The organism is Mesorhizobium sp. 113-3-9, from assembly GCF_016756515.1.
GTDB lineage: Bacteria > Pseudomonadota > Alphaproteobacteria > Rhizobiales > Rhizobiaceae > Mesorhizobium.
On sequence record NZ_AP023246.1, the window covers coordinates 1,298,723 to 1,522,358 of the forward strand.

General features: G+C 63.5%; 219 protein-coding genes, 2 tRNA genes, 1 other RNA gene, 1 pseudogene and 1 riboswitch (2 of these 224 cut by a window edge). Of the genes and pseudogenes, 131 read left to right on the forward strand and 92 right to left on the reverse strand.

Features of this window, described 5'->3' with window-relative positions; translation table 11 throughout:
- The 3 genes and pseudogenes from MesoLj_RS06250 to MesoLj_RS06255 all read right to left on the reverse strand — a co-directional run.
- Positions 1-278 carry the 5' end (the start) of a site-specific integrase gene (locus MesoLj_RS06250; RefSeq protein WP_202325444.1) on the reverse strand. Its footprint begins 1,135 nt before the window's first position, so only the first 278 of its 1,413 coding nucleotides appear in the window; the start codon lies at positions 276-278; the stop codon falls past the left edge of the window.
- 102 nt (positions 279-380) lie between these two features.
- A pseudogene (locus MesoLj_RS36810) lies at positions 381-482 on the reverse strand (hypothetical protein); the annotation flags it as partial.
- A 67-nt stretch (positions 483-549) separates the two neighbouring features.
- Positions 550-625: transfer RNA gene (locus MesoLj_RS06255), tRNA-Ala, on the reverse strand.
- Between the two features lie 146 nt (positions 626-771).
- Between MesoLj_RS06255 and MesoLj_RS06260 the strand changes: the two genes are divergently transcribed.
- A complete protein-coding gene (locus MesoLj_RS06260) occupies positions 772-1,062 on the forward strand; it encodes a YggT family protein (RefSeq protein WP_027047523.1) in 291 nt (96 codons plus the stop codon).
- Between the two features lie 13 nt (positions 1,063-1,075).
- Positions 1,076-1,381, forward strand: coding sequence for a DUF167 family protein (locus tag MesoLj_RS06265; protein WP_202325445.1), 306 nt, complete (start codon positions 1,076-1,078; stop codon positions 1,379-1,381).
- Positions 1,382-1,496: 115 nt separating this feature from the next.
- Here the strand turns inward: MesoLj_RS06265 and MesoLj_RS06270 are convergent, their stop codons facing one another.
- Genes MesoLj_RS06270 through MesoLj_RS06280 form a run of 3 tightly spaced genes read right to left on the reverse strand, consistent with a single transcriptional unit; the run spans position 1,497 to position 4,255 of the window.
- Positions 1,497-2,378 carry a MurR/RpiR family transcriptional regulator gene (locus MesoLj_RS06270; RefSeq protein ID WP_202325446.1) on the reverse strand — a complete coding sequence of 294 codons (882 nt, stop codon included), beginning with the start codon at positions 2,376-2,378 and terminating at the stop codon, positions 1,497-1,499.
- Between the two features lie 36 nt (positions 2,379-2,414).
- Positions 2,415-3,482, reverse strand: a complete 1,068-nt coding sequence (locus tag MesoLj_RS06275) for an ABC transporter ATP-binding protein (protein ID WP_140775977.1) — start codon at positions 3,480-3,482, stop codon at positions 2,415-2,417.
- A 2-nt stretch (positions 3,483-3,484) separates the two neighbouring features.
- On the reverse strand, positions 3,485-4,255 hold the full coding sequence (locus MesoLj_RS06280) for an SDR family NAD(P)-dependent oxidoreductase (protein ID WP_202325447.1): 771 nt from the start codon (positions 4,253-4,255) through the stop codon (positions 3,485-3,487).
- Positions 4,256-4,438: 183 nt separating this feature from the next.
- Between MesoLj_RS06280 and MesoLj_RS06285 the strand changes: the two genes are divergently transcribed.
- From MesoLj_RS06285 to MesoLj_RS06300, 4 genes are all read left to right on the forward strand, one after another.
- Positions 4,439-5,671, forward strand: coding sequence for an ABC transporter substrate-binding protein (locus MesoLj_RS06285; RefSeq protein ID WP_202325448.1), 1,233 nt, complete (start codon positions 4,439-4,441; stop codon positions 5,669-5,671).
- Positions 5,672-5,820: 149 nt separating this feature from the next.
- Entirely contained in the window at positions 5,821-6,690 is an 870-nt protein-coding gene (locus MesoLj_RS06290) for a carbohydrate ABC transporter permease (RefSeq protein ID WP_140775974.1), read from the forward strand.
- Between the two features lie 11 nt (positions 6,691-6,701).
- Positions 6,702-7,526: a carbohydrate ABC transporter permease gene (locus MesoLj_RS06295; RefSeq protein WP_202327189.1), complete on the forward strand. Its 825-nt coding sequence runs from the start codon at positions 6,702-6,704 to the stop codon at positions 7,524-7,526.
- A gap of 23 nt (positions 7,527-7,549) precedes the next feature.
- Positions 7,550-9,025 (forward strand): M81 family metallopeptidase, encoded by a 1,476-nt coding sequence (locus tag MesoLj_RS06300; protein WP_202325449.1) that lies wholly within the window; start codon positions 7,550-7,552, stop codon positions 9,023-9,025.
- A 161-nt stretch (positions 9,026-9,186) separates the two neighbouring features.
- Here the strand turns inward: MesoLj_RS06300 and MesoLj_RS06305 are convergent, their stop codons facing one another.
- The 6 genes from MesoLj_RS06305 to MesoLj_RS06330 all read right to left on the reverse strand — a co-directional run bounded on the left by MesoLj_RS06305 (position 9,187) and on the right by MesoLj_RS06330 (position 14,508).
- Positions 9,187-11,241, reverse strand: a complete 2,055-nt coding sequence (locus tag MesoLj_RS06305) for a M3 family metallopeptidase (RefSeq protein ID WP_202325450.1) — start codon at positions 11,239-11,241, stop codon at positions 9,187-9,189.
- 90 nt (positions 11,242-11,331) lie between these two features.
- Positions 11,332-11,766 (reverse strand): nuclear transport factor 2 family protein, encoded by a 435-nt coding sequence (locus MesoLj_RS06310; RefSeq protein WP_140775971.1) that lies wholly within the window; start codon positions 11,764-11,766, stop codon positions 11,332-11,334.
- The gene (locus tag MesoLj_RS06315) at positions 11,763-12,407 is read right to left on the reverse strand and encodes a carbonic anhydrase (RefSeq protein WP_140775970.1); all 645 of its coding nucleotides are present in this window, start codon (positions 12,405-12,407) and stop codon (positions 11,763-11,765) included. The genes MesoLj_RS06310 and MesoLj_RS06315 overlap by 4 nt, the downstream gene beginning before the upstream one ends.
- A 143-nt stretch (positions 12,408-12,550) precedes the next feature.
- Positions 12,551-13,363, reverse strand: coding sequence for a DUF429 domain-containing protein (locus MesoLj_RS06320; RefSeq protein WP_202325451.1), 813 nt, complete (start codon positions 13,361-13,363; stop codon positions 12,551-12,553).
- The gene (gene pdxY / locus MesoLj_RS06325) at positions 13,360-14,244 is read right to left on the reverse strand and encodes a pyridoxal kinase PdxY (RefSeq protein WP_202325452.1); all 885 of its coding nucleotides are present in this window, start codon (positions 14,242-14,244) and stop codon (positions 13,360-13,362) included. The genes MesoLj_RS06320 and pdxY overlap by 4 nt, the downstream gene beginning before the upstream one ends.
- 12 nt (positions 14,245-14,256) lie before the next feature.
- On the reverse strand, positions 14,257-14,508 hold the full coding sequence (locus tag MesoLj_RS06330) for a hypothetical protein (protein ID WP_202325453.1): 252 nt from the start codon (positions 14,506-14,508) through the stop codon (positions 14,257-14,259).
- A gap of 164 nt (positions 14,509-14,672) precedes the next feature.
- Between MesoLj_RS06330 and MesoLj_RS06335 the strand changes: the two genes are divergently transcribed.
- The 6 genes from MesoLj_RS06335 (at position 14,673) to ppa (ending at position 19,268) form a co-directional block, all read left to right on the forward strand.
- A complete protein-coding gene (locus tag MesoLj_RS06335) occupies positions 14,673-15,311 on the forward strand; it encodes a LemA family protein (RefSeq protein ID WP_027053113.1) in 639 nt (212 codons plus the stop codon).
- A 211-nt stretch (positions 15,312-15,522) separates the two neighbouring features.
- A complete protein-coding gene (locus MesoLj_RS06340; RefSeq protein ID WP_202325454.1) occupies positions 15,523-16,338 on the forward strand; it encodes a TPM domain-containing protein in 816 nt (271 codons plus the stop codon).
- Between the two features lie 4 nt (positions 16,339-16,342).
- On the forward strand, positions 16,343-17,233 hold the full coding sequence (locus MesoLj_RS06345; protein WP_202325455.1) for a TPM domain-containing protein: 891 nt from the start codon (positions 16,343-16,345) through the stop codon (positions 17,231-17,233).
- Positions 17,234-17,237: 4 nt separating this feature from the next.
- Entirely contained in the window at positions 17,238-17,876 is a 639-nt protein-coding gene (locus MesoLj_RS06350; protein WP_202325456.1) for a TPM domain-containing protein, read from the forward strand.
- Between the two features lie 150 nt (positions 17,877-18,026).
- A complete protein-coding gene (locus tag MesoLj_RS06355; protein WP_140775964.1) occupies positions 18,027-18,533 on the forward strand; it encodes a GNAT family N-acetyltransferase in 507 nt (168 codons plus the stop codon).
- A 201-nt stretch (positions 18,534-18,734) separates the two neighbouring features.
- Positions 18,735-19,268 carry an inorganic diphosphatase gene (ppa, locus tag MesoLj_RS06360; RefSeq protein ID WP_056575002.1) on the forward strand — a complete coding sequence of 178 codons (534 nt, stop codon included), beginning with the start codon at positions 18,735-18,737 and terminating at the stop codon, positions 19,266-19,268.
- 91 nt (positions 19,269-19,359) lie between these two features.
- Here ppa and MesoLj_RS06365 read toward each other — a convergent pair whose 3' ends face one another.
- From MesoLj_RS06365 to MesoLj_RS06375, 3 genes are all read right to left on the reverse strand, one after another.
- Entirely contained in the window at positions 19,360-20,238 is an 879-nt protein-coding gene (locus tag MesoLj_RS06365; protein WP_202325457.1) for an IS630 family transposase, read from the reverse strand.
- Between the two features lie 256 nt (positions 20,239-20,494).
- A complete protein-coding gene (locus tag MesoLj_RS06370; RefSeq protein ID WP_202325458.1) occupies positions 20,495-21,088 on the reverse strand; it encodes a hypothetical protein in 594 nt (197 codons plus the stop codon).
- Between the two features lie 44 nt (positions 21,089-21,132).
- Complete coding sequence (locus tag MesoLj_RS06375) at positions 21,133-21,750, reverse strand: TetR/AcrR family transcriptional regulator (protein ID WP_140775962.1); 618 nt, start codon at positions 21,748-21,750, stop codon at positions 21,133-21,135.
- A 74-nt stretch (positions 21,751-21,824) separates the two neighbouring features.
- Here MesoLj_RS06375 and MesoLj_RS06380 point away from each other — a divergent pair, with 74 nt between their 5' ends.
- On the forward strand, positions 21,825-23,108 hold the full coding sequence (locus MesoLj_RS06380) for an MFS transporter (protein ID WP_181180122.1): 1,284 nt from the start codon (positions 21,825-21,827) through the stop codon (positions 23,106-23,108).
- 204 nt (positions 23,109-23,312) lie between these two features.
- Here MesoLj_RS06380 and MesoLj_RS06385 read toward each other — a convergent pair whose 3' ends face one another.
- Positions 23,313-23,591: a hypothetical protein gene (locus MesoLj_RS06385; RefSeq protein WP_202325459.1), complete on the reverse strand. Its 279-nt coding sequence runs from the start codon at positions 23,589-23,591 to the stop codon at positions 23,313-23,315.
- Positions 23,592-23,788: 197 nt separating this feature from the next.
- On the opposite strand from MesoLj_RS06385, the gene typA reads away from it, so the two are divergent.
- Positions 23,789-25,618, forward strand: coding sequence for a translational GTPase TypA (gene typA / locus MesoLj_RS06390; RefSeq protein ID WP_202325460.1), 1,830 nt, complete (start codon positions 23,789-23,791; stop codon positions 25,616-25,618).
- Between the two features lie 60 nt (positions 25,619-25,678).
- On the opposite strand, the gene MesoLj_RS06395 is transcribed toward typA, so the two are convergent.
- Entirely contained in the window at positions 25,679-26,305 is a 627-nt protein-coding gene (locus MesoLj_RS06395; RefSeq protein WP_202325461.1) for a DUF1062 domain-containing protein, read from the reverse strand.
- A 463-nt stretch (positions 26,306-26,768) separates the two neighbouring features.
- On the opposite strand from MesoLj_RS06395, the gene MesoLj_RS06400 reads away from it, so the two are divergent.
- On the forward strand, positions 26,769-27,383 hold the full coding sequence (locus MesoLj_RS06400; RefSeq protein WP_202325462.1) for a LysE family translocator: 615 nt from the start codon (positions 26,769-26,771) through the stop codon (positions 27,381-27,383).
- Positions 27,384-27,392: 9 nt separating this feature from the next.
- On the opposite strand, the gene MesoLj_RS06405 is transcribed toward MesoLj_RS06400, so the two are convergent.
- A complete protein-coding gene (locus MesoLj_RS06405) occupies positions 27,393-27,719 on the reverse strand; it encodes a YciI family protein (RefSeq protein ID WP_056575027.1) in 327 nt (108 codons plus the stop codon).
- A gap of 124 nt (positions 27,720-27,843) precedes the next feature.
- A complete protein-coding gene (locus tag MesoLj_RS06410) occupies positions 27,844-28,407 on the reverse strand; it encodes a peroxidase-related enzyme (protein ID WP_202325463.1) in 564 nt (187 codons plus the stop codon).
- Between the two features lie 136 nt (positions 28,408-28,543).
- On the opposite strand from MesoLj_RS06410, the gene MesoLj_RS06415 reads away from it, so the two are divergent.
- Entirely contained in the window at positions 28,544-33,355 is a 4,812-nt protein-coding gene (locus MesoLj_RS06415; RefSeq protein WP_202325464.1) for an NAD-glutamate dehydrogenase, read from the forward strand.
- Positions 33,356-33,555: 200 nt separating this feature from the next.
- A complete protein-coding gene (locus tag MesoLj_RS06420) occupies positions 33,556-34,932 on the forward strand; it encodes an MFS transporter (RefSeq protein ID WP_202325465.1) in 1,377 nt (458 codons plus the stop codon).
- Positions 34,933-34,974: 42 nt separating this feature from the next.
- On the opposite strand, the gene purH is transcribed toward MesoLj_RS06420, so the two are convergent.
- From purH to htpX, 4 genes are all read right to left on the reverse strand, one after another.
- A complete protein-coding gene (purH, locus tag MesoLj_RS06425) occupies positions 34,975-36,591 on the reverse strand; it encodes a bifunctional phosphoribosylaminoimidazolecarboxamide formyltransferase/IMP cyclohydrolase (RefSeq protein WP_202325466.1) in 1,617 nt (538 codons plus the stop codon).
- A 123-nt stretch (positions 36,592-36,714) separates the two neighbouring features.
- Complete coding sequence (locus tag MesoLj_RS06430) at positions 36,715-38,439, reverse strand: heparinase II/III family protein (RefSeq protein ID WP_202325467.1); 1,725 nt, start codon at positions 38,437-38,439, stop codon at positions 36,715-36,717.
- A gap of 148 nt (positions 38,440-38,587) precedes the next feature.
- Positions 38,588-39,976, reverse strand: coding sequence for an RsmB/NOP family class I SAM-dependent RNA methyltransferase (locus MesoLj_RS06435; RefSeq protein WP_202325468.1), 1,389 nt, complete (start codon positions 39,974-39,976; stop codon positions 38,588-38,590).
- On the reverse strand, positions 39,973-40,995 hold the full coding sequence (gene htpX, locus MesoLj_RS06440; RefSeq protein WP_202325469.1) for a zinc metalloprotease HtpX: 1,023 nt from the start codon (positions 40,993-40,995) through the stop codon (positions 39,973-39,975). The genes MesoLj_RS06435 and htpX overlap by 4 nt, the downstream gene beginning before the upstream one ends.
- Before the next feature lie 105 nt (positions 40,996-41,100).
- Between htpX and MesoLj_RS06445 the strand changes: the two genes are divergently transcribed.
- Entirely contained in the window at positions 41,101-41,322 is a 222-nt protein-coding gene (locus tag MesoLj_RS06445) for a DUF1674 domain-containing protein (RefSeq protein WP_140776701.1), read from the forward strand.
- Positions 41,323-41,330: 8 nt separating this feature from the next.
- Here MesoLj_RS06445 and MesoLj_RS06450 read toward each other — a convergent pair whose 3' ends face one another.
- Entirely contained in the window at positions 41,331-41,996 is a 666-nt protein-coding gene (locus MesoLj_RS06450; protein WP_202325470.1) for an HAD-IA family hydrolase, read from the reverse strand.
- A 168-nt stretch (positions 41,997-42,164) separates the two neighbouring features.
- Between MesoLj_RS06450 and MesoLj_RS06455 the strand changes: the two genes are divergently transcribed.
- The 3 genes from MesoLj_RS06455 to MesoLj_RS06465 all read left to right on the forward strand — a co-directional run bounded on the left by MesoLj_RS06455 (position 42,165) and on the right by MesoLj_RS06465 (position 46,523).
- On the forward strand, positions 42,165-43,034 hold the full coding sequence (locus MesoLj_RS06455; RefSeq protein WP_140776697.1) for a transglutaminase-like domain-containing protein: 870 nt from the start codon (positions 42,165-42,167) through the stop codon (positions 43,032-43,034).
- Between the two features lie 372 nt (positions 43,035-43,406).
- Positions 43,407-44,885: a TadE/TadG family type IV pilus assembly protein gene (locus MesoLj_RS06460; RefSeq protein ID WP_202325471.1), complete on the forward strand. Its 1,479-nt coding sequence runs from the start codon at positions 43,407-43,409 to the stop codon at positions 44,883-44,885.
- A 375-nt stretch (positions 44,886-45,260) separates the two neighbouring features.
- The gene (locus MesoLj_RS06465) at positions 45,261-46,523 is read left to right on the forward strand and encodes an SAM-dependent methyltransferase (RefSeq protein WP_202325472.1); all 1,263 of its coding nucleotides are present in this window, start codon (positions 45,261-45,263) and stop codon (positions 46,521-46,523) included.
- Here MesoLj_RS06465 and MesoLj_RS06470 read toward each other — a convergent pair whose 3' ends face one another.
- Together MesoLj_RS06470 and acs are read right to left on the reverse strand one after the other, a co-directional pair.
- Entirely contained in the window at positions 46,524-47,273 is a 750-nt protein-coding gene (locus tag MesoLj_RS06470; RefSeq protein WP_202325473.1) for an MOSC domain-containing protein, read from the reverse strand. It lies immediately after the preceding gene.
- Positions 47,273-49,228 (reverse strand): acetate--CoA ligase, encoded by a 1,956-nt coding sequence (gene acs, locus MesoLj_RS06475; RefSeq protein ID WP_202325474.1) that lies wholly within the window; start codon positions 49,226-49,228, stop codon positions 47,273-47,275. The genes MesoLj_RS06470 and acs overlap by 1 nt, the downstream gene beginning before the upstream one ends.
- Before the next feature lie 303 nt (positions 49,229-49,531).
- Here acs and MesoLj_RS06480 point away from each other — a divergent pair, with 303 nt between their 5' ends.
- On the forward strand, positions 49,532-49,804 hold the full coding sequence (locus MesoLj_RS06480) for an usg protein (protein WP_202325475.1): 273 nt from the start codon (positions 49,532-49,534) through the stop codon (positions 49,802-49,804).
- Positions 49,805-50,108: 304 nt separating this feature from the next.
- On the opposite strand, the gene MesoLj_RS06485 is transcribed toward MesoLj_RS06480, so the two are convergent.
- Positions 50,109-51,143, reverse strand: coding sequence for an aldo/keto reductase (locus MesoLj_RS06485; protein WP_202325476.1), 1,035 nt, complete (start codon positions 51,141-51,143; stop codon positions 50,109-50,111).
- Between the two features lie 56 nt (positions 51,144-51,199).
- On the reverse strand, positions 51,200-52,381 hold the full coding sequence (locus tag MesoLj_RS06490) for an MFS transporter (protein ID WP_202325477.1): 1,182 nt from the start codon (positions 52,379-52,381) through the stop codon (positions 51,200-51,202).
- A gap of 139 nt (positions 52,382-52,520) precedes the next feature.
- On the opposite strand from MesoLj_RS06490, the gene MesoLj_RS06495 reads away from it, so the two are divergent.
- On the forward strand, positions 52,521-53,429 hold the full coding sequence (locus MesoLj_RS06495; protein WP_202325478.1) for a LysR family transcriptional regulator: 909 nt from the start codon (positions 52,521-52,523) through the stop codon (positions 53,427-53,429).
- 47 nt (positions 53,430-53,476) lie between these two features.
- Here MesoLj_RS06495 and MesoLj_RS06500 read toward each other — a convergent pair whose 3' ends face one another.
- The 4 genes from MesoLj_RS06500 to MesoLj_RS06515 form a co-directional block, all read right to left on the reverse strand.
- On the reverse strand, positions 53,477-54,526 hold the full coding sequence (locus tag MesoLj_RS06500; protein ID WP_202325479.1) for an aldo/keto reductase: 1,050 nt from the start codon (positions 54,524-54,526) through the stop codon (positions 53,477-53,479).
- 149 nt (positions 54,527-54,675) lie between these two features.
- Positions 54,676-55,077 (reverse strand): type II toxin-antitoxin system VapC family toxin, encoded by a 402-nt coding sequence (locus MesoLj_RS06505; protein ID WP_202325480.1) that lies wholly within the window; start codon positions 55,075-55,077, stop codon positions 54,676-54,678.
- Positions 55,077-55,331, reverse strand: coding sequence for a type II toxin-antitoxin system Phd/YefM family antitoxin (locus tag MesoLj_RS06510; RefSeq protein WP_113192000.1), 255 nt, complete (start codon positions 55,329-55,331; stop codon positions 55,077-55,079). The genes MesoLj_RS06505 and MesoLj_RS06510 overlap by 1 nt, the downstream gene beginning before the upstream one ends.
- Positions 55,332-55,411: 80 nt before the next feature.
- Positions 55,412-56,074 carry a YggS family pyridoxal phosphate-dependent enzyme gene (locus MesoLj_RS06515; protein ID WP_202325481.1) on the reverse strand — a complete coding sequence of 221 codons (663 nt, stop codon included), beginning with the start codon at positions 56,072-56,074 and terminating at the stop codon, positions 55,412-55,414.
- A gap of 156 nt (positions 56,075-56,230) precedes the next feature.
- Here MesoLj_RS06515 and leuS point away from each other — a divergent pair, with 156 nt between their 5' ends.
- From leuS to MesoLj_RS06530, 3 genes are all read left to right on the forward strand, one after another.
- Positions 56,231-58,855, forward strand: a complete 2,625-nt coding sequence (leuS, locus tag MesoLj_RS06520) for a leucine--tRNA ligase (protein WP_202325482.1) — start codon at positions 56,231-56,233, stop codon at positions 58,853-58,855.
- Positions 58,842-59,420, forward strand: a complete 579-nt coding sequence (gene lptE / locus MesoLj_RS06525) for an LPS assembly lipoprotein LptE (protein ID WP_140776673.1) — start codon at positions 58,842-58,844, stop codon at positions 59,418-59,420. The genes leuS and lptE overlap by 14 nt, the downstream gene beginning before the upstream one ends.
- A gap of 265 nt (positions 59,421-59,685) precedes the next feature.
- A complete protein-coding gene (locus MesoLj_RS06530; protein ID WP_202325483.1) occupies positions 59,686-62,259 on the forward strand; it encodes a DNA translocase FtsK in 2,574 nt (857 codons plus the stop codon).
- A gap of 78 nt (positions 62,260-62,337) precedes the next feature.
- Here the strand turns inward: MesoLj_RS06530 and fsa are convergent, their stop codons facing one another.
- Complete coding sequence (fsa, locus tag MesoLj_RS06535; protein ID WP_056575113.1) at positions 62,338-62,994, reverse strand: fructose-6-phosphate aldolase; 657 nt, start codon at positions 62,992-62,994, stop codon at positions 62,338-62,340.
- 90 nt (positions 62,995-63,084) lie between these two features.
- Here fsa and MesoLj_RS06540 point away from each other — a divergent pair, with 90 nt between their 5' ends.
- Complete coding sequence (locus MesoLj_RS06540) at positions 63,085-65,268, forward strand: primosomal protein N' (protein WP_202325484.1); 2,184 nt, start codon at positions 63,085-63,087, stop codon at positions 65,266-65,268.
- 11 nt (positions 65,269-65,279) lie between these two features.
- Here the strand turns inward: MesoLj_RS06540 and MesoLj_RS06545 are convergent, their stop codons facing one another.
- The gene (locus MesoLj_RS06545) at positions 65,280-65,735 is read right to left on the reverse strand and encodes a type II toxin-antitoxin system VapC family toxin (protein WP_202325485.1); all 456 of its coding nucleotides are present in this window, start codon (positions 65,733-65,735) and stop codon (positions 65,280-65,282) included.
- A complete protein-coding gene (locus MesoLj_RS06550) occupies positions 65,732-65,974 on the reverse strand; it encodes a type II toxin-antitoxin system Phd/YefM family antitoxin (protein WP_056575120.1) in 243 nt (80 codons plus the stop codon). The genes MesoLj_RS06545 and MesoLj_RS06550 overlap by 4 nt, the downstream gene beginning before the upstream one ends.
- Positions 65,975-66,043: 69 nt before the next feature.
- On the opposite strand from MesoLj_RS06550, the gene MesoLj_RS06555 reads away from it, so the two are divergent.
- The 7 genes from MesoLj_RS06555 to MesoLj_RS06585 all read left to right on the forward strand — a co-directional run bounded on the left by MesoLj_RS06555 (position 66,044) and on the right by MesoLj_RS06585 (position 72,668).
- Complete coding sequence (locus MesoLj_RS06555; RefSeq protein WP_202325486.1) at positions 66,044-66,739, forward strand: aspartate/glutamate racemase family protein; 696 nt, start codon at positions 66,044-66,046, stop codon at positions 66,737-66,739.
- Positions 66,740-66,834: 95 nt separating this feature from the next.
- The gene (locus MesoLj_RS06560) at positions 66,835-67,230 is read left to right on the forward strand and encodes an AGROH133_08824 family phage infection protein (protein WP_202325487.1); all 396 of its coding nucleotides are present in this window, start codon (positions 66,835-66,837) and stop codon (positions 67,228-67,230) included.
- A 245-nt stretch (positions 67,231-67,475) separates the two neighbouring features.
- Positions 67,476-68,036, forward strand: coding sequence for a F0F1 ATP synthase subunit delta (locus MesoLj_RS06565; RefSeq protein WP_202325488.1), 561 nt, complete (start codon positions 67,476-67,478; stop codon positions 68,034-68,036).
- Positions 68,036-69,565: a F0F1 ATP synthase subunit alpha gene (gene atpA / locus MesoLj_RS06570; RefSeq protein WP_095204821.1), complete on the forward strand. Its 1,530-nt coding sequence runs from the start codon at positions 68,036-68,038 to the stop codon at positions 69,563-69,565. The genes MesoLj_RS06565 and atpA overlap by 1 nt, the downstream gene beginning before the upstream one ends.
- A 32-nt stretch (positions 69,566-69,597) precedes the next feature.
- Entirely contained in the window at positions 69,598-70,482 is an 885-nt protein-coding gene (locus MesoLj_RS06575) for a F0F1 ATP synthase subunit gamma (protein ID WP_202325489.1), read from the forward strand.
- A 70-nt stretch (positions 70,483-70,552) separates the two neighbouring features.
- Positions 70,553-72,148 (forward strand): F0F1 ATP synthase subunit beta, encoded by a 1,596-nt coding sequence (gene atpD, locus MesoLj_RS06580; RefSeq protein WP_202325490.1) that lies wholly within the window; start codon positions 70,553-70,555, stop codon positions 72,146-72,148.
- Between the two features lie 112 nt (positions 72,149-72,260).
- The gene (locus tag MesoLj_RS06585) at positions 72,261-72,668 is read left to right on the forward strand and encodes a F0F1 ATP synthase subunit epsilon (protein ID WP_140776657.1); all 408 of its coding nucleotides are present in this window, start codon (positions 72,261-72,263) and stop codon (positions 72,666-72,668) included.
- Positions 72,669-72,720: 52 nt separating this feature from the next.
- Here the strand turns inward: MesoLj_RS06585 and MesoLj_RS06590 are convergent, their stop codons facing one another.
- Positions 72,721-74,214 (reverse strand): mannitol dehydrogenase family protein, encoded by a 1,494-nt coding sequence (locus MesoLj_RS06590; RefSeq protein WP_202325491.1) that lies wholly within the window; start codon positions 74,212-74,214, stop codon positions 72,721-72,723.
- Between the two features lie 154 nt (positions 74,215-74,368).
- Between MesoLj_RS06590 and uxaC the strand changes: the two genes are divergently transcribed.
- Positions 74,369-75,778: a glucuronate isomerase gene (gene uxaC, locus MesoLj_RS06595; RefSeq protein WP_202325492.1), complete on the forward strand. Its 1,410-nt coding sequence runs from the start codon at positions 74,369-74,371 to the stop codon at positions 75,776-75,778.
- Between the two features lie 45 nt (positions 75,779-75,823).
- On the forward strand, positions 75,824-76,162 hold the full coding sequence (locus MesoLj_RS06600) for a cupin domain-containing protein (RefSeq protein ID WP_202325493.1): 339 nt from the start codon (positions 75,824-75,826) through the stop codon (positions 76,160-76,162).
- A gap of 19 nt (positions 76,163-76,181) precedes the next feature.
- On the opposite strand, the gene MesoLj_RS06605 is transcribed toward MesoLj_RS06600, so the two are convergent.
- Positions 76,182-77,522, reverse strand: coding sequence for a GAF domain-containing protein (locus MesoLj_RS06605; protein WP_202325494.1), 1,341 nt, complete (start codon positions 77,520-77,522; stop codon positions 76,182-76,184).
- Positions 77,519-77,992 carry a hypothetical protein gene (locus tag MesoLj_RS06610; protein ID WP_244735301.1) on the reverse strand — a complete coding sequence of 158 codons (474 nt, stop codon included), beginning with the start codon at positions 77,990-77,992 and terminating at the stop codon, positions 77,519-77,521. Before MesoLj_RS06610 ends, MesoLj_RS06605 begins: the two co-directional genes overlap by 4 nt.
- Positions 77,993-78,171: 179 nt before the next feature.
- Between MesoLj_RS06610 and MesoLj_RS06615 the strand changes: the two genes are divergently transcribed.
- Complete coding sequence (locus tag MesoLj_RS06615) at positions 78,172-78,870, forward strand: hemerythrin domain-containing protein (RefSeq protein ID WP_202325495.1); 699 nt, start codon at positions 78,172-78,174, stop codon at positions 78,868-78,870.
- Positions 78,871-79,300: 430 nt separating this feature from the next.
- Here MesoLj_RS06615 and MesoLj_RS06620 read toward each other — a convergent pair whose 3' ends face one another.
- Both MesoLj_RS06620 and MesoLj_RS06625 read right to left on the reverse strand, forming a co-directional pair.
- On the reverse strand, positions 79,301-80,251 hold the full coding sequence (locus MesoLj_RS06620) for a glycosyltransferase family 9 protein (protein WP_202325496.1): 951 nt from the start codon (positions 80,249-80,251) through the stop codon (positions 79,301-79,303).
- A 261-nt stretch (positions 80,252-80,512) separates the two neighbouring features.
- Positions 80,513-81,934 carry a coniferyl aldehyde dehydrogenase gene (locus MesoLj_RS06625; RefSeq protein WP_202325497.1) on the reverse strand — a complete coding sequence of 474 codons (1,422 nt, stop codon included), beginning with the start codon at positions 81,932-81,934 and terminating at the stop codon, positions 80,513-80,515.
- Between the two features lie 1,245 nt (positions 81,935-83,179).
- Here MesoLj_RS06625 and MesoLj_RS06630 point away from each other — a divergent pair.
- On the forward strand, positions 83,180-83,752 hold the full coding sequence (locus MesoLj_RS06630) for a sulfotransferase (protein ID WP_244735516.1): 573 nt from the start codon (positions 83,180-83,182) through the stop codon (positions 83,750-83,752).
- Positions 83,749-85,575 (forward strand): DNA helicase RecQ, encoded by a 1,827-nt coding sequence (gene recQ / locus MesoLj_RS06635; protein ID WP_202325498.1) that lies wholly within the window; start codon positions 83,749-83,751, stop codon positions 85,573-85,575. Before MesoLj_RS06630 ends, recQ begins: the two co-directional genes overlap by 4 nt.
- Positions 85,576-85,690: 115 nt before the next feature.
- Here recQ and MesoLj_RS06640 read toward each other — a convergent pair whose 3' ends face one another.
- On the reverse strand, positions 85,691-86,053 hold the full coding sequence (locus tag MesoLj_RS06640; RefSeq protein ID WP_342215822.1) for a MarR family winged helix-turn-helix transcriptional regulator: 363 nt from the start codon (positions 86,051-86,053) through the stop codon (positions 85,691-85,693).
- Positions 86,054-86,280: 227 nt separating this feature from the next.
- On the opposite strand from MesoLj_RS06640, the gene MesoLj_RS06645 reads away from it, so the two are divergent.
- Genes MesoLj_RS06645 through MesoLj_RS06660 form a run of 4 tightly spaced genes read left to right on the forward strand, consistent with a single transcriptional unit; the run spans position 86,281 to position 90,828 of the window.
- On the forward strand, positions 86,281-87,630 hold the full coding sequence (locus MesoLj_RS06645; protein WP_202325499.1) for an MFS transporter: 1,350 nt from the start codon (positions 86,281-86,283) through the stop codon (positions 87,628-87,630).
- Positions 87,631-87,687: 57 nt separating this feature from the next.
- Positions 87,688-89,733 (forward strand): FUSC family protein, encoded by a 2,046-nt coding sequence (locus tag MesoLj_RS06650; RefSeq protein WP_202325500.1) that lies wholly within the window; start codon positions 87,688-87,690, stop codon positions 89,731-89,733.
- 7 nt (positions 89,734-89,740) lie between these two features.
- Positions 89,741-89,950 carry a DUF1656 domain-containing protein gene (locus MesoLj_RS06655; protein WP_202325501.1) on the forward strand — a complete coding sequence of 70 codons (210 nt, stop codon included), beginning with the start codon at positions 89,741-89,743 and terminating at the stop codon, positions 89,948-89,950.
- A complete protein-coding gene (locus MesoLj_RS06660; RefSeq protein ID WP_202325502.1) occupies positions 89,947-90,828 on the forward strand; it encodes an efflux RND transporter periplasmic adaptor subunit in 882 nt (293 codons plus the stop codon). The genes MesoLj_RS06655 and MesoLj_RS06660 overlap by 4 nt, the downstream gene beginning before the upstream one ends.
- Here MesoLj_RS06660 and MesoLj_RS06665 read toward each other — a convergent pair.
- The gene (locus MesoLj_RS06665) at positions 90,815-91,582 is read right to left on the reverse strand and encodes a hypothetical protein (RefSeq protein ID WP_244735302.1); all 768 of its coding nucleotides are present in this window, start codon (positions 91,580-91,582) and stop codon (positions 90,815-90,817) included. The two genes, MesoLj_RS06660 and MesoLj_RS06665, sit on opposite strands and share 14 nt — an antisense overlap.
- Positions 91,583-91,778: 196 nt before the next feature.
- Here MesoLj_RS06665 and MesoLj_RS06670 point away from each other — a divergent pair, with 196 nt between their 5' ends.
- Both MesoLj_RS06670 and MesoLj_RS06675 read left to right on the forward strand, forming a co-directional pair.
- The gene (locus MesoLj_RS06670; protein ID WP_202325503.1) at positions 91,779-93,185 is read left to right on the forward strand and encodes a hypothetical protein; all 1,407 of its coding nucleotides are present in this window, start codon (positions 91,779-91,781) and stop codon (positions 93,183-93,185) included.
- Positions 93,186-93,219: 34 nt separating this feature from the next.
- Complete coding sequence (locus MesoLj_RS06675; RefSeq protein WP_202325504.1) at positions 93,220-93,852, forward strand: DapH/DapD/GlmU-related protein; 633 nt, start codon at positions 93,220-93,222, stop codon at positions 93,850-93,852.
- A gap of 46 nt (positions 93,853-93,898) precedes the next feature.
- Here the strand turns inward: MesoLj_RS06675 and betI are convergent, their stop codons facing one another.
- On the reverse strand, positions 93,899-94,555 hold the full coding sequence (gene betI, locus MesoLj_RS06680) for a transcriptional regulator BetI (RefSeq protein ID WP_202325505.1): 657 nt from the start codon (positions 94,553-94,555) through the stop codon (positions 93,899-93,901).
- Positions 94,556-94,637: 82 nt separating this feature from the next.
- On the opposite strand from betI, the gene choX reads away from it, so the two are divergent.
- Positions 94,638-95,567 carry a choline ABC transporter substrate-binding protein gene (gene choX / locus MesoLj_RS06685; RefSeq protein ID WP_202325506.1) on the forward strand — a complete coding sequence of 310 codons (930 nt, stop codon included), beginning with the start codon at positions 94,638-94,640 and terminating at the stop codon, positions 95,565-95,567.
- Positions 95,568-95,579: 12 nt separating this feature from the next.
- Positions 95,580-96,599, forward strand: coding sequence for an alcohol dehydrogenase catalytic domain-containing protein (locus tag MesoLj_RS06690; protein WP_244735304.1), 1,020 nt, complete (start codon positions 95,580-95,582; stop codon positions 96,597-96,599).
- A gap of 111 nt (positions 96,600-96,710) precedes the next feature.
- Here MesoLj_RS06690 and MesoLj_RS06695 read toward each other — a convergent pair.
- Positions 96,711-96,800: transfer RNA gene (locus MesoLj_RS06695), tRNA-Ser, on the reverse strand.
- Between the two features lie 412 nt (positions 96,801-97,212).
- Here MesoLj_RS06695 and MesoLj_RS06700 point away from each other — a divergent pair.
- The 4 genes from MesoLj_RS06700 (at position 97,213) to MesoLj_RS06715 (ending at position 99,508) form a co-directional block, all read left to right on the forward strand.
- The gene (locus MesoLj_RS06700; protein ID WP_140776614.1) at positions 97,213-97,884 is read left to right on the forward strand and encodes a 50S ribosomal protein L21; all 672 of its coding nucleotides are present in this window, start codon (positions 97,213-97,215) and stop codon (positions 97,882-97,884) included.
- Positions 97,885-97,982: 98 nt separating this feature from the next.
- Positions 97,983-98,252 (forward strand): 50S ribosomal protein L27, encoded by a 270-nt coding sequence (gene rpmA / locus MesoLj_RS06705; RefSeq protein WP_010912120.1) that lies wholly within the window; start codon positions 97,983-97,985, stop codon positions 98,250-98,252.
- Positions 98,253-98,372: 120 nt separating this feature from the next.
- Positions 98,373-98,960, forward strand: a complete 588-nt coding sequence (locus tag MesoLj_RS06710) for a GNAT family N-acetyltransferase (protein WP_056575214.1) — start codon at positions 98,373-98,375, stop codon at positions 98,958-98,960.
- A 20-nt stretch (positions 98,961-98,980) separates the two neighbouring features.
- On the forward strand, positions 98,981-99,508 hold the full coding sequence (locus tag MesoLj_RS06715) for a GNAT family N-acetyltransferase (RefSeq protein WP_202325508.1): 528 nt from the start codon (positions 98,981-98,983) through the stop codon (positions 99,506-99,508).
- A gap of 7 nt (positions 99,509-99,515) precedes the next feature.
- On the opposite strand, the gene MesoLj_RS06720 is transcribed toward MesoLj_RS06715, so the two are convergent.
- A complete protein-coding gene (locus MesoLj_RS06720) occupies positions 99,516-100,385 on the reverse strand; it encodes an endonuclease/exonuclease/phosphatase family protein (RefSeq protein WP_202325509.1) in 870 nt (289 codons plus the stop codon).
- A 132-nt stretch (positions 100,386-100,517) separates the two neighbouring features.
- Here MesoLj_RS06720 and obgE point away from each other — a divergent pair, with 132 nt between their 5' ends.
- From obgE to MesoLj_RS06755, 7 genes are all read left to right on the forward strand, one after another.
- Positions 100,518-101,549 (forward strand): GTPase ObgE, encoded by a 1,032-nt coding sequence (gene obgE / locus MesoLj_RS06725; protein WP_140776608.1) that lies wholly within the window; start codon positions 100,518-100,520, stop codon positions 101,547-101,549.
- A gap of 4 nt (positions 101,550-101,553) precedes the next feature.
- Positions 101,554-102,708: a glutamate 5-kinase gene (gene proB / locus MesoLj_RS06730; RefSeq protein ID WP_202325510.1), complete on the forward strand. Its 1,155-nt coding sequence runs from the start codon at positions 101,554-101,556 to the stop codon at positions 102,706-102,708.
- Between the two features lie 3 nt (positions 102,709-102,711).
- On the forward strand, positions 102,712-103,998 hold the full coding sequence (locus tag MesoLj_RS06735; RefSeq protein WP_202325511.1) for a glutamate-5-semialdehyde dehydrogenase: 1,287 nt from the start codon (positions 102,712-102,714) through the stop codon (positions 103,996-103,998).
- A gap of 247 nt (positions 103,999-104,245) precedes the next feature.
- Positions 104,246-104,833, forward strand: coding sequence for a nicotinate-nucleotide adenylyltransferase (locus tag MesoLj_RS06740; protein ID WP_202327192.1), 588 nt, complete (start codon positions 104,246-104,248; stop codon positions 104,831-104,833).
- Between the two features lie 280 nt (positions 104,834-105,113).
- Entirely contained in the window at positions 105,114-106,478 is a 1,365-nt protein-coding gene (locus MesoLj_RS06745) for a metal-dependent hydrolase family protein (RefSeq protein WP_244735306.1), read from the forward strand.
- A gap of 26 nt (positions 106,479-106,504) precedes the next feature.
- Positions 106,505-107,296, forward strand: coding sequence for a hypothetical protein (locus MesoLj_RS06750; RefSeq protein WP_202327197.1), 792 nt, complete (start codon positions 106,505-106,507; stop codon positions 107,294-107,296).
- Positions 107,297-107,569: 273 nt separating this feature from the next.
- Positions 107,570-108,868, forward strand: coding sequence for an MFS transporter (locus tag MesoLj_RS06755; RefSeq protein ID WP_202325512.1), 1,299 nt, complete (start codon positions 107,570-107,572; stop codon positions 108,866-108,868).
- A gap of 33 nt (positions 108,869-108,901) precedes the next feature.
- On the opposite strand, the gene MesoLj_RS06760 is transcribed toward MesoLj_RS06755, so the two are convergent.
- Positions 108,902-109,753, reverse strand: a complete 852-nt coding sequence (locus MesoLj_RS06760; RefSeq protein ID WP_202325513.1) for a mechanosensitive ion channel family protein — start codon at positions 109,751-109,753, stop codon at positions 108,902-108,904.
- Between the two features lie 243 nt (positions 109,754-109,996).
- Here MesoLj_RS06760 and rsfS point away from each other — a divergent pair, with 243 nt between their 5' ends.
- The 10 genes from rsfS (at position 109,997) to MesoLj_RS06810 (ending at position 119,596) form a co-directional block, all read left to right on the forward strand.
- Positions 109,997-110,374 carry a ribosome silencing factor gene (gene rsfS / locus MesoLj_RS06765; RefSeq protein WP_023766075.1) on the forward strand — a complete coding sequence of 126 codons (378 nt, stop codon included), beginning with the start codon at positions 109,997-109,999 and terminating at the stop codon, positions 110,372-110,374.
- Positions 110,375-110,447: 73 nt separating this feature from the next.
- The gene (gene rlmH / locus MesoLj_RS06770; RefSeq protein WP_202325514.1) at positions 110,448-110,930 is read left to right on the forward strand and encodes a 23S rRNA (pseudouridine(1915)-N(3))-methyltransferase RlmH; all 483 of its coding nucleotides are present in this window, start codon (positions 110,448-110,450) and stop codon (positions 110,928-110,930) included.
- Positions 110,931-111,098: 168 nt separating this feature from the next.
- Positions 111,099-112,469, forward strand: coding sequence for a murein hydrolase activator EnvC family protein (locus tag MesoLj_RS06775; RefSeq protein ID WP_140776592.1), 1,371 nt, complete (start codon positions 111,099-111,101; stop codon positions 112,467-112,469).
- 1 nt (position 112,470) lies between these two features.
- Positions 112,471-113,802: a S41 family peptidase gene (locus MesoLj_RS06780; RefSeq protein ID WP_181180143.1), complete on the forward strand. Its 1,332-nt coding sequence runs from the start codon at positions 112,471-112,473 to the stop codon at positions 113,800-113,802.
- Positions 113,803-113,997: 195 nt separating this feature from the next.
- Entirely contained in the window at positions 113,998-115,176 is a 1,179-nt protein-coding gene (locus MesoLj_RS06785; RefSeq protein WP_202325515.1) for a divergent polysaccharide deacetylase family protein, read from the forward strand.
- A 35-nt stretch (positions 115,177-115,211) separates the two neighbouring features.
- Complete coding sequence (locus MesoLj_RS06790) at positions 115,212-115,733, forward strand: RNA pyrophosphohydrolase (RefSeq protein ID WP_202325516.1); 522 nt, start codon at positions 115,212-115,214, stop codon at positions 115,731-115,733.
- A 92-nt stretch (positions 115,734-115,825) separates the two neighbouring features.
- Positions 115,826-116,965: an alanine racemase gene (gene alr / locus MesoLj_RS06795; protein ID WP_202325517.1), complete on the forward strand. Its 1,140-nt coding sequence runs from the start codon at positions 115,826-115,828 to the stop codon at positions 116,963-116,965.
- A 272-nt stretch (positions 116,966-117,237) separates the two neighbouring features.
- On the forward strand, positions 117,238-117,660 hold the full coding sequence (rnk, locus tag MesoLj_RS06800; protein ID WP_202325518.1) for a nucleoside diphosphate kinase regulator: 423 nt from the start codon (positions 117,238-117,240) through the stop codon (positions 117,658-117,660).
- Positions 117,661-117,674: 14 nt separating this feature from the next.
- The gene (locus MesoLj_RS06805) at positions 117,675-118,217 is read left to right on the forward strand and encodes a nucleoside-diphosphate kinase (RefSeq protein WP_202325519.1); all 543 of its coding nucleotides are present in this window, start codon (positions 117,675-117,677) and stop codon (positions 118,215-118,217) included.
- A 122-nt stretch (positions 118,218-118,339) separates the two neighbouring features.
- A complete protein-coding gene (locus MesoLj_RS06810) occupies positions 118,340-119,596 on the forward strand; it encodes a D-amino acid dehydrogenase (RefSeq protein ID WP_202325520.1) in 1,257 nt (418 codons plus the stop codon).
- A gap of 67 nt (positions 119,597-119,663) precedes the next feature.
- On the opposite strand, the gene MesoLj_RS06815 is transcribed toward MesoLj_RS06810, so the two are convergent.
- Together MesoLj_RS06815 and MesoLj_RS06820 are read right to left on the reverse strand one after the other, a co-directional pair.
- Complete coding sequence (locus MesoLj_RS06815) at positions 119,664-121,823, reverse strand: phospholipase D-like domain-containing protein (protein ID WP_202325521.1); 2,160 nt, start codon at positions 121,821-121,823, stop codon at positions 119,664-119,666.
- Entirely contained in the window at positions 121,820-122,263 is a 444-nt protein-coding gene (locus MesoLj_RS06820; protein ID WP_140776576.1) for a hypothetical protein, read from the reverse strand. The genes MesoLj_RS06815 and MesoLj_RS06820 overlap by 4 nt, the downstream gene beginning before the upstream one ends.
- A 203-nt stretch (positions 122,264-122,466) precedes the next feature.
- Here MesoLj_RS06820 and MesoLj_RS06825 point away from each other — a divergent pair, with 203 nt between their 5' ends.
- Positions 122,467-123,042 (forward strand): hypothetical protein, encoded by a 576-nt coding sequence (locus MesoLj_RS06825; RefSeq protein ID WP_202325522.1) that lies wholly within the window; start codon positions 122,467-122,469, stop codon positions 123,040-123,042.
- A 133-nt stretch (positions 123,043-123,175) separates the two neighbouring features.
- Here the strand turns inward: MesoLj_RS06825 and MesoLj_RS06830 are convergent, their stop codons facing one another.
- Positions 123,176-124,054, reverse strand: coding sequence for a LysR family transcriptional regulator (locus MesoLj_RS06830; protein WP_140776572.1), 879 nt, complete (start codon positions 124,052-124,054; stop codon positions 123,176-123,178).
- A 161-nt stretch (positions 124,055-124,215) separates the two neighbouring features.
- Between MesoLj_RS06830 and MesoLj_RS06835 the strand changes: the two genes are divergently transcribed.
- Entirely contained in the window at positions 124,216-125,712 is a 1,497-nt protein-coding gene (locus tag MesoLj_RS06835; protein ID WP_202325523.1) for a CoA-acylating methylmalonate-semialdehyde dehydrogenase, read from the forward strand.
- Positions 125,713-125,872: 160 nt separating this feature from the next.
- Here MesoLj_RS06835 and MesoLj_RS06840 read toward each other — a convergent pair whose 3' ends face one another.
- Together MesoLj_RS06840 and MesoLj_RS06845 are read right to left on the reverse strand one after the other, a co-directional pair.
- Positions 125,873-126,673 (reverse strand): SDR family oxidoreductase, encoded by an 801-nt coding sequence (locus tag MesoLj_RS06840; protein ID WP_202325524.1) that lies wholly within the window; start codon positions 126,671-126,673, stop codon positions 125,873-125,875.
- The gene (locus tag MesoLj_RS06845; protein WP_202325525.1) at positions 126,670-126,999 is read right to left on the reverse strand and encodes a nuclear transport factor 2 family protein; all 330 of its coding nucleotides are present in this window, start codon (positions 126,997-126,999) and stop codon (positions 126,670-126,672) included. Before MesoLj_RS06845 ends, MesoLj_RS06840 begins: the two co-directional genes overlap by 4 nt.
- Positions 127,000-127,208: 209 nt before the next feature.
- Between MesoLj_RS06845 and MesoLj_RS06850 the strand changes: the two genes are divergently transcribed.
- Positions 127,209-127,532: a winged helix-turn-helix transcriptional regulator gene (locus MesoLj_RS06850; protein WP_056576460.1), complete on the forward strand. Its 324-nt coding sequence runs from the start codon at positions 127,209-127,211 to the stop codon at positions 127,530-127,532.
- Positions 127,533-127,759: 227 nt separating this feature from the next.
- A complete protein-coding gene (locus MesoLj_RS06855; RefSeq protein WP_244735307.1) occupies positions 127,760-128,071 on the forward strand; it encodes a hypothetical protein in 312 nt (103 codons plus the stop codon).
- Positions 128,072-128,079: 8 nt separating this feature from the next.
- Here the strand turns inward: MesoLj_RS06855 and MesoLj_RS06860 are convergent, their stop codons facing one another.
- Complete coding sequence (locus MesoLj_RS06860) at positions 128,080-128,772, reverse strand: GntR family transcriptional regulator (protein ID WP_140776562.1); 693 nt, start codon at positions 128,770-128,772, stop codon at positions 128,080-128,082.
- Between the two features lie 69 nt (positions 128,773-128,841).
- Here MesoLj_RS06860 and MesoLj_RS06865 point away from each other — a divergent pair, with 69 nt between their 5' ends.
- From MesoLj_RS06865 to MesoLj_RS06925, 13 genes are all read left to right on the forward strand, one after another.
- Positions 128,842-129,735 carry a dihydrodipicolinate synthase family protein gene (locus MesoLj_RS06865; protein ID WP_140776560.1) on the forward strand — a complete coding sequence of 298 codons (894 nt, stop codon included), beginning with the start codon at positions 128,842-128,844 and terminating at the stop codon, positions 129,733-129,735.
- 63 nt (positions 129,736-129,798) lie between these two features.
- Positions 129,799-131,118 (forward strand): NAD(P)/FAD-dependent oxidoreductase, encoded by a 1,320-nt coding sequence (locus MesoLj_RS06870; protein WP_202325527.1) that lies wholly within the window; start codon positions 129,799-129,801, stop codon positions 131,116-131,118.
- Between the two features lie 15 nt (positions 131,119-131,133).
- Positions 131,134-132,135, forward strand: a complete 1,002-nt coding sequence (locus MesoLj_RS06875) for a 4-hydroxyproline epimerase (RefSeq protein ID WP_056575294.1) — start codon at positions 131,134-131,136, stop codon at positions 132,133-132,135.
- A gap of 335 nt (positions 132,136-132,470) precedes the next feature.
- Positions 132,471-133,373 (forward strand): branched-chain amino acid ABC transporter permease, encoded by a 903-nt coding sequence (locus MesoLj_RS06880; RefSeq protein ID WP_140776556.1) that lies wholly within the window; start codon positions 132,471-132,473, stop codon positions 133,371-133,373.
- A gap of 4 nt (positions 133,374-133,377) precedes the next feature.
- Positions 133,378-134,973, forward strand: a complete 1,596-nt coding sequence (gene livM / locus MesoLj_RS06885) for a high-affinity branched-chain amino acid ABC transporter permease LivM (RefSeq protein ID WP_140776554.1) — start codon at positions 133,378-133,380, stop codon at positions 134,971-134,973.
- Positions 134,973-136,517: an ATP-binding cassette domain-containing protein gene (locus MesoLj_RS06890; RefSeq protein WP_244735309.1), complete on the forward strand. Its 1,545-nt coding sequence runs from the start codon at positions 134,973-134,975 to the stop codon at positions 136,515-136,517. The genes livM and MesoLj_RS06890 overlap by 1 nt, the downstream gene beginning before the upstream one ends.
- Positions 136,517-137,245, forward strand: coding sequence for an ABC transporter ATP-binding protein (locus tag MesoLj_RS06895; protein ID WP_140776550.1), 729 nt, complete (start codon positions 136,517-136,519; stop codon positions 137,243-137,245). Before MesoLj_RS06890 ends, MesoLj_RS06895 begins: the two co-directional genes overlap by 1 nt.
- A gap of 17 nt (positions 137,246-137,262) precedes the next feature.
- The gene (locus tag MesoLj_RS06900) at positions 137,263-137,610 is read left to right on the forward strand and encodes a DUF6867 family protein (RefSeq protein ID WP_115140877.1); all 348 of its coding nucleotides are present in this window, start codon (positions 137,263-137,265) and stop codon (positions 137,608-137,610) included.
- Between the two features lie 137 nt (positions 137,611-137,747).
- Complete coding sequence (locus tag MesoLj_RS06905; RefSeq protein WP_140776546.1) at positions 137,748-138,863, forward strand: branched-chain amino acid ABC transporter substrate-binding protein; 1,116 nt, start codon at positions 137,748-137,750, stop codon at positions 138,861-138,863.
- 281 nt (positions 138,864-139,144) lie between these two features.
- Positions 139,145-142,603, forward strand: a complete 3,459-nt coding sequence (pyc, locus tag MesoLj_RS06910) for a pyruvate carboxylase (protein WP_202325529.1) — start codon at positions 139,145-139,147, stop codon at positions 142,601-142,603.
- Between the two features lie 153 nt (positions 142,604-142,756).
- Positions 142,757-143,017 carry a DUF2312 domain-containing protein gene (locus MesoLj_RS06915; protein WP_027053014.1) on the forward strand — a complete coding sequence of 87 codons (261 nt, stop codon included), beginning with the start codon at positions 142,757-142,759 and terminating at the stop codon, positions 143,015-143,017.
- A 146-nt stretch (positions 143,018-143,163) separates the two neighbouring features.
- Complete coding sequence (locus tag MesoLj_RS06920; protein ID WP_202325530.1) at positions 143,164-143,604, forward strand: hypothetical protein; 441 nt, start codon at positions 143,164-143,166, stop codon at positions 143,602-143,604.
- Between the two features lie 6 nt (positions 143,605-143,610).
- Positions 143,611-143,919 carry a hypothetical protein gene (locus MesoLj_RS06925; protein WP_202325531.1) on the forward strand — a complete coding sequence of 103 codons (309 nt, stop codon included), beginning with the start codon at positions 143,611-143,613 and terminating at the stop codon, positions 143,917-143,919.
- A 73-nt stretch (positions 143,920-143,992) separates the two neighbouring features.
- On the opposite strand, the gene msrB is transcribed toward MesoLj_RS06925, so the two are convergent.
- The 4 genes from msrB to MesoLj_RS06945 all read right to left on the reverse strand — a co-directional run bounded on the left by msrB (position 143,993) and on the right by MesoLj_RS06945 (position 147,075).
- Positions 143,993-144,397, reverse strand: coding sequence for a peptide-methionine (R)-S-oxide reductase MsrB (gene msrB, locus MesoLj_RS06930; protein ID WP_202325532.1), 405 nt, complete (start codon positions 144,395-144,397; stop codon positions 143,993-143,995).
- A gap of 102 nt (positions 144,398-144,499) precedes the next feature.
- Complete coding sequence (locus MesoLj_RS06935; RefSeq protein ID WP_202325533.1) at positions 144,500-145,690, reverse strand: vWA domain-containing protein; 1,191 nt, start codon at positions 145,688-145,690, stop codon at positions 144,500-144,502.
- A 7-nt stretch (positions 145,691-145,697) separates the two neighbouring features.
- Positions 145,698-146,144, reverse strand: coding sequence for a GNAT family N-acetyltransferase (locus MesoLj_RS06940; RefSeq protein ID WP_202325534.1), 447 nt, complete (start codon positions 146,142-146,144; stop codon positions 145,698-145,700).
- A 91-nt stretch (positions 146,145-146,235) separates the two neighbouring features.
- Entirely contained in the window at positions 146,236-147,075 is an 840-nt protein-coding gene (locus MesoLj_RS06945) for an AAA family ATPase (protein WP_202325535.1), read from the reverse strand.
- 145 nt (positions 147,076-147,220) lie between these two features.
- Here MesoLj_RS06945 and ssrS point away from each other — a divergent pair.
- The 4 genes from ssrS to MesoLj_RS06965 all read left to right on the forward strand — a co-directional run bounded on the left by ssrS (position 147,221) and on the right by MesoLj_RS06965 (position 149,792).
- Positions 147,221-147,376: non-coding RNA, 6S RNA (gene ssrS / locus MesoLj_RS06950), on the forward strand.
- A gap of 95 nt (positions 147,377-147,471) precedes the next feature.
- The gene (locus MesoLj_RS06955; protein ID WP_140776529.1) at positions 147,472-148,059 is read left to right on the forward strand and encodes a 5-formyltetrahydrofolate cyclo-ligase; all 588 of its coding nucleotides are present in this window, start codon (positions 147,472-147,474) and stop codon (positions 148,057-148,059) included.
- A 70-nt stretch (positions 148,060-148,129) separates the two neighbouring features.
- Positions 148,130-148,954: a TIGR00282 family metallophosphoesterase gene (locus MesoLj_RS06960; RefSeq protein ID WP_056575335.1), complete on the forward strand. Its 825-nt coding sequence runs from the start codon at positions 148,130-148,132 to the stop codon at positions 148,952-148,954.
- Between the two features lie 70 nt (positions 148,955-149,024).
- Positions 149,025-149,792: a TerC family protein gene (locus MesoLj_RS06965; RefSeq protein WP_140776527.1), complete on the forward strand. Its 768-nt coding sequence runs from the start codon at positions 149,025-149,027 to the stop codon at positions 149,790-149,792.
- Positions 149,793-149,817: 25 nt separating this feature from the next.
- On the opposite strand, the gene MesoLj_RS06970 is transcribed toward MesoLj_RS06965, so the two are convergent.
- Positions 149,818-150,180, reverse strand: coding sequence for a hypothetical protein (locus tag MesoLj_RS06970; RefSeq protein ID WP_202325536.1), 363 nt, complete (start codon positions 150,178-150,180; stop codon positions 149,818-149,820).
- 15 nt (positions 150,181-150,195) lie between these two features.
- A complete protein-coding gene (locus MesoLj_RS06975; protein ID WP_202325537.1) occupies positions 150,196-150,678 on the reverse strand; it encodes an SRPBCC domain-containing protein in 483 nt (160 codons plus the stop codon).
- Between the two features lie 51 nt (positions 150,679-150,729).
- Here MesoLj_RS06975 and MesoLj_RS06980 point away from each other — a divergent pair, with 51 nt between their 5' ends.
- The 4 genes from MesoLj_RS06980 (at position 150,730) to MesoLj_RS06995 (ending at position 153,210) form a co-directional block, all read left to right on the forward strand.
- Positions 150,730-151,053 (forward strand): ArsR/SmtB family transcription factor, encoded by a 324-nt coding sequence (locus tag MesoLj_RS06980; protein ID WP_202325538.1) that lies wholly within the window; start codon positions 150,730-150,732, stop codon positions 151,051-151,053.
- Between the two features lie 204 nt (positions 151,054-151,257).
- A complete protein-coding gene (locus MesoLj_RS06985) occupies positions 151,258-152,007 on the forward strand; it encodes a YebC/PmpR family DNA-binding transcriptional regulator (RefSeq protein WP_056575355.1) in 750 nt (249 codons plus the stop codon).
- A gap of 82 nt (positions 152,008-152,089) precedes the next feature.
- Positions 152,090-152,893, forward strand: coding sequence for an RDD family protein (locus MesoLj_RS06990; RefSeq protein WP_202325539.1), 804 nt, complete (start codon positions 152,090-152,092; stop codon positions 152,891-152,893).
- Complete coding sequence (locus MesoLj_RS06995; protein ID WP_202325540.1) at positions 152,890-153,210, forward strand: SelT/SelW/SelH family protein; 321 nt, start codon at positions 152,890-152,892, stop codon at positions 153,208-153,210. The genes MesoLj_RS06990 and MesoLj_RS06995 overlap by 4 nt, the downstream gene beginning before the upstream one ends.
- 34 nt (positions 153,211-153,244) lie before the next feature.
- Here the strand turns inward: MesoLj_RS06995 and MesoLj_RS07000 are convergent, their stop codons facing one another.
- On the reverse strand, positions 153,245-153,721 hold the full coding sequence (locus tag MesoLj_RS07000) for an anthrone oxygenase family protein (protein WP_202325541.1): 477 nt from the start codon (positions 153,719-153,721) through the stop codon (positions 153,245-153,247).
- Between the two features lies 1 nt (position 153,722).
- On the reverse strand, positions 153,723-154,550 hold the full coding sequence (locus tag MesoLj_RS07005; protein WP_202325542.1) for an NAD(P)H-binding protein: 828 nt from the start codon (positions 154,548-154,550) through the stop codon (positions 153,723-153,725).
- 125 nt (positions 154,551-154,675) lie between these two features.
- Here MesoLj_RS07005 and MesoLj_RS07010 point away from each other — a divergent pair, with 125 nt between their 5' ends.
- Positions 154,676-155,305: a TetR/AcrR family transcriptional regulator gene (locus MesoLj_RS07010; RefSeq protein WP_202325543.1), complete on the forward strand. Its 630-nt coding sequence runs from the start codon at positions 154,676-154,678 to the stop codon at positions 155,303-155,305.
- Positions 155,306-155,506: 201 nt separating this feature from the next.
- Here MesoLj_RS07010 and rpmE read toward each other — a convergent pair whose 3' ends face one another.
- A complete protein-coding gene (rpmE, locus tag MesoLj_RS07015) occupies positions 155,507-155,728 on the reverse strand; it encodes a 50S ribosomal protein L31 (protein WP_010912060.1) in 222 nt (73 codons plus the stop codon).
- Positions 155,729-155,934: 206 nt separating this feature from the next.
- On the opposite strand from rpmE, the gene MesoLj_RS07020 reads away from it, so the two are divergent.
- Positions 155,935-157,734, forward strand: coding sequence for an ABC transporter transmembrane domain-containing protein (locus MesoLj_RS07020; RefSeq protein ID WP_202325544.1), 1,800 nt, complete (start codon positions 155,935-155,937; stop codon positions 157,732-157,734).
- 52 nt (positions 157,735-157,786) lie between these two features.
- Here the strand turns inward: MesoLj_RS07020 and MesoLj_RS07025 are convergent, their stop codons facing one another.
- Positions 157,787-159,271 carry a carboxypeptidase M32 gene (locus MesoLj_RS07025; RefSeq protein WP_202325545.1) on the reverse strand — a complete coding sequence of 495 codons (1,485 nt, stop codon included), beginning with the start codon at positions 159,269-159,271 and terminating at the stop codon, positions 157,787-157,789.
- Positions 159,272-159,413: 142 nt separating this feature from the next.
- Between MesoLj_RS07025 and MesoLj_RS07030 the strand changes: the two genes are divergently transcribed.
- Entirely contained in the window at positions 159,414-159,767 is a 354-nt protein-coding gene (locus MesoLj_RS07030; protein ID WP_202325546.1) for a DUF1304 domain-containing protein, read from the forward strand.
- 109 nt (positions 159,768-159,876) lie between these two features.
- Here MesoLj_RS07030 and MesoLj_RS07035 read toward each other — a convergent pair whose 3' ends face one another.
- The 9 genes from MesoLj_RS07035 to MesoLj_RS07075 form a co-directional block, all read right to left on the reverse strand.
- Positions 159,877-160,305 carry a hypothetical protein gene (locus MesoLj_RS07035; protein ID WP_140776503.1) on the reverse strand — a complete coding sequence of 143 codons (429 nt, stop codon included), beginning with the start codon at positions 160,303-160,305 and terminating at the stop codon, positions 159,877-159,879.
- A 247-nt stretch (positions 160,306-160,552) separates the two neighbouring features.
- Entirely contained in the window at positions 160,553-161,584 is a 1,032-nt protein-coding gene (locus tag MesoLj_RS07040; protein ID WP_140776501.1) for a peptidoglycan -binding protein, read from the reverse strand.
- A 1-nt stretch (position 161,585) separates the two neighbouring features.
- Complete coding sequence (locus tag MesoLj_RS07045; RefSeq protein WP_140776499.1) at positions 161,586-162,611, reverse strand: MotA/TolQ/ExbB proton channel family protein; 1,026 nt, start codon at positions 162,609-162,611, stop codon at positions 161,586-161,588.
- A gap of 164 nt (positions 162,612-162,775) precedes the next feature.
- On the reverse strand, positions 162,776-163,462 hold the full coding sequence (gene trhA, locus MesoLj_RS07050) for a PAQR family membrane homeostasis protein TrhA (RefSeq protein WP_202325547.1): 687 nt from the start codon (positions 163,460-163,462) through the stop codon (positions 162,776-162,778).
- A 100-nt stretch (positions 163,463-163,562) separates the two neighbouring features.
- Positions 163,563-164,363, reverse strand: a complete 801-nt coding sequence (locus tag MesoLj_RS07055) for an inositol monophosphatase family protein (RefSeq protein WP_202325548.1) — start codon at positions 164,361-164,363, stop codon at positions 163,563-163,565.
- Between the two features lie 122 nt (positions 164,364-164,485).
- Positions 164,486-165,052: an elongation factor P gene (gene efp / locus MesoLj_RS07060; protein ID WP_019861758.1), complete on the reverse strand. Its 567-nt coding sequence runs from the start codon at positions 165,050-165,052 to the stop codon at positions 164,486-164,488.
- A gap of 128 nt (positions 165,053-165,180) precedes the next feature.
- The gene (locus MesoLj_RS07065) at positions 165,181-166,221 is read right to left on the reverse strand and encodes a tetratricopeptide repeat protein (protein ID WP_140776493.1); all 1,041 of its coding nucleotides are present in this window, start codon (positions 166,219-166,221) and stop codon (positions 165,181-165,183) included.
- Between the two features lies 1 nt (position 166,222).
- Positions 166,223-166,870, reverse strand: a complete 648-nt coding sequence (locus MesoLj_RS07070; protein ID WP_202325549.1) for a thiamine phosphate synthase — start codon at positions 166,868-166,870, stop codon at positions 166,223-166,225.
- Between the two features lie 132 nt (positions 166,871-167,002).
- Positions 167,003-167,908, reverse strand: a complete 906-nt coding sequence (locus MesoLj_RS07075; protein WP_202325550.1) for a DMT family transporter — start codon at positions 167,906-167,908, stop codon at positions 167,003-167,005.
- 131 nt (positions 167,909-168,039) lie between these two features.
- Here MesoLj_RS07075 and MesoLj_RS07080 point away from each other — a divergent pair, with 131 nt between their 5' ends.
- From MesoLj_RS07080 to MesoLj_RS07090, 3 genes are all read left to right on the forward strand, one after another.
- Entirely contained in the window at positions 168,040-168,486 is a 447-nt protein-coding gene (locus MesoLj_RS07080) for an Lrp/AsnC family transcriptional regulator (RefSeq protein WP_140776488.1), read from the forward strand.
- A 97-nt stretch (positions 168,487-168,583) separates the two neighbouring features.
- The gene (locus tag MesoLj_RS07085) at positions 168,584-169,312 is read left to right on the forward strand and encodes a class I SAM-dependent methyltransferase (protein WP_202325551.1); all 729 of its coding nucleotides are present in this window, start codon (positions 168,584-168,586) and stop codon (positions 169,310-169,312) included.
- 123 nt (positions 169,313-169,435) lie between these two features.
- Positions 169,436-170,206, forward strand: a complete 771-nt coding sequence (locus MesoLj_RS07090; protein ID WP_202325552.1) for a sulfite exporter TauE/SafE family protein — start codon at positions 169,436-169,438, stop codon at positions 170,204-170,206.
- 41 nt (positions 170,207-170,247) lie between these two features.
- On the opposite strand, the gene MesoLj_RS07095 is transcribed toward MesoLj_RS07090, so the two are convergent.
- Positions 170,248-170,799, reverse strand: a complete 552-nt coding sequence (locus tag MesoLj_RS07095) for a DUF2269 family protein (protein WP_202325553.1) — start codon at positions 170,797-170,799, stop codon at positions 170,248-170,250.
- A gap of 335 nt (positions 170,800-171,134) precedes the next feature.
- On the opposite strand from MesoLj_RS07095, the gene MesoLj_RS07100 reads away from it, so the two are divergent.
- From MesoLj_RS07100 to MesoLj_RS07125, 6 genes are all read left to right on the forward strand, one after another.
- Entirely contained in the window at positions 171,135-171,515 is a 381-nt protein-coding gene (locus tag MesoLj_RS07100; protein ID WP_140776480.1) for a hypothetical protein, read from the forward strand.
- 382 nt (positions 171,516-171,897) lie between these two features.
- Positions 171,898-172,431: a protease adaptor protein RcdA gene (rcdA, locus tag MesoLj_RS07105; RefSeq protein WP_140776478.1), complete on the forward strand. Its 534-nt coding sequence runs from the start codon at positions 171,898-171,900 to the stop codon at positions 172,429-172,431.
- A 94-nt stretch (positions 172,432-172,525) separates the two neighbouring features.
- On the forward strand, positions 172,526-173,035 hold the full coding sequence (ruvC, locus tag MesoLj_RS07110) for a crossover junction endodeoxyribonuclease RuvC (RefSeq protein ID WP_056575418.1): 510 nt from the start codon (positions 172,526-172,528) through the stop codon (positions 173,033-173,035).
- 13 nt (positions 173,036-173,048) lie between these two features.
- A complete protein-coding gene (gene ruvA / locus MesoLj_RS07115; RefSeq protein WP_140776711.1) occupies positions 173,049-173,669 on the forward strand; it encodes a Holliday junction branch migration protein RuvA in 621 nt (206 codons plus the stop codon).
- A 43-nt stretch (positions 173,670-173,712) separates the two neighbouring features.
- Positions 173,713-174,750, forward strand: coding sequence for a Holliday junction branch migration DNA helicase RuvB (gene ruvB / locus MesoLj_RS07120; protein ID WP_010912034.1), 1,038 nt, complete (start codon positions 173,713-173,715; stop codon positions 174,748-174,750).
- Between the two features lie 156 nt (positions 174,751-174,906).
- Positions 174,907-175,803, forward strand: a complete 897-nt coding sequence (locus MesoLj_RS07125) for a metallophosphoesterase (RefSeq protein WP_140776476.1) — start codon at positions 174,907-174,909, stop codon at positions 175,801-175,803.
- A gap of 55 nt (positions 175,804-175,858) precedes the next feature.
- On the opposite strand, the gene MesoLj_RS07130 is transcribed toward MesoLj_RS07125, so the two are convergent.
- Positions 175,859-177,109 carry a glycoside hydrolase family 5 protein gene (locus tag MesoLj_RS07130; protein WP_202325554.1) on the reverse strand — a complete coding sequence of 417 codons (1,251 nt, stop codon included), beginning with the start codon at positions 177,107-177,109 and terminating at the stop codon, positions 175,859-175,861.
- A gap of 144 nt (positions 177,110-177,253) precedes the next feature.
- Here MesoLj_RS07130 and ybgC point away from each other — a divergent pair, with 144 nt between their 5' ends.
- The 11 genes from ybgC to ftsH all read left to right on the forward strand — a co-directional run bounded on the left by ybgC (position 177,254) and on the right by ftsH (position 187,895).
- Entirely contained in the window at positions 177,254-177,736 is a 483-nt protein-coding gene (gene ybgC / locus MesoLj_RS07135; RefSeq protein ID WP_202325555.1) for a tol-pal system-associated acyl-CoA thioesterase, read from the forward strand.
- 57 nt (positions 177,737-177,793) lie between these two features.
- Positions 177,794-178,069 (forward strand): type II toxin-antitoxin system ParD family antitoxin, encoded by a 276-nt coding sequence (locus tag MesoLj_RS07140; RefSeq protein ID WP_202325556.1) that lies wholly within the window; start codon positions 177,794-177,796, stop codon positions 178,067-178,069.
- A complete protein-coding gene (locus MesoLj_RS07145; RefSeq protein ID WP_202325557.1) occupies positions 178,059-178,367 on the forward strand; it encodes a type II toxin-antitoxin system RelE/ParE family toxin in 309 nt (102 codons plus the stop codon). The genes MesoLj_RS07140 and MesoLj_RS07145 overlap by 11 nt, the downstream gene beginning before the upstream one ends.
- 258 nt (positions 178,368-178,625) lie before the next feature.
- Positions 178,626-179,336, forward strand: a complete 711-nt coding sequence (tolQ, locus tag MesoLj_RS07150) for a protein TolQ (RefSeq protein ID WP_010912029.1) — start codon at positions 178,626-178,628, stop codon at positions 179,334-179,336.
- Between the two features lie 10 nt (positions 179,337-179,346).
- The gene (gene tolR, locus MesoLj_RS07155) at positions 179,347-179,799 is read left to right on the forward strand and encodes a protein TolR (protein ID WP_140776466.1); all 453 of its coding nucleotides are present in this window, start codon (positions 179,347-179,349) and stop codon (positions 179,797-179,799) included.
- Between the two features lie 7 nt (positions 179,800-179,806).
- On the forward strand, positions 179,807-180,964 hold the full coding sequence (locus MesoLj_RS07160) for a cell envelope integrity protein TolA (RefSeq protein ID WP_202325558.1): 1,158 nt from the start codon (positions 179,807-179,809) through the stop codon (positions 180,962-180,964).
- 41 nt (positions 180,965-181,005) lie between these two features.
- Positions 181,006-182,316 carry a Tol-Pal system beta propeller repeat protein TolB gene (gene tolB, locus MesoLj_RS07165; protein ID WP_140776462.1) on the forward strand — a complete coding sequence of 437 codons (1,311 nt, stop codon included), beginning with the start codon at positions 181,006-181,008 and terminating at the stop codon, positions 182,314-182,316.
- 249 nt (positions 182,317-182,565) lie between these two features.
- Positions 182,566-183,072 carry a peptidoglycan-associated lipoprotein Pal gene (gene pal, locus MesoLj_RS07170; protein ID WP_140776460.1) on the forward strand — a complete coding sequence of 169 codons (507 nt, stop codon included), beginning with the start codon at positions 182,566-182,568 and terminating at the stop codon, positions 183,070-183,072.
- 224 nt (positions 183,073-183,296) lie between these two features.
- Positions 183,297-184,412: a tol-pal system protein YbgF gene (gene ybgF / locus MesoLj_RS07175; RefSeq protein WP_202325559.1), complete on the forward strand. Its 1,116-nt coding sequence runs from the start codon at positions 183,297-183,299 to the stop codon at positions 184,410-184,412.
- Between the two features lie 58 nt (positions 184,413-184,470).
- Positions 184,471-185,844 (forward strand): tRNA lysidine(34) synthetase TilS, encoded by a 1,374-nt coding sequence (tilS, locus tag MesoLj_RS07180; protein ID WP_202325560.1) that lies wholly within the window; start codon positions 184,471-184,473, stop codon positions 185,842-185,844.
- A gap of 122 nt (positions 185,845-185,966) precedes the next feature.
- Positions 185,967-187,895 (forward strand): ATP-dependent zinc metalloprotease FtsH, encoded by a 1,929-nt coding sequence (gene ftsH, locus MesoLj_RS07185; RefSeq protein ID WP_140777132.1) that lies wholly within the window; start codon positions 185,967-185,969, stop codon positions 187,893-187,895.
- Positions 187,896-188,356: 461 nt separating this feature from the next.
- Here the strand turns inward: ftsH and MesoLj_RS07190 are convergent, their stop codons facing one another.
- Together MesoLj_RS07190 and MesoLj_RS07195 are read right to left on the reverse strand one after the other, a co-directional pair.
- A complete protein-coding gene (locus MesoLj_RS07190) occupies positions 188,357-188,893 on the reverse strand; it encodes a hypothetical protein (protein WP_342215823.1) in 537 nt (178 codons plus the stop codon).
- Between the two features lie 161 nt (positions 188,894-189,054).
- Positions 189,055-189,891: a hypothetical protein gene (locus MesoLj_RS07195; RefSeq protein WP_140777130.1), complete on the reverse strand. Its 837-nt coding sequence runs from the start codon at positions 189,889-189,891 to the stop codon at positions 189,055-189,057.
- Between the two features lie 370 nt (positions 189,892-190,261).
- Here MesoLj_RS07195 and glmM point away from each other — a divergent pair, with 370 nt between their 5' ends.
- From glmM to MesoLj_RS07210, 3 genes are all read left to right on the forward strand, one after another.
- A complete protein-coding gene (gene glmM, locus MesoLj_RS07200; RefSeq protein ID WP_056575467.1) occupies positions 190,262-191,614 on the forward strand; it encodes a phosphoglucosamine mutase in 1,353 nt (450 codons plus the stop codon).
- A 253-nt stretch (positions 191,615-191,867) separates the two neighbouring features.
- On the forward strand, positions 191,868-192,725 hold the full coding sequence (locus MesoLj_RS07205) for an outer membrane protein (protein WP_202325561.1): 858 nt from the start codon (positions 191,868-191,870) through the stop codon (positions 192,723-192,725).
- A gap of 242 nt (positions 192,726-192,967) precedes the next feature.
- Positions 192,968-193,750 (forward strand): outer membrane protein, encoded by a 783-nt coding sequence (locus MesoLj_RS07210; protein WP_202325562.1) that lies wholly within the window; start codon positions 192,968-192,970, stop codon positions 193,748-193,750.
- 206 nt (positions 193,751-193,956) lie between these two features.
- Here the strand turns inward: MesoLj_RS07210 and MesoLj_RS07215 are convergent, their stop codons facing one another.
- From MesoLj_RS07215 to MesoLj_RS07240, 6 genes are all read right to left on the reverse strand, one after another.
- Positions 193,957-194,946: a tyrosine-type recombinase/integrase gene (locus MesoLj_RS07215; protein WP_202325563.1), complete on the reverse strand. Its 990-nt coding sequence runs from the start codon at positions 194,944-194,946 to the stop codon at positions 193,957-193,959.
- A 301-nt stretch (positions 194,947-195,247) separates the two neighbouring features.
- Positions 195,248-197,140: a head maturation protease, ClpP-related gene (locus MesoLj_RS07220; protein WP_202325564.1), complete on the reverse strand. Its 1,893-nt coding sequence runs from the start codon at positions 197,138-197,140 to the stop codon at positions 195,248-195,250.
- Entirely contained in the window at positions 197,137-197,343 is a 207-nt protein-coding gene (locus MesoLj_RS07225; RefSeq protein ID WP_202325565.1) for a hypothetical protein, read from the reverse strand. The genes MesoLj_RS07220 and MesoLj_RS07225 overlap by 4 nt, the downstream gene beginning before the upstream one ends.
- A 13-nt stretch (positions 197,344-197,356) precedes the next feature.
- On the reverse strand, positions 197,357-197,923 hold the full coding sequence (locus MesoLj_RS07230) for a hypothetical protein (protein ID WP_202325566.1): 567 nt from the start codon (positions 197,921-197,923) through the stop codon (positions 197,357-197,359).
- A gap of 221 nt (positions 197,924-198,144) precedes the next feature.
- Positions 198,145-198,423, reverse strand: coding sequence for a hypothetical protein (locus MesoLj_RS07235; protein WP_202325567.1), 279 nt, complete (start codon positions 198,421-198,423; stop codon positions 198,145-198,147).
- Complete coding sequence (locus MesoLj_RS07240) at positions 198,420-198,737, reverse strand: hypothetical protein (RefSeq protein WP_202325568.1); 318 nt, start codon at positions 198,735-198,737, stop codon at positions 198,420-198,422. Before MesoLj_RS07240 ends, MesoLj_RS07235 begins: the two co-directional genes overlap by 4 nt.
- Before the next feature lie 811 nt (positions 198,738-199,548).
- On the opposite strand from MesoLj_RS07240, the gene MesoLj_RS07245 reads away from it, so the two are divergent.
- Positions 199,549-200,523, forward strand: a complete 975-nt coding sequence (locus MesoLj_RS07245; protein ID WP_202325569.1) for a hypothetical protein — start codon at positions 199,549-199,551, stop codon at positions 200,521-200,523.
- A gap of 28 nt (positions 200,524-200,551) precedes the next feature.
- Positions 200,552-201,283, forward strand: coding sequence for a hypothetical protein (locus MesoLj_RS07250; RefSeq protein WP_202325570.1), 732 nt, complete (start codon positions 200,552-200,554; stop codon positions 201,281-201,283).
- A 16-nt stretch (positions 201,284-201,299) separates the two neighbouring features.
- On the opposite strand, the gene MesoLj_RS36230 is transcribed toward MesoLj_RS07250, so the two are convergent.
- From MesoLj_RS36230 to MesoLj_RS07275, 5 genes are all read right to left on the reverse strand, one after another.
- The gene (locus tag MesoLj_RS36230; RefSeq protein ID WP_244735311.1) at positions 201,300-201,725 is read right to left on the reverse strand and encodes a hypothetical protein; all 426 of its coding nucleotides are present in this window, start codon (positions 201,723-201,725) and stop codon (positions 201,300-201,302) included.
- Complete coding sequence (locus MesoLj_RS07260; RefSeq protein WP_202325571.1) at positions 201,725-203,221, reverse strand: hypothetical protein; 1,497 nt, start codon at positions 203,219-203,221, stop codon at positions 201,725-201,727. The genes MesoLj_RS36230 and MesoLj_RS07260 overlap by 1 nt, the downstream gene beginning before the upstream one ends.
- Positions 203,218-203,529 carry a hypothetical protein gene (locus MesoLj_RS07265; protein ID WP_202325572.1) on the reverse strand — a complete coding sequence of 104 codons (312 nt, stop codon included), beginning with the start codon at positions 203,527-203,529 and terminating at the stop codon, positions 203,218-203,220. Before MesoLj_RS07265 ends, MesoLj_RS07260 begins: the two co-directional genes overlap by 4 nt.
- Positions 203,530-203,628: 99 nt before the next feature.
- Entirely contained in the window at positions 203,629-204,156 is a 528-nt protein-coding gene (locus MesoLj_RS07270) for a hypothetical protein (protein WP_202325573.1), read from the reverse strand.
- Entirely contained in the window at positions 204,131-204,973 is an 843-nt protein-coding gene (locus MesoLj_RS07275) for a helix-turn-helix domain-containing protein (RefSeq protein WP_202325574.1), read from the reverse strand. The genes MesoLj_RS07270 and MesoLj_RS07275 overlap by 26 nt, the downstream gene beginning before the upstream one ends.
- A gap of 200 nt (positions 204,974-205,173) precedes the next feature.
- Here MesoLj_RS07275 and MesoLj_RS07280 point away from each other — a divergent pair, with 200 nt between their 5' ends.
- Complete coding sequence (locus MesoLj_RS07280) at positions 205,174-206,349, forward strand: phosphoserine transaminase (RefSeq protein WP_202325575.1); 1,176 nt, start codon at positions 205,174-205,176, stop codon at positions 206,347-206,349.
- Positions 206,350-206,414: 65 nt separating this feature from the next.
- Positions 206,415-208,016 carry a phosphoglycerate dehydrogenase gene (gene serA / locus MesoLj_RS07285; RefSeq protein WP_202325576.1) on the forward strand — a complete coding sequence of 534 codons (1,602 nt, stop codon included), beginning with the start codon at positions 206,415-206,417 and terminating at the stop codon, positions 208,014-208,016.
- A 138-nt stretch (positions 208,017-208,154) separates the two neighbouring features.
- On the opposite strand, the gene MesoLj_RS07290 is transcribed toward serA, so the two are convergent.
- Positions 208,155-209,108 carry a DMT family transporter gene (locus MesoLj_RS07290; RefSeq protein ID WP_202325577.1) on the reverse strand — a complete coding sequence of 318 codons (954 nt, stop codon included), beginning with the start codon at positions 209,106-209,108 and terminating at the stop codon, positions 208,155-208,157.
- Between the two features lie 213 nt (positions 209,109-209,321).
- Here MesoLj_RS07290 and MesoLj_RS07295 point away from each other — a divergent pair, with 213 nt between their 5' ends.
- Entirely contained in the window at positions 209,322-210,620 is a 1,299-nt protein-coding gene (locus MesoLj_RS07295; protein ID WP_140777116.1) for an adenylosuccinate synthase, read from the forward strand.
- Positions 210,621-210,695: 75 nt separating this feature from the next.
- Positions 210,696-212,378, forward strand: coding sequence for a hypothetical protein (locus tag MesoLj_RS07300; RefSeq protein WP_202325578.1), 1,683 nt, complete (start codon positions 210,696-210,698; stop codon positions 212,376-212,378).
- A 44-nt stretch (positions 212,379-212,422) separates the two neighbouring features.
- Here the strand turns inward: MesoLj_RS07300 and MesoLj_RS07305 are convergent, their stop codons facing one another.
- Genes MesoLj_RS07305 through MesoLj_RS07315 form a run of 3 tightly spaced genes read right to left on the reverse strand, consistent with a single transcriptional unit; the run spans position 212,423 to position 215,192 of the window.
- Positions 212,423-212,659: a type II toxin-antitoxin system CcdA family antitoxin gene (locus tag MesoLj_RS07305; protein ID WP_202325579.1), complete on the reverse strand. Its 237-nt coding sequence runs from the start codon at positions 212,657-212,659 to the stop codon at positions 212,423-212,425.
- A gap of 51 nt (positions 212,660-212,710) precedes the next feature.
- Positions 212,711-214,531 carry an ABC-F family ATP-binding cassette domain-containing protein gene (locus MesoLj_RS07310; protein WP_202325580.1) on the reverse strand — a complete coding sequence of 607 codons (1,821 nt, stop codon included), beginning with the start codon at positions 214,529-214,531 and terminating at the stop codon, positions 212,711-212,713.
- A 1-nt stretch (position 214,532) separates the two neighbouring features.
- The gene (locus MesoLj_RS07315; protein ID WP_202325581.1) at positions 214,533-215,192 is read right to left on the reverse strand and encodes a thiamine diphosphokinase; all 660 of its coding nucleotides are present in this window, start codon (positions 215,190-215,192) and stop codon (positions 214,533-214,535) included.
- Positions 215,193-215,279: 87 nt separating this feature from the next.
- A riboswitch (TPP riboswitch) is annotated at positions 215,280-215,395 on the forward strand.
- Positions 215,396-215,438: 43 nt separating this feature from the next.
- On the opposite strand from MesoLj_RS07315, the gene thiB reads away from it, so the two are divergent.
- The 4 genes from thiB (at position 215,439) to MesoLj_RS07335 (ending at position 220,789) form a co-directional block, all read left to right on the forward strand.
- The gene (gene thiB / locus MesoLj_RS07320; RefSeq protein ID WP_202325582.1) at positions 215,439-216,437 is read left to right on the forward strand and encodes a thiamine ABC transporter substrate binding subunit; all 999 of its coding nucleotides are present in this window, start codon (positions 215,439-215,441) and stop codon (positions 216,435-216,437) included.
- Positions 216,438-216,674: 237 nt separating this feature from the next.
- On the forward strand, positions 216,675-218,291 hold the full coding sequence (gene thiP, locus MesoLj_RS07325; RefSeq protein WP_202325583.1) for a thiamine/thiamine pyrophosphate ABC transporter permease: 1,617 nt from the start codon (positions 216,675-216,677) through the stop codon (positions 218,289-218,291).
- Entirely contained in the window at positions 218,284-219,060 is a 777-nt protein-coding gene (gene thiQ / locus MesoLj_RS07330) for a thiamine ABC transporter ATP-binding protein (RefSeq protein ID WP_202325584.1), read from the forward strand. The genes thiP and thiQ overlap by 8 nt, the downstream gene beginning before the upstream one ends.
- Before the next feature lie 259 nt (positions 219,061-219,319).
- Positions 219,320-220,789: a M48 family metalloprotease gene (locus tag MesoLj_RS07335; protein WP_202325585.1), complete on the forward strand. Its 1,470-nt coding sequence runs from the start codon at positions 219,320-219,322 to the stop codon at positions 220,787-220,789.
- A gap of 155 nt (positions 220,790-220,944) precedes the next feature.
- Here MesoLj_RS07335 and MesoLj_RS07340 read toward each other — a convergent pair whose 3' ends face one another.
- Complete coding sequence (locus MesoLj_RS07340) at positions 220,945-221,808, reverse strand: RNA polymerase factor sigma-32 (protein ID WP_140777102.1); 864 nt, start codon at positions 221,806-221,808, stop codon at positions 220,945-220,947.
- Positions 221,805-222,068 carry a hypothetical protein gene (locus tag MesoLj_RS07345; RefSeq protein ID WP_202325586.1) on the reverse strand — a complete coding sequence of 88 codons (264 nt, stop codon included), beginning with the start codon at positions 222,066-222,068 and terminating at the stop codon, positions 221,805-221,807. Before MesoLj_RS07345 ends, MesoLj_RS07340 begins: the two co-directional genes overlap by 4 nt.
- 61 nt (positions 222,069-222,129) lie before the next feature.
- Here MesoLj_RS07345 and MesoLj_RS07350 point away from each other — a divergent pair, with 61 nt between their 5' ends.
- Both MesoLj_RS07350 and MesoLj_RS07355 read left to right on the forward strand, forming a co-directional pair.
- Positions 222,130-222,903: an amino acid ABC transporter substrate-binding protein gene (locus MesoLj_RS07350; protein WP_140777098.1), complete on the forward strand. Its 774-nt coding sequence runs from the start codon at positions 222,130-222,132 to the stop codon at positions 222,901-222,903.
- 136 nt (positions 222,904-223,039) lie between these two features.
- Positions 223,040-223,636 carry the 5' portion of an amino acid ABC transporter permease gene (locus tag MesoLj_RS07355; protein WP_202325587.1) on the forward strand. The gene runs 84 nt beyond the window's last position, so the window shows 597 of its 681 coding nt (coding positions 1-597); the start codon lies at positions 223,040-223,042; its stop codon lies off the right edge, out of view.

Below are 223,636 nucleotides of genomic sequence, written 5' to 3' on the forward strand. Positions count from 1 at the left end.
TACTCATTGAGGAGCATTTGCCGCGTCTTATTCGGCATATCCGTTGATTGACCAAATTCCCCAAGAATCTGATCCATTATGAAATTGTCGATGAAGTTCCTATCCGCTGCTTCCTTGAAGGTTTGGTCGTTCGGGACGCGAGCCTCTGCAACAGCTTGCTGGAAACTTGATATCACAACGGGGGATAGGTGCCCGTTCTCCCTGATGGATTGTTTGTGAGCCTCCAATACGGTCTTGAAATGCGCAGAAAGCATGCTGCGGAACTCAGCATAATCCATCTGTTCTTTTGCTCCGTTGCGCCCTACCAAAGGGGCTACGTAGCTGAGGCGATGCGCTATTAGCAATGCCTCGCGACGATCCCTTGTACCTAGAGAAAGTCGAATTGCTGTCGCAACTCCCTTGGGGTGCAACGGTCTAGGTATCGGATGTCGATAGTAGAAGATTCCGTGCCGGGATCGTGACAGGTAGGCGGGCATGTGCATAGCAATGGCTCACTTGGTTGTCCCACCAGCGAAATCCCATATGCTAAAGCTTTGATTTTAAATCCGATGGTGGAGCTGAGGAGGATCGAACTCCTGACCTCGTCATTGCGAACGACGCGCTCTCCCAGCTGAGCTACAGCCCCGTCCAACGGATGGCGCATTTATCGGGCGCGGCGGATTTCTGTCAAGGCGGCGTTTTGCCGAAATCCTCGTTGGCCGGCACGGCGGCTGCCGGCCCTTGCCGGTTTCGCGTGCAATGGCTACATGTCGGCAACAATTGGAGACCGGCATGCTCGCCCTCATTCAAACCATCGTCATGGCGCTTGACCTCTACTGGTGGATCATCATCGCCTCGGCGATCTTTTCCTGGCTCTACGCCTTCAACGTCGTCAATTCGCGCAACCAGTTCGTCGGCAGCATCGGCAACATGCTCTATCGGCTGACCGAGCCGGCCCTGCGGCCGATCCGCCGCTTCATGCCCGACCTTGGCGGCATCGACATCTCGCCGATCATCCTGCTGTTGATCCTGTTCTTCGTCAGGCAGTTCATTCTCACCACGGTGGCCCCGCTGGTGCTGTGAACCCGATAATTGCATGAGCGCGCTGCGCATCCGCGAGAACGGCATAGATCTGTTCGTGCGGCTGACACCAAAATCTTCCATGGACAGGTTGGAAGGCGTCGAAACATCGGCGGATGGGCGAAGCCATCTGAAGGCACGGGTCCGCGCCGTGCCGGAAAACGGCGCCGCCAATCAGGCGCTGGAGAAGCTGGTCGCCAAGACGCTGGGAGTGCCGGCATCGGCGGTGTCGGTCGTCGCCGGCGGCACGGCACGGCTCAAGACGCTGCGCATAGCGGGTGATCCAGAGGCGCTGGCGCAGCGTGTTCAGGCGCTCGGCTGATCAGCAATCCAGTGGTGTCGTAACTCCGAACCTGAAATGTCGGCGGGACAGCGCCCCCCTCTGTCCTGCCGGACATCTCCCCCAAAAGGGGGGAGATCGGCAGCTTCGCCGGCCTTCAATCCCCCAGCGGCAGCCTTGGGTCGTCAACCTTCAGCGTGCTCACGCTTTGCTTGATGCGGCGCAAATTCTCCAAGACCTTCGGGCCGCGCGTCTCGGCGACCGATGTCACGATCATGTCGACGATCGCCAGCAGCGCGTAGCGCGACGATGTGGGCTTGTAGATGTTGCCATCCTCGAGCGGCTGCAGGTGGATGACCGTGTCTGCCACCTTGGCCAGGGTCGAATCGGGCGCGGTGACGGCCACCGTGGTGGCGCCATATTGCTGCGCGACCTGCACCGCCTCGATGACCGAGCGCGCATAGCCGGACACTGAAAAGGCGACCAGCGTGGTTTCCGGCGTGGCAACGGCGGCGTACATGCGCTGCAACTGGCCGTCGATCTGGGCCAGCACCGGCAGGCCGAGCCGGAACAGCCGGTTCTGCATTTCGGTCGCCATCATCGAGGAGATGCCGCCGGAGCCGATGCACAGCACATTGCCTGACGTCGCAAGCCGCTCGGCGACGGCGACCAGCGTCGTCATGTCGAGGTTCTCGCTGGCGCGCTGGATGGCCGAGATCGCGGCTTCGGTGATGGCGGAGGCGATGCGCTGCTCACGGGCGTCGCGGCTCAGCGGCTCGGGCGAAAGATACTGGCCGCCGATGGCGATGGCCTGCGCCAGGTAGAATTTGAAGTCGCGCAGCCCCTCGCAGCCGAGATTACGGCAGAAGCGGGTCACCGTCGGCTCGCTGACGCCGACGCGCGCGGCAATCTCGGAGATCGCGGCCTTGGAGGCGAAGTCGAGATCGGACAGCACGAGGCCAGCCAGCCGGCGATCCGACTTGGTGCCGTCCTGCGACATCAGCTGCAGCCGCGTGATGATGTCGGCCGGTGTCTTCATGCCCGTGTTTTCGTCTTCATCTCGGTACGTCTCGTTTCACAGCGGCAGGCCTGTCGCCTTGTCGAACAGATGGATGTTGCCAGGATCGACCGAGACCGGCAGCAGGTCGCCCGGCCTGACCGGCACCCTGTCGCGGAATACGGCGCGCACCGTATCGGCGCCGATGGCGCCATAGACGTGGGTTTCGGAGCCGGTCGGCTCGACGACATCCACCTTCAGCGCCATGGCGTCGGCGGCTTCACCGATGATGAAGTGCTCGGGTCGGATGCCGGCCTCCACGGCGCTGCCCGCCGGCACCGCCTTGCCGGCAAGCGCAAGCCGCCCGCCGCCGGCCGATTCGAACCATGTCTTCTCCGGCGTTGTCTTCAGAGCCCCGGACACAAAGCTCATCGACGGCGAGCCAAGGAAGCCGGCAACGAACTTGTTGGCCGGCCGATCATAAAGCTCGAGCGGGGCGCCGACCTGCTGGATCCGGCCACGGTCCATCACGACGATACGGTCGGCCATGGTCATGGCCTCGATCTGGTCATGGGTGACGTAGACGATGGTCGATTTCAGCCGCTGGTGCAGCGCCTTGATCTCGGTACGCATCTGCACGCGCAATTGGGCGTCGAGGTTGGACAGCGGTTCGTCGAACAGGAACACCGAGGGTTCACGCACGATGGCGCGGCCCATGGCGACGCGCTGGCGCTGGCCGCCCGACAATTGCCGGGGGTAGCGGTCGAGATAGGAGAACAGGTTGAGGACGCCCGAGGCCTTCTTGACCTTCTGGTCGATGGTCGCGCGGGTCTCGCCGCGGATCTTCGGGCCGAAGCCGATATTGTCCGAGGCTTTCAGATGCGGGAACAGCGCATAGGACTGAAACACCATGGCGATGTTGCGCTGCTGTGGCGGCAGGTCGTTGGCGCGCACGCCGCCAATCAGGAGATCGCCTGACGTGATTGTCTCCAGCCCGGCCAGCATGCGCAGCAAGGTCGACTTGCCGCAGCCGGATGGGCCGACCAGCACCACGAATTCGCCGCTCTTGATGTCGAGGCCGATGTCCTCGAGGATCCTGTGCTGGCCGAAGGATTTCGACAGGTTGCGAAACAGGACGTCGGTCATGGTCACGCTCCCAATATGTCGTCGATGAACGGCAGGCAGCCGGCGGTCAGGCCCGCATCCACGGGCATCACCACGCCTGTTACGCCCGAGGCGCGGTCCGACGCAAGGAAAGCCACGGCCTCGGCCACTTCCGAGGCATTGACGATGCGGCCGAGCGGGTAGAGCCGCTGCAACTTGCCCAGGATTTCCGGATCCTTGGCCAGGCGATGGTCCCAGGCGGCGGTGCGGATCGATCCCGGGCAGACGACATTGGCGCGCACGCCGCTGCGGCCAAGCTCGACCGCGATCGATTTGGCATAGGCGTTGATGCCGGCCTTGGCGGCCGCATAGGCCGGATTGCCGAAATGCGCGATGGCGTTGACGGAGGAGATGAAGACGACGCTGCCCGAGCCGCGCGCGGCCATCGCCTTGGCGATAGGGTCGGCGAAGGTCATGACCCCGGTCAGATTGAGGTCGAGCTCATGCTCGATGTTGTCGGCGTTGAGTGCGGAGATCGTCTCGGCGCGCGTCCAGCCGGCATTGTTGATCAGGATGTCGGGCACGCCATCCTTGTCCAGAACAGCGGCGATCCCCGCCTCGATCGAAGCCCGGTCGAGAAGGTTGAAGACATGGCGCGAGGCAAGCCGCGGGCTTGCCAGCGCCGCCTGGGACTGGTCGCAGCCGACCACCCGCGCGCCTCTGCCGGCCAGCAGCGCGACGATGGCCGAGCCAAGGCCGCCGCCGGCACCGGTGACGACGACAGTGCGGCCTGCGAATTCGGCTTTCGAAACCACGGCGCTTGCTCCTCCCGCAGGTCAGGCAGATGCCGGCAGGCTAAAGAAAGGAATGTAATTAAGCAACATGATAATCCGCTTGCATGGCGTGAATTCATCGATAATGTAGGAAAGTCACATAAATCTTGTGCCAAGCTATCGGCGCAGGGAGCGCAAATGCGCGAAACAAATGGGAGAGATCGGATGAGCCTTGCCAAATGGACTGTCGGCCTGATGGCCGGAATGAGCATGCTGGCCTTCGCCGCGCAGGCGAATGCGGGTGAGGTGCGCGTCACCGTCGCCGAATACAGTGCCAAGACCGGCCCCTATTTCGAGGAAGTGAAGAAGGAGTTCGAGGCAAAGAACCCCGGCATCACCGTCAAGTTCGAAGTCGTGCCGTGGGATGTGCTCCTGCAGAAGCTGACCACCGACATCACCGCCGGCACCAATGCGGACCTGTCGATCATCGGCACGCGCTGGCTGATCGACTTCGTCCAGCAGGACGTCGCCGAGCCGCTCGACGCCTACATCACGCCCGAATTCAAGGGCCGCTTCATCGACACCTTCCTGTCGCCCTCGATCATGAACGGCAAGACCTACGGCCTGCCGATCGCGGCGTCCGCCCGCGCCATGTATTACAACAAGGAGCTGTTCGAGAAGGCCGGCATCGCCAAGCCGCCGGCAACCTGGACTGAGTTGCAGGACGACGCCCGCAAGATCAAGGCGCTGGGGTCCGGTACTTTCGGGTTCGGCCTGCAGGGCAAGGAGATCGAGACCGACGTCTATTACTACTACGCCATGTGGTCGCAGGGCACCGAGATACTGAACAAGGATGGCACGTCGGGCCTCGGCACGCCGGGCGCGCTCGAAGCCGCCAAGCTCTACAAGTCGATGATCGATGAAGGTCTGACCGAGCCGGGCGTCACCTCCAACAACCGCGAGGATGTGCAGAACCTGTTCAAGCAGGGCAAGGTCGGCATGATGATCACCGCGCCCTTCCTGTCCAACCAGATCAAGGACGAGGCGCCGACCCTGAAATACGGCGTCGCCGCCATTCCAGCCGGCCCGACGGGCGCGCGCGGCACCTATGGCGTCACCGATTCCATGATCATGTTCAAGAACTCAAAGAACAAGGATGAGGCCTGGAAGCTGATGGACTTCCTGTTCACCACGGAGCAGCGCGCCAAGTTCACGCAAGGCGAGGGCTTCCTGCCGGTGAACAAGGAAGAGGCCAAGATGGACTACTACGTCAACAATGCCGACCTCGCCGCCTTCACCGCGCTTTTGCCCGACGCCCGCTTCGCGCCGGTCATTCCGGGCTGGGAAGAGGTTGCCCAGATCACGTCCGATGCCATGCAGAAGATCTATCTCGGTGGCGACCCCGAGGCAGGCCTGAAGGACGCGGCGGCCAAGGCCAATGCAGTGTTGAAGAAATAAGGGCCGTGCCCGAGAAATAGGGCGTATCTCCCTGCGCCCGTGGCGCGCCTCAGATTCAGGCGGGGCGCGCCACTCCCCTTGGTTTCCCGATCCGAAATTCGCATAAGCAGAACCTTCTGATCCTGTGCGCCGAGGTTGCAGGCCAACCGATGCAAAATCGCTTCTTGCCCTATCTTCTGACCTTGCCCAGCCTGTTCCTGGCGGCGGTCGTCATCTTCTGGCCGGTCTGGGACCTGATCCAGATCTCGACGCATGACGTCAACCGCTTCGGCCAGTTGCGCGAATTCAGCGGCCTCACCAATTTCGCGGCCCTTGCCGCCGATCCCGACTTCGTCGCGGCCCTCTGGCGCACCGGTCTGTGGACCGTGCTGGTGGTCGGCGGCGCACTGCTGCTGTCGGTGCCGGTGGCGATGATCCTCAACACCGATTTCTATGGCCGCGGTCTTGCCCGTGTCATCATCATGCTGCCCTGGGCGGTGTCGCTGACCATGACGGCGGTGGTCTGGCGCTGGGCGCTGAGCGGCGAAAGCGGCATGCTGAATTCGGCGCTGCTCGGGCTTGGCCTGATCGACCATAACATCCAGTGGCTGGCCAGCGCCGGGACGGCGTTCCCGATGCAGGTGCTGATCGGCATATTGGTGACGGTGCCGTTCACCACGACGATCTTCCTCGGTGGACTGTCGTCGATCCCCGACGATCTTTACGAGGCGGCCGCCCTTGAGGGGGCCACGCCGCTGCAGCAGTTCCGCGAAATCACCTTTCCGCTGCTGAAACCGTTCATCAACATCGCCATCGTGCTCAACACCATCTATGTCTTCAATTCGTTCCCGATCATCTGGGTGATGACGCAGGGCGGGCCGGCCAACTCTACCGACATCCTGGTCACCCACCTCTACAAGCTGGCCTTCCGCATCGGCAAACTGGGCGAGGCCTCGGCGGTGTCGCTGGTGATGTTCGCCATATTGCTGGTCTTCACCATGATCTATGTGCGCCTCGCCATGCGGGAGCAACGCGTATGACAAATCAGCTCATGACGGGCAAGCTCAAACGCACCATCATCGCCTGGCTGCTTTTGGCGCCCTTGATCGTGGTGACGATCTTTCCCTTCGCGGTGATGTTCCTGACCGCGGTCAAGCCACGGCAGGAAGTGCTGTCACCGACCTGGTGGCCGAGCGAGTTCCGCTGGTCGAACTTCTCCGACATGTGGGTGGCGACCGGTTTCGGCCAGGCGCTGGCCAACTCGCTCTATGTGTCGGTCATCGCCACGGTCGGCGCCATCCTGATCTCCGTACCGGCCGCCTACGCCATGTCGCGCTTTCGCTTTGCCGGCTATGGGGCCTTTCGCCAGTTCCTTTTGATCTCGCAGATGATCTCGCCGATCGTTCTGGTGCTCGGCCTGTTCCGGCTGATGGCCGCCTGGGGGCTGGTCGAATCGACAACGGCGCTGGGCTTCATCTACATGGCCTTCAACGTCGCCTTCACCGTGTGGATGCTGCAGAGCTATTTCGACACCATCCCGCGCGATCTCGAGGAAGCCGCCTGGATGGAAGGCGCCGGCCGCTGGTTGACGCTGCGCAAAGTGTTCCTGCCGCTCTGCCTGCCGGCGATCGCGGTCACGGCGATCTTCACCTTCATCAACGCCTGGAACGAATTCGTCGTGGCGCTGACCATGCTGCGCAGCCAGGAGAGCTACACGCTGCCGATTCAGGTCTTTTCCCTCGTCGCCGGCCGCTACACGATCGAGTGGCATCACGTCATGGCGGCGACCCTGCTGGCGACGCTGCCGGTGGCGATCCTGTTCATCTGGCTGCAGCGATATCTTGTCAGGGGACTGGCGCTCGGGGCGGTCAAGTAGCCGGCAATCACCACGGAGTTTTCATGCGCATCTTCACCGCCTCGCTGGCGACGGAAACCAACACTTTCTCGCCGGTGCCGACCGACCGGGCCTCGTTCGAGATGGCGTTCTATGCCGGGCCGGGCAAGCACCCCGAGACGCCGACCTTGTGTTCCTCGCCGATCGTGGCCTTGCGCCGGCGCGCGGCCGCCGAAGGACTGACCGTGATCGAAGGCACCGCCACCTGGGCCGAGCCCGGCGGCCTGGTGCAGTGGCAGACCTTCGAGGCGCTGCGCGACGAGATTCTCGGGCAGCTCGAGGCGGCACTGCCGGTCGACGCGGTCATCCTCGGCCTGCATGGCGCCATGGTGGCGCAAGGCTATGACGATTGCGAAGGCGACCTGCTTGAGCGCGTGCGGGCAATTGTCGGACCCAAGGTGGTGATCGCCTCCGAGTTCGATCCGCATAGCCATTTGACGCCAAAGCGCGTGGCGGCCTCCGATATCATGGCCTACTTCCTCGAATTCCCGCACACCGACTTCTATGAGCGCGGCGAACATGTCGTCGAGCTTGGCCTGGCTGCCGCGCGCGGCGAGATCAAGCCGGTGATTTCGACCTTCGACTGCCGCATGATCCAGGTGCTGCCGACCAGCCGCGAGCCGATGCGCTCCTTCGTCGACCGCATCAAGGCGATGCACGGCAAGGACGGCGTGCTGTCGGTGTCGGTCATCCACGGCTTCATGGCCGCCGACGTGCCGGAAATGGGTACGCGCATCCTCGTCGTCACCGACAATGACAAGGCCAGGGGCGATGCGCTGGCGCAGCAGCTCGGACGCGAACTCTACGCCATGCGCGAAAAGACGGCGATGACGATGCTTGATACCGCCGGCGGCATCGACCGGGCGCTGGCCGTACGTGCCGGGAATCCCGGCAAGCCCGTGGTCATCGCCGACATCTGGGACAATCCTGGCGGCGGCGTTCCCGGCGACGGCACCTTCGTGTTGCGCCAGATGCTGGCGCGTGGCCTGGACAAGTTCGGCGTGGCGACGATCTGGGATCCGATCGCCGTGACTTTTTGCCTGGCGGCGGGCGAAGGCGCCGTCATCGACCTGCGTTTCGGCGGCAAGGCCGGACCTCAGGCGGGTGAGCCGATCGATGCGCGCGTCAAGGTGCTGAAAGCCGTTAACGAGGGGTGGCAGAGTTTCGGGCCAAGCCGGGTGACACTTGGGCCGGCCGCTTTGGTCCGCATCGAAGGCACCGAGGTCGACATCATCCTCAACACCAACCGCACGCAGACTTTCGAGCCGGACATCTTCTCCAACATCGGCGTCGATCCGCTGGCCAAGGATATGCTGCTGATCAAGTCGACCAACCATTTCTATGCCGGCTTCGAACCGATCGCCGCCGAGATCATCTATGTCTCGGCGCCGAGTTCCTATCCGAGCAATCCTGCGGTGACGGATTACAGGAAGCTGACACGGCCGGTCTGGCCGAGGGTGAAGGATCCGTGGAAGGAGTAGGCTCCCCCTTCTCCCCTTGCGGGAGAAGGTGTCGCCGCAGGCGACGGATGAGGGGTGTTCCAGCGGAGTGAGATGTCGGCGTTCCCTGGAACACCCCTCATCCGTCTCGGCGCTGCGCGCCGATCCACCTTCTCCCGCAAGGGGAGAAGGAAGAGGCCGGGCTACACCAGCCCCCGCTTCACCATCATCGCTTCCGGCGACGGCATCTTGCCGCGAAACGCCGTGTACAGCTCTTCCGGATCCTTGGAACCGCCGGCGGCGTAGATGTTCTTTCTCAGCCGCTCGGCCAGGGCCGGGTTGAAGGGATCGCCGGTCTCCTCGAAGGCGGCGAAGGCATCGGCGTCCAGCACTTCCGACCACATGTAGGAATAGTAGCCGGCCGAATAGCCGTCGCCCGAGAAGACATGGCCGAAATGCGGGGTGCGGTGGCGCATGGCGATGGTGTCGGGCATGTCGAGCTTCTCAAGCGTTTCGGCTTCGAAACGAAGCGGCTCCGCCGGGGCATCGGGCCGAGCGTGGTAGGCCATGTCCATCAAGGCGGAAGACGTGAATTCGACCGTGGCGAAGCCGGCGCCGAAAGTGCGGGTGGCCAGCATCTTGTCGAGCAGCGCCTTCGGCATCGGCTTGCCTGTCTTGACATGCAGGGCGTGCTTTTCCAGCACCGCCGGCACCGTCAGCCAATGCTCGTAGAGCTGCGAAGGCAGCTCTACGAAATCGCGGCTGACCGAAGTGCCTGATACCGACGGCCAGGTGACGTCGGTCAGCATGCCGTGCAGCGCATGGCCGAATTCATGGAACAGCGTCTTCGCCTCGTCGACCGACAGCAATGCCGGCTCGCCGGCCGGCGGCTTGGCGAAGTTCATGACATTGTAGATCACCGGCTTCGAGCCTTGGCCAAGATGATAGCCGGACTTCAGCGCGCTCATCCAGGCGCCTGACCGCTTCGAGGGCCGTGCGAAATAGTCGGCGAGGAACAGGGCACGCTCGCTGCCATCGGCATTCTTCACCACGAAGACGCGCGCGTCGGGATGCCAGGCGGCAATGCCCTTCTTCTCCTCGAAGGTGATGCCGAACAACTTTGTCGCCACGTCGAAGCAGGCGTCGATGACCCGGTCGAGCTGGAGATAGGGCTTCAGTTCCGCCTCGTCGAAAGCGAATTTTTCCGCGCGCAGCTTCTCCTGGTAGAAACGCCAGTCCCAGGCGGCGAATTTTTCATTGCTGCCGGCTTCCGCCGCTAGGCGCTCCAGTTCCTTTTGGTCGGCTGCGGCCTTTTCCAGCGCCTTTTCCCACACCGGATCGAGCAGCGCGTGCACCGCCTTCGGCGTCTTGGCCATGGTGTCGTCGAGCTTCAGTGCGGCGAAGGAGGCGTAGCCGAGCAGTTGCGCCTTTTCGGCGCGCAGCTTCAGCATGTCGCGCACCACGGATGTGTTGTCGCTGGCGCCGCCATTCTGGCCGCGCATGGTGAAGGCGCGGAAGGCGATCTCGCGCAGGTCGCGGCGTTCCGAGAAGGTCGTGAACGGCTCGTAGATCGAGCGCGACAAAGTGACGGCGTAGCGGCCCTTCTGGCCGCGCATCTCGGCCGCCTCGGCCATCGAACTTTTCAGGAAATCCGGCAGGCCGGCAAGATCGGCCTCGTCGAGGAACAGCACCCAATCGCGCTCGTCGGCCAGCACGTTCTGGCCGAAAGTCGTGCCGAGCGAGGACAGTTCCTCATTGATCCTGGCCAGCCGCTTCTTGCCCTCGGCATCGAGCTTGGCGCCGGAACGGACAAACCCCTTCCAGGTCTTCTCCAGCACCCGCAAGCTCTCGGCGTCGAGCCCGAGGTTCTCGCGGCGCTGGTAGAGATCGTCGATGCGGGCGAAAAGTTTCTCGTTCATCGAGATCGCCGAGAAATGCCTGGACATTTTTGGCGAGATGTCGCGCTCCAGCGCCTGGATCGTATCGTTGGTGTAGGCGCCGGCCCGGCACCAGAAGATCGACGAGACGTGATCGAGCGCATCGCCGCCCAGCTCCAGCGCTTCAAGCGTGTTCTCGATGGTCGGTGCATCCTTGTTGGCGGCGATCGCGTCGATCTCGGCCTCATGCGCCTTCAGTGCCGCGTCGAAGACCGGGGAAAAATCACCGTCGCCGATATGGGCAAAGTCTGGCAGGCCGAGCGGGCCCTGCCAGGCGGTCAGCGGATGGGCGGCGAGGTCGACGGCTTTCGTGGGGGACATGGACGGTCTTTCGCTGGCATCAAGGAGGAGGGTGTCACCGATGTAGGGCGCGGCCCACGGGGCCGCAATATGGCAGTTGGCCGATCCGCCTCAATAGCCTTCGCAGTTTTCGGCGATTGCCGCTTGCGAACTGGCGGTGATGCGGTTGTCTGTCACCGCGAAGGTTTCCTGCATCAGCATGTCATTGTTGGGGAAGTCGTAGCAGGCGATCACCGTGGTGACACCGCCCTCGCTCTTCTCGATCCGGTGGCGGATCGCGGCACCCGCTACCGCGCCTTTCCATTCGTCGAGCGAGGCGATGAACTCCTGCTTGCTTTGAACGATGCCGAGGTCGTCGAGCGTGATGCGGACATCATCGGCAAGCAGGTCGGCGAGTTCGGTACGGTCGGCGACCAGCAGCGCCGCATACCAGCGGCTGATGATGGCGCCGTCATCGGCGCGGGCGGCGATAATCGCTATCAGCAGTGCGGCCGCCGTGAAAACGACCGACCGGACGTTCATCGCCTGGCGCACCGCCCCGTTCATTCCAGCACCGGCCGCTCGAAATCGCCAGTGTCCTTGTTCATCACCCAGAGCTCGCCGGTCGAAATGTCGAACCAAGCCCCGTGCAGCGACAGCCGGCCCTTGCCCTCGAGGATCGAGACGCATGGAAAGGTCCTGAGGTTGGCGATGGAATAGCGGATCGAGATGCGCTCAAGTGCTGTCTGGCGCTCCGTTGCCGTCATGAAGGTGCTGGAGGAAACGGTCTCGGCAGCTGGCGCGATCAGGCTCATCCACTTGCCGATGAAGTCACCGGGGGACAGCGGTGCCGAATTGGGGTCGAGCGCGGCGCGGATGCCGCCGCAGCGGCCATGGCCCATGACGACGATATTCTTGACCTTGAGGCTCTGTACCGCGAATTCGAGCGCGGCCGAGGTCGAGTGGAACTCGCCGTCCGGCTCGTAGGGCGGCACCAGATTGCCGACATTGCGCAGCACGAAGAGTTCGCCCGGCCCGGCGTCGAAGATCGCTTCAGGGGCCGAACGGGAATCGCAGCAGGCGACGATCATCGTCTCGGGGGCTTGCCCCTCCCGGGCGAGTTCACGATAGCGCCCGCTCTCGGTGAGGTAGCGGCCATTCATGAAATTGCGGTAGCCGGCGAGGAGGTGGTCAGGAAGATGAGGCATGGGCGGCTAAGGCCTTTCCAGTTGGAGGCGGCAGCTCGTTGCGGTCGAGAAAGGCTCTAACGGCAAAAGCCCGTCGCGAGCAATGCAGAATTGTGGGGGCTGGGCATAAATGCCATGCGCCAAAGCAGAGCGTGTGTCGATATTCATGCCCAGATGGCGACCGGTATGCCAAAACCGTCAGCGAGCGGCGGGTTGGGAAATGGCTTCGCGCTGCCGCTGGCAATGCGGCCGGCGATCAGCATCATGACAGCCGCGTCGAGGAAATCGTCCGCGGCCGCTCCGCGCGGCGGCGGCTGGTCGAGAAAGCCCATCTCATAACCGTGCCGGCACAGCAGCGCCTTGCGCTCCGCCATGCCGGCCGGGTTGACGCTGCCCTTGATCTTCTTCGGCAATTGCATGGCCTGATCGCCGTTCAGGTGGCAGAAGGCGACTTCCGGATGCGATTCGAAGACGCGGCCGCGCAGATCCGGCCGCGCGATCAGCAAAGTATCGATCTCGCGGATTTTCGAAAAGATGCCGAAGGCCTGGATGGAAACGCCGCGCGGCGGGTCGGATGTGCCCCTGGCCACCTCGCTTGCCTTGCGATGCGCGGCGTACCAGGCTTCGACGGTGGTGAATTCGCTCGTGTCGGCATAGAGCGCGGCGCGGGACGGGATCGAAAAGACGCTGGACTGGCGTGCGCCGAGCAGCGGCCTGACCAGCGCCTCCGGTCCACGCCCGCCCTTGCTGGAGAATTCGGGCAGGCCGATCGGCATGTCGACGGCGACAACCGCATTGTCCGGGCTTGCCTCGAGCAATGCGGCGAAGCTGGCGAACACCTCGACCTGGGGCGCCGAACCGGGGTTACCAGGTGTCGAACCGGCGTTACGAGGTGTTGAATCGGGCTCGAGCCGCACGGCGATCCAGCCGGCCTTGCAGCCATCGGCGCCGACGATCACGACCGCGGTCGAAGTCACGCCCGACGGTCCCGCCCCGGATGCGTGAGGTGACGCAGCTGCACCATGGCCATCGGGTGCGACAGGCTCTGCGCGTCGGTTTCGAGCTGCAGTTCGTCGCCGCCCCGCTTGGCGGTGCGTGCCAGGATCTCATAGACCGCCGCCGTGGTCGATTGCAGCGCCTTGATCGGCGGCTGGCCGGAGAGGATGCGGGCAAGGTAGACGGCCGCCGTCAGGTCGCCCAGGCCGTTCGGCGGCTTGTCGATCAGGCGGTGCTCGGCAAGGAGGGCCTGGGTGCCGTCGAGCAGCAGATTGCCGGTGCCACCCGTCATCATCGACTGTGCCGAGGTGACCAGCATGGTCGACGGACCGGCATGGAGCGCCGCCGAAATCACCGATTTCAGATCGGGCAAGGGAACGCCGGCCATCCATTCGAGTTCATAGCGATTGGGCGTGGCAATGTTGGCGATCGGCATCAGCCGGTCGCGCAGCGCGACAGCGGTGGGCTCCGGCACATAGAGACCGCCGGAATCACCCATCACCGGATCGCAGATATAGACGGCGCCAGGCGTCCTGGCCTTCACCGCGGCGACCAGCGAAGCGACGGCCTCGGCCTGGCCGGCCTCGCCGAGATAGCCCGACAGCACCGCGCCGACCTCGCCCAGCCATGGCGCGCGCTCAAGATCAGCCATCAGTGCCTTGAACTGGTCGAGTGGCGGCACGATGCGCGTCGCCCGCCCGTGGCCGGGATGCCAGGGCAGGATGACCGTCGGCACCGCCCAGACGGGAAAGCCGAGGGTCTCCAAGGCGAAGACGGCGGCACGGTTGCCGACCGAACCGCGTGCGACATGGCTGGAAATGACGATGACCGCACGCGGCGCGTCGGGTTTTTCGGCGCTCATTGTTTGTGATTCCTAGCTGCCCCGGGTGAGGAAAAGCACGAGCCAGACCATCAGGCCCAGCGCCAGAAGCAGGCCGAGTATCCTGCCAATGCGCGTGCCCCAGACTTCGATCGGGTCCGTGCGGTCGGCGTCGGCGGCGGCGACGTGGTCGCGCATGCCTTTCGTCGTCCGCGCCACGAAGGAGGCGCCGGCCGGGTCGGTTTCCTGCGCAACGCGCTCTAGGATACGGCGCGATTCCCTGTCGCTGTCCGGGCGTTCCGCCATGATGATGTCCCGTTTTGCCGGGACCTTATCGCGTTCGCGCGGCCAATCACAGGGCCTTGCGGCAGGACGATACATTGCCGGGCCGGCTCAGGAGGTCGAGGCCGTTTTCTTGCGCGCTGATTGTGGTAATGCTTCGCATGCAACTTCTACCGAGGGACCCCATCATGCTTGCCCAGCGCCTTGCCCGACCATCGACATTCCGCACGCTGCCCGCCTTCCTGATGATGGCAATCGTGCTGCCGCTGCTTGCCGGCTGCGGCTACAACACGATCCCGACGGCGGAGGAGAATGCCAAGGCGGCATGGAGCGAGGTGCTGAACCAGTATCAGCGCCGCGCCGATCTCATCCCCAATCTGGTCGAGACGGTCAAAGGCTATGCCTCGCATGAAAAGGACACGCTCGACGCTGTCGTCGAGGCCCGCGCCAAGGCGACGCAGATTACGGTGACGCCGGAAACGCTGAAGGATCCCGAGGCGCTCAAGAAATTCCAGGATGCCCAGGCAGGGCTGACCAGCGCGCTGTCGCGGCTGATCGCGGTGTCGGAGGCCTACCCGGACCTCAAGGCCAACCAGAATTTCCTGGCGCTGCAGGCACAGCTCGAAGGTACGGAAAACCGCATCGCGGTGGCGCGGCGCGACTACATCCAAGCGGTCAGAGACTATAATCTGACGCTGAAGACCTTCCCGTCCGTGCTCTGGGCCACCTTCTGGTTCCGCGGCAACGAGCCCTTCGCCAATTTCACCGTCGACGAAGACAAGATGCAGCCGCCGAAGGTCGATTTCGGCACGAAGCAGGGCGGGTAATTTCGCGAAATCGGCTGAGCGTCTCTTTGCCACAAGACGGACCGCTGGCGTGCAAACACCCCCCTCTGTCCTGCCGGACATCTCCCCCTCAAGGGGGGAGATTAGCCGTGGTCCAGGCCTTCGCCAATTTTCGACCTCTCAAAGTGAGAGCCGGCAGCGAAGTCGCCAATCTCCCCCCTTGAGGGGGAGATGTCCGGCAGGACAGAGGGGGGTGCCTCGCGCTTACCTCACCCTTCTTGGCCTTCTTGCCAGCCTCCTTTTTCTCCCCCTAGCCGCCTTCGCAGCGGACCTGCCGGCGCTCACGGGCCGCGTTGTCGACAATGCCGGCATCATCGATGCCTCGACCAAGGCGGCGCTGACGCAAAAACTCGCCGACTTCGAGACAAAGGGTTCCGACCAGATCGTTGTCGCAACCATTCCCAGCCTCGATGGCGAGGAGATCGAACCCTACGCCAACCGGCTGTTCCGCTTCTGGAAGCTTGGCCAGGCCAAGGAGAACAACGGCGTCCTGCTGCTGGTCGCGCCGAACGATCGCAAGATGCGCATCGAGGTCGGTTACGGGCTGGAAGGCACGCTGACCGACCTGCACACCAAGCTGATCATCGAAAACGACATGGTGCCGGCGTTCCGTGCCGGCGACTTCTCGGGTGGCATCTCCAAGGCCGTGGACGACATGGTCATGGTGCTGGAAGGCAATCCGGAGGAGCTGGAAGCGCGCGGCAAGCGCAACCAGGAGGCGCCGTTCAATTCCGACGACCTGTTCTTCGCCATCTTCATCAGCATCTGGGCGATCATCTTCTTCGGCAGTATCGCCGCCTCCATCCTGCCGCCGATCTTTGGCCAGAAGCTCGGGCCAGGCCGCTATCGCTGGCTTGGCATGACCTTCGAGCCCGGACGGCGTTCCTCATCCGGGGGCGGCTGGTCCTCGGGGAGCTCAGGCGGCGGCTGGTCTTCGGGTGGCGGCGGTGGCGGCTTTTCCGGCGGCGGCGGTTCGTCCGGCGGTGGTGGCTCCTCGGGAAGCTGGTGACGGCATGACGACACGCACCGTCAGCACGCCGAGGCCTGGTTTCCTTAGTCCGGCGATCCACGCTGTCCTGACGGCTCTGGCGTTGCTGCTGTCCAGCTTCGCGGTTTTCGCCGCCGAACTGCCGGCGCTCACGGGCCGCGTTGTCGACAATGCGGGCATCATCGATGCCTCGACCAAGGCGGCGCTGACGCAAAAACTCGCCGACTTCGAGACAAAGGGTTCCGACCAGATCGTCGTCGCCACCATTCCAAGCCTCGACGGCGAGGAGATCGAACCCTACGCCAACCGGCTCTTCCGCTTCTGGAAGCTTGGCCAGGCCAAGGAGAACAACGGCGTCCTGTTGCTGGTCGCGCCGAACGATCGCAAGATGCGCATCGAGGTCGGCTACGGGCTGGAAGGCACGCTGACCGATCTGCACACCAAGCTGATCATCGAAAACGACATGGTGCCGGCGTTCCGCGCAGGCGACTTCTCGGGTGGCATCTCCAAGGCCGTGGACGACATGGTCATGGTGCTGGAAGGCAATCCGGAGGAGCTGGAAGCACGCGGCAAGCGCAATCCTGCTGACAGCGGCACCTCCATCGATCCCATTGTGGCGGTGTTCCTGATCCTGTGGGCGACGCTGTTCTTCGGTGGCCTGGCGATGGCATTCCTGCCGCCGATGTTCGGCACGAAACTGTCGCCGGGCGTGTATAGATGGCTGGGCATGACGTTTCGTTACGGCCGGGGGCCAAGCGGATCGTCGTCGGGCTCCAGCGGCTGGACAACGGGATCGTCAGGCGGCGGCTGGTCGTCGGGAAGCTCCAGCAGTGGCTGGTCATCCGGGTCGAGCAGCGGCGGGTTTTCGGGCGGCGGTGGCTCGTCCGGTGGTGGCGGTTCTTCAGGAAGCTGGTGAGACAATGGCAACACGACCGATCAGCCCGCAGGATCATGAGCGCATCGCCGATGCGATCCGCACCGCCGAGGCCAAGACCGATGGCGAGATCTACTGCGTCGTGGCGCATGCCAGCGACGGCTATTTCGCCCCCGCCGCCCTGATGGCGACGCTTGGCATGCTGGTCGTCAGCCTTGCCGTGGCCTACGGGCTAGAGGCATGGTGGCTCACCATCCGCCTGCCGCATTTCGTCATCGCCCAGCTCTTGGCGCTGGCCTGCGTGCTGGCCCTGTTGTGGGGGTTGCCCGGCCTGCGCATCCACATGGTGCCACGGCGGCTGCGCTATCAGGCGGCGCACGCCAATGCGATCAAGCAGTTCCTTGCCCGCAACGTCCATCGTACCGCGGCGCGGACCGGCGTGCTGATCTTCGTCTCGATCGCCGAGCGCTACGCCGAGGTGGTCGCCGATTCGGGCATCGACGCCAAGGTCGGCCAGCATGTCTGGGACGGTGTGGTGCGTGATCTCACGGCGCACGCGGGCGACGACCGGCTTGCCGACGGTTTCGTCAAGGCGATCGAGCAGGTGGGGGCGGTGCTGGCTGAACATTTCCCGGTCACCCCGGGCGATGCCAACGAGCTGGACGACCATCTGGTCGAAATCTGAAAAGCCTGCCAAGCGCCACCTTGCCGATCCGGCCCGTTTGCGGACGGGCGTTGCCCGACGGCAGCGGTGTCGGCATCGGTTGTGAGAAAGCGATCGACGGGTCGCCCGGACTCTTGCAATCGGGCGATGCGGGTTTATGGTTAACAAATCATGAATACGCTGACGATCGACATCCGGAAAGCCGACCCGCGCGATGCAGGCGCCATCGCCGAGGTGCATCTGGAAGCCTGGCGCGGCGCCTATTCCGGCATTATTCCACACCGCACGCTGACATCGATGATCAACCGCCGCGGCGCCGATTGGTGGGCGAATGCGATTCGCCGCGCCGCCACCGTTCTGGTGGTCGAAATCGGCGGTACGATCGCCGGCTACGCTACGATCGGCAAGAACCGCGCGCGGGAGCTCAAGCAGCAAGGCGAGATCTACGAATTGTACCTGCGCCCGGAATATCAGGGCATCGGTCTCGGCCGTCGCCTGTTCGCGGCAGCCAGGGCGCGTCTTGCCGACCATGGCCTGAAAGGCATGGTGGTGTGGGCGCTGGAAGATAACCAGAACGCGTTGGCTTTCTATGCCGGCGCCGGCGGCCGCGATATCGCCGAGGGTGTCGAAATCTTCGAGCAGAAGGCGTTGAAGAAGGTCGCTTTCGTCTGGGAGTGACCGCCCAGGGGTGATTGCGGCAAGCCAAGCCGGTGCGCGGTTCGTATCCCACGCCAAATCACGGCGCTGAAACATCTTGTGCCGATGATTGAACGTGCCGGATGCCGGCGCGTCCCGCCTGACCTTCGTGAGCACCATTCGCCGCATTGCACCATTCCGCGCCGCCCGCTATCTCCTCCCAATCGAGAGAGGGACAAAGCCATGCGCATTGAAGCCATAGCCATCGGAAAGAATCCGCCTGAGGACATCAACGTCATCATCGAAGTGCCGATCGGCGGCGAGCCGATCAAGTATGAGATGGACAAGGAGGCCGGCACATTGTTCGTCGACCGCTTCCTGCACACCTCTATGCGCTACCCCGGCAATTACGGCTTCGTGCCGCACACGCTGTCGGGTGACGGCGATCCGATCGACGTGCTGGTCTGCAACACGCGCGCGCTGGTGCCGGGCTGCGTCATCAATGTCAGGCCGATCGGCGTGCTGGTGATGGAAGACAATGCCGGCCAGGACGAAAAGGTCATCGCCGTGCCGTCGCCGAAGCTGACGCTGCGCTACGAGAACGTCACCGAGTACACGCATCTGCCCGACATCACGCGCCAGCAGGTGCAGCACTTCTTCGAGCACTACAAGGATCTCGAGCCCGGCAAATGGGTCAAGATCGAAGGCTGGCACGATTCCAAATATGCCAAGAAGATGATCGTCGAGGCGATCGAACGGGCGAAGAAGAGCAAGTAGGCGACGCTGGGATTCTGCTGACTCTTGTGACGAAGCCCCTCAACTTCGTCATACTAGGGCGGAGCAGCCGCGAAGCGGCGTCGCGGAGACCCTAGAGCGTTTCGCATTTAGGTTGACTTGTATCCAGCGCTTTGGCGGCACGTCGCATGCAGTGCTTGAGCTTGGCGAAGAGCTTCTCGATTGGGTTGAGATCTGGACTGTAGGGCGGCAGGAAGAAGAGCCGCGCTCCGGCGGCCCTGACGATGTCGCGGACGGCTTGGCCCTTGTGAGACCCGAGATTGTCGAGAATGACAATGTCGCCCGGCTTCAGTGTCTTGATGAGTTCGGTTTCGACATAGACACGGAAGGCCTGCGCATTGATGGGTCCGTCAATGACCCAAGGCGCCTCTACTCGATCATGCCGCAGCGCGGCGATGAAGGTCATCGTCTTCCAATGCCCATATGGCGCGTGAGCCATCAGCCGCTTGCCGCGCACACCCCAGCCGCGCAATGGCGCCATGTTGGTCTTGACCCATGTTTCATCCAGGAAGACCAGGCGTGTGGAGTCAATGCGGGTCTGGTAGCGCATCCATTGCGCGCGCCGACGCATCAGCTTCGGCTTGAGCTGCTCAGCCGGCAGAACGGTTTTTTTGAAGCTCTTGCCCTCGCGATGCAAGAAGCGACCGACGCTGGCGGGGTGGATGATGAGACCCCGGTCAGCCAGTGCGGCCGTCAATTCATGAAGCGTTATGTTGGCATCCCGCTCGACCTCGCTCAGGACGAAAGCACGATGCTCCCCGTCAATCAGATAGGGTCGATGACCGCCCATCTTGCCGGGTGCCGCACTGCCCAGCCGACGCTTGCGCGCCGCCCACTTGATCACGCTCGAAACTGCCACCTTCAGCGCTGCAGCCACCTCTCGGCTCGTCTCGCCTTCTTCAAGGCGAGCCAGTGCCCGTTCCCGCAAATCCATCGAATAAGGCTTGGCCATCTGTCCCGACCTTCAACGGTCAGAACATCGAATCTGATTTGCTCAATCTTGGGAATCCCGATTCAGATAAAATGCGAACCGCTCTAGTATCCATGCCGTGACGCTGGCCAAAGGGCTCGGCGGAACAGAATTCCGCACCGTCTACGGTGGCGTTGATGTCGCGGCATGGATCCCGGGGTCTGCGCCGCGTCGCTGCGCTCCTTGCTTCGCCCCAGGATGACGAAGTTAGGGGCGTGGCGCCCAATCGCCACAGTGCCTAATTATCCACCCTCCCGAAGGGCGGCACATTGCCGATGGCGGTGTGCCGGTCCTTGCCGCAGGCAAAGGTGCGCGCCTTCTCGTCGGCGAGTTTTCGCGCCTGATCGTTGGCTTGCGGGTTACCGGTGGCCAGGACAAGGCCGACCGCGCAGCTTTCCCGCGCATCCATCTGGCCGACCTTGGCGACGAGCAGCACCTCAATCGACTTGTTCTCGTCCTCGCCATTGCTGATTGTGCGGCGGTGGATGACCGCGAAGGGCACGGCCTTGTCGCCATTGGTTTCGATGCGCCATTCGACCTTGGCTCCGGATGAATTGAAGCCTGAAAAACTCTCCCAGGCGGACGTCATGTCGCCGCCCGGCGGAAAACCGTAAAACAGCGATTCGCGGGCGTCGTCATAGGCGATCAGCACGGGATAGCCGCGGTAGCCGGAGCAGGCGAGATCGGCCCAGTCGCCATCGCCTTCACCAGCCTGCGCGTAAGTCACGCAGTCCTTCTTCCAGTCGAGGTCGGTGTAGGCGCTGGAAATGTCGCCGGCATGGGCTGCCTGGCAGAGACCGGCGAGGGCAAGCGGGATCAGAACGGCACGCATGACGGACACCTCCGGTTCGAGCCGGAGCAGCGTACCGGCAATCGCTATTTCTTCAAGCTCGCTTCGATCAGCAGATCGGCGTTGCGGGCAACCGATTGCGCGGGGCCGCCGAGCCCGAACAACTGGCCGCTGATATAGGCGCCCTCGATCAAGAGCAGCAGCCCGTCGCCCAGCGTATCGGCGTCGCCGGCGCCCATCGCCGCGGCCATGGCGCGCAGGCGGCGGCGCAGCTCCTGCTTGTTGTCTTCACTCACCACGCGCGCCGGATGGCCGCGCTCGGGATATTCGACCGCCGCATTGGTCATGCCGCAGCCGCGATATTCCGGCATCTGCGTGCGTTTGCCGATGCGGGTCAGGAAGGCGCGGATCTGCGCCCGCGGATCGCCCGGATGGGCGTTGACCGCCTCGTCGAAACGCCCCCAGAACTCAAGGTCGTACCGCCTGAGATAGGAAGCGGCCAATTCGTCCTTGGACGGGAAACTACGATAGAGGCTGGGCTTGGTGACGCCGGCGCGCCTGACGATCTCGTCGACGCCGATCGCCCTGATGCCGCGCCGGTAGAACAGGTCATATGCCACGTCGAGGATCTTCTTGGCGGCCTTCGGCGGCGCCGGTGCATGACCGTCGCTGATCGTCAGTTCAATATTTTTGTCGGTTGGCATCATGGGACTCGATTGACAATGTTACCGATCGGTACGTATACATGCTCCCTTCTTGCAACGTACCGGTCAGTAACATGATAGCCCAATCCCGTCCATTTGGCCAGCGCTACGCTTTCGTCGTGGTCGGTGTCATCTTCCTCTGCCTGCTGATCGCGGCCGGCCTGCGGTCCGCGCCCGCTGTCATGATGCTGCCGCTGGAAAACAGTTTTGGCTGGCGGCGCGACGTTATCTCGCTGGCCGCAGGCGTCGGCATCCTGCTCTATGGCCTGACCGGTCCGTTCGCCGCCGCGCTGATGGAGCGGATCGGGATGCGCCGCACGCTGATCGCGTCGCTGGTGGTGATGTCGGGCTCGACGGCGCTCAGCCTGCTGATGACCGAACCATGGCATCTGTTCATCACCTGGGGCGTCTTCTCGGGTATCGGTTCCGGCGCTGTCGCCAGCGTGCTCGGCGCCACCATCGTCAACCGCTGGTTCAAGACCAATCGCGGCCTGGTCATGGGCTTAATGTCGGCCTCAAGTGCCACCGGCCTGCTGGTGTTCCTGCCGCTGCTTGCCTCGCTGGCGCAATCGGGAGGCTGGAAGCCGGTCGCCATCGCGGTCGCGATCGCCACCGCCTGTCTTCTGCCGCTGGTCTGGCTGCTGGTGCCGGAGCGCCCGGCCTCGATCGGCATGGTGCGCTATGGCGCCGAGGCCGATGACGTGCCGCCGGTCTCGCCCGCATCGCAAGGCAATTTCCTGGCGCATACGCTGAACACGCTGCGCCGCGCCGCCGGCACAAGGGTGTTCTGGTACCTGTTCGCCACCTTCTTCGTCTGCGGCTTCACCACCAACGGGCTGGTCGGAACGCATCTGATCGCCTTCTGCGGCGATATGGGCATCGGCGAGGTGCAGGCAGCCGGCCTGTTGTCGATGATGGGCATTTTCGACCTGATCGGCACGACGCTGTCGGGCTGGCTGACCGACCGCTTCGACCCGCGCAAGCTGCTCGGTGTCTACTATGCCATCCGTGGCCTGTCGCTGATCTACCTGCCCTATTCCGGCTTCTCGGCCACCAGCCTGATCATTTTCGCCGTGCTCTACGGCCTCGATTGGATCGCGACCGTGCCGCCGACACTGCGGCTCGCCAACGAGGCGTTCGGCGACCGCAGCGGCCCGATCGTGTTCGGCTGGATCGTTGCCGGACACCAGGTTGGCGCCGCGGCCGCGGCCGCCTTTGGCGGCACCATGCGCGAGCTGCAGGGCAATTACGAGCTGGCCTTCCTCATCGCAGGCATGACGGCCATCGCGGCGGCCTGTATCTCGCTGCTGATCAACACCAGCCGGCCAGCGTTCGACCCGGAACCGCAAGCCGCTTGACGTGGTGAGGCCTTGTGATCTCCCCCATCGAGGGGGAGATGTCGCCGAAGGGCGACAGAGGGGGACCTCGCGTGAAGCGCTGACGTCCTGCGCCTGCGAGAATGAGTTGAGCCCGGTCGAACCGACCACCTCTGGCCTGCCGGCCATCTCCCCCTCAACGAGGGAGATTGGCAGCTTCGACCCCGCTAGTTCCGTGATGGGATTCTAATCCGGGTAGCAGACCATCGGAATGTTCGGCCACACCGCGCTGTCGCAGTTGGCGGCGGCTTGGCGCTGCTTGAAGGCGGCGGTGACCGGGCCGGTCACCACCGGATCGACGCCATCGGGTGCGTCGGCGAAGACCTGTTCGGCCGGCGCATTGGACGGCAGGGCCGGCCGTGCCTCCTTCAGCGTCGCGGCCGACTGCGCGGCATTGGCCGCCAGCAGCATGGCAAAGGCCGCGGATGCGATGAGCGGCCAAAAACGATTGAGTTTATCGGTCATGATGGTCGAACTGTCCGGGTCCTGAAAAGGTTCCCGCCTTGGTTAACAAAATCATCTCACACGCAGATGCTTAAGATTTGATGAGTATTTGGTGTCGCGCGTCCTCTTTCGCAAATGCGAAAAACCCTGTATGAGCCGCGCAACCGAAAGAGGCGGCGCCTTTGGCCTGCTGCCTGCAACGCTCCCGAGACCAGAACATGAAACTCCGTAATATCGCGATTATCGCGCACGTCGACCATGGAAAGACAACCCTGGTCGACCAGCTTTTGAAGCAGTCCGGTTCCTTCCGCGACAATCAGCGCGTCGCCGAGCGCGCCATGGATTCCAACGACCTCGAAAAGGAACGCGGCATCACCATCCTGGCCAAGGCGACCTCGGTCGACTGGAAGGACACCCGCATCAACATCGTCGACACCCCCGGCCACGCCGATTTCGGCGGCGAGGTCGAGCGCATCCTGTCGATGGTGGATTCGGCCATCGTGCTGGTCGATGCCGCCGAGGGTCCGATGCCGCAGACCAAGTTCGTCGTAGGCAAGGCGCTGAAGGTCGGGCTGAAGCCGATCGTCGTAATCAACAAGATCGACCGCCCGGACGCGCGTCATGTCGAGGTGGTCAACGAGGTGTTCGACCTGTTCGCCGCGCTCGACGCCACCGACGAGCAGCTCGACTTCCCGATCCTCTATGGTTCGGGCCGTGACGGCTGGGTTTCGGAAAATCCGGAAGGCCCGAAGGACCAGCAGCTTGCGCCGCTGTTCGACCTCATCGTCAAGCATGTGCCGGCGCCGACCGTTCATCCCGGTCCGTTCCGCATGATCGGCACCATCCTGGAAGCCAACCCCTTCCTCGGCCGCATCATCACCGGCCGTATCGAATCCGGTACGCTGAAGGCCAACCAGGCGGTCAAGGTGCTGCACCATGACGGCACCCAGATCGAAACCGGCCGCATCTCGAAGATCCTGGCTTTCCGTGGCCTTGAGCGCCAGCCGATCGAAGAAGCCCAGGCGGGCGACATCGTCGCCATCGCCGGCCTGTCGAAGGGTACCGTCGCCGACACGTTCTGCGACCTGGCGGTGAGCGAGGCGCTGCATGCGCAGCCGATCGATCCGCCGACCGTGACCATGTCGTTCCTCGTCAATGACAGCCCGCTCGCCGGCACCGAAGGCGACAAGGTGACCAGCCGCGTCATCCGCGACCGCCTGCTGCGCGAGGCCGAAGGCAATGTCGCGCTCAAGATCGAGGAATCGCCCGACAAGGATTCGTTCTTCGTCTCCGGCCGTGGCGAATTGCAGCTCGCCGTGCTGATCGAGACCATGCGCCGCGAAGGCTTCGAGATCGCCGTGTCGCGTCCGCGCGTCGTCATGCAGAAGGGCGAGAACGGCGAATTGCTGGAGCCGGTCGAGGAAGTCGTCATCGACGTCGACGAGGAGCATGCCGGCGTCGTCGTTCAGAAGATGTCGGAGCGCAAGGCCGAGATGGTCGAGTTGCGCCCGTCCGGCGGCAATCGCCAGCGCATCGTGTTCCACGCGCCGACGCGCGGCCTGATCGGCTACCAGTCGGAATTGTTGACCGATACGCGCGGCACCGCCGTGATGAACCGGCTGTTCCATGCCTACGAGCCCTACAAGGGCGAACTGCCGGGCCGCACCAACGGCGTGCTGATCTCCAACGAGCAGGGCGAATCGGTCGCCTACGCCATGTGGAACCTGGAAGACCGCGGCCCGATGGTCATCGACCCGGGCGTCAAGGTCTATCAGGGCATGATCATCGGCATCCATTCCCGCGACAACGACCTCGAAGTGAACGTGCTGAAGGGCAAGAAGCTGACCAACATCCGCGCCGCCGGCAAGGATGAGGCGGTCAAGCTCACCCCGCCGATCCGCATGACGCTGGAACGCGCGCTGGCCTGGATCCAGGACGACGAACTGGTCGAGGTGACGCCGAAGACCATCCGCCTGCGCAAGCTCTATCTCGATCCGAACGAACGCAAGCGTTTCGAGAAGTCGGCCAAGGCGGTCGGCGCGGCGTAATTTCTTCTTCGGACGATTTCTGAGAGGGGCGGAGCATCACGTGCTCCGCCCCTCTCTCGTTCATCCGCCAGCCGCCCTGATGATCGCTTCGTGGTCCGGCTCGCCGGCCAGGTCGAGGCGGATCGTCATTCCCTGGCGGGCCGGCTTGCGCAAGGCTTTGGCTCCGTCCGGATCGACGACCAGCCGGCGCCGCTCCTCCAGCGCCTGCAACCGCGAGCGCGAGATGCCGAGTTCATTGGCAAGCAGACGGTCGAGCCGCAGCGATGTCGGCATTTCCAGCCCGAGCCGCAGTTCCAGGGTCGCCGCGCTTTCCCTGGTACCGCCGAGCAACCGCTTGCGCACCGAAACATCGGCAAACTCCTCGACACGCCCAACCTGGTTGCGCAGGGCGACGACATCGAAGGCATGGCGCCGCGCAAGCCCCAGGTCGTTGCTTTCGAGTGCCTGCAGCAGCGCGGGTTCGATGTCGCGGCGATTGCAGCGCTCGAAAATGCCGAAATTCCAGGAATTGTCGCAATCGACGCAGCGATAGATCAGCCAGACATCGATGCGCTTGCCGTTGGCGTTGACGCGGAATTTGCCGCTGCAGCGATAGGCCTTCACACCGCCGCAGCGATTGCAGTTGATCAGGGGTTGAGGGGCGATTGCAGGCGTGATCGCCCATTGAATGACAAGATGTTGAGACAAGCCGAAAAACCTTCCAGTGCGGAAGTTCTTCAGGCTGGCAATGTCGAGATGCCCATGCGGGCACGGCGTGGCGAGAGCTAGCTATGGTCGGAAGTCAGGTGTCACGGGCGACAAGCACGCGACAGCGGTTCAGCAGTGCCAAACCGGTCTCGAACCGCCGCCTGAGGAACACATGAAAATGAGCAGACACCACTGATGCGGCGCCCTGCAGGTGTGATCAGGGGAGTTGGCGAGACCGGCGGTTACTGAGGCAAAGTGAAGCTCGAAATTGTTTTCGCGGCGGGTCTTCTAGCGACAAGGCGGCGGATGGGCAAGGGCTTCGGCGACCGGCAGAGCAACTGATGCATGACAGGAGTCAATCAATTGCCGACGTCTCTTGAGGGCGAATCTCACGATGGGCGGCAGGGTGCCAAACCACCACCGATCGGATATCCTTCACCCTCCAACGCTGGAAGGCTCCGCCATGCACCTCACCTCGCTGCTGATTTTCGCCGCCGCCTTGTTCGTTGCCGCCGGCTCGCCCGGCCCGTCGATCGCCGCACTCGTGGCGCGCGTCATCTCGAAGGGCTTTCGCGACGTGTTTCCGTTCCTGCTCGCCATGTGGATCGGCGAGGGCATCTGGCTGTCGCTGGCGGTGTTCGGGCTGGCCGTGGTGGCACAGACCTTCCACTTCGCTTTTGTCGTGGTGAAATGGGCCGGTGTCGCCTATCTCGCTTACCTTGCCTGGAAGATGTGGACGGCGCCTGTCGACGCGAAAGAAGGCGAGATGCCGCGCGAGGATTCGCCGGCGAAGCTGTTTTTCGCGGGCATGGCGGTAACGCTCGGCAACCCCAAGATCATGATGTTCTACCTGGCGCTGCTGCCGACCATCATCGACCTGGCTTCGGTCAGCATTGTCGGCTGGGTCGAGCTGACGGCGACCATGGCGGTGGTGTTGATCGCGATCGATCTCGCCTGGGTGCTTGCCGCCTCTCAGGCGCGCAAGCTCCTGAAGAGCAAGCGCGCCATGAAGATCGCCAACCGGATCAGCGCCACGACAATGGCCGGCGCTGCCGCGGCGATCGCTGCGCGGTCCTGAGGCGAGGCGTCAGCCCATCATATTGATGATGGGTGCGATCTCGACGTTGCAGTTCGGCATGGCCAGCATCGGGCAGCCCTTGGCCTTCTCGGCGGCATCGTCGATATCCCTGGCCTCGATGATCGAGTAGCCGCCGGTTGGGTTGCTGCCGCCATTGTTCTCTATCTTGCCGCCGGGCATGACGGTCTTCGACATGCCGACCGGATTGCCCGGGTCGACAACAGCCGAACCAAGCTTTCCAAACCAGCCTGTCCAGGCGTCAGTCATCGCCTTTCGCTCGGCTTCGCTCGTCGGCATCTTTCCGGAGCCGTGATAGACATAGAGAAACTTCGCCATGTTCTCCTCCCTTGATGAGCGGCATCGAACCGGCATGCGGTCATGCCGCCTGCCGATCATCGGACCAAACCGGCAAACAAGCAACGAGAATGAGGAATGCCTAATGTAAGGCGAGGTTGGAGCCTCACCGTGCCATGGCGTGGTATTCGTCGTTCGGCCGCATGTCGATCGCAGCAGCCACACGGTTCGACATGTTGAAGAAGGCTGAAGTCGAGGCGATGTCCCAGATGTCGCGGTCGCTGAAGCCGGCCGTTCGAAGCGCCGCCCGGTCGGCTTCGACGATCTTGGCCGGCTCCTCGGTCAGCTTGACCGCGAATTCGAGCATGGCGGCCTGCCTCGGCGACAGAGCGCCGGCGCGGAAATTCATCACCATCATTTCGCCGAACGCCGGATCCCCGGACAACTGGCGCACCGCCGCGCCATGCGCGGTCAGGCAGTAATAGCAATGGTTGATCGAGGAGACCGCGACCGCGATCATCTCGCGCTCCAGCTTCGACAGGCCCGAATCACCCAGCATCAGATCGTTGTACATGTCGGTGAAGGCGCGCAGCTTCTTGTCGTCGAAGGCGTAGGCCTTGAGCACGTTCGGAACCAGGCCGAGCTTCTCCTCGCATTTGGCGAAATAGGCCTTTGTCGGTTCGCTCAGTTCCCCTGAATCGAGATCAAGCGCGGTGATTTTGCCGGTCATGGTCATTTTCTCCTCTTCGGGCGCCGCCTTGCCGCCGAATTCGGATAATTCTCGGCAAGCCGTCAAACCTTTGTCGCCAAACAGCGGTCATCTGCTACGATAGTCGTAAAAGCATTCGACGGGAGGGAATAGCGTCATGGCCAGCGTGAAATCCGCAGCGAAGCCGAAGAAAAAAACCACATCAGCGACAAAGACCGAGGAAAGGCCAGCCCGGCTCGCCGATTACCTCCTCGCCCGCGCGCCGGCCGAAGACATCGCCGCCTATGACGTGGCGGACCTCGAACGCGCCGCCGACCTCGCCGGCGAGGCGGTCGCCAGGCACAAGAAGGGCGCGTGCGTCGTTGCCGTCGAGACCGATTCGGGCGTCGCTCGCGAAGGCCGCCCGGTGACGGTCATCACCGTCGTCAACGACAACATGCCGTTCCTGTTCGATTCCATCCTCGGCGAGGTTACCGAGACATCAGGTGAGCCGACATTGGTCACCCACCCGGTCATCACCGTGCGCCACGGCAAGCGCGGTGTCGAGGAAATCCTGGGCGACGGCAATTTCGCCAAGGACGACGGCAATCACGACCGGCTGAGCGTCATCCACGTCCATATCCCGCGGCTGACGGCGGACGCGGCAAACGCCTTGACCGAGCGGCTGCGCAAGATGCTTGGCCAGGTTCACGCCGCCGTCAACGACTGGAAGCCGATGCTGGCCCGGCTCGACCAGGCGATCTCCGAGTTCCGCTATTCCGCGGTGCCGCTCGACAAGAAGAGCGTGGCGGAGGCGATCGCCTTCCTGGAATGGCTGCGCGACGACAATTTCACCTTCCTCGGCATGCGTGAGTTCAAATACACCGGCGGCGAGGAAAGCGGCAATCTGGAGCGCGCCGACAAGCCCGGCCTCGGTATCCTCAGCGATCCCGATGTGCTGGTGCTGAGGCGCGGCACCGAAGCGGTGACGACAACGCCCGAGATTCGCGCCTTCCTGCATGGGCCGGAGCCGCTGATCGTCACCAAGGCCAATGCCAAGTCTTCCGTGCACCGGCGCATCTATCTCGATTACATCGGCGTCAAGACCTACACCGCCAAGGGCGTGTTGTCGGGTGAACTGCGCATCGTCGGCCTGTTCACCTCGACCGCCTACACGCGGTCGGTGATGAAGATCCCGTATCTCAGGTCCAAGGCCGAGACCATCATCGCCAAGTCCGGTTTTGACCGGCATGACCACTCGGGCAAGGCGCTGATCAACGTGCTGGAAAGCTATCCGCGCGACGAATTGTTCCAGGTGCCGGTGCCGATCCTGCGCAAGCACGCCGCGGCCATTCTGGGGCTGATCGAGCGGCCGCGCGTTCGGGCGCTGGTGCGCGCCGACCAGTTCGACCGCTTCGTCTCGATTCTCGTCTTCGTACCGCGCGACCGCTACGACAGCGTCGTGCGCGAGAAGATCGGCGCTTACCTCAAGACCGTGTTCGAGGGCCGGCTGTCGGCCTATTACCCGGCCTTCCCCGAAGGCGGGCTGGCGCGCGTGCACTTCATCATCGGCCGCTCCGGCGGCAAGACGCCGAAAGTCGAGCAGGCGACGATCGAGGCGGCGATCCGCGATATCGTGCGCACCTGGGAGGATGCCCTTTCCGACGCGGCGGACGCCGATGGCGGCGACCAGGCGTTGAAGGCCATCGCCGCAAGACTGCCGGAAAGTTATCGCGACTCCTTCAGCGCGGCAGTGGCGCTGGTCGATGCCGGGCGCATCGCCAGGATCAGCGCCGATAATCCGATCGCCATCGACTACTACCGCCATGCCGAGCAGAAGCCGCATCAGGCGGCGCTGAAGATCTATCACCATGGCAGCCCGGTGGCGCTGTCGCGGCGGGTGCCGGTGCTGGAAAACATCGGCTTCCGCGTCATCAGCGAGCGCACCTTCGAGGTCGGCGACGACCAGTCCGGCATGATCAATAGAGATCAGCCCGGCATGGTCTTCATCCACGACATGGAGCTGGAGAACAGCTATGGCAAGCCGATCGACCTTGCCGATGGCGGCGCGCTGTTCGAGGACGCGTTCCTGTCGGTGTGGCGCGGCGATGTCGACAATGACGGCTATAACGGCCTCGCCCAGACGGCCGGCCTGTGGTCCGGCGAAATCACCATCCTGCGCGCCTATGGCCGCTATCTGCAGCAGGTCGGCATTCCGCAAAGCCAGGACTTCATCGCTGCCGCCCTCAACCGTTATCCCGAGATCGCGCGTGGCCTGCACGCGCTGTTCATCGCCCGGCTTGGCCCCACGGCCGAGGGCGATGGAGTGGTGGCGGCAAAGCATCTCAAGGCCAAGATCAAGGATGCGCTGGAGGATGTGCCCAACATCGATGACGACACCATCATCCGCCGCTACCTCAACCTGATCGAAGCCTCGCTGCGCACCAATCATTTCGTTACCGATACGAAGCAGAAAGGCCAGTCCCTGGCGATCAAGCTCGAGTCGCAGGCGGTCGAAGGGCTACCGGCGCCACCGCCGTGGCGCGAGATCTTCGTCTATGGTTCCGAGGTCGAGGGCCTGCATCTGCGCTTCGGCCCGGTGGCGCGTGGCGGTCTGCGCTGGTCGGACCGTGCCCAGGACTACCGCACCGAGGTGCTCGGCCTGGTCAAGGCGCAACAGGTCAAGAACGCCGTGATCGTGCCTGTCGGCGCCAAGGGCGGTTTCTTCCCCAAGCGCCTGCCGGTGGGCGGCAGCCGCGACGCGATCTTCGAGGCGGGCACCTCCGCCTACAAGAATTTCGTCTCCAGCCTGCTGTCGATCACCGACAATATCGGACTGGACGGCGTCATTCCGCCGGCGGGTGTCGTGCGCCGCGACCAGGATGATCCCTATTTTGTCGTCGCCGCCGACAAGGGCACGGCGACCTTCTCAGACACCGCCAACGCCATCTCCGAGAAGCATGGCTTCTGGCTCGACGATGCCTTCGCCAGCGGCGGCTCGGCGGGCTATGACCACAAGAAGATGGGCATCACCGCCAAGGGCGCCTGGGAAGCCGTCAAGCGACATTTCCGCGAGATGAACCGCGACATCCAGACCTCGCCCTTCACCGCCGTCGGTGTCGGCGACATGTCGGGCGACGTATTCGGCAACGGCATGCTGTTGTCGCCGAAAACCAGGCTGATCGCCGCCTTCGATCATCGCGATATCTTCATCGATCCCGATCCGGACATGGCGGCCTCGATGGCCGAGCGCGAGCGCATGTTCGCGCTGCCGCGTTCGAGCTGGCAGGACTATGACAAGAGCAAGCTGTCGGAAGGCGGCATCATCGTCTCGCGCAATCAGAAGTCGATCACCCTGCCGGCCGCGGCCGCGGCGGCAATCGGCCTCGGCAAGACGACCGCCACGCCGGTCGAGATCATGACCGCCATCCTCAAGGCGCCGGTCGATCTTCTGTGGTTCGGCGGCATCGGCACTTACTTGAGGGCATCCACCGAAACCAACGCCGAGGTCGGCGACCGCGCCAACGATGCCATCCGCATCACGGCGCTCGACGTGCGTGCCAAGGTGATCGGGGAGGGCGCCAATCTCGGCGTCACGCAGCGGGCGCGCATCGAATTCGGCATGAATGGCGGCCGCTGCAATTCCGACGCCATCGACAATTCGGGCGGCGTCAATTGCTCCGACGTCGAGGTCAACATCAAGATCGCGCTGGCGTCGGCCATGCGCAAGGGATCGCTGACGCGCCCTGCACGCAACAAGCTGCTGGCCGAGATGACCGACGAGGTCGGCGGGCTGGTGCTGTCCAACAACTATCAGCAGACGCTGGCGCTTTCGATCGCCCGCAAGCGCGGCCTCGCCGACATCGCGCACCAGGCCCGGTTCATGTCGGCGCTCGAAGCGCGCGGCCTGCTCGACCGTGCCGTGGAAACACTGCCGTCACCAGCGGCCCTTGCCGAGCGCGAAGCGCGGGGCGAGCCGCTGACCAGGGCCGAGCTCGGCGTGCTGCTCGCCTATGCCAAGATCGTGCTGTTTTCCGACATCGTCGCCAGCGACGTGCCCGACGGGCATTTCGACCGCGATCTGATGGGCTATTTCCCGGACCGGATGGCGAAGAAATACGCCGCCGAGATCCATGGCCACCGACTGCGCCGCGAGATCATCGCCCGCGTCGTCGCCAACGACCTCGTCAATCGCGGCGGCCCTTCCTTCGTCAACCGGCTGCAGGAGGCCACGGGGCGCACCGCCGCCGACGTGGTGCGCACCTTCGCCGTGGTGCGTGACGGCTTTGCGCTGCCCGCGCTCTATCGCGAGATCGACGCGCTCGACAACCAGATCGACGGCCAGGTCCAGCTCGATCTCTACCAGATGGTGAGCCGGCTGATCTACGTGACCAGCGGCTGGTATCTCAAGAACGATACCGGCACGGCACCCCTTGGCCAGCGCATCGCGGAACTGCAGGAGGCGCGCAAGGCGCTGGAGCCGAAGCTCGTTTCGCTGCTGCCGGCGTTTTCGCGCGAACGCATCGAGGAGAAACGGCACGGGCTGTTCAAGGCCGGCGCGCCTGAGCGGCTGGCCGAACAGCTGGCGCTGAGCGAGGTGGCGGAACTCATCCCCGACATCGCGCTGACCGCGCGGATGGCAAATGCCGACATCGTCGCGGCTGCACGAGCGTTCTTTGCGGTGAGCGATGCCTTCCGCATTCCGCGCGTCGAGGACGCCGCGCGCTCGATCACGCCTTCGGACTACTATGATCAGCTGGCGCTTTCGCGGGCCACCGACACGATTGGTGCGGCGCGTCGCGGCATCGCGGTTGCGGCACTCACCGGTCACGCCAAGGCGGCCGATGCGGTCGCGGCCTGGCTGGAAGCCGGCGGCGAGCGCGTGGCGCGTATCCGCGAGCGGCTGCAGGCGCTGACCGAAGGCGGCGACATCACCGTGTCGCGGCTGTCGGTGGCGTCAGGGCTGATGAGCGACCTGACGGGGATGTGAGGCTTACCTTTCGCCTAGCGGGAGGGTCGCTGCGAAGCAGCGGGGGTGGCGGCGCCAGACCCCCACCCGGACCCTCGGTCCGACCTCCCCACAAGGGGGAGGTAAGGGTTGGCGCCTGCGACGCTTGTGTTTGCATGACCATCGGAAAACATGCAGACATGGCGCGAACCGCCAACGAAGCGTAGGCGAGTGGAGGGGATATGGCCGAGGTAGCAGTGCAGCGTGCGTCCGGGCGCGGCATCTGGGGATGGATGTTCTTCGACTGGGCGGCGCAGCCGTTCTTCACGGTCGTCACCACCTTCATCTTCGGCCCCTATTTCGTTTCGCGCATGGCGGGCGATCCCACCACCGGCCAGGCTGTATGGGGTTACGGCATAGCCGCCGCCGGGCTGGTCATCGCAATATTGTCGCCAATCCTCGGCTCGATCGCCGACCAGACCGGTCCGCGCAAGCCGTGGATCGGGTTTTTCGCGGCGATCAAGATCACCAGTCTCACCTTGCTCTGGTTCGCCGCGCCGGGCTCGAACCTGTTCCTGATCGTGGGGTTGTTCTCGCTGGCCTCGGTGGCGGCCGAATTCTCCACCGTGTTCAACGATTCGATGATGCCGCGGCTGGTGCCGAAGAGCGAGATCGGCCGCATCTCCAACACGGCCTGGGGCCTCGGCTATCTCGGCGGCATGATCGCGCTGATCTTCGTCGTCACCTGTCTCGCCGGCTCGCCGGAGACCGGCAAGACGATCATCGGCATCAACCCGCTGTTCGGGCTCGACCCGAAGCTGGGCGAGGATGCGCGCGCCACCGGGCCGCTTTCGGCCGGCTGGTATTTCCTGTTCATCCTGCCGATGTTCTTCTTCACGCCGGATGCCATCAAGGGCATTCCGATCGGGCCGGCGGTGCGTGAAGGCCTGTCCGAACTGAAATCGACACTGGCCGAGGTACGCAAGCGCGGCGGCATCTTCCGCTTCCTCGTCGCGCGCATGATCTACCAGGACGGCGTCAACGCCTTGCTGGCGCTCGGCGGCACGTTCGCGGCGGGTATGTTCCACTGGTCGATCACCGAGATCGGCATGTTCGGCATTATCCTCAATGTCGTCGCCATCTTCGGCTGCTGGATCGCCGCCCGGCTCGACACCGCGCTCGGCTCCAAGGCGGTGGTGATGATTTCGCTGGTCATGCTGTCCGTCGCCACCATCGGTGTCGTCTCGACCGGTCCAGGCTTCACCTTGCTCGGCCTGATCCAACTTTCGACCTCCGACTCAGGTGGCCTGTTCGGCACGGCCGCCGAGAAGGCCTACATCATGTACGGCCTGCTGATCGGGCTGGCCTTCGGTCCGGTGCAGGCGTCGTCGCGTTCCTACATGGCGCGCAGCGTCACGGCGGCGGAATCCGGGCGCTATTTCGGCATCTATGCGCTCGCCGGACGGGCGACCAGTTTCCTGGCGCCGTTCATGGTGGCGACCATCACCGCGCTGAGCGACTCGGCGCGGCTTGGCATGGCCGTGATCATCCTGTTCCTCGGCATCGGCATGGCGATCCTGGTTCGCACGCCGTACCCGGCGGACCGGCCGGCGGAATAGCTCCACTTCCCTTTCCCCCCAAAAGGGGAAAGGAAGAAGCGCTCAGTGCCTGAAATGCCTGACCCCGGTGAACACCATGGCGATGCCATGTTCATCGGCCGCGGCGATGACGTCGTCATCGCGCATCGAGCCACCGGGCTGGATCACCGCCGTAGCGCCGGCTTCGATCGCCGAGAGCAGGCCGTCGGCGAAGGGGAAGAACGCGTCGGAGGCGACCACCGAGCCCTTGGTCAGCGGTTCGGCCGAGCCTGCCGCCTCGGCCGCGTCGAGCGCCTTGCGGGCGGCGATGCGGGAGGAATCGACCCGGCTCATCTGGCCGGCGCCGATGCCGACGGTGGCGCCGTCCCTGGCATAGACGATGGCATTCGACTTGACGTGCTTGGCGACGCGGAAGGCGAATTTGAGATCGGCCATCTCAGCCGGCGTCGGTGCCCGCTTCGTCACCACCTTCAGCTCGAGGTCGTCGACCGCGGCATTGTCCCGGCCCTGAACGAGCAGGCCGCCGGAGACGGACTTGACCGTCGTGCCGGGCGCGCGCGGGTCGGGCAGGCCGCCGGTGACCAGCAGGCGCAGGTTTTTCTTCGCCGCGACGATTGCCGCCGCTTCTTCGGTGGCGTCGGGCGCAATGATCACTTCGGTGAAGGTTTTCACGATTTCCTCCGCCGCCTCGGCGTCGAGGGTGCGGTTCACGGCGACGATGCCGCCGAAGGCAGAGACCGGATCGCAGGCAAGCGCCTTGGCATAGGCTGCCTTTAGCGACACGCCCTCTGCGACGCCGCAGGGGTTGGCGTGCTTGATGATGGCGACAGCGGCGGAGCGGGCAGGGTCGAACTCGCCGGTGAGTTCGAAGGCGGCGTCGGTGTCGTTGATGTTGTTGTAGGACAGCTGCTTGCCCTGCAGCTGTCGTGCCGTGGCGACGCCCGGACGCTTGTCGCCATTGACATAGAAGCCGGCGCCCTGGTGCGGGTTTTCGCCGTAGCGCATCACCTCGGCCAGCCTGCCGCCGAAGGCGCGCCAGGTCGGATGCTCGATCTCCAGCGCCTCGGCGAACCAGCCGGAAATCGCCGCGTCATAGCTGGCGGTGCGGGCAAAGGCCTTGGCCGCCAGCTTCTTGCGAAAATCCAGCGACAGCGAGCCGATGTTCATCTCCAGCGCGTTCAGCACCGAAGCGTAATCGCCGGGATCGGTGACGATGGCAACATAGGCGTGGTTCTTGGCCGAGGCGCGGATCATCGCCGGGCCGCCAATGTCGATGTTCTCGACGATCGCCGCATAGTCGGCGCCGGAGCGGCGGACTTCCTCGAACGGATAGAGATTGGAGACGACGAGGTCGATCGGCTCGATGCCGTATTTGCGCATCGCCATGGCATGCTCCGGGTCGTCGCGGACGCCAAGCAGGGCGCCATGCACCGACGGATGCAAAGTCTTGACGCGGCCGTCCATGATCTCGGGAAAACCGGTGAGCTCGGAGACGTCGCGCACCGCCATGCCGGCTTCCGCGATCGCCTTGGCCGTGCCGCCGGTCGAGACCAGCTCGACACCGGCCGCGGCCAATGCCCTGGCAAAGTCGATGAGGCCGGTCTTGTCGAAAACCGAGAGCAAGGCACGGCGCACGGGGACGAGATCCGGGGCGGGAATGTTCTTGGCGGCGACGGCCATGGGCTGGCGGCCTTTCACGGCTGGAGGGGCAAGCCCGCGCCGTAGCACATGACATCAGGAAATCAAGCGGCAAGCCAGCGCTGCACACTTTTCGGCGTCATGCTCCAGCGGTGGCCGGCAAGATCAATTGTTTTCCGGATAGCCGGCGATGCTGGTGCGCGTCAGCTGCCAGTGGACTTCGGACACCTCGGAGGCCTTGAAGGCAAGCACGATCTGCCGGCTGCGGCGCGGGCCGCCAAGACCGGCGAAATAGATCGATTCCTCGACCTCCGGCACCACTTCGCCTGACGTGAACACCCAGCTGTCGGCCTGGTCGGCGGTCAGCACCAGCCGGTCGTGCTCGTCCTGCAGCAGGTTGATGTCGGGATGGATGTGGAAGCGCACGGTGATGAAGTCGCGGCCATTGTTGCGGATCGAGGCATTGCCGGGCCGCTGGAACCGGTCCCTGCCGGCCAGCACATTGCCGTCCGTCGACAGCTTCAGCTCGCGCTCATGCAGGAATCCGAACCGCTGGATATAGCCGTCATGGCGGGCGATGAAGCCCTGGACGCCCTTCTGGTCGATGCGCTTGCACTGCACATGCTGCGGGCCGCCGATCAGCGGCGAACCGAGCAGGTCGTTGACGCGCAGCGAATGGCTGAAGCGAGCCGACGAGGTGTCGTTGATGGTGGCGGTCGAGTGCGCGGCGGTGGCGCGCGCCAGCGGCCGGAACTCGGCGGCGCCATAGGTGTCGATGCCGGCATTGACGATATAGTGCTGGCGGCCGGACGACAATTCGAAGGCGAGGCAGCCTGCATGCGCGGCGTTGGAGACGTCGACCGGCGGCGGCAGGCCGGTGTCGGCAATGACGGTGACGCCGCCCATCGACAGCCGCTCGTAGCCCGAATGCGGCGCGTGCAGCAGTGGTGCGCCGGCGGTGTCGTCATGGCGCAGGATGGTGGCGATGCGGTCGTGGATGGTGGCGCCCATGCCGTTGAAGCGGGCGAGGCTGCCATCCTGGTGGCGGAAGAAGCGCAGCGCCGGTAGCATGCGGTCGATGGCGCCGATCAGCGCCTGCGGCGGGGTTTCGGCCTGGTTGGCGTAGGTCTGGCGCAGCGGCAAAAGGTCGGCGAGGATTTCCAGCACCGCCATCGGATTGCGCGAGATATGGCCGCCATCGGCGAGGATCTGGCGGTTGAGCTCCTCGGCGAGGTTGCGGGTTGCGCCGCGCAGCGCCGAAGCCGGCGCCGGTAGCGAAAGAGCGGCAAAGGCGAGCGCGATGCGGGCACGCAGCCGGTCCTTGCCGTCGGGCATTTCGCGCGCCATCGACCTGAGATAGCGGATCTGGACGGCCAGCGATTTCAGGAAAGCGCGGTAGAAGGGAAATTCGGCGCCCTGCAGCACGACGGAGGAATGCTGCAGCCAGGCGATGATGCGCTTGGCCGTGGTGCCGGGCTCCCAGGCGACACCGGCAATGTTGTTGCCATGCATGGCGATCCAGTCGGATACCAGGGCACGCGCATTGGCGGCGGCAAGTTCGGTACCGGCGGCGCGCATGTGGCGCAGCCAGCGAAACCCATGCAGCGTCTTCTGCCAGCCGCGGTTGGGCACGTTGATCTGGAAAGGCGATTTGCCGCCGGTTTCGACCAGATGCCCCGACAAGGGATAACGGCCGTAGTAGATCTCAAGCGCGATCTGCGGGTCGGCGAGGCGCAGGTCCGGTGGCGCGATCAGGACGCGTTCGGGCGTGCGGCCGGAATAGCGCCAGCGATAAATCGGCCCGGCACGCAGGCGCCGGCGCGTTTTGCGCCAGAACTCCTTCGCTACCAGCGTCCACAGACGCGTCGTGTTGCCGGCAGCAAGTGCCAAAAGCCCTCCTGATCGTCCTCTACCCCGGCACCAAGTTTACATGATTGAACGACTCGTGCGAAGGCGAATTCCTGGGACCGGGTCCGTTTCACCGGGTTTTGTCCCATCCCCTCCCTAAAAAAGTCAGCAAATCCGGATGCTTACATATTCAGCCGGCGCGCCGCATGCGGGCGGCGAAGAAACCGTCCAGGCCGGAACGTTCCGGCGCGCCGAGATCGAGATCGGCTGGCGTGGTGCGCAGCGTGCCTTGTTTCGTCAGGAACGAATCGATGCTGGCGATCTCGCCCTGATGCAGGGGATCGTCGACGACATCAGGCGATTGCTTGAGGAAAGCGCGATAAAGCTCCTCGCCTTCGAGCGGGTCGAGCGAACAGTTGGAAAAGACGATCCTGCCACCGGGCTTGACCAGGGTGACGGCGCGGGTGAGCAGCCTGCGTTGCAGGTCGGCGAGCTTTTCGACATCGGCCATGGTCTTGGTCCACGGCACGTCGGGGTGGCGGCGTACCGTGCCGGTCGACGAGCAGGGCGCGTCGAGAAGCACGGCGTCGAACAGCTCCGCCGGCTCGTATTCGAGCAGGTCGGCCTGGACGATGTCGGCCGAGAGGCCGAGGCGCTCGAGATTCTGCGCCAGCCGCGCCAGCCGGTTCTTCGAGGTGTCGACGGCGGTGACCCTGGCGCCGGCCAGGATCAGCTGGGCGGTCTTGCCGCCGGGCGCCGCGCAGAGATCGCCCACACGCAATCCCTTGGTATCGCCGAACAGTTTTGCCGGCAGACTGGCCGCCGCATCCTGTACCCACCAGGCGCCTTCGGCGAAGCCCGGCAGGTCGGTGACCGCGCCGACAAGATTTTCCACGCGCACCGTGCCGGTCGGCAGCACGGTACCACCAAGCCTTTCGGCCCACAGCTCGGGATCGGCCTTGACCGAGAAATCGACCGGTGCCTCATGGCGATGCGCCGCCAGGATCTGTCGGGTCTTGTCCGCGCCATAGGCGGCCTGCAGCCGGTCTGAAAACCATTTCGGCGCTTCGTCGGTGGCGGCAAGGGCGGCCGGCAGTTCGGTTTCCTTGGCTCGAGCCAGCGTGCGCAGCACGCCATTGACCAGGCCGGAAAAACGCTGCGTGCGCGGATCGGACTTGGCGTGGGTGACCGCGAGGTCGACGGCGGCGCTGTCGGGAATGTCGAGGAACAGGATCTGCGCCGCCGCCACATGCAGTATGTGCGACAAAGCGGTGGCATTGGGCGGCAGCGGCTTTTCCAGTCGCTTTGCCAGCAGCCCGGTGATGGTCATGCGATAGCGCAGCGCGGTGACCAGGATGGCGCGCACCAGGCCACGGTCACGCAGGTCGAGCGCCCTGTATTGCGGATGGCCGTTTTCGTGGTCGGTCAAGCCGTCGAGCGGCGTCCTTGCGTCGATGACGGCGGCAAGCAGCCGAGCCGCCGCCTTGCGGGCGGCGAGACCGGCGACGAATTCGCCGCCGTCCTTCTGGTCCTGATCGCCTGAGCCTGTGCGCCGAGGTGTGCTGCCTGCCACGCTCACGACCACCGGCCTTTGGGCCCGGTCGGGTTGCGACCCCATGGATTGGGTTTCGGCTTGGCCGGTTCAGCCGGCGGTTCGGCAGCGGCCGGCTTGCCCCAGGGGCCGGCCGACTGCTGCTCGTCAGCCTGCGATGGAACCGGCGCCTGGCGTTGGGGGGTGCGTACCGCGCCGTCGCCCATCCCGCGCGCCATCTCCTGCAACGCGGCGATGCGGTTCTCGGTGCTCGGGTGGGTGGAGAACAGATTGTCCATGCGCTCGCCATGCAGGGGATTGATGATGAAGAGATGCGCCATCGCCGGATTGCGCTCCGCATCGGGGTTGGGAATGCGTTCGGCGCCGCGGGCGATCTTGTCAAGCGCGGATGCCAGCCAGAGCGGGTGTCCACAGATTTCGGCGCCGCGCCGGTCGGCCTCGTATTCGCGTGTGCGGCTGACCGCCATCTGCACGATCATGGCGGCGAAGGGCGCCACGATCATCGCCGCCAGCACACCGACAAAGCCGAACGGGTTGTTGTTGTCGCGATTGCCGCCGAGGAAAAACGCGAAATTGCCCAGCATCGAGATGGCGCCGGCAAAGGTGGCGACGATGGTCATGGTCAGCGTGTCGCGGTGCTGGACATGGGCGAGCTCGTGCGCCATGACCGCCGCGACCTCCTCATGGCTCAACCGCTGCAACAGGCCGGTGGAGGCGGCGACCGCCGCGTTCTGCGGGTTGCGGCCGGTGGCGAAGGCGTTCGGCTGCGGATTGTCGATCAGATAGGTTTTCGGCATCGGCAGCCCGGCCTGCTTGGCCAGCGCCTGGACGATGGCGTAATATTCCGGTGCGTTCTTCTCGTCGACCTCGACGGCATGGTTCATCGACAGCACCATCTTGTCGGCGTTCCAGTAGCTGAACAGATTGGTGCCGGCGGCGATCAGCAGCGCGATCATCATCCCGCCCGAACCGCCGATCAGGAAACCGACGCCCATGAACAGCGCCGTCATCGCGGCAAGAAGCATGGCGGTGCGGAGAGTGTTCATCGTCTGCTCCTGTCGTGGTGGTGGCAAAAAGAGGTCGATAGTCTCGGTTTCATGGCTATATGATGGGAAAGAGCTGCCGCTGTTTCAATCCGCGGGGAATATCGCATGACCGACGAAACCAGTAAAACGCCCGCCGAAACCGACGGCGACGCCTTGCCGAAGGAGCTGACGCCGGCCGCACGGCGGGCGCTGGCCGAGGCCGAGGCCCGGCGCACCGAATATCGCGAGAAGGAAGCCGCCCTGCCGAAGGAACTCGGCGGCCGTGGCGGCAAGGAACCCGGCCGCTATGGCGACTGGGAGGTCAAGGGCCTGACCAGCGATTTCTAGGGGTTCGTCTAGGCAGCGTTGCGCTGCCGCTCAAGCGCCAGCCAACCGCGCTCGTCGATGGTGATACCGACATCGTCGTAGCCAGCGATGGCTGCATGGTGCGTCGGCAACGGATGCGCGTGTGTGGCGCTGATCACCATGACCGCGGCTTGCGCGGCCTCGGCCGCCGAGATGCCGGCCGGAGCATCCTCGAACACAAGGCAGTCGCGCGCATCGACGCCGAGCCGTTCCGCTCCCAGCCGGAAGCAGTCGGGCGCCGGCTTGCCGCGGGAAACGTCTTCCGCGGCGACGAGGACGGCGGGAACCGGAATGCCGGCGGCCTTCATGCGCGCCAGCGCCAAGGAACGTGGCGCCGAGGTTACGATCGCCCAGCTTGCGCTTGGCAAGGCATTGAGAAACGCCACGGCGCCGGGGATCTGGACAATGCCATCCAGATCGTCGGCCTCGGCCTTCAGCAGCAGGTTGGCCTCATGCGCCGGATCGACGCCTGGAAGGGCAAGGTTCGTGATGGTCTCGATCGCCCGCACGCCATGGATCGTCGGCAGGAAGGCGGCGACGTCAAGACCATGGCGGCGTGCCCAATCGCTCCACACCCGCTCCGCCGAGGCGATGGAATTGACGAGGGTGCCGTCCATGTCGAAGAGGAAGGCGGCGAATTTTCTGCCAGAAAACATGATTTTCCTTGAAGTCCGGGGGAGCGTGTCGAGGGAGGGCCCAACCGTAACGTCAAGCCACCGACATGGAAAGGCGCGAGGCGTATTTTGGGGCGGTCCAGGGAACCACCGCCACATTGCGACGTTTCAACGGCACCTGCTTTCCATGACGATCGAAGGGGACGTGCGATGCTGATCCGGCTCGGCTACGAAATCGCTATTGAATGCACCGAGGCCACTCCTGTGATTTCGCTGCTGGAGATCCACAAGGACAGACAGGCCGACATCAAGCGGCAGACGCGCGTGCTGACCTCGCCTGCTGTGCCGACCAGGCTCTATCACGACCTGCATGGCAATGGCTGCCGCCGCTTCACCGCGCCTGCCGGTACGTTTCGCATCCTCTATGACGCGGTCGTCGAGGACAGCGGCGAGACGGACGAGGTCAACACGCTGGCCAGGGAAGTGCCGGTGGCCGAGTTGCCTGACGAGGTGCTGGGTTATCTCCTCGGCAGCCGCTACTGCGAGACAGATCACCTCAGCAACCTCGCCTGGCAATTGTTCGGTCATCTTCCGTCCGGCTGGGCGCGGGTGCAGGCGATCGTCGACTATGTCCACAACCGGCTGTCGTTCGGCTATGGCTATGCGCGTTCGACCCGCACGGCGGCGCAGGCGCATGAGGAACGGGTCGGGGTCTGCCGTGACTTCGCCCATCTGGCGATCACGCTTTGCCGCTGCATGAACATTCCGGCGCGTTACGTGAACGGCTATCTCGGGGATATCGGCGTGCCGATCGATCCGGCGCCGATGGATTTCTCGGCCTGGATGGAGGTGTTCCTCGACGGCAAGTGGTACACGTTCGATCCACGCCATAACCGGCCCAGAACCGGCCGCGTCGTCATCGCGCGCGGCCGCGACGCCACCGATGTGCCCTTGCTGCACAGCTTCGGCCCGCACCGGCTCGCCCTGTTCAAGGTGTGGACCTACGAACAGGAAGGCAAGCTGTTCAATCCGCCCCATCACGGTATCGACAGGACGGTGAGCGCACAGATGCTGGCTTGAGGCGCATCGATATTCGGCCGGCCTGCAAACGGCCTGACCTTGGATCTCAACGCACCCTGGTTCCCTGCCGCATCATGTCTGTCCCGCAATTTCGGGACAGTGATCCGCTTCGGCACAGAAGGCCTGTGCCGCAACAGGACGGCGCCGACCACTGCGTGATTGCTTCGATCCGGGCATGGTAAGCGGTTCGTAAACACACCGAAGTCGCGCGTTCCTGTTTACCGATCATTCACCTTGGCAAAGATCGAAATCCAATGAAAACAACATGTTGAGATCGGCGCCTCCGCTCCGGTGCATAACGGGCGCCGTCCGGCTGGAATCCTGCATTGCCCTCATCGCGGCGACGAGGCCGAGGCATGCGGAGGTTGTTGGATGCGAAATTACGGGGGTCTTGTCCACGCGGTCGGCGGGTTCGCCAGACATAGGGGTGGAAATTTCACGGTCCTGTTCGGCTTTGCTGCCTCGGTCCTCGCGCTGGCCGCCGGCTTCTCGGTCAACGTCGCGCAGCTCTACAATGCCAGATCGAGCCTGCAGGGCGTGGTCGACGCCGCGGTGACGTCGACGGCGCGCGACCTGACGACCGGCGCCATCAAGGAAGCCGACGCCGACAAGGCAGTGCAAGCCTTTCTTGACGCCAACAGCACGGCCGGCATCCTGAAGGCCGACCAGGTCGTGCTGGACAGGCTCACCGTCAACCCGACGGCCAGAACCGTGCAGGCGGATGTGCATGTCGATGTCAGCCTCTATTTTCCGTTGTTCGGCATCAGTGACATGCGGCGCGTCGTCGCTTCCACCACAGCACTCTATTCGGACAAGCAGGTCGAGGTCGCCATGATGCTCGACATCACGGGATCGATGGCGAAACGAGGCAACGTCGACAAGATCGGCGATCTGAAAGCAGCGGCGAGAAACGCCGTCCAGACGATGCTCCAGAACCAGGACTCGAAGAACCCCCGCATCCGCGTCGCGATTGTGCCTTACGCATCCGGCGTGAACGTCGGCAAGCTGGCGGAAAACGTCTACGCCGAGAAGCAGGCGAGCTCTGATCTGCCGCCGGTCGCCGGCAGTTCGCTTCTCGTCGCAAAGACGGGCAAGACGACGTTGCCGGCCTTCGGCGACTACAAATCCATTGTTGGCGCGGCAATGCCAAGGACCGACAATTGCGCGACGGAGAGGAAGGACAAGAACGGCAATGCGGATTTGAGTGCCGATGGCCCGGACACGGTTCGCACCGACAAGACCGGCAAGAACTACTATGCGCTGGTCAACCGGGATGATCATCTGGGTGGCGGGAGCATGAACAGATGCCCCGACGCGGAAGTGATCCCGCTGACGGCTGATTCCGGCGCATTGCTTGATTCGATCGGCGCCTTCCGGGCCGATGGTTACACGGCCGGCGCGATCGCCATCCAGTGGACCTACTATATGCTGTCGCCACAATGGCGGGCTGCGATCAAGAATGCCGGTCTCGGCAACGGCGCCTCGGATACCAATGCGAAGAAGATTGCCAAGGTCGCGATCCTGATGACCGATGGCCAGTTCAATACCGCCTTCGCCGGAGCCGGGGGAAGCTACAACGGCCAGGGCAACCTTGCCCGCGGTAACGCCGAAGCCCTCTGCGGCAACATGAAAAATGATGGCATCGAGATTTTCACCATCGGCTTCGATCTGAACGACAAGGACATGTCGCCAACCGAGCGGGACCAGGCAAAGGCGGTGCTGAAGGGCTGTTCGTCGAAGGACGCTTCCGCCGCTGACAGGCATTATTTCGAGGTGTCCACCGGAGTGGAATTGGACGCCGCCTTCCAGGAAATCATCCGCAACACCGAAAAGGTCGCACTGACCCAGTAATCCGCAAAAAGGAAAAGGCCGCCGCTTCTTTCGAAGCCGGCGGCCTTCCGTGTTTCCGTCCATGGCGCGGCCTGTGGCGGCAACCCCTTCGGGTTACCTGCCGCGCATCTCGCGCCTTAACGGGAAGACTGCTTCCCGAAAGTGCAATCCGCTGAGGCCACGTTCTGGAAAACGAAATCACTCGACATCGGATCACCTCCTTTCGATTTGTTGAACACATGCTCATGATGGGGTGCGTTGCAGCAAATGACAAGGTGCCATGCTGAAAAAGGCGTCTGCCGGAAAATCCCGCCCAGGGCAGATCCGCGTGCTTCGGCTTGCGATCCACGTCCCAAACAGACAAGATTGCGCAATCGGGCCGTTGGGGGAACGAGCATGGACGCCACCGAAAGAGCCGCGCGCATCGTTCGAACGGTAATCGAGGCCCTGAAGCCGGGCTTTGCCGTCCGGCTATGGACCGGGGAACGGATCGGTCCCGCCGGGGGACCGGTGCTTGCCATCAACGATCAGGATATTGTCTGGCAGTTGGCCCGCCGGCCAAATTTCTCGACGCTGCTGGAGATGTGGATTTCCCGGACGATCGACGTCGAGGGCGGGTCGCTGTTCGATCTCTATGCCTTGCCGTCACAAGGAAAGCTGAGGTTGAAGGCATTGCCGAAGCTGGCGATCCTGCGCGACCTGCCGGCAGTCCTGTTCTCGCGACGACAAATGACGAGACGGGCCGACCTGGCCGGCCGCAATCCCTTCGTCAGCGGTTCCAACAAGCAGGCGATCGAACATCACTACGATATTTCGAACGCCTTCTACCGGCTCTTCCTCGACGAGCGCATGGTCTACACCTGCGCTTATTTCACCGATTTCGCCAATGGGATCGACCAGGCTCAGAAGGACAAGCTCGACCATATCTGCCGCAAGCTCCGGCTGAAGCCGGGCGACCGTCTGCTCGACATCGGATGCGGCTGGGGTGCGATGCTGATCCATGCAGCCAAGCACTATGGCGCCATCGGCCATGGTGTCTCACTGTCCGAGGAACAGAGCCGGCTGGCGCGCGAACGCATCCGCGCCGAAGGGCTGGAGGACAAGATCACCATCGACATCAAGTCCTACACCGAACTCGACGGCAGCTATGACAAGATCTCGTCGATCGGCATGTTCGAGGCCGTCGGTCTCGCCAACCACGCCACTTATTTCTCGACCGTCCACCGGCTGCTGAAGCCGGGCGGCATCTACCTGCACCACGCCATCACACGCCGCGGCAAGGGCGGCACGCGGAAGACGCTGCGCAAGGGTGCGGAATACAAGGCGCTGATCAAATACATCTTCCCCGGCGGCGAGGTCGACACGATCGGCATGACAACAGGCAATCTCGAGGCGCATGGTTTCCTCATCGCCGATGTCGAGAATCTGCGCGAGCACTATGCCCGCACCTGCAGGCTGTGGGCGGAGCGCCTGCATGCCCGTTTCGACGAAGCGATCGCCGAGGTCGGCGAGCCCAAGGCGCGGCTATGGCTGCTTTACCTGACCGGCTGTTCGATCACTTTCGATCGCGGCTCGGCGCAGATCTTCCAGACTGTCGTCACCAAGCGCGCGCGGGGGCCGAGCGGCCTGCCGCCGACGCGAGCGGATCTGTATCGGTAGTTACAGGAACCGCATCGCGTCGCCGACCTTGATATCGGCCGGCCGGTCCACCGTGCAGTAGACGCCGAGATTGTGGGCATTGTGGCGGACCAGGTTGCGCAGGATCGCCGGATCGTTGTCGAAGCCGTCCTGGGCGATGATGGTGAAGCCGCAGCGGCGGCATGGTTCGGAAATCGTCAGGAGCAGGTCGCCGATCGCGAGCTTGCGGCCGATCCATTCCGTTTCGGGAAACGAGCCTTCCATCGCCGCCATGTCGACGACGATGTTGGGGCGGAAGCGGCGCGGGTCGGCCGCCCCATCCGGGTGCAGCGCCTTCAGCCGCGCAAGCGAAGCCGTGGTCAAGAGGTGGATCGGCGCCTTGGTATAGCGCGCCTGGGTGACCGGACCGGCATAGGCGGGTGGTGCATTCTCCCGGCCGAACGGCCGGATCGAGGCGGCGAAGCCGAGATAGGCCGATACGGCGCGGTCGCATTCGGCGCCTGGCGCGGCCAGCCAGTCGCCGCCAGGGACGGCGACCTCCAGGTCGCGATCATTGGCCAGCCGGGTGCGGATGCGCGGCACCTTGTGCCATTTCGCCTCGCGGTCGGGCCGGGCAATCTCGTTGTCCGAGGTGTCGACGAGGCCGAACATGCGGTCGCCCGCCATGCCCGCTGGCCCGACCAGGATGGCGTCCCGGCGCTCGCCGGCGAGCGAACTGGCCGGATAGCGCCAGAGTTGGCTGACAGAGCCCAATGCCGCGTCTTCCCGCATCAGCCCTTCTTGTTCTGCCGGTTGGCGACGAGGTCGTCGACGACCGCCGGATCGGCCAGCGTCGAGGTGTCGCCAAGCGCGGCAAAGTCGTCCTCGGCGATCTTGCGCAGGATACGGCGCATGATCTTGCCGGATCGGGTCTTGGGCAGGCCCGGCGCGAACTGGATCTTGTCGGGCGAGGCTATGGCGCCGATCTCCTTGCGGACATGGGCGATAAGTTCCTTGCGCAGGTCCTCGGTCGGCTCTTCCCCTTTCATCAAGGTAACGTAGCTGTAGATGCCCTGGCCCTTGATGTCGTGCGGGTAGCCGACGACGGCGGCCTCGGAGACCTTCTCATGGCTGACCAGCGCCGATTCGACTTCGGCCGTGCCCATGCGGTGGCCGGAAACGTTGATGACGTCGTCGACGCGGCCGGTGATCCAGTAGTAGCCATCGGCGTCGCGGCGGCAGCCGTCGCCGGTGAAGTACTTGCCCTTGTAGGTCGAGAAATAGGTCTGCACGAAGCGGTCGTGATCGCCATAGACGGTACGCATCTGGCCCGGCCAGGAATCGGTGATGCAGAGATTGCCGTCCGCGGCTCCTTCCAGCACCTTGCCTTCGCCGTCGACCAGCTGCGGCTTGACGCCGAAGAAGGGCCTTGTCGCCGAGCCTGGCTTGAGGTCGGTGGCGCCGGGCAGCGGAGTGATCAGGATGCCGCCGGTCTCGGTCTGCCACCAGGTGTCGACGATCGGCACCTTGGCATTGCCGACGACGTTGAAATACCATTCCCAGGCTTCCGGATTGATCGGCTCGCCGACCGAACCGAGTACGCGCAGCGACTTGCGCGAGGTCTTCTTCACCGGGTCGTTGCCGGCCCCCATCAGCGCACGCAGCGCCGTCGGCGCGGTGTAGAAGATGTTGACCTTGTGCTTGTCGATGACTTCCCAGAAGCGCGACTGCGACGGGTAGTTGGGCACGCCTTCGAACATCAGCGTGGTGGCGCCGTTGGCGAGCGGGCCATAGACGATATAGCTGTGGCCGGTGACCCAGCCGACATCGGCGGTGCACCAGTAGATGTCGCCATCATGGTAGTCGAAGACATACTGGTGCGTCATCGACACGTAGACGAGATAGCCGGCGGTGGTGTGCAGCACGCCCTTCGGTTTTCCGGTCGAGCCCGACGTGTAGAGGATGAACAGCGGATCCTCCGCCTTCATCTTCTCGGGCTTGCACTCGGCCTTCACCGACGCGACTTCGTCGTGGTACCAGACATCACGGCCAGGCGCCCAGCCGATCTTGCCGCCGGTGCGGCGCACGACGACAACGTTCTTCACCATCACATGGTGCCTGGCGGCAATGTCGATCGCCTTGTCGGTGTTCTCCTTCAGCGGGATCGGCTTGCCGCCGCGCAAGCCCTCGTCGGCGGTGATGACGAAGGTCGATTCGCAGTCGACGATGCGGCCGGCCAGCGCATCCGGCGAGAAGCCGCCGAAGACGATCGAATGGATGGCGCCGATGCGCGTGCAGGCCAGCATCGCATAGGCGGCTTCCGGGATCATCGGCATGTAGATGGTGACGCGGTCGCCTTTCTTGACGCCGTGCTTCTTCATCACATTGGCGAGCCGGCAGACATGTTCGTAAAGCTCGTTGTAGGTGATCTTCCTGTCGTCGTAGGGGTTGTCGCCTTCCCAGATGATGGCGGTCTGGTCGCCGCGCTTCTTCAGGTGGCGGTCGATGCAATTGTACGAGACGTTGGTCAGCCCGTCCTCGAACCACTTGATCGAGACCTTGCCGTCGAAGGAGGTGTTCTTGACCTTGCTGAAGGGCTTGAACCAGTCGATGCGCTTGCCGTGCTTGCCCCAGAATTTGTCCGGGTTCTTGATGCTGTCGGCGTACCATCTCAGGTAGGTGTCATTGTCGATCAGCGCATTCTTCTTCCACGCCGGCTGGACGCGATGGACATGAACCTCGGACATTCCTGATTTTCCTCCCGAACCAATCCGCCGGCTTGAAACGCCGGCGGGATCGCGGCGACGCAGCCGCGAATTCGGCGGCATTATTACCAGTTCCGCCGTAACGGCAATATTAGACGTTGGATTCGCGCGGCGGGATGCCGCAGGGAGCGTCGTAGGTGCTGTCAGCACTCGAGCCGGTTCGCTGCTAACTATATGTTTTCGCGTCGAAAAGCCTGTTTCGATCAGGAAAAATCAATAGACAGTTAAGCAACGGCGCGCACAATCTGACGTTGGGAGGAAAGGAGACTCAACCTGGGGACCGCCATGCGCGACCATGCCGAAATGGACCTGATGCTCAAAGGCTATGGCCTGACCACGGCCAAGATTCTCTATCACTTTCCCGACCATCCGCATCTGCTGCAGAGCTTCATCTGGCAGGACTACGACCTGGCGCCGAAGTTTCCGGTATTGATCCGCTTCATCGAATTCTGGAGGGCAAAGCTCGACGGGCCGCTGCATTCGGTCGTCTACACGCACCAGAAACTGATCGCGCCGAATGAGTGGCGCAAGGTGGATGGGGAGTTCGTGCTGCACTGAACGCAGTAGCCAGGCATTTTATCGACCATTAGTGGTGGCGCAAACGCGCGTCGCTTCGTCATCCACGGGCGGAGCAAGGAGCGTAGCGACGCGGCGCAGACCCGAGGATCCATGCCGGGACTTCCGAGTGCCACAACAGTGCAGAATAATGCTCCGCTGCACTCTACGGCCAAGGTCACGGAATGGATCCTCGGGTCTTCGCGACGCCGCTTCGCGGCTGCTCCGCCCGTGGATGACGAAGTTGAGGGGCTTCGGCTACTCCCCAATGTCTATGGCGGTCCCAGACTGCAGGATCGCGACTTAATCACACCGCCGGCGGGTTCAGCCGGGCGAAGGCTTCCTGGCGGCGGTACGGAAAATACGGATAGGGCGCGGTGACTTCACTTGCCGCGTCGAGTTTTTTCACCTGCTCCGGCGTCAGCGACCAGCCGACCGCTCCAAGGTTCTGGCGCAGTTGCTCCTCGTTGCGGGCGCCGATGATCACCGACGACACGGTCGGGCGCTGGAGCAGCCAGTTGATGGCGATCTGCGGTACGGTCTTGCCGGTTTCCTGCGCCACCGCGTCCAGCGCATCCATCACCCGGTAGAGATGTTCGTCCTCGACCGGCGGACCGAAATCGGCCGTGTCATGCAGCCGGCTTTTTTCAGGCAGCTTCTGGCCACGGCGGATCTTGCCGGTCAGCCGGCCCCAGCCGAGCGGGCTCCAGACCAGCGCGCCGACGCCCTGGTCGAGGCCAAGCGGCATCAGTTCCCACTCATAGTCGCGGCCGACCAGTGAGTAGTAGACCTGATGTGCGGCGTAGCGGGGATAGCCGTGCTTGTCGGCCTCAGCCAGCGACTTCATCACTTGCCAGCCGGAGAAGTTGGAGACGCCGACATAGCGCAGCTTGCCGGCGCGCACGAGTTCGTCGAGCGTCGACAGCACCTCCTCGATCGGCGTGCCGGCATCGAAGGCATGCAGCTGCAACAGGTCGATGTAGTCGGTGCCGAGGCGCTTCAGCGCGGCGTCCGTGGCCTTGATCAGCCGCGAACGCGACGAGCCGTAATCGGCCGGCCCATCGCCCACCGGCAGTGAGGTCTTGGTCGAGATCAGCACGGCGTCGCGGCGGCCCTTGATCGCTTCGCCCAGCACCTGTTCCGAGGCGCCGTTCGAATAGACATCCGCCGTGTCGAACAGATTGACGCCGGCCTCCAGGCAGATGTCGACCAGCCGCCGCGCTTCCCTGGCGTCGCTGTTGCCCCAGGCACCGAACAGCGGGCCGGAGCCGCCGAAGGTTCCAGCGCCAAATGAGAGTGCGGGCACTTTCAGGCCCGATGCGCCGAGACGTCGATAATCCATTTTCTGCTCCTGGTGGTTTGGAAAGAAGGAAAGGCAATCCGGTCCGCCGACGAGCGTCAGGACCGGACGGAGACAGGCCCGCCGAGCGCGTTGGCGCGATCGAGGCGCAGGGCCAGCCCAGCCACGGCGAGTGCCGCGACCGGCAGCAAGGCGGCGACCCAGGTGAGCGAATCCAGTCCGAGGCCATGGGCGATGACCGCGCCGCCAAGCCAGGCGCCGGCGGCATTGCCGAGATTGAAGGCGGCGATGTTGAAGGACGAGGCGAGGCTCTGGCCGGCGCCTTGCGCCTTTTCCAGAACCCACATCTGCAACGGCGCTACCGTGGCGAAGGCGGCTGCGCCAAGCAGGCCGACATAGATGACGGCCATGACCTGGCTGTGGATGGCGAAGCTCATGGTCGTGAGCACAAGGGCCAGTACGACGAGACTGCCCAGCACCGCCGGCACCAGCCAGCGGTCGGCGACCTTGCCGCCGACCAGGTTGCCGGCGATGAGGCCGCCGCCGAAGACGAGCAGGATCGGCGACACGGCGGCTTCCTTGAAGCCGCTGATCTGCGTCAACAGCGGCGCGATGTAGGTGAAGACGGCGAAGACGCCGGCATAGCCGAGCACGGTGGTGGCAAGCCCGAGCAGGACCGGCGTGCGGCGCAGCACGGCGAGATCGGCGCGCAGGTCGCTCTTCTCGGGCGCGGCCTGGCTGCGCGGCACCAGGGCCAGGATGACGGCGAAGGCCGCCAGGCCGACCGCGGTGACCGCCCAGAAGGTCGCACGCCAGCCGAAGGCCTGGCCAAGCCAGGTGCCGAAAGGCACGCCAAGGATGTTGGCGATGGTGAGCCCGGTGAACATCAGCGCGATCGCCGAGGCCTTCCTGTTGGGCGCGACCAGGCCGGTGGCGACCACCGAGCCGACGCCGAAGAAGGTGCCGTGGGCAAAGGCAGTGATGACCCGTGCCCCCATCAGGGTCCAATAGTCGGGCGCCAGCGCACAGGCGAGATTGCCCAGCGTGAAGATCGCCATCAGCGCCAGAAGCACGGTCTTGCGCGGCCAATTGCCGGTGGCGATGGTGAGCAGCGGCGCGCCGATGACGACGCCGAGCGCATAGCCCGAAATGAGCTGCCCGGCGGCCGAGATCGAGACGCCGAGATCCTTGCTGACGTCGAGCAGCAGGCCCATGATGACGAATTCGGTGACGCCGATGCCGAAGGCACCGGCGGCGAGGGCGTAGAGAGCAAGAGGCATGGCGGTTCCCACTTTGAAAGACGGCCGTTAAGGCGATGAGCGCCTTTGGCCAATCCGCGCCCCGACCGGGAAGATCGTGTTGCCGCGTGCTGTGAACCAGACTTGATCAAGGCATATTTTCTGTGAAATAGATTCACAGATGGCCAGACCCGACATAAACCGTTCCGGCGAGATCGAAGTCTTCGTGCGCGTCGTGGAGGCGGGCAGCTTTTCCGCCGCGGCGCGCGCGTTGCGCATGACGCCGTCGGCCGTCAGCAAGCTGATCGCGCGGCTGGAAGCCCGGCTCGGCGCGCGGCTGGTCAGCCGCTCGACGCGCAAGCTGCTGCTGACGCCGGAAGGGGCGGCATTCTATGAAAGCGGGCTGCGCATCCTCGCCGACATGGCGGCGGCCGAGCGCGAGGCGGCCGCGGGCGCCGCGCCGCGCGGGCGGCTGCGCGTCAACACCTACGTGCCGTTCGGGGTGCACCGGCTGATCCCGCTGCTGCCGCGCTTCCTCGAACGCTACCCCGAAATCTCGGTCGATCTGGTGCTGACCGACAGTGTCATCGACCTGATGGCCGAACGTGCCGATGTGGCGATCCGGGCCGGGCCGCTTGGCGAGTCACGGCTGGTGGCGCGCAAGCTCGGGCAGAGCCCGGTGGTCGTCGTTGCGGCCCCTTCCTACCTGGAGCCGCACGGCACGCCGCTGACGCCGGCCGATCTCGACACACACAACCGGATGGGCTTTGGCTTCGTCAGGCACATTGACGGCTGGCCGTTCCTCGACGCGCGGGGCAATGCCGTCATGATCCCGATCACCGGCAACGCCCAGGTCAGCGACGGCGAGGCAATGCGGCTGATGACGCTGGCCGGGGCAGGCATTTCCCGGCTGGCGCGCTGGCATGTGGCGGCCGATATCGCCGCCGGGCGGCTGGTGCCGCTGCTGGAGGATTTCAACCCGGGCGACGAGGAGGCGACGCACGCTGTCTATGTCGGCCAGGGCCGGCATCTGCCGGCACGGGTAAGGGCGTTTCTCGATTTTCTGGCCGAGAGCGTGCGGCTGGGCTGAACGGTTTTCGGGAGCCGGCCGGCTCCCGAAATGTCTGTGCCGGCTGCTTATGCCTTGGGTACGAACGGCGCCGGGCGCCGGCCGGCGCCTTGCCGCTCCAACATCCAGCCGGGATATTCGGACGGCAGCGCGCTGACTTCGTCGAGCTTGGCGAGATCGTCCGCGTCGAGCTTCACTTCAGCCGCGGCAAGGTTCTGTTCGAGCTGGTCCATACGGCTGGCGCCGATGATGACGCTCATCACGAAAGGCTTGGCCAGGACATAGCCGAGCGCCACCGTGGCAACGCTGACATCGTGCTTCTTGGCGATCTCGCGCATGACGCCGACGGCCGCCCAGGCACGGTCCTCGTTGACCGGCGGGAAGTTGAAGGACGCACGTCGGCCTTCGCCATTGCCGGGCGCACCGGGGCCGTATTTGCCCGACAGCAGGCCGCCGGCCATGGGCGACCACACCATCAAGCCGAGTTTCTCCTCATTGATGAGCGGCACGATCTCACGTTCGAGATCGCGACCGGCGATCGAATAATAGGACTGTATGGTCTCGAAACGAGCAAAACCCTTGCGGTCGGCGATGCCGAGCGCCTTGGCGATGCGCCAGGCCTGCCAGTTGGAAACGCCGACATACCGGACCTTGCCGCTGGCAACGAGATCGTCGAGCGCCCGCAGCGTTTCGTCGATCGGGGTCACCGCGTCGGTACCGTGCAGCTGATAGAGATCGATATGGTCGAGCTGCAACCGTTCGAGGCTGGCATCGACCGAATCCATGATGTGACCCCGCGAGGAGCCGCGATCGTTCGGTCCGTTGCCCATGGTGCCATGGACCTTGGTGGCGATCACCACGCTCGATCTGGGAATGCCGAGGTCTCGCAGGGACTGGCCGAGCAGGCGCTCGGATTCGCCGAAGGAATAGACGTCGGCCGTGTCGAAGAAGTTGACGCCGCCGGCGATCGAGCGGCCGACGATCTCGTTGACGCCCTTCTGGTCGAGGCTGGCGATCAGGCCCCATTGGGCATTCTGGCCTGCGGCGCCGAAGGTCATCGTGCCGAGACAGAGTTCGGAGACGAACATCCCCGTATTTCCAAGCTGGTTGTAACGCATGGCGAAGGCTCCAGGAGAAATGTGATGACGCAAAACAAATAGGAACGGTACGTTTCGTTTCCAGTGTTGGCGTAATGACGCTTCAGGATTGGCCCAACGCTGTAGGCATGAGCGGAGGTGAGATGCCCACGAGGCGAAAACGAACTGGCTTAGGCGTCCCAGGGATTGAACACCGTCACGCCTGTATCGTCGAAGTCGGCAACATTGCGCGTCACAAGAATGAGATCATGGACAAGAGCGGTAGCCGCGATGAGGATATCGGCGCTGCCTCGTGTACGGCCGGCGGTGATGCGGCCCCAAGTTAACGCGACATCTTCCGTGACGGCGAGAATACGATCGGCATTGTCGCGCCGAAGCTCCCGCAGCCACAGATCGAGGCGTGTTGCCTTTTCGGAGTCGACCTTGCGTAGCTTGATGATCCCACGCTCGATCTCTCCAAGTGTGATGACGCTGAGGCTGACCGAGGTCGGATCCACCGAAGCCAGCCATTCGGTTGGCTTGGGTAGTCGCCTCTGCACATCCGAAACGATGTTGGTGTCGAGCAGATACATCAGAGATCGACGTCCCGGATCATCGTCTCCGAGCGGCGGTTGACCTCTTCGGCGAAATCATCGTCCCAAACCGGACCAGTCAAAAGATATTCGGCCAACGACTTCTTCTTTCCGGCCAGGCGGTCGTAATCCTCGGCGGAAAGCACCACTGCGGCGCGCTCGCCGCGCAACGTCACCGTCTGCGGTCCCTCGCTGCGCGCACGCTGAACCACCTTGGAGAAATTGTTCTTTGCGTCCTGAAGGTGCCAGTTCATTGAATGCCTCCTAGCTAGCTTGGCTAGATATAACATTCGCCCGATGATGCGGCAAGGAATGCCGTGTTGGCGCTTGGGGGCTAACGGCTACCAAAAATCGCCGAGCCGACCCTGACGCTGGTGGCGCCGAAGGCGATGGCCGTTTCGTAGTCGCCGGACATGCCCATGGATAGCCTTTCGACTCCGGCCTCGCGCCCAAGCTTCTCCAGCAGCGCGAAATGCGGGCCGGGATTTTCGTCTGCCGGGGGGATGCACATCAGGCCTTCGATGGCGAGGCCGTGGACATCGCGGCAGCGGGTTACGAAGGCCACGGCATCGCGCGGTTCGATACCGGCCTTCTGCGGCTCGGAGCCAGTGTTGACCTGGACATAGAGTTTCGGCGCGCGGCCCTGCCGGGCCATCTCCCTGGCGAGTTCGGCGGCGATCTTCTCGCGGTCGACCGTCTCGATGACGTCGAACAGCGCCACCGCCTCTTTCGCCTTGTTCGATTGCAGCGGACCGATCAGGTGCAGTTCGATGTCCGGGAATGCCAGCTTCAGGGCCGGCCATTTGCCTTGCGCTTCCTGGACGCGATTCTCGCCGAAGACCCGCTGGCCGGCCTCGATCACCGGCTGGATGTCGGCGACGTCAAAGGTCTTGGAAACCGCGACCAGCGTCACGGCACCGGCCTGGCGAGCGGCCTCCTGCTCGGCGGCGGCGATCTTCGCCTTGACCGCGAAAAACTGCTGAACGGTGTCACCCATATGCAAATCCCGCTGTTTTGACCCGCGTTTTTAGCCGCCGCGATGCCCATATGGTTGACGGGTTTGCCAAACCATGGTGAACACCCGGACCACATTCCCTGAACCGCCGAGCCAATCGCCCGCGGTTCGCGCCTGCTTTTAAGTGAAAAACGTCCCATGGCAACCGAACGATACAATCCGCGCGCGTCAGAGCCCAAATGGCAGAAGGCCTGGGCCACCAAGAAGCTTTTCGAAGCGCACAATGACGACCCGAAGCCTAAATACTACGTGCTGGAAATGTTCCCCTATCCGTCGGGGCGCATCCATATCGGCCATACCCGCAACTACACGATGGGTGACGTGGTGGCGCGCTACAAGCGGGCCAAGGGGTTCAACGTGCTGCATCCGATGGGCTGGGACGCCTTCGGCATGCCGGCCGAGAACGCGGCGATGCAGAACAAGGTCCATCCCAAGGAATGGACCTACCAGAACATCGCCACCATGCGCGAGCAGCTCAAGGTCATGGGCCTGTCGCTGGACTGGGCGCGCGAATTCGCCACCTGCGACGTCGACTACTATCACCGCCAGCAGATGCTGTTCCTGGATTTCGTCGAGAAAGGACTGGTGACGCGCAAATCCTCCAAGGTCAATTGGGACCCGGAGGACATGACCGTGCTCGCCAACGAGCAGGTCATCGACGGGCGCGGCTGGCGCTCCGGCGCGCTGGTCGAACAGCGCGAGCTGACGCAGTGGTTCTTCAAGATCACCGATTTCGCGCAGGACCTGCTGGATTCGCTCGACGGGCTCGACGAATGGCCTGAAAAAGTGAAGCTGATGCAGCAGAACTGGATCGGCCGTTCGGAAGGTCTGCTGATCCGCTGGCCGCTCGCCTCGGACATTGCCGGCGAGCATGAGCTGGAAGTCTACACGACGCGGCCCGACACTATTTTCGGCGCCTCCTTCATGGCCATCGCCGCCGACCACCCGCTGGCCAAGAAAGCCGCCGAGACCAATCCGGCGCTGGCGAAGTTCATCGAGGAGGTCCGCCATATGGGCACTTCGGTGGCGGCGCTGGAGACGGCGGAGAAGAAGGGGTTCGACACCGGCATCCGCGTCGTCCATCCCTTCGACGACAGCTGGACGCTGCCTGTCTACGTGGCCAATTTCGTTTTGATGGAATACGGCACCGGCGCCATCTTCGGCTGCCCGGCGCATGACCAGCGCGACCTCGATTTCGCCAACAAATACGGCCTGACGGTGGTGCCGGTGGTGATGCCCGAAGGCGAGAATCAGGCGACTTTCCAGATCATCGACGTGGCCTATGGCGACGACGGCGCGATGATCAATTCGCGCTTCCTCGACGGGATGAAGCCGACCCAGGCTTTTGACGAAGTGGCCAGGCTCCTGGAACAGAAGACGATCGGCAACCGGCCGATGGCCGAGCGCAAGGTCAATTTCCGCCTGCGCGACTGGGGCATTTCGCGCCAGCGCTATTGGGGCTGCCCGATCCCGATGATCCATTGCGAGGATTGCGGCGTGGTGCCGGTTCCCAAGGCCGACCTGCCGGTCAAGCTGCCCGACGACGTCGATTTCGACCGGCCGGGCAATCCGCTCGACCGGCATCCGACCTGGCGGCACGTGAAGTGCCCGCAATGCGGCAAGGATGCGCGCCGCGAGACCGACACGATGGATACGTTCGTCGATTCGTCCTGGTATTTCGCCCGCTTCACCGCGCCCTGGGCGCATGAGCCGACCGATCCCAAGGCGGCGAACGAATGGCTGCCGGTCGACCAGTATATTGGCGGCATCGAGCACGCGATCCTGCACCTGCTCTATTCGCGCTTCTTCACCCGCGCCATGCGCGAAACCGGCCATGTCGATCTGGCCGAGCCGTTCAGGGGCCTGTTCACGCAAGGCATGGTAGTGCACGAGACCTACCGGGTCGGTTCGGCATCGAATGGCCGTTGGCTGGCACCGACCGAGGTGCGGCTGGAGGAAGTCGACGGCAAGCGCCGCGCCATCGACATCGCCACCGGCGAGGCGGTCACCATTGGCCCGCTGGAGAAGATGTCGAAGTCGAAGAAGAACACGGTGAGCCCGGAAGACATCACCGACGGCTACGGCGCCGACACGGCGCGCTGGTTCATGCTATCGGATTCGCCGCCCGAGCGTGACGTCGAATGGACCGACGATGGCGCCGCCGGCGCGCATCGCTTCATGCAGCGCATTTGGCGCTTGGTGTCGACAGCGGCCGAGACGCTGGCGGGGGTCAAGCCTGCCGCGGCTGGCGCCGGCGAGGCGGGAGCGGTCTCGAAAGCCGCGCACAAGATCCTCAAGGCAGTCGGCGAGGACATCGAGAAGCTCGCCTTCAACCGCGCCATCGCCCGTATCTATGAACTGGCCAACGTGCTGACCACACCACTCAACGAGGTGGCCGAAGGCAAGGCCGATCCGGCACTGCAAGGCGCCTGCCGCCAGGCCGTGGAGATCCTGGTGCATCTGATCGCGCCGGTGATGCCGCATCTGGCCGAAGAGTGCTGGGAGACGCTCGGCGGCACCCAACTGGTCGCCGAACGGCCGTGGCCGGTCTTCGATCCGGCGCTGGTCGTCGACAACGAAGTCACCTATCCGGTGCAGGTCAACGGCAAGAAGCGGGGGGATTTGACAATTGCCCGCGACGCGGACCAAGGTGCGGTCGAAAAAGCGGTATTGGCTCTCGACTTCGTGCAGAAAGCACTTGAAGGTAAGGCTCCGCGCAAGGTGATCATCGTGCCGCAGAGGATCGTCAATGTCGTTGCCTGATCGGGAAAAGACAGAGCTGAGCCGGTTGCTGCGCCGTGTGGCGCTTGCCGGCCTTGTCGGCTCGCTCGCGCTGGTTTCGGCCTGCACGGTGCGGCCGCTCTATTCCAGCGCGCCGTTGACGACGGGTTCGAGCGCCAATGCCGAACTGGCATCGATCGCCATCAAGCCGGTCAAGACGCGTTATGCCCAGCAGGTACGCAACAACCTGATCTTCGGCTTTGGGCGCGGTGCCGGCGAACCGGCATCGCCGCTTTACTCACTTGATCTCAGCGTGACCGAAGCCGTTGAATCCTCCGCCCTCGTGCAGGTCGGAACCGATCAGGACGAGCCGACCGCCGGCTCGGTGACGCTTACCGCCAGCTATACGCTGACCGATGCGAAAACCGGCGTCGTCATCACGGTCGGCAAGCGCGCGATCACCTCCTCCTTCGACAGGCCGCGTCAGGAATTCGCCTCGTATCGGGCGCAGATCGACGCCGAAAATCGCGCCGCGCGCGAACTGGCCGAGGCCCTGCAACTTTCCATCGCCCAGGATCTGGTCCGGCACGGCAAGGCGGCCAGCTAACGCCGCTCTTCGTTTTTTACGAAGACGCCATCCCGATCTTCGTGTCGGCCCCCGGCAGCAGCCGGGTGCCCTATTTCCAGCGCGCTTTTTAGCCCGACGCGGGCATGACCGGGTGATCGCCGAATGGCGATCAGCCGATCGAATCCCGATCACTCCATATCGTCGCGAAAGATACGTTTCAGTCGCTTTAGCTGCGCTGACGGGAAGCAACTGTTAACCACTCGCTCCCTATTGCTCAGCAGACGTTTCAGAGTGAGTCTTGAGAATGGAATCCAAGCGTTTTCCCCGGGTCAATTCATTGAAGGCAACCTCGCCCGATGACCCCGGAGCAGAGCGTTTCAGCGGCAGGAGCGACAAGGCGGATAGCCAGCGTACCGGCGCAGCCAAGGCCGGCAATTCCCAGCCGCCCCTTAATCTTGGTGGCAACGAAAGCCCCGCCTGGCAGGATTACTTCTTCCTGGCGCCCAATGTGCGGTTCACGCGCACGCCGGACTATGACGCCAGCACAAACAATACGCGGCGCGAGCAGGTTGCCGACGAGGAAAGTGAGCCACTGACGCCGCCAGTACAGCAGGCAATCGCCCATCCCGCTGCGGCACTCCAGGCGGGCTCGTCTTCGCCATCGCCAATGAGAAACCCCGTCCCGGAAGCCGCCCGGCCTCTCGCAGGCAACAGGGCCGTGACGCATGAAAGGCAGCCTGCCCCTGCCCCTGTATCCGCCCAGCCAGGGCATGCCGGCGAGAGGGCGCGGACTGTTGCGCCGGCGAGCTCCAGGACGGCGGCAACGGTACGTGCATCCACGCCGGCAGCGTCTGCCCGCGAGGTTGGGTCACAGGTCAGAACACAAGGCCGCGGAAATGCACGCTGGCCCTATCTGTCGGATCACGTCTTCTTCGAACTCATGGCTCCCTACATGATCGAGAGCCCGTTGCCGGCGCCACGGGCGGTCTCGGCTCCGCGGCCGGTCGCGCCGGTCGTCCCACCACGGGTAGATATTCGTGCCACGCCGACGGCCGACCCGACAGCGTTGTTTCGGGTCATCGAGTGCCTTCCAGGCCTGCAGGCCCCACCCACCTTGCCGGATGTCCGTCCGGCCAACTCGAACGAAGCCACAAGCAATGCGGCGCAGGATGCCCGGACAGCGGTCGCGGTTCCCGCCGCCGCGACGAGCAACGCCGTTCAGGTCCAAGTCGCGCAAAGCGCGGAGGAGACCGTGCAGGCTCCAGCCATGCGCGCCTCCGCGACGCTGCCCAGGGTCGGCAAGATCGTGCCGGCCACGACAGGCGAGGCATATGAACTTCCCTCCGAAGAGCTGCTGCAGCAGCCTCCGGAAGGGCAGGGCTTCTACATGTCGCAGGAGCGGCTCGAGCAGAATGCCGATCTCCTGGAAAGCGTGCTGGAGGATTTCGGCGTCAAGGGCGAGATCATCCACGTTCGCCCGGGTCCGGTCGTGACCCTCTACGAGTTCGAGCCGGCGCCGGGCGTCAAATCGTCCCGCGTCATCGGTCTTGCCGACGACATTGCCCGCTCCATGTCGGCCATTTCGGCCCGCGTCGCCGTCGTGCCCGGCCGCAACGTCATTGGCATCGAGCTGCCGAACGAGACGCGCGAGACAGTCTATTTCCGCGAGCTGATCGAATCGCAGGGTTTCCGCAAGACCAGCTGCAAGCTGGCGCTTTGCCTCGGCAAGACGATCGGCGGCGAGCCCGTCATCGCCGAGCTGGCGAAGATGCCGCATCTGCTCGTTGCCGGCACCACCGGCTCGGGCAAATCGGTTGCCATCAACACGATGATCCTGTCGCTGCTCTACCGGCTGAAGCCGGAAGAATGCCGGCTGATCATGGTCGATCCCAAGATGCTCGAGCTCTCCGTCTATGACGGCATCCCGCATCTTCTGACGCCCGTCGTCACCGATCCCAAGAAGGCGGTCACCGCGCTCAAATGGGCGGTGCGCGAGATGGAGGACCGCTATCGCAAGATGGCGCGGCTCGGCGTGCGCAACATCGACGGCTACAATGAGCGTGCCGCCCAGGCCCGCGACAAGGGCGAGGCGGTCGTCATGACGGTGCAGGCCGGCTTCGAAAAGGGCACCGGCGCGCCGCTCTTCGAGCAGCAGGAAATCGATCTTGCGCCGATGCCCTACATCGTCGTCATCGTCGACGAGATGGCCGATCTGATGATGGTCGCCGGCAAGGAGATCGAAGGCGCCATCCAGCGCCTGGCGCAGATGGCGCGCGCGGCCGGCATCCACCTGATCATGGCGACGCAACGCCCCTCGGTCGATGTCATCACCGGCACGATCAAGGCCAATTTCCCGACCCGCATCTCCTTCCAGGTCACGTCCAAGATCGACAGCCGCACCATTTTGGGCGAGCAGGGCGCCGAGCAGCTGCTTGGCCAGGGCGACATGCTGCACATGATGGGTGGCGGACGCATCGCCCGCGTGCACGGTCCGTTTGTGTCGGACGCGGAGGTCGAGCATGTCGTGGCGCACCTGAAGGCGCAGGGCCGCCCGGAATATCTGGAAACCGTGACAGCCGACGAGGACGAGGAAGAGGTCGAAGACGACCAGGGCGCGGTCTTCGACAAGGGATCGGTCGCCGCCGAGGACGGCGATTCCAGCTATGACGAAGCGGTCAAGGTGGTGTTGCGCGACAAGAAGTGTTCGACGTCCTACATCCAGCGCCGGCTCGGCATCGGTTACAACCGCGCCGCTTCCCTGGTCGAACGCATGGAGAAAGAGGGATTGGTCGGCGCGCCGAACCACGTCGGCAAGCGCGAGATCACCATGGGGCGGCGCCCGCCGGCGGCCGCGCCCGACGACGACGGCTCGGAGTGATCGGCAGCCTTCGGCGCCGTTCTCCCGAAAACAAAAAAGGCCGGTTGCCCGGCCTTTTTTCATGGAAGCGGTGCGATCTCAGCCGATCTTCTGGCCGGTCTTGGCCCAGTCGGCGAGGAAGGTGGCGAGGCCCTTGTCGGTCAGCGGATGGTTGACCAGCGCCTTCAGCGTCGCCGGCGGCGCGGTGACGACATCGGCGCCGATCAGGGCCGCCTGCTTGACGTGGTTTACCGTGCGCACCGATGCGGTCAGGATCTCGGTCTGGAAATCATAATTGTCATAGATCTGCCGGATCTCCTGGATCAGCTCCATGCCGTCCGAACCGGTGTCGTCGATGCGGCCGACGAAGGGCGAGATGAACGAGGCGCCGGCCTTGGCGGCGAGCAGCGCCTGGTTGGCCGAGAAGCACAGCGTGACGTTGACCATGCGGTTCATCTGGGTGCGGATCGTCTTGCAGGCCTTCAGGCCGTCCAGCGTCAGCGGCACCTTGATGCAGACATTGGGCGCGATCTTGGCCAGCACCTCGGCCTCCGCCATCATGTTCTTGTATTCGGTCGCCACCACTTCTGCTGAAACCGGACCTTCGACGATATCGCAGATCTGCTTGGTGACGTCGGCGATCTTGCCGCCGGATTTCAGGATCAGCGACGGGTTGGTGGTGACTCCGTCGAGCAGCCCCAGATCGTTGAGCTCACGGATATCCTTGATGTCGGCGGTATCGACAAAAAATTTCATGGCGGTCTCCTGACGATTTCGTCGTGCTTGGAAAGGCACGTTCAGCGTTGCTCTTTGATCTAGACCAAAGTCGGGGCAAGGTCACGCCTCATGATCGAAGATTCGCCCTTTGTCGCAGCCGCACCGGTGCTGGTGCCGATGCCCGCCGAACGCCCTTACACCTATGCCGTGCCGGCCGGCATGCGCGTGGTGCCGGGGTCGATCGTGCGCGTGCCGCTCGGACCGCGCCAGGTCGCCGGCATCGTCTGGGACGGCACGGTCGAGAACATCGACGCGAAAAAGCTGCGCCCGATCGAACAGGTTTTCGACTGCCCGCCGATCGACCGCGCCATGCGCCGCTTCGTCGACTGGGTAGCGCAATACACGCTGTCGGCGCCGGGCATGGTGGCACGCATGCTGCTGCGCGCGCCGGAGGCCTTCGACCCGGAACCCTGGATCGAGGGACTACAGCGAACGCTCCTCGTTCCCGACCGGATGACGGATGCGCGGGCGCGCGTGCTGGAGACTGCCGAAGGCGGGCTCGCCTGGACGCGATCCGGCCTGGCGCATGCGGCCGGCGTGTCGTCGACGGTGATCGAGGGGCTGAAGGCGCAAGGCGTGTTCGAGACGGTGATGATCCCGCCGCGTCCTGTGGTGGCCGCTCCCGACCCAAGCTATGCCGTGCCGGAGCTGATGCCGGACCAGAGCGACGCAGCATCGATGCTGCGCGCCAATGTCGCGGCCGGCACCTTCAATGTCGCGCTGCTCGACGGCGTCACCGGTTCGGGCAAGACGGAGGTTTATTTCGAGGCGGTGGCGGCGGCGCTCGACCAGGGCAAGCAGGTGCTGATCCTTTTGCCGGAGATCGCGCTGACTCACGCTTTCCTGGAACGCTTCCAGCAGCGCTTCGGCGCCAAGCCGGGCGAATGGCATTCCGACCTGCCGCCCAGGATGCGTGAAAAAGTCTGGCGGCAAGTGGCGGAAGGCACGGTACGCGTCGTTGCCGGCGCCCGGTCGGCTTTGTTCCTGCCGTTCAAGGAACTTGGCCTGATCGTGGTCGACGAGGAGCACGACCCGGCCTACAAGCAGGAAGACCGCGTCTTCTACAACGCCCGCGACATGGCCGTGGTGCGCGGCCATATTGGCGGCTTCCCGATCGTGCTGGCATCGGCGACGCCATCGGTCGAGAGCCGGGTCAATGCGAGCCAAGGCAAATACAACAGAGCCATACTCTCCGCCCGCTTCGCCGAAGCGGCGCTGCCGCAGCTGAAGTCGATCGACATGCGGCGCGCGCCGCCGGCGCGCGGCGGCTTCCTGTCGCCGGTGCTGATCGACCATATGCGCCGGACGCTGGAGAGGAAGGAACAGTCGCTGCTGTTCCTCAACCGGCGCGGCTATGCGCCGCTGACACTGTGCCGGGTCTGCGGCCACCGCTTCGGCTGCCCGGTCTGCTCGGCGTGGCTGGTCGAGCATCGTTTTCGCGGCCAACTGGTCTGCCATCATTGCGGGCACAATGAGCGCCGCCCCGAAGCCTGCCCGGAATGCGGCACGCTCGACCATCTGGTCGCCTGCGGGCCGGGCGTCGAGCGCATCGCCGAGGAGGTCGTCACGCATTTCCCCGACGCGCGCACCATCGTCTTGTCATCGGACCTGATGGGCGGCGTGCGGCGGCTGCGGCTGGAACTGGAGGCGATCGCCGATGGCGAGGCCGATATCGTCATAGGCACGCAACTCGTCGCCAAGGGCCACAACTTCCCCAACATGACGCTGGTCGGCGTCGTCGACGCCGATCTCGGTCTCGCCAATGGCGATCCGCGCGCCGCCGAGCGCACCTTCCAGCTGCTCAGCCAGGTGACCGGCCGCGCCGGGCGCACCGGCAAGAAGAGCCTCGGCCTGCTGCAGACCTTCCAGCCGGATCATCCGGTGATGCGGGCGATCGTCTCCGGCGACGCCGAGGCTTTTTACGAGCGCGAGATCGCAGAGCGCGAGCGGGCGGCCTTGCCGCCCTTCGGCCGGCTGGCCGGCGTTATCATCAGCGCGGTGACGCGGGCCGAAGCCGAGGGCCATGCACGCGGGCTGCGCCGCGCCGCGCCGGAGGCGTCGGACCTGTTCGTGCTGGGCCCGGCCGAAGCGCCACTGTCGTTGCTCGGCGGCCGCCATCGCTTTCGCCTGCTGATCCAGGGCGAACGCCGCGCAGACATGCAAGGCTTTATCCGCGCCATGCTGGCCAATGGGCCCAAACAGCGCGGTTCGGTCCGGGTGCAGGTCGACATCGACCCGCAGAGCTTTTTGTAAAATGGGATCGACTAGTCGAGGCCTGGCGGGTCTTGCAATATATTCCAGCACCAAACGTCAAGCGCTTCAAAATGCCTGACGTTTGCCGTGATCACGGTAAGTCCGTTAACTGCTGCCGTAGCGGCGATCAGTATGTCAGCCAGGCCCGGATTCTTCCCTTTCGCAGAGGCCGCTTCCTCCATTCGGCCCGCTCTTCGCGCTATATCGGCATTGACCCCTAGAATTTGATCTGCGAATCCTTCGATAGTGTCATTCAGCCAGACAGTGAGACTATCCACTCGGTTCTTGGCGCCAGCACGATCGAGCTTGCGTATGCCTTTCTCGATTTCGGTGATCGCAATTACCGGTATGAAGAGCGTTTGCTTCTCACCTTGCGTTACGACCCAATTGGCGACCTCTTTCGCAAGCGGCGGCCTGCCGGGCGCGAACGCGGACAAAATGGACGTGTCGAGAAGATAGCCGCTCAAAGATCGATGTCCCGCGACGGTGACTCGTTCCTTTCAAGCTCGATCCCTCCCGGATAGGTCAGAAGAAACTCTCCGAAGTTTCGACGCTTGGCTGGATAAAGCTTTCGTAAGTCCTCGACCGAAACGACGGCCGCTGCCGGCTTGCCGTGCTTTGTGATAATGGTGGGCTCGCCGCTCTCCGCAGCCTCGACCAGCGCCGAGAACCCTGCCTTGGCCTCCCGAACCTGCATTGTTTTCATGGCAAACCTCCTTGTGTGGTCTCATGTAGTCATAATATAGGAATTGCACGTGCAAAGGAACAACCCACCATGAAAACCCTTGGCCTTCTGGGCGGCATGAGCTGGGAATCGACCGCCATCTACTATCGCCTGCTCAACGAGATCGTACGCGAGCGGCTTGGCGGGTTGCACTCGGCCAGCCTTCTGCTCTGGTCGTTCGACTTCGCCGAGATCGCCGAGCGGCAGCATCATGGCGATTGGGATGGTGCCGGCATGCTTCTGGCCGAAGCCGCGCGCAAGCTCGAGGCGGGCGGCGCGGAAGGCCTGCTTTTGTGTACCAACACCATGCACAAGCTGGCAGATCAGGTGCAGGCGTCCGTATCCATTCCGCTGATCCACATTGCCGACGCTACCGCCGTGGCGATCAAGCGCGCCGGCATGCAGCGCCCGGCATTGTTGGCGACGCGGTTCACCATGGAGCAGGATTTCTACAAGGGCAGGCTCGCCGACAAATACGGCCTGTCACCCGTGGTGCCCGATGCCGCGGGGCGCGACATGGTGCATCGCGTCATCTATGACGAGCTCTGCCAAGGCATTGTCAGCGACGCTTCGAAGGCTGCCTATATGGAAGAGGCCGAGCGTCTGCGCCGTGAAGAGGCCGCCGACAGCCTGATCATGGGCTGCACCGAGATCACCATGCTGATCGGCCAGCGCGATTTCGACATTCCCGTCTTTGATACGACGCGCATCCATGCCGAGGCGGCCGTGGAATTCGCTCTCGGTTGATGCGCTTGTCCTAAAGTGCCCGGAGCCATCTGGCGCGGCGTTTTTCCTCCGGTAGAATGCCCGCAATTTCAAAACAGGCATTTCGAGGGGACAAAATGGATTTTGCGCTTCCATGGCCGACGAGCCAGGGCGAATGGCTGGCTTGGTCGAGTGCCGTCTTCACCGTGCTGCTCGGCCTTCTGTTTTTCCTGGCGCCGGGCCTGGCTTTTCGCATCTTGCGCCTGCAGGCCAAGCCCGAGAAGGCGGCGGCGATCGCCGAGGGGCGCGGCAGGATGTCGGGCTTTTATCTTGGCGTCGGCCTGTGCTGTATCCTCCTGGCGCAGCCGCTGATTTACATGGCGCTCGGCTTCTCCTGGCTGTTCACCGCCTTCGGCCGGCTGCTGTCGATGATGTCCGACGGCGCCAACACACCTTTCAATTGGGTTTCCATTGTGGTGGAATTGGTCCTGGCGGCGTTGCCGCTTGCCTTTGCCTTCGGCTTTGTGCCCTGAATCCAAGGGTATTCCGGCGCGCGAGACCCGAGTCTTTCGCCGGATGCGACAATAGTGCCTGAAAAGCATGCGGAACGACGCATTGCGGTCTTAAAATGCCTGTGCTAGACGGCAATCGACTTTCGGCCGGGGATAGCGAAGCCGCGCCTCCGTGCTTGAAAAAATGCAGTAAGGTCAAAGATTTAGCCAGAGTTTTTGCTCGCGCCAACAATCTGCGGCCTGTCAGACAAGAGAAAAGACGGTCCGTGGCTCAATCGTCATCGCCAATCTCAGGTGTCGCAGAACGCTATGCGGGTTCGCTGTTCGAACTCGCCCTGCAGGCAAATTCCGTGGCCAAGGTCGAGGCCGACCTCAACAGTTTCGAGGCGATGCTCGCGGGCAGCGCCGACCTGACCCGGCTGATCAACAGCCCGGTGTTCTCCAGCGAGGACCAGGCGAAGGCGATCGCGGCGATCGCCGACAAGGCCGGGATCACCAGCCTCGCCGGCAATTTCCTGCGCGTCGTCGCCCGCAACCGCCGGCTGTTCGCGGTGCCCGGCATGATCAAGGCGTTCCGCCAGATCGCTGCCGAACACCGTGGCGAGACCGCTGCCGAAGTGACGTCGGCTCACGAGCTGACGGCCGCCCAGCATACTGAACTCAAGGCGGCGCTGAAAGGTGTTGCCGGCAAGGATGTGGCCATCTCCGTCACCGTCGATCCGTCGCTGCTCGGCGGGCTGGTGGTCAAGATGGGCTCGCGCCAGATCGATACGTCGCTCAAAACCAAACTCAATTCGCTCAAGCTTGCACTGAAAGAGGTCGGCTGATGGACATCCGCGCCGCGGAAATTTCCGCAATTCTGAAAGACCAGATCAAGAATTTCGGCAAGGAGGCCGAGGTCTCCGAAGTTGGACAGGTGCTGTCCGTCGGTGACGGTATCGCCCGCGTCTACGGCCTCGACAACGTCCAGGCCGGCGAAATGGTCGAATTCCCCGGCGGCATCCGCGGCATGGCGCTCAACCTCGAAGCCGACAATGTCGGCGTCGTCATCTTCGGCGCCGACCGCGACATCAAGGAAGGCGACATCGTCAAGCGGACCGGCGCCATCGTCGACGTTCCGGTCGGTCCGGGCCTGCTCGGCCGCGTCGTCGACGCGCTCGGCAATCCGATCGACGGCAAGGGCCCGATCAAGGCGATCGAACGCAAGCGCGTCGACGTCAAGGCGCCCGGCATCATTCCGCGCAAATCGGTGAACGAGCCGATGTCGACCGGCCTCAAGGCCATCGACGCGCTGATCCCGGTCGGCCGCGGCCAGCGCGAGCTCGTCATCGGCGATCGCCAGACCGGCAAGACCGCCATCATTCTCGACACGATGCTCAACCAGAAGTCGGTGCACGACAACGGTCCCGAGAAGGAAAAGCTCTACTGCGTCTACGTCGCCGTCGGCCAGAAGCGCTCGACCGTCGCGCAGTTCGTCAAGGTGCTGGAAGAGCGCGGCGCGCTCGAATATTCGATCATCGTCGCCGCCACCGCGTCCGATCCGGCGCCGATGCAGTTCCTGGCGCCGTTCGCCGGCGCCACGATGGGCGAATATTTCCGCGACAACGGCATGCATGCGCTGATCAGCTACGACGATTTGTCGAAGCAGGCCGTCGCCTATCGCCAGATGTCGCTGCTCCTGCGCCGCCCGCCGGGCCGCGAAGCCTATCCGGGCGACGTCTTCTACCTGCACTCGCGCCTGCTCGAGCGCGCCGCCAAGCTCAATGACGATCTGGGCGGTGGTTCGCTGACCGCGCTGCCGGTCATCGAGACGCAGGCCAACGACGTGTCGGCCTATATCCCGACCAACGTGATCTCGATCACCGACGGCCAGATCTTCCTCGAAACCAACCTGTTCTTCCAGGGCATCCGTCCTGCGGTGAACGTCGGTCTGTCGGTCAGCCGCGTTGGCTCGGCCGCGCAGATCAAGGCGATGAAGCAGGTTGCCGGCTCGATCAAGGGCGAGCTCGCGCAGTACCGCGAAATGGCGGCCTTCGCGCAGTTCGGCTCGGACCTCGATGCCGCCACGCAGCGTCTGCTCAACCGCGGATCGCGCCTGACCGAACTTCTGAAGCAGCCGCAGTTCTCGCCGCTGAAGACGGAAGAGCAGGTCGCGGTGATCTTCGCCGGTGTCAACGGCTATCTCGACAAGCTGCCGGTCAACCAGGTCGGCAAGTTCGAGCATGGCCTGCTCAGCCACATGCGTGCGGCGGGCAAGGACGTTCTCGACGCCATCCGCAAGGAAAAGGCGCTGTCGGACGATCTGCGCGCCAAGCTGAAGGCAGAGATCGACGCTTTCGCCAAGACCTTCGCCTGAGCGAAGCGACAAGACGGGATCAGGTTTGAAGCATGCCTTCATTAAAAGACCTTCGTAACCGTATCGCCTCGGTCAAGGCGACGCAGAAAATCACCAAGGCGATGCAGATGGTCGCCGCGGCGAAGCTGCGCCGTGCGCAAGAGGCCGCGGAAGCGGCGCGCCCCTATTCGGAGCGCATGGGTTCCGTGCTGGCCAACATCACCCAGGCGATCGGCGGTGGCGGCGATGCCCCGGCGCTGATGACCGGAACCGGCAAGGACGACGTGCATCTGCTCGTCGTCTGCACCGCCGAGCGCGGTCTGTGCGGCGGCTTCAATTCCCAGATCGCCCGTCACGCCCGCGACCATATCCGCCGGCTTCTGGCCGACGGCAAGCAGGTCAAGATCATCTGCGTCGGCAAGAAGGGCTTCGACATACTGCGCCGCGACTATGCAACGATGATCCTCGATCGTGTCGACCTGCGCGAGGTCAAGACGCTCGGCTTCGTCAATGCCGACGCGATCGCCAAGAAGGTCATCCACCTCTTCAGCGAGGGTGCCTTCGACGTCTGCACGCTGTTCTATTCGCAGTTCAAGTCGGTGATCAGCCAGGTTCCGACCGCGCAGCAGATCATTCCGGCCGGCGTCGCTTCGGCTCCCGCCGCTGCGGCGGATGGCGCCAGCGCCGTCTACGAGTACGAGCCGGAGCCGGGTGAAATCCTCTCCGACCTCATCCCGCGCAACATCTCCGTGCAGGTTTTCCGGGCGCTGCTCGAAAACGCGGCCGGCGAGATGGGCGCCAAGATGAGCGCCATGGACAATGCGACGCGCAACGCCGGCGAGATGATCAACAAGCTGTCGATCACCTACAACCGCCAGCGGCAGGCGCAGATCACCAAGGAACTGATCGAAATCATTTCGGGCGCCGAGGCGCTCTAGGCGCGGTTCGCGGGTCAATCTGCCCGCGACCGGACCGCGTAAGAAACAAAGGACGAAAAGGGTAAAGACGATGGCGAAAGCAGCGACCCCCAAGACGGCAGCCCCCAAGGCCGCAGCCGCGAAGACCGCAGCCCCCGCGAAGGCGGCCAAGGCTCCGGCAGCAGCCGCCAAGGCAGCTCCAGCCAAGACGGCGGCAGCGCCCGCCAAGGCCGCCGCGGCCAAGACCTCGGCCGTTGCCACCAAGGCAACCGGCGTTGTCGGCAAGGTCCGCCAGGTCATCGGCGCCGTCGTCGACGTGCAGTTCGGCGATCACCTGCCGCCGATCTTGAACGCGATCGAGACCACGAACGTCGGTAACCGCCTCGTGCTCGAAGTTGCCCAGCATCTGGGCGAGAACACCGTGCGCTGCATCGCCATGGACTCCACCGAAGGTCTGGTGCGCGGCCAGGAAGTGCGAGACACCGGCGGCCCGATCTCCGTGCCGGTCGGCCCGGGCATGCTCGGCCGCATCATCAATGTCATCGGCGAGCCGGTCGACGAGGAAGGCCCGGTCGACGCGACCGAGATGCGCTCGATCCACCAGCCGGCCCCGGCCTATGTCGAGCAGTCGACGGAAGCGCAGATCCTGATCACCGGCATCAAGGTGCTCGACCTGCTGGCACCTTACGCCAAGGGCGGCAAGATCGGCCTGTTCGGCGGCGCCGGCGTCGGCAAGACCGTGCTGATCCAGGAACTGATCAACAACATCGCCAAGGCGCATGGCGGCTATTCGGTGTTCGCCGGCGTCGGCGAGCGCACCCGCGAAGGCAACGATCTCTATCACGAGTTCATCGAATCCGGCGTCAACAAGAAGGGCGGCGGCGAGGGTTCAAAGGCGGCCCTGGTGTACGGCCAGATGAACGAGCCGCCGGGCGCGCGCGCCCGCGTCGGCCTGACCGGCCTGACGGTCGCGGAATATTTCCGCGACCAGGGCCAGGACGTGCTGTTCTTCGTCGACAACATCTTCCGCTTCACGCAGGCGGGTTCGGAAGTGTCGGCTCTGCTCGGCCGTATCCCGTCGGCCGTCGGCTATCAGCCGACGCTCGCCACCGACATGGGCGCGCTGCAGGAACGCATCACCACCACCACCAAGGGCTCGATCACCTCGGTGCAGGCCATTTACGTGCCGGCCGACGACTTGACCGATCCTGCGCCGGCGACCTCGTTTGCCCACCTTGACGCGACGACGACGCTGAACCGCGCCATCGCCGAGAAGGGCATCTATCCGGCGGTCGATCCGCTGGATTCGACCTCGCGCATGCTCGACCCGCTGGTTGTCGGCGACGAGCACTATGCCGTTGCCCGTCAGGTGCAGTCGATCCTCCAGCGCTACAACTCGCTGCAGGACATCATCGCCATCTTGGGCATGGACGAGCTGTCGGAAGAGGACAAGCAGACGGTGGCCCGCGCCCGCAAGATCGAGCGCTTCCTGTCGCAGCCCTTCTTCGTCGCCGAAGTGTTCACCGGCGCGCCAGGCAAGCTCGTCGATCTCGCCGACACCATCAAGGGCTTCAAGGGCCTCTGCAACGGCGACTACGATCATCTGCCGGAAGCCGCCTTCTACATGGTCGGCGGCATCGACGAAGCGGTCGAGAAGGCACAGCGCCTGGCGGCTGAAGCGGCTTAATCAAGGGAATAGGGAGTAGTCAGTAGTCAGTAGTGAATGGCAGGCGGGTGACCGGGGCAATTGCCCTTTCTCCCTACTTCCCTACTCACTATTCCCTACTCACTAAATTGACATGGCTGAAGCTTTCAAATTCGAACTGGTCTCGCCGGAGCGCCTGCTGGTTTCCGCTGAGGTCGAATCCGTCGTCATTCCCGGCGCCGAAGGCGAGATGACCGTGATGGCGCATCACGCGCCGGTCATGACCACGATCAAGCCGGGTGTCGTCACGGTGAAGACCGCCTCGGGCGGTGAAGAACGCTATGTCGTGTTCGGCGGTTTCGCCGACATCGTTCCGGCGGGCTGCACGCTGCTGGCGGAATCGGCTGTGGCGGTGAAGGATGTCGACCGGGCCGATCTCGCTCGCCGTATCCAGGAAGCCAAGGAAGACGCCACCGACGCCAAGGACGACCAGGCGCGTAGCAAGGCGGAGCAGTTCCTCAGCCAGCTCACCACGCTGGAAGGCGCGCTTCTGCCGGCCTGAGGTTCGCACAAGATGAGTTGATAAAAAGCGGGGCCTTGCCTCGCTTTTTTGTTTAAATGCCCAAAGCAGCGAAGGCCAATCTCGGACCATCGCGTCGCAGGTGCACGAGATGCACCGCCGTAAGTTCGATCAGCGTTTGGCGCTCGGCATGATCTCCGGCAAAGCCGGCTAGGTCGAACACTGCTGTCACGGTTTCGTTCGCCGGTAGCTGCTGATCCAAAAGCGCCGTCAGTGCCGCGTCGAGCGGATCGGTGAAATGGTTTTCGGGCAAGGTTTTGCCGCGCGCGGCGCAGGCGGCGATCCAGGCCGCCACCACCAGCGTGAGATGCACGAACTCGGTACCTGCTTCGAGGCACTCGATGGCGGACGCGATGATGCGCTGCGGCAGTTTCTGGCTGCCGTCATTGGCGATCTGCGCCGTGCGATGGGCGAGCGCGGTGTTGGAAAAACGCTCGGTAAGCTCGGCTGTGTAGGTTGTCGTGTCGAGCCCGGCATCCTCCGGCAATGTCGGGATGGCTTCGGCCCAGAGCCCGTCGACAAATTGCCGGATCGCCGGATCGGCAAAAGCCAGGTCGACCGTGGCGTGGCCGCTGAGCAGGCCGAGATAGGCGATGCCCGAATGCGCACCGTTGAGAAGCCTGAGCTTCATGTCCTCGAAGGGGCCGACATCGCCGACCATGGTGACGCCGAACTTTTCCCAGGCCGGCCGGCCGGCGGAAAAATTGTCCTCGATCACCCATTGGCGGAAGGGCTCGGTCATCACGGGCCAGGCATCGTCGATACCGAGTTCGCCAGCGACGCGTGCCCGGTCGGCGTCGGTCGTTGCCGGCACGATCCGGTCGACCATGCTCGACGGAAACGCGACCTGGCCTGCGATATGGTCGAAGAGACCGGTACCGTCCGCTGTGGCAAGCTTGGCATCGCGCAGCGCGGCGAATTCGGTCAGCAGCCGATGCAAGGTGGCGCCATTGGCAGGCAGGTTGTCGCAGCAGAGCACGGTGAAGGGCGGGGTGCCGGCTGCCAGTCGTTGAGCAAGCGCCTCGGCGAGAAAACCATGCGCCGTCTTCGGCATTCGCGGATTGGCCAGATCGTGGGCGATGTCGGGGTGAGCGGCGTCCAGCCCGCCGCCCGCGGCCCTGAGATAGGCCTTCTCGGTGATTGTCAGCGTGACGATGCGAGTGCGCGGATCGATCAGCGCGGCCAGTACCGCGGCCGGATCTTCCGGCGCCACAAGCATCGACTGGATCGAGCCGATGACGCGCAGCTCCTCCTCACCGCTGCTGCGAACCGCCAGCGTGTAGAGCCCGTCCTGCGGCGCCAGCGCGTCGCGCGTGTCGGTGCTGCGCAAGGAGACGCCGATGATGCCCCAGTCCGTTTCGCCCGCCGCCAGGCAATCGTCGACATAGGCGGCCTGATGGGCTCGGTGGAAGGCACCGACGCCGAGATGCACGATGCCGGGAGCAACGCGGCTGCGGTCATATGCGGGGATTCCGGCGGCTGCGGGCAGCCGTTGCAGCGTTGCGTTGGACAGATGGCTTCTGGTCATCACGATACCGGGGCTGAGGGCTTTGGGGACGCGGCGGATGACAGGCGGCGTAACACCTACGTCCGCCTGCCGCAAGGATGCCGCTTTGCCGGGGCACGTTGACATCGCTTTAGCCCGAACGTACCGATACCCAACTGGAAGGAGCTGCTTTCCCATGGTCGCGCTGATCGATCCGGACCTGCTTTTTCCGCCTGAAGCGCATTCGCGCTCGCTTGCCCGCGACCTCTATGCCGGCGTCAAGAACCTGCCCATCGTCAGCCCGCACGGTCACACCGATCCGCGCTGGTATGCGCTGAACGAGCCGTTCCCGGATCCGGCACAATTGCTCATCGTGCCCGACCACTACATCTTCCGCATGCTGTTCAGCCAGGGCGTGCGGCTGGAGGATCTCGGCGTGGCGACCCTGGACGGCGCTCCGGTCGAGACCGACGGCAGGACGATCTGGCGGCGCTTTGCAGAGCACTATTACCTGTTCCGGGGCACGCCGACCCGGCTGTGGTTCGACCATGTGCTGGCGCATCTGTTCGGCATCGAAGAGCCGCTGAGCGCCGAGACCGCCGACCGCCATTACGACACGATCGCGACCGTGCTGCAGTGGGAGAATTTCCGTCCGCGCGCTCTGTTCGAGCGCTTCAACATCGAGGTGATCGCCACGACGGAAGGCGCGCTCGACGACCTCAAATGGCACCAGATGATCCGCGACAGCGGCTGGACGGGCCGTGTCGTCACCGCCTACCGGCCGGACGCGGTTGTCGATCCCGATTTCGAAGGGTTCGCGGCCAATCTCGACCGGTTGGGCGAGATCACCGGCTGCGACACCGGCAGTTGGGCCGGCTATCTCGACGCGCATCGCCAGCGGCGCGCCTTCTTCAAAGGCTTCGGCGCGACTTCGTCAGATCACGGCCATCCGACAGCCGAGACCGCCAACCTTTCCGATGCGGCGGCCGAGGAGCTGTTCAACCGCATTCGCCGCGGCTCGGATGACGAGCGCGAGCGAAAGCTGTTTCGCGCCCAGATGCTGACCGAGATGGCCAAGATGAGCAGGGATGACGGGCTGGTGCTGCAGATCCATCCTGGCTCCCAGCGCAACCATTCGGCTTCTGTCTTCCAGAGGTTCGGCCGCGACAAGGGCTTCGATATACCGACACGGACGGACTATGTGACGGCGCTGAAGCCGCTTCTCGACTGCGTCGGGCTGGAGCGTGATCTTACCGTGGTTGTCTTCACGCTCGACGAAAGCAGCTATGCGCGCGAGCTGGCGCCGCTGGCCGGCGTCTATCCGGCGCTCAGGCTCGGTCCGGCCTGGTGGTTCCACGACAGTCCGGAAGGCATGCGCAGGTTTCGCGAGATGACCACGGAGACGGCAGGCTTCTACAACACTGTCGGCTTCAACGACGACACCCGCGCCTTTCCCTCGATCCCGGCCCGTCACGATGTGGCGCGGCGGGTCGACTGCGCATTCCTGGCGCGGCTCGTTGCCGAGCACCGGCTGCGCGAGGAAGAGGCGCATGAACTCGCCGGGGAATTGGCCTATACGCTTGCCAAGAAAGCCTATCGGCTCTGACGGAACGTGCCTGATCGGCGTTGGCCGGCCACTCACGGCAAGGAGATGACGATGACGAAGATATTCGCCCATGCCGGGGAGGCCCCCTGGACGCCGACGCCCGACGGCAACAGGCGGCGCGTTCTCCTCTCCACCGATGAATTGATGCTGGTGGAGTTCGGCTTCGACAAGGGCGGTGTCGGTGCGCTGCATTCGCATCCGCATGTCCAGTCAAGTTACGTCGCCGAGGGTCGCTTCGAGGTGACCATCGACGGGCTGACGGAGATCCTTGAGGCCGGTGGCAGTTTCATCGTGCCATCCGGCCTCGTGCATGGCGTCAAGGCGCTCGAAGCGGGGCGGCTTGTCGACAGCTTTGCGCCGTACAGGGCTGACTTCCTCGCCTGAGGGCGTTATCCAAGAAGGATCACGCCTCGGCTTCCAGCAGCGGCACGCCGGCAAGGTCCAGCCTGATATGCCCACGTTCGGGCCGCAGCAGCCGGATCGGTGCGCTTTTCTCGTCAAGGCGCCGACGCAGAAGGATGAGCCTGGTTTCAAGATTGTCCTTGATATCAGGCAGCCGCAGCGTTGCGTCCCGCCTGATCTCGCGATTGGAGAAATCGCGGCGTCCCGTGGCGAGGAAAGTGCGGACGAGGTGGATCAGGAGCCGCCCGGGGACGCCTTTGATCAGATAGTCGTCGTCGATAAAGACACTGTCGTCGAAAGCGAAGTATCTTATCTTGAACGAGGGTGCTCCGGCTTGATCCGACGCATATCCGCCTTGCGTCGACTTCGCGAAGGCATTGGGCTGGTGGCCACCCTCCAGTTCGGCAAGCCGCAATCCCGCGGCCAATTGGCTCGCGACCAGCATCAGGGCGTCTTCATCCTGATGGCCGAAAGCGAAACTGGCCTCGGACTCGATAAACAGCACGCCTCGCAATTTTCCCTGGGCAAGCATTGGCACCGCCATCTGGCTGCGCGGACCGGCAAGTCCGGGAAGTGGGATATGGCGTGTGCGGTCAGACGCCGAAAGTATGGCTGAGGCATAGCGTTGGGAGCGCCGCAGGTCACAGATACGAACCGGCTGGCGCGTAGCGGCCGCGATGCCGATCACGCCTTCACCAAACGCGATCTCCGCGCCGACACCAAGGCTGCTGTATCCGCGACTCGCCAGAGTACTTAGCCGCTGAGCGGTCTCGTCGGGCACCAGAACCATCGCATGCCGATAGTCGAAGCTGCTCTCAAGTCCGGCCAGGGCCTTGTCCAGCATCACATCGGCATCGGCTTCCGAGCCGATGGCGGCGGCAAGAAGCGCGGCCTTGGGCAGGTGGTTCGTTGTCGCGGGGGCCGGATTGCGATGTTTAGGCGGGACGACGCCGACCACCGCGCGGCAATCGCGCACGAAGTACAGGTCGGCGGAGCGCAGTTTCATGACCCCCGCCATTCCCTGTTGCGCACTCATCACCGAAAGATGCGACTTTATGCGTTCGAACAGTTCGCCATGATCGAGCGCATGCAGGAATTCCAGATCGAGCATGTGATGGACGCCGCTTCGTCCATCGACAACCATCAGCGTGGCAACGCCGCTGGCGCGGACATTGGCGGCCGTCTTGGAAAAGAACTGGTTCGAAAGCGCAACATGGCTCTCATCGACGTAATAGACATGAGACAGGTACGAGATGTTGGGTATGCCATCGCCATCGCTGGTCGCGATCACCGACGGGATGACACCTTCAAAACTGTCGCGGATGTCGCTGAGGGAGATCATGGCGAGTTCGTCCGGAGCCTCTCGCCCGCACCGGGGCCGGGTGACTGCGAAAAGACATCGGTGGGCTGAAAACGGATGCGAAGCAGATCACTGTCGACGAGGGTATGAGAGAGTTGATGCGGGGTCACGCCAAGCGCCTCCATCACCACCAGCATCTCGGAAATGTAGTTTTGCGCTCTCGCCCTGTCGGCATCGTCGGCCTGCGACACCGCCAGGATGCTGCCCTTGACCTGGAAGGCGCGATAGTCGTGCGGGCGTACCATCGTGACCGCCACCGGTGCACCCAAGGCGGCGTTCTCGACAACTTCGGGCCATTGGGTCCGCGATACAAGCACGTCGATGCATCCGAGGCTCGCGACATGCGCGGCGCCGGTGCCGCGGCCGATGGCTGGGCGAAACGCGGCATTGCGTGTGGATACGAGTATCATCACCGGACCTGCGAGCAGGTCGTCTATTTCCTTGCTGATCAAGGCCGCCCCATTGCCTACGTGCAAACAGTCTAATCGGATAGGAAAGTTTTAGGAACAGGCATGCTCGCTTAGGAAGCATTTAGGAAGCATGTTCTTCAGCCCTTGAATAGAAGGCCTCGCGAAGCCGGCGCGATCAGTCATCGTGACAATCGGGACGCCGCACAGACGGGAGACCTTCAATGACACATGCAAGAATACCAGACCTCAATGGCCGCTATGATCTTTATGGCCTGATCCACAAAGGTCTTCGCAAGGCCCAATGCGAATTGCTTGCGCGCCTGGGCGGCGCGGATTTCGACGATGTCGCGGCGACCGCACCATTGCTGGCCGACCTTCGTACGATCCTTATGCTTGGAGCCAGCCATCTTGCCCATGAGGACCGGTATATCCACCAGCCACTCGAAGCGCGCGTGCAGGCTTCGACCGATCGCCTCGAGCACCAGCACGACGATCATCGGCTTGCCTTTGCCGAACTCGAGGACATGATCCGGGCGATCGAGGAGGCACCCCTTGATGCCCGAGCCAGCCTTGGTCGCCGGCTCTACATCGCTTTCACGGTCTTTGTCGGACACGATCTCGAACATATGCATGAGGAGGAGACGGTAACCGCGCCGCAACTTTGGGCGAACTTCACGGATGCCGAACTGCAAGGCATCGAAATGGCGATCATCGGGTCGCTCACGCCGGAAAAGAACCTCGCCTTCATGCGCCTGATGATTCCCGCCATGAACCGCAGCGAGCGTGCCGCGCTTCTGGGAGGCATGAAGGTCTCGGCGCCTGCCGAGGCGTTCGCCGCCGTCATCGAGTTCGCGGCGCGGCCACATCTGTCGCGTGAGGATTTCTGCGACCTCTCCAGCAGACTTGGGCTCGCTGCCTGAAATTCGCACCGGAGACGCTCTCGGAGGCAGTTCGCGTTCGAGCGTAACGAATTCGACAGGGAACCAGAACCATGCACGACCGCCATGCGGCAGCCTTGGGCTGCACGATTTCAACCGGCCGGGCTGCTGCCCGCCGTGGAGGCTGCGGCGCATGCGCCGCGCATTGTCCGGCAAAGCTTGGTCGTGCCCAGGCAAACGGTCGGCCGTCGGCGGATAAAACGTGTTTCGACGTCGGAGGAGAATCGCCGACCCACGCGCCGCCCGACAGCCGATGATGGAAGGTCACATCGTGGGCGGCAACCTGGCGTTGCCGGCCAACCGGCTCCTCGACAGGGAACCCGCGCCTCGGACAAGGCGCGGGTTTGTTGCCTGGGCGCCAGTGGCGCCGCGGTACTCAAGAACATCACCGCAGGATTGGAAACCTGCCGGATCATAGTGAAGATAAACTTAATGCCGGGGCCGGGTGGTCGCGACGGCTGGCGGCAAGCAAGCGATGCGTGGCCTCGAGAATGGCTTCGACCGGTGCATCGGCGACGTTAGCCCTTCGTCCGCGTCTCGGCGCCGTCACCACCTCGACCATGTTCGACAGCGGCCGCCACCGCTCCAGATTGGCGCCGTTGTTGACGATCACCGTCGGCGTCATGACGGTGGCGAACAGGTGTCCTAGGCCGCCTTCCATGCCGACATAGGCGGCAGCCATCTCGCCAAGCGCCAGCAGGAGGTCGCCGAACGCCTCGACATCGAGCCCAAGTTCCGGACCAACCACCGAGAGACGGCTCTCCCTGGCTACCAGGGCCTGCGGCGTCGGTCCGTCACCGGGTGTCACCAGATACAGCACGTGGTAGCCGGCATCGATGAGATTGCCTGAAATGGCTGATATCTGGTCCTCGCTCATGAACTTGTTGCTCCTGGCGTTGCCGCCAAGCAGGACCAGCGGACGGTTGTCCGCGCCGACGAGCCGGCGCGCCATGGTCCGGGCGGAGTGCGGAACATCGAGCCTGTGGTCGAATGGCAGGTGCCGGCCGGCGAGGCGCTCGATCAGCCGGTGATAGCGCCAGGCATTGTGTTCGGGCCGCAAGGTCCATCTTGTGCCCCGGCGCAGCGACAGGAGATAGCCGGCGAAATTGGGCTCGTAGTGAACACCGCGGCCGAGAAGCTGCAATCCGGTCACCATCAGTCCGGGGACGCCTGTGCGGAAGTCGACGACCGTCTTCTGTCTGCCCGGCTGTGCGAATTCAGCGAGAATGTCGGAGAGCGGCTTCATCCTGAAGTCGTCGACGAGGGGAGCGGCATGCTTGCGCAACATGCCCGTGAGCGAAGACTTGCCCTGGCAGCCATAGACAATATGGCTTTGTGGGAAGGCCGTTCTTGCCGCCCGCAAGGCTGGTATCCTCAGCAACCCATCTCCGAGGGCGTCGTTGCGGACATAAAAAATCAACAGCGGCGCGGGCAAATCCATGACCAGGCGAGTCCGTCAGGTGTGATTTGGAGAGGGAGACAAGTTTCGGAAACGACTTTGCAGAAAGACAGCAAATCCCGGCTGAATCCAGAGGGAATATGCGTCAAACATAATAATAGGGCCGTGTTGGCTGGTATTGCCGCCGTTCGCCCTACCAATCCGTCATGGAAGCGGCGAGATTGGTCAGGAGATATGCCTGAGCAGGCCGAAAAGCCGCTCGAACGTCTTGCCATAGGGCGGGCGCAGCAGGGCGCCGGCGCTCAGCCGCGACTGCAGGAAAACCGGCTTCTCCTTGCTGAAGGTGCGGAAGCCCCATTCGCCGTGATAGGCCCCCATGCCGCTGGCGCCGACGCCGCCGAAGGGCTGGTTCTCCTGCACCAGATGCAACATGCAGTCGTTGATGGTAACACCGCCGGCGACGGTCTCGCGAAGGATGCGTTGGCGGTTGGCGCTGTCATTGCCGAACCAGTAGAGCGCCAGCGGCCAATCGGCCTGGTTCACATGGCTGATCGCCTCGTCGACCGTGGCGTATTCGACGATCGGCAGCACCGGGCCGAAAATCTCCTCGCGCATCAGCCGCAGATCCGGGCCGGCATTGCTGACCAGGGTCGGCACGAATTTCCGGCTTGTCGTGGCGAGGTCTTCGCCGGCCGGGTTGATTTCGGTGATGGCGGCGCCGGCATCGCGGGCTTCCGCGATCATGGCGCGCAGGCGCTGGAAGTGCCGGTCGCTGATGATGGCGGTGTAGTCGGGGTTGTCGCGCAGCGTGGGGTAGAGCCGCGCCATCGCGGCTGCGAGCTTGGCCGTGACCGTGCCTGCCTGTCCCTTGGGCACCAGCAGGTAGTCCGGCGCGATGCAGGTCTGACCGGCATTGAGCAGCTTGCCATAGGCAATGCTGGCTGTTGCCGCATCGAGATCGCAGGAGGGATCGAAGATCGCCGGCGACTTGCCACCGAGCTCGAGCGTCACCGGGGTCAGGTTGGCGGCAGCGGCGATAGCGACTTGGCGACCGACCGCGGTCGAGCCGGTGAACAGCAGATGATCGAACGGCATCGACACGAAGGCCTTGCCCATCTCCGCATCGCCGGTGATGACGCTCAACTCGTCGGGTGAAAAATGCTCGGCGGCCAATCCGGCCAACAACTCCGAGAAAGCCGGCGTCAGTTCGGACGGCTTGACCAGCACGCGATTGCCGGCGGCAAGCGCTGCCGTGACCGGCGCGACGGCGAGCTGGAAGGGGTAGTTCCATGGCGAGACTATGCCAACGACGCCGAGCGGCTGCGGCACGAGGCGATTCTTGCCCGGCAGGAACGGCAAGGTGGTGGCGACGCGACGCTCCCGCATCCAGCCTTTCAGGTGAGACAGCGCGTGACGGATGCCGGCGCGCACGACAAACAATTCGGCGAGGCGGGTCTCGTGAGTCGAGCGGCTGCCGAAATCAGCGTTGATCGCGGCGCAAATGTCGGCTTCGTGCCGCTCGGTCAGCGCCAGCAGGCGCTTCAGGCGATCCTTCCGCACGCTCAGGTCCGGGAAGGGCTGTTTCTCGAAGGCGGAGCGCTGCAAGCCGAACCGCTCGTCGAGAACGTCCTGTCTCACCTGCAGCATTGCGCGCGCTCCTTGCTCCTGCCCAGCTTACATCAGGGCCAGCCTGAATCCAGCCAGGAGCACATGCCGCAGGGACAGGCGAGGCTCCCATGGCTGTTTGACCTTCCGTTTGCATCCATGCCGTTGTATCGAATGCGGCAAGCTGAAATCTCCGACAAGGGCGCGTGGCGCATGATTCCGCAAATTCGTGTCACCGCCATGCGACACGGACCCGTCATTACGCCGGACATGCTGCCCGGCGATGACGGGGTCAACATCAACGGGCCGTCGCTTATCAGCATGCCTGATTGGGTGCCCGGTCGGCTTGGTGCCTACTATCTCTACTTCGCCGACCACACGGGGACCTATATCCGCCTCGCCTACTCCGATTCGCTGCATGGGCCTTGGCGCATCCACCCCGGCGGTGTGCTGTCTCTCGATCAATGTCCATTCATCGTCGGGCATATCGCCTCGCCCGATGTTCACATCGACCAGAAGCTGCGCCATTTCGTGATGTATTTTCATGGCCCGGCAGAATCCGGCGAAGGCCAGATTACCTTCGCCGCGACATCCGTCGACGGGCTTCGGTTCACTCCGCTTTCCGAGCCGCTCGGGCCGTTCTACGCGCGCATCTTCCGTTACGATGGCTGGTGGTACGGTTTGCTTGGAACGGGAACGATCACCGTCTACCGATCGAGAAACGGCATTTCGGATTTCGAACGCGGTCCGGTCGTGCTGCCTGCCATGCGGCAGGACCTCGCCCCACGGCATGTCGCACTGCAGAAATCCGGCCGCTGGCTGCGCGTCTATTACACGCGTCGGGGCGACGCGCCGGAACGGATCCTTTACGGCACAATCGATCTCGCCGAGGATTGGCGGGACTGGACCGTTCGAGGCGACAGCGAAGTGTTGCGGCCGCAGACGGAGTTCGAAGGGGCCGACTTGCCGATCCGCCCCAGTCGGATCGGTCTGGCCCAGGGTAGGGAAAACGCGCTACGCGATCCGGCCATTTTTGAGCAGGATAATCAGACCTGGCTGCTCTATGCGGTCGCCGGAGAAAGCGGAATCGCCCTGGCCGAGCTTGGCTTTTCCGAGGTGTCAGCCGCGGCGCCCCGAAAGCCGATCGCGGCGTTACGCCGCCTTGCAAGGCGGCTTTTCTGGCACCTTCGACAGAAGGCGCCAATGCTGCCTTCGGCAATAAGATCCCAAAATAGAATTTTCATCGCCGGCTGCGCGCGCAGCGGCACAACGCTCAGCCTCGATCTGATGGGCTGTTTCGAGGATATCTATGTCCATCCCAGCGAAGCGCCTTACCAGACACTAATCGAACTGGATCGCTACCAAGCCAACCTGGTCGTAAAACGTACTTTCGTGAGCTATAGGGATCTCGAGGATTTGCCCGCCTCGGTCGGCCTGATCTATTGCGTGCGGCATCCTTTCGACGTGCTGACCAGCTCTCACCCGGAGACCGTTGATCTGCGGCCCTTTCACGTGACCATGGAGCGTTGGGAGGCGGAGTATGATGGTTTGATGCGGCTGCGACAGGTCCAGCCGGAGAGAGACATCACCTATTTGCGCTATGAGGACCTGATCGCCGAACCGGACATCGTGCAGGCGAGGATTGCCCGATCCTTTGGCCTGGCGCCGGCTACGCTCTTCAGTCGCGATGCAAACAATCCCATCAGGTCCACCTCGCTGAGAAAATGGGAGCGCAATGAAGCGTTCAGGACCTATCTGCGCGGCCTGCCGCCGTCGTTTCTCGAGCGCGTGGACAGCTTCTGCCGGGAGTTCGGCTATGACAATTCGGCCGGCATATTGACGACGGAATCGGCTGAATGACGCAGGCAACCGGTATCCTGGCCGAGGACCGCAAGCGGCGCGTGCTGAAGGACGTGTTCGGTTTCGACGATTTCCGCCCCGGCCAGGCCGATGTCATGGATGCGCTGCTCGGTGGGCGCCATGTGCTTGCCGTCATGCCGACAGGTGCCGGCAAATCGCTTTGCTACCAGGTACCGGCGCTGGTCATGGGCGGGCTCACCCTCGTCATTTCGCCGCTGGTGGCGCTGATGCAGGATCAGGTCGCCGCCTTGCGGCTGGCGGGCGTTGGCGCCGATACGATCAATTCCTCGCTCGACCGCGAAGCCAATGTCGCGGCCTGGCGCCGCGTGGCGTCCGGCCAGACGCGGCTGCTCTATCTGGCGCCGGAGCGGCTGATGACCGAGCGCATGCTCGAGGCGCTATCGAGGCTCGACGTCAGCCTGATCGCCATCGACGAGGCGCATTGCATCTCGCAATGGGGACCGGCGTTTCGGCCCGAGTATGAGGACCTGTCGCGGCTGCGGCACATCTTCCCCAACGTGCCGATCATCGCGGTGACGGCGACGGCGGACGAGAGCACGCGCAGCGACATCGAGGCGCGGCTGTTCGCCGAGCGGGTCGAAACGCTGGTGCTGGGTTTCGACCGGCCCAACATCAAGCTGGCGATCGAATCCAAACAGGACAGCAAACGACAATTGCTGCGTTTCATCGAGCGTCACGCCGGCAAGAGCGGCATCGTCTACTGCCTGTCGCGCAAGAAGACGGAGGAGATGGCGGCCTTCCTCGAGAAGAACGGCGTCACCGCGCTCGCCTATCATGCCGGCATGAGCAAGGAGGCGCGCGAGGCGAACCAAAACGCTTTCATGACGCTCTCCGGCGTCGTCATGGTGGCGACCATCGCCTTCGGCATGGGCATCGACAAGCCCGACGTCGCCTATGTCTTCCACACCGACATGCCGGGCAGCCTGGAGGCGTATTACCAGGAGATCGGCCGCGCCGGTCGTGATGGGCGCAAGGCCGAGGCGCACATGCTTTACGGCCTTGGCGACATCCGCATGCGACGGCTGTTCATCGACGACGAGGACGCGTCCACCGAGCACAAGAAGCGCGCGCATCGCCGGCTCGACACGCTGATCGGCTATTGCGAGACGGCGCAGTGCCGGCGCCAGGTGCTGCTCGGCTATTTCGGCGAGGAAGCTTCGCCTTGCGGCAATTGCGACAACTGCATCGACCAGGTGCCGCGCGCCGATGGCGCTGCCGAGGCGGGCATCATCCTGGCGGCCGTCGCCCAGAGCGGCGAGCGCTTCGGCGCCGCCCATGTCATCGACATCCTGCTCGGCCATGAGACCGAAAAGGTGCTGGCCAGGGGCCATGAGAGGCTGGCCAGCTTCGGCGGCGGGGTGGCCCACAAGAAGGATTTCTGGCAGTCGCTGATCCGGCAGCTCGTCGCCGGCGGCTTCCTGGAGCCGGATCCGAGTGGTCATGGTGGCCTCGCCATCGCCGATAAGGGTCGCGCGCTCGGCCGTGGCGAGACCCCGTTCCACTACCGCGTCGAGGTGCGCGGCCGCGCCTTGCGCAAGATGCGAGCGGCCGAGGTCGCGGGTGCCGAAGGCATCGATGCTTCGCTGCTGGCCGTGCTCAAATCCCTGCGCTTGCGTCTGGCCAAGGAGCGCCAGGTGCCGGCCTATGTGGTGTTCTCCGACCGCACGCTGATCGACATGGCCGAGCGCTGCCCGCGCGACCTCGACGCCTTCGCCGAAGTGAACGGTGTGGGAGGGGCGAAGCTTAAGGAATTCGGCGAGATATTCCTGGGCGCGATCGCGGCGCATCTGTCAGCGGCGTGACGCTGACGGCTTCCGGCGGCGCGCCGGCCGGCAGCTTACGGGACAGATTTCATTCGCCGGGACCTGGAAGACGATCGGCCTGGCGGCGAGTGCCGGCAAGGCCGGCGTTTGCAATTCAGCTCCCGAGCCTGGTGGCGAGTTCGGCCTGGATTTGCCGCAGCACCGCCGAGGCGGTCTCGAGCTCGTCGTCGCCAATGAGAGAGACCAGTTCGTGGCGGAGCTCGGCCAGCACCGTGTTGATCGAACTCATCCGCGCCTCACCGTCCTTGGTCAAGGACAGTATCTTGGCCCTGCGGTCGCTGGGATCCTCACGCCTTGTGATCAGGCCTTCGGCCACCAGGAGATCGACGAGACGCACCAGCGAAGGCCCTTCGAGGCCGGCCTGTTCCGCGACCGCTCCCTGGCGAGCCTCACCGCCCAGTTGCCATAATGCCAGCAGCGGCATGGCCACGGCATGTGAAAGTCCGTAACGATCCAATCGCTCGTTGGCGGTGCGACGCCAAAGGCGCGCAACATTGGTTATTACCTGGCCGATCGTTTCGCGGCTTCTGGATCGTTCATTTTCCATTGCCAATCGTTCGCATACAATCTATTTGAATGCAATTGATACCAGCGAGATGGCGAAGCCGATCCTTCCATCTGTCCGCCAGGTGTCCGTTCTCAGCGTGAGGGATCGGCGTTCGCCGGCCCTTCTAGGTGTTTCCGATGTCCGTTGCTTTCAGCGCAGTGCCCTCAGCTTCCACTCCCGCAAATCCGCGTTCGCGCGTTATCCTGGCGAGCCTGATAGGCACCACGATCGAATTCTACGACTTCTATGTCTACGCCACGGCTGCCGTGCTGGTGTTTCCTCACCTGTTTTTCCCGGCCGGCAACGACACGACGGCGCTTCTCGCTTCCTTTGCCGTGTTCGGCGCGGCGATGATTGCGCGCCCGCTCGGCGCGATCTTCTTCGGCCATCTGGGCGACCGGCGCGGCCGCAAGATCACGCTGGTTGGCGCGCTGCTCACCATGGGGTTGGCGACATTCCTGATCGGCCTGCTCCCAACCTACTCGAGCGCCGGATGGCTGGCGCCGGCCCTGCTGGTGGTGTTGCGCCTCGCTCAGGGTTTTGCGCTCGGCGGAGAGTGGAGCGGTGCCGCACTGGTGGCGACGGAGAACGCGCCGAAGGGAAAGCGCGCGGTCTACGGCACTTTCCCGCAGCTCGGCGCGCCGATCGGCTTCATTATCGCCAACGGCCTGTTCCTGATCATTGCCGCAGCGATGCCCTCGGACGACCCTTCGCGGCCGTCGATGGCGTTTCTTTCGTGGGGGTGGCGCATCCCGTTCCTGTTTTCGGTGGTCATGGTGGCCATCGGTCTGTGGGTCCGGCTCAACCTGGTCGAGAGCGCCGCATTCGACAATACGGTGCGCACGGGCCAGGTCAGAAAGCTCCCGCTGGCTTCGGCGGTCAGGACGCATTCGAAAGAGCTCATACTCGGCACATTCTACATGCTCGCCACCTATGTGCTGTTCTACCTGATGACGACGTTTTCGTTGAGCTATGGCCGCGCGGCGCCTTCGGCGGCGGTGCCGGGCCTCGGCTACAGCTACACGACCTTCGTGCTGATGATGATCATCGGCGTTGTCTTCTTCGGCGTCTTCACCATGGTTTCCGGCCCGTGGGCCGACCGCTGGGGCCGCCGCCGCACGCTGATCTGGATCACCCTGGCGATCGCGGTTTTCGGCCTGCTGTGGGTGCCGATGCTTCATGCCGGTACCGTCGGCGTCATGGCGTGGCTCATCATCGGCTTCAGCCTGATGGGCATGACCTTTGGCCCGATGGGGGCGCTGCTGCCCGAGCTGTTTCCAGCCAATGTTCGCTACACCGGCTCGGGCATCTCCTACAATGTATCCTCGATCCTCGGCGCGGCCGTGGCGCCATTCATCGCGGTAGCCCTCTGGAGCTTCGGAGGCGGACCTTTCTGGGTCGGCGTTTATCTGTCGGCCATGGCGGTGCTCACCCTGATTGCCTTGTTGATCGGGAATGAGACGAAGGATGTCGACATCAACAATTAGGTTCAAGGAGCTTTCCGGACCCCGCCTGGGAGGAGCGGGCCAAAGAGCTGAAGCACAATGACGCTCCCTTCCTCGCAAGACTGGCTGTTTTCGATCAAGGCGTTCATCGCCTCGATGCTGGCGCTCTATATCGCGCTGTCGTTCGACCTGCCGCGCCCTTACTGGGCCATGGCCGCCGTCTACGTCGTGGCCAATCCGCTTGCCGGCGCGACCTCCTCCAAGGGGCTCTATCGCGCGCTCGGCACACTGATCGGCGCGTCGGCGTCCGTCCTTTTCTTGCCGATGTTCGTCAATTCGCCTCTGCTGTTGAGCATGGTCGTGGCGTTGTGGACTGGCGGGCTGCTTTATATTTCGATGCTGGACCGGACGCCGCGCAGCTATGTCTTCATGCTGGCCGGCTATTCGCTTCCGCTGATCGCGCTGCCGGCGGTCGATGCGCCCCAGACGATCTTCGATATCGCCTCGGCCCGGAGCCAGGAGATCATCCTTGGCATCGTTTGCGCCAGCGTGGTCGCGCAATTGCTGTTCCCGATCGGGCTGTCTTCGCTCTTGTCCTCGCGCATTTCCAACTGGCTTGGCGATGCCGCGGCATGGGCGGGCGAGATCCTGCGCGGCGAGGGCGCGCTTGGGGTAACCTTGCAGGCCCGGCAGAAGCTGGCATCGGACATTTCAGGGCTCGACATCCTTATCAGCCAGCTCGGATACGATGCCCATACGCGCGGCGTCACGCGGCAGGCGCGACAGTTGCGCGGACGGCTGATGTTGCTGCTTCCGCTGTTGTCGTCGCTCGATGACCGCATCCATGGCCTGAAGTCGCAGGACCGGGCGATCCACGAGGAGTTCTTCACCCTGCTCGGTGATGTCGGAACCTGGCTCCAGGCGGTGGACGGTCCGGACCGCGCCGTTCTATTCCGATCCCGTATCGCCGATTTGCGGCCGCCCGCGCACGCGGTCGATTGGGACAGCCTCATCCTTGACAGCGCCTTGGCCAGGCTTAGGGAGATCGTCGACGCCTGGCACGACTGCCTGGTGCTGAAAAAGCAGATTGCGACAGGCGATTCCCGGGGCGAGAGGCTCGCCTTCCGCCGTCGCCGCACCTTCTCGCGCACCCGCCATCACGACTACGGCATGTTGTTCTTCTATGCCGGTTCCGTGATCCTCGCCGTGCTGGCGGCCAGTGCTCTGTGGATTTATTCCGGCTGGGCGGAAGGCGCCGGCTTCGTGCTCATGGTGGCGGTCGGCAGTTCGTTTTTCGCCGCCGCCGATCGGCCGGCGCCGCTTCTCCTGTCGATGTTCGTCTGGTGCACGCTCAGCCTGGCGGTCACCGCCCTCTACCAGTTCGCCATCCTGCCGATGGTTCAAAGCTTCCCCTTGCTGGTTCTCGTGCTGGCGCCGCCTTTCCTCGTGCTCGGCACGCTCATTCCCAGGCCTCAGCTCAGCATGCTGGCGATGCTGCTCACCGTGAACACCGCATCCTTCATCGCCCTCAGCGACCGGTTTTCCGCCGATTTCGTTTCGTTCGCCGGTGGCGGCCTCGCCGCCCTGGCGGGTGTGGGCTTCGCGCTGGTGTGGACACTGGTGCTGCGGCCGTTCGGCGGAGAGATCGCAGCCCGGCGACTGGTGCATGCCGGCTGGTCGGATCTTGCCCAACTCGCCGCCGGCGACCGCGTCGAGGACCAGCGCCGGCTCGCCGGCCGCATGCTCGATCGTCTCGGCCAGCTCGTGCCCAGGCTCGCGGGAACGGAGAACAAGGCGCTGTCGACGATCGATGGCTATGCGGAAATCAGGCTCGGCCTGAACATCGTGGAACTGCAGCGGATGCGCAACCGTCTCACGCCCGACGAGAGGCGCGAGGTCGGCACCGTCCTGTCGGCCGTCGCCGAGCTGTTCAAGGAGCGTCTGCGCCTCGGCGCTGCCGTCACCGCGCCGCCGCGGCTGCTGGCGCGCATCGATCGCGCCCTCGCCACGGTCGCGGGCCGTCAGGCCACGCCGGCGCGGCGGTCGGCGGACGCGCTGGTCGGGGTGCGACGGGCGCTGTACCGGAACGCCGCGCCACCGATCTATTCGACAATGCCGGAGCCCATGCTGCTGGTGGCGGAGTAGATCGATCATGCAAAGCGATATCAGCATAGCCGGCGTCTATCTGCCGGGTCTTCTTGTCCTGATGCTGGCGGCCTTCGTCGTGGCGCGGATGGTCTGGCAAGCCCTGTCGTGGACAGGCCTCTATTCCTTCGTTTGGCACAGGGCGCTCTTCAATTTCGCGCTCTACATCCTCATCCTCGGGGCGTTGTCCTCGCTTTCAAATCGGCTGTTGTCATGAAGTACCGCTTTCTGCGCCTTACCGGCAGGATCCTCGTCACCGCTACCGTCGTTGCCGTCGCTGGCGCCGTCGCCTGGAAGCTGTGGGACGACAACATGAATGCCCCATGGACGCGTGATGCGCATGTCCGCGCCGACGTCGTCGGCGTCACACCTGACGTGTCGGGCCTGGTGGCCGAGGTCATGGTCAAGGACAATCAGGCGGTGAAGAAGGGCGATGCTCTTTTCCAGGTCGACCGCCAGCGCTTCGCCGTGGCGCTCACGCAGGCGCAGGCTATGGTGGAGGGGAAGCAGGCAACGCTCGACCAGGCCAAGAGAAATCTCGACCGCCTTCAGCGCCTGACCGCTTCGGCGGTCAGCATCCAGCAGATCGAGGAAGCGCGGTCGACGGTGGCCGAGGCGGAATCGGAAAGCCTGCAGGCTAGCGCGTCGCGCGACCTGGCGCAGCTCAATCTGGACCGTTCCGAAGTCCGGGCGCCGGTGAATGGCATCATCACCAATCTCAGCCTTCGCCCGGGAGACTATGTCGCCCCCGGCACGGCCACCATGGCGCTCGTCGACACCGACACGATGCGCATCGAGGGCTATTTCGAGGAGACGAAACTTCCGCGCATCGGGATCGGCGCCAAGGCATCCATCAGGCTGATGGGATGGCCAAACTCCCTGTCCGGCCATGTCGCAAGCATCGCCGCGGGGATCGCGGACCGCGAACGCAGCTCGGGCACGCTGCTGGCGGACATCAATCCGACCTTCACCTGGGTGCGGCTCGCGCAGCGCGTTCCCGTGCATATCGTGCTCGACAGCGACGCGGCGACCAAGGCAAGGCTGGTTGCCGGAACCTCCGCAACGGTGACCATCGATCGCGCTACGGCGCAGTGAGCGCGCCCGCCTTGCGCGGCGCGGCGCTTGAACGGCGGCTCTTAGGGCGGTGGCCCGAAGCGGGATGGTCATCGGACGGATCGTCGGTTGCGATGCCGCCACCACCGCCGGAACCGCCGCCCATGCCGCCACCGCCCATGCCACCGCTACCACCTTTCCCGCCGCCTGACGTGTCATTGCCACGCTCGTTCTTGCCGCGCGCGGTCGAGGCCGATGGCCTTGCCGGACCTTGTTGCGGGATCGTGAGATCGGCCGGGATCGGGGCCAGATCGAGGGCCTCGCGAATGAAGTTGCGTAGCGAAACCACTAGGTCGTGCGTGTGCACGGGACGCCCGGCCACCATCTCCCGGATGGCGTGCTCGGCCAGCCGGACCTGCTCTTCGGTGCCGAGCAGCAGGATGTCCGACAGGCATGCCTCGACCGCATCGCGGATGCGTCGCCCCCGTTCCGATCCCGAGACGCGTTCGCCACCGAGGTCGACGGCCGTGTCGCTTTCGACGGCAGGCCGCTCGCGAAAGTCGCGCAGATGGGCTGGATCGACAGCGAGGTTGCCGGTGAACGATCCGCCAAGCGTCTTGTAGGCGGCAATCAAGGTACGCAGCCGCTCGTTGATCTGGCGGTTCGTGCGTTCGCGGCGCTGCTGGATGGTGAACATCATCAGCAAGCGAATGCCGATGCTGATCAGCGTGAACAGCGCCAGGCCGATAAGGGTGGCAAGCAGGCTCTGCCAGGAGCTGAAATCGATGTTCCGCAAGGTGCAGCGTCCTCATTTGTTCCGCCTGCCGCGTTTTGTGTCGCATTCCGCCGGCATTGGCCAGGGAATAGCGGTCACGGCTCACGGCGCGGACACGACTCCGGTTTTGACATGCTTTGCCAAAATACGTCATGCTGGCTTTGAAAGGGGGCTGATATGATCACGGATATATCCTCCCTCGCCGACTCGAATTGCCATGGTCGTGAGATCGTTTGCCGGCGGGCTGCAGTGCCGACTGGCTTCGCTCGCTGCCGAGAAATTGTGCCAGGATCCATCTGTGAGAATAGTTCTAGGAACCTATCAGTTCGATGATGTCGGCGGCAGCGAGACCTATGCAATAACGATTGCCGAACAGTTCCTGAAGCTTGGCCACGACATCACGATCTATGTGAAGGCACCTGGGAAGATGGCTCAGGTGGCCAGGGATCGCGCCATCAGGATTGCAACGGATCTCGAGCTGCCAACGCCCGATGTCGTGCTCAGCCAGGACGGCGTTGTCGCCTATGAGATGTCGGCCAGGTGGCCAGAGGTTCCTCACGCTTTTATCTGCCACAGTCCGCTTTTCGAATTGCAGACGCCTCCGGCTGTTCCTGGCGTGGTCGGCGCGGTTGTTGTCATGAGCGAGCGATTTGAAGATCGGCTTCGCGCCCTGGCCACGAAGCACCGGATTGTTCGCTTTCGCCAACCGATCGACGTGGACAGGCTGGCACCCCGCGGCGCAGCCCGCAAACAGCCGAAGAAAGCGCTTTTGCTGGGGAATTATCTGCAAGGCGAAGCAAAGCGCTTCCTGGTCGACGCGTGGAGTGGCGCCGGGGTCGAGTTCATGCAGGTCGGCAGCCCTGCCGGCACCAATTCCGCCGACATCGTCCAAGCCATCGCCGAGGCCGATATCGTCGTGGGGAAGGCCCGGGCGATCCTGGATGCCATGTCCTGCGGTCGCCCTGCCTATGTGTACGACGTCTTTGGGATGGACGGCTGGGTAACCCCACAGGTCTATGAGGCGATGGAGGCCGACGCGTTCGCGGGGCTCGCTTTGTCGCGCCCCTTTGAGCCCGCACAACTGGTCACCGATCTAGGTGCCTATGATCCCCTCATGGGAATGGCGAATCGGAAACTGGTCATGATGCATCACCATGCTCGAATCCATGCCCAGCAGATGATCGATCTGTGTTCGGATCTGGCAAAGCCGACGGCAAGCCGGACCACGCCGAAGCTTGAGCTCTCGAGATTGGTGGCGTCGAACTGGAGGTCTGAATCCAAGCTGCTGTCCGCCCGGATAGCATTTGGACCGGTGGCCGAGCGCGCCAAAAGGGCCGAGGATGAAGTTAGCCGGCTTCGCGGCGAGAACGAACAATACCGCCGCACGATCGAGCAACTGACGAGGGAGCTCAACATCCCGACAGCAGGCGAAGAGCGAAACGAATTTCGGCGCCGGATGGCGGCGAAAGTCGACCGGGACCTCGAGGTTGATCAAGGCAAGTTGTCCGAAAACACCTGGGATGAACCGGGCGTGAAAATCCACATGTCCCAGATCAATCGTCGCGTCGTCATTGCGAAGATAAAGCGCCTGATACGCAAGCACTATCGAAGGCCGACAGAATGAACGAGTTGAAGAAGTCCGATCGCGCGCCTACCTTATGTGCGCGGACGATGTTCAAATCGCGGACGACGTCTCCATAGGCGCCTATGTCGTCCTCTATCCCGGAACACGATTGGGCCGCGGGGCCCGTATCGAGCATGGCGCCATAATAGGCAGGCCAAGCCATTCCAATCCCGGTTCGGTTGCCCAGCCAACAGTTCAGCAGCCGACCGATATAGGCGAGAGAACCATTGTTGGCGCCTACGCCATCGTCTGCTCCGGGGCGATAACCGGCCCCGACGCCTATATCGGTGACCATACCCTGATCCGCGAAGGCGCGCGTCTCGGGGAAAGAACCAGCGTTGGTTTCTCCTGTACGGTGGGGAGCAAGTGCGTCATCGGAGAAAACACGAGAATTCAGGGGTTTTGCGGATTTCCGGCAGGGACCATTATCGAAAGCGACTGCGCCATCGGGCCCTACGTCGTCGCGCTGGCCACCACGTTCAGTCCCAACGGGAGGACACCTGACGGTCCCGTTATCGTTCGGCAGGGTGCCCGTATCGGCAGCGCCGTCCAATTGATGCGCGGTGTGGAAATTGGTGCCGGCGCGACGGTGGGCGCCGCCTCGGTGGTCACCCGCAGCGTCCAGCCCGGCGTGACCGTGCGCGGAACCCCGGCATCCGCAGTGTGACAAGAGACGGATGAAAATGGCGGAGAGGGTGGGAGCTATGTGCCCTTCAACCCGTAGGGTGGCGCAACTGCTGCTCCTCCCCATTGCTCAGCAGGGACCGGATCGCTCTGAACACCAGCGTTATGGCTTCGTCGCGCCCGACATCGTCGGCGGCTGCCTTGCGCAGCCAAAGTCCATCGATCAGGGCAGCGATGACAAAACTCGCCTCGCGAAGGCGTGTCGCATCGAACATCCCTGCAAACACCGAAGCCAGGTTTGAGCGCAATCGGCGGTAAAACAGCCGCTGGAGCCGCGCATATTGCGGATTTACGCCCGCCTCGGCGCAGACTGACAGCCACGCATTGGCGATGGGGCGGGTGAACGCCGAGGCGGGAAAGTTTCCTTCAACGATCGCTTCCAACCGTGCCCAACCGGTCCGCGCCGCCCCCAGTCGCGCTATGACGTCTTCCATCAGCAGGCGATTGTTGTAGCGCACCATGCCGAACAGAACCTCGTCCTTGCCCTTGAAATAATAGGCAAGGATGCCCGGCGACATGCCGGCTTCGCGGCATATGCGGGCCGAGGTCATGCCTTGCAACCCATGCTCGAGGAATACGCGGCGGGCGGCGGCAATCAGCTCGACGCGCCGTATGTCCTCGATTTTCGTTCGCTTGCCCTGAGTCGCCATTGCTCTTTCTAGCAAAGAAGATTTTTGTATGCTCATACAAGATTCTATATTGACATATAATGCAGAGGTCATAGCGTTGGCGGGCAATTCGTCTCACGAAGAAAAATGGGGAGCCACAATGCGCACGACACTCGTTCTGGCCTTGCTTTCAGCACTCGTCGCCTCGCCGGTCATGGCCGCCGACGCATCACAATGTCGGAAGGTCCGCATGGCGGATCTGGGCTGGACCGACATCGCCCTGACCAACACCACCGCCGAGGTCATACTCGACGCCTTGGGATATGACGCCTCTCAAACCTTGCTCGGCCTGGGTGTCGCCTATTCGGCTTTGAAGGAGAACGACATGGATGTCTTCCTGGGCAATTGGCGGCCGGTGCAGGACGAGGAATACAAGTCCTACTTCGACGAGGGGTCGGTCGAAGTGCTGGGCGTGAACCTGGAGGGTGCCAAATACACGCTGGCCGTACCGCAATATGTCGCGGACCAGGGGATCAAAAGCTTCGACGATCTTGCTTCCCATGCCGACAAGTTCGGCCGCAAGATCTACGGAATCGAGGCAGGCTCGAACAAGCCGCTGCTCGACATGGTGGCCGCCAACCGGCACGGGCTGGGCGATTGGCAGATTATCGAATCCAGCGAGGCAGCAATGCTGACGCAGGTCTCGAATTCCGTGGCGGACAAGGGCTGGGTCGTCTTCCTTGGCTGGGAACCACATCCGATGAATCTCGACTACAAGATAAGCTATTTGTCGGGCGGGGACGTCGAGTTTGGACCGAATTTCGGCGGCGCCACGGTGCGCACCATCGCTCGCAAGGGATTCTCGGCGGAATGCCCCAACGCGGCCAGGCTGTTCGCCAATCTGGCATTCGATCTTGACTACGAGAACCATGGCATGCGGATGATCCTGGGGGAGAGCAAATCCGCCGACGAAGCCGCACGCGAGATGATCAAGCGCAATCCGGACAAGCTCACCAAATGGCTGGACGGCGTTTCGACTCTTGACGGCCAGCCAGCCTCGGCGGCCGTGAAAAGCGCTCTCGGCCTTTAGATGACGCAAAGCATGCTTGCAGCCGTGCTGGAACACGCCGGCCAGCCGTTGCGCATCATCAGCGTGCCGCGGCCGGAACCGGGTCCCGGAGAAATACTGGTCCGTCTGGAGGCCAGCGGCATATGCCATACCGATGTACATGTGTGGCAAGGGCATCTGCGGCCGGCTTCGGGGCAAGCGGCGGCGATTCTTGGCCATGAGGGCATAGGCAGGGTGGTGCGGACGGGCGCCGGCGTCACGGGCTGGCGGGTTGGCGAGCGGGCGGGCGTCGCCTGGCTGCATGACACCTGCGGCTGCTGCGATGAATGCCACGCCGGCATGGAATCCTTCTGCCAGCACCAGCGCGCCCATGGCTTCGATGTCGCGGGCACTTTTGCCGAATATGTCGTGGCCGATGCGCGTTTCGCCGCGCGCGTGCCGGACCGAGGCGATGCGGCCATGCTGGCGCCGTTGATGTGCGCGGGCCTGACCGCTTTCGGGGCGCTGAAGCGGGCAGGGATCGTTGCCGGCGAGGTCTGTGCCGTATTCGGCTGCGGCGGTCTGGGCCTGTATGCGATCCAGATCGCCCGGCGGCTCGGTGCTGTGGTCATCGCCGTCGACACGGATGAGGCCAAGCTCCGCCTCGCGGCTTCACTTGGCGCCGAACACACGCTTCTTGCCTCGCCTCGTCTGGCCGGTGATTGGCCGGCGAAGCTGCGTGCCCATGTCTGCATCAATTTTGCGCCGACACCGGCGAGCTGGGATGCGATGACCGCGGCCATCCGTCCGCGCGGCAGGATCATCGCCGCGGCCATGGTCTCGCAACCGGTACCCCTCAGCCAGGAATGGCTCACCGCCACCGGTGTCTGGATAACCGGCACCAGCGTGGGCACGCGCGCGCAGATGCGTGAACTGATGCAATTGCACGAGGCGCTGCCGTTCGAGGCTCAGGTCGAGCGCGTCACGCTCGCGGACGTGACCAGCGCGCTGGGCCGGTTGAAAGCGGGCACCGCCGAAGGACGGCAGGCGATTGTCTTTGGTGCCGGTGCCTGACGATGCCGTCGGCCGAGCCGTATTGGCGGGATACGCATTGCCCGGATACGCCACCGACAGGGGGGTTGGGCAGATTGTGCCGCCAGGCCGGATGGGCCGGCGTGAATGGATTGGCGGAGAGGGAGGGATTCGAACCCCCGATGGGCTTGCACCCATGCCGCATTTCGAGTGCGGTGCATTCGACCACTCTGCCACCTCTCCGCGGTCATGGTCGGCCGTTGCCGGCGCGGCGCACTAGATAACGGCTGAACGGGCAGGTTACAAGGCCAAATCCACCGATATTTGGCTTGCCGGACAAGCATGGGATTCACGGGCGGCATCCGCTGCGCATTGGCCCGGCAGGGCATGGCGATCTTGACGTCATCGCGGTCACCACCGATTTCTCCAGCGTGCCACAGGCCTTGCCGCAAAAGATTGCTGGCCGGCCGGCCAATAGCAGTCCTGGCAACGGGTGTTGCCTTGACTCCCGCTCAACCTTCGGTTAGGGACAGCGCGCAATCGGCGTGGAGGGTTCTTCCGCGCCGCTTGTTTTTTGAACCCGCAGACTGACAAAAAGACGGCCGAACCGCCAGACGCGGTTCATCAAGGCCGACCGAACAGCGAAAGGCAAAAAATGTTCGCAGTCATTAAAACGGGCGGCAAGCAGTATCGCGTCGCCGCCAACGATCTCCTGAAGATCGAAAAAGTCGAAGCCAATGTCGGCGATATCGTCGAGATCGGCCACGTGCTCGCGCATGGCGAGGGCGAAAATGTCACGTTCGGCGCGCCGTTCGTCGATGGCGCCCTGGTTACCGCCGAAGTCGTCGAGCAGGGCAAGAACCGCACGGTCATCGCCTTCAAGAAGCGCCGCCGCCAGAATTCTCGCCGCAAGATCGGCCATCGCCAGCTTTTGACCACCGTGCGGATCTCCGAGATCCTGCTGGGTGGCGCCAAGCCGACCAAGAAGGCGGCCGTGAAGGCGGAAGCCAAGGCCGAAGTCGCCGCCGAGGCCGCGCCGAAGGAAGCCAAGGCCAAGAAGGAAGCCGCCCCCAAGGCGGAAGTGACGGCCGAGACCGCCGCCGCGCCGCTGTTCAAGGCGCCGAAGGGCGAGCCGGACGACCTGACCGTGATCAAGGGCATCGGCCCGGTCGCCGCCAAGGATCTCAACGAGCAGGGCATCATCACCTTCGCGCAGCTGGCCAAGCTGACCGACAAGGATGTCGCCAAGATCGACGAGCACATGCCGTTCAGCGCCGACCAGATCAAGGACTGGCGCGAGCAGGCCAAGGAACTGGCCAAGAAGTAATTTTTCCGGCGAAACATCAGCCGGATCGGACTTGAAACGGAACGCGAACGCGTTCATAAGGCCTTTTAGGCGCCTTGCGGCGCAACGGAGTTAGTTAGATGGCACACAAGAAAGCTGGCGGCTCGTCGCGCAACGGTCGCGACTCGCATTCCAAGCGTCTGGGAGTGAAGAAGTTCGGCGGCGAAGCCGTAATCCCGGGCAACATCATCATTCGTCAACGCGGCACCACCTGGCATCCCGGCGTCAATGTCGGCATGGGCACGGACCATACCCTTTTTGCGCTCGAATCCGGCGCCGTGACGTTCAACAAAAAAGCCAACGGCCGAACCTACGTATCGGTCAACCCGATTACCAAAGCCGCGGAGTAGCCGGTTCCGCACTAGAACACCGGCGCCCATCTCGGGAACCGGTGTCTGGCAAAACCAGGAAAAGGATCAGGGGAGATGGGTTTCCATCTCCCCTTTTTCTTGTGCCTGGAGGACGTTCAAATGGTTGCCGAAGCGGAAGACAGTGAAGACGAAAGTTACGCGATAGACTGCCCGGTGCTGGTCACCGAACGGCTGGTGATGCGGGCGCCGCGCGAAGAGGACATCGCGCAACTGGTCGAGCTTGCCGACAACCGTCATGTCGCCGAGATGCTGGCGCGCATGCCGCATCCCTATGGCGAGGACGAGGCGCGCGCCTTCCTCGCCATGACCAGGTCGCGCCGGGCCGGCATCGCCTATGCCCTGACGCTGGCCGGCACCGACACTTTCGTCGGCTGCGCGGGCTTGAACACCACCGATCGCGGGCTGGAGCTCGGTTACTGGATCGGCGAACCCTACTGGAAGCGGGGCTATGCGACCGAAGCCGCCCACGCGCTGGTCGACCTCGCCTTCCAGAAGACCTCGATCCAGGTGCTGCATGCCTCGACGCGGGTCATCAATCCGGCCTCGCGCCGGGTGATCCACAAGTGCGGTTTCCAGTATGCCGGCCAGGGCATGCTGAACTCGATCGTCGCCGGCCAGGTGCCGGTCGAGCGCTACAGGCTGGACCGCAAGACGTGGACGAGCCTGCGCAACTGGGTGCACTTTTGAGGGATGGCGCGGTCGGGCCAATGGTCGATGGCAGCAACGGTATCGAAACGATCGCGCCGATAACGCCGGGTGACATCGAAAGCTTTCATCGTGCGCTTGATCTCGTTGCGCGCGAGCGGAAGTACCTGTCCTTCCTCGAGGCGCCACCGCTGGATCAAACCCGCCGATTCGCATTGGACCGTATCGCGAAAGGCGATCCGGGGTTCGTGGCCGTCATTCGTGGCGAGGTCGTCGGTTGGTGCGACATCACCCGCCATGACCGGCTCATCCATGCCCATCGTGGCAGCCTCGGAATGGGAATTGTTGCCTCCCATCGCGGGCGCGGGCTCGGATTGCGGCTTATCAATGCCACCCTGGCGCAGGCACGCAAGACCGGCTTTGTCCGCGTCGAGCTGTCCGTACACGCCGACAATGCCCGCGCCATCGCTCTTTACGACAAGGTCGGGTTTGTCAGGGAGGGTGTGCAGCGCGACGCTATCTGTATCGACGGGAAATACGGCGATACGATCATGATGGCGATCGTCGAACGCGAAAACGCAGCCGGATGAAGAGTCGTCAGTCCAGTTCGACCCACACAGGCAGGTGGTCCGAACCCGTTGCTTTCCGGTCGACCCACAGGCGCTTCAGCGACCGGGCAAGCGAGGCGCTGGTGAAGACATAGTCGATGCGCTTGTGGCGGCTGGCATTGGCAGGATCCTTGGGATCGACCCGGCTGACGAGATCGTCACCGGCGACATCAAGGCGCACGGCGGCATCGACGGCGAAGTCGGCGGTCAGCGGCATGCCGAATTCATGGTCCGGCCGGCCGGCGAGTTCGACATATTCGGGCGAGGCGGCCAGCATGTTGAAATCGCCCATGGCCACAAAGGCCTCGGGATGCGGCAGTTCCGGCAGGCCGATCTCGGCGACGCCGGACAGCGCGCCGCCTTCGAGTGCGTAGTTCAACAGGCGCCGGCGCAGGAACTGGATCTGGCTGGCGCGTTCCACGGGGCTGCGATGATCGAGATGGATGGAATAGAAACGGATGAAACCAAGCGACGTCTCGATCAGCGCCTCCAGCGCGCCGCGCTGGAAGTTCATCATCTCGAAGCTCCGGCTGCGCGGCAAAAGCAGGTTGCGCGACAGATGAATGGGCGTCTTGGACAGCACCATATTGCCGAGCTGGAAGGTCGTGGTGATGGCGCGGCCGTTTTCGATGCGCGAACCGATATTGGCCTCGAAATTGCTGCCATAGACGGCGAAATAGTCGGGCAGCGCCTCGCCGATCTCGGCGACCATGTCGCGGCTGCCGTTCCTGGGATTGTTGCGAGTGACCTCCTGCAGCGCGATCACGTCGGCGCCGCGTACCGCGTCGGCAATACGCGCGACATCGTAGTGCCCATCAAGACCGATGCCGTACTGGATGTTGTAGGTTACAAGCTTCATACCGACATCTCTCCGGCCGACCCCACGCGGCCATTGTCACAAAACGGCCTCGCCCTTCGCCGCGCCTTGGTTTAGAGCAAGGCCCAAGGTTTAGAGCAATGCCGCAGGGCCAATAAAAGAAACTGCAATCCCATGAAATTTCTCGATCAAGCCAAGGTCTATGTCCGCTCCGGTGACGGGGGCGCCGGTTCGGTGTCGTTCCGGCGCGAGAAGTTCATCGAGTTCGGCGGGCCGGATGGCGGCGATGGCGGCCGTGGCGGCGATGTCTGGCTGGAAGCGGTCGACGGGCTGAACACGCTGATCGACTATCGCTACCAGCAGCATTTCAAGGCCAAGACCGGCGTCCACGGCATGGGCCGCAACATGACCGGCGCCAAGGGCGCCGACGTCACGCTGAAAGTGCCGGCCGGAACCCAGGTGTTCGAGGAAGACAATGAGACGCTGATCTGCGACCTGACCGTGGTCGGCCAGCGCTTCCTGCTTGCCAAGGGCGGCAATGGCGGCTTCGGCAACCAGCATTTCAAGACCTCGACCAACCAGGCGCCGCGCCGCGCCAATCCCGGCCTGCCGGGCGAGGAGCTCAACATCTGGCTGCGGCTGAAGCTGATCGCCGATGCCGGGCTGGTCGGGCTGCCCAATGCCGGCAAGTCGACGTTTCTCGCGGCCGTCACCGCGGCCAAGCCGAAGATCGCCGATTATCCCTTCACGACGCTGCATCCGGGTCTGGGCGTCGCGCGCATCGACGCGCGCGAATTCGTCATCGCCGATATTCCCGGCCTCATCGAAGGCGCGCATGAGGGCGTCGGCATCGGCGACCGTTTCCTCGGCCATGTCGAGCGCACGCGCGTGCTCTTACATCTGGTCTCGGCGCAGGAGGAAAATCCGGGCAAGGCCTACAAGACCGTGCGCGCCGAATTGGAAGCCTATGGCCAGGGGCTGACCGACAAGGTCGAGATCCTGGCACTCAGCCAGGTCGACACGCTCGATGCGGATGGACGCAAGAAGAAGGTCGCCTCGCTGAAGCGCGCCGCCGGCCGCGCGCCGATGCTTCTGTCCGCCGTCACCGGCGAAGGTGTCGAGGCAGTGCTGCGGGCGCTGATGACGGTGATTGCCGAGGCGCGCGCGGAGGCCGCGCCCGTGGTCGAGACGCGCTGGGAAAAGTAGTGCCATGCAGTCGCTGAAAAAATACCGGCGCATCACCGTCAAGATCGGCTCGGCGTTGCTGGTCGACCGCGCAAGCGGCCTGAAGCGCGACTGGCTGGCTTCGCTCGCCGACGACATCGCCGTGCTCGCCGAGGGCGGCGCCGAAATCCTGGTCGTGTCGTCCGGTGCCATCGCGCTTGGCCGCACCATCCTTGGCCTTGGCAAGCGCGCGCTGAAGCTCGAGGAGAGCCAGGCGGCCGCCGCCGTCGGCCAGATCGCGCTCGCCGGCGCCTGGTCGGATGCGCTCGGCAAGGGCAGCCTGAGGTCGGGCCAGATTCTTTTGACCCTTGGCGACACCGAGGAGCGCCGGCGTTATCTCAATGCGCGGGCGACGATCTCGACGCTGCTCAAGATGAAGGCGGTGCCGGTCATCAACGAGAACGACACGGTCGCCACGTCCGAAATCCGCTATGGCGACAATGACCGGCTGGCCGCGCGGGTGGCGACAATGATGGGCGCGGACCTGCTGGTGCTGCTCTCGGATATAGACGGCCTCTACACCGCACCGCCGGCGCGCGATCCCCAGGCCAAATTCATTCCGGTGGTCGACCGCATCACGCCTGACATCGAGGCGATGGCGGGAGCGGCCGCGTCGGAGCTGTCGCGCGGCGGCATGCGCACCAAGCTCGATGCCGGTAAGATCGCCACCGCCGCAGGCACCGCCATGATCATCACCTCGGGCACGCGGCTGTCGCCGCTGATGGCGATCGAGCGCGGCGAGCGGGCGACCTTCTTCCGACCGAGCGCCAATCCGGTCAAGGGCTACAAGACCTGGATCGCCGGCCAGCTCGAACCGGCCGGCCGGCTCACGGTCGATGCCGGCGCCGTCGGTGCGCTCACATCGGGCAAATCGCTGCTGCCTGCCGGCGTCAAGCTGGTCAGCGGCAATTTCTCGCGCGGCGACACGGTGGCGATCCTGTCGCCCGAGGGCCGCGAGATCGCGCGCGGCCTGGTTGCCTACGATGCCGCCGATGCCGTAAGGATCGCTGGCCTGAAGACGGCCGAGATCGAAACCGTGCTCGGTTACGAAGCGCGTTCGGCGATGATCCACCGCGACGACCTCGTGGTGAGTCATTCTGATGAACAAGTACGGGCCGGTGGCGACATAAGCGGAGGATGAGCCATGCTGAAGCTGCATGAAAAATCCGGGGATGATACCGTGGCGCTGATGGCCGATATCGGCCGCCGAGCCCGCGCTGCCGCCCGACCGTTGGCCATCGCGACCACCGCCGCCAAGAATGCCGCGCTGCTTGCCATGGCGGACGCGATCGTTGCGCGTGAACAGGACATTCTCGACGCCAACGCCATCGACATTTCGAATGGCGAGGAATCGGGGCTCTCCGCATCCTTCATGGATCGGCTGAAGCTCAATCCGGCGCGCATCCGCGCCATGGCGGATGGCATAAGCGAGATCGCCGAACTCAAGGATCCGGTCGGCGACGTCATCGCCGCGTGGGACCGGCCGAACGGCCTGCATATCGAGCGCGTGCGCACGCCGCTCGGCGTCGTCGGCGTCATATATGAGAGCCGGCCGAACGTCACGGCAGATGCCGGTGCGCTCTGTCTCAAGGCCGGCAATCCGGTGATCCTGCGCGGCGGCTCGGACTCGCTCAATTCGTCCGCCGCCATCCATGCCTGCCTGGTCGAAGGCCTGAAGGCCGCCGGCCTGCCTGAAGACGCCATCCAGCTGGTGCCGACAACCGACCGCGCCGCCGTCGGCGAGATGCTCAAGGGCCTCGATGGTGCGCTCGACGTCATCATCCCGCGCGGCGGCAAAAGCCTTGTCGGGCGCGTGCAGAGCGAGGCGCGCGTGCCGGTCTTTGCCCATCTCGAAGGCATCTGCCATCTCTACATCGACCGCTCCGCCGATCTCGACATGGCGGTGAAGATCGCCGTCAACGCCAAGATGCGGCGCACCGGCGTCTGTGGCGCGGCCGAGACGCTGCTGGTCGACCGCGCGGTGGTATCAACCCATCTGGTGCCGATCCTCGACGCGCTCCGCGCCGCCGGCTGCGAAATCCATGCCGATGCCGAGGTGTTGAAGGTGTTTTTCGACGCCAAGCCGGCGACCGATGCCGATTGGGTGACGGAATATCTCGACGCCATCATCGCGGTGAAGCTGGTCGACGGCATCGGTAGTGCCATCGAGCACATCGAGATCTTTTCCTCGCATCACACCGAGGCGATCATTGCCGAGGACGCGATAGCGGTGGAGCGGTTCTTCAACGAGATCGATTCGGCAATCCTGTTGCACAACGCCTCGACGCAGTTCGCCGATGGCGGCGAGTTCGGCATGGGCGCCGAGATCGGCATCGCCACCGGCAAGATGCATGCGCGCGGGCCGGTCGGCGTCGAGCAACTGACCTCCTTCAAATACCGCGTGCGCGGGTCGGGACAGGTGAGGCCTTGAAGCGCGTTGCTAGAGCCTGAGGCGTTGCGCGCGCGGACCCCCCAGTGCCCTACCGGGCATCTCCCCCTCAAGGGGGGAGATCGGCTGTTATTTCCGGTTTCGCCAGTCACGGAAGTTGCAAGAACTGCTCCTGCGATAAAGCTGCCAATCTCCCCCCTTGAGGGGGAGATGTCCGGCAGGACAGAGGGGGGCGCCTAGCACCATGCTTTCGCAACCCGAACACACCGCCCCCTCCGCCTACCTGAAAATGCCGCATGCCGAAAAAGGCCTGGCCGTCGGCCTGTTCGGCGGCTCGTTCAACCCGCCGCATGCCGGCCATGCGCTGGTCGCCGAGATTGCGCTCAGGCGCCTGGCACTCGACCAGTTGTGGTGGATGGTCACGCCAGGCAATCCGTTGAAGAGCACGCGCGAGCTGGCGCCGCTGGCCGAGCGGCTGCAACTGTCGGAGCGGATCGCCAAGAACCCGAAAATCAAGGTCACCGCCTTCGAGGCGGCGCATCATGTGCGCTATACCGCCGACACGCTGGCCTTGGTCAAGGCGCGCAATCCCGGCGTCGACTTCGTCTGGATCATGGGCGCGGACAGTTTGCGCGACTTCCATCGCTGGCAGCGCTGGCGCGAAATCGTGCTGACCTTCCCGATCGCGGTCATCGACCGGCCGGGCGCGACGCTGTCGTTCTTGTCGTCGGTCGTCGCCAAGACCTTCGACTATGCCCGCATCGATGAAGTCGACGCGCCGCGGCTCGCCCGTATGAAGGCGCCGGCCTGGACCTTCATCCACGGCCCGCGCTCATCGCTGTCGTCGAGTGCGATCCGGAAGATGGCAAAGGGGTAATTGGTCTAGCATCACCGACGACGCTCAACCGTAAGTGAGCGATCCGGCAGTGTTCGCTGCTATCGCAACCTGATGTTGACGGGTTACGGTGCCTCTGTCATCAAAGACGAGTTCGTCGGCGATACAGTTGATCGCGTGCGAGCGCTGCCTACATCAGTTTTTACCTCTTTCGGCGGGGGAGGTTGTCGTGAGAATTAGTTTCGGCAACAGGTATGCGGGCTTGGCGCACGGGTTGGACTGCCCTTGTCATAGTCCGCTTGCACTCAACCTCTTCGATCGATTGAGCAAGGACATTTCACGCCGCTCTGTTCTTTCCGGCATCGCCGGGATGTTCGGTGCTTCGGCGCTCGGCCTTGCATCCCCATCCTTCGCGCAGGCCGCGGGTACGCCGATCCTGCTCAGCAATGCCAGGATTTTCGATGGCCAGGCAAGCAAGCTCATCGAAGGCAAGTCTGTCCTTATCGACGGAAAGACGATCAAGGCGCTGCCTGGCGCCGGCGAAACGGTGGCCGATGCCGAGGTGATCGACTGCGCGGGCGGCACGCTGATGCCGGGCATGATAGATGCCCACTGGCATGCCTTGCTTGCCGGTATCTCGCAGGTCGCGGCCATGACGGCTGACGTCCCGTATGTTCATCTCGTCGCCGCGCAAGAGGCCGAGCGGACAGTGTTGCGCGGCTTCACGACGGTTCGTGATGTCGGTGGTCCGTCATTCGCATTGAAGCGCGCCATCGATGAAGGTCGATTGGTGGGTCCCCGCATCTATCCTTCCGGCGCCATGATCTCGCAAACTTCGGGGCATGGCGACTTCCGCATGCGCACGGATTTGCCGCGCACGCCGCAAAGCAACGCAAGCCTGGCGGAAGAGGCTGGCATCGCCGAGATCGCCGATGGCGAGGCGGAAGTGCTGCGCCGTGTACGCGAGCAGCTCATGCTGGGGGCGAGCCAGATCAAGATCATGGGCGGGGGAGGCGTCGCCTCGCCCTACGACCCGATCGATGCTGTGCAATACACTGAAGCCGAGATGAAGGCTGCCGTATCCGCGGCGGCAGACTGGGGCACCTATGTGTGCATCCACGCCTACACGCCCGCCGCCGTGCAGCGTGCGATCGCCAGCGGTGTGAAGTCGATCGAGCATGGCCAACTCGCCGACGAGGAGACCGCCAAACGCATAGCCGATGCGGACGCATGGTGGAGCATCCAGCCCTTCCTTGCCGACGAGGATGCCAACACCTACGCCTTGCCGGAACAGCGCGCGCAGCAGCAGACAATCGCCGAAGGTACGGCGCGGGCCGTCGAGCTTGGGCGCAAATACAAAATCAAGATGGCTCTGGGCACTGACATCCTGTTCAACCCGAAAGGCACCTCGACGCAGGGAAAGCAACTCGCCAAGTTCAGCCGGTGGTATGAAAATGTGGATGTGTTGCGGCTGCTGACCAGCGGCAATGCCGAGCTTGCCGGCCTTTCCGGCCCACGCAATCCGTATCCTGGAAAACTCGGACGCATCGAACCCGGCGCCTATGCCGACGTGCTCATCGTCGACGGCAATCCGCTTGAGGACATTTCCCTCATCGCAAATCCGGATCGGACGTTGAAGCTCATCATGAAGGATGGGCGCATCCACAAGAACACGCTGGGGGGATGATCTTGAGAGCAATCCTTGGGATAGGCATGCTTGCCGTCTCCACCTTCGCTTCCATGGAAGCAAGGGCGGCCGACGTGCTTGCGGGAAGCGCCGACACGACCGCGGATGGCGAAAAGAACTGGGCCCTGCAGGTCACGCCCTATCTCTGGGCGGCGGGCATCAGCGGCGACATATCGCCTTTCCGCAGGGCCCCGACCATTGGTGTCGACAAATCATTCTCGGACGTCATGAATGATTTGAACATTGGCGGCTTCATCAATGTATGGGGGCGCTACGACCGTTTCGTCTTCTCCGCCGACGCCATGTATGTCGACACGACAGACGAGAAAGCAACTGGCCCGCTTCCGCCCTTGCCCCCACCATTGCCGCAAATCCCCAGCATCAGCGGCAGCGTGGACACCAAGGAATTCACATCGACGCTGCAGGCCGGCTATCGGGTCTATGACAGTCCAGCCTTCACCCTGGATGCGCTGGGCGGTGTCCGCTTCTGGCATATCTCCAACCGGGTGACCGTGCAGGCGGCAGGGTTGTCGGGCAGCTACAAGGAAAGCTTTGGATGGGCTGATCCGGTCGTTGGCGCGCGCGCCTTTCTCAGGATGACGGACAAACTCTCGGCGCAGGTTCAGGCGGATGTCGGGGGCTTCGACGTCGGGTCCAGAACCACCTGGCAGGTGCTGGCAACCGCCAACTACATCATAAACGACCATCTTTCCGTCTCGGGCGGCTACAAGGTGCTCAGTGTCGACTACGAGTCCGGCGGTCACGTCTTCGATTCCCGATTGTCCGGGCCGGTGCTGGGGGTGACCTGGCGATTCTGATGATCTGTCCCCAACCGATGACGATGGCAGGATCCCGATGAGTGCGATCCAGTCCGATGGATTGTCTGAAGGCCGTGCCTGTCGATCATGATCGTGCTCAACGGTGTAGGGGCCGAACGGCCACCTTGACCGGCAAAGCGTCTTTTCAAGCACCGTGAAGGCTGCCCGCACCTAACGCTTGATGGGTTTCTCCCTACCGCAAGCGGCTGCCGCCGCTGCCATGTCGCTTTTATTGCTCCCTTGGCAGGGTTTCCCAGGCAATCCTGAGCGGACATGCCGATTCTCGATGAAAACCGCACCGAAACCGACCGCGAGCATGGCAGTGCGCCCACGCCGCTGATCGCGATTGCAAGCGTCATCGTGTCGATGGCGCTGATCGCCATCGGCAACGGCCTGATGTTCGCTTACATCCCGGTTCGGCTCGGCGTCGAGGGTTTCGATCCGATCTGGGCCGGGCTGATTGTCACCGGCCTGTCGGCCGGCGGCCTCGCCGGATGCATCCTCACCGGACCACTGGTGCGCAGGGTCGGCCATGCCCGCGCCTTCATGGTGCTTTCAGCGCTGATCGCGCTTTCCAATGTCGCGATCGGCGCCGGGCCGCATCCCCTGCTGTGGATCGGCGCGCGCGCCCTCTACGGCTTTGCCATATGCGGCCTGTTCATCGTCGCGCAGAGCTGGCTCAATTACGCGCTGCCCAATGCCATACGTGGGCGCGTCATGGCGGTGTTCTACGTCTCCTATGTTGCCGGGTTGGGTGTAGGCTATGCGACACTTGCAATTGTCGACATCCACACCGCCGCGGCCTCTCTGATCGGCATCACCTTTACGGCCTTGTCGATCCTGCCCGTCGGCATGACCCGCCTTGCCCAGCCGCCAGCGCCGCAGGCGGCTTCGGTCGCGTTGCGGCAAGCATGGCGCATTTCGCCGGTCGGGGTCGCCGGTATGCTGGCGGTCGGCGGCTTGTCGATGATCATCTCGGGCTTTGCGCCCATACACGCCACCGCCAAGGGCTATACGCAAGGCGATGTCGCGCTGCTTCTGTCGGCGATGCCCGTTGGAACGCTGATCCTGCAGATCCCCCTTGGCTGGATTTCGGACCGCACGGATCGGCGCTTCGTGCTGGCTGGCACTGCCATGCTGGCGATCGTGGCCAGCGTGCTCGCCATCGTGTTCGACGGCGGTGCGCTGATGGTCCTGGTGGTGATCTACCTGGTCTGGGACGGTGCGGCGGAATCGATCTATTCCCTCTCAAGCGCGCATGCCGCCGACCGCGCCAGGAAGGATGAGCTTCTTGCCCTGTCGAGTTCGATGCTGTTTGCCTGGTCGCTGGCCGGCTTCGTCGTCCCGGGCATCGTCACGGCACTTTCGGTGGTTTTCGGCACCGCGACGTTCATCTATGTCGGAATCGTCATCGCCGCGCTGTTTTGCTTGTTCGTGCTGTGGCGGGTGATAGCGGCTCGGCCGGTCCCGGCAGCCGCCACGGGCAGTTTCACGCCGATGTCGGCGCAAGCGCCCTTGCCCGTCGAACTGGCCTTCGCCACCGACGAGCCGCAAGACCGGGCCAGGGACTGAAGTCATTTCGCACACGGTCCGGGCTGAATTGCCCTATTGCTTGCGAGCTTCGGGCGCCGGCGCTTCCGGTGGCGGCAGCGGAATGGAGATGCCCTCGCTGTCGAAAGCCTGCTTGGCGCGTTTCGTCATGTCGATGTTCGTGGAGAAATAGTCGGCCGCCGAGGTCCAGTAGCGCAAGGTGAGCGAAACGGTCGCGTCGCCGAGACTGGCCACGAAGGCGATCGGCGCCGGTTCGCGACGGATGCGTTTCTCGGCGCCGGCAATGGCGAGCAATGTCTTCTGGGCGCCGTCGATGTCGTTCCACGAGCCGATGCTCAGGCTGATGTCGGCGCGGCGCACGCCATTGCGCGAGAAATTGCGCACCGGCTGGTTCCACAGCGTCGAATTGGGCGCCAGGATGTAGAGGCCGTCGGCGGTCCTGAGCCTGGTGGCGAACAGGCCGATTTCCTCGACCGAACCGGCAATGGAACCGACCTCGACGGATTCGCCGATGCGGAACGGCCGTAGCGCCAGGAGCATGATGCCGGCGGCGATGTTCTGCAGCGTACCTTGCAGCGCCAGCCCGATGGCGAGGCCGATGGCGCCGATGGCGGCGATGATCGAGGCGGTCTGCACGCCGAACTGGCCGAGCACCATGATGACGACGAGGATCAGGATGGCGTAGCGGACGATCTTGGAAAAGAAATGCCGCAACGTCGCATCGAAACCGTGGATATGACCCAGGCCGGCAAAGATCGAACGCTCGGCGAGGCCGGCGACGATGTAGCCGACCACCAGCAGAATGACGGCTCCGATGGCGGAGAAGGAATAGGAGACGATCAGCGTGCTGAGCTGCGCGAGGCCAGCCTGGACGGTGAGAAGGGTGTCTTGCGGGTCGATCGGCATGGCGGGATTCCGGTTGGTCGGTCAGCCGATAACCGCTGCGCGACGCCTGGGTTCCGATCTTTTTTGCGTGCCGCATGGAACAAGCGGGCAATCGGTGAGTTCGCGTGAGTCGGGGCTGCGTCTTGAAACTGTCAGGGAACTCTGCCTATCTAAGTGGTGTCACCTGCTTTTGGGGGTGATTTGGTTGTTCTTGCTGCGAAAGGAAATACACTGAGAACAGCACTGCGGAAGAAGGCCGATATCATGCCTTCGCCGGCCGGGATCAGCGTAGACGACGCCGTGTCCCGCGCCATCAAGACAGTCCTTGCCAGTCTGGAAGACTCCAAGGCCGAAAATATTGTCTCAATCGACATTCAGGGGAAATCGAGCCTCGGCGACTACATGGTTGTCGCGTCGGGCCGATCGCACCGTCATGTCTCGGCTGTCGCCGACCATCTCCTCAAGGCGCTCAAGGATGCCGGCCTCGGCACGGCGCGCGTCGAGGGGCTCTCCGGCGCCGACTGGGTCCTGATCGATTCGGGCGATATCATCGTCCACGTCTTCCGCCCCGAAGTCCGCGAATTCTACAATCTCGAAAAGATGTGGCAGGCGCCGGATCTCGAGGAAGAGACCCTTCACTAAGCTGCTTTGTGTCGTTGCCCGGACGTCGGATTTCGCCTTTGGGTGACATGCATTAACGGCTTATAGAGGCGGGATGAAGATTTCAGTTCATGCCGTGGGCCGAATGAAAGCCGGCCCCGAGAGGGAGTTGGCCGACCGCTATTTCGAGCGCTTCGCCAAGAGCGGGCCCGCGGTCGGGCTCGAATTCTCCGGGGTCACCGAGATTGTCGAGGGCCGCGCGCAAAGCGCCAGCGAACGCCAGCGCGACGAGAGCTCCAGGCTGCAGGCGCAATTGCAGCCGGGCACGGCCCTTGTCCTGCTCGATGAACGCGGCAAGAGCCTTTCCTCGCAGGATTTCGCCGATCGCATCGGACAGTTGCGCGATGGCGGGCGCAAGGCGGTGGTGCTCGCCATAGGCGGCGCCGATGGTCACGACCCGTCGCTGCGCGGCCAAGCCGATCTGGTGCTGTCGTTCGGTGCGCTGACCTGGCCGCATCAGCTGGTGCGCGTGATGGTGGGGGAGCAGCTCTACAGGGTGGCGACGATCCTGTCCGGCCACCCCTATCACCGATCCTGAAAGCTCCCGGATCGCACCGAATTCCGCCCCAATCCCGCGCGAGATCGGGCTGGGAGACTATTTTTCCATGTGCATGCCGCTATCCCGGGACAACCGAGCGGTTTTGGGCGACAGGCGTTAACATGGTTGATGGTTCGTTAACGAAGCCGCGGATAGAATCGACCGGGAATGTCTGAAGGCTGGAAATCGACACCGGGCTTAACAAGGGGCTCATCAACCGGGCGCTTCGGACGCGCGCGTTGCGGCGTCGCGGCGATGGCTATCCTTTTGTCGTTCCACGCGGCGCGGGCCGAAAACACGCTCGACATGGCGCCCGATCCGGACCAGAGCCGCGCCGAGTACGAGCAGGTTTCCAAGGAAATAACGCTGTCGTCGGAACGGCTGGCCAAGCTCGCCGCCGATATCGCCGCGGTCAAGAAGGACCATGCCTCCATCACCGCCGCGCTGATCCAGTCGGCGATGACCGAGCAGAAGCTTGGCCAGGATATCGAGGATATCGGCGCCAAGCTGGAGGGGCTGAAGGGCCAGCAACAGAAGATCCGCGCCTCGCTTGTGGCGCGGCGCGACGTGCTGGCCGAAGTGCTGGGCGCGTTGCAGCGCATGGGACTCAACCCGCCGCCGGCGATCCTGGTCAAGCCGGAGGACGCGCTATCGTCGGTGCGCAGCGCCATCCTGCTCGGCGCCGTGGTGCCGGAATTGCGCCAGCAGACCGACAGCCTGCTGGCCGACCTCAAGGAACAGACCCGGGTGACGGCCTCGATCGAGGCCGAACGGGCGCGGCTGACGGAAGCGGTCGGCGAGCAGGCGGCGGAAAAGAAGCGGCTCGGCATGCTGCTCGAAGCCAAGCAGAAGCTCGAGGCCGATACGCAGGCGCAAATGGCGGCCGAACAGCAGCGTTCGGAGCAATTGGCGGCCAAGGCCTCCAGCCTGAAGGACCTGATCGCCTCGCTCGAAGCGCAGGCCGACAAGACCCGCAAGGCCGCTGATGCCGCCAAGGCGGCCGCCGCGGGTCAGGCGGGGGACGATAAGACGGGCGGCGACACAACGGCATCGCTGGCGGCAATCCCTGTCCCCGAAGGCAACCGGCTCACCGCGACGGCCCCGTTCTCGGCGCTACAGGGGCAGATCGCGCTGCCGGTCACCGGCCGCATCAAGCGCCGTTTCGGCGCCGATGACGGTAACGGCGCAGTGATGCTTGGCGACATGCTTGCGACACAATCGGGAGCCATCGTTACCGCGCCGGCGGATGGGAATGTGCTTTATGCGGGGCCGTTTCGCTCCTATGGTCAACTCTTGATCCTCAATGCCGGCGACGGTTATCATGTCGTTCTGGCGGGGATGAGCAGAATCAGCGTCGTGACTGGCCAGTCGGTGCTCGCAGGAGAGCCGGTCGGCGCGATGGGAGAGGCCCGGGTGGCAAGCACCTCGGTTTCGAAGAATGTAAATGCCACGCCGGAACTCTATGTCGAGTTCCGCAAGGATGGAAAACCCGTCGATCCGGCCCCATGGTGGGCGGACCGTTTTTCTGGAAGGACGTGAAATGATGCGGAAACTGTCGCTTCTGTTTGCCGGTGCGCTGATGGGCGCGTCCGCCATGAGCCTTGTCTATGGTGCTCCTGGCTCGTCGGCGAACGCTGCGGGATCGGAGACCTACAAGCAGCTGGCGATCTTCGGCGACATCTTCGAGCGGGTGCGGGCGCAATATGTCACGCCGCCCGACGACAAGTCGCTGGTCGAGAACGCCATCAACGGCATGCTTTCCTCGCTCGATCCGCACTCTTCCTACATGAACGCCGAACAGGCGCAGGATATGCGCGTGCAAACCAAGGGCGAGTTCGGCGGCCTCGGCATCGAGGTCACCATGGAGAACGACCTGGTCAAGGTGATCACGCCGATCGACGACACGCCTGCCGCCAAGGCCGGCGTGCTGGCCGGTGACTACATCGCCAAGATCGACGGCGAAGAAGTCCGCGGCCTGACGCTCAACGACGCGGTCGAGAAGATGCGCGGCCTGGTCAACACGCCGATCAAGCTCACCATCCTGCGCCAGGGCGCCGACAAGCCGATCGAGCTGACGGTGGTGCGCGACATCATCAAGGTCAAGGCGGTCAAGTTCCGGGTCGAGAACGACATCGGCTACATGAAGATCACCTCCTTCACCGAAAAGACCTATGACGACCTCGAGAATGCCATCGACACGATCAAGAAGCAGGTGCCGGACGACAAGCTGAAGGGCTATGTGCTCGACCTGCGCCTCAATCCGGGTGGTCTGCTCGACCAGGCGGTGAGCGTGTCCGACGCCTTCCTGAAGCGCGGCGAGATCGTCTCGACGCGGGGTCGCGATCCCAAGGACGTCACCCGCTTCGACGCCAAGCCGAAGCAGACCGACGACATCAACGGCAAGCCGATGATCGTGCTCGTCAATGGCGGCTCGGCCAGCGCTTCCGAAATCGTTGCCGGCGCGCTGCAGGATCTGCGCCGCGTCACCGTGGTCGGCACGCAGTCCTTCGGCAAGGGTTCGGTGCAGACCATCATTCCGCTCGGCGAGAATGGCGCACTCCGGCTGACGACAGCGCTCTATTACACGCCGTCGGGCAAGTCGATCCAGGGCAAGGGCATCACGCCCGACATCAAGGTCGACCAGCCTCTGCCGCCGGAACTGCAGGGCAGGGACCTGACGCGCGGCGAGTCCGACCTCAAGGGCCATATCAAGGGCGCCGACGAGAGCTCGACCGGCTCGGGCTCGGCGGCCTATGTGCCGCCGGATCCGAAGGACGATCTGCAGCTGATCTTCGCCGAGCAACTGCTGCGCGGCGAGAAGACCGATCCGGCCTTCCCGCCCAATCCGGAAAAGGCCGTGCTCAACCAGTAAAATTCGCGGCCAGCAACGGTCTGGCCGCCTGAACCAAGCAATGCGATGCTGCCGGGGCCGAAAGGTTCCGGCAGTTTGATTCGGGGGCAAGGCGAGGCCTCCAGATATGGCGCCAGGGGTGCGCCGGGGTTGATGAATTTGCGCATGTCCTGCCGAAGGGGTCGCCTTCGGACCCATGCGCTCCGGGGACAGGGCTTGGCTGATATCGGCAAGGACATCGAACGCCCGCTTGGACAGACCGTCCGGGCGCCGCGCGCCGCCGGCAAGGTCAACGCGGGCATTGTCGCGGCGAGCCTTGTCGTGCTGGCGGTGGTCGGCGTTTCGGCCGCGATCGCGCTGCGGGAAAAGCCGTTTCGCAAGCCGCAAGAGGTCGCCGTTTCGACACCGAAAGTGACGGCGGCCGAGCCCGCCGCCGCGCCATCCGCCTTGGCCCCGGTCGCGGCGCCAAAGGTTGAAACGCCAGCCAAGACCGGTGGGCCGCAGATCATCCATGTGCAGAAGGAGGAGGGCGATGGTCCTCCGCAGGCAGCCATCGTCATTCGCGACCCTTCGAGCATCGGGCAGAACCTGAAGATCGCGCACCTTCCCGACAAGGCGCTGATCGAAGCCAGCGATACCGGACCCTTGCCGATACGCTCCACCGATGGAAGGCGGCCGTTCGATGTCTATGCGCGGCCATGGTCCGGGGCGCGCGGGGCGCGGGTGGCGATCGTCATTGGCGGACTTGCCGTCTCCCAGACCGGCACCCAGGCGGCGATCGCCAAGCTGCCGCCGGAAGTGACGCTGGCCTTCGCGCCGCAGGGCAACAGCATCGGCCGCTGGATGCAGGCCGCCCGACAGAGCGGCCACGAGATTGTCATGCAGGTGCCGCTCGAACCGTTCGACTATCCCAACGTCAACCCCGGGCGCAACACGCTGACGGTGGCGGCGAGCGCCGAGGAGAACCTGAAGAACCTGCACTGGGCGCTGTCGCGGACGACGAACTATACCGGTGTCATGAACTATATGGGCGCCCGCTTTTCCGCTGACTCGACGGCGATGGAGCCGTTCATGGCCGAACTCGGCAAACGGGGGCTTGCCTATGTCGACGATGGCTCGTCGGCGCGCAGCCTGGCGCCCGACCTCGCGTTGAAGGACGGCGTGCCCTTCGTCGCCGGCGACACCGCGATCGACGCGGTGCAGGATCGCGGCGCCATCCTGAAGAAGCTGGACAGTCTCGAAGCCACCGCGCGGGCCAAGGGCACCGCAGTCGGCATCGGCTCGGCCTTCGACCTGACCGTCGACACCGTTTCGTCATGGATTGCCGAGGCCAAGAAGCGCGGCATCGAGATCGTGCCGATTTCGGCGGTGGCCATAGACCCGCAAAAAGGCTAGCCACGCCTGGCCGCGAACCCCTCGGAGCACAGATAATGGCGAAGACGAAAAAGGTCGACCGCGAAACGCTACCCTACCGTCCCTGTGTCGGGCTGATGATCCTCAATGGCGAGGGCCTGGTCTGGGTCGGGCATCGCATCGCTGAGCCCGACAGCGAGTTTGCCGGCACGACGCAGCTCTGGCAGATGCCTCAAGGCGGCATCGACAAGGGCGAGGAGCCGCTGCAGGCAGCGGAGCGGGAGCTCTATGAGGAAACCGGCATGCGCGGCGTCTCGCTGCTCGCCGAGGCCCCGGGATGGATCAATTATGATCTGCCGGACCACCTGGTCGGCATCGCCTTCAAAGGGCGCTATCGCGGCCAGACGCAGAAATGGTTCGCCTTCCGCTTCCATGGCGATGTCAGCGAGATCCAGATCAATCCGCCGCCGGGCGGCCACACCGCCGAATTCGACAAATGGTCGTGGCGGCCGATGCGGGACCTGCCCGACCTGATCGTGCCGTTCAAGCGCAAGGTCTATGAAGACGTGGTGGCGGCGTTCCGGCACCTCGTGCCATAGCTGGACGGGTGGCGGCCGTGGTTCGAAGGGCCGCAGTTGCCGCGCCGGCCCAGCGGTCCTATTGATGCTTATGCGCCACAAGGAGGGTCGCCATGAACGACGCCCCCACAAAATTGCTGCCCGAGGACGTTGTTGCCATAAGTGAAGCGGCGGCCGGAGCAATCCTGACCATCGATCTCGATGCGATCCGCGAAAACTACCGGCGACTGAAGACGAGGCTGGGCGGCGTGCGCTGCGCAGGCGTGGCCAAGGCCGACGCCTACGGCCTCGGCGCCGCGCGGGTGGCATCGGCCTTGATGAAGGAAGGCTGCGACATCTTCTTCGTCGCGCTGCTGGCCGAAGGCATCGCGCTGCGCGAGGTGGTTGGGAGCGAACCGGAAATCTACGTGCTGAATGGACTGCCGCCGGGTTCCGAGCCGGAAGCGGTGGCGGCCGGACTGTGCGCGGTGATCAACAGCGGTGCGCAGCTGAAAGCCTGGAGCGTGGCTGCGCGTGATGCCAGGCGCCGGCTCCCGGCCGCCATCCAGGTCGACAGCGGCATGTCACGGCTTGGCATGGCACCAGCCGAGGTCGAGGCGGTGGCGAAGGATACCAGCTCGCTCGATGGAATCGACGTCAGATATGTGATGAGCCATCTGGCTTGCGCCGACGAACCGCGCCATCCGGCCAACGAAGAACAGCGGCTGGCTTTCGAGCGGCTGCGCGCCATGCTGCCCGAGGTCCCCGCTTCGCTTGCCAACTCCTCCGGCATCTTTCTTGGTCAGCGCTATCATTATGGTCTCGCCCGGCCGGGGGCGGCGCTCTACGGCATCAACCCGACGCCAGGCGCGCCCAATCCAATGCTGCCCGTGGTGCGGCTGCGGGCCAAGGTGGCGCAGACGCGCCGGGTCGAAAAAGGCACCGGTATCGGCTATGGTCACACCTACTACGCGGACGGTCCGTTGAGCCTGGCGACGATTTCGTTCGGCTATGCGGATGGCTGGCTGCGACGTTCCGCTTCGGCAGCCTGGTTCGAAGGGATACGCCTGCCTTTCCTTGGGCGCGTGTCGATGGATTCGATCATTCTCGACATTTCCGGCCTGCCGCCCGGCAGATTGCGCGAGGGTGATCTCGTCGAGCTGCTGGGTCCTTCGCAGAGCGTCGACGATGCCGCCGGCCATGCCGGCACCATCGGCTATGAAATCCTGGCCAGTCTTGGTCCCCGCTTTCACCGGCACTATGTCGGCGGTTGAGCGGTTTGGCCACGCTTGACAAGCGGGCGCCTGTCGGCAAGGTTCGGGGCATGAGCAACCTCGCTTACATCAGAACCTTGTTCAGGGTCTGCCCGATCGCGGGATCGTAGCCCCGGCGCGGCCGCCTTTTGGCGTCCGTCCGTACCGGGGCATCCATACATCCAAAATCGCCATCAAGCCGTCCAGCCTTTTGCCGCTGGCGGCTTTTCGTAGCGCCGCCAGTGCGGCGGCAAGCGCGCATTCGTTCGACGCGCCGATCCATGAGGTTTGCCATGCAACATGCAACAGGACTGCGCCCAAGCAGCCAGATACTGATCAGCGACACCGACCATGACAGGTTGACCGGCCTGGCGAGAGCCTCGCTCGACCGTGCCCCCGAGACGGCCGAGGAACTGCTTTCGGAAATGGACCGGGCCGTCATCACGGACGCGGCGGCGATGCCGGCCGGCGTGGTGCGCATGGGTTCGATCGTGACGGTCCGCGCCGAGGGCGGCGATACCCAGCGCATCATGCTGGTCTATCCCGGCGAAGCCGACATTGCCGAAAACAGGATTTCGGTGCTGACGCCGATGGGAACGGCGCTCATCGGAGCGGCGATCGGGCAGACGGTGTGCTGGAGCAGTCGTGGCGGCCGGGAACTGTCGGTGACCATCGAAGCCGTCGACTCGCCGGCCCCTGGCCAGCAACGGCGCTGATCGTGGAGGCGGTGATGACGAGCACGAATTGCTGCCTGACGACGAAGGACTTCGCCGTCCTCGAAGTCATGCTGAAACGCCGGCGGGCATTCGCGGATCCGATCGTGCACATGCTCGAACACAAGCTTTCAAGCGCCGATGTCGTCCCGATCGATTCGGTCGGCCCAGATATCGTTACGCTGAACAGCAGGGTGGTGTTCAGCATCGATGCCGGTCACGCCGAGACGCGCACCCTGGTGCAGAACGAGGTGCGCGGGCCGGTCGGCTCGAGCCTGTCGGTGGCAACCAGGCGCGGTCTCTGCATGCTTGGCATGGCGCAAGGCCAAACGGCTTCGATCGAACACGCCGATGGCCGGCGGGAGTCGGTCCTGATCAAGGCCGTGCTTTATCAGCCGGAGGCTGCCCGACGCGCGGTCAGGCAGAAAGACCGGGCCGAAGGACGGCGACCGCACGGGCTCACTCTCGTCTATAGCGCCGAAGCCGACTGGCGGCCTCTTGGCGAGACGGCCCGAATGCGGCAGACAGAAGACGACGACCCCGGTCCCTCGGCGGCGTGAATGGGCCACAGCGCATGGTTCTGGAAAATCGGCATCGATTTTCACCTGGGATCATGCGCAAATCGAGAAATGCGGTCGCGACCACGGCGTCCTGGGGACGTGCGGCGCGCAAGGAGTGAACGATGAAGATCATGGTGTTGGGCAGTGGCGTCATCGGGGTGACCACGGCCTACTATCTCGCCGAGGCCGGCCATGAGGTGACGGTGATCGATCGCCAGAAAGGCCCGGCACTGGAAACCAGCTTTGCCAATGCCGGCGAGATTTCGCCCGGCTATGCCTCGCCCTGGGCCGGGCCCGGCATTCCGCTCAAGGCAATCAAATGGCTGTTGATGAAGCATGGTCCGCTGGTGGTCCGGCCGGCTTTCGATCCGCATATGTGGACATGGCTGGTCAAGATGCTGCGCAACTGCACGGCGGAGCGCTATGCGGTCAACAAGTCGCGCATGGTGCCGCTGGCCGAATACAGCCGCGACACGCTGAAGGCGCTGCGCGAGGCGACCGGCATCACTTACGACGAGCGGACCCAGGGCACGCTGCAACTGTTCCGCACTCAAAAGCAGCTTGATGGCACCGCTGGCGATGTCGATGTGCTGAAGAAATATGGCGTGCCCTACGAGATCCTCGACCCGGCCGGCTGCATCGCGGCGGAACCGGCGCTGGCCGGCGTGCGCGAGAAATTCGTCGGAGGGCTGCGGCTGCCGCACGACGAGACCGGCGACTGCAAGATGTTCACCGACAAATTGACGGAACTCTGCGTGGCGCGGGGCGTGAAGTTCGAGTACGACACGACGATATACCGCGTCATCCGCAGCCGTAACCGCATCGCCAACCTCAGCACGAGCAAGGGTTTCAAGGCCTCCGACGCCTATGTGATGGCGCTGGGCAGCTACTCGGCGGGCTTCATGCGCCGCATGAAGCGGTCGATCCCGGTCTATCCGGTGAAGGGCTATTCGATCACCGTGCCGATCAAGGATGCGGCCCTCGCACCGGTGTCGACGGTGATGGACGAAACCTACAAGGTGGCGATCACCCGGCTGGGCGACCGCATCCGCGTCGGCGGCACGGCCGAGATCTCCGGCTTCGACCTCAGGCTGCATGAATCACGGCGCCGCACGCTCGAACATTCGGTCGGCGATCTCTTTCCAGGCGCCGGCGCCATGCGCGAGGCGACCTTCTGGTGCGGCCTGCGACCGATGACGCCGGATGGGCCACCGCTGATCGGCCGCACCGAGCTTTCCAATCTCTTTCTCAACACCGGCCATGGCACGCTCGGCTGGACCATGGCCTGCGGCTCGGCCAAGGTGCTTGCCGACATCATGTCGAACCGGGTGCCCGATATCGACGCCCGTGCCCTGGCGCAGGAACGCTACCTGAAATAGGGGCGGGCTTCCTTGGGTGGATGCAATTCCGGACGGAAAACCGCTTCACACTTTTCCTGGAATCGCATCAGAACGCCTGCCGGACCCAGACCTCATCGAACAGCAACCGGTAGGCCCAGGGGATCGTCACCTCGGTGGAAACCGGGTTCGAGTGGGCGAGATAGTCGTCATAGATCGGCTTCATCCTGACATAGAAGGCGTGATCGAGCACCATCATGCCGTTCTCTGAATCGTGGAAGAAACTGCGGTTGTTGAGGTTGACCGAGGAGATGGCGACCAGCCTCTCGTCGATCATCATGATCTTGGAATGCAGCACCACGTCCGGCGCCTTGAACTCGCGGATGTCGATGCGGTCGCCATATTTCTCGACGAACAGCTTGTTGAGCGCGGTGAGGAACTTGCCGCCGATATCGCCCTTGAGATCGATGCGGCCGACAATGTCGATCTTGACGCCGCGTGCGAGCGCCCGGTCAAAGGCCTGGGCGAGGCTCGGCGTCAGATTGAGATAGGGATTGACGATCTGGATATGGTGCTGGGCGGCGTCGACCAGCTCGACGAAATAGCCTTCCAGCGCATGGTCGTCCTCATAGGGCACGGAAATGAAATGCCGGGCGTTGCCCAGGGGGCGGCCATCGGCGCGAACCGGGATGGAGAAGGGGCGCGCCAGATTGGTGTCGGCGTCGCGCAGCCATATCGTCGACAGATGCGCGGCAAGCGTCTCGACCGTCGGCCTGTCGGCGAACTCGATGTCGAAGTCACTCCAGTTCGAATAGTAGTTCAGCGAAAAGCCGTCGGTCTTGCCGTATTGCTGCAGGTCCGGATAGCGCGACAGATCGATCGGCTGGTGGAACAGGAAGCCGTCATGGATGTTGCGGCCGCCGATGATGACGCGCGAGCGCGCGGGGTCCTGCGCCAGCGTCGCCAGCATCTTGATATGATGGGTCTTGTGCAGTTGCGATATCTGCTCGTCGATCGGCGCGCCACGATCGGCGCGCCAGCGGTATTCCTGTAGCTGGACATTGGGGAACTCGGCCGCCAGCCGGTGCAGCATGGCGTCGTCCTTGTCGCGTTCCAGCACATCGGTGACCATGATGCGCACCTTGGTGCCAAGGGCCGCATGATGGCGGATCAGCCGTTCGATGATGCGGCCGGAAAAGTCCGCCTTGAATTCCAGCGAGGACAGATAGATCAGCTTCAGCCTTGGCGCCCGGGAGAAATCGAGCGGCAGTTCCGGGTCGCCCTTGTCTATTGCCGCATCGGACAGCGGCGCGCCCATCAGCGCCTCGACCTTGGCGTTGAAGCCCTCGCGCGACTTGCGCAGGAGCCTGGGCGCGCCGATCGGCATGGCGCAGGTCTGCGACAGCCAGCGGCTGGCATAGAAGGCGCGCTCAAGCGCATCGAGGCCGGCGCCGTCGGGAACCGGGCAACGCTGGTAGCGGCTGTCGAAGCTGGCGAGTGCCGGATCGGCGGTCTCTTCGCGCCGGATGGCGAGCGGAGCGCCTGCCGGGTCAAGGCTGGAACGGATCCTCGCCGTGCAGCGGCTCAGGCTGTCGCCGGGAAACAGGCTGACCGCATCGTCCTCGCCCGACAGGCGAAAGCGGAATGTCGTGCCGGCGGCGATGGTACGGGACGCTCCGGCGGCCCGGATCGCCAATGCGCCGTCGCAGGTGCCCTCGATGTCGGCAGGCTGCCTGCCGGCCTGGCGCACGACGATCTCGGTGCTGCGTGCCTGCAGGCCGGAGAAATCGAAAGTCTTGGGTGCCGAGGCGCGCGCGGCCGCATCGATGTAGAGCGTCTGCCGCGAGACCCGCCAGCGTCCGGCGAAATGGCCTTCGCCGCTGCCGCCACCGGCTGGGGGCAGATGCGCCTTGGCGACCGGTCCGGCCAGCTGCTGCAGCGTCGAATAGGTCGCCTGGAAGTTGCTATTTTGGACATCGCGGCGGTCGCGCCCGAAAGGGCCGGTGCCGTTGGCCCGATCCATGGCGCCAAGCTGGTTGTGAGCGAGCAGTGCCAGGAACCGTCTTTCATAGTCGTTGGTGCCGGCATCGCCGAAATACTGCGACGCTGCCACCTGCGGCCCGGGCGTGCTGGCCGACAGCGAGGGCCGTGTGCAGGCCTGCTGGCCAGGCAGGAGGTCGCAGGCATCGCGGCTTGCGCCGGCGCAGCCGGCAAGGGCGATGAGCACCAGTCCGAACACGGCAGGGATGGCGGATGCGCGGCGGTTCACCCGGTGGCTCCGGCCTTCATGGCGCTCAACTGCGCCGGGTCGCGCGGCGGCATGAAGCCTTGCGGAAAAACCTTGCAGACCGGGATGGCGAAAGTGGCGATCAGCAGTTCCGCCTCGCCTCGCATTTTTCGCGGCGCCGTCTTGTCATCGCGGATTGCCCTGGCCGAGGCGACAAGCGCGCCGTCGCAGTCGCAATGATTGTGGCGGGCGATGTAGCAGGCGTCATGGGTCTGGCACACCGCATCGAGGCGGTCGACCGGTCGGGCCGACAGATCGCCGGTGCGGGTGCCGGGGCCGCAGTAGTTGCCGATGACGAAAGGCGAGGGGCGGGCCATGGCGTAGCGGATCGGTTTGGGCAATTCGGCTTCCGGCACCTTCGCCCACGGATTGGCGCATGCGGAAACCAAAAGCAGCGGCAGGATGGCAAGAACGGCTCGCATTTTTATCCGCGCCAGCTTTCTGAACGATTTTCCCCACCCGGTGGCCCTGCCTCGTGGCCGGCGACCGCATGCCTGATGCCACACTGGCCGGTTTTATGGCAAGGAAAAGGCGGCGTGTTTCACCTTGCCGTGTTATCGTCGCGGCGGCATAGCTGCCTTTGTCAGGGCACAAATCTCGTCATGGTATCTAGCGAGCACCAGTGATGCGTATCGGCTTTCCGGCCATGGCTGTCGCGTTGCTGTTCTGCGCCTCGGCGGCCAATGCCGCCGACAAGACCGTCCATGACCACGACAACGGGTTCTCGCTGACCTTTCCGGAGGAATGGACCAACGAGCCACCTTCCGGCGAGACAATGCGGCTGAAGGTAAAATCCGGCGACCAGGGCCTTACCTGCCGGGTATCGGTCGGCCGCTACGACCCACGGGCATCCGGTTCGCCGGCCGATCCCAAGGCATTCATGGAAACGGACTGGTCAGTGGAAGCCTGGCAGGAGATGGTCGGAGCGGCCTTCGCCTCTGCCGTTTTCAGCAGCGACAAGTTGATACGATTCCCGGATGGCTATCCGGCACGCATGGCCGACATGGATTTCCGGATCGACGACGGCAACGCCGGGTTCCCTGGCCACGCCAAGGTCGTGCTTTCGATCCGCGGTATGCGCTTCGGCCTCGTGACGTGTGGGCTCACGGGCGACACGGTCGAGCAAACCAAGCAGAAATGGGCACCGCTGGCCGATGAGGCCGAACGGGTGGCGGGCTCATTCATTCTCGATGGCCCCTGACGGCGCTTCCACGGCGTTCATCGTTTCCGGGAAACGCCGAGCCGCTGCGGATTTCTGATTTGACGCAATTCCCCAGGGAAAGCGCTACGCGCTTTTCCCGGGAAAACCGTTTCACGCTTTCCCTGGAATTGTTTCACAGGAAGAGGCTTCTTTCCCGCTCAACCGCCTTGGTGATGAAGCTGGCGACAATCTGGATGCGGCGCAGCGGCCTGACCGATTCGTGATAGACCAGCCAGTAGGCGCGGCGGATGGGCGCTACCACGTCGACCGCGACCAGTTCCGGCATCGAACGCGCGACGAAGGTGTGCAGGATGCCGATGCCGGCGCCCGCGCGCACCGCTTCGGCCTGGCCGAGCGCGGAGGAAATGGCGAAGCTGGTGCGCCAGTCGGTGCTGAACTCGGCCGCGTAGTCGAGCGATGGGCTGACGATAAGATCCGGAACATAACCGATGAGCGTGTGCTGGCCGAGTTCGGCGGCGGTCTTGGGCAGACCATTGGCATCGGCATAGGTCCGCGACGCAAACAGGCCGAGCGAATAGTCGACCAGCTTTCCGGCCACCAGCCGGCCTTCCGTCGGCCGCTCGACGGTGATGGCGATATCTGCCTCGCGCCGGGACAAGGAGAAGGAGCGCGGCACCGGCACGAGCTGGATCGTCAGCTCGCGATGCAGTGCGGTCAGTTCGCCGAGACGCCTGGCCAGGAAGGCGACGCCGAAGCCGTCGGGTGCTCCGATGCGCACCGTGCCCGAAACGTCGTCCTCGCCGGCAATGGTCGAACGCGCGGCGATCATGTCGCCCTCCATGCGCTCGGCAATATCGAGGAAGCGCTCGCCGGCGGGCGTCAGTTCACTGCCGGTGGTCAGCCGGCGAAAGAGTTTCGTACGCAGCGCGTCTTCGAGCGCGGCGATGCGGCGCGACACGGTGGCGTGGTTGAGCTCCAGCCGCCTGGCGGCGCCAAGGATCTGGCCGGCGCGGGCGACGGCGAGGAAGATGCGGACGTCATCCCAGTTCATGGGAATCCCCCAGGAGATATGTTGTGGCCGCTATTTGCGAGAATTGATGCGCGCTCGTCAATCGATATCTAATTTTCGCACAACGGTTGCGTTCTCCCTCGCGTTGCCTTCGACCCCGCAAAGGCGGACAATGCAGCATCACAAACCTAGGGAGAGAAATCATGATCGAATACGGTCATTTCATCGGCGGCAAGCGTGTCGCCGGCACCAGCGGCCGCAAGCAGGATGTCATGCAGCCGATGGACGGTTCCGTGCGCGGCACGGTGGCGCTGGCCTCGCAGGCGGAACTGCGCGCGGCCGTCGAGAATGCCAAGGCGGCGCAGCCGAAATGGGCCGCCACCAACCCGCAGCGCCGCGTGCGCGTGCTGATGAAATTCCTCGAACTGGTCGCCCGCGACTATGACGAACTGGCCGACATACTGGCGCGCGAGCACGGCAAGACGATCGCCGACGCCAAGGGTGACATCCAGCGCGGCCTCGAAGTCGTGGAGGTCTGCATCGGCGCCCCGCATATGATGAAGGGCGAGTTCACCGACGGCGCCGGCCCCGGCATCGATGTCTACTCGATGCGCCAGCCGCTCGGCGTCGTCGCCGGCATCACGCCGTTCAACTTCCCGGCGATGATCCCGCTGTGGAAGATCGCGCCTGCGATTGCATGCGGCAATGCCTTCATCCTGAAGCCGTCCGAGCGTGACCCGGGCGTGCCGATCCGCATTGCCGAATTGTTCCTCGAGGCTGGCCTGCCGGCAGGTATCCTCAACGTCGTCAACGGCGACAAGGAAGTCGTTGACGCCATCCTCGACGATCCCGACATCAAGGCCGTCGGCTTCGTCGGCTCGACGCCGATCGCCCACTACATCTATTCGCGCGGCACGGCCGCCGGCAAGCGCGTGCAGTGCTTCGGCGGCGCCAAGAACCACATGATCATCATGCCCGACGCCGACATGGACCAGACCGTCGACGCGCTGATCGGCGCCGGCTACGGCTCGGCTGGCGAACGCTGCATGGCGATCTCGGTGGCGGTTCCGGTCGGCAACGACACCGCCAACCGGCTGATGGAGAAGCTGGTTCCGCGTGTCGAGAGCCTGAAGGTCGGCCCGTCGACGGATTCGGCCGCCGATTTCGGCCCGCTGGTGACGGCGCAGGCGCTGGAGCGCGTGAAGGGTTATGTCGACGCCGGCGTCAAGGAAGGCGCCAAGCTGGTCGTCGACGGCCGCGGCTTCAAGATGCAGGGCTACGAGAACGGCTACTATATGGGCGGCTGCCTGTTCGACAACGTCACCGCAGACATGCGCATCTACAAGGAAGAGATCTTCGGGCCGGTGCTCTCGGTGGTGCGCGCGCCGACCTATGAGAGCGCGATCAAGCTCGCCAACGACCACGAAATGGGCAATGGCGTCGCCATCTTCACCCGCGACGGCGACGCCGCGCGTGACTTCGCAAGCCGTGTCCAGGTCGGCATGGTCGGCGTCAACGTGCCGATCCCGGTGCCGATCGCCTATTACACGTTCGGCGGCTGGAAGGCGTCTTCCTTCGGCGACCTCAATCAGCATGGTGCCGATGCCTTCCGTTTCTACACCAAGACCAAGACGGTGACCTCGCGCTGGCCGTCCGGCATCAAGGATGGTGCCGAATTCGTCATCCCGACGATGAACTAGCCGGACGGTTTTTCGTTTGCGCGTCCTCGCCTTCGGCTGCGGGGCGCGCGGCGGGCATCAAGGACGGTGCGGAATTCGTCATCCCGACGATGAACTAAGTCCGATATCTGTTTCACGATCAGGGCGCGGCTTTTGTCGTGCCCTTTTCTTTTGCATGACGTCACACCGTTGGAATCGTGCCGCCGTCGATGACGTATTCGGCGCCGTGGATTGCCGCAGCGCGGTCCGAGACAAGAAATGCCACAAGTTCCGCGACCTCTTGCGGCCATGCCGGCCGGCCGATCGGGATGCCGCCCAGCGCATCCATGATGCCCTGGCGGGCGGTTGCCTCATCCGAGCCCGAGTGGGATGCCAGCCGCTTCACCATGGCTTCCGATGCGCTGGTGTTGATCCAGCCCGGCGCCACGCTGTTAACCCGGATGCCCTTCGGGCCAAGTTCCTTGGACAGCGCCTTGCTGTAGGTTGAAAGGGCTGCCTTGGCCGCCGCATAGGCGATGGTGGATTCGTGCAGCGGCAGGCGGCGCTGGATCGACGATATGTGGATGATCACGCCTGCGCCTTGCTCGATCATGCCGGGAATCAGCAAGCGATCGAGCCGCACCGCCGCCAGCAGATTGAGGCTGAGTTCGTCCTGCCAGAGCTGATCGGTCAGTCCGGCAAATCCGCCGCCGGGGCTTTTCGAACCGCCGACGCTGTGTACGACGATGTCGATGCCACCAAGCTGCTTCATTATGGCCGCGGCCACTGTCTCGGTACCCGCCAAAGTACTCACATCGGCCTGCACGAACAGCTCCTGCGATGATGCTTCGGTCGCTGAGCGGGCAGTGGTAAGAACGATCGCGCCTGCCGCCGAAAGCCTGCGCACGATGGCTTCGCCGGCGCCCTTGGTGCCGCCGGTGACCAGAACGCGCTTGCCGGCAAACTCCCGGTCGTCGAACGCAAATTTCTGGACGATGGTCATGCGCCGATCTCCAGCCGCGCGATCCGGTCGCCGGCCAGCGTGAAGACGTAGTGGAGCGTCGCGGGGCTGCCGGGGAAATTCCCTGACACGATGCCGGCGATCCGCCATGCATCGCCATGGACCGTCGCGTCGGCGACCTCGACGGTCACCCGGTATTTGCGTGTCGTCTCCTCCATCCAGCCGCGGATGGCGGCCGGACCCCGATGGGTTTTGCCTTCGTCCTTGACCGTGGCGTCCGACGCGAAGGGCGCCAGCATGGCGTCGATGTCATGCCTGTTCTTGGCGGCGAAATAGTTGGCCAGCGGCCGCGGAAGGTTTTCGGTCATGGTGTCGTCTCCGGTGCGGGTTGCCGCCGCCGGCGGAGGCCGGCGGCGCTTGTCCGGCTTCTAAAATGAGATATGCTGGTGAAATGACAAGAACCGACGAAAAAGTAAGGTACTTACCTGAAAGTAAGCCTGGGCCCGAAAGTAAGGTTGGGACGGAAAGCAAGGTTGGGCCTGAAAGTAAGGCTGGACCCGAAAGCAAGTCCGAGACACTGACGCCGTTGTCGGCGGCGAGCGGCGTCGAGAATGTGCTGCGTATCCTCGAGGGCCGCTGGAAGCTGGTGATCCTGTTTCACCTGTTCGGCGGCAAGGTGCTGCGCTTTTCCGACCTCGAACGGGCGATCCCTGCGATCTCGCAGAAAATGCTGATCCAGCAGTTGCGGCAGATGGAGAGCGACGGCATCGTGCGCCGTATCGTGCATCACCAGGTGCCGCCCAAGGTCGAGTACTGCCTGACCGATTGGGGCCAGGCCCTGTGCCCGGCCCTCGACGCCTTGTTGAAATGGGCGGCACTCCGCGACCCCGCGGAAGCTTGACGGGGGTCGTCGTCTGCATCGCGCCGCGAGCTCAGAAATGACGCTTGTTTTCGGATCGGGACCTCACCATATCGATTCCAGGGAATGATAAAGTTCCCTGACGACAGACCGGAAACCAGAAGGAGTGACGTGATGAAGACGTCGAACCCGGCCTGGAGCGTTGCGGTGTATTGAGGCTGCCCCATGTGCCTCCCTTTGCCGGAACGCCAAGGCGAAGGAGGTGCCAAATGGCACACAAATTTTCGTTTCGATGGATCAGGATAGCTGTGATCGGCGCCGCGCTGGCGCTGTCGACGCTATCGGCGCAGGCGCAGTTTATCTGCGGCGGCCACAGCGACATCGTCGCGGGACTGGAGCGGGCCTTTCAACAGAAGCAGATCGGCTACGGTGTTGTCGGCCAAGCCGCCATTGTCGAGATCTATGTTTCGGCGAGCGGGACCTGGTCCATGCTGGTGACCGATGTGAACGGCCGAAGCTGCATCTTCGCGACCGGTGATGGATGGGAGAACACCGCCATCGCCGCCGCGCAAGGGATCTGATCGCCCGTTCAGCGCGTCGCTGCCGTCTCGGCATGACCGCGCAGCAGCGCCATCAGCCGCTTGGCATCCTTGGCCGCGGCCTCCTCGTCGCCGTCCAGGATCGAGCGGATCAGCGCGACGTGATGCTCGGCTGACTCGGCCAGGCCCGTATCGGCCTTGTAGCGGAACCAGAAGCGTCGGCTGTGGGTCTGCAGGGGCGCTGCCAGCCGGGCGGCGAACGGGTTGTCGGCGGCCAGCGCCAGGGCTTCGTCGAGCGCCTTGTCGGCCTGGATGAAGGCAAGCACATTGCCTGAGATGACCGCCTTCTGCATGGCCAGCGCCGCCTCGTGAAACAGGTCGGCGGCCTCGCGGGTGACGAAGCGGGCGGCCGAGCGGGCAAGCACCACCTCGACGCCGCGCCGGGCGTCGAGAACGCGCAGCCAGTCGCCGGGATGCAGCGGCGCGATCGCGATGCCGGCGCGTGGCCTGACGTCGAGCAGCCCTTCCCAGGCCAGCCGCTGGATCGCCTCGCGCACCGGCGTGCGGCCGAGCGCCAGCCTTTCGATGAGCGCACCCTCGGTGACAAAGCTCGCCGGCGCCAGCTCCAGTGTGACGATCATGTGCTCGAGCACGCGGTAGGCCTTGGTCGCGGCCGGCTCGGATGTCGATCCTGGTTCGATGGATATCAAAGGCGGTCTCCTGATATATCTAGAATATATCATAACAGATTCCGCATTGACAGCGGCTTTCTTAATAGATATACGACTGATATATCAGATGGAGAGATAGCTATGTGGACCGGAGTTTTCCCAGCAGTCACGACCAAGTTCACCGCCGACGATCGCCTTGATCACGCCGAGATGGAGCGCTGCTTCAACCTGCAGATGGAGGCCGGCTGCGACGGCATCATCGTCTGCGGCTCGCTCGGCGAAGGGCCGATGCTGTCGCATGACGAGAAGATCGAGGTGCTGAAGACCGCGCAGAAAGTCGCCGGCAAGAAGCCGGTGCTGCTGACGGTCAACGAGGCGGGCACCCGCGAGGCGGCCAGCATCGCCAAGCGCGCCGCCAAGGAAGGCGCCAACGGCCTCATGGTGGTGCCGAGCCCGATCTACCACACCAACGCGGAAGAGACGGTCGCGGCGCTGCGCGCCGTCGCCGAAGCCGGCGACCTGCCGGTCATGATCTATTCCAACCGGCTTGCCTACCGTGTCGACGTCACCGTCGATCAGATGGAGGAGCTGGCGTCGGACAAGCGCTTCGTCGCCATCAAGGAATCCTCCGACGACATCCGCCGCTCGACCGAGATCATCAACCGTCTGGGCAGCCGCTACGACCTGTTCACCGGTGTCGACAATCTGGCCTTCGAGGCGCTGTCGGTCGGCGCCATCGGCTGGGTGGCCGGCCTGGTCACCGCCTTCCCGCGCGAGACCGTCGCCATCTATCAGCTGATGAAGCAGGGCCGCCGCGAGGAGGCACTCGCCATCTACCGCTGGTTCCGGCCGCTGCTCGACCTCGACGTCTCGACCTATCTGGTGCAGAACATCAAGCTCGCGGAAGTCTTCGCCATCAACACCAATGACCGTGTGCGCATGCCGCGCCAGCCCCTGTCGGGCGAGCGCCGCAAGGCGGTCGAGAAGATCGTCAAGGACGCTCTGGCGGTTCGTCCGAAGCTGCCGCAGTTCTGAGGGCTTTCTTCTCCCTGTTCGCCGGGAGAAGATGGTCGCGGTCAGGGGAGAGGCAGCATCGACGTGCAGGGAAATTCCAAATCTCCAGACGGGGGGCGCCGCCCCTCATCAGCCCTTTGGGCACCTTCTCCCCGGGACCGGGGGGAAGCGGAAGACATCGCCATCATCGGCGGCGGCATCATCGGCATCTGCGCGGCGGCCTTCCTTGCCGAGGCAGGGCGAAACGTAACGGTCTTCGACCGCACCGGCATCTGTGAGGAAACGAGTTCCGGCAATGCCGCCGCCTTTGCCTTCTCCGACGTGCTGCCGATGGCGCACAAGGGCATGATCAAGAATCTGCCGAAATGGCTGGCCGATCCGCTCGGCCCACTCAGCATTCCACCCGCCTACCTGCCGAAGCTGCTGCCCTGGCTGATCCGCTTCTGGCGCGCCGGCGCACCGGCGAAATACGAAGCCAGCCTCGCCGCCCAGGCCGGGATGATGAAGCTCGCCGAAGCGGAATGGATGGGCCTGCTCGATCGTTCCGGTACAAAGCGCATGCTGCGCGAGGACGGCTCGCTCGAATTCTATGAAAGCGAAGCCGAGTTCCGCGCCTCGTTGCCGGGCTGGGCGGCGCGCGAACGTTTCGGCATCGGCTTCCGCCATGTCGAGGGCGAAAGTCTGGCGGATCTGCAGCCGGGCCTTTCACCGCGCTTCATCAAGGGCACCTTCGTGCCGGGCTGGAAGACGGTCGCCGATCCCAAGCTGCTCGGCAAGGCGATATGGGCTTACGCCGAGGCCAAGGGTGCCCGCTTTGAAATGGCCCGCATCGACCGGGTGGCGACGGACCAGAATGGCGCAACGCTGACACTGGCCGACGGCACGAGCCGGCAAGCCAGGCAGCTCGTGGTCGCCGCCGGCGCCTGGTCGCATCTCTTGGCGCGGCAGCTCGGCGACCGCATTCCACTGGAGACCGAGCGCGGCTACAATACGACCTTGCCGCGGAACGCCTTCGACGTGAGGCGGCAACTGATCTTCTCAGGCCATGGCTTCGTCATCACGCCGCTCGAAACGGGCCTGCGCGTCGGCGGTGCGGTGGAACTCGGCGGTATCGAGCGGCCGCCGAATTTCAACCGGTCGCAGGCGCTGTTGCGGAAGGCGCAGCAATTCCTGCCGGGGCTCAACCCGTCCGGCGGCCGCGAATGGATGGGGTTCCGGCCCTCACTGCCGGATTCGGTGCCTGTCATCGGCAAGGCGCCGGCAAGCCGGTCGGTTGTCTATGCTTTCGGCCATGGCCATCTCGGCCTGACCCAGGCGGCGGCGACCGGGCGGTTGATCCGGGAACTCGTCCTGGGGCAGACTCCGGCGGTTGATCTGGCCCCTTTCAGCCCACAACGGTTTTGATTTTCGAGGAGCGACATGGCCAAGAAATCCTTCTTCTGCATCGACGGCCACACTTGCGGCAATCCGGTGCGGCTGGTCGCCGGCGGCGGCCCGCTGCTTGCCGGCTCGACCATGATGGAAAGGCGCGCGCACTTCCTCGCCGAGTATGACTGGATCCGTACCGGCCTGATGTTCGAGCCGCGCGGCCATGACGTGATGTCGGGTTCGATCCTCTATCCGCCGACGCGCGAGGATTGCGACATCGCGATCCTGTTCATCGAAACCTCCGGCTGCCTGCCGATGTGCGGCCACGGCACCATAGGCACGGTGACAATGGCGATCGAACACGGGCTGATCAAGCCGAAGACGCCAGGTGTGCTGAGGCTCGACACGCCAGCCGGCCTGGTCATCGCCGAATACAAACAGGTCGGCGAATATGTCGAAGAGGTGCGCATCACCAACGTACCGTCGTTCCTCCATGCCGAAGGCCTGACGGTCGAATGTCCCGGGCTCGGCGAGATCACCGTCGATGTCGCCTATGGCGGCAATTTCTACGCCATCGTGGAGCCGCAGAAGAATTTTCGCGACATGGCGGATTATTCGGCCGGCGACCTTATCGCCTGGAGCCCGGTGGTGCGGCAGCGGCTCAACGAGAAATACACCTTCGTGCATCCGGAAAACCCCGGCATCAACCGGCTCTCGCACATGCTGTGGACGGGCGAGCCGACGGTGGAAGGAGCCGATGCCCGTAATGCCGTCTTCTACGGCGACAAGGCGATCGATCGCTCACCGTGCGGCACCGGCACCTCGGCGCGCATGGCGCAGCTTCATGCCAAGGGCAAGCTGAAGGCCGGCGATGCCTTCGTGCATGAATCGATCATCGGTTCGCTGTTCAAGGGAAAGGTCGAAAAGGAGGTCACCGTGGCTGGCAAGCCGGCGATCATTCCCTCCATCGGAGGCTGGGCACGGATGACCGGACTGAACACGATCTTCATCGATGACCGCGATCCGTTCGCGCATGGTTTTGTTGTCAAGTAGGAGGAATCCTGCCCTTGCGGAAAGGTATGCGGCAAAAGAATGAACCCTGCCGGGAACGCAACGATTCGTCCCATCACCTAATTTTGACGGCAGTTTCTTCGAAACGGAGCGCATTATACGTCTGAATCATCAAGGACATTGCGTTATGCCAATGATAGGGTCCGCGATAGTCCAGGGTCGGGTGCAAAGAATGGGCGGTCGGAACGACGTGAATCGGAAACACGCGGGGCGATCAAAAAAATCACGTTGCAATCCGGGCTCGAAACTTTACGACTAGGGGAAATACGAAAAGGGATGCGTCTGCATGGGCGACATTCCAGGGGAGCCATGTACACATGCAGTACTTTGTCCAGCAGCTTATCAACGGGCTGACGCTGGGATCGATCTATGGGCTGATCGCGATCGGCTACACGATGGTCTACGGCATCATTGGCATGATCAACTTCGCCCATGGCGACATTTTCATGGTGGGCGCCTTTACGGCGCTGATCGTCTTCCTCATCCTCGGCGCGCTGTTTTATTCGGTGCCCGTGGTCATCGCGCTGCTGGTCATGATGATCGTGGCGATGCTGCTCACCAGCCTTTATAACTGGACGATCGAGAAGGTGGCCTACAGGCCGCTGCGCGGTTCGTTCCGGCTGGCGCCGCTGATCACAGCCATCGGCATGTCGATCGCGCTGTCGAACTTCGTCCAGGTCACGCAAGGCCCGCGCAACAAGCCGATCCCGCCGATGGTCAGCCAAGTCTACAACATCAACGGCGTCAGCGTGTCGCTCAAGCAGATCATCATCGTCGTCGTCACGGCGCTGCTTCTGGCGCTGTTCTGGTACCTGGTCAACAGGACCTCGCTTGGCCGCGCCCAGCGCGCCTGCGAGCAGGACCGCAAGATGGCCGCGCTGCTCGGCATCGATGTCGACCGGACAATCTCGATCACCTTCATCATGGGCGCGGCCCTTGCCGCCGTCGCCGGCACGCTGTTCCTGATGTATTACGGCGTCATCGCCTTCTCCGACGGCTTCGTCCCGGGGGTGAAGGCGTTCACCGCGGCGGTGCTTGGCGGCATCGGCTCGCTTCCCGGTGCCGTGCTCGGCGGGTTGCTGATCGGCTTCATCGAGAGCATGTGGTCGGCCTATTTCTCGATCGACTACAAGGACGTGGCGGCGTTCTCGATCCTGGCCATCGTGCTGATCTTCCTGCCTTCCGGCATATTGGGCCGGCCAGAAGTCGAAAAGGTCTGAGACCATGGCCGTGACCGTTTCTCCCGACCGCGACACCGTCGCCAACCCCTTTTCGCGCGCATTGCGCGAGGCCTTCTATGCCGGCGCCATCGCGCTTGGCCTCTTCGTGCTGTTCATCGGGCTCAGAACCGACCAGAACATGTCCAACGAACTGGTCGTCGTGCAGCGCTGGGGCCTGCTCGCCGCCGTGGTCATCGCGACCGCGGTCGGACGCTTCCTCTACGTCGCCTACGGCCAACCCTTCATGGCCAACCAGAAGGTCGCCAACGTAGCCACCGGCCTTTTGCCGGCCAGTGTGGCGTCGCGTTTCTTCACGCTGCCGGCCTTCATCGGGGCCATTGTCGCGGCGGTGCTGTTGTTCGTGTTCAACAGCTCGCTCGCCGGATGGGTGGGAGCGGAACCGGCCGGCTACCTGCAATTCCTGCGCGCCCTGGCGGTCATCTATGCGCTGGCCTGCGTGATCTACTATTTCCGTGGCTTCATCCATGCCAACTTCACCAAGCTCGGCATTGCCGCGCTGGTGCTCTATCCGATTCTTGTCGTCGTCGTGCTGTCGCTCATGTCGTGGTCTGTCGCCACCGGGCTGCAGGGCTCGCTGAAATGGGTCGACAATTTCGGCATCCAGATCCTGATCTATGTGATGCTGGCCTGGGGACTGAACATCGTCGTCGGCCTCGCCGGTCTGCTCGACCTCGGCTATGTCGCCTTCTACGCGGTCGGCGCCTATGCCTACGCGCTTCTCGCCACCCATTTCGGCCTGTCGTTCTGGATCCTGCTGCCGGCGGCGGGCGCCATGGCGGCGCTGTGGGGGGTGCTGCTCGGCTTCCCCGTGCTGCGCCTGCGCGGCGACTACCTGGCGATCGTAACGCTGGCCTTCGGTGAGATCATCCGCCTGGTGCTGATCAACTGGCGCGACGTGACCAACGGCTCGGCCGGCATCTCCGGCATTCCGAAAGTCACCTTCTTCGGCCTGATGACCTTCAACGTTTCGGACCCCAACTACATCGCCAAGGTTCTGCACCTCGCGACCTCGAGCGCCTACTACAAGATCTTCCTCTACTACCTGATCCTGGGGCTGGCGCTGCTCACCGCCTTCGTCACGATCCGGCTGCGGCGCATGCCAGTCGGCCGTGCATGGGAAGCGCTTCGCGAGGACGAGATCGCCTGCCGCTCGCTCGGCATCAACACGACGACGACCAAGCTGACGGCGTTTGCCACCGGCGCCATGTTCGGCGGGTTCGCCGGCTCGTTCTTCGCCGCGCGGCAGGGTTTCGTCAGCCCCGAATCCTTCGTCTTCCTGGAATCGGCCATCATCCTGGCCATCGTCGTGCTCGGCGGCATGGGGTCGCTGGTCGGCATCGCGGTCGCCGCGATGGTGATGATCGGGGGCACCGAGGCGCTGCGCGAACTCGACTTCCTCAAGCAGGTCTTCGGGCCTGATTTCACCCCGGAACTCTACCGCATGCTTCTGTTCGGCATGGCCATGGTCATCGTCATGCTGTGGAAGCCGCGCGGTTTCGTCGGCAGTCGTGAACCAACCGCCTTCCTCAAGGAGCGAAGAGCTGTCTCAAGCTCCTTCACCAAGGAGGGCCACGGCTGATGAATGCGACCACGCAAATGAAAGAATCCATCCTGCAGGTCGATCATCTGTCGATGAAGTTCGGCGGCCTGGTCGCCATCGGCGACCTGTCCTTCACCGCCAGGCGCGGCGAGATCACGGCGCTGATCGGCCCCAACGGCGCCGGCAAGACCACCGTGTTCAACTGCATCACCGGGTTCTACAAGCCGTCGGAAGGCATGATCACTCTCAACCGTGCCGACGGTTCGAGCTATCTGCTCGAACGGTTGCCCAACCATGAGATCCCGGCGCGCGCCAAGGTGGCGCGTACCTTCCAGAACATCCGCCTGTTCTCGGGCATGACGCTGCTGGAGAACCTTTTGGTAGCCCAGCACAACAAGCTGATGAAGGCATCGGGCTATACGATCCTGGGCCTGTTCGGCTTCAGCGGCTACCGCAAGGCCTCGGCTGAATCGGTCGACCTGGCCAGGCATTGGCTCGAGAAGGCCGATCTCGTCGACCGGGCCGACGATCCGGCCGGCGACCTGCCCTATGGCGCGCAGCGGCGTCTCGAGATCGCGCGTGCCATGTGCACCGGGCCCGAGCTTCTGTGCCTCGATGAGCCGGCGGCCGGCCTCAATCCGAAGGAATCGGCTGCACTCAACGAACTCTTGATGGACATCAAGCATACGACCGGCACCTCGATCCTCCTGATCGAGCACGACATGTCGGTGGTCATGCAGATTTCCGACCACGTCGTGGTGCTGGAATACGGCCGCAAGATCTCCGACGGCAATCCGCAGTCGGTGCGCACCGATCCGCGCGTCATCGCCGCCTATCTCGGCGTCGACGACGAGGAGGTCGAGACCGTGCTGACCGAGGTCGGCGACGAGGACGTCATCGAACAGCTCGACATCGGGCCGGATGCCGCGCATGGCCCGGGGACATCGTCGTCCTACCTGGCAGGACCGGTGACCGACACCGTCGGACACAGCGATGGCGAGCGCGTTACCGTGTCGAAGGGCGCCTCGAAAGCGGCGCAGGTCGATGCCCGCGCGGCCACCGTGGCGAGCAAACCCGTCGGGACACCATCAAGGCCGGCCGCGAAGGTTGGAGCGGCGAAGGCCGCACCGAAGAAAACCGCCACCAAGGCGCCCGCGGCAAAGGCCGAAGGCATTTCGAACCGCCTCGCCGCCCCTCGTGGCGGCAAGGCGGACAATCTGACCCGCATCAAGGGCATCGGCACGGTCAACGAGAAGAAGCTCAACGAACACGGCATCTTCCACTTCGACCAGATCGGCGCCTGGAAGAAGGCCGATGTCGAGGCGGCCGAAGCCTATCTCGCCTTCGACGGGCGGATCGCGCGCGAGGAGTGGGTCAAGCAGGCCAAGCTGCTCGGTCAGGGCAAGGATACGGAATTCTCGCGCCGTGTCGACGCGGGCAAGGTGGCGACCAGCCATGCTTCGGCAAAGAGTGCCAGTGCGGCATCGAAGACCGCAAATGCGGCTTCGGGGAAGACCGCAAGTGCGGCTTCGGGGAAGGCTGCGGCCAAACCTGTGTCGAGCAAGCGTGGAGGGGGCAAATAATGGCCGGGACAAGGCTGCTCGATATCAAGGGCGTTGAGACCTACTACGGCAACATCCGGGCGCTGAACGGCGTCGATGTCTCCGTCAACGAGGGCGAGATCGTGGCGCTGATCGGCGCCAACGGCGCCGGCAAGTCGACGCTGATGATGACCATCTTCGGGGCTCCGCGCGCCCGCACGGGCACCATCACCTTCGCCGGCACCGACATCACCCAATTGCCGACGCACGAAATCGCGCGCATGCGCATAGCGCAATCACCCGAAGGCCGGCGCATCTTCCCGCGCATGACGGTGATGGAAAACCTGCAGATGGGCGCCAGCCTCGACAACCTCAAGCACTATGACGAGGACGTCGAGAAGGTGTTCACGCTGTTCCCGCGGCTGAAGGAGCGCATCGCCCAGCGCGGCGGCACGCTGTCGGGCGGCGAGCAGCAAATGCTGTCGATCGGACGCGCGCTGATGGCGCGGCCGAAACTGCTTCTGCTCGACGAGCCGTCGCTGGGGCTGGCGCCGCTGATCGTCAAGCAGATCTTCGATGCCATCCGCGAATTGAACCGCACGCAAGGGCTGACCGTGTTCCTGGTCGAGCAGAACGCCTTCGGCGCGCTGAAGCTCGCCACGCGCGGCTATGTCATGGTCAACGGCAATGTGACGATGAGCGGCACCGGCAAGGAACTGCTCGCCAATCCGGAAGTGCGCGCCGCCTATCTCGAAGGCGGACATCACTGAGTTCAGGAGTCCTCACCATGCAAGGCATTCTCTACGAAGAACCGTCAATCTGGCAGTTCTTCTTCGTCACCTGCCTGCTCGGCGGCTGGGCAGCCTGGATGACCGGCAAGGCCAGCGCCCAGACATGGCGCAGCTTCATCCAGTTGTTCGCCTATCTGCTCGGGCTCGGCATCGGCATCCGCTTCATCCACCATGCGCTGTTCAACGGCACGATGTTCTCGCTGCATTACTATATCGTCGACACCATCGTACTGATGATACTGGGCTTCGTCGGCTATCAATACACACGAACCAACCAGATGGTCACACAGTATAATTGGCTCTACGAAAGAGCTTCAATCTTGAGCTGGAAACCCAAAGGTTGAGGCTCATCATTAACGCCGCGTCAGGGATGAATCGGCGTGACAAGTGCCTGAAAATCGGCAAACTATGCTTTCTGCGATAAGGGTGGGCATCGCATGAAAGCTTCATCCACGCCCACTCCGTTAATGGGAGCGTTTAAATGAAAAAGTCACTTTTGTCCGCCGTGGCCCTGACCGCGCTCGTCGCGTTCGGCGGCAACGCGTGGGCTGATGTAATGTTCGGCGTCGCCGGCCCGATCACCGGCCCGAACGCGGCGTTCGGCGCACAGCTGCAGAAGGGCGCCGAGGCGGCCGTCGCCGAGATCAATGCCAAGGGCGGCATCAACGGCGAGCAGATCAAGCTCGAAGTCGGCGACGACGTCTCCGATCCGAAGCAGGGCATCTCGGTCGCCAACAAGTTCGTCGGCGACGGCGTCAAGTTCGTGGTCGGCCACTTCAACTCGGGCGTGTCGATCCCGGCTTCGGAAGTCTACGCTGAAAACAACATCGTCGAAGTCACGCCGGCCGCGACCAATCCGAAGTTCACCGAGCGTGGCCTGTGGAACGTGTTCCGTACCTGCGGACGCGACGACCAGCAGGGCGGCATCGCCGGCGCCTATATCGCCGCGAATTTCAAGGATGCCAAGGTCGCCGTCGTGCACGACAAGACGCCTTATGGCCAGGGCCTCGCCGATGAAACCAAGAAGGCGATGAATGCCGCCGGCGTCACGGAAGTGATGTATGAAGGCGTCAATGTCGGCGACAAGGATTTCTCGGCGCTGATCGCCAAGATGAAGGAAGCCGGCGTCACCCTGATCTACTGGGGCGGCCTGCATACCGAAGCCGGCCTGATCATCCGCCAGTCGGCGGACCAGGGCCTCAAGGCAACGCTTATGTCGGGTGACGGCATCGTCACCGACGAACTTGCCGCGATCGCGGGCGACGCTGTCGCCGGCACGCTCAACACGTTCGGTCCCGACCCGCGCCTGATCCCTGCCAACAAGGAACTCGTCGAGAAGTTCCGCGCGCAGGGCTTCGAGCCCGAGGCCTACACGCTCTACGCCTATGCCGCCGTGCAGGCGATTGCCGAGGCGGCCACCAACGCCAAGTCGAACGACCCGCAGGCTGTTGCCAAGGCACTGCATGAAAACGGACCGTACCCGACCGTTCTGGGCGATCTTGCCTATGACGCCAAGGGCGACCCGAAGCTGCCGGGCTACATCATGTACGAGTGGAAGAAGAAGGACGACGGAAAGTATTCCTGGTTCCCGAAATAAGCTGCTCCAGCAGTCTGATATCCATGTTGCCCGGCGCGTTGCGCCGGGCATTTTCTTTGGCGCTCCGCGGCGGCCGATGACCTTCTTCCTGGCCGGGCAAGAGCGCATCCAGGATTGGAATTGTCGCCCTTGTTCCGCCGGTTCGGGCCAAGGCGTGCGAGTGTTGGCCGGATAATTGATTTAAATCGGTTTAAAGCAGCATTGATTTTGTTTGCACTGCAGCATTTTCACGCTAATCATTGCACCGATTTCCCGTCCCTTCCGCTGCTGGAGCCCAGTCCTTGGCAATCACGAAGATCCTCGTCGCCAACCGGTCAGAAATAGCCATCCGCGTCTTTCGCGCGGCCAACGAACTGGGCCTCAAAACCGTGGCGATCTGGGCCGAGGAAGACAAATATTCGCTGCACCGCTTCAAGGCCGACGAAAGCTACCAGGTCGGGCGCGGCCCGCATCTCAACAAGGACATGGGGCCGATCGAGAGTTATCTGTCGATCGAGGAAGTGATCCGCGTCGCCAGGCTTTCAGGCGCCGATGCCATCCATCCGGGCTACGGGCTGCTGTCCGAAAGCCCCGAATTCGCCGAAGCCTGCGCGCAAGCCGGCATCACCTTCATCGGCCCGAAGCCGGACACGATGCGCCGCCTTGGCAACAAGGTCGCGGCGCGCAACCTCGCCATCGAGGTCGGCGTGCCGGTGATCCCAGCCACGGACCCGTTGCCGGACGATATGGAGGCGGTCAAGACACTGGCCAAGGAGATCGGCTATCCGGTGATGCTGAAGGCCTCGTGGGGCGGCGGCGGACGCGGCATGCGCGCCATCCGGTCCGAGGCCGATCTCGCCCGAGAAGTCACGGAAGGCAAGCGCGAGGCCAAGGCCGCCTTCGGCAAGGACGAGGTCTATCTCGAAAAGCTGATCGAGCGCGCCCGCCATGTCGAGGTGCAGGTGCTTGGCGATACGCACGGCAATGTCGTGCACCTGTTCGAGCGCGACTGCTCGATCCAGCGCCGCAACCAGAAGGTCGTCGAACGTGCGCCCGCTCCCTATCTCGAAATGTCGCAGCGCGAGGAGCTTTGCGGCCATGCGCTGAAGATAGCGCGCGAAACCAGTTATATCGGTGCCGGCACGGTCGAGTTCCTGCAGGATGCCGATACCGGAAAATTCTATTTCATCGAGGTCAATCCGCGCATCCAGGTCGAGCACACCGTCACCGAGCAGGTGACCGGCATCGACATCGTCAAGGCGCAGATCCACATCCTCGACGGCTTCGCCATCGGCACGCCGCAGTCGGGCGTGCCGGCGCAGAGGGACATCAGGCTGAATGGCCATGCCTTGCAGTGCCGCATCACCACCGAGGATCCCGAGCACAATTTCATTCCGGACTATGGCCGCATCACCGCCTATCGCGGCGCCACCGGCTTCGGCATCCGCCTCGATGGCGGCACCGCCTATTCAGGCGCGGTCATCACCCGCTTCTACGATCCGCTGCTGGAAAAGGTGACGGCGTGGGCGCCAACACCGGCCGAGACGATTGCCCGCATGAACCGCGCGCTGCGCGAGTTCCGCATCCGCGGCGTCGCCACCAACCTCACCTTCCTCGAAGCGATCATCAACCACCCCAGCTTCGCGGACAATTCCTATACGACCAAGTTCATCGACACGACGCCGGAGCTGTTCCAGCAGGTCAAGCGCCAGGACCGCGCGACCAAGCTGCTCAACTACCTGGCCGATGTCAGCGTCAATGGCCATCCCGAGACGCGCGGCCGGCCGATGCCGAAGGCCGATGCGGCCGCACCGGTCGTGCCCTACCTCAACGGCAATGTGCCCGGCGGCAGCAAGCAGAAGCTCGACGTGCTCGGGCCGGAGAAATTCGCCGCCTGGATGCGCGAACAGAAAGAGGTTCTGGTCACCGACACGACGATGCGTGACGGCCACCAGTCGCTGCTGGCCACGCGCGTGCGTACACACGACATCGCCGGCATCGCCGGCACCTATGCACGCGCCCTGCCGCAGCTTCTGTCGCTCGAATGCTGGGGCGGTGCGACCTTCGACGTCGCCATGCGCTTTCTCACCGAGGATCCGTGGGAGCGGCTCTCGCTGGTGCGCGAGGCGGCCCCCAATTTGTTGCTGCAGATGCTGCTGCGCGGCGCCAACGGCGTCGGCTACACCAACTATCCCGACAATGTCGTGCAGCATTTCGTCAAGCAGGCGGCGAGCGGCGGTATCGATCTGTTCCGCGTCTTCGATTGCCTGAACTGGGTCGAGAACATGCGCGTCGCCATGGACGCCGTCGGCGCCGAGGGCAAGCTGATCGAAGCGGCGATGTGCTACACCGGCGATATTCTCGACCCGGCGCGGGCCAAGTACGATCTGAAATATTATGTCGGGCTGGCGAGCGAACTGCAGGCCGCCGGCGCCCACATCATCGCCGTCAAGGACATGGCCGGGCTGCTGAAGCCGGCGGCGGCGCGCGTGCTGTTCAAGGCGCTGCGCGAGGCGACCGACCTGCCGATCCATTTCCACACCCATGACACGTCGGGCCTGTCGGCGGCGACCGTGCTGGCGGCGGTGGAGAGCGGCGTCGACGCCATCGACGCGGCGATGGATGCTTTCTCCGGCAACACATCGCAGCCTTGCCTGGGGTCGATCGTCGAGGCGCTGAAGGGCACCGAACGTGACCCGGGCCTCGACCCGCAATGGATCCGCAAGATCTCGTTCTATTGGGAAGCGGTGCGCAACCAGTACGCCGCTTTCGAAAGCGACCTGAAAGGGCCGGCTTCGGAAGTCTACCTGCACGAAATGCCGGGCGGACAGTTCACCAACCTCAAGGAACAGGCGCGTTCGCTCGGGCTGGAGACGCGCTGGCACGAGGTGGCGCAGACCTATCATGACGTCAACCTGATGTTCGGCGACCTCGTCAAGGTGACGCCGTCGTCCAAGGTCGTCGGCGACATGGCGCTGATGATGGTGAGCCAGGACCTGACTGTCGCCGATGTCGAGAATCCGGCCAGGGACATCGCCTTCCCGGACTCGGTCGTCTCGATGCTGCGCGGCGATCTCGGCCAGTCGCCGGGCGGCTGGCCGGCGGCGCTGCAGAAGAAGGCGCTGAAGGGCGACAAGCCGATCACGGCGCGGCCTGGATCGCTGCTCAAGCCGGCCGACCTCAAGGCCAACCGCAAGGAAATCGAGGAGAAGCTCGAGCGCAAACTCTCGGAATACGAGTTCGCCTCGTGGCTGATGTATCCGAAGGTGTTCACCGACTTTGCCAGTGCGCAAGAGACCTACGGCCCGGTCAGCGTCCTGCCGACGCCGACCTATTTCTACGGCATGAAGTCCGAAGACGAGATCTTCATCGACATCGAGAAAGGCAAGACGCTGGTCGTGCGTTGCCTCGCCATCGGCGATGTCGACGAGAAGGGCATGGTCACCGTGTTCTTCGAACTCAACGGCCAGCCGCGTCGCGTGAAGGTGCCTGACCGGGCGCATGGTGCTTCCGCCGCCAAGGCCCGCCGCAAGGCCGAGCCAGGCAACGAGGCGCATGTCGGCGCGCCGATGCCGGGCGTGGTCTCCGCCCTTTCCGTCACGACCGGCCAGGCGGTGAAGGCGGGTGACGTGCTGCTCTCTATCGAAGCCATGAAGATGGAGACGGCTCTGCATGCAGAGCGCGACGGTACCGTCGCCGAGGTGCTGGTCAAGGCCGGCGACCAGATCGATGCCAAGGATCTGCTGATCGCCTTCAACTGAAAGCGCGGGCAGGCTGTCGGCTTCTGTCGGCAGCCCTTGACGAGCTGTTCGATAACGGCTTGACCCGCCGCGCCCGGTCGGGCATCGAACCGCTGAAATTCGCTGCCGGCAACTTTGCGAGTCGCGGCGCAGAAACAATCCTTGGAGAAGAACATGGCCGACGATATCACCGAGACCAGCCAGACTGTTGCCGCCGGCCAGCTGCGTGCCCTCATCGAGCGCATCGAGCGGCTCGAGGAAGAAAAGAAGACGATCGCCGACGACATCAAGGAAGTGTTCGCCGAGGCCAAGGGCACCGGCTTCGACACCAAGGCGATACGCACCATCATCCGTCTGCGCAAGAAGGACCAGGCCGAGCGCCAGGAAGAGGATGCCATCCTCGATCTGTACATGGCCGCGCTCGGCATGGAGTAGGACCAGAGCGTTCTTCGTTTCACGCAAACGGCGAACTGCCCTATCTCTTTGTTGACGCAATTCCCAGGGGAAAGCGTTTCACACCTTTCCTGGAATTGCTTTGACCGCCCGGAGCCGATGCGGTTGCGGGAGATACGGTTTGAACCATGAGCGAATTCGATTTCGGCAGCCGTCGCGCTTCGGAATTCCGCCATCGCGGCTTCTGGACGCTGTTCGCTGAGCGGCATCCGGAAGAAAGAGCCCGGCTGGCACGGCGCGGACCCTGGTTCTGGCAGCGCGGGTTGCCTGATTTCGCCCTGGTCATCTCCATGTATGTCGCGCCGGCGCAGAACCATGTCGGCGTCTTCTTCGGCCGCAACGAGAAGTTCGGCGCGACGCAAAGCTGGTCGCGCCTGAAGCCGTTCCAGCCAGAGATAGAGGACCGGCTCAAGCTCCGGCCGGAACAAAGCTGCGAGGGCCTCGGCATCAATTCGATGTGGCGAGTCAATTGCTTTGCCGAGGATAACTGGCCGGCGATGACCGACTGGCTGGTGACCGAATGCTCGCGTGTCGAGCGCGCGGTCACAGAAGTGCTCGGGCAGGGGTAGGCGCCGGTGTCCCGGGAAGGCGTCAGGTCCTTCTTCCGCTCGCGTTGGCTTGGCTTGGCGCCGATCGATCGGCTGTTCTGGCGCGACATGCTGCTGGTCGGGACGGGGATCAGCATCGCATCGTCCGTGGCAGCGCTGATCCTGCTTGGGCTGAAGATGCCGCTCGGCCTCGTGCTGGCGGTGCATTTCGCACCGGTGCCCTACAACATCTTTCTCACCATCGCGGTCTGGCGGACGGCCGAGACATCAGGCGCCAAGGCATTGTTGATGATGCTGGGCTCGGCGCTCTGGCTGATCGCGTCAGTTGTTGTCTGAGGCGAGATTCAGTTGAGCGCTCACGAAAAAGGGCGGCTGAAGCCGCCCTTTGCCGAAAGCTGCAGGATATCGTTCAGGCCGCCGGCGCGAATGTCAGCGCCACGCCGTTGATGCAGTAGCGCAGGCCGGTCGGCGGCGGGCCGTCCTCGAAGACATGGCCGAGATGGCTGCCGCAGCGAGCACAGTGGCATTCAGTACGGACCATGCCGTAGCTGCGGTCGATGGTGTTCTCGACCGAACCCGGCACCGGATCGTTGAAGCTCGGCCAGCCGGTGCCGCTCTCGAACTTCAGCTTGGATTCGAACAGCGGCTGGTCGCAGCCGACGCAGGAAAAGGTGCCGGCGCGCTTCTCATAGAGCAGGGCGCAGCTTCCCGGCCGCTCGGTGCCGTGGCCGCGCATGACCGCATACTGCTCCGGCGTCAGCCGGGCACGCCATTCGGCATCGGTGCGGGTGACGGGGTAGGTGTGGGTGTCCATTTGATCTCCTCAGCCTTGGCGGCTCGTTATTGGTTGCAACTCATATTCGCATGAACATAGGCATTTGTTACAGGTTCGCCCAGCGGCGGACCTTCGACAAGATCAATGTTTCCGAGAAAGCTGCTTCGTGGCGGCTTCAAGCCCGGCCAGCGTCAGCGGGAACATGCGGCCGCCGAAGATGTCGCGGATCATCGCGATCGAATGGGTATAGCCCCAGTTCTTCTGGTTTTCCGGATTGAGCCATACCGCGTTCGGCCATTGCTGCAGCATGCGGCCGAGCCAGACGGCTCCGGCCTCCGGGTTCCAGTGCTCGACCGAACCGCCGGGGTGGGCGATTTCATAAGGGCTCATCGAGGCGTCGCCGACGACGATCACCTTGTAGTCCGGGCCGTATTTGTGGAGGAGGTCGAAGGTCGAAATCACCTCGGCATGGCGGCGCCGGTTGTCCTTCCACACGCCTTCGTAGAGGCAGTTGTGGAAATAGAAATATTCGAGCTGGCGGAATTCTGCTCGTGCCGCCGAAAACAGCTCCTCCACGCTCTTGACATGGTCGTCCATCGAGCCGCCGACATCGAAGAACATCAGCAGTTTCACGGCATTGCGCCGCTCGGGCCGCGTCTGCACGTCGAGATAGCCGTGCTCGGCGGTGGCGTGGATGGTGCCGGGCAGGTCGAATTCCTCCTCGGCGCCCTCGCGCACCCAGCGGCGTAGCCGCTTCAGCGCGATCTTGATGTTGCGGGTGCCGAGTTCGACGGCATCGTCGAAATTGCGGAACTCGCGCTTGTCCCACACCTTCACCGCGCGGCGGTTGCGGCTTTCGTGCTGGCCGATGCGCACGCCTTCGGGATTATAGCCATAGGCGCCGAAGGGTGAGGTGCCGCCGGTGCCGATCCATTTCGAGCCGCCCTGGTGGCGGCCCTTCTGCTCCTCGAGCCGTTGCTTCAAGGTCTCCATCAGTTTTTCGAAGCCGCCGAGCGCCTCGACCAGCTTTTTCTCTTCCTCCGTCAGGTGCTTTTCGGCGAGACGGCGCAGCCATTCCTCGGGGATGTTGGCGACATCAACCGCATCCGGTCCGCCCAGCGCCTCGATGCCCTTGAAGACATGGGCGAACACCTGGTCGAAGCGGTCGATATGGCGCTCGTCCTTCACCAAGGCGGCGCGGGCAAGGTAATAAAAACCCTCGACGTCATAGTCGACCAGCCCGGCCTCCAATCCTTCCAGCAGCGACAGATATTCCCGCAGCGAGACGGGAACACGCGCTGCCTTCAGTTCGAGGAAGAAGGGGATGAACATCTTCTATCTATAGCAGATCGTACTCGATGAAGCCGGTGCGACGCGCGACATGGTCGTAGAGCTTGCGCGCGGTGGTGTTGGTTTCGTGCGTCATCCAGTAGACATTCTTGACGCCGATTTTTTCCGCCGCGTCCTTCACTGCCTTGATAAGCGCCGCGCCGATGCCCTTGCCGCGCACGTCCGGGTCGGCGAACAGGTCCTGCAGATAGCAGTTGTTTTTCTCCGACCAGCCTGAGCGGTGGTAGAGATAGTGGGTGAGGCCGACGGCCTTGCCGTCAAGGGTGGCGATAAAGCCTTTCGGCTCGAACTCGCCTTCCGTGAACAGCCGTTTCCAGGTGACGGCGTAGACCTCTTCCGGCAGCTTGGTTTCGTAGAAGGTGAGGTAGTCGGTCCACAGGCGCTTCCAGTCGGCGTGGTCGGACTGCGCGAGCGGGCGGACGATAATCTCAGACATTTCATTCCTCCGAAGGGTTCGGGCCGAAGCTGCCTTCCTGTCCGGCCGGCAGCAACGGTCCACAGAAGGGGAAAGCGCTATTGCTGCCTGCCTATTGCTGCCTTCTGGCCATGAAGGCCAGCCGCTCGAACAGATGGACGTCCTGTTCGTTCTTCAGCAGTGCGCCGTGCAGTTTCGGCAGCGCGTTCTTGGGGTCGGCGCGCAGATCCTCGGGCGCGATGTCGTCGGCGACCAGCAGGCGGATCCAGTCGAGCGCCTCGGAGGTCGAAGGCTTTTTCTTCAGGCCCGGTACATCACGGATCTCGTAGAACTGGGTGAGGGCCGCCCGCACCAGGTTCTGCTTGATGCCGGGATAGTGGACGTCGACAATTCTGTGCAGCGTGTCGACGTCGGGAAAGCGGATGTAGTGGAAGAAGCAGCGGCGCAGGAAAGCGTCGGGCAGCTCCTTCTCGTTGTTGGAGGTGATGATGACGATGGGGCGCACGGCGGCGCGTATGGTCTCGCCGGTCTCGTAGACGAAGAACTCCATGCGATCGAGTTCCTGCAGGAGGTCGTTGGGGAATTCGATGTCGGCCTTGTCGATCTCGTCGATCAAAAGCACGACCTTCTTGCCAGCCGCGAACGCTTCCCACAGCTTGCCGCGCTTGATGTAGTTGTTGATGTCGTTGAACCTGGCATCGCCGAGCTGGCTGTCGCGCAGCCGCGACACGGCGTCATATTCGTAAAGGCCTTGCTGCGCCCGCGTCGTCGATTTGACGTGCCATTCGATGAGCTCGAGGCCGAGGGCCGCCGCCACCTGGCGCGCAAGCTCGGTCTTGCCGGTGCCGGGCTCGCCCTTGACCAGCAGGGGCCGTTCCAGCGCGATCGCCGCGTTGACGGCCACCATCAGGTCCTTGTCGGCGACATAGGCCGCCGTGCCTTCGAAACGCATTTTTGCTCCTTCATTCATTCCGGGCGACCGTAAGGAGGCGGCCCGGCCGGCGCAAGAGTGGGGCGGCGATGCGACGTCGCGAGCCCGGCACGGAAAGAATGGCAACTCTCTGGCGCTCGGGGGACCATCGGCCTATATTGGGGGAGACGGTCTGCGCTTCCCGGCAGGAGAACATTTTCCCCGGGGCCTTAACGATCCTTAGGGAGCTGTCCCTGGGAAGACCCGTGGGTTTTCTCACACGGCGCCCACCTACTTTGTAGGTTCCCGGGATCGCTCTCTCCACCGGTCGCGTGGATCGTCACCTCTTGCATGCGCCCATGCATTCCGGTGGATGGTGCGGTAGAAAACGTCGCTCCTAAAACGCCATCCCTACCCGGCCTTTTCTATCGTCCGCGCATGACATCTCTCAAAGACCTGAAAAAACAGCTGCGGCGCGAAGCGCTTGGACGCCGTGATGCACTCGATGAATTCTGGCGGGTCGAGGCCGCGCTCGAAATGGCCGAGACGGCGCGCGATCATCTCGCTATCGAGCCCGGCCAGATCGTATCCGGCTTCTGGCCGATGCGTTCGGAAGTCGACGTCAGGCCGTTGATGTTCGCCCTGCGCGAAAAGGGCGCGAGACTTTGCCTGCCGGCCATTCTCGACAAGACCACGATCGTCTTTCGCGAGCTGGTTCGCGGGGCGCCGATGGTGGACATGGGCTTCGGCACGGTTGGGCCCCATGAAGAGGCCGAGGTGCTTGATCCCGAGGTAATGCTGGTGCCGCTCGCCGCGTTCGATGCGCGCGGTCACCGCATCGGCTATGGCGCCGGCTATTACGACCGCGCCATCGCGAAGCTCGTCGACAAGGGGCATGCGCCCCGGCTGATCGGCATCGCCTTCGACTGCCAGGAAGTTCCGCAGGTTCCGGATGAACCCCACGACGTCGTCATCCCGGAAATACTCACAGAGAACGGGTTGCGCCGCTTCACGCCGAAATTGTAGATAATGGAGGCATGATCTTTTCGCTGGAGTCATGCAGCTTTTGCTTCGCTGACTTTCGGTGCGGGATCATATGAGACTTCTCTTCCTCGGAGACATGGTTGGAAAGACGGGACGCACGGCGGTGTGGGAACAACTGCCTGGCCTGATCTCGGATTTCAAACTCGACTTCGTCATCGTCAATGGCGAGAACGCCGCCGGCGGTTTCGGCATCACCGAGGAGATCTTTCGCGAGACGATCGCGGCGGGCGCCGATGTCGTGACCACGGGCAACCATGTCTGGGACCAGCGCGACGCGCTCGCCTTCGCGCCGCGCGAGGAGCGCTTCCTTCGCCCCTCCAATTTTCCCAGGGGCACGCCCGGGCGCGGATCCGGCGTTTATATCGCCAGGAGCGGTGCCAGGGTCCTGGTCGCCAACATCATGGGCCGGGTGTTCATGCATCCGGAGCTCGACGATCCGTTCCAGGCTGGTGAGCGCGAGCTTGCCGCCTGTCCGCTCGGCGAGCAGGCCGATGCGGTGGTCATCGACTTCCACGCCGAAGCGACCTCGGAGAAGATGTGCTTCGCGCATTTCGTCGACGGCCGCGCCAGCCTCGTCGTCGGCACCCATACCCACCAGCCGACCGGCGATCATCAGATCCTCAACGGGGGCACGGGTTACATTTCCGACGCCGGCATGTGCGGCGATTATGATTCCTCGCTCGGCATGGACAAGGAGGAGCCGCTCAACCGGTTCCTGTCGAAAGTGCCGAAAGGCCGCTTCGAGGCTGCGACTGGACCTGCAACATTGTGCGGTGTTGGCGTGACTATTTCCGACCGCACGGGCCTGACCGAAAAGATCGCGCCGTTTCGTCGCGGGCCGAGACTTGAAGAAACGGCTCCGTCTTTCTGGTCGTGACATTGATATAGAGGTTTGTAGTACCTAACTGCCGGCGACACTGCTCTAGATCGTAGAGGGGACGACCTCCATGCAGCTCATTGAGTTCCTGGCGCCGCATTTTCACTTTGTATCCGACCCAACGGCCTGGGTCGCGTTGCTGACGCTGGTGGTGCTGGAGATCGTGCTCGGCATCGACAATCTGATCTTCATCTCGATCCTGACCAACAAGCTGCCGGAGGCGCAACGGGCCCGCGCCCGCCGGCTCGGCATCTCGGCGGCACTGGTCATGCGGCTGGTGCTGCTTGCCACCATTTCGGTCATCGTCCAGCTGACGACGCCGGTGTTCACGGCATTCGACCATGGCTTCTCCTGGCGCGACCTGATCCTGATTGCGGGCGGCCTGTTCCTGGTGTGGAAGGCGACGAAGGAAATCCATCATACCGTCGATCCGGACGACCATCAGGACACGATGCTGGGCGAGACGCTCAAGATCTCGCTGGCTGGCGCGATCTTCCAGATCCTGCTGCTCGACCTGGTCTTCTCGATCGATTCCATCATCACCGCCGTCGGCATGACCGACGAGATCGCCATCATGTACATTGCGGTGATCGTGGCCGTCACCGTGATGATGCTGGCGGCGGGGCCGCTGGCCAACTTCATCGCCAGGAACCCCAGCATCGTCATGCTGGCACTGGGCTTCCTGTTGATGATCGGCATGACGCTGATCGCCGACGGCATGGGCTACCATGTGCCGAAGGGCTACATCTACGCGGCGATGGGGTTCTCAGCGTTGGTCGAGGGGCTCAACATGCTGGCACGGCGGCGCAGGAAAGCGAAATCCGGCGACGGGCATTGAGGCTGGTCCGCCGTGGGCTTTGCGCTTACCAGGCGTCGGGTTCGCGAACCATGTGAACGATGTTGGCAGGATTGGTGATCCAGCCGCCACGAAAGCCCTCGCCCAGGGGCTCGATGGCATCGCACCGCACGACACCGGCCTCGGCGAGCTGGGCGGCGGCGACTGAAAAGTCATTGGTGAACAGTTCCAGCCAGACCTCGGCCTGACTCGACATTGGCGCTTCATCGATCCACAGCCGGTTCGGACCGAGCTCGAAGCCGATGGCCGGTGCCTTGGCGGTAAACGGCTTCAGGCCGATGACGTCGCGGTAGAAGGCGATTGTTGCCTGGTACTGGTGCGGCGGCACCTTCATGGCGATGTTGATGCCTCCGCTGATTTTTGCAGTCATTGCTGGCTCCGTTGCTCAAACATTGGTCTCGTTGGCTGGTTCGCCCTTCATCTCGCTGCGGTAGTAGCCGTCACGCAGATTGATGCCGTATTCGACATAGGCCTTCATGCAGGCCAGCATTTGCGACCAGCCCTCGCAGTTGAGGTAGGATTTCTTCAAGCCGACCGCGCCTTCCTGCCAGCCGCTCTCGGCAATGGTGACGAAGGTGCCGCCATCGTCCAGCGGTTCGAAATTCATCTCGATGCGGGTCTTGTAGGCCGGCTTGCCGTCGGCATCGGTGGCGTCCCAGCGCAGCACGATGCGGCTGTCCCTGACCACCTCGTCGACCTCGACCGGCACCTTGCCCCACCAGACGACGCCAATGCCGGTTTCCAGCGGCGCGCTGGCGCCGCCGATGGTGGTGAAATAGCCGCTCAGCTTCTTCGGATTGACGACAGCGTCGAAGACTTCGGCGACCGGCCTGCCAATGCGTCCTGAAACCCGGAATCCAAGGGACATATCCACAGCTCCTTGCTTGATCGGCTCAAGGATATGTTATATAAAAATAACATGTCAAGCCGATCGCAAGATGACAATGTTTTCAAGGCGCTGGCGCATCCGCGCCGGCGCGAAATGCTGGATCAGCTGAAGGACGAGCCGAAGACCACCGGCATGCTGTGCGATGTGTTCCCCGACATCGACCGCTGCACCGTCATGCTGCATCTCAAGGTGCTGGAGGAGGCCGGGCTGATCGTTGCGCGCCGTGACGGACGCGAACGCTGGAACCATCTCAATTCCCTGCCGATCAAGCAGATCCATGATCGCTGGATCAGCCAGTATGCCGGCCATGCGCTCAGCATCATCGACCGGCTGAAGTCCGATCTGGAGGCATAAGGCGTTGCAGGGGATCGCCGCAACACGGCGCGCTGGACGAATTGAGCCGATTTATCTATAAGCCGGCCATTCCGACAGAGAACGCCGTGCTTCCGTGGGTTGCACCTGGGACGCTCTGAAATTTTGAATTCGAGCATTTCTGCGCAGGGCAAGGTGATCCACCTGGCTGCAGGATGCTCTAGCCGAGAAGACGACAGGGGTGCCATGGCTGGCCATTCACAGTTCAAGAACATCATGCACCGCAAGGGCCGCCAGGACGCGGTGCGGTCGAAAATGTTTTCCAAGCTGGCGCGCGAAATAACCGTTGCCGCCAAGAGCGGCACGCCCGATCCATCGATGAATCCACGCCTGCGGCTGGCGATCCAGAACGCCAAGGCCGTGTCGATGCCGAAGGACAATATCCAGCGCGCCATCAACAAGGCCTCGATGGGCGATGCCGAGAACTACGAGGCTGTGCGCTATGAAGGCTATGGCCCAGGTGGCGTCGCCGTCATCGTCGAGGCCTTGACCGACAACCGCAACCGCTCGGCGTCGAATGTGCGCGCCGCCTTTACCAAGGCCGGCGGCGCGATGGGCGAAACCGGCTCGGTATCCTTCATGTGGGACCGTGTCGGCGAGATCTACTATCCGGCATCGGCCGGCAGCGCCGACAAGGTCATGGAAGCGGCGATCGAAGCCGGCGCCGACGATGTCGAATCCGACGAGGAAGGCCACACGATCTATTGCGCCTTCGAGAATCTCGGCGAGGTGTCGAAGGCGCTGGAAACCGCGCTCGGCGAGGCTGAATCGGTGAAGCTGATCTGGCAGCCGCAGACCAATGTCCCGGTCGATGAGGAACGGGCACAGTCGCTGATGAAGCTGGTCGCCACGCTCGAGGACGACGACGACGTGCAAAGCGTCTACGCCAATTTCGAGGTCGACGACGAGACCTTGGCCAAGCTCAGCGCGGCGTGAGTTTCGAAATATTGTCGCCTTGCGCGATTGAAAACCCTGTTTGAATTGTCCAGCATCGCCCCGGTTTGACTGGGGGGAAGCGATGACAATTGGTGGAACCAGGGCCGAGATGCCTCGGGACAGCATTTTGGCGCGCCCTCGTGCCGGCTTTTGGCGGCGTTTTGGAGCGTTGTTATGTGATGCAGCCTTGGTGCTCATTCCGCTGCAAGTGGTCGTTGCCGTTCTATTTGGCGTGACCAACGGCCAGATCCAGGGAAGCTTTGGCTTCAAGACCACTGTTTGCAATTCACTTGATGTGCTTCCGGAGGGCCTCCAGCCGGCGCCGCCGGAAGGCTTTAATTCGATCGAGGATTGCCGGTCGTCCCTCCTCGGCCTTGTCACCGAGCGCAAGCTAGTCGTCGCGAAGACGACCGTAGAAGGCCATTCCAAGACCAGCTTCTTTCGGGAATACTGGCTTGATGCGGACGGCAGGCCGATCTATGGCGTCTTCGATGTAACCTGGATCGCCATCCTGGCACTGCTTGCGTACATGGCTTGCATGGAGTGGAAGACCGGAGGGACGTTTGGCAAGCGCGCGACAGGGATCAGGGTTGTCGACAGGGAGAATCCCGGCAGTATAGGCGTTCCCTTCGGTCGGGCCCTGTTGCGCCAGGTCGCCACCTATGGGGGCCTTGTTCCGATACTGATGCTCGGGGTTGGCACTGTCGTGCTGGTCAGAGACCCCGCTCAGCTCGAAGCACTGATGACTTCACGATCCTACTTGCTGCTGATGATCATTGCCGGTGTTGCGTGCGCGGCCTGGGCGATCTGGATCATGGTCTCACTTGCGAGAAGGCACGATCCCATCTACGACCGGCTGGCAAGAACGACCGTAGTGGTAAAATGACAGCGTTGCCCGCCATCCGCATCACCTATTGCACGCAGTGCCAGTGGCTGCTGCGCGCCGGCTGGATGGCGCAGGAGCTGCTCTCCACCTTCGGCACCGATCTCGGCGAGGTGACGCTGGTGCCCGGCACAGGCGGCGTCTTCACCGTCTCCTGCAACGACGTGCTGGTCTGGGACCGCAAGCGCGATGGCGGTTTTCCGGATGCGGCAAAGCTCAAGCAGCTGGTGCGCGACGTGATCGACCCGGATCGCGATCTCGGTCATTCCGATCGCAAGGGCCACACGTCGAAGGGACATGCGCAAAAAGACCCCGCCTGAGACGGGGTCCGAGTGTGTTTCGTAAGCGTCTCGTTCAGAGCAATGCGAAGATAAAGCAGGCCATCGCCACGATGGCGGTGATGGTGCGGATGTGGTTCCACATCACCCATTGGCTCAGATGGTTCGCCCACACGGCGGCGCCGTTGCTGCTGGCCGGGTCGACGGCGGCAAGCGCATCGTTGAGCGGCACGTTGAAGACCATGGTCACGATCGGGTTGCCGATCACGTAGATCACCGCGCCGGCGAATAGCCAGTACGAGCCGGACTGGGCCCAGCCCATGATGGCGGCGGCGATAAGCACCAGACAGAGCAGGCCGGTACCGAAAAGCGCCGTCATGAAAGTCGGCGTGATCACCGTGATGTTGATCGAATTCATCGCCGCGATGCCTTGCGGGACAGGCAGCCGGGCAAGTGCTGCCATGACGAAATTGGAAAAGGCGAAGAACACGCCGGCGACGAGGCCCGAGCCGATCGCGGCAATGATGGTGAGGGCGGGAAGAAGCTTGATCATCTCAGTTGCTCCAGACCAGGCTAGCGGCGGTTTCGGTTGCGTAGGCGGAAAAGTCTTTCGGCGCGCGGCCGAGCACGCGCTGGATACCGTCGGTGAGCGACTCGTTGCGGCCGTCGAGCACCTGGGTGAACAGTTCATCGAGCAGCCAGACGAATTCGGGTGGCAGTTCATGCGAGGCGACAGCGGTGGTGAACTCGTCATGCGAAATTCTGACAAAGCGGATGTCGCGTCCCGCCGCCTTGGCAATTTCGGCGACCGCGTCGGCGAAGCTCAAAAGCCGCGGCCCCGTGAGCTCATAGAGCTGGCCGATATGACCGGGCTTGGTCAGCACCGCTTCGGCGGCGTCGGCGATGTCGTCGACATCGACAAAGGGTTCGCCGACAGGTCCGACCGGCAGTGCCACCTCGCCTGCCAGCAGCGGCTCGACGAGAAAGCCTTCGCTGAAATTCTGCGAAAACCAGGCGCAGCGCAGGATCGTCCAGTCGGCCCCGGAAGCCTTCAGCATCTCTTCGGCGCGCTGGGCTTCCGTTTCGCCGCGGCCCGACAACAGCACCAGCCGGCGAACACCATGCTCCACGGCAAGGCGGGTGAAGGCACCGATCACTTCGGCGGCACCCGGCACGGCAATGTCGGGATAGTAGCTGATGTAGACCGCACTGACGCCCTCGAGTGCGGGAGTCCAGCTTGCCGGAGCTTCCCAGTCGAAGCGCGGCGTGCCGGAACGGGAGCCGATCCGTACCGGAATGCCGCGCGCCGTAAGCCGTTCAGCAAGACGGCGGCCGGTCTTGCCGGTGCCGCCGAGGATCAGGATTGGTTTGGTGTCGGTCATGGTGGTTTTCCTCCGTTTCAAAACATGAGTAATCCTCACATTTGCAAAACGTGATAAACCCTCGTATTTTGCGAGTCAAGCCATTTCCCCGGCGATTGTGCCGAATGCGTTATTGGAGACAGTCCATGGAAGGCACGCCGGCCAACGAGCAGATGGCTTCGCCACGGCGGGCGCCAAGCCAGCAGCGCAGCCGCGAGCGGGTGGAGCGCATGCTGGCCGCGGCCTCGGCGCTGATCACCGAGCAAGGCAGCGACGCCATGCGCATGGGCGAGGTGGCGGAGCGGGCAGGGGTGTCGATCGGCTCGCTCTACCAGTTCTTTCCCGACAAGCGGGCGATCATCTGGGCGCTGGCCGAGCGCTACACGGCCGAGAGCCAGGCCTGCATTTCAGCGGCACTCGCCAATGTCGGCGATGCCGAAGGCCTGCGGCGGGCTTTCTCGGACCTGGTCGATATCTATTACGGGCTGTTCCTGGCAGAGCCGGTGATGCGCGACATCTGGTCGGGCACGCAGGCCGACAAGGCGCTGCGCCAACTCGAACTCGCCGACAGCCGGGCCAATGCGGAGTTCCTCGTCGCGGTGCTGAAGCGCTTGCGTCCCGACGCCGACCCTGTCGCCCTGGAAACCACCGCGTTCCTCGTCTGGCAGATGGGCGAGGCGGCGGTGCGGCTGGCCATCTCGGTCGAGCGACAGGAGGGCGACAGGCTGGTCGCCGCCTACAAGCGCATGGCGCTGCGGGAGCTGCTGGCTGAGTAGGATGCTCTCTCACCCTCCCCCTCGTGGGGAGGGTCGCTGCGAAGCAGCGGGGTGGGGGCGGCGCAGACCCCCACCCGGACCTTCGGTCCGACCTCCCCACAAGGGGGAGGTGGGCCAAGCGTCAGCCCTAGGCGATCTACGTCGGTAGCAACAAAAAACCCGCCACAAGGGCGGGTTTTTGATCTGCAAGCCTTGTTTGGCTTAGAGGCCGAAACCTTCGAAGCGCTTCTTGAACTTCGACAGGCGGCCGCCGCGGTCGAGCAGGGTCTGCTGGCCGCCGGTCCAGGCCGGGTGGGTGGTCGGGTCGATATCGAGGTTCATCGTATCGCCTTCCTTGCCCCAGGTCGAACGGGTCGTGTACTCGGTGCCGTCGGTCATGACGACCTTGATGGTGTGGTAGTCGGGATGGATAGCGCTCTTCATGGCTCGGTTCCTGGCTTGCCGGCGCGGCTGACGGGCATGAGCCTGCGTCGATGCGCCTCTTTTTAAAACTCGAAGCCGCAGCTATTGAGGAGCCACGGCTTCTAAAACGGTCGGCGAGCCTATACATCAGGCGGAATTGAATCACAAGGCCGCGGCAAGCGCATATTGCGACGCCTAGAGCTGAAGCGGCTAGAGGAAACACCGAGATGGCGCAATCAAGCAGCGCAGACGAGCGCCGACGCTCGCTCAAGCCGCTCAGACGCCTGTTCCCCTATATCACGCAATATCGCACGCTGGTCGTCGGCGCCCTCATCTCGCTGGCCATCGCGGCGGCAACGACATTGGCGCTGCCGCTGGCCGTGCGGCGGATGATCGACCATGGTTTTTCGTCATCCAGCACCACCTTCATCGCCGAATACTTTGCCGCGCTGGTGGCGATGGCCGCCATGCTGGCGGCGGCATCGGCCTGCCGTTATTATTTCGTCATCACGCTGGGCGAACGCGTCGTCGCCAATATCAGGCGCGATGTCTTTGCGCATGTGACGACGCTGTCGCCTGCCTTCTTCGACACAGCGCAGTCGGGCGAGATCGTCTCGCGGCTCGCCGCCGATACCACGCAGGTCAAATCGGCGGTCGGCGCCACGGCCTCGGTCGCGTTGCGCAACGTCATCCTCGGCCTCGGCGCGGTGGGAATGATGGTCATCACCAGCCCGAAACTGTCCGGCCTAGTCATCGCAGCCATTCCCATCATCGTGCTGCCCCTGGTCGCCTTCGGCCGCTCGGTGCGGCGCAAGTCAAGGCAGGCGCAGGACACGCTTGCCGAGGCGACAGCCTATGCCAGCGAGCAGATCGGCGCGGTGCGCACGCTGCAGGCCTTCACCAATGAGAAACTGGTCACCGGGCGGTTTTCGGGCGCGGTGGAGGCTGCCTTCGAGGCTGCACGCGCTTCGATCTTCGCACGCTCCTTCCTCACCTTCTTTGCCATCTTCACCATCTTCTCGTCTGTCGTGGCGGTGCTGTGGTTCGGCTCGCGCGATGTGCTCGACGGCAATCTGTCGCCAGGCACGCTGGGCCAGTTCCTGCTCTATTCGGTGTTCGCCGCCGGTGCGCTCGGCGCGCTGTCGGAAGTCTGGGGCGAACTGGCCCAGGCGGCGGGCGCGGCCGAACGGCTGACCGAAATCCTCGCCGAGAAGCCGGCGATCCAGGCGCCGGCCGATCCGAAGCCGCTGCCGTCGGTTGCCAAGGGCGCGATCGTCTTCGACGACGTCTCCTTCTCCTATCCGGCAAGGCCCGACCGCGCCGCCGTCCATGGCTTGAGTTTTCAGGTCATGCCCGGCGAGACGGTGGCCATCGTCGGTCCTTCGGGGGCCGGCAAGAGCACGGTGTTTTCGCTGATCCTGCGTTTCTACGATCCCGAAACCGGCAAGATCCTGATCGACGGCGTCGACGTGCGCGAGGCTGATCCAGTCGCTGTTCGCGAGCGCATCGCCATCGTGCCGCAGGACGTCACCATCTTCGCGGCGAGCGCGCGCGACAATATCGGCTTCGGCCGGCCGGGCGCGGGCAATGCCGAAATCGAGGCTGCCGCGAAGGACGCGCTGGCCGACGAATTCATCCTCAAGCTTGAGAATGGCTATGACAGCCAGGTCGGCGAGCGCGGCGTCACGCTGTCCGGCGGCCAGCGCCAACGCGTGGCGATCGCCCGCGCCATCCTGCGCGACGCGCCGATCCTGCTGCTCGACGAAGCGACGTCGGCGCTCGACGCCGAAAGCGAGACGCTGGTGCAGACGGCGCTGGAGCGGCTGATGCAGGGCCGCACCACCATCGTCATCGCCCACCGGCTGGCAACGGTGCTGAAGGCCGACAGGATCCTGGTCATGGATGGCGGCCGCATCGTCGAGGAAGGCACGCATCAGAGCCTGGTGGCCAAGGGCGGCATCTATGCCAGGCTGGCCAAGCTGCAGTTCGAGACCGGCGCCAGCGCCTTCAGGGGCGCGGCGGAGTAGGTTACGGCGGGCTGTTACCGTCTGCCGAATCCGGATGGCACGATGGCCGATTTCATCCGCCGTAGCGCTGCTTCAGGTGATTGACGAAATACACGGCATTGAGCTTTTCGCCGGTGGCGCGCGCGAGCAGGTCCGGTGTCGACCAGCGCGACCCCTGCGACCATATCTTCTCGCGGCGCCAGTCGTTGATGGCAGCGAAATTCCCTTTCGCCAGGTCGTCATCGGCGGAAGGGTGTTCCCGGGTCAGCGTGGCCCATTGCTGCGCCGCCATCATAGCGCCCAGCGTGTAGGACGGGAAGTAGCCGAAGGCGGCGCCCGGCCAATGCACGTCCTGCATCGGCCCGTCGGCCGGATTGTCAATCGTGGAGAGGCCGAGATAGTCGCGCATCTTGGCATCCCAGGCTTCGGGAAGATCAGCCACCTCCAGCCTGCCCGAGACCAGCTCCTGCTCCAACTCGTAGCGCAGGATGACATGCAGGGGATAGGTCACCTCGTCGGCGTCGACGCGGATCAGGCCGCGCTCGACGCGATGCACATGCGGCAGGAGATCGTCGAGTGACCAGGCCTCGCCGAGATGCTTCTCCACCACCGGCAGCGCCCAGCGCCAGAAGGCGGGATTGCGGCCGATCTGCTTTTCGACGAACAGACTCTGGCTTTCATGCACGGCCATGCCGCGCGCCTTGCCCAGCGGCCAGTGCGACCATGCCTTCGGCAGGTTCTGTTCATAGAGCGCGTGGCCGGTCTCGTGCAGCACACCCATCAGCGCCGACAGGAAATCGGATGTCTTGTAGCGGGTGGTGATGCGCACGTCGCTGGGCACGCCGCCGCAGAAGGGATGGTGCGACACCGACAGCGAGCCGTGCGTCAGGTCGAAACCGACCGCGGCCATCATGACAAGACCGAGTTCGCGCTGCTTGTCGATCGCATAGGTACCCGAAAGCGGCTTCAGCGGATGCTTGCGCAGCCGCGCCTCCTGGATCGCCAGTGCCTCCGGTACGAATCCCTTGAGGAAGGCTTTCAGGTCGGCGAAGACCGGGGTGATGTCCGCGGTGCGGTTGCCTGGGTCGAATTGCTCCATCAGCGCATCGTAGGGGGCGAGGTCCAGCACGTCGGAGCGCAGAGCCGCCTCTTCGCGCACCAGCGCCACCACGCCCTCGAGCGCCGGCTGGAAACCGGCCCAATCGTTCTTGGCGCGCAGGTCGCGCCACAGCTGCTCGCAACGCATGCGCGCCGTCGTCTGGCGTTCGACGAATTCGACAGGCAGGCAGGTCAGGTTGGTGTATTGCCGCCGCAATTCGCCGAGCGCCGCGCGCTGCTCGTCGTCGAGCGCCTCGGCTTCGGCGGCGGCGATCCAGTCCGATATCTCCGGTGCGGTCGCCCTGGTGTGGTACATGCCGGCCAGTGCCGCCATCGCCTCGGCACGCTTCTCGCCGCCGCCGACGGCCATATGCGTCGCTTCGTCAGCGCCGAGGATGGCCAGTGCATGCTCAAGCGCTTCGAGCTTGTGGCCGAGGTCGTCGAGTTTCTGAAAGGACATGGCGACTTCCGTGATTGAGGACGGCGCGAAAAGACACCAACGCAAAAGCGTTGGCAACCCTCAGATACCTCCCGGCAGATGCACCTTGCGCAGGCGATGCCACACATGAAATGCTGCGGGCGACGCGTGCAGGGGGGAGCAAATGGTCGGCAACATCCTGGTCGGGCTGGTGGCCTTGATCCATGTCTACATCGTCTATCTCGAGATGGTGCTTTGGGACACGCCGAGCGGGCACAAGACATTCCGCCTGACGCCCGAATTCGCCAGGGCCTCGAAGGTGCTCGCCGCCAATCAGGGCCTCTACAACGGATTTCTCGCCGCCGGTCTGATCTGGGGGCTTTACCTCGGCGCCGCCGGGTTTCAGGTCAAGGTCTTCTTCCTGTTGTGCGTGGCCATTGCCGGCCTCTACGGCGCGGCGACGGTCGGCCGCAAGATACTGTTCATCCAGACCGTGCCGGCGGTGGTCGCCCTGGTCGCGCTCTGGCTTGGTTGGTAGGCAGGCTTGGTTGGTAGGTAGACTGGGCCGGCGAGGAAAAAGGACGCCCGCGGGATTGGGGTCCCGAAGGCGCCAGGTGGTCCCTTCCTCTTGGACCGTTCCGGAGGGCTCAGCCGTTCGGATAGTTTCCGCCGTCGGAACCATCGCCCATCAGGAAGCCGCTGCCGGTATCGACCCTCAGCCGCTGGTCGACATTGTCGAGATGATGCAGCAGATCACGATACTGCGCGGCCGGTATCCTGCCATGATCCGATGCGGCTATCTTCTCGGCGGCCTGGCTGATCTGGTTGGTGCGCATTTCCAGGTGTTCCGCCACGGCCGGGGTGATGTTGTTGGCTTGCCTGGCGTCGATGATGCCCTGGCGGACGCCTTGAGCCTGCTCAATGAGGGCCTCGACACGCGGACCCGTCAAGTCGGTCGGGGCGGTCGCGTCGAGAGCACCCTTGTGATGGCCCGCGGCATAGGCGCCGGCGAGCGGAATGGCGATAAAGAATGCGGTCAGTGCTGCAGTTCTGAGCGTGGGGTTAAAAGAGCGCATCGTCGCGTCTCCTCCAGAAGAGGAAGGCAGCGGTTCTTTCGTCTACCTTCCAGCCGCGGGCCGTCGGGTTCCGTCGCGTCGCGATGGGAGGCATCGCCGGCGGTTCTCGGCCCTGGGCGGCAGGCTAGGAGCGCTCCGGCGGGAAGTGTAATTAAAAAAAGATAATCTTTTCAGGCCTTGCCGGCACCCGTCTGCGCCCTAGAGTTGAGCCGTCGAACAAATTCGCGTGACATCGCGTGATGATGGTTCAACGTTCGGTGAGCTTCAGTTCAATGCGGCGGTTCTTGTTGCGCGCCTCGTCGGTATCGGCGGGGTCGAGCGGCTGGAACTCGCCAAAGCCGGCGGCGACCAGCCGGTTGGCCGGCACGCCGTTCTCGATCAGGAACTTAACCACCGAAGTCGAACGCGCCGTCGACAGCTCCCAATTGTCGCGGTAGCGGCCGGTGCCGGAGAGCGGCTTGTTGTCGGTGTGGCCGTCGACACGCAGCACCCAGTTGATCTCCGGCGGAATCTCCTTCTGCAACTCGATGATGGCGTCGGCGAGTTTCTTCATCTCGACCTTGCCGGCATCGTTGATGACCTCGGAGCCGGTCGGGAACAGCACTTCCGACTGGAAGACAAAACGGTCGCCGACAATGCGGATGTTCTCGCGGTCGGCGAGGATCTCGCGCAGACGTCCGAAGAAGTCGGAGCGGTAGCGGTTCAATTCCTGCACGCGCTGCGCCAGGGCGACGTTGAGGCGGCGGCCGAGATCGGCGATCTTGGTGTTGGAATCGCGGTCGCGGGCCTCCGAAACGTTGAGCGCGTCCTCGAGTGCTCCAATCTGCTTGCGAAGTGCGGCGATCTGCTGGTTGAGGATCTCCACCTGGCTCAGTGCCTGCTGGCTGATCTGGCGCTGGCTGTCGAGTTCGCCGCCCAGTTCCGCGGCACGCTGGTTGGCGGCGTCGCCAGCGCCGGCCCCTTGCGCCAGCAATTGCTCGAGCCGGCTCTTCTCCGCCTCCGCCGCCGACAGCGACGCCTGCAGGTTGGCGAGTGAATCCTCCTTGTCCTGCGCCGTCGAGCGCTCCAGGGCCAGAAGCTGGGTCAGTTCGTTGATCTGCGAGTTGAGGCGATTGAGCACCGTGTCCTTGCCGGAGATTTCGCGGCCGAGCAGGAACTGCGCCAACACGAAAACGGTGAGCAGGAACATGATGGCGAGCAGCAGCGTCGACAAAGCGTCGACAAAGCCCGGCCAGTAGTCGATGCGGCGATCGGTACGCCGGCCCCTGGCAAGCGCCATGTCAGTGCACCCCGGGCTTCTTCAGGGCGTCGGCGATCTTTTCCAGCGTGTTGCGCATCGCCTTCTGTTCATCGGACTGGGCCTCGACCCAGTCGCGCATGATCTGCTGCTCGGAGCGCATGTTCTTGACCAGGCCGGAAATGCCGTCGGCGAGATTGGCCATGGCGGTGGCGACACGAGGATTGGAGCCGCCGCCATTCTCCTGCATGCTGCGCAGCCGCTCCGATAACAGGCGGATTTCGTCAGACGGCTCGGACTTGGCCGGATCTGAGACGACGATGTCGGAAGAGAGATCAGTGACCGAGGACAGCCAGTTCTCAAGCTCGGTGTAGAAGCGCGTCTGGGCGCGGCCCGCCTGCAAATCGAGGAAGCCAAGCACCAGCGAACCGGACAGGCCGAACAGCGAGGATGAGAAGGCTGTGCCCATGCCGGCCAACGGCGCCGACAGGCCCTGCTTCAGGGAATCGAGCACCGCGGCGGCATCACCCGTGCCGGGGTCGAGCGACTCGATGGTCTCGCGAATCGAACCGATCGTGTTCAACAAGCCCCAGAAGGTGCCGAGCAGGCCGAGGAACACCAGCAGGCCGACAAGGTAGCGCGAGGTGTCGCGGCTTTCGTCGAGGCGCGTGGCGATGGAATCCAGCATTGTGCGCATCGAAGAGGTTGAGAAGGCCATGGTCGAGGAACGGCCGATCATGGCTTTCATCGGCGCCAGCAGCACCGGTTCGATGGTTTCCGAGCCGGCGCGGAAGGAGTTGACCCAGCGCACCTCGCGAAACAGCCTTCCGACCTGGGCGAAGGCGAGCAGGATGCCGACCACCAGCACGCCGATGATCAGGCCGTTGAGGCCGGGATTGGTGACGAAAGCCGTCGAGATCTGGCGGGTCAGGATGGCGGCAATGAAGGCGACGATGGCCAGGAAGATGACCATGGTCAGCAGGAACACCTGCGGACTCGACAGTTTATGCGGATCGTAGATCAGTACGTCGGAGCGCCTGCCCATGCCGAAGGATCTGAGAAAAGCCATCCGTGCCCCGTTTCCGATGCTCTATTTGCCTTTACGCAATTCCGAACGGGAAACCGCTCACACTTTCCCTGGAATTGGTCCAGCGCCGCCGATCACGTAGTTGGCGACTCTAAACGGAATTGTGACCAAATTGAATGGCGCTTGGCAATATTGCCGCGAGGGGATCAGAAGCGGTTAATCACCAGGCAGTCGACCATGGCCGCCAGATGCAGGCCCGCTCCAGTGACCACGAAGCCGTGCCACAGCGCGTTGTGGAAACGCAGCCCCTTCCAGGCGAAGAAGATGACGCCGCAGGAATAGACGACGCCACCGGCGACGATGAGCACGATCGAGGTCGTCGGCAGTGTCGCGACGAGTGGCTTGACCAGGACGATGCCGCTCCAGCCGATGGCGAGATAGAAGACGATCGCCAGCCGGTCGAAACGGCCGGGAAAGAAGACCTTGATGGCGATGCCTGTCGCCGCCGCGATCCAGACCAGCGCGATCATCCAGTGGGCCAGCGGCGAGCCGTCGAGCTGGGCCAGAAAAGGCGTGTAGGTGGCGGCGATGAGAAGATAGATCGCGGCGTGATCGAAGCGTCGCAAAACCCATTTGGCCGGTGACGATACCGGCCACAAATTGTAGGCCAGCGAGACCGAGAGCACGGTGAGCAGCGAAACGACATAGAAGGCGGCGGCAACGTACTCGCCGGGTCCGACCCGAAACGCCGCCAGCGCCAGCAGCGCCGAACCGGCCGCGATCGCCAGCACGATGCCGACAGCATGGACAATGCCGTCGGCGATCATCTCCGCGCGGGAGTAGTGCCAGCGCCCGACAAAGGGGATTTCGAGTTGCGGCGGTGTGTCAGCCATCAATCGTCCTGCGTCACCCCATATCTGGGCAACCGCCGGACAGTATTTCAAGCTTAGATGGCGGTTTTGCGACTGCGGCCGTTCAGCGCGGCGGAAGGCCTTACCGGGGTGCGAGGGGCTTCTTCACCGTCTTCAGCAGCGCGCGCTGGATGACCTCGTTGCCGGCGACGACGGAGCCGTTGTCCAGCATGTCCTGCCCGCCATCCATGTCCGAGACGAAACCGCCGGCTTCGCGGATCAGCAGCAGGCCGGCGGCGATGTCCCAGGCCGACAGGCCGATTTCCCAGAAACCGTCCATGCGGCCGGCGGCGACATAGGCAAGGTCGAGCGAGGCCGAGCCAAGGCGCCTGATGCCGGAAACCTCGGCCATGACATGGCGCAACTCGATCAGGAAATTGCCGTGCTGGCCGCGCCCCAGATGCGGTACGCCGCAACCGATGACGGCGTCGACCAGCTTGGTGCGGCCGGCGACGCGCAGGCGGCGGTCATTCAGGAAGGCGCCACCGCCGCGCTCGGTCGTATAGAGCTCGTCCATGGCCGGATTGTAGATCACGCCGGCAACGATCTGGCCCTGACGCTCCAGCGCGATCGAGACGGCGAAAAGCGGAATGCCGTGCAGGAAATTGGTGGTGCCGTCGAGCGGATCGACGATCCAGCGGTGCTGGCTGTCGTCGCCGGCGACCGCGCCGCGCTCTTCCATCAGGAAGCCGTAGCCCGGGCGCGCCTTCGACAATTCGGCGAAGACGATGTCCTCGGCCTTGCGGTCGGCCTGGCTGACATAGTCGCCCGGACCCTTCATCGAGACCTGCAGGTTCTGCACTTCGCCGAAGTCGCGCGACAGCGAGCGGCCGGCCTTCATTGCGGCCTGGACCATGACGTTGAGAAGGGCTGAGCGTGCCATATCGTTGAAACTCCAAAAGCCTGGGGCGGATAAACTCAAATTGGATCGCGACCCCGCTTCATCTGCTTGTCTTTGCACGCATGATCTTGTCCGAAAAGTCTGCAACTTTTCGGGATCATGCTCTAGTCGGCGCGCCGCACGTAAGTGATTTCGTTGGTGTCGACGATGATGCGTTCGCCGGCGCCGATGAAGGGCGGCACCAGCACGCGAATGCCGTTCTCCAGCACCGCCGGCTTGTACGAGGATGCCGCCGTCTGGCCCTTCACCACCGGATCGGCCTCGGTGATGGTCAAGGTCACATAGTCGGGTAGCGAGATGCCGATCGGCCTCTCCTCATAGAGCTGGACCGTCACCATCATGCCGTCCTGCAGGAACGCGGCGCGGTCGCCGACGAAATCCTTGTTCAGTTCGAGCTGTTCGTAGCTCTGGGTGTCCATGAACACCAGCGCGTCGTCCTGCTCATAGAGGAAGGAAAAATCCTTCAGGTCGAGGCGGATCTGTTCGACCGTCTCGGCCGAGCGGAAGCGCTCGTTGAGCTTGGTGCCGTTGATGAGGTTCTTCAGTTCGACCTGGTTGTAGGCGCCGCCCTTGCCGGGCTTGACGGTGTTGGTCCTGACCGCAACCCACAGGCCGCCATCGTGCTCGATGACATAGCCGGGACGGATTTCGTTGCCATTGATCTTGGCCATGATGATGGGATCCGGAATGAGATTTTCGCCTGGACAAGCGATTTAGGGGCTCCCAAGACCACAAATCGTCCGGAGAGGCAAGGGAGCGGTCAGCAATGGCCCGGCGCCGGGCGATTGTACGAGCGCCATCACGGCAGGCGGTTCGCCTTCTGCAAGGCTTGCTTGGTCTGGTCGTCGCTCAGCCCTTGCAGGAAGTCGTCCATGTCGGGGTCGATGAGACCGGCGCGGCGGGCGACGATGTACCAGGCGCCGGCGAGCACGAGGTCCGGGTCGGTGCCGATGCCTTGCATATAGAGTTTCGCCAGGCGGTTCTGGGCGGCAACATTGCCGCCCTCGGCGGCCTGCTTCGTCCAGCCGAAAGCCGATTTCAGGTCACGGGCGCCGCCGCGCCCTTCGATCATCCAGGCGGCGAGATCGATCTGCGCGGTGTCATAATTCTGCCGTGCGGCCTGCGCCAGGAAGCGCCTTGCCTGCGCATCGTCGCGCGGCTTGCCGCCGACGCCATTGGCGTAGATCTGGGACATGGCGTACTGCGCGTCGGGGAGGCCGGTCGCGGCGGCGCGCTCATAATAGGAGACCGCTTTGGCCAGGCCGGCGTCACCGGGATCCTGCTGGACCAGCATCTGCGCGAAATTGAACTGCGCCAGCTGGTTGCCGGCTTCGGCCGCGGCCTGCATCAGGGCATAGGCCTCTTTCGTGTCCTTCTTGACGTAGCGGCCGTCGAGCAGCATCAGCGCGTACTGGAACTGTGATTCTGGCACGCCCTGTTCGGCGGCGGCGGCGTACCATTTGGCGGCCTCGGCTGTATTGAGAGGTACGCCCAGCCCGCGCGACAGGATCTCGGCCACCAATGTTTGCGCCGCCGGGTCGCCATTTTTTGCGCGGACCAGCGCAAGGTTGTAGGCCGTCTTGTAGAGCCCGCGCTGGAAGGCGCCGTAGGCCGCGTCCGCCGGCTTGGCCCCGAAGCGGTCGGGATTGATGCTGTCGGCCGAGGGCAGCGGCGCCGGCTCCGCAGTGGTGGCGGGTTGTGGCAGCTGCTTTTCGATCGGCTTGTCGGTGTGCACGCCGACTTCGGGCTTGGGCTGCGGCAAGGGAATCGTTTCGGCGGCGGCGGCCTGGATCATGACCGCTGCAAGCAAGGCCTGAAGGGGAAGCCTCACCGGAGCCACATCAGTCCTCGAAGCGCGGCGCGGTTTCGTCGAGCAGCGCATTGGCCCGGCCTATTGCCGCTTGCGGATCGACGCCATCGGCGAACACCGCGCTCGACAGCGCGACGAACTCGGCACCGGTGGCGGCCACTTCCACGACGGAAGCCAGATCGGATCCGGCCATTACGATGCAGGGGATCTGGATCATTTGCGCCCACCACTCGCCCAGTGACAGATTGCGCGGATGCGGCTCCGGCTTGTTGTCGTAGCCGAAGCGGCCGAAGAAGACGTAGTCCGGCCTGACCTCACCGAGTTCGAGTGCGTCGTCCCGCTTCTTGGCGCCGCCGGCGCCGACCATCATCTTCGCCTGGAAATGTTCGATCGTTTCGGCGAGTTCGGCCTTGGACGCCTCGACATGGATGCCGTCGGCCTGGACACGGCCCGCGATGCGGGTGTCGCCGGCGATGATCACGGCCACGCCCGCGGCCTGGGCCGTCGGCACGATCTGCTCGGCAAAAGCCTGGAAGGAGGCCTCGTCCATGCCGTTCTCGGGCAGGATCAGCGAGGCGACGTCGCCGCCGTCGAATGCGTTGGCGATGCGGGCGGCCGGCACGCCGGGCGGCGCGATCAGCACGATGCGGCAACGATTTGGGGGTGTGGCGTCGTTCATGGTTCTTCGATCCCGGGTTTCGCCTATGCCGGGCGAAGATGGTTGGATTGCGGCATAGAGCAAACTGCCCGCTTTGAACAGGCGGGCAGCCGGGATGGCGATTTTTGCCGGCGGGCTGCCGGCGGGCGGACCCTACTCGATCGGCTGGGGGCTCGTGACGGACGGTTTCGGCTTCCACAAGGACCAGCCGAGATTCATGCCGGCCGCGGCGATCAGGATGGCGGCGGCGCCGACGATCTGGCTCAGATGCAGCCGGTGGCCGAAGGCGACGACATCGACCAGGATGGCGACGACCGGATAGATGAAGGACAGCGATCCCTGCAGATGCGTCGGCAGCTTCTGGATGGCACCATACATCAGGATGTACATGAGACCGGTGTGGACGATGCCGAGCGTCGCCAGCATGGCCCAGCTCCACGGGTCGGCGGGAAGATGCGAAAGATCAGCGAAGGGGGCCAGCATGACGACGCCGACGCAGACCTGGATCAGCGCGATCAGATGCGGCGGCGTGCCCTTGAGCTTCTTGGTGACGATGGCCGCGACGGCCCAGAAGAAAGCCGCGGCCAGTGCCATCAGGATGCCGGCAAAATAGTTGGTGCCGACATCGCCGGCGTCAGGGGCGGCCTCGACGATCAGCACCATGCCGGCGAAGGCTATTATCAGCCAGGTCAGCTTGGTCAGCGTCAGCCGTTCGGCGAAGAAGAGCGTGCCGAAGCCGACCAGCATGAAGGGCTGGGTGTTGTAGACGGCGGTGGCGATCGAGATCGACGCGCGCGAGAAAGCGCTAAAGAGCAGAACCCAGTTGATGACGATGGCCGCGCCGCCAAACGCGGCCAGGCCGATGACGCGCAGGGGCAGCTTGTCGCGCAGCAAGCCGAGCGATGTGCAGATGACAAGCAGTGTCGCCGCGCCGAACGCGCAGCGCCAGAACACGACGTCCATGATCGGTTGGCCGGACATGATGACGAACCATCCGATCGTGCCCAGGATCGTCATTGCGGCCGACATCTCGACCGTGCCGCGTACCGTATCGTTCATGATGAGCCTCTAACCTGTTGAGGCGTCATATTCTCATGCGAGGTGGCGGCTTTCCATCTTGCGGAAAAGGTCATATTCAGAGATGGCCTAATTATATTAGGCTACTGCTGCGAATCTGTGAGAAATCTGAAATGCTTGATGATCTCGACCGAAATCTCCTCGAAATCCTGGTGAGGGATGCACGGACCTCGCTGAAGGAGTTGGCCGCCCAGGTCGGACTGTCGTCGCCGAGTGTTTCGGAGCGGCTCCGGCGGCTCGAGGAGCGCGGCGTCATCCGGGCGTTCACCGTCGAGATCGATCCCCTGGCGCTCGGCTATACGCTGCAGGCGATCGTGCGCATCAAGCCTTTGCCGGGCAAGCTGCACATCGTCCAGAAGCTGATCGAGGAGATTGCCGAGTTCGCGGAATGCGACAAGGTGACGGGCGACGACTGTTTCGTCGCCCGTCTGTTCGTGCGCTCGATCGGCGACCTCGACGGCATTCTCGACCGCATTGCCGACAAGGCCGAGACCAGCACCGCCATCATCAAGGCGCAGCCGATCCGGCGGCGGCCGCCGCCGCTCGGGGCGCCGGCCTGATCGTCTTGACCCCGCAAGGCCGGGGTGGAAATGCGCGGCCTGTCCCCCAGATGTCGATCTTCCGCCAGAGGATTGGCTGAGAGACGAGGAAGAAAACATGGCGCAAAATATCTACGACCAGCCGGAGTTCTTCGCGGGCTACAGCCAGCTCGGCCGGTCGATCGAAGGCCTGGACGGTGCCGCCGAATGGCCGGCGCTACGCGCGATGCTCCCTGAAGTCGGCGGCTTGCGGATCGTCGACCTCGGCTGCGGTTTCGGCTGGTTCTGCCGCTGGGCGCATGACAATGGAGCGAGCCACGTCCTTGGGCTGGACTTGTCGGAAAAGATGCTGGCCCGGGCAAGAGCCGCCGGCCCGGACACGGGCATCACCTATCAGCGGGCCGACCTCGACCATCTCAGCCTGCCGGCGGGCGGATTCGATCTCGCCTACAGCTCGCTTGCCCTGCACTATGTCGAGGATGTCGCGCGCCTGTTCAGGACGGTGCATCAGGCCCTGTCGCCCGGCGGGCATTTCGTCTTCTCCACCGAACATCCGATCTACATGTCCCCGACCAGGCCGGGCTGGGTGGTCGATGCCGAAGGCCGCCGGACATGGCCTGTCGATCGCTATCTGGTGGAAGGTCCGCGCAAAACAGACTGGCTGGCCAAGGGCGTGGTGAAACACCACCGCACCATCGGCACGACGCTCAACGCGCTGATCAAGTCCGGCTTCACGATCGGGCATGTCGAGGAATTCCGTCCCACGGATGCGCAGGTCGCGGCCAAGCCCGAACTGGCTGAAGAACTCGAGCGGCCGATGTTCCTGCTGGTCTCGGCGCGTCGATAGGATAGTCGAAAGGACAAGGGCGTCATTGGCCAGGCGCGCCCTGCCTGGATTTGCTGTCGCTCCGCTCAGAATTCTGGGCTATTCAGGCGGTGACGCACCTTCCCTCCAGACCAGTCCCATCCCATGTCAGGCCTGCTTCTCGATCCGTGGTTCTACGCGGCCGCCGTTCCGGCGGTCATTCTGGTCGGCCTGTCCAAGGGCGGTTTCGGCGGCGCTGTCGGTTTCGTCGGCGTGCCGCTGATGGCGCTGACCATTCCACCGGTGCAGGCGGCCGCCATCCTGCTGCCGATCCTGTGCCTGATGGACATTGTCTCGGTGTGGACATGGTGGGGCGTTTACGACCGCAAGATGCTGGTCGACATGATGCCGGGCGCCGTCATCGGCATCGGCCTCGGCTGGCTGACGGCGGCACTTGTCACCGAGGAGGCGGTGCGGCTCATCGTCGGCGCCGTCGCCATCATCTTCGTGCTGCGCTGGCTTTACCTGCAGTTCCGCCATGGCTCCGACCACGCCACCGAACCTAACCGCGTGGCCGCCGCCATCTGGGGCACGGTCGCCGGTTTCACCAGCTTCGTCGCCCATGTCGGTGGCCCGCCTTTCCAGGTTTATGCGCTGCCGATCCGGCTCGACCCCAAGGTGCTGTCGGGCACGGCCGCGATCTTCTTTGCCGCGACCAATGCGTTGAAGCTCATCCCCTATTTCGCGCTCGGCCAGTTCGACACCGCCAATCTGACGGCATCCGCCGTGCTGATGCCGCTCGCGCCACTGTCGACCATCGCCGGCGCCTGGCTGGTGCGGCGCATGCGGCCGGAGGTCTTTTATCCCTTCACCTACGCGACCGTGGCCGTCGTGGCGGTCAAGCTGCTGTGGGACGGCCTTGCCGGCCTGATGTAGCGGGCGAGGCGGCTGCCCAGCCGCTCTCACCGTCAGAGGGATCAGGCGGCGCTGGGCACGAGGCGACGGTTGCCGCCAAGGGCCAGCGTGGCGCCCACCGCGATGACCAGCGCCATGCCGGCGAGGATGCCGATGTCATGCGTGGTCGGCTTGAGCACCATGTCGGCGACGATCACCAGCATCACGGCATAGTCGAAGCGCGCCGCGCTCATCATGCGCTGACCAATGGCAAGCACAGCCGGCGTGACGCCCTCCTTGGCGATCATCGCGCCCATGCGCTCGCCGGTTGGCTTGAAGATGAACATGCCGATCGAGAAGGTCATGGCGTAGCCGACCAGGCCGATGACGATCCACAGGTCGGAGAAGCCGACCCAGAAGCCGCACATGATGAGGCCGAAGATCAGGGTGAGCATCGACATCGGCGCGAAGAAACACCCGCCCAACTGCCCGCTGGCGCGCATCGCCTGAAGCTTGTCCGCGATGTTGCCGGCGCGCTCGGCAAGCACGCCGAGCAGGAACAGCACGAAGCCGCCTCCGACCCACAAAATGGCCGAGACGATGTGGAGAAATTTGACGATCGAATACCAGTCCATCGGTAGCTCCTGGGTATTTCTGGTGGTTTTGCGGCGGAGCGGAGATGCGCCAGCCGTCAGAGGAGCGGGCGTTTAGCGTGGCGCCTGTTTCGGAACGATGTCGCGAAAAAACAGCCTTTGTTTCGGCGGTTTTCGGCTTGCGCCGGTTCTCAACATCCACCGATGCGCGGCTGCATTTTCTGCTATCGTGAGAAGTGCGGGAAGGGGGCGGCGCGACATCGTCCAGAAACATTTGCCGATGCTAGTGCGCCGAGCCGGAAGCCCGGTGGCGACAGAAATCGCCTGACGATCAACCCATTCCCGAAAACGGGAAAAGGCAATTCGAGGGGACAAGCATGCAAGGGGTAGCACGGAATTTCTTTACGCTGGCCGTCATCTATTCGCTGTTCGGCATGGCGCTCGGCATTCACATGGCCATCAGCGAAGACCACGGCCAGATGCCGACCCATGCCCATACGATGGTGGCCGGCTGGCTGATGTCGGCGGTCTTTGCCTTCTTCTATCATCTGTTTCCGGCTGTCGGGCAAAAGATGATCGCCGTCGTTCACTTCTGGCTGACGGCAATCAGCGGGATCGGGCTCATGATCGGCCTCTACATCCTGCTTGCCGGCAATCCGGCAATCGAACCGCTGCTGGGGATCGCTTCGATCGGCTTCTATGCAGGCATGCTTCTGTTTGCCTTCATCTCCTTGCCGGTGGTCTGGAAGAAGGCCTGAGCAGAGCGGGAAACTGACTTGCGGCCTGTGCTGTTACGGCACAGGAATGGGGTGTTCGGTCAAAAAACTTCGGTGCCGTTAAAGGTTCATTAAGCTTTACAGGCGTTTACTATGTGCATCCAGTGATCTGGATTCTTACCGAGTGGTTGGAGCCACTTTGTTTGACGCCTCCCTGTTAAACTCCTGAGAGCCGCCTTATCCGCGGCTCTTTTTTTGTCCGCATTCCGGCGGCACCCCGCGCGGCGGATGGCTGTTAACCTTCTGTTAAACATGTGCTTGCCTTCACCCCCGGCGAAGCGCATTTTCAAGCTTCAGTTATATAGGGTGCCGGGTGTATCGGCAGTGAACCGAATCGGCCGGTCGCAAGTGCAGGGGCGTATCAATGAACGAGCCTTCGAAGGGCAGTGCGAAAACCGTGAAGCTGGCGGAACGCCGGGTTTTTTCGCACTCCTTCAAACCGCTTTACCAGGAAGGCATGGGGCTGGTCGAACAGGCGGCGGAATATCTCGATGGCAAGGGCCGCGCCGAGGCCAAGAAACTGTCTCGGCTGGCGGCCACGCTCTACGCGGCCGAATCGATGCGGCTGACCACCAGGCTGATGCAGGTTGCCTCTTGGCTGCTTTTGCAGCGCGCGGCCAATTCCGGCGAAATGACCCGCGACCAGGTCGCGTCGGAAAAGTCCAAGGTGCGCCTCGATACCGCTTCCGCGCATGACGAAGCCGCCGGCTGGGCCGAACTGCCCGAGGATTTCCTCGACCTCGTCAACCGCTCGCTTCGCCTGCAGGCACTGGTGCGCCGCATGGATGACGAAATCTACGGCGACGGCGCCGTGGTCGACATGCAGCCGTTGAGCCGCCGGCCCAATCCGGTTTCGGATCAGATCAGCTTGCTCAATACGGCGTTCGCCCGCAACTAGGCGACTTCGGAAATTTCCGGCTCGACAGGTCACTGTTTCCGGTTTGTTCACATTTCGCTGGCATCGCTGTCCGCCCAGGAGGTAAAGTTACCGTATGGGGGACGCGATTCGCATCATTGGCATCGATCCGGGGCTCAGGCGCACCGGCTGGGGCATCGTCGAGAGCCTCGGCAATTCGTTGCGCTTCGTCGCCTCGGGCACCGTGCGCTCCGAGGACAAGGCGGCGCTGGCGACGCGGCTCTGCCAATTGCATGACGGACTCGCCGAAGTCCTGCATGCGGCAATGCCGCATGAGGCGGCCGTCGAACAGACCTTCGTCAACAAGGATGCCGTGGCGACGCTGAAGCTCGGCCAGGCGCGCGGCATCGCCATGCTGGTGCCGGCACGGGCCGGCCTCGTCGTCGCCGAATACGCGCCCAATGCTGTCAAGAAGGCGGTGATCGGTGTCGGCCATGGCGACAAGAAGCAGATCCACATGATGGTGAAGGTGCTGCTGCCGAAGGCGACCTTCGATACCGAACATGCCGCCGACGCGCTGGCCATCGCGATTTGCCACGCGCATCACCGGCAGAGCGCCGCCTATCGGATGGCGCTTGCGTCATGAGAGGCTGTTGGAAATGATCGGCAAGCTCAAGGGCACGCTGGACGAGATCGATGAGGATCATTGCATCGTCGATGTGCATGGCGTCGGCTACGTCGCCTATTGCTCGGCGCGCACGCTGGCCGCGCTGCCTTCGCCCGGCGAGGCGGTGGTGCTGTTCATCGAGACCTATGTGCGCGAGGACATGATCCGGCTTTACGGCTTCCAGTCGGCGCTGGAGCGCGAATGGTTCCGGCTTTTGATGAGCAATGTGCAGGGCGTAGGAGCCAAGGTGGCGCTGGCCATCCTGTCGACTTTGGCGCCGGCCGACCTCGCCAATGCGATCGCGCTGCGCGACATCGCCATGGTTTCCCGCGCCCCAGGCGTCGGCAAGAAGGTGGCCGAGCGTATCGTCACCGAATTGAAGAACAAGGCGCCGGCCTATGCGGGTTCGGCCTCCGGGACCATCGGCCTGAAGCAGGAGCTCGGCGAAGGCGTGGCAGCCGCGCCGATCACCGACGCGGTTTCGGCACTGGTCAATCTCGGCTACTCGCGCGACACCGCTGCCAATGCGGTTGCCGCGGCGCTGAAGACGGCGGGCGAGGACGCGGACGCCTCGAAGCTGATCCGCTTTGGGCTGAAGGAACTGGCGCGGTGAGGGCTCGCTTGTCCGGTCCTCTGCCTTATGCGAGGAAGGCAGCATGAGCCTGTCGCCTCGTCTCATTGCTCCGGAAAAACGCGGCGAGGATGCCGACCAGACCTTGCGGCCACAAACGCTTGCCGACTTTGTCGGCCAGGCGGCGGTGCGGGCCAATCTCAAGGTCTTCATCGAGGCCGCCAAGGGCCGCAACGAGGCGCTTGACCATGTGTTGTTCGTCGGGCCGCCGGGGCTGGGCAAGACGACGCTGGCACAGATCATGGCGCGCGAACTCGGCGTCAATTTCCGCTCGACCTCCGGTCCGGTCATCGCCAAGGCCGGCGATCTTGCCGCGCTGCTTACCAATCTCGAGGAAGGCGACGTGCTGTTCATCGACGAGATCCACCGGCTGAACCCGGCGGTGGAGGAAATCCTCTATCCGGCGATGGAGGATTTCCAGCTCGACCTGATCATCGGCGAGGGCCCGGCGGCGCGTTCGGTCAAGATCGACCTTGCCCGTTTCACCTTGGTCGCCGCCACAACCCGGCTTGGCCTGCTCACCAATCCGCTGCGCGACCGGTTCGGCATTCCGGTGCGGCTCAACTTCTACACGGTCGAAGAGCTGGAGCAGATCGTGCGGCGCGGCGCCCGCATCCTGCAGATGCCGCTCGGCGACGATGGCGCGCTTGAGATCGCGCGGCGCGCGCGCGGCACGCCCCGCATCGCCGGCCGGCTGTTGCGCCGCGTGCGCGATTTCGCCTCGGTCGCCGGTGATGGTCACGTCGATCGCCTGATCGCCGACGAGGCGCTGACACGGCTGGAAGTCGACGCGCTCGGCCTCGACGCGCTCGACCGCCGCTACCTCTCCATGATCGCACGCAATTTCGGCGGCGGGCCGGTCGGCATCGAGACGATCGCGGCCGGCCTGTCGGAGCCGCGCGACGCCATCGAGGACATCATAGAGCCCTATCTGATCCAGCAGGGCTTCATCCAGCGCACGCCGCGCGGCCGCATGCTGACGGCCAATGCCTGGCGCCATCTCGGCCTCGACGCGCCGAAGGACCTGGCGCAGCAGCAGATCAACCTGTTCCAGGAAGAATAGGGACGCAGGCGATCGGGCGCTGGTTACCGGACCAGTGATCAAGCATGCGTGAATGCGCAAAATCTGCTCGCCTTTGCCGATTTGCCGGCGCAATCGTGGATTTTATCGGCACTGTCTCGCGGCATGCCGCCGCGATCCATGTGCCGGAGCCACGGAATGATAAGCAGACGCGGGTTCCTGCGCTTCATCGGCGGGTCTTTCCTGACGGCTGTCGCGCTTGGTGCCTATGCGGTCGGCATCGAGCCGATGCTGCTGGCGCATGTGAAGCGCTACGCGCTGACGCCGCCGCACTGGCCTGATGGCCTGAAGCTGCGGGTCGTGGCATTTGCCGACATCCATGCCTGCCGGCCATGGATGACGCAGGAACGAATTGCCTCGCTCGTCGACGATGCGAACGCTTTGCAGCCCGACCTGATCGTGCTGCTTGGCGACTATATTGCGGGCATGCCGCTGGTGACGGGGCCGGTTACGCCGTCGCAATGGGCGTCCGCGCTGTCGGGCCTCAAGGCGCCGCTCGGGGTGCTGTCGATCCTTGGCAATCACGATTGGTGGAGCGATGGCTTCGCACAGCGCGCCGGAGCCGGGCCGATCATAGCACGCAAGGCCTTGGAGAAGGTCGGCATCCCGGTGCTGGAGAACGATGCCGTGCGCCTGGAGAAGGATGGCCATGGCGTCTGGATCGCCGGCCTGGCCGACCAGCTGGCGCTGTTGCCGGCCAGGAGGGGTGACCCGTGCAAGGGGCTCGACGATCTCGACGGCACGCTGGCCAAGGTCGGTGACAGCGCGCCGATCATCCTGCTCGCCCATGAGCCTGATATTTTTCCGACCGTGCCATGGCGCGTTTCGCTGACCCTTTCGGGCCATACCCATGGCGGGCAGGTGCGGCTGTTCGGCTATTCACCCGTCGTGCCCTCGCGCTTCGGCAATCGCTATGCCTATGGCCACGTCGTCGAGAACGACCGCAATCTGATCGTCTCGGGCGGGCTCGGCTTCAGCATCCTGCCGGTGCGTTTCGGCATGAGGCCGGAAATCCTGCAGATCGACCTCGGCTGATTTGAATACAGCTCTTTGTTTTGACGCAATTCCCAAGGGAAACCGTTTCACACCTTTAGTGAAGCGACCGGATCACATCCATCACGTCCGGCTCGGCCTTGTCGCCGTTGAAGGCGTCGACGATGCCGAAGGCGCCGCCATAACTCCACACCGACCATGAGAAGCCATGCGCCTCGGCGCGCGCGATCATGTCCTTGACATAGGCGGCGCGGTATTCGGCCGGCATCACATAGGCATTGCCGTATTCCTGGCGGATCATGCCGAACTCGCCCATCGTGATGTTTTCCGGCTTGATGCCGTTGGCCTTGGCCCACGCCTCGACCTTGTTGAAGGGCGCGTCCATCAGGCCAAGCAGCTTGGCGGGACTGTCCATGCTGGCGACCTGCTCGTCGAGATAGGCAAGCAGGCCGCTCTGCCGTGTCCACGGCGCCTCGGCCTTGATCCGGGCGCGGATCGTGTCCAGCGTAACGTCGAGCTGCGCCTTGGGCACTGACGTCAGCGGATAGGGCAGGCCGGTCACATAGGGGATGAAGTCGCCTGCCCAGGTCGCGCCCTGGTGGGTGAGCAGGAATGGATCATAGGAATGGAAGGTCCAGATGACGTTGTCGTCGGGAATCGCCGTCGGATCGATCTTCTCCAGGGACGAGGCGGCGGAGTAGCAGGCGCCGGTCAGCACCAGGGTCAGCTTCATCGCCGACGATCGCGCCGCGGCGAACAGTTTCTGTTGGCGGTCCGGCCACAGGCTGGTGCCGTCGCTGTCGCAATCGACGATCGGTTCGTTCATCAGCTCGAAGGCAACCTTGTCAGGGTCCTCCCCGGCCAAGGTGCGGCCCATCTTGCGTATCATATCGACGTAGCGGTCGAAGGTCCGCGGATCGTCCATCACCTCGGCCATGCCTATCTTGCGGCTGCCGCCGGCCGGGATCAGGTGCATGTCGACGATCACCTTGAGGCCGGCGCGATTGATCATGCGCACCGAGTCCAGCACGCTGGCATAGAGGTCGTCGCGCAGCGCCGTTGTCTGGTCGGACAGGAAAGGCGACGGGTCGACCGGCATGCGCAGGAAATCGAAGCCCGCCTCCTTTAGCGCCTTGAGATCGTCCTCCTGAAGGAATTTGCGCCATTCCGGATAGGGCAGTATGGCCTTGGCCTCGCTCCACTGGTCCTCGCCCGGCCAGGTGACCCACTGGTCGAGATTAAGGCCGCGCTTCATCGAGAAGGTCGCGGCCTGGCCGGGCACCGCCAAGGCCGCCAGCACCAGCAGCGCTGCCATCAAACTCTTGATCATCGCCGTCAACAGTGCCATCCGATGTCAGATCAGGATGACGTTTGGTTGAACCGTCTTCCTGTTCCATTTCTTTCTGGAGCATGGTCTCTGGACAAACGGAAACCGTTTGTCCGAGGTCACGCGCGAAACTGGTGCCTCGCCGCGACTGAAAAAGGAAGCGCAATGGGCGATCATGGTGAATCGGCGACGCTGCTGGCCGGCCTTTCCGGCGCGCTGACGGCGTTTGGCCACCGGCTGATGGCGCGGGTCTATTATGCCGACACCGATTTCTCGGGCGTCGTCTACCACGCGCGCTATCTCGAATTCCTCGAGCGCGGCCGCTCCGACTATCTCAGGCTCACCGGCGTGCATCACACGGAACTCGCCGACGGCAAGCATGGCGAGAAGATCGTCTGGGTGGTGCGTCGTATGGAGATCGACTTCCGCATCCCCGCCCGCATCGACGACATCCTGACCGTCGACACCCGCACCGACACCATTTCCGGCGCGCGCATCTTCATGGCGCAGCAGCTCAAGCGCGGCGACGAGGTGCTGGTCGAAGCCAGGGTCGAGGCGGCGATCATCGGCGAGAATGGCCGACCGCGGCGCTTTCCCAAGGAATGGGTCGCGGCCTTCATGCCCAGGTCTCATGCTTCGGCTGATTGAATAGTATGACAGTGTCACACATTGTGCTACAAGGGTAACACGAGGAAGACATTCGCCATGAGAACCAGCAAACCCATAAGCGTGACGCTCGGACGCCAGCAGAGCAGCCTCGACGCCCGCCTGGCGTCGGGAGCGTACGAGTCCGCGAGCGAAGTCATGCGTGCCGCGCTTCGCGCCCTTGACCGCGAGGAGCAGGTCATCACCGCCATCATGCGAGCCAAGGTGCAGGAAGCTCTCGACGATCCGCGCCCGGATATCCCGGCCGAGGATGTGTTCAAGGCATTGCGCGAGCACCATGCAGACCGCATGAAGATCGCCAAGCGTGACGCATAAGGTCGTTTTCAGACCCTCGGCGCGCTCCGACCTCTTTGCCATTTACAACTACATCGAAAAGGAAAGCGGTGCCGCGCGTGCCGGTGGCTATATCGACCGCATCGAGGCGGCGTGCATGGCGCTGTCCACGTTCCCGGAACGTGGCATCGTTCGCGACGCCATCGGACCCGGAGTCCGCGTCATCGGCTTTGAACGGCGCGCGTCGATCCTGTTCCGGGTCCACGCAGAGCGGGTTCTCATCCTGCGTGTCCTCTATGGACAGGATTACCCCACCCACGTGGAGGAAACGGACTCCTAGCCTGTGGAAGTGCGTCGGCCCCGCCGCTGGGCGCGGCAATGCGCCGCGCCTTATTCACTAACCCATCCTTAACCATAACGGTTCATGAAGAGATTGGTGAAGATTGGCGCAATCCGGCGCCTTCCTTTCACCAATATTTGCCCTGAAAAGGCCGACAACGGCACGGTTTGGGGTGTCCGGTAGCTGCGTGCGAACCGACCACAAGGGATGCCATGGGCCAGCCGCCAGCTTCGCCCGGAAAATCTTAAGGACGTAACGATGGAAAATATCGCACTCGCCGATCCGGGCGCGCAATTGTCGATTTGGGCGCTGTTCATGCAGGCCAGCTGGGTGGTCAAGCTGGTCATGATCGGCCTGCTTTGCGCCTCGGTCTGGACCTGGGCGATCATCATCGACAAGCTGGTTGCCTATGGCCGCATGCGGCTGGCGCTGAACCGCTTCGAGCAGGTCTTCTGGTCCGGGCAGTCGCTGGAGGAGCTCTACCGCACGCTCGCCGACCGCAAGACGTCAGGCATGGGCGCCATTTTCGTCGCCGCCATGCGCGAGTGGAAGAAGAGCTTCGAGAAGGGTGCCAAGACGCCGCTCGGCCTGCAGACCCGCATCGACAAGGCGATGGACCTGGCACTGACCCGCGAGATGGAGAAGCTGGAGGGCCGCCTCGGCTTCCTCGCCACCACCGGTTCGGCCGCCCCCTTCATCGGCCTGTTCGGTACCGTCATCGGCATCATGACCTCGTTCCAGGCCATTGCCGGCTCCAAGAACACCAGCCTTGCGGTGGTCGCGCCCGGCATCGCCGAGGCGCTGCTGGCGACGGCGATCGGCCTGCTCGCCGCTATCCCCGCCGTCATCGCCTACAACAAGCTGTCATCCGACGCGAGCAAGCTCGCGGTGCGCATGGAAGGGTTCTCCGACGAGTTCTCCGCCATACTCTCGCGCCAAATCGATGAAAAAGTCGCGCCGAAGGCCTGAGGAGTAACTGATGGGTATGTCCGTAGGCATGTCGGGACGCGGCGGGCGCGGCCACAGGCGGCGCGGCCGTCACCATGGGCTGATGTCGGAGATCAACGTCACGCCGATGGTGGACGTCATGCTGGTGCTTCTGATCATCTTCATGGTCGCGGCGCCGATGCTCACGGTCGGCGTGCCGATCGACCTGCCCGACACACAGGCCAAGGCCATGAATGCCGACACGCAGCCGATCACCGTCTCGATCAATGCCGCCGGCCAGATCTATCTCCAGGAAACCGAGATCCCGATCGAGGAACTGGTGGCCAAGCTGCAGGCGATCTCCAAGACCGGCTACGAGGAACGCATCTTCATCCGTGGCGACAAGGCCACCGACTATGGCACGGCGATGAAGGTGATGGCCCGTATCTCGGCTGCCGGCTACAAGAATATCGGCCTGGTTTCGCTGCAGGAACAGGATCAATAGACGCAAGATGAAGACCGGCCTCACCACATCGGTGATACTGCATACGGCGGTGCTGGCCTTCGGCCTGTTCACCCTGTCGGCGCCGGCCGCGCTGCCGTCCGCCGACGTCGAGTCGGTCGCGGTCGACATCGTGCCGATGGAAGCCATTGCGCAGACCTTGCAGGGCGACAAGAAGGCCGTGATGCATGAAAAGCCGGCGCCGCTGCCGACGCAGCGTCCCGACATCGTGCCTGCAGCCCAGAAGGTTGGCGAGAACAGCGTCGACACCGACAAGCCGATAACGCCGGAGGCCAAGCCGAAGCCCGTCGACACGACCTCGGCTCCGCCGCCCGCGCCGACGCCGAAGGAAATCCCGAAGACCGAGGACGTGCCGAAGCCGCAGGAAAAGCCCAAACCCACTCCGGCGACGGAAGTGGCGCCGGCGCCGCAGCCCAAGGAAGATGTGAAGCCCGAGCCGGTCAAGCAGACGGAGCCCAAGCCGACGCCGGCCAAGCCGGCACCGACCCCGCCGCCGCAGGACAAGACCGCCGCCATCGACCCGACGCCCGTGGTCAAGCCGGATGCCGTCGCCGAGGCCATAGCCAAGGATCCACCCACCGAAGAGACGCAATTGCCGAGCTCGGCGCCGGCGCCGGAAGCGCGGCCGAAGCCGCAGCCGGCACCGGCTGAAAGCGCCAAGGCGCCAGATCGCAAGAATGCCGACAAGCCGGTCAAGGAAGCCTCGTCGAAACCGAAATCCGACGACAAGCAGTTCAATGCCAACGAGATCTCCGCCCTGCTCGACAAGCAGAAGCCATCCGGCGGCGGCGCCAAGCGCTCGACGCAGCAGGCCTCGCTCGGCGGCGACAAGGATCAGGGCCAGAAGCTGTCGAAGTCGGAGCAAGGCGCTCTGGAAAGCCAGTTGGGTGGTTGCTGGACATTGCCGGTCGGGCTGGAAGGCTCGGAGAATTTCGTCGTCGTCGTGCGCTTCACCCTGGACAACTCCGGCAAGCTTGACGGTCGCCCATCGGTCGAGAAGTCGAGCGGCAACCGGCAGTTCGATGAAAGCGCGGTTCGCGCGGTTCAGAAATGCGATGTGGCCGGCCTGCAGGTTCCCGCCGGCAAGCAAGACATCTGGAACGACATCCGCGTCACGTTCGATCCAAGGGAGATGCTGGGCCTTTAGGCCCTGACATCCGAAAAAATCAGTATGAGAAGCGAGAAGACATGAAATCAATCCTCAAGCCGCTCCTGATGATAGCAGCCATGGCCATCGGCATGACGGCAGCCGGCACGCTGCCGGCGCTGGCGCTCGTCGAGCTCAACGTCAACAAGGGCAATGTCGAGCCGCTGCCGATCGCGATCACCGATTTCCAGGGCGGCGATGCGCTTGGCGCCCAGATCTCCCAGATCGTCACCGCCGACCTGAAGCGTTCCGGCCTGTTCGCGCCGATCGACAAGAGCGCCTTCATCGAGAAGATCACCAACCCGGATGCCGCCCCCCGCTTCGATGACTGGAAGGTGATCAACGCGCAGGCGCTGGTTACCGGCAGCGTCAGCAAGGAAGCCGACGGCCGTATTCGCGCCCAGTACCGGCTTTGGGACACCTTCGCCGGCCAGCAGATGGCGGGCGAGCAGTTCTTCGCAAATGACGCCAACCAGCGCCGCGTCGCCCACATCATCGCCGACGCCATCTACGAGCGGCTGACCGGCGAGAAGGGCTATTTCGACACGCGTGTGGTGTTCATCGACGAATCCGGCGCCAAGAACGCGCGCAAGAAGCGCCTCGCCATCATGGACCAGGACGGCGCCAACGTCCGCTATCTCTCCGATGGCAAGTCGATCGTGCTGACGCCGCGTTTCTCGCCGAACCGGCAGGAAATCACCTATATGTCCTACGAAAGCGGCCAGCCTCGCGTCTATCTCCTGCAGATCGAGACCGGGCAGCGCGAACTGGTCGGCAATTTCCCCGGCATGACGTTTGCGCCGCGCTTCTCGCCCGACGGCCAGAAGGTGATCATGAGCCTGCTGCGCGACGACGGCAATTCCAACATCTTCGCCATGGACCTGCGCAGCCGCTCGACGACGCGGCTGACCAACTCGACCGCCATCGACACCTCACCCTCCTATTCGCCCGACGGCAGCAAGGTGGTGTTCACCTCCGACCGTGGCGGTCGCGCGCAGATCTATGTGATGGGTGCCGATGGCTCGGGCCAGACCCGCATCTCCTTCGGCGATGGCGTCTACTCGACGCCGGTGTGGTCGCCGCGCGGCGATCTCATCGCCTTCACCAAGCAGACCGGCGGCGAGTTCCAGATCGGTGTCATGAAGACCGACGGTTCGGGCGAGCGCATCCTGTCGTCCGGCTTCCAGCAGGAAGGGCCGACCTGGGCGCCGAATGGCCGCGTCTTGATGTTCTTCCGCGACGCCAATGGCGGACCGAAACTGGTTTCGGTCGATCTTACCGGCCGCAACGAACAGCCTATCCCGACCGCGAACTTCGCGTCCGACCCGGCCTGGTCGCCGCTGCTGGAATAAGAGTCGGCTGAATTGCCACACATGATGGAAAGGGGCCGTTTCGGCCCCTTTTCCATGCATTGGTCGCGTTTTGGCCGCATTTCCGCCTAGGGTCCGCGCCAACTGTGGCCCGGATCAAACAGGTTGCGGACGGGCAGCTAAACCAATTTTTAACCGTGTTTCTTGAATGCCGGTTAACCCAAACGTGGTTACTGGGTGATCAACGAAATCACTCGAATACGATCACTCGCAATACGAAGGAGAGGCGGCATGGGCCGTATCGCAGCACTTACCACAAACCCGGTCATGATCGCGCTGGTGGCGATGCTCGCCATCACCGGTTGCGCCTCCAAGAAGACCCCGAACAACGCTGCTGACCTTGGCCTCAACGGCGCGGGTGCCGCAACACCTGGCTCGGCACAGGACTTTACCGTCAACATCGGTGACCGCATCTTCTTCGATACGGACTCGACCTCGATCCGGGCTGACGCACAGCAGACGCTTGCCCGCCAGGCGCAGTGGCTGAACCAATACAAGCAGTATGCCATCGTCGTCGAAGGTCACGCCGACGAACGCGGCACGCGCGAATACAATCTGGCGCTTGGTGCCCGCCGCGCCGCCGCCGCCCGCGACTTCCTGGTTTCCAAGGGCGTCGCCTCCAGCCGCCTGAAGACCATCTCCTACGGCAAGGAACGTCCGGTCGCGGTCTGCGACGACATCTCCTGCTGGTCGCAGAACCGCCGCGCCGTCACCACGCTCAGCGGCGCTGGTTCCTAAGTCGGATACAGCCGACCGGCGCGTTGCAAGAACGCGCCACAGTCGAGCGACAAAAATACAACACAGCTTTGCGAAAGGCGGCCTTCGGGCCGCCTTTTTCATATCCGGATGCCTGAAACAAAATTTGGCCGAAGTCTCGCGCCCTGCTATGAGCCGAGGGCGCTTGGCTGGTCCCACTCTGGTTGGAAGGCGCGAACAGACTAACGACACACGGCGAGAGGCACATGCATTTGAGATCGGTTCTGAGCGGCACGCTTGCGGCGCTGCTCCTATCAGGCTTCACCGCTCTGGCGAGCGGCGTGGGGGCGAGCAGCACAGGGCAATCAACCGACAGCGGCTTTTCCTTCCATCTGCCCAGCATCGAATTGCCCAAGCTTTTCGGGGAAAAGAAGAAACCGGATCAGGTTCGGATGGCGCAGTCAGATGGCACCGCCGTCACCAGCCTGGAAGACCAACTGCGGCAGATGAACGGCAAGATCGAGGAACTCAATTTCCAGGTCCTGCAGATGCAGGAGCAGATCCGAAAGCAGCAGGAGGACAACGAGTTCCGCTTCCAGCAGCTGGAAGGCGGCTCGCAGGGTGGGCAGACACCGGCGGCGCCGAAGAAGAAGTCCGACGCGACCACCGACACCAACACCAACGTGGCGTCGGCCCCGGCAACGCAGGCGCCGGCCGATGCCGGCGCCGCGCCCGGCGGCGATCAGTCCTCAGGCGGCAAGACGGTCGAGGACGTCATCGTCGAATCACCCGATGGCGACCCTGGCAAGGTGATCCCGGGCACGGGAGCGCCGGAAAAGACCTTTGGTTCCATCACCGTCGACAAAAACGGCAACGTGATCGATGCCGGCGGCAGCACCCAGGCAACCGCCCCGGCGCAAGACACCGCCCCGGCCACCGGCGCACCGGCCAAGGCCGGCAAGTCCGGCGGCACGGTGGTTGCCGCACTGCCTTCCACCAACGACCCGGAAGAACTCTACCGCAATTCGTACCAGTTCATCCTGTCGGGCGACTACAGCACCGCCGAACAGGGTTTTCGCGATCATATTTCCCGCTTCCCCCGCGATGCGAAGACGGCGGATGCGCATTATTGGCTGGGTGAATCGCTGCTTGGCCAGCAGAAATACCGCGACGCGGCCGAGGTCTTCCTCGCCGCCAGCAAGGACTACCCCAAGGCCAAGAAGGCGCCCGACATGCTTTTGAAGCTCGGCGTGTCGCTGGTCGGCCTCAAGCAGCACGACGTCGCCTGCGCCACCTTCAGCGAGGTCGGCAAGCGCTACCCCGATATCTCCAATGCGCTCAAGGAACGGGTCAAGCAGGAGAAGGCCCTGGCTGCTTGCTGATTTTTCTCCCGCATGTCCTATTCCCGAAACCGGGACCACTTTTGGGCGACACGCGTTGATGCTCGAGACCGAGCCTGATCTTTCGACCAGACTTTTTTCGCATATCGATTTTACCCACGGCGCCGTTGCGGCCGTGTCCGGCGGCAGCGACTCGACCGCCCTGCTCCTCCTTCTCAAACAGCATCTCGACCGAACCGCGCCCTCCGTGCGGCTGCTGGCCGTAACGATCGACCATGGCCTTCGGCACGGTTCCGCGACAGAAGCGCAAGCCGTTGCGAAGCTGTGCGCCGAGCGCGGCATTGCCCACCGCACCATGGTCTGGGCTGGAAGCAAACCATCGGCCGGCCTGCCGGCGGCGGCGCGGGAAGCGCGCTATCGGCTGCTTGCGGAGGCGGCGCGCGCGCATGGCCTCGGCCTGATTGTGACTGGCCATACCGCCGACGACCAGGCCGAGACGGTGCTGATGCGGCAGGCGCGGGATGAGCCCCGGGAGTTTGCCGAAATGGCAGGCCGAGGGCTTGCCGGCATGGCACCGGCCACCCTCTATGACTGGCGCGAATGGATCGTTCGCCCGCTCCTGGGCACGCGGCGCTCGGCGCTTCGCGATTTCCTGCGGCGTGAAGATGTCGGCTGGGCCGAGGATCCGACCAACATCGACGAGGCCTTCGAGCGGCCGCGAATGCGTGCCTCGCTTGCCACCGACAGTTTTCGGCGTATGGACGATGCGCTGGCACTGGCCAACCAGGCGGCTGTCGAACGCCGGCAGCTTGGCGAAAACGCCGCCGATCTGATCCATCGTTTCGCCGGCCAGCCCGCCATCGGCCTTATCCGCCTCGATCCGGGCCTGCTTTCGGCCGGCGTCGACCGGGCGGCCGTCTATGCGTTGCGTATCTTGCTGGCCACCGCCGGAGGCGTCGCCTTTCTTCCGGACCAGGCGCGCAGCGAGGCGCTGTTCGGCCGGCTGAAGGCCGGATCCCTTTGCGCCACATTGTCGCGGACCGTGGTCGATTTCCGGCGCGCCGGCATCTTCCTGCGGCGCGAGGCAAGGGGTTTGCCGCCCATCGCCGCGGCTATCGACAACACCATCTGGGATGGTCGCCGCCACATCACATTGGACGACAGCTCCGGCGCATTGTTGATCGCGCCGTTGGGGAGCGCGGCGACGAGACGGCTGGCAATTGCCAAGGGAGAGACACCGCAAAGCCTGATGCGCGCCGCGTATGCTGCTGAACCGACGTTGCGGCAAGCCGTTGAAAACGCTGGACCGCGAGGCGGCGAACCGGTCCGCCAAGGGTTCGCGGTGCGGCCGGTCGTTGCACCTTTTGCCCGCTTCCTGCCGTCTTTCGATCTGGCGCCGGCGCGGGCCGTCGCCGAACTGATCGGCGCGCCATCGCTTCCCGCCCCGCCTTTCAGCGGCCACAGTGCCGGCTGATGGTGGTCGAAAGCTTAACCCAGACGTGCTGTTCTGCTTGGCAAGGGGAGGCGCTCTCCCTATGTTAGGCCCAAGTTTCCTCTCATGATGCTGTCCGTCCGCGGACACCAACGGGACAATTGATGAATCCGAATTATCGCAACCTCGCGCTCTGGGCGATCATAGCGGTCCTGCTCATCGCTCTCTTCAATCTGTTCCAGACGCCGCAGACGCGTGGGGCTTCGAGCGATGTGCCTTATTCGCAGTTCCTGCAGGACGTCGCGGCCGGCCGGGTCAAGACGGTGACTATTGCGGGCGCCCGCATCACCGGCACCTACACCGACAATTCCAGCGGCTTCCAGACCTATTCGCCCGGCGATCCCCAGCTGGTGTCGCGGCTGCAGGACAAGAACGTCACCATCAACGCGCGGCCCGAGACCGACGGCTCCAATTCGCTGTTCGGCTACCTGATCTCGTGGCTGCCGATGATCCTGATCCTCGGCGTCTGGATATTCTTCATGCGCCAGATGCAGTCCGGCTCCGGTCGTGCCATGGGTTTCGGGAAGTCGAAGGCCAAGCTTCTGACGGAGGCGCATGGCCGCGTCACCTTCCAGGATGTTGCCGGCGTCGATGAAGCCAAGGAAGACCTGGAAGAGATCGTCGAGTTCCTGCGCGATCCGCAGAAGTTCCAGCGCCTCGGCGGCAAGATCCCGCGCGGCGTGCTGCTGGTCGGCCCTCCGGGCACCGGCAAGACGCTGCTCGCCCGCTCGGTCGCCGGCGAAGCCAACGTGCCGTTCTTCACCATTTCCGGTTCGGACTTCGTCGAGATGTTCGTCGGCGTCGGCGCCAGCCGCGTCCGCGACATGTTCGATCAGGCCAAGAAGAATGCGCCCTGCATAATCTTCATCGACGAAATCGATGCCGTCGGCCGCCATCGCGGCGCCGGTCTCGGCGGCGGCAATGACGAGCGCGAGCAGACGCTGAACCAGCTGCTGGTCGAGATGGATGGCTTCGAATCCAACGAAAGCATCATCCTGATCGCGGCCACCAACCGTCCCGACGTGCTCGATCCGGCGCTGCTCAGGCCGGGCCGTTTCGATCGCCAGGTGGTTGTGCCGAATCCTGACATCGTCGGCCGCGAGAAGATCCTCAAGGTGCATGTGCGCAACGTGCCGCTGGCGCCCAATGTCGACCTCAAGGTCGTCGCGCGCGGCACGCCGGGCTTCTCCGGTGCCGACCTGATGAACCTGGTCAACGAATCCGCGCTGATGGCGGCGCGGCGCAACAAGCGCCTCGTCACCATGGCCGAGTTCGAGGACGCCAAGGACAAGATCATGATGGGCGCCGAGCGCCGCTCGTCGGCCATGACCCAGGCCGAGAAGGAGCTGACCGCCTATCACGAAGCCGGCCACGCCATCCTGGCGCTCAACGTGCCGTCGGCCGACCCGCTGCACAAGGCCACCATCATCCCGCGCGGCCGTGCGCTCGGCATGGTCATGCAGTTGCCGGAAGGCGACCGCTATTCGATGAGCTACAAGTACATGATCTCGCGTCTCGCCATCATGATGGGCGGGCGCGTTGCCGAGGAGTTCAAGTTCGGCAAGGAGAACATCACCTCGGGCGCGTCCTCGGATATCGAGCAGGCGACCAAGCTTGCGCGCGCCATGGTCACGCGCTGGGGCTTCTCCGACAAGCTCGGCCATGTCGCCTATGGCGACAACCAGGAAGAGGTGTTCCTCGGCCATTCGGTGGCGCGTACGCAGAACATCTCGGAAGAGACCGCGCAGATCATCGATGCCGAAGTGCGCCGCCTGATCGACGAGGCCTATTCGACGGCGAAGTCCATCCTGACCAAGAAGAAGAAGGAATGGATCGCACTGGCGCAGGGCCTGCTCGAATACGAAACCCTGTCGGGCGACGAGATCAAGCAGCTGATCGCCGGCGAAAAGCCCGCGCGCGACCTCGGCGACGACACGCCGCCCAGCCGTGGCTCGGCCGTGCCGAAGTCCGGTGGCCGCCGAAAGAAGGGCCCCGAGCCCGAAGGCGGCATGGAACCTCAGCCGTCGAGCTGAGATTGGCCGAGAGAGACTGATCGAGAAACGCCGCGGCTTGGTCTGCGGCGTTTTTGTTTGGCACGCCGGAGAGTTGACGGCTTTCACGTTGGTGATTGGCGAAAGCCGGCGCGACGGCCAATCTCCCCCCTCGTGGGGGAGATGCCCGGCAGGGCAGAGAGGGGCGCTGTCCCGCCAGGATTGCCAAGTTCTTGTTACTCGCCCTTGCCGAAGCGACAAAGCGGGCTCGGTGCACGCTCTTATTCGGCTTCGCCGAGCCACTCCCTCCCCACTTTCGTCAGATGAAGCGACCGTCACTTTACAAGCGTCGAGTTCCTTCACGCCCCCTCTGTCCTGCCGGACATCTCCCCCACAGGGGGAGATTGGCAGCGTCCCCGACGGCACTCCCCTTCTGAAGCACCCAACAAAAAGCCCGCGCATCTCACGATGCGCGGGCTCTCTTTCCTCGGATATCTAGGCGATCAGGTCTTCAGCTTGGCATTGCACAGGCTGTAATAGCCGCCACCCTTCTGGATCCACTTCAGGCCGCTCAACGTTCCGGCATCCTTGTTGCTATGATAGCCTTGAAGGCAGGTCTTCATTCGCGCCTTGGCGGGTTTTTCGGCCTGAAATTCGGCCGCGAGCGTGGTTGGGAACGTCACGCCAGCCGGCGCTACGGTGGGTGCGGTCGCCGAGCTGGCTTCCTTCTTCGGCTGTTGTGTCGCTTTGGCCGTGTTCGCCTCGGCACTTCCCGTAGCGGACGCTGCGCATTTATCCTTGCGGAAAGCGTTCCAGTCCATGCCGTTCAGGGCACCGCTTTCCTTGGCGGTCCGATAGGTCTCGCCGCATTCCTTCATCGTCATTGCGTTTCCCGGGACGGCACCCCAGGCAATAAAAGTCGCTGCAGCCAGCGCCGCCAATTTCAAGCCAGACATCAAACCCTCCATATCGAGTACAGATTGAACATCTTTTGTATACTTTTTGTTCTTCTTATGTTCAACCAGAATCTTCTGCCCCACCCAGAAGACGTCCCGCAGCCGGCTGCCCGGGCGTGGAGAGACCACGCTCTCGGTTCAAGACTTTCGCGGTAGCGGAAGCAGGACCATTGAGCTTTTCAACGCAACAAAAAGCCCGCGAACCTTGCGGCTCGCGGGCTTTGTTTCTCAGATGCAGCTGTCGATCAGCCCTTCAGCTTGGCATTGCAGAGACTGTAGAAGCCGCCGCCCTTCTGGATCCACTTCAGGCCGCCAAGCGCGTTGGCATCCTTGAGGACATAGTACTGGTCGAGGCAGGTATGCATGCGGCCCTTTCCGGGGGTTTCGCTGGCATATTTTGCCGAGATCGCGGACGGGAAGGTGACGCCCTTGGGGGCAACCGTCGTCGGCTTTGCCGGTTCCTTGGTGTAGCTTGCCTCGCTCGGAGCGGGCACGCTGTCGTCATCCGAGGCGGTGGCGCCGCATTCGGCCTTGCGGAAGTCGTTCCATTTCTGGCCCTTCAGCGTGTTCCCGGTCTTCGCAGCCTGATACTTGGCGCTGCACTCGGCCATGGTCAGGCCCTTGCCGTCGGCGGCAGCCGCGGCGGCCTTGGTGGTTGCCGGCTTGGTGGTGTCGGCGGCGGCGGATGCGCCGGCGGCGCACTGGCTCTTGCGGAAGTCGTTCCACTTCTGGCCGTTCAGCGTGCCGGCGGCCTTGGCCGCCTGGTACTTGGCGCTGCATTCCTTGGCCGTCAGGCCTTTGGCGGCGCTGTCGTCAGCCGCCGCTGCCTTGGCGGCCTTGGCCGGCTTGGTCTCGGCGGCCTTCTTCGTGTCGGCCGGCTTGGTGTCCGTAGTGGCAGCCGCGTCGGTGCCGCACTGCGCCTTGCGGAACTGGTTCCAGGTCGCGCCAGCAAGTGTCCCCGCGTCCTTGGCCGCGTTATATTTCGTGCTGCACTCGGCCATCGTCAGCGCGTTGGCTGGCGCAGCCAGGAACAACGTCGCTACGGCGAGGCCGGTCAGAGTGGCAAGTCGGTGGATGAGCATAGCGTTTCTCCGTTGCTGCAGCCCATTATATACGTCCCTGCGAATCAATAACGCTCAACGATCGGTTGCGCCAGATGCTAAGTGAGGTATATATCGCCGGAGGCTCGATCCTCCCGATAAGGTGATGAAATCATTGCCCCTTGCCGGGTTGAAAACAAGATTTTCCGCGTGCACCTGCGCCGAATAGCTCGCAGAACTGGTATGTTGCAGTGTTACAGTGCCATCATGTTATGCTGGGGCGTTGTTGCGTGCAGTGCACAACAAGGATTTTCTAAGGATTGGTAACATATAATCACACAATGTGATCATGGCGGACCTTCCAATTGTGGCATGAGACGCCGGCAAAGAACCGTCAGGGAATCTAACTAGCATGGCAGGGAATTACTTCGGCACGGACGGCATCCGCGGACGCGCCAACAAGTTTCCGATGACCGCTGAAATCGCCATGCGTGTCGGCATGGCTGCCGGCCTTTCGTTCCAGCGCGGCAGCCACCGCCATCGTGTCGTTCTCGGCAAAGACACCAGGCTTTCCGGCTACATGATCGAGAATGCCATGGTCGCCGGTCTTTGCGCCGCCGGCATGGATGTGTTCCTGCTCGGCCCGATTCCCACGCCGGCTGTCGCGATGCTGGTGCGTTCGCTGCGCGCCGATATCGGTGTCATGATCTCGGCGTCGCACAACCCCTATTACGACAACGGCATCAAGCTGTTCGGGCCAGACGGCTACAAGCTCTCCGACGAGATCGAAGAGCGCATCGAGAGCATGCTCGACAAGGATATCGAACTCTCACTCGCCGATTCCGACGGGCTTGGCCGGGCCAAGCGCGTCGACGGCGTGCATGACCGCTACATTGAATTCGCCAAGCGCACCTTGCCGCGCTCGATGTCGCTTTCGGGTCTGCGGATCGTCGTCGATTGCGCCAATGGCGCGGCCTACAAGGTGGCGCCCGAGGCGCTGTGGGAGCTTGGCGCCGAAGTCGTGGCCATCAACGTCGAGCCCAACGGCTTCAACATCAACAAGGAATGCGGCTCGACCCATCCGGCCGGCCTGCAGAAGAAGGTGCATGAAGTGCGCGCCGATATCGGCATCGCGCTCGATGGTGATGCCGACCGTGTCGTCATCGTCGACGAGAATGGCGCGATCGTCGATGGCGACCAGATCATGGCGCTGATAGCCGAGTCCTGGCACCAGAGCGGACGGCTTGCCGGCGGCGGCGTCGTGTCGACGGTGATGTCCAATCTCGGCCTCGAACGCTTCCTCGGCGACATGAAGCTGCAATTGCACCGCACCAAGGTCGGCGACCGCTATGTCGTGGAACATATGCGCGCGCATGGGCTCAATGTCGGCGGCGAACAGTCAGGCCACATCGTGCTGTCGGATTTCTCGACCACCGGCGATGGCCTGGTATCGGCGCTGCAGGTGCTGGCCTGCATCAAGCGCCAGGGACGCCCGGTCAGCGAGCTGTCGAAGAAGTTCGAGCCGGTGCCGCAACTCCTGAAGAACGTTCGTATCGCCGGCGGCAAGCCGCTCGAGGAAGCTCCGGTCAAGGCCGCGATCGAGGATGCGCGCAACCGTCTCGGCAAGGCCGGGCGGCTGGTCATCCGTCCGTCCGGCACCGAGCCGCTGATCCGGGTCATGGCCGAGGGCGACGATCCGCAACTGGTCGAGGCCGTCGTCAACGACATTGTCGAAGTCATATCCGAAACCCGCAGCGCCGCCTGATTTCCGGCGCGCCCGCAGGGCGTCATAGCCGCTTCGATTGCATCCAGGCCCGCCCTTCCGGCGGGCTTTTTCGTTGGCCGGAGTGCCGGTCTCCAGTTGTCGAAATTAGCTCCTGAATCCCTTGGGTTTTAGCGATTCGTGGTTAATCGACAGGGTTAAACGCGTTTTAACCTTTGCAATTCATTATCCACGCTTGAAAGCCAATCTCATTTCGGACGCGACCGCGTTCCGAGGGTTCCTAGGGGTGACAAGCATGTTCAATACAGCAAGAAAGGCCCTGTTCGCGTTGCTGTTCGCGGGCCTGGCCTGGCCAGTGTTCGCAGCCGACCTGCCAGAGCCGCAGGTCGAAGAAGCGCCGCCGCCTGTCTACGAGCAACCGGTCGATGTCGGCGGCTGGTATATCCGTGGCGATATCGACTATCACAAGTCGAATCTGTCCGGCATCGACTATATGACCTACACCGTCGACCCCTGTAATTGTACGGTGACGCCGGGCAGCAAGAGCTTCGACTATGGCAAGCTCAAGGGCGGCTTCTCGCTCGGCGCTGGCGTCGGCTACAAGATCAACGATCACTTCCGCACGGATTTGACCGCCGACTACTGGTTCAAGTCGAATTTCAGCGGTCAGACAACGGGCACGGCTGGCGGTTCGCCAGTCTTGGTCTCGTCGGCTGAGTCGTCGAAAATGAGTGCCCTTTTGCTGCTTGCCAACGCCTATGTCGACATCGGCACCTGGCACGGCATCACGCCCTATGTCGGCGCCGGCATCGGCGGTGCGCGTGTCAAGTGGGATACTGTCTATGACCCGACCCCGGGCGCTACCGAGCGCAATCCCGGAGCATCCAACTGGCGCTTCGCCTACGCCCTGATGGCCGGCGCGTCCTACTGCCTGACCGACAAGGTCATCCTCGATGCCGGCTATCGCTTCTCCCATATCCAGGGTGGCCGCATGTTCGAGTGGGACGTGACCAGCTCAGGCCCGGGCTTCGACCGCGGTATCAACACCCACGAAGTGCGCGGTGGCCTGCGCTATCAGTTCGGCGGCAACAATGGGTGCGCGGCACCGGTGGTGGCCTATCAGCCCGAACCTGAGCCGATCTACACCAAGTAAGAAATCCACCGCCTCGAATATATACGAACCGCCCGGCCTTGCCGGGCGGTTTTCGTTTGAGCGGTCGCCAATGAAGTGCCCAGGCAGGGAAGATAATTCAGAGTGTCATGCATTAGCGAGAATGAATTCGCTAACGCTCTGTTAGCCTTAACCGTGACTTAACCACTATGGTTAACAATGCTCCTTGAAACGATGGCTGCCGCTGTGATTGCAAGCGCCGCCAAATCCGGGAGTCGGGGACCATGACACTCAAATCGCGTATCGTGCTGGCGCTTGCCGGATTCGGGCTTTTGCCGCTGACGCCAGCGTTGGCCGCCGACTATGATCCGCCGATCTATGTCGACCAGGCGCCCGACTATGTGCCGGTCGAGGTCGGCTCGGGCTGGTATCTGCGCGGCGATGTCTCGTACCTGGTGCAGAAGAGCTTTAAAAATGGGGATTTCACCTTCCCGTCGGCGATCAACAACGAAAACTTCAGCGAGAGCGAAGACGCATATTTTGCGAGCGTCGGCTTCGGATATCATTTTAACGATTACCTCCGCGCCGATGTTAACTTCGGCTACTTGCCGGGTAACAAGGCCAGCTTCGGCTATGACGATTCAGCGGTCGTGGCACTGCCGACATTGCCCACCCAGGGGGCGGGATCGCTGAAGAATTATGCCTTCTCGGGGATACTCAACGGCTACGTCGATCTCGGCACCTATGTCGGAATCACGCCCTATGTTGGCGCCGGCGTCGGCTTTGTCCGCAGTTCGCGGAAGCTTTCGGCGACTTACACGGACAACAATGTCCCCGCCAACAGTTTCAGCCTGCAGGACAATGCGACACAATACTCCCTCGCCTACACGCTGAATGCGGGCCTTGCCTACCAGGTGACGAAGAACGTTTCCGTCGATCTGGGCTACCAGTATTTCTCCGCCCCGAATGCCGAATATGTGACGGCCGAAAGCCTGACCTCCTTTCCGACCAAAAAGGGGATCAGCAATCACCAGGTCAAGGTCGGGCTGCGCTACGATCTCTGGTAGGCTTGGGACAAACCAGGACCTTGGCGGCGGATCCTTGTGGTCCGCCGTTTGCGTTTGAAATCACACAATGCTGATCGCGGATCGCCGGTATCCCGGCAGCGACAAAAACTTTCCTCTTGACGCCCGAAGCCTGAACGCATATCGCCGTCCGTGGGCCACCCCTCCCCAACGAGGGCGTGAGTTGGTCATGATATTATCCTTCATAATCAATCGTTTACAGCCTTTGGCGTTTCGGGCTGTGTCAGATTTGTGCCAAAAATCACGTCCGTGACGGTCAGATCGGACATTGCGTGTGCATAGGTCTTCACCAGCGTTGCCACGTCCTTCCAGCCGCCGAGCTGCGCGACCGTCTTCACGTCGATCTTGTTGTGCAGCATGGTCGTCGCAAAGCCGTGGCGGCATGAGTGCGGTGACAGGTTGCGGATGCCGGCTCGCTTAATTGCGGCGTCCCAGACCTGGCGCACGCTCTCGCGGCTGACGTACTTGAACACCAGGTCATCAGGTTTGCGATTCGACGGTATGTTCGACAGCGCGGCCAGCAGCGCCGGCGGAAGATGCGCCATGCGCTCAGCGCCGACTTTCGTCTGCCGGATCCTCGCTGTACGCGCACTCAGGTCGACATCGTCCCATGTGACGCTCACAGCTTCGCCGATGCGCGCTCCGGTGCCAAACATAAACAGGCAGAGCGCACCAAGGTGCGGCGAGGCGTTCTCGGCGAAACTGAGGCACCAAGCCAGGGTCGCAGGCTCCTTGATCTTCGTTGCCACCTTGAACCGCTTCACGCGCAGGCGCGGGCACCATTCCTCTTCCGCGCAGTGATTGATGACAGCCTGTGTCGGCACGATCACCTGGCGGTTGCGCGTGGCGGCGCCGGCCGTCGGATAAAGCTTGATCGCGGCGCGCTTCAGCGCCTTTTCTGTGATGTCCCTGACGGGCGTGTCTTTCCAGTGATCTTCGACCAGCTCGAGGAACCGGGTCGGCTTGCCGGCCTGCCTATAGGCGATCGCAGCGTCCGCAAAGGTCAGCGCCGCGCCAGGTCCATCGAGATGACGCGTCCACTCGCGGGCTTCTCTTTCGGCGGCGATGCGTTGCGCTCTTGCTTTGTCCGTAGTTTCTGTAGAGCCGCGTACCCGCCCACCGGCGACGGTACCCCGGTAGTGCCAGATTTCGCCGCGCTTGAAGAGCTTGAGGGACATGGCCGTGTGGCCTCCATGATCTGACTGACATCGGCCTCGGTGAGGATCATCTTCTTGCCGAATTGAGAGCACGCGCCGACCGAACGGGCAAATTCCCTGAGCCACCGCTCCGAAACGCCGAGATGGCCGGCCAGCTCTTCCGGCGTGGTATAAACCGGCAAGAGGCCGCTTCCCGATTGTGTCGCTTCAGCCCTGCGCATCCTTCACCTTTACATCGGAAACGAGTCCCCTTGCCGTGATGTCGGCAAGGGGAAAGCGGCCTGTTGGTGGGCGGGCCGCGCGCCCTCCGCTTCCAACGGAACTAGTTGCCGGGGTTCAGGTAGGTGCCGCGCCAGCCCGACACGCCGCAGCCGAAATCGAGCACGGCGCGGTATTGAGCGCCAAGTACCTCCCAACCGTCGCGCGTCTCGACCTGCGGTCCCGCCTCGCCATTCAGGTAAGCGATGTCCAAGACTGGAGCCTGTGCGGGATCGGAAAAGAGCCGCCATGCGTTGCCGGGCAACCGCGGCTCGACGAGCAACGTCAACTTGCCCGAGAAGGGGTTGGTATCGCTGACAGTCGCGGGCGTGAGTGTCGCCAGGACCTGCTCGGCTTCGGTTTCCTTCGCCGACCCGACGACGAGATATTTGGCCGTAACGCTGATCGGGGTCTTTCCGTCGAGCCCCTTCATGTCGCGCAGTGCCTTGCGGCCGGCGGACAGGCCTGCGATGTCAATCGCCGTGCCGCTGGCCGCCTTGTTGCCGTGACTGGCATGGTAGAGCGGATTGCCATCCTCCATGGTCGGGCCTGCGCCGCTGTTGGCCAGGATGAGCGCAACCAATTCGCTTGCTTCCAATTCCGCAGCCGCACGTCCCCATGCCCGCGCCGTGTCGGCGAACGCGTCCAGATCATCGTTGATGATCGCCTGGCGCGACAGGGCGAAGATGCGTGCGAACGTGCGAAGGCGGTAACCTTCTGCCGATTCCGCGCGCGAACCGTATTTGACCTCGGCGCCTTCGGGCACTTCCAGAAGAGCCGGCATCTCGCCAAGTCGCAACATGGCGATGGCGCGGAAATCGTTGGCGTTGCGGTTGCGGGCGAGCTGCTTGAGAGGAGACCCCGCCGCCTCGTAGGCCTCAAGCAGGATCCTCTGGCCGGCGCTACCGGTAAGGTTCACGAAATCCGACGTGGTGTGCATGCCGCCCGACATGGTGATCTGCTTGGCCAGGCGATCCTTGTTGCGGGACAAGATCTTCTCACCACGCGCCTCGAGCAGGGCGGCGCCCATATCGAGGATGGATGCGCCGGCCCAATCCTTAGCCTCGCCGGTGGCCGGCTTGCCGCTCATGCGGGCATAGAGCGCCGCGCCGATCGTCGCCGCGAGGGCGGATTGGCGTTCCTGTGTCGGGCCGACCGGGCCAGCGTTCATCTGCGACGAGGCCGTGTCGGTGTTGCGGGTGGCGAGCATGTCTACGACAAGTGTCTTTGCCTTGGCCACGTCGCCATCGGCCTTGTCGAAGATTTCATCCGTATCGGCGGCCGAAAGGTTGGCGGCGCGGCACACGGCCATGATGGCCTTGTACGTGTCGCGGGCGGCAGGAAGTGCGATGTTCATTTCAGGCTCCTCGGTTTGTGCGCGCTGCATGAGCGCAGCGGGCGTCTTGGTGAAAAGCGCCGCATCGGAAGCGCTCATTTTCGGCTTTTCGGAAGTTTCCGTGCTGGCATGGTCGGCAAAGCCGAGTTCGACCGCATCGTCGCCGGTCATCCAGCTTTCGTCGCTCATCATGGACAGGATCTGCGACTTCGGGAGGCCAGTGCGGGCCGCATAGATGCCCGCCACCTGGTCGCCCAGCTGGTCGAGCATTTCGGCCGCACGGTAGTGCAAGGACGACGGGCCGAAAGTCAGGCCGGACGGATCGTGAATCATCATCATGGCGCCGGCCAGCATGACGATCTTGTTTCCGGCCATCGCAATCAGCGATGCCGCCGACGCGGCTACGCCATTGACGACAACCGTCACAGGCCCGGAATGCTGCGCCAACGTGTTGTAGATCGCGATGCCTTCGAACGCGACGCCGCCAGGGGAATTGATGTAGACATTCACGGCTTGGCCGGCCGGCTGCGCGTCGAGGAATTGGCGCGTGGCCGCATCGGTGATCTCGTCGCCGACGTAGCCACTCAGGTAAAGGCTGGGGAATTTCAGCGGCTTGTTCAATGGATCGACCCTTCTGCAGGGACAACAGGGACCACCAGAACCGTCTCGGCGCGCTGCGCAGCCAGCCAGGTCGCCGCGCAGGCGATCAGGAAGTCGACCGGCAGGTCAAGGCGATCGGCGACCTCCGCCGTATCGATTTCGGCACCGGCGCGCATCTCGTCGGAAACCTCTTTGGCAGCGGCGGCGAATTCGGCGGTGGCCATCGTCTCGAACGGGCTACGCATTGGTGACCCCGAACTTTTCGGCGCGTGCAGCGATGTCGCGCGCAGCGGCCGAGAGATTGACCAGGACAAGCCGCATGCGGCTCACCGATTCGCCGTTCTCCAGCGAGCGCAGGTAATCCTCGCCGGCTCGCTTCTCGCTTTCCAAGGCGATGTCGCGCAAGTTGCCAGCGTAGTGATTGGCGCCGAAATAGTCGGCATAGTCCTTCGACTTCCCGTCGCGTGCGCGGTAGCGCTCGATGCCGATGAAAATGTCGTCGCTGCGAGGATCGTCGGCAAGTGCGAACGGATCCTTGCCGGCAAGGTACCCGATGGCATTGGACACTGCCTTAGCAGCGACATCAGGCGAAACGCCGCCCTCGATCGTCATGTCCAACGCAAGGCGAAGCTTTAGCGCGTCGAGTACCGAGAAAACCGCCTGTGGCTCCCGCCCAGCGGCGACGAAGCCTTCGTCGTGGCCGTCATCGTCAAAGAGAGGAAACGGCAATTGGTTGCGCCGGCGAAGGGTCTTCAGGTTCTCCTCGCTTACGCCGACCACCTTGGAAAACAATCCTCGCTTCACAGTCCATCTCCTAATCGCGGGGTCATCTGGCAACAGATGGACACTATTGGCCTTATGGGGTCAATAGGCAACTGTGGAAAAGTTCGGGCTGACCCCTGCCGATATACCGGCAGGGGGTGCCGGGTCCCGGTGGTGAAAACTCCCCACCAGTCTGGATGGTGGCGAAATTAGCCACCATCGTCAGTCGGTTACAGCATCCGTTTGCCGTGTGACGAGCCCTTTCAGCTAGGCGAAGATCCTGGGCGGGCGACGGATTCCAGCTCTTTGAAATCGACCTTCATGTTTCGCGCGCACATCACCAACGATGAAACGAGGAAGGAGAGCAGTTCCCTATCCTCCAAGGTCACGGCGACGTAGCCAGGTGCGGCGACAATGGAGCTGGGCGAATTCGGCATGGCGCGCTCGAACACGTCCAGCAGGGCGCGGGACATCATATGCGTCTCATAGCACTGATGGTCGACGTCATCGAAAAGGCCGTTGATGGCGCGCAGCGAGGTCATGACCGAGCCTCGCTGGCGTCGAAGATGATCGTTGCGTCTTTGCCCGGCGCATGGCTGATGGCTTGGCACAGTTTGTTGGAGTGGCGGGTGCTGCTGGTCAGCCAAAGCGCCCAATGGTCGCCCTCGGCGACGTGGGCGTTCATCAACGCTTCGATCTCGGACAGGTGATGCGCGAGCTGTTCCTGCAAGGTCTGTTTGGGCGATTCGGTCGCCGAGGCCGGCAGCGCGGCAGCGGCGGGCGCCAGTGCTAGGCCAGCGAGCATCGAGCGACGCGACAAAGCGGTCCCGGCCGGAACGGTTTTAATGATGGTCATTGGAGTTAGAGCCTCACGGTTCGAACCGGCTTCTCACAGCCGGCGGATCATTCTTCCGTCTTGGAATGTTGATCCATCATCGGTGGCGGACCGAAAGCCGGGGGGTGAGAAACTGCCGTGAGACAGCTCGAGACGCTTTTAAGGTTTCCCTCTGGACAGCACGCTCGACCCCGGCCATAAAGAGCCGGTTGGAGCCGCGCCGCCAAGCGCGTCCATTTGCTTCCCAAAGGAAGCTTTCTCAGCCGCTGCGGATCGACGCCAATCGATCGGCAGACCCCGCCAAGGGTCGCGGCCTATCACGGTCCGGGTTCTCACACCCACGGACACGCTGCGCTGATTTGGTTAAAAATTCAAGCACGCCCTTTCGGGGGCGAAGCTTGCGCGCGCTTTGGATTTGGCTTCGATGGATCTATCGGCATTGTTTGAGCCCTGCGCTTCAGGTGCAGGCGAGCGGCTGTGTAGATCGCTTCGGCATCCCTCTCGACCTTCAATTCGCGCTGCAGCGCGCGCCACAAGGGCAGCATGAGCCGCCGATCGCGCGGATTGCGCGCCATCATCCGCGCAATCAGATCGAGGAAGGTGCCAAATTCGGCAATGTCAGGTCGTTTCGACATGACCAAAGAACGCGCCTGGCGACGCGCGCGTTCCTCACTTAAAGTTGCGCTGCGGCCGAGGAAAATCCGTCGATCCTGTTCGGTTGTGAAACCCAGCTCCCTCGAAAACCAGCGAAGCTTGCGCGCCTGGGTGAGAACCTTGCGCTGCGTCGGCTATTGGGAGAAAAATACAAGCAACAGAATCGGAACCGCGAAATTTGGCAAAGCTCCCAGGCGGTATTGAAGCCTTGAAAAATGCAGTATCCAGGCTAAAATTCTGGGTTCAGCTTCCGTTTGTCCGATTGGGTTTTTATCTTCGAGAGCGAAGCCGAAAAAACACGCTTTTCCCAAGACGATGGCTGACGCCTTCTAAGATTATCGGAATTGATATAGATGGAATTGAGGATGACGATCGTGAGAAGCTAGATCGAGCATTTCTAGATCTTCTCTTATCCCGCCGTGATTATATTAAAGAGAGATACAACAAGATATTAATTATAAATACAAGCTTATTCCTTTTTGTTGCCGCCAACTATTTTGGTGTAGTATCCGATATAAGCATTTTTGGGATATCAATCAAAAATTCCCCCGGAGTTGCAGAGTTTCTTTTGGCGACATCCTCTACCATCGGCCTTTATTCTGTTTCAATGCATGGCAATATTACTGTAATTGATGGAACTATTTCATATTTAATATCGAAGATATTTCCTAAAGGGATGGAGAATGTACTGAAATCTGCTCTTTTAACTGATTATCAGTTCGGGAAATATTTTCCTATAAATTCGCCACATATAGTTTTCACAGAAGTTCACTCTCTATTCAGCATATTAAGTGCCATCGGCACAGCTATCGCCTACGTCTTTTGTGCGGTCGTAGTTATGTTTATCAATATAAAAATGCTTCTCTCTCTGTGGGAGAAATCGTCCTTAGGAATCTATAGTCAGGCAGCGATCGTTTATGTCGTGTTTTGTGGAATCATCGGATTGATGTTAATCATTTTGAGCCGCATGCCGGGCCCATATCGAGACTACACATCCTTACAACGGATCCAGATAGCTGAGCAATTGAACCCCGCGCATGCAGAGGCTCTAAGGGAGCAAGCCTATAAGGCTTCTGTGCTCGACAGGTTAGAACTGGAACGCAAAGGTTTTTTCAAACCGCTGCCTCCGCCAAGTCGGCCATCGCAAAACTGAAATAGAAGGGGGCCAAAGGCAGTATCCGATGGATCGGTTTCTCGAGGTGTTGAAGCGCATTGCGGATAGCATGCCGGCCGAAAAAGACCTGCTGGACCTCCAAGCACAACAGACAATGGCGGCGTGGGCCGAACCGATGTTCTGGGCGACGATAGCGAGCGTGTTCGTCGCTTTTGCCGCTCTATGCGGTGCTTTTGCCTCACTGATGTATACGCAAAAGCAAATACGCGACGCCCGTGAAATCGGCGAAAATCAGACACAAGCCTACGTGCATGCCAGCGCGGCCGTCTTCGCAGGATCCGGCAGTGTGATCGTGACCTGCAAAAACAGCGGCCTGACGCCCGCTACACATTTCTCTCTCAATGCTGAAGCTCGTATTGTGAAGCGGACGAAGGTCGCTTCATCGATCAGCTTCCGAAACGACCAGTTCCAAACCTGGTCGGCTCTCGGATCTAACGACGCCCTGACCGTGGGGTTGCTCCATAGCGATCCCGAAGTGTCGCGGTTCATCAGGGGCGCGGGAATCGAGTCCGACGATCTGCTGCTGATCACCGGCCAGATTATTTACTGCACCATCTTCAATCACGATCACCTGACACAATTCGCCTTCTACGTTGAGCCGAAGCAGACCGCATTTCGGCGGCCGACGGCAAACCTGACGACCTTTTGGCGCTTGCCTGCCTCGGGCCTGCCTGCGCAACGACCTCTGGCAACCATCGTCTTTGGCGAGAACGAGCCGAGGCCGCCGATCGTCCCCTAGACAACAGTCAGGCGCTCTAAAGTTGCGCAGCGGCCGTGAAAAACGCGTCGATCTGCTCGGTCGTGAAACCCAGCGCCTCGAAACCAGACTGCATCATCGGCTCCGAGCGGACGAAATAGCCGCTGTTGTCATAGGCGATCTGCACCGCCTGACCTTGCGAGGCGATGAAGGCTTCGACCTGGGCAAGCAGGCCCGAGGCCAGGAGCTGCAGCTTGAACTGGCGAGCCGAGACCGACGCCGGAGCGCGTGGAAGAGGTCCGGGCAGTCCGTAGTCAGCCAGGACGTCCGTCAGTTCGTCTTCACTCCGGATGCCAGACGCGCCGGCGCCATCCGGCAACGCGTCGACATACGCGCTTGCCGCGCTCGACCAATAGCGCGCGTCGTCGTCGCCGATTCTCCAGAACCAGTTTGCTGGATCATAAGGTGGCAATATATTGTCCATCAGAGATACTGCCCTTGTGTTGAGGTGGTACCTGCGACATCACCCGGAAAATAACTTGCGCCGCCGCCAGTGATGCAAAGCCCATTTTGAGAAACAGCGTATCTTTTGCCGGTTGGAGTGCCCGTAATATTCCACGTAACTCCGTCGATATTCAGCAGCCCCGCAGAAGCTACCTCGGCAAACTGGCTTGCCCACGCATATGAGCCTGACACATTGATTGTGACGAAGCGGGCAGAGCAGAGCGATCCTTCCGTTATGGAAAGGAAGCGCGGGACACTGGTGGTAATCGTCCAGTTGGCAGACAGGAAACTCGCGTTGACCAGACCGCCTGCTCTTGCGTCGATGCAGGCGTAACCGGTCGCGCCAAAATGAAGGCCGGTGGTCGGCGTTATGATGGCACCGGTGGTGACACGAATATTAGACGCCGATCCGCCAGCGTTCTGCAATTTCATGTTGCGCAGCGTCAGCGTGGCTTTGTTGGTCAGGCTGACAGGCACCACGCCTGATGCGGTCGAAATCACAACATTCGTCGGGGTGGATGCGTTGCCCTGAAGAATGACGGTCCCGAGGCCGACCCAAGGTCCGTTGAGCGCAACGCCACCCGTGTAGGTGCCGTCGCCCACCTGAATTGTGACCGTGTAGATTGAAATATCTAATGCGCCGACGACATCAATCGCCTTCTGGATCGTCAGAAATGCCCCGCCGGCAGAGTTGACCAGGCCGGTATTGCTGTCCGAGCCATCGACGCGAACGTAATAGGTACGGTTGGCGGTCAGGACTTCGCGGCGGACCAGTGCGGTGCTGGTATAGAGCGTATCGAAGTAGGTCTTAAGCGCAGCCTTCACATTCGCCCAGGTCAGACGCTTGAGCACATATGACGCAGCGCTGTCGAACAGAGACACCTCATCGGCATCAACCGGCGTTGTCTTGGCAGTACCGGGCCGCGTTGCATTGATGACCGGCACGGCCGGATTGGTGCTGTCGACGGCGATGCCGTTCCCGGCGGTGAGGCTGCTGACCGGGCCGCCGACCGCCGCATCCGCGACCGGGAACGGTCCCTGCCAAGACGTGCCCGTCCAGCGATAGAACGCGAAGGCGACTTGAGGCTCGGCATGGAGGAATAGAAATCCCTTGTCACCGGTGCCAAGGACAATCGCATCGCGTTCGGCGATCGTGCCCGATTCATTGGGCGTGATGCCGGCGAGAGACAGGGTAACGAGCAGGCGCGACACCGTCGTCTGGAGATCGACCACATTGGCCGCGTCAGAGGTCTCGCGCACGATGGCGTAGGCCTTGCCGGATCCTGTGGTGCCAGGCCAGGGATAGGCCAGCGTCAGCGACGTATCGGAAGCGACCGACAATATCGGAATCGCCATCCCGGCGCACGACAAGATCCCGCCCGTGACCAGCGCAACCGCCCATGCCGTGCCCGATCCTGTCACCGTGGCGCTGCCGTTCGTCACCGTGACGGTGCCGGTATTGTAAATCTGGGTCATGGCGTCACCTTGATGTGGGCAGCGAGTGCGGCCATCGTGTCCTTGATCGCCACGACGTGGGGCGGGCTGTCGGAACGGTATTCGATGGCATATTGCGCGCCCTCGATGCCATCGCCCGCCCACGGCCGGCTCAATGCCAGCCTGGTCGGCCCCTGGACGGCCAGGACGGTGCAGGACAGGCCGGCGCAGGTGAATAGCCCGCCGACATGATCGGCCGTCCAGGCGGTGCCCTCGCCGACGGCGTAGGACGAGCCGTGGCGCATAGTGACGGTGCCAGCAGCGTCGACTGTCATGGGAGATTGGTTCATTTTCCGCTGTCCTCAAATTTCGGATTTGTACAACAACAACAACAACATAATTCGAACGCCAATTTCGGACCCAGCAACGTAAAAGTGCCGGGGTCCGAATTACTCGTGGGCGACCTCGCCCCCGGGAGGACCCATCCCGGCGCCGGTCGGTCGGTCGGGGATCCTCTCCAGGTCCTTCGGATCGTACTTCGCCCGGATTGCCTCGATTTCGTCGGCTTCGTTCATCGGCCTGAGGCTGTCCAAGAAGGCCTTGTGTGCCCTCGCCACCCGAGCCATCTGCTCTTTCGTGTGCACTACAGGTGCGAACTGCGCCTGCTCCTCCGCCATGCGGCGCTTGCGCTGCTTGTTGGCCATCTCATCCAGTTGTGCCGAGCGAATACGATCGCACTGCCCACGCAATTCAGGCGGTGAGGGAAAGAACGCATGTCCGAGCGCGTTCCGCAGGATTGCCTTTACAGCGCCTGCGAGCGTAGCACTGGCGATGCCTTCAAGCGCCACGCAGTAGGCCTCAAACTCAACGACAGCGTCGACGCTTTGCCGCTTAGGCAAGCAGCTCAGTGTCACCAGCGCGCCAGCGACATCCTGCCTGGTCGCGGCACGCTCAATGGTTTCGGTATTCGATCGCATGCTGACCTCCTGCAGGTTTGTCGCCTCGGATCATCTCGGTGTTGCAAATGTCGAAGAGGTTCGGTGGGTCGGCAAATTTGCTGACCCGGCCGTGGAGTTCGCCATGTGCGATCGCGGTGGAAGGCTGGTCGAGCCAGCGCTCGCCGTTCAACCACGTCGCAGGGTTGCACCACGGGCGATCGACTGGCTTTGCGGCAATGTAGGCTTTGACGCCATCCAGGAGGATCGCAAGCGAGACTTTCTTCGCTGCTCTAGCGAAAGCCTTCTTCGCATCGCCCTTGGCAACCTTGTGGGGATATTCGCGCCACCAGGTGTCGAAGCCGCTTTCGCGCGCCTCTTGCTCTTTAGAGCATAGAGGTCGTTCTAAATAGAGGTCGTTATCTTGTTGTGATGTCTGAGGATCACATACCCTGTGATCTCCAGACGTCACATACCCTGTGACGCGGGGATCACATACCCCCTGTGACGTGGGCGTCACAGGGTCGACGTCAACCACCTCGTCAACGGGGTCGCGATCCATAACGACCTGGTACTTGCTGATGAGGCGCCGATTATCGTCACCAATGCGATCGAACTTCCGCACGTAGCCGAACTCGACCAGATCGCGAATCGCCCGGTTGATGGTTTCCCGAGTCTTTTTTGCCCTCGCAGCAAGCGTCTTTTGGTTGATCTGAAGCCAACCATTGCCGTCCGAATGACTGCCCAAAATAGCCAATATCCGCAGGTGCAGATCGGTGATTCGATCGTCTGCCAAGGCGTCGGCGGGAATAATTGAGTAGCGAGGCCCGGCCATTTTCAGCGCACGCCCCCACGCCATGCGACGCGAACAAACCTCGAACCGCTTGTGTCAGATTTGTGCCACTTCTGGCGGCGCGTTCCCGCATCGTTCTGCAAGATCGCGCACGAACGAACATGGCAAGTAGCGGTGGGACTTGCGCTTTTCCCGGCGTTCCGGTAATGCGGCAAGTGGGCCACCCCTCCCCAACGAGGGGCCACTATCTGGAAGGATAGACCACGATGACGACGCATACGAAGCCCGGACTCCGTCCGGCAAACCCCAATTTCTCCTCAGGTCCCTGCGCAAAACGTCCCGGCTGGTCGGTCGAGGCGCTCAAAAATGCCGCGCTCGGCCGTTCCCATCGCGCCAAGATCGGCAAGGCCAAGCTCGAACAGGCGATCGAGCTGACGCGCGAAATCCTCCAAGTCCCGGCGGACTACCGCATCGGCATCGTGCCGGCGTCGGACACCGGTGCGGTCGAGATGGCACTGTGGTCGCTGCTCGGCGAACGCGGCGTCGACATGGTCGCCTGGGAAAGCTTTGGTTCCGGCTGGGTCACCGACGTGGTCAAGCAGTTGAAGCTGCCCGACGTGCGCAAGCTCGAGGCCGGCTATGGCGAATTGCCGGATCTCGCCAAGATCGACTTTGACCGCGACGTGGTCTTCACCTGGAACGGCACCACGTCGGGCGTGCGCGTGCCGAACGGCGATTTCATTCCCGCCGACCGCAAGGGCCTGACCATTTGCGACGCGACCTCGGCCGCCTTCGCGCAGAGGCTCGATTTCGAAAAACTCGATGTCGTCACCTTCTCCTGGCAGAAGGTGCTGGGCGGCGAGGGTGCGCATGGCATGCTGATCCTGTCGCCACGTGCCATTGCGCGGCTGGAGAGCTACAAGCCCTCATGGCCGCTGCCGAAAATCTTCCGCCTGACCTCGGGCGGCAAGCTGATCGAAGGCATCTTCAAGGGCGAGACCATCAACACGCCGTCGATGCTGTGTGTCGAGGATTATCTCGACGCACTGCTCTGGGCGAAGTCGATCGGCGGCCTCGATGCGCTGGTCACCAGGGCGGATGCCAATGCTGCCGTGCTCGATGGCTTTGTCGGTAAATCCTCCTGGCTGGGCCATCTTGCCGCCCTGCCGGCGACGCGGTCGAATACTTCGGTCTGCCTGTCCTTCACCGATCCGGATATCGCGGCGCTCGACGCCGACGGACAGGCGGCTTTCGCCAAGGGTCTTGTCTCGGCGCTCGACAAGGAAGGGGTCGCCTATGACATCGGCTCCTACCGCGACGCGCCTCCTGGCCTTCGCATCTGGTGTGGCGCTACCGTCGAGACCTCCGATCTCGAGGCGCTGCTGCCCTGGCTCGACTGGGCCTTCGCGGCACAGAAGGCGTCGCTGAAAGCGGCTGCCTGAGATTTTCCGTGGCGGCCCGCGGGCCGCCCATTCCCGGATCAATCCCATTTTTCAAGGAGGTCGCGATGGCGCCCCGTGTTCTCGTCTCTGACAAACTCTCTCCCACCGCCGTGCAGATCTTCAAGGATCGCGGCGTCGAGGTCGACTATCTGCCCGATCTCGGCAAGGACAAGGAAAAGCTGCTCGAGGTGATCGGCCAGTATGATGGCCTCGCCATCCGCTCGGCGACCAAGGTCACCGAAAAGCTGATCAACGCCGCCACCAGGCTCAAGGTCATCGGACGCGCCGGCATCGGCGTCGACAATGTCGATATCCCGGCGGCGAGCCGCAAGGGTATCATCGTGATGAACACGCCCTTCGGCAATTCGATCACGACGGCCGAGCACGCCGTGGCGATGATCTTCGCGCTCGCCCGCCAGATCCCGGAAGCCAACGCCTCGACCCATGCCGGCAAGTGGGAGAAGAACCGCTTCATGGGCGTCGAGATCACCGGCAAGACGCTGGGCGTCATCGGCTGCGGCAACATCGGTTCGATCGTCGCGACGCGCGGCGTCGGCCTGAAGATGCATGTCGTTGCCTTCGACCCGTTCCTCTCGGACAAGCGTGCCGAGGAGCTCGGCGTTGACAAGGTGGAACTCGACGAACTCTTCGCCCGCGCGGACTTCATCACGTTGCACACGCCGCTGACCGACAAGACGCGCAACATCATCGATGCCGGGGCAATCGCCAAGATGAAGAACGGCGTGCGCATCATCAATTGCGCCCGCGGCGGACTGGTCGTCGAGGCCGATCTGATCGCGGCGCTGAAGAGCGGCAAGGTGGCGGGCGCCGGCGTCGACGTGTTCGAGGTCGAACCGGCCGAGCAGAACCCCCTGTTCGGCATGGAAAACGTGGTGGCCACGCCGCATCTCGGCGCCTCCACGGCGGAAGCGCAGGAGAACGTCGCGCTGCAGGTCGCCGAACAGATGTCGGACTACCTGATCAAGGGCGCCGTCTCAAATGCCATCAACATGCCGTCAATCACGGCGGAAGAAGCGCCGCGGCTGAAGCCGTTCGTCAAGCTCGCCGAAGTGCTCGGCGCCTTTGTCGGCCAGGTCACCGAGGATCCGATCAAGGAGGTCGAGATCCTGTTCGACGGCTCGACCGCGACGATGAACACGCGCGCGCTGATCAGTGCCGCCCTTGCCGGGCTGATCCGGCCGCAGGTCGCCGACGTCAACATGGTTTCGGCGCCGATCATGGTGAAGGAGCGCGGCATCATCGTCGCCGAGGTCAAGCGGGACAAGTCGGGCGTATTCGACGGCTACATCAAGCTCACCGTCAAGACCGAGCACATGACGCGCTCGATCGCCGGCACCTGCTTCTCCGACGGCAAGCCGCGCTTCATCCAGATCAAGGGCATCAACCTCGACGCCGAGGTTGGCCAGCACATGCTCTACACGACCAATGCCGACGCGCCAGGCATCATCGGCCTGCTCGGCACGGTGTGTGGCGAGAATGGCGTCAATATCGCCAACTTCCAGCTTGGCCGTAACCGGCCGGGCGGCGACGCCATCGCGCTGCTCTATCTCGATGCGCCGTTCCCGGAAAAGGTGCTGGAGCAGGTGCGGGCGCACAAGTCGATCGACTCGGCCAAGCGGCTGCAGTTCGACGTGGGCGGGATCTGACTCCGGCCTTTCCTAGAGCGGTTCAGCGTTTGACGGAATCGCAAAACCGCTCTAACTATTTGTTTTTACGCAATTCCCAAGGGCAAGCGCTACGCGCTTGTCCTGGGAAAACCGTTATACGCTTTTCCTGGAATTGCTCTAGCGATCGGAAGGCGCGGCCCATGTCGCGCCTTCTTGCTGTTCGGCGCGCCTTGACGGCGGGATCATCGCCATCTTGCGCCCGCTGTATTCGGCAAGCGCGATGCCGCCCAGCACGAGGACCAGTGCCAATGCCTGGTAGAGCTGGAACGTCTCGCCGACGATCAGCACCGAAAGCAGCGTGCCGAAGATCGGCACCAGGTTGATGAACAGGCCGGCGCGGTTGGCGCCTATCAACTCGTTGCCCCTGATGTAGGTTACCTGCGAAATGACCGAAGCGCCGATCGCGGTATAGACGATCACGGTCCAGCCGCGCGCGTCGGGCGCGACGGCCTTGCCGGCGGCGACCTCCCACAGGAAGAAGGGCAGCGAGGTGATGAGCGCGGCGACTGCCAGGGACAGCATCAGGCTCTGCCAGCGCATCACCGGTTTCAGCCGCAAGCCGACCGTATAGCCGCTGTAGAGGACGACCGCGACCAGCATGATGGCGTCGCCGAAATTGAGCTCCAGCGTCAGCAGCCGGCGCGGGTCGCCATGGCAGGCGGTCAGGATCACGCCGGCGATGGTCAGCACGACGCCGGCAATCTGCGCCCAACTCACACGCAGGCGGAAGAAGATGAAGTTGGCGACGATGATCAGGACCGGCATCGCCGCCTGCTCGATCGAGACGTTGATGGCCGTCGTGTAGTTGAGCGCCGTATAGAAGATGGTGTTGAACAGGGTGAAGCCGCTGGCCCCAAGTGCCGCCAGCACGAACCAGTGCCGGCGCACCACCGGCCAATCCTGCTGGATCGTGCGCCAGCCGATCGGCAGCAGGATCGCGACTGCCAGCACCCAGCGCAGGAAGACCAATGTCATCGGCGAGACATGGTCGACCGCCAGCTTGCCGGCCACCGAATTGCCTCCCCACAGCAGGGTGGTGAGCAGCAGGAATATGTAGGCGCTTCGATGCATCGCTGGATTCCGGCCGCGGCGGGCGCGCCGGGGTGTTTGCCGGCCTATTGCCCCGGCGAGCCCAAGTAAATGATGTCAAAGCCGAAAATTGTTGTGCCTCAGGGCATTTTCGGCGGCAAAGAAAGGTCGCACTCGCGAGGTCTTGACGCTATAGAGGCCTGTCGTTTCGAACCATATCCAGGCCGCTCGGCGGCATCTCAAGGGAAAAGAAACATGGCCAATGTGGTGGTCGTCGGCTCGCAATGGGGTGACGAAGGCAAGGGCAAGATCGTCGACTGGCTGTCGGAGCGCGCCGATGTGGTGGTGCGTTTCCAGGGGGGGCATAATGCCGGCCACACGCTGGTCGTCGACGGCAAGGTCTACAAGCTGTCGCTGTTGCCGTCCGGTGTCGTGCGGCAGGGCAAGCTGTCCATCATCGGCAATGGCGTGGTCTTCGACCCGCATGCTTTCGTGGCCGAAGTGGCGAAACTCAAGGCGCAGGGCGTCGAAGTGGCGCCGGATCGCCTGAAAATAGCCGAAAACACAGCGCTTATCCTGTCGGTACATCGGGAGCTGGACGGATTCCGCGAGGACGCCGCCTCAAATTCCGGAACGAAGATTGGCACCACCCGCCGGGGTATCGGTCCGGCCTATGAGGACAAGGTGGGTCGGCGCGCGGTGCGGGTGATGGATCTGGCGGATTTGGAAACGCTTCCCCTGAAGGTCGACAGGCTGCTGACGCATCACAATGCGCTGCGCCGCGGGCTTGGCCACGCGGAAGTCACGCATGACGCGATCATGACGGAGTTGACGTCGGTCGCGGATGAGATCCTGCCCTATATGGACCGTGTCTGGAAAATCCTCGACGACAAGCGCCGCGCCGGCGAGCGTATCCTGTTCGAGGGCGCGCAAGGCACGCTGCTCGATATCGATCACGGCACCTATCCCTTCGTCACCTCGTCCAACACGGTGGCCGGGCAGGCCGCTGCCGGCTCCGGTGTCGGTCCGGGCGCCATCGGCTATGTGCTCGGCATCACCAAGGCCTACACGACGCGCGTTGGCGAAGGTCCGTTCCCGACCGAACAGAAGAACGAGATCGGCGAATTCCTCGGCACGCGCGGTCATGAGTTCGGCGTTGTCACCGGGCGCAAGCGCCGCTGCGGCTGGTTCGACGCGGTGCTGGTGCGCCAGGCTGTCGCCGTCAACGGCATCAAGGGCATCGCGCTGACCAAGCTCGACGTGCTCGACGGGCTGGACGAGATCAAGGTCTGCACCGGCTACCGTCTCGACGGCGAGACGATCGACTATTTGCCGGCGAGCCAGGGCGCGCAGGCCCGTGTCGAGCCGGTCTACGAGACGCTGGAGGGGTGGAAAGGCACCACTGCCGGCGCGCGCAGCTGGAACGACCTGCCGGCCCAGGCGGTCAAATATGTCCGCTACATCGAGGAGTTGATCGGCGCGCCGGTAGCACTCCTCTCCACCAGCCCGGAACGGGATGACACGATACTTGTGACCGATCCGTTTCAAGACTAGTTTCTGAAGCCTTTCCGGGCATCGCGGCTGATTTGCGGGGGCCGGCGCGGAAGCAAAATACAGGTCGACTGAAGCATGGCAGATTTCGTTGCTATTCTGAAAAAGGCGCTCGACAAGCACGGCGACGAGACGCCCGAGAAGCGTACGCGCATCTATGACAGCGTTCGAACCATGCTGGCCAAGAAGCTTGCGGAATATTCGCCGCCGCCGGCCGCCGAAGCCATAAACACGCAGAAGCGCTCGCTGGAAGACGCTATCGCGGTCGTCGAGCGGGATTATGCCAAGAGCGTGCCGGAAACAGACCCGCTCGCCGAGCTGGAGCACATCTTTTCCTCCATCGACCGCAACAAGAACCAGCCGAGCCACACGCGCCAGCCGGTGAAGGCGGAGCCGGCGTGGCCGGCGCCGCCAGCCGCCAAACCGGAACCCTACCGGCCGGCGCCGCCGCCCGCCGCCAAGGCCGAGCCGAGCTGGCAGAAGCCCACGCCGGTGCAACCGGCAGCTCCGAACCTTGCCGACCATGCCTTGCCGGGCATGGATGCGGACCAGGACGATGACCGGGCCGATGTCTTCCCGAATGACGAAGAGCCGGAGGCGGCCGATACATTCCGGCGCCTGCGCCCAGCCGAACGCAAGCGCAGCTATGGCGGGCTGATCGCCGCCGTTGCCGCCTTGCTGGTCGTTGCCGGCGGCGGCTATGGCATCTGGCTGAACAAGGATGCCTTCAGCAGGATGCTGGGCCTGGACGGCGGCAAGGTTGTTGCCAAGACCGAGCCGGTGAAACCGGCGCCGGCCAAGCCCGCTACCGACGCAGCGGCGACGCCACCGGTGCCGGCAGCCGGCGCCGAAGGAACCAAATTCACGCAGCGCCTAACGCCTGAAGGCGGCGAAACCGATCCCGGCCCGGCCGGCGGACAAAGCGGCATAGGCGAGGGTGAATCCGTCGCGGCGCTGACGACGCCACCTTCGGCGACCAACGCCCCGGCGGCTCCGCCACCAGTCACCGGCGCACCGGCCGCAGCGGCACCCGCCGCGGCCGCGCCTGCCGCGACCACGCCTGCGCCGGGTGCCGCGCCCGCGACACCGCCGGCCAACGGAACCGCACCCGCGGCACCGGCCGACGCCGCTGCCACACCGCCGCCCGCGCCGGCGGGCGCCACGCCCGCGGCACCGGCGGCCGCTCCGGCGACGGAAGCCTCGGTACCGGTCGGCCAGAAGGCGATCTTCTATGAGGAGCGCACCAGCACGGCGCAGGGGTCGGCCGAGCCCGGCAGCATCGTCTGGTCTCTGGTACAGGAATCGCCAGGTGGCGACCTGCCGCCGGAGCCGGCGATCCGTGCCGAGGCGACCATCCCCGGCAAGGACATCCAGTTGCGCATGACCATCCGCCGCAACACCGACCAGACGCTGCCGGCCAGCCATATCATCGAGATGATCTTCCTGACGCCCGACGGTTTCGAAGGCGGCGGTGTCGACAACATCCTGCGCGTCGCCATGAAAAGCTCCGAACAGGATGCCGGCAGCCCGCTGATCGGCATTCCGGCCAAGATCGCCGACGGCTTCTTCCTCGTCGCGCTCAACGACACCAAGGCCGACGAGGACGCCAACATGACCCTGTTGCGCGGCCAGGACTGGATCGACGTACCGGTGGTCTACAAGACCGGCCGGCGGGCGCTGCTGACCATGGAAAAAGGCATCCCCGGAGAAAAGGTGTTCGACGAGGCGATCAAGGCCTGGCAGGCGAAGACGGCGGGCTGACGACGGGCGGCCGTTTCAAGAGCAGTATGGCTATAGTCACGGGGTCAAAACGGCCGATACTTGGCTAAGGGCAGTCCGTTGCGCCTGACATAATCGTTCCAGCCTTCGATGGCTTGCTTGTGCTCTTCCTGCCATCGGCGCGTCTTTTTCGCTGCAATCACCTTGGCGATACCGGTCTCCGCGGCACGGGAGATGCCTAATCCCTTGGCGTCTTCGAGCAGTTGCAAGCTGATCGATATCTTGACGGATTTTCGCTGAAGTTTGCGTTTCGATTGAAGCATGGGGTTGCCCTCTATGCGTCCAACATAGACGCATAACCTCGCAGGCACCAACTACCCCTCCATCTCCTCGCGCAGCATCTCCAGCTCCAGCCATTCTTCCTCGAGCGCGGCCAGCGTCGCGCGTTCCTTGTCGAGGGCGGCGATGGTCTTCTGGAACGAGGCCGGATCGCGCTCGTAATAGGCCGGGTCGGCGATGTTGTTCTCCAGCCGCGAGATCGATGCGGTCACCGCCTCGATCTTCTTCGGCAGCGATTCCAGGGCGAATTTCTGCTTGAACGACAGTTTCTTCGCGGGCCCTTTTGGGGCCGCCGGTTCGCTCTTGCCTGCCGCCGGCATATCTGCGGCTTCCGCCTTGGCGCGGGCCTTGCGGTCGTCGAGCCTGGTGCCGCCGCGCTGCGCCAGCATGTCGGAATAGCCGCCGGCATATTCGACCCAGCGGCCGCCGCCGTCCGGCGCGATGATGCTGGTCACTGTGCGGTCGAGGAAATCACGGTCGTGGCTGACCAGGATGACGGTGCCGGCAAAACCAGCGACCAGTTCCTGCAGCAGTTCCAGCGTCTCCATGTCGAGATCGTTGGTCGGCTCATCGAGCACCAGCAGGTTTGCCGGCCGCGCCAGCACGCGCGCCAGGATCAGCCGCGCCCGCTCGCCGCCGGACAGTTCGCGCACCGGCGTGCGCGCCTGCTCCGGCTTGAACAGAAAATCCTTCATGTAGGAGACGACATGGCGCTGCTCGCCATTGATGACGAGGTTTTCGCCGCGCCCGTCGGTCAGATACTGCGCCAGCGTTTCCTGCGGGTCGACCGCCTCGCGCTTCTGGTCGAGCGTGGCGATTTCCAGATTGGTGCCGAGCCGCACCGAGCCGGCATCCGGCGCCAATTCGCCGGTCAGCATCTTCAACAACGTCGTCTTGCCGGCGCCGTTCGGCCCGACGAGGCCGACACGGTCGCCACGCTGGATGCGGGTCGAGAAGCCCTTGACCACGGTGAGATCGCCAAAGCTCTTCTCGATGTTCTTTGCTTCGATCACCAGCTTGCCGGATTCGGCGGCATCGCTCGCCACCATGTTGGCGCTGCCTTCGGCGCCACGATGGCCGCGGAAGCGCTGGCGCATGGTCTGCAGCTCGCCGAGGCGGCGCATGTTGCGCTTGCGCCGCGCCGTCACGCCATAGCGCAGCCAATGCTCCTCGCGCACGATCTGGCGGCCGAGCTTGTGCTGCTCGCGCTCTTCCTCTTCCAGCACCAGGTCACGCCATTCCTCGAAATGGCCAAAACCCTTGTCCAGCCTGCGGGTCTGGCCACGGTCGAGCCAGACAGTGGCGCGCGACACGCGTTCGAGGAAGCGGCGGTCGTGCGAGATGACGATGAGCGCCGAAGAGGTGCGGACAAGCTCTTCTTCGAGCCATTCGATGACGGACAGGTCAAGATGGTTGGTCGGCTCATCAAGTAGCAGAATGTCGGGTTCCGGCGCCATGACGCGGGCCAGGGCGGCGCGCCTGGCCTCGCCACCCGAGAGGTCGCCCGGCCGCTCTTCGCCCGACAAGCCAAGATGCTCCATCAGATAGGAGGCGCGATAGGGATCGTCGGCAGGCCCGAGGCCCGCCTCGACATAGCCGCGAACGGTGGCGAAGCCCTCCATGTCGGGCATCTGTGGGAGGTAGCGGACCGTCGCCGAGGGTTGGCGGAAGACTTCGCCGTCCTGCGGCTCGATCAGGCCGGCGGCGATCTTGAGCAGCGTCGACTTGCCGGAGCCATTGCGGCCGACCAGCGCGATCTTGTCGCCGGCCGAAGCGGTCAAGGCGGCGCCGTCGAGCAGCGGCGTACCGCCGAAGGTCAGTTTTATCCCGTCGAGATTGAGAAGAGGCGGGGCCATGTCAGCTTTCGGGCAAAGGATAGGGATGGGCGAGCAGCAGCGCGCGGCCATGGCCGAGCGCGATTTCGAGGCGGCCCCCGGTCTTGTCGAACTTGACCTCGTTGGAGATGGTCAGTGATGAGCCGAAGGCCACCTCGACCTGATTCAGCGGCCATTTGGCACCGGCAACGGTCAGGCCGGCAAGTTCGGAAAAGCCGAGGATCGAAAACAGCGTGCCGTCGGCATAGTCGAACCCGGCCGTTCCCAACAGCAGCGGGACACCTTCCTGGGCACCGCTGGTCAGCAGCACCTCCGTTCCGGCCTCGGCTAGGCGCAGGGCGAGCGCCAGATGCAGGAAGGCATGGTCGGCGCGCTTGCCGCCGAACGCGCCCGCCAACACAAGGCGGGTCGCTCCGCGCTCAAGGGCTGCCGCGATCGCCAGTTCCCCGTCGGTCTTGTCTTTTTCCGCCGGGAAGGTCTGGCGTGGCACCGCGGCGAGGTCGGCGGGCAGGTCGGCCGGCACCGAATCGAAATCACCCACCCACAGTTCCGGCACAAGGCCGAGCAGCCTGGCATGGCCGATGCCGGCGTCGGCGGCGATCACGCGCGAGCCCTCGACCTGGCGGTCGAGCCGGGGCGTGCGGATGAGATCGCCGCCAAGCAGGATGGTGAATGTGCTCATATCCGGTGGCCTGTACCAGCCCGGCAGCGGAAACGGAAGGCGGCAAACTCCCACTTGCGTGGTTCCTCGGCCGGGCCTATGTGTCGAAACGCTCTAACGGGGTGCCGGCTGCGATCTTTCGCGGACCGGCTGAGAGGCAGTCTCGCCAACCCGCTGAACCTGATCCGGTTTGTACCGGCGGAGGGATTAGACGTTTCGGACAGTCCGACGCCTCAATTCCTTGTCACGCGAACGAAGGAGGCGCCGATGCGCACGCTTTTATACTCTCTTGTCTCAGCCATGGTTGTTGCGCTGTCGGGGCCGGCCTTGGCCAAGGACAAGCTCACCGTCTACACCTATGAGAGCTTTACCGCCGACTGGGGTCCAGGTCCCGTGGTGAAGAAGGAATTCGAGGCCGAATGCGGCTGCGATGTCGAGTTCGTCTCGGTTGCCGATGGCGTGGCGCTGCTCAACCGCGTCAAGCTCGAAGGCGCATCGACCAAGGCCGACATCGTGCTCGGCCTCGACACCAATCTCACCGCCGATGCCAAGGCCAGCGGGTTGTTCGCGCCGCATGGCGCGGTGAACGACGTTAATGTGCCGGGCGGCTGGAGCGACGATACTTTCGTTCCGTTCGACTACGGCTATTTCGCTGTCGTTTACGATACCGAGAAGCTGAAGACGCCGCCGAAGAGCTTGAAGGACCTGGTCGAAGGCAGCGCCGACGACAAGATCGTCATCCAGGATCCGCGCACCTCGACGCCGGGCCTCGGCCTGTTGCTGTGGGTGAAGTCGGTCTATGGCGACAAGGCGCCGGAGGCCTGGGCCAAGCTCAAGGCCAAGGTGCTGACCGTGACGCCCGGCTGGAGCGAGGCCTATGGCCTGTTCACCAAGGGCGAAGCGCCGATGGTGCTGTCCTATACGACGTCACCGGCCTACCACATGGTCGCCGAGAACACGCAGCGCTACCAGGCGGCTTCCTTCGAAGAGGGCGAATACCTGCAGATCGAGGTCGCCGGCATCACCACGACCGGAGCCAAGAATCCGCTGGCGGCAAAGTTCATCGCCTTCATGACCGGACCGAAATTCCAGGATGCGATCCCCGAGACCAACTGGATGTTCCCGGCCGGCAAGACCGACAAGCCGCTCAACCCGGCCTTCGACAAGCTTGTCAAGCCGACCAAGACCTTGCTGTTCAGCCCGGAAGAGGTCGCGGCCAACCGCAAGGCCTGGGTCGATGAATGGCTGGCGGTGATGAGCAAGTAGATTGGCCGTATGATCGAAAGATGATTGCTCTACGGCGCCCCCCTCTGTCCTACCGGACATCTCCCCCACAAGGGGGGAGATCGGATGCTATCGGTGATTTCGCCAATCGCCGACGCGGCGGGTATGAGCGAGGCGCGGAAACTGCCTATCTCCCCCCTCGTGGGGGAGATGTCCGGCAGGACAGAGGGGGGCGCGAAGGAACGCGACGCTCGCTAGAGGCATTCTGGGCGATCCAGCGTGCAACGCGCTGACTCCCGCATCACCGCCGGCATCATCGCGCTCGCCGCGATCACGCTGCTGATCGGTGGCGCGTTTGCCGGCTTGCTCATCGAAGGCGCCCATGATTTCTCGGGCGCCTGGGCGGCCTTCGATCCCTATCTCCTTCGCGTCGTGCGCTTCACGCTCTGGCAGGCAATCCTTTCGACGCTGCTTTCGGTCATTCCGGCACTCTTCGTCGCACGCGCCCTGTCGCGGCATCCGCGCTTCTTTGGCCGCGCCTTCATCCTGCAGCTCTTTGCCGTGCCGCTGGCGCTGCCGGCGATCGTCGCGGCGCTCGGCATCCTGGCGCTCTACGGTCGCGCCGGCTACTTCGCCGGGCTGTTCAGCGCGATTGGCGGCAGGGGCTGGCCTGGCATTTACGGCCTGTCCGGCATTCTCGTCGCCCATGTCTTTTTCAATCTACCGCTCAGCGTGCGACTGTTGCTCGAGGCGCTGCAGACCATTCCCGCCGACCAGTGGCGGCTGGCGAGCCAGCTCGGCATGGGCGCGCGGCCGGCGTTCCGGCTGATCGAATGGCCGACGTTGCGCGCGGCTCTGCCTGGCGTCGCCGGGCTGGTCTTCATGCTCTGCATCACCTCCTTCACCATCGTGCTGACACTCGGCGGCGGGCCGGCCGCCACGACGCTGGAGGTCGGCATCTATCAGGCGCTGCGCTTCGATTTCGATCCCGCGCGCGCGGTCGCCCTGACATTGCTGCAGATCGCCTTGACGTTCATCGTGGTCCTGGCGCTGACGCGGCTTGGCGCCAATGTGGTCGGCGACACCAACCTGCCGGTCGCGCCGCGCCGCTATCTCTCCGTCAACGGGACCGAGGCGTCGCTCAACGCCGTGCTCATCGTGTTGGCACTGCTGTTCGTTGTCGGGCCGATGGCTGCGACCGTGGTCGCCGGTTTGGGCGCCGATCTCGGCCGGCTCGCCGGCGAGGCCACCGTCCGGCAAGCAACGCTGACCAGCGCCGTGCTCGCCTTCCTGTCGGCGCTGCTTTCGGTGATGCTGTCGCTGGCGCTCACCATGGCGCGGCGAGCGCTGGCGCTGGGCCGCCGTGCCGGGCCAAGGACATTGCTTGAGCATGCAACCGACACCGGCGCGGGGTTCGTCCTGGTCGTGCCGCCCATCGTCATCGGCGCCGGCTGGTTCCTGTTGCTGCGCCATGCCGGCGATGTCTTCGCCATCGCCCCGGTGATGGTTGTCACCGTCAATGCTGTCATGGCGATGCCGTTCGCGCTGCGCGCCGTCCGTCCCGCCTATGACGCGGCGAGCGAGCGTCACGAACGGCTCTGCGCACAGCTTGGTATTGCCGGCTGGGCGAGGCTGCGGCTGGTCGACTGGCCATCACTGCGGCGCCCGCTCGCCACCGCTTTTGCTTTCGCCATGGCGCTGTCGCTCGGCGATCTCGGCGTGATCGCGCTGTTCGGCAGTGATTCCGTGCAGACCTTGCCCTACCTTCTCCTGGCGCGCATGGGCAGCTACCGCACCGAGGACGCCGCCGGCCTGGCGCTGTTGCTTGGCCTCGTCTGCCTCGCATTGGTGTTGGCCGCGGATTGGCTCGGCAGGGAAAAGGTCGGCAATGTCTGATGGGGCGATGGACAGGAAGGGCGTTCCGGTGCGGCTGGACGAGGTTTCGTTCAGCTATGGCGAGGCCCCGCTCGTCTTCGATGTCGCGTTTGCCGCGGCGGAAATCACTGCCATCATGGGGCCGAGCGGTTCGGGCAAGTCGACGCTGCTCAACCTCATCGCCGGGTTCGAGACGCCATTGTCGGGCCGCGTGCTGATTGGCGGGGCCGATGTCGGCGCCGCGCCACCGGCCCAACGGCCAGTGTCGATGGTGTTCCAGGAAAACAACCTTTTCGCCCATCTTTCCGTCGAGCAGAATGTCGGGCTCGGGCGCTCGCCATCGCTGCGGCTGACCGAAGCGGACCGTGCTGATATCGCCAGGGCGCTTGCCCGCACAGGCCTTGCTGGCAAGGAAAAACGCTTGCCGCGCGAACTCTCCGGCGGCGAGCGCCAGCGTGTTGCCCTGGCCCGCGTGCTGGTGCGCGATCGCCCGGTGCTTCTGCTCGACGAACCCTTCGCTTCGCTGGGGCCAGCCCTGCGCGACGACATGCTCGATCTGGTTGCCGGCGTGCATGCGGAGCGCGGCATGACGGTACTGTTCGTCACGCACCAGCCGGAGGACGCCCGCCGAATCAGCCAGAATGTGGTGTTTCTGGACAATGGCACCGTGGCGGCCACCGGCAGCGCGGACGATTTCTTTGCCGGGGCTGGTCCCGACGCCTTCCGGCGCTATATCGGTGCCAGTGCCGGGAATGCCGTATCACGAGATATTGCCCGGAAGCGGACATAATTTACGGTCAAACCGGCCTCAGGCGATGGGGCGCTTGCTTGCCATGGCAGAAGTAGTGTGGCTAGGTCCGCCCTACTGGTCCGGCACAAGCCGTGATTTGCCTACAGCATCCGCCGCACGCCCCGAGGGACGCGCGACGGATGCTGTAGAAGTTTGTTTTTTGCGCATGACAGGTTCCGGAGATCGCCCCCGATTTTCGTGGTCATGCGCCGGGACCTGAAAGGAAGCCGTTCTGGCGATCGGCGTTGACAAGCTGCGAATGAATCCACTGGCGCGCTTTCTGGCGCTGGCCGGCTTTGCCGTGGCGCTTGCAAGCTGCCAGATGTTCACGCCTCCGGAGGTCCAGGAATCCGGCTTTCAGCCGTCCGACAAGCCGATCACGGTCGACAATGTCGCCGCCAACAACAAACTCGCGGAACTCGCCAAGGCGCAGCATCCGCGCATCCTGGCCACCTATGGCGGCGAGTATTCCGATCCCAAGCTCGAGCGCATGGTCGCCAAGGTGGTCGGCAACCTTACCGTTGTGTCGGCGAATCCGACCCAGACCTACCGCATCACCATCCTCAACTCGCCCAACGTCAACGCCTTCGCGCTGCCGGGCGGCTATCTCTACATCACGCGCGGGCTGCTGGCGCTTGCCAATGATTCGTCCGAGCTCGCCGCCGTCATCGCGCATGAGATGGGTCACGTCACCGCCAATCACGGCCTGCAGCGCCAGCAACTCGAGGCCGAGGAAGGCCTGGCGACCAAGGTGGTCTCGGATGTGCTGGGTGACAGCCCGACCGCCAAGGCGGCACTGATCCGCGGCAAGCTCAGGCTGGCGCAGTTCTCGCGCAACCAGGAGCTGGAGGCCGACGCCATCGGCATCAAGTCGATCGGTGAAGCCGGCTATGATCCCTATGCCGCCGGCCGCTTCCTGCAGTCGATGTCGGCCTATACCGATTTCCGGTCGATCAGCGGTGCCACCGATGCCAGCCTGGACTTCCTGGCCACGCATCCCAACACGCCGCAGCGCATCGACCTGGCGCAGCGCCATGCCCGCCAGTTCGGCGCACCCGGCTTCGGCACGCGCGACCGCGATTCCTTCCTCGCCGGCATAGATGGCCTGCTCTACGGCGATACGCCGGAGGAAGGCTATGTGCGCGGCGAGACCTTCCTGCATCCGGGGCTTGGCGTGTCGTTCACGGTGCCGGACGGTTTCATCATCGACAATTCGGCGGCGGCGGTGACGGCGACCGGCCCGGGCGACATCGCGATCCGCTTCGACGGCGTTTCGATCGACAAGAACCGCGCCTTGACCGACTATATCAGAAGCGGCTGGGTGGCTGGCCTCGTCGACAGCACGGTCAAGCAGGAAACCATCAACGGCAACGAGGCGGCGACCGCGCATGCCGGCGCCGAAGGCTGGCAGTTCGACATCGCGGTGATCCGCGCCGGCGGCCAGGTCTACCGGCTGCTGACCGCGGCACCCTCGGCCAGCACCTCGCTGGATTCTGTCGCGCGTTCGGTCAGCGGCTCATTCCGTATCCTGAGCGCCGCGGAGAAGGCGGCCTTGAAACCGCTGCATATCCGCGTGCTCACAGTGCAGCCGGGCCAGACCATGGGCACGCTCGCCGCGCAGATGGTCGGCGTCGACCGCAAGCTCGACCTGTTCCGGGTGCTCAATGCGCTGTCGCCGGGGGCCGCGGTTTCGGCCGGCGACAAGGTCAAGATCGTCACCGACAAGTAAGAGCACGCTGCAAACTCACTTCGCTGCACGCCTGCCGCGATTTTCTATGCTTCCGGTGCTCATGGAGTCCACTCCGCTCCGGTTCTTGAAATCCACGCCATTCGCCTCAGCGGAGCGAGTTTTCAACGCGCTCTTGATCCTGTGCTTTTGAGCGGTCAGGCGGCTGTCGCCAGAAACTCCGGATTCTGCTTCACCAGCGCGACCTTGAGCTTTTCCATGGCGCGCGCCTCGATCTGGCGGACGCGTTCCTTGGAAATGCCAAGCGTCTCGCCAAGCGCCTCGAGCGTGGCGCCCTCGTCGTTCAGCCGGCGCTCCTCGATGATCCTCAGTTCGCGTGCGTTGAGCGCGCGAAGTGCCTCACGCAGCCAGAGCGAGCGGCGCGCGACGTCGATCTTGTCGCCAACGATCTCGTCGGGCAGGGGATCGTCCGAGACCAGGAAGTCCATGCGCTCGGTGCCGCCTGAATCGTCGGCAAGCGGCACGTTGAGCGAGGAGTCGGGTGCCGACAGCCGCGAATCCATCATCGCCACATCCGCCTCGGAAACGCCAAGCGCGACCGAAACTTCGCGGTACAGAGTTGTGTTGGAGAGCGGTTCCGTGCCGTTCGCGAGCCTGGCGCGCAGGCGCCGCAGGTTGAAGAACAGGGCCTTTTGCGCCGAGCTGGTGCCGCCGCGCACAATCGACCAGTTGCGCAGGATGTAGTCCTGCATCGAGGCGCGGATCCACCACGTCGCATAGGTCGAAAACCGCACTTCGCGCTCCGGCTCGAAGCGGGCGGCGGCCTCGAGCAGGCCGACATGGCCTTCCTGTATCAGGTCGCCAAGCGGCAGGCCGTAGTGGCGGAATTTCGAGGCCATGGAAATGACCAGCCGCATGTGGGCGACGGTGATGCAGTGCAGCGCGTTCTGGTCGTTGTCTTCCTTCCAGAGCAAGGCCAGCCGATGTTCCTCGTCCCGTTCGAGATAGGGAGCCTTCATCGCCGCGCGGACCATGATCCGTCCTGCCATGTCTTCCATCATGAGGTGCTCCCTGGTTCAGGCGAGATGACTTGCGAACTTGGCAGGGCACCGGTTGAAATCGCGGCGTCGCGCCCTAGAACAGCCAAAACTGCCATGCGCGAGAAAGGTTCCGCCGGCGCGGGCTGGCGAGTGATGCTGTCCAGGCGATTTTTGAACCGTCGCCCGGACGCTTCGAACGCTGCTAACAATCCTTTTTTGAGAATGGGGTTTCGGAAATTCTTTGTTTTTGAAATCTGATTCCTTATTCTTTCTGTCTGCATCTGTCATTTTCCAGCCCTCACAACAGGCCGGGTTTCAGGCCAAGGACGGGATCACAAAAAGATGAAATGGCTCAAGTCGCTTATCGTCGCCGGAACGCTGCAGGCTCTGGCTGTCACCTCAGGCCATGCGGGCGCCAATCTCGATCAGATCAAGCAGGCCGGCGTCATCAAGGTAGGCACGGAAGGCACCTACGCACCCTTCACCTATCATGACGGTTCGGGCGCGCTGGTCGGCTTCGACGTCGAGATCGCCAAGGCGATCGCCGACAAGCTGGGCGTCAAGGTCGAGTTCCTCGAAGGCAAATGGGATGGGCTGATCGCCGGTCTCGACGTCAGCCGTTATGATGCCGTCATCAACGAAGTCGGCATCACCGACGCGCGCAAGGCCAAGTATGATTTCTCCGATCCCTACATCGCTTCCAAGGCGGTGCTGATCGTGCGCGGCGACAACACCGACATCAAGACTTTCGCCGACCTCAAGGGCAAGAAGTCGGCGCAGTCGCTGACTTCGAATTTCGGCAAGCTGGCCGAGAGCAACGGCGCCGAACTGGTCGGTACCGACGGCTTCGACCAGTCGATCCAGCTTCTCTTGACCGGCCGTGCCGACGCCACCATCAATGACAGCCTGTCGTTCCTCGACTTCAAGAAGCACAAGCCAGACGCCAATGTGAAGATCGCCGCGCAGGAAGAAAACGCCGATTATTCCGGCGTCATCGTGCGCAAGGGCGATCCCGAACTGGTCGCGGCCATCAACAAGGCGCTGGCCGACATCAAGGCCGACGGCACCTACAAGAAGATCGCCGACACCTATTTCGGCCAGGACGTTTCGAAGTAGTTGATTATCAGGGCCGGTTTTCGGCCTTGCAACATGCCAGCGGCGAGCCGTCTTTGACGGCCCGCCGCTTTTGTCGTGATATGGCGCCTGCATTCGCATTTCGATAACGCCGCCGCGATCATTCTGGGGGTCTTTCGTGCCGCATTGGCTGCAACTGATGCTGGAGTCGCTGCCTTCGCTGCTCTGGGCCGCTCTCATCTTCACCGTGCCGTTGACGCTGTTGTCGTTCGTCCTCGGCCTGACGGTTGGCCTCGGTGCGGCACTTGGCCGGCTGTTCGGACCAAGGCCGCTGGTCGCGGTCGTGCGCTTCTATGTCTGGATCTTCCGCGGCACGCCGCTCCTGGTGCAGCTGTTCCTGATCTTCTACGGCCTGCCGTCGGTCGGCATCCTGCTCGACGCCTTCACGGCAGCGCTGATCGGCTTCACGCTCAACATCGGCGCCTACACGTCGGAGATCATCCGCGCGGCAATCGGCTCCGTGCCGAAAGGCCAATGGGAAGCCGCCTATTCGATCGGCATGACCTGGAGCCAGGCGATGCGGCGCACCATCCTGCCGCAAGCCGGGCGCGTCGCGGTGCCGCCGCTTTCCAACACCTTCATCTCGCTGGTCAAGGACACGTCGCTGGCTGCCGCCATCACCGTGCCGGAGATGTTCCAGGCGGCGCAGCGCATCGTCGCCACCAGCTATGAGCCGCTGATCCTCTATGTCGAGGCGGCGATCCTCTATCTGGCG

What these genes read in the sequence shown, in the direction of transcription:
- MesoLj_RS06260 (WP_027047523.1), top strand. Translation starts at nt 772, where the DNA reads ATGCTCGCCCTCATTCAAACCATCGTCATGGCGCTTGACCTCTACTGG.
- MesoLj_RS06265 (WP_202325445.1), top strand. Translation starts at nt 1,076, where the DNA reads ATGAGCGCGCTGCGCATCCGCGAGAACGGCATAGATCTGTTCGTGCGG.
- MesoLj_RS06270 (WP_202325446.1), bottom strand. Translation starts at nt 2,378, where the DNA reads ATGAAGACACCGGCCGACATCATCACGCGGCTGCAGCTGATGTCGCAG.
- MesoLj_RS06275 (WP_140775977.1), bottom strand. Translation starts at nt 3,482, where the DNA reads ATGACCGACGTCCTGTTTCGCAACCTGTCGAAATCCTTCGGCCAGCAC.
- MesoLj_RS06285 (WP_202325448.1), top strand. Translation starts at nt 4,439, where the DNA reads ATGAGCCTTGCCAAATGGACTGTCGGCCTGATGGCCGGAATGAGCATG.
- MesoLj_RS06290 (WP_140775974.1), top strand. Translation starts at nt 5,821, where the DNA reads ATGCAAAATCGCTTCTTGCCCTATCTTCTGACCTTGCCCAGCCTGTTC.
- MesoLj_RS06295 (WP_202327189.1), top strand. Translation starts at nt 6,702, where the DNA reads ATGACGGGCAAGCTCAAACGCACCATCATCGCCTGGCTGCTTTTGGCG.
- MesoLj_RS06300 (WP_202325449.1), top strand. Translation starts at nt 7,550, where the DNA reads ATGCGCATCTTCACCGCCTCGCTGGCGACGGAAACCAACACTTTCTCG.
- MesoLj_RS06305 (WP_202325450.1), bottom strand. Translation starts at nt 11,241, where the DNA reads ATGTCCCCCACGAAAGCCGTCGACCTCGCCGCCCATCCGCTGACCGCC.
- MesoLj_RS06310 (WP_140775971.1), bottom strand. Translation starts at nt 11,766, where the DNA reads ATGAACGGGGCGGTGCGCCAGGCGATGAACGTCCGGTCGGTCGTTTTC.
- MesoLj_RS06315 (WP_140775970.1), bottom strand. Translation starts at nt 12,407, where the DNA reads ATGCCTCATCTTCCTGACCACCTCCTCGCCGGCTACCGCAATTTCATG.
- pdxY (WP_202325452.1), bottom strand. Translation starts at nt 14,244, where the DNA reads ATGAGCGCCGAAAAACCCGACGCGCCGCGTGCGGTCATCGTCATTTCC.
- MesoLj_RS06330 (WP_202325453.1), bottom strand. Translation starts at nt 14,508, where the DNA reads ATGGCGGAACGCCCGGACAGCGACAGGGAATCGCGCCGTATCCTAGAG.
- MesoLj_RS06335 (WP_027053113.1), top strand. Translation starts at nt 14,673, where the DNA reads ATGCTTGCCCAGCGCCTTGCCCGACCATCGACATTCCGCACGCTGCCC.
- MesoLj_RS06345 (WP_202325455.1), top strand. Translation starts at nt 16,343, where the DNA reads ATGACGACACGCACCGTCAGCACGCCGAGGCCTGGTTTCCTTAGTCCG.
- MesoLj_RS06350 (WP_202325456.1), top strand. Translation starts at nt 17,238, where the DNA reads ATGGCAACACGACCGATCAGCCCGCAGGATCATGAGCGCATCGCCGAT.
- MesoLj_RS06355 (WP_140775964.1), top strand. Translation starts at nt 18,027, where the DNA reads ATGAATACGCTGACGATCGACATCCGGAAAGCCGACCCGCGCGATGCA.
- ppa (WP_056575002.1), top strand. Translation starts at nt 18,735, where the DNA reads ATGCGCATTGAAGCCATAGCCATCGGAAAGAATCCGCCTGAGGACATC.
- MesoLj_RS06365 (WP_202325457.1), bottom strand. Translation starts at nt 20,238, where the DNA reads ATGGCCAAGCCTTATTCGATGGATTTGCGGGAACGGGCACTGGCTCGC.
- MesoLj_RS06370 (WP_202325458.1), bottom strand. Translation starts at nt 21,088, where the DNA reads ATGCGTGCCGTTCTGATCCCGCTTGCCCTCGCCGGTCTCTGCCAGGCA.
- MesoLj_RS06375 (WP_140775962.1), bottom strand. Translation starts at nt 21,750, where the DNA reads ATGCCAACCGACAAAAATATTGAACTGACGATCAGCGACGGTCATGCA.
- MesoLj_RS06380 (WP_181180122.1), top strand. Translation starts at nt 21,825, where the DNA reads ATGATAGCCCAATCCCGTCCATTTGGCCAGCGCTACGCTTTCGTCGTG.
- MesoLj_RS06385 (WP_202325459.1), bottom strand. Translation starts at nt 23,591, where the DNA reads ATGACCGATAAACTCAATCGTTTTTGGCCGCTCATCGCATCCGCGGCC.
- typA (WP_202325460.1), top strand. Translation starts at nt 23,789, where the DNA reads ATGAAACTCCGTAATATCGCGATTATCGCGCACGTCGACCATGGAAAG.
- MesoLj_RS06400 (WP_202325462.1), top strand. Translation starts at nt 26,769, where the DNA reads ATGCACCTCACCTCGCTGCTGATTTTCGCCGCCGCCTTGTTCGTTGCC.
- MesoLj_RS06405 (WP_056575027.1), bottom strand. Translation starts at nt 27,719, where the DNA reads ATGGCGAAGTTTCTCTATGTCTATCACGGCTCCGGAAAGATGCCGACG.
- MesoLj_RS06410 (WP_202325463.1), bottom strand. Translation starts at nt 28,407, where the DNA reads ATGACCGGCAAAATCACCGCGCTTGATCTCGATTCAGGGGAACTGAGC.
- MesoLj_RS06415 (WP_202325464.1), top strand. Translation starts at nt 28,544, where the DNA reads ATGGCCAGCGTGAAATCCGCAGCGAAGCCGAAGAAAAAAACCACATCA.
- MesoLj_RS06420 (WP_202325465.1), top strand. Translation starts at nt 33,556, where the DNA reads ATGGCCGAGGTAGCAGTGCAGCGTGCGTCCGGGCGCGGCATCTGGGGA.
- purH (WP_202325466.1), bottom strand. Translation starts at nt 36,591, where the DNA reads ATGGCCGTCGCCGCCAAGAACATTCCCGCCCCGGATCTCGTCCCCGTG.
- htpX (WP_202325469.1), bottom strand. Translation starts at nt 40,995, where the DNA reads ATGAACACTCTCCGCACCGCCATGCTTCTTGCCGCGATGACGGCGCTG.
- MesoLj_RS06445 (WP_140776701.1), top strand. Translation starts at nt 41,101, where the DNA reads ATGACCGACGAAACCAGTAAAACGCCCGCCGAAACCGACGGCGACGCC.
- MesoLj_RS06450 (WP_202325470.1), bottom strand. Translation starts at nt 41,996, where the DNA reads ATGTTTTCTGGCAGAAAATTCGCCGCCTTCCTCTTCGACATGGACGGC.
- MesoLj_RS06455 (WP_140776697.1), top strand. Translation starts at nt 42,165, where the DNA reads ATGCTGATCCGGCTCGGCTACGAAATCGCTATTGAATGCACCGAGGCC.
- MesoLj_RS06460 (WP_202325471.1), top strand. Translation starts at nt 43,407, where the DNA reads ATGCGAAATTACGGGGGTCTTGTCCACGCGGTCGGCGGGTTCGCCAGA.
- MesoLj_RS06465 (WP_202325472.1), top strand. Translation starts at nt 45,261, where the DNA reads ATGGACGCCACCGAAAGAGCCGCGCGCATCGTTCGAACGGTAATCGAG.
- MesoLj_RS06470 (WP_202325473.1), bottom strand. Translation starts at nt 47,273, where the DNA reads ATGCGGGAAGACGCGGCATTGGGCTCTGTCAGCCAACTCTGGCGCTAT.
- acs (WP_202325474.1), bottom strand. Translation starts at nt 49,228, where the DNA reads ATGTCCGAGGTTCATGTCCATCGCGTCCAGCCGGCGTGGAAGAAGAAT.
- MesoLj_RS06480 (WP_202325475.1), top strand. Translation starts at nt 49,532, where the DNA reads ATGCGCGACCATGCCGAAATGGACCTGATGCTCAAAGGCTATGGCCTG.
- MesoLj_RS06485 (WP_202325476.1), bottom strand. Translation starts at nt 51,143, where the DNA reads ATGGATTATCGACGTCTCGGCGCATCGGGCCTGAAAGTGCCCGCACTC.
- MesoLj_RS06490 (WP_202325477.1), bottom strand. Translation starts at nt 52,381, where the DNA reads ATGCCTCTTGCTCTCTACGCCCTCGCCGCCGGTGCCTTCGGCATCGGC.
- MesoLj_RS06495 (WP_202325478.1), top strand. Translation starts at nt 52,521, where the DNA reads ATGGCCAGACCCGACATAAACCGTTCCGGCGAGATCGAAGTCTTCGTG.
- MesoLj_RS06500 (WP_202325479.1), bottom strand. Translation starts at nt 54,526, where the DNA reads ATGCGTTACAACCAGCTTGGAAATACGGGGATGTTCGTCTCCGAACTC.
- MesoLj_RS06505 (WP_202325480.1), bottom strand. Translation starts at nt 55,077, where the DNA reads ATGTATCTGCTCGACACCAACATCGTTTCGGATGTGCAGAGGCGACTA.
- MesoLj_RS06510 (WP_113192000.1), bottom strand. Translation starts at nt 55,331, where the DNA reads ATGAACTGGCACCTTCAGGACGCAAAGAACAATTTCTCCAAGGTGGTT.
- MesoLj_RS06515 (WP_202325481.1), bottom strand. Translation starts at nt 56,074, where the DNA reads ATGGGTGACACCGTTCAGCAGTTTTTCGCGGTCAAGGCGAAGATCGCC.
- leuS (WP_202325482.1), top strand. Translation starts at nt 56,231, where the DNA reads ATGGCAACCGAACGATACAATCCGCGCGCGTCAGAGCCCAAATGGCAG.
- lptE (WP_140776673.1), top strand. Translation starts at nt 58,842, where the DNA reads ATGTCGTTGCCTGATCGGGAAAAGACAGAGCTGAGCCGGTTGCTGCGC.
- MesoLj_RS06530 (WP_202325483.1), top strand. Translation starts at nt 59,686, where the DNA reads ATGGAATCCAAGCGTTTTCCCCGGGTCAATTCATTGAAGGCAACCTCG.
- fsa (WP_056575113.1), bottom strand. Translation starts at nt 62,994, where the DNA reads ATGAAATTTTTTGTCGATACCGCCGACATCAAGGATATCCGTGAGCTC.
- MesoLj_RS06540 (WP_202325484.1), top strand. Translation starts at nt 63,085, where the DNA reads ATGATCGAAGATTCGCCCTTTGTCGCAGCCGCACCGGTGCTGGTGCCG.
- MesoLj_RS06550 (WP_056575120.1), bottom strand. Translation starts at nt 65,974, where the DNA reads ATGAAAACAATGCAGGTTCGGGAGGCCAAGGCAGGGTTCTCGGCGCTG.
- MesoLj_RS06555 (WP_202325486.1), top strand. Translation starts at nt 66,044, where the DNA reads ATGAAAACCCTTGGCCTTCTGGGCGGCATGAGCTGGGAATCGACCGCC.
- MesoLj_RS06560 (WP_202325487.1), top strand. Translation starts at nt 66,835, where the DNA reads ATGGATTTTGCGCTTCCATGGCCGACGAGCCAGGGCGAATGGCTGGCT.
- atpA (WP_095204821.1), top strand. Translation starts at nt 68,036, where the DNA reads ATGGACATCCGCGCCGCGGAAATTTCCGCAATTCTGAAAGACCAGATC.
- MesoLj_RS06575 (WP_202325489.1), top strand. Translation starts at nt 69,598, where the DNA reads ATGCCTTCATTAAAAGACCTTCGTAACCGTATCGCCTCGGTCAAGGCG.
- atpD (WP_202325490.1), top strand. Translation starts at nt 70,553, where the DNA reads ATGGCGAAAGCAGCGACCCCCAAGACGGCAGCCCCCAAGGCCGCAGCC.
- MesoLj_RS06585 (WP_140776657.1), top strand. Translation starts at nt 72,261, where the DNA reads ATGGCTGAAGCTTTCAAATTCGAACTGGTCTCGCCGGAGCGCCTGCTG.
- MesoLj_RS06590 (WP_202325491.1), bottom strand. Translation starts at nt 74,214, where the DNA reads ATGACCAGAAGCCATCTGTCCAACGCAACGCTGCAACGGCTGCCCGCA.
- uxaC (WP_202325492.1), top strand. Translation starts at nt 74,369, where the DNA reads ATGGTCGCGCTGATCGATCCGGACCTGCTTTTTCCGCCTGAAGCGCAT.
- MesoLj_RS06600 (WP_202325493.1), top strand. Translation starts at nt 75,824, where the DNA reads ATGACGATGACGAAGATATTCGCCCATGCCGGGGAGGCCCCCTGGACG.
- MesoLj_RS06605 (WP_202325494.1), bottom strand. Translation starts at nt 77,522, where the DNA reads ATGATCTCCCTCAGCGACATCCGCGACAGTTTTGAAGGTGTCATCCCG.
- MesoLj_RS06615 (WP_202325495.1), top strand. Translation starts at nt 78,172, where the DNA reads ATGACACATGCAAGAATACCAGACCTCAATGGCCGCTATGATCTTTAT.
- MesoLj_RS06625 (WP_202325497.1), bottom strand. Translation starts at nt 81,934, where the DNA reads ATGCTGCAGGTGAGACAGGACGTTCTCGACGAGCGGTTCGGCTTGCAG.
- MesoLj_RS06630 (WP_244735516.1), top strand. Translation starts at nt 83,180, where the DNA reads ATGGGCTGTTTCGAGGATATCTATGTCCATCCCAGCGAAGCGCCTTAC.
- recQ (WP_202325498.1), top strand. Translation starts at nt 83,749, where the DNA reads ATGACGCAGGCAACCGGTATCCTGGCCGAGGACCGCAAGCGGCGCGTG.
- MesoLj_RS06645 (WP_202325499.1), top strand. Translation starts at nt 86,281, where the DNA reads ATGTCCGTTGCTTTCAGCGCAGTGCCCTCAGCTTCCACTCCCGCAAAT.
- MesoLj_RS06650 (WP_202325500.1), top strand. Translation starts at nt 87,688, where the DNA reads ATGACGCTCCCTTCCTCGCAAGACTGGCTGTTTTCGATCAAGGCGTTC.
- MesoLj_RS06655 (WP_202325501.1), top strand. Translation starts at nt 89,741, where the DNA reads ATGCAAAGCGATATCAGCATAGCCGGCGTCTATCTGCCGGGTCTTCTT.
- MesoLj_RS06660 (WP_202325502.1), top strand. Translation starts at nt 89,947, where the DNA reads ATGAAGTACCGCTTTCTGCGCCTTACCGGCAGGATCCTCGTCACCGCT.
- MesoLj_RS06670 (WP_202325503.1), top strand. Translation starts at nt 91,779, where the DNA reads ATGGTCGTGAGATCGTTTGCCGGCGGGCTGCAGTGCCGACTGGCTTCG.
- MesoLj_RS06675 (WP_202325504.1), top strand. Translation starts at nt 93,220, where the DNA reads ATGTGCGCGGACGATGTTCAAATCGCGGACGACGTCTCCATAGGCGCC.
- betI (WP_202325505.1), bottom strand. Translation starts at nt 94,555, where the DNA reads ATGAGCATACAAAAATCTTCTTTGCTAGAAAGAGCAATGGCGACTCAG.
- choX (WP_202325506.1), top strand. Translation starts at nt 94,638, where the DNA reads ATGCGCACGACACTCGTTCTGGCCTTGCTTTCAGCACTCGTCGCCTCG.
- MesoLj_RS06690 (WP_244735304.1), top strand. Translation starts at nt 95,580, where the DNA reads ATGCTTGCAGCCGTGCTGGAACACGCCGGCCAGCCGTTGCGCATCATC.
- MesoLj_RS06700 (WP_140776614.1), top strand. Translation starts at nt 97,213, where the DNA reads ATGTTCGCAGTCATTAAAACGGGCGGCAAGCAGTATCGCGTCGCCGCC.
- rpmA (WP_010912120.1), top strand. Translation starts at nt 97,983, where the DNA reads ATGGCACACAAGAAAGCTGGCGGCTCGTCGCGCAACGGTCGCGACTCG.
- MesoLj_RS06710 (WP_056575214.1), top strand. Translation starts at nt 98,373, where the DNA reads ATGGTTGCCGAAGCGGAAGACAGTGAAGACGAAAGTTACGCGATAGAC.
- MesoLj_RS06715 (WP_202325508.1), top strand. Translation starts at nt 98,981, where the DNA reads ATGGTCGATGGCAGCAACGGTATCGAAACGATCGCGCCGATAACGCCG.
- MesoLj_RS06720 (WP_202325509.1), bottom strand. Translation starts at nt 100,385, where the DNA reads ATGAAGCTTGTAACCTACAACATCCAGTACGGCATCGGTCTTGATGGG.
- obgE (WP_140776608.1), top strand. Translation starts at nt 100,518, where the DNA reads ATGAAATTTCTCGATCAAGCCAAGGTCTATGTCCGCTCCGGTGACGGG.
- proB (WP_202325510.1), top strand. Translation starts at nt 101,554, where the DNA reads ATGCAGTCGCTGAAAAAATACCGGCGCATCACCGTCAAGATCGGCTCG.
- MesoLj_RS06735 (WP_202325511.1), top strand. Translation starts at nt 102,712, where the DNA reads ATGCTGAAGCTGCATGAAAAATCCGGGGATGATACCGTGGCGCTGATG.
- MesoLj_RS06740 (WP_202327192.1), top strand. Translation starts at nt 104,246, where the DNA reads ATGCCGCATGCCGAAAAAGGCCTGGCCGTCGGCCTGTTCGGCGGCTCG.
- MesoLj_RS06750 (WP_202327197.1), top strand. Translation starts at nt 106,505, where the DNA reads ATGCTTGCCGTCTCCACCTTCGCTTCCATGGAAGCAAGGGCGGCCGAC.
- MesoLj_RS06755 (WP_202325512.1), top strand. Translation starts at nt 107,570, where the DNA reads ATGCCGATTCTCGATGAAAACCGCACCGAAACCGACCGCGAGCATGGC.
- MesoLj_RS06760 (WP_202325513.1), bottom strand. Translation starts at nt 109,753, where the DNA reads ATGCCGATCGACCCGCAAGACACCCTTCTCACCGTCCAGGCTGGCCTC.
- rsfS (WP_023766075.1), top strand. Translation starts at nt 109,997, where the DNA reads ATGCCTTCGCCGGCCGGGATCAGCGTAGACGACGCCGTGTCCCGCGCC.
- rlmH (WP_202325514.1), top strand. Translation starts at nt 110,448, where the DNA reads ATGAAGATTTCAGTTCATGCCGTGGGCCGAATGAAAGCCGGCCCCGAG.
- MesoLj_RS06775 (WP_140776592.1), top strand. Translation starts at nt 111,099, where the DNA reads ATGTCTGAAGGCTGGAAATCGACACCGGGCTTAACAAGGGGCTCATCA.
- MesoLj_RS06780 (WP_181180143.1), top strand. Translation starts at nt 112,471, where the DNA reads ATGATGCGGAAACTGTCGCTTCTGTTTGCCGGTGCGCTGATGGGCGCG.
- MesoLj_RS06790 (WP_202325516.1), top strand. Translation starts at nt 115,212, where the DNA reads ATGGCGAAGACGAAAAAGGTCGACCGCGAAACGCTACCCTACCGTCCC.
- alr (WP_202325517.1), top strand. Translation starts at nt 115,826, where the DNA reads ATGAACGACGCCCCCACAAAATTGCTGCCCGAGGACGTTGTTGCCATA.
- rnk (WP_202325518.1), top strand. Translation starts at nt 117,238, where the DNA reads ATGCAACATGCAACAGGACTGCGCCCAAGCAGCCAGATACTGATCAGC.
- MesoLj_RS06805 (WP_202325519.1), top strand. Translation starts at nt 117,675, where the DNA reads ATGACGAGCACGAATTGCTGCCTGACGACGAAGGACTTCGCCGTCCTC.
- MesoLj_RS06810 (WP_202325520.1), top strand. Translation starts at nt 118,340, where the DNA reads ATGAAGATCATGGTGTTGGGCAGTGGCGTCATCGGGGTGACCACGGCC.
- MesoLj_RS06820 (WP_140776576.1), bottom strand. Translation starts at nt 122,263, where the DNA reads ATGCGAGCCGTTCTTGCCATCCTGCCGCTGCTTTTGGTTTCCGCATGC.
- MesoLj_RS06825 (WP_202325522.1), top strand. Translation starts at nt 122,467, where the DNA reads ATGCGTATCGGCTTTCCGGCCATGGCTGTCGCGTTGCTGTTCTGCGCC.
- MesoLj_RS06830 (WP_140776572.1), bottom strand. Translation starts at nt 124,054, where the DNA reads ATGAACTGGGATGACGTCCGCATCTTCCTCGCCGTCGCCCGCGCCGGC.
- MesoLj_RS06835 (WP_202325523.1), top strand. Translation starts at nt 124,216, where the DNA reads ATGATCGAATACGGTCATTTCATCGGCGGCAAGCGTGTCGCCGGCACC.
- MesoLj_RS06840 (WP_202325524.1), bottom strand. Translation starts at nt 126,673, where the DNA reads ATGACCATCGTCCAGAAATTTGCGTTCGACGACCGGGAGTTTGCCGGC.
- MesoLj_RS06845 (WP_202325525.1), bottom strand. Translation starts at nt 126,999, where the DNA reads ATGACCGAAAACCTTCCGCGGCCGCTGGCCAACTATTTCGCCGCCAAG.
- MesoLj_RS06855 (WP_244735307.1), top strand. Translation starts at nt 127,760, where the DNA reads ATGGCACACAAATTTTCGTTTCGATGGATCAGGATAGCTGTGATCGGC.
- MesoLj_RS06860 (WP_140776562.1), bottom strand. Translation starts at nt 128,772, where the DNA reads ATGATATATTCTAGATATATCAGGAGACCGCCTTTGATATCCATCGAA.
- MesoLj_RS06865 (WP_140776560.1), top strand. Translation starts at nt 128,842, where the DNA reads ATGTGGACCGGAGTTTTCCCAGCAGTCACGACCAAGTTCACCGCCGAC.
- MesoLj_RS06875 (WP_056575294.1), top strand. Translation starts at nt 131,134, where the DNA reads ATGGCCAAGAAATCCTTCTTCTGCATCGACGGCCACACTTGCGGCAAT.
- MesoLj_RS06880 (WP_140776556.1), top strand. Translation starts at nt 132,471, where the DNA reads ATGCAGTACTTTGTCCAGCAGCTTATCAACGGGCTGACGCTGGGATCG.
- livM (WP_140776554.1), top strand. Translation starts at nt 133,378, where the DNA reads ATGGCCGTGACCGTTTCTCCCGACCGCGACACCGTCGCCAACCCCTTT.
- MesoLj_RS06890 (WP_244735309.1), top strand. Translation starts at nt 134,973, where the DNA reads ATGAATGCGACCACGCAAATGAAAGAATCCATCCTGCAGGTCGATCAT.
- MesoLj_RS06895 (WP_140776550.1), top strand. Translation starts at nt 136,517, where the DNA reads ATGGCCGGGACAAGGCTGCTCGATATCAAGGGCGTTGAGACCTACTAC.
- MesoLj_RS06900 (WP_115140877.1), top strand. Translation starts at nt 137,263, where the DNA reads ATGCAAGGCATTCTCTACGAAGAACCGTCAATCTGGCAGTTCTTCTTC.
- MesoLj_RS06905 (WP_140776546.1), top strand. Translation starts at nt 137,748, where the DNA reads ATGAAAAAGTCACTTTTGTCCGCCGTGGCCCTGACCGCGCTCGTCGCG.
- MesoLj_RS06915 (WP_027053014.1), top strand. Translation starts at nt 142,757, where the DNA reads ATGGCCGACGATATCACCGAGACCAGCCAGACTGTTGCCGCCGGCCAG.
- MesoLj_RS06920 (WP_202325530.1), top strand. Translation starts at nt 143,164, where the DNA reads ATGAGCGAATTCGATTTCGGCAGCCGTCGCGCTTCGGAATTCCGCCAT.
- msrB (WP_202325532.1), bottom strand. Translation starts at nt 144,397, where the DNA reads ATGGACACCCACACCTACCCCGTCACCCGCACCGATGCCGAATGGCGT.
- MesoLj_RS06935 (WP_202325533.1), bottom strand. Translation starts at nt 145,690, where the DNA reads ATGTTCATCCCCTTCTTCCTCGAACTGAAGGCAGCGCGTGTTCCCGTC.
- MesoLj_RS06940 (WP_202325534.1), bottom strand. Translation starts at nt 146,144, where the DNA reads ATGTCTGAGATTATCGTCCGCCCGCTCGCGCAGTCCGACCACGCCGAC.
- MesoLj_RS06945 (WP_202325535.1), bottom strand. Translation starts at nt 147,075, where the DNA reads ATGCGTTTCGAAGGCACGGCGGCCTATGTCGCCGACAAGGACCTGATG.
- MesoLj_RS06955 (WP_140776529.1), top strand. Translation starts at nt 147,472, where the DNA reads ATGACATCTCTCAAAGACCTGAAAAAACAGCTGCGGCGCGAAGCGCTT.
- MesoLj_RS06960 (WP_056575335.1), top strand. Translation starts at nt 148,130, where the DNA reads ATGAGACTTCTCTTCCTCGGAGACATGGTTGGAAAGACGGGACGCACG.
- MesoLj_RS06965 (WP_140776527.1), top strand. Translation starts at nt 149,025, where the DNA reads ATGCAGCTCATTGAGTTCCTGGCGCCGCATTTTCACTTTGTATCCGAC.
- MesoLj_RS06970 (WP_202325536.1), bottom strand. Translation starts at nt 150,180, where the DNA reads ATGACTGCAAAAATCAGCGGAGGCATCAACATCGCCATGAAGGTGCCG.
- MesoLj_RS06975 (WP_202325537.1), bottom strand. Translation starts at nt 150,678, where the DNA reads ATGTCCCTTGGATTCCGGGTTTCAGGACGCATTGGCAGGCCGGTCGCC.
- MesoLj_RS06980 (WP_202325538.1), top strand. Translation starts at nt 150,730, where the DNA reads ATGTCAAGCCGATCGCAAGATGACAATGTTTTCAAGGCGCTGGCGCAT.
- MesoLj_RS06985 (WP_056575355.1), top strand. Translation starts at nt 151,258, where the DNA reads ATGGCTGGCCATTCACAGTTCAAGAACATCATGCACCGCAAGGGCCGC.
- MesoLj_RS06990 (WP_202325539.1), top strand. Translation starts at nt 152,090, where the DNA reads ATGACAATTGGTGGAACCAGGGCCGAGATGCCTCGGGACAGCATTTTG.
- MesoLj_RS06995 (WP_202325540.1), top strand. Translation starts at nt 152,890, where the DNA reads ATGACAGCGTTGCCCGCCATCCGCATCACCTATTGCACGCAGTGCCAG.
- MesoLj_RS07000 (WP_202325541.1), bottom strand. Translation starts at nt 153,721, where the DNA reads ATGATCAAGCTTCTTCCCGCCCTCACCATCATTGCCGCGATCGGCTCG.
- MesoLj_RS07005 (WP_202325542.1), bottom strand. Translation starts at nt 154,550, where the DNA reads ATGACCGACACCAAACCAATCCTGATCCTCGGCGGCACCGGCAAGACC.
- MesoLj_RS07010 (WP_202325543.1), top strand. Translation starts at nt 154,676, where the DNA reads ATGGAAGGCACGCCGGCCAACGAGCAGATGGCTTCGCCACGGCGGGCG.
- rpmE (WP_010912060.1), bottom strand. Translation starts at nt 155,728, where the DNA reads ATGAAGAGCGCTATCCATCCCGACTACCACACCATCAAGGTCGTCATG.
- MesoLj_RS07020 (WP_202325544.1), top strand. Translation starts at nt 155,935, where the DNA reads ATGGCGCAATCAAGCAGCGCAGACGAGCGCCGACGCTCGCTCAAGCCG.
- MesoLj_RS07025 (WP_202325545.1), bottom strand. Translation starts at nt 159,271, where the DNA reads ATGTCCTTTCAGAAACTCGACGACCTCGGCCACAAGCTCGAAGCGCTT.
- MesoLj_RS07030 (WP_202325546.1), top strand. Translation starts at nt 159,414, where the DNA reads ATGGTCGGCAACATCCTGGTCGGGCTGGTGGCCTTGATCCATGTCTAC.
- MesoLj_RS07035 (WP_140776503.1), bottom strand. Translation starts at nt 160,305, where the DNA reads ATGCGCTCTTTTAACCCCACGCTCAGAACTGCAGCACTGACCGCATTC.
- MesoLj_RS07040 (WP_140776501.1), bottom strand. Translation starts at nt 161,584, where the DNA reads ATGGCGCTTGCCAGGGGCCGGCGTACCGATCGCCGCATCGACTACTGG.
- MesoLj_RS07045 (WP_140776499.1), bottom strand. Translation starts at nt 162,611, where the DNA reads ATGGCTTTTCTCAGATCCTTCGGCATGGGCAGGCGCTCCGACGTACTG.
- trhA (WP_202325547.1), bottom strand. Translation starts at nt 163,462, where the DNA reads ATGGCTGACACACCGCCGCAACTCGAAATCCCCTTTGTCGGGCGCTGG.
- MesoLj_RS07055 (WP_202325548.1), bottom strand. Translation starts at nt 164,363, where the DNA reads ATGGCACGCTCAGCCCTTCTCAACGTCATGGTCCAGGCCGCAATGAAG.
- efp (WP_019861758.1), bottom strand. Translation starts at nt 165,052, where the DNA reads ATGGCCAAGATCAATGGCAACGAAATCCGTCCCGGCTATGTCATCGAG.
- MesoLj_RS07070 (WP_202325549.1), bottom strand. Translation starts at nt 166,870, where the DNA reads ATGAACGACGCCACACCCCCAAATCGTTGCCGCATCGTGCTGATCGCG.
- MesoLj_RS07075 (WP_202325550.1), bottom strand. Translation starts at nt 167,908, where the DNA reads ATGAACGATACGGTACGCGGCACGGTCGAGATGTCGGCCGCAATGACG.
- MesoLj_RS07080 (WP_140776488.1), top strand. Translation starts at nt 168,040, where the DNA reads ATGCTTGATGATCTCGACCGAAATCTCCTCGAAATCCTGGTGAGGGAT.
- MesoLj_RS07085 (WP_202325551.1), top strand. Translation starts at nt 168,584, where the DNA reads ATGGCGCAAAATATCTACGACCAGCCGGAGTTCTTCGCGGGCTACAGC.
- MesoLj_RS07090 (WP_202325552.1), top strand. Translation starts at nt 169,436, where the DNA reads ATGTCAGGCCTGCTTCTCGATCCGTGGTTCTACGCGGCCGCCGTTCCG.
- MesoLj_RS07095 (WP_202325553.1), bottom strand. Translation starts at nt 170,799, where the DNA reads ATGGACTGGTATTCGATCGTCAAATTTCTCCACATCGTCTCGGCCATT.
- MesoLj_RS07100 (WP_140776480.1), top strand. Translation starts at nt 171,135, where the DNA reads ATGCAAGGGGTAGCACGGAATTTCTTTACGCTGGCCGTCATCTATTCG.
- rcdA (WP_140776478.1), top strand. Translation starts at nt 171,898, where the DNA reads ATGAACGAGCCTTCGAAGGGCAGTGCGAAAACCGTGAAGCTGGCGGAA.
- ruvC (WP_056575418.1), top strand. Translation starts at nt 172,526, where the DNA reads ATGGGGGACGCGATTCGCATCATTGGCATCGATCCGGGGCTCAGGCGC.
- ruvA (WP_140776711.1), top strand. Translation starts at nt 173,049, where the DNA reads ATGATCGGCAAGCTCAAGGGCACGCTGGACGAGATCGATGAGGATCAT.
- ruvB (WP_010912034.1), top strand. Translation starts at nt 173,713, where the DNA reads ATGAGCCTGTCGCCTCGTCTCATTGCTCCGGAAAAACGCGGCGAGGAT.
- MesoLj_RS07125 (WP_140776476.1), top strand. Translation starts at nt 174,907, where the DNA reads ATGATAAGCAGACGCGGGTTCCTGCGCTTCATCGGCGGGTCTTTCCTG.
- MesoLj_RS07130 (WP_202325554.1), bottom strand. Translation starts at nt 177,109, where the DNA reads ATGGCACTGTTGACGGCGATGATCAAGAGTTTGATGGCAGCGCTGCTG.
- ybgC (WP_202325555.1), top strand. Translation starts at nt 177,254, where the DNA reads ATGGGCGATCATGGTGAATCGGCGACGCTGCTGGCCGGCCTTTCCGGC.
- MesoLj_RS07140 (WP_202325556.1), top strand. Translation starts at nt 177,794, where the DNA reads ATGAGAACCAGCAAACCCATAAGCGTGACGCTCGGACGCCAGCAGAGC.
- tolQ (WP_010912029.1), top strand. Translation starts at nt 178,626, where the DNA reads ATGGAAAATATCGCACTCGCCGATCCGGGCGCGCAATTGTCGATTTGG.
- tolR (WP_140776466.1), top strand. Translation starts at nt 179,347, where the DNA reads ATGGGTATGTCCGTAGGCATGTCGGGACGCGGCGGGCGCGGCCACAGG.
- MesoLj_RS07160 (WP_202325558.1), top strand. Translation starts at nt 179,807, where the DNA reads ATGAAGACCGGCCTCACCACATCGGTGATACTGCATACGGCGGTGCTG.
- tolB (WP_140776462.1), top strand. Translation starts at nt 181,006, where the DNA reads ATGAAATCAATCCTCAAGCCGCTCCTGATGATAGCAGCCATGGCCATC.
- pal (WP_140776460.1), top strand. Translation starts at nt 182,566, where the DNA reads ATGGGCCGTATCGCAGCACTTACCACAAACCCGGTCATGATCGCGCTG.
- ybgF (WP_202325559.1), top strand. Translation starts at nt 183,297, where the DNA reads ATGCATTTGAGATCGGTTCTGAGCGGCACGCTTGCGGCGCTGCTCCTA.
- tilS (WP_202325560.1), top strand. Translation starts at nt 184,471, where the DNA reads ATGCTCGAGACCGAGCCTGATCTTTCGACCAGACTTTTTTCGCATATC.
- ftsH (WP_140777132.1), top strand. Translation starts at nt 185,967, where the DNA reads ATGAATCCGAATTATCGCAACCTCGCGCTCTGGGCGATCATAGCGGTC.
- MesoLj_RS07195 (WP_140777130.1), bottom strand. Translation starts at nt 189,891, where the DNA reads ATGCTCATCCACCGACTTGCCACTCTGACCGGCCTCGCCGTAGCGACG.
- glmM (WP_056575467.1), top strand. Translation starts at nt 190,262, where the DNA reads ATGGCAGGGAATTACTTCGGCACGGACGGCATCCGCGGACGCGCCAAC.
- MesoLj_RS07205 (WP_202325561.1), top strand. Translation starts at nt 191,868, where the DNA reads ATGTTCAATACAGCAAGAAAGGCCCTGTTCGCGTTGCTGTTCGCGGGC.
- MesoLj_RS07210 (WP_202325562.1), top strand. Translation starts at nt 192,968, where the DNA reads ATGACACTCAAATCGCGTATCGTGCTGGCGCTTGCCGGATTCGGGCTT.
- MesoLj_RS07215 (WP_202325563.1), bottom strand. Translation starts at nt 194,946, where the DNA reads ATGTCCCTCAAGCTCTTCAAGCGCGGCGAAATCTGGCACTACCGGGGT.
- MesoLj_RS07225 (WP_202325565.1), bottom strand. Translation starts at nt 197,343, where the DNA reads ATGGCCACCGCCGAATTCGCCGCCGCTGCCAAAGAGGTTTCCGACGAG.
- MesoLj_RS07235 (WP_202325567.1), bottom strand. Translation starts at nt 198,423, where the DNA reads ATGACCTCGCTGCGCGCCATCAACGGCCTTTTCGATGACGTCGACCAT.
- MesoLj_RS07240 (WP_202325568.1), bottom strand. Translation starts at nt 198,737, where the DNA reads ATGACCATCATTAAAACCGTTCCGGCCGGGACCGCTTTGTCGCGTCGC.
- MesoLj_RS07250 (WP_202325570.1), top strand. Translation starts at nt 200,552, where the DNA reads ATGGATCGGTTTCTCGAGGTGTTGAAGCGCATTGCGGATAGCATGCCG.
- MesoLj_RS36230 (WP_244735311.1), bottom strand. Translation starts at nt 201,725, where the DNA reads ATGGACAATATATTGCCACCTTATGATCCAGCAAACTGGTTCTGGAGA.
- MesoLj_RS07260 (WP_202325571.1), bottom strand. Translation starts at nt 203,221, where the DNA reads ATGACCCAGATTTACAATACCGGCACCGTCACGGTGACGAACGGCAGC.
- MesoLj_RS07265 (WP_202325572.1), bottom strand. Translation starts at nt 203,529, where the DNA reads ATGAACCAATCTCCCATGACAGTCGACGCTGCTGGCACCGTCACTATG.
- MesoLj_RS07270 (WP_202325573.1), bottom strand. Translation starts at nt 204,156, where the DNA reads ATGCGATCGAATACCGAAACCATTGAGCGTGCCGCGACCAGGCAGGAT.
- MesoLj_RS07275 (WP_202325574.1), bottom strand. Translation starts at nt 204,973, where the DNA reads ATGGCGTGGGGGCGTGCGCTGAAAATGGCCGGGCCTCGCTACTCAATT.
- MesoLj_RS07280 (WP_202325575.1), top strand. Translation starts at nt 205,174, where the DNA reads ATGACGACGCATACGAAGCCCGGACTCCGTCCGGCAAACCCCAATTTC.
- serA (WP_202325576.1), top strand. Translation starts at nt 206,415, where the DNA reads ATGGCGCCCCGTGTTCTCGTCTCTGACAAACTCTCTCCCACCGCCGTG.
- MesoLj_RS07290 (WP_202325577.1), bottom strand. Translation starts at nt 209,108, where the DNA reads ATGCATCGAAGCGCCTACATATTCCTGCTGCTCACCACCCTGCTGTGG.
- MesoLj_RS07295 (WP_140777116.1), top strand. Translation starts at nt 209,322, where the DNA reads ATGGCCAATGTGGTGGTCGTCGGCTCGCAATGGGGTGACGAAGGCAAG.
- MesoLj_RS07300 (WP_202325578.1), top strand. Translation starts at nt 210,696, where the DNA reads ATGGCAGATTTCGTTGCTATTCTGAAAAAGGCGCTCGACAAGCACGGC.
- MesoLj_RS07305 (WP_202325579.1), bottom strand. Translation starts at nt 212,659, where the DNA reads ATGCTTCAATCGAAACGCAAACTTCAGCGAAAATCCGTCAAGATATCG.
- MesoLj_RS07310 (WP_202325580.1), bottom strand. Translation starts at nt 214,531, where the DNA reads ATGGCCCCGCCTCTTCTCAATCTCGACGGGATAAAACTGACCTTCGGC.
- MesoLj_RS07315 (WP_202325581.1), bottom strand. Translation starts at nt 215,192, where the DNA reads ATGAGCACATTCACCATCCTGCTTGGCGGCGATCTCATCCGCACGCCC.
- thiB (WP_202325582.1), top strand. Translation starts at nt 215,439, where the DNA reads ATGCGCACGCTTTTATACTCTCTTGTCTCAGCCATGGTTGTTGCGCTG.
- thiQ (WP_202325584.1), top strand. Translation starts at nt 218,284, where the DNA reads ATGTCTGATGGGGCGATGGACAGGAAGGGCGTTCCGGTGCGGCTGGAC.
- MesoLj_RS07335 (WP_202325585.1), top strand. Translation starts at nt 219,320, where the DNA reads ATGAATCCACTGGCGCGCTTTCTGGCGCTGGCCGGCTTTGCCGTGGCG.
- MesoLj_RS07340 (WP_140777102.1), bottom strand. Translation starts at nt 221,808, where the DNA reads ATGATGGAAGACATGGCAGGACGGATCATGGTCCGCGCGGCGATGAAG.
- MesoLj_RS07345 (WP_202325586.1), bottom strand. Translation starts at nt 222,068, where the DNA reads ATGCAGACAGAAAGAATAAGGAATCAGATTTCAAAAACAAAGAATTTC.
- MesoLj_RS07350 (WP_140777098.1), top strand. Translation starts at nt 222,130, where the DNA reads ATGAAATGGCTCAAGTCGCTTATCGTCGCCGGAACGCTGCAGGCTCTG.